This is a genomic window from Candidatus Polarisedimenticolaceae bacterium (assembly GCA_036275915.1).
GTDB lineage: Bacteria > Acidobacteriota > Polarisedimenticolia > Polarisedimenticolales > DASRJG01 > DASRJG01.
On record DASUCV010000002.1, the window covers coordinates 57,672 to 277,464 of the forward strand.

Sequence of the window (219,793 nt, forward strand, 5' to 3'; positions counted from 1 at the left end):
TGTCCGCGTTCTCGGCCCCGGGGAAGCGGAGGCTCGCCTCGAGCCCGGTGAGCGCGTCGGGAGAGAGGCTCACGCGCTCCTCGATCGCGACGCGCACCTCGTCGTCGTAGTCGATCTCGTCGGCCACGACGGTCACGAGGCCGGCCTCCTCCGCGTCCGTCGGATCGTACGCGCGGGGCGCTGCGAGGAGATCCTCGGCGGCTCCCGGCTTTCCCTGGAAACGGACGGCGAGCCGCGAGAGGCCGTGGGACATCGGGTAGGCGCCGCCGTTCATCGGCGTCACGGCGATCGCGACCGGCCGGTCGTTGTCGGCGAGCATGTAGGAGCGGTCGGCGGCGAGGGCCAGCTCGAAGAGCGTCCCCGCGAAGCACGAGCCGGGCTCGACGAGCGCGAAGAAGCTCCGCGCGGTCAGGTCGAGCCGGCGGAGGACGCGCGCAACGAAGAACCTCACCTCGTCGACGAACCAGTCGCCGGCGCCCTCCGCGAGGGCGCGGTCGACCGCGAGGCAAGTCACGAGGTCGCCCTGCGTTCGCAGCAGCACGAGCCCGATCTCGTCCTCGTTGTGCCTGAGGTGGAGGAGCGCTTCGTCGATTTCGCGGAACGCCTGGAGCGGCCACCACGACGCCCCGGCGGCACGCGCGGCCGCGGCATCGAGGGGAACGCCGGAGGCGGGTCCGGCGACCGTGAGGGTCGCGACCCGCTTGTCGCGCTCGATCGCGAGCGCGACGTGCTCCCACCGGATCGTGTCGCCGTCGCGGCTGGAGGCGAGCGGCGTGAGCGCGATGCCGCGCTTCGACCGTGCCGGCGATGCGGCGGCGAGGGCGGCGGCACGGCGGCTCACCGCGTCGGCGAACCGGCTGCGCGTCGCGATCTCGTCGACCAGTCCCCAGGAGATGGCGCGCTTCCCCTTGACCCCTTCCGCGATCGTGCAGAAGACGTCGGCGAGATCGCGGCGCACCTTGCGCTTGTCGACGAGGCGCGTCAGACCACCGGTCCCGGGAAGGACGCCGAGGAGCGGCACCTCGGGAAGGCTCACCGCGGAGTTGCCGTCGTCGACGAGGATGATCTCGTCGCACGCGAGCGCCAGTTCGTAGCCGCCGCCGGCGCAGATCCCGTTCAACGCCGCGAGGTACTTCTGCCCCGAATGCGCCGACGCATCTTCGATGGCGAGGCGCGTCTCGTTCGTGAACTTGCAGAAGTTGACCTTGAAGGCGTGGGACGAGGTCGCGAGCATGTTGATGTTGGCGCCGGCGCAGAAGACCCGGTCGTTCGCGCCGCCGATCACGACGCACCGCACTCCGGGGTGCTCGAAGCGGAGACGCTGGACGGCGTCGTACAACTCGATGTCGACGCCGAGGTCGTAGGAGTTCAGCTTGAGCCGATAGCCGGGCCGGAGGGGCTTGTCCTCCTGAACGGCCATCGTCAGGCGCGCGATCTCACCGTCGATCGCGAGCTTCCAGTGCTGGTAGGTGTCCGGCGTGCGCGCGAAGGTGACCGGATCGGGGTTCGTGGTCGTCTCCAAGGGGGCTTCCTCCGAGAATGTGGAGGCCAGCACTATACTGCATGAACTCGGCCCTGGAAACGGCGCGATCACTGCACTATAGTGCATGCATGCCTCGCGGTGACTACCTGCCGCTCATGGCGGCGCGCATCCGGCGGCTCCGCGAGGGCCGCGGCTGGAGCCGTCCCGATCTCGCGTCGCGCTCCGGCCTCTCCGTCCGTTACCTCGCGCGCATCGAAGCCGGGGACGGCAACGTCTCCCTCCTCCGCCTCGCGGATCTCGCCGAGGCGCTCGGCACAACCCCCGAGGTCCTCTTGCGCGCGCCGCGGCCGCGGAGCCCGCTCGTCGTCCTGGTCGGCATGCGCGGGGCCGGCAAGAGCACGGTCGGTCCGCTGCTCGCCGCCGCCCTCGGCCGCCCGTTCGTCGAGATGGACGAGCGCGTCCAGGACGCCGCCGGGCTTCCTCTGGATCAGATCTTCGAACTGCACGGCGAGCGTCACTACCGCCGCCTCGAGAGGGAAACGCTCCAGGCGATCCTCGACGAGGCGCGGCCGGCCGTCGTCGCCGCGGCGGGAGGCGTCGTCAACGAGCCCGCCTCCTGGAAGGCTCTCCTCGACCGCACGACGGTCGTCTGGCTCCGCGCGACACCCGAGGACCACTGGCGCCGCGTGATCGCGCAGGGCGACCGCCGGCCGATGGCCGACCATCCCGACGCGATGGCCGAGCTTCGCGCGGTGCTCGCCGCCCGCGAGACCCGCTACGCGCAGGCGCACGTCGTCGTCGACACCTCGGGACGCCGGCCCGCTTCGATCGTGAAGGCGATCGTCGACGAGGTCGGCGAGGCGGGCGCCGCGTGAGCGCCGACGTTCTCGGTCCGGCCGTCGCGGGGTCGTGGTACCCGTCCGATCGCGACGCGCTCGCCGGGCTCGTCGATCGCCTGCTCGAGAAGGCGGAGGGCGGCGCCGCCCGCGCCGTCATCGCCCCGCACGCGGGCTATGCGTACTCGGGGCCGCTCGCGGCGGCGGCTCTGCGCGCGCTCGAGACGAGCGGCCTCCGTCGCGTGATCCTCCTCGGCCCCAGCCACCACCACGGGTTCGCCGGCGCGGCCGTTCCGAGGGCGGCGCGCGCGTGCCGCACGCCGCTCGGCGATCTCCCGATCGACCGCGAGGCGGTCCTCTCCCTCGCCGAGCAGCCGGGGTTCCGGGCGGACGATCGCGTCTTCGTCCGCGAGCACGCGCTCGAGAGCGAGCTGCCGTTCCTGCAGCGGCTTCTCGCGGAGACGCCCGCGATCGTCCCGATCCTCCTCGGAGGCGGTGCCACGATCGACGACGCGGCGGCCGTCGCCCGGGCCGTCGCACCGTTCGTCGACGCGGCGACACGCGTCGTCGTCTCCTCCGACTTCACGCACTACGGCACGCGCTTCGACTACGTCCCGTTCGCGGACGCCGTGCCGGAGCGGATCGCAGCGCTCGACCGCGGCGCACTCCAGGCGATCGAGGCCGGTGACGCCACCGGGTTCGCGCGCTACGTCGACGCGACGGGGGCGACGATCTGCGGCCGGCGGGCGATCGACGTCCTGCTCCGGCTTCCCGCCGGCGCGCGCGGCGGCCGCACGGTCGCGTACGACACCTCGGGGCGCCAGACGGGGACCTGGGACCACTCGGTCTCCTACGCCGCGGTCGAGCTCTTTCCGTGATGCCGCCGCTCGTCGCCGCGGAGGGCGCCTGGCTCCTGCGCCTGGCGCGCGCCGCGATCGCGGAGACGTTTCAGGGCGAAGGCCCGCTCGAGGCCGCGCTCGCCTCGCGCCCCGAGAGCGCCTCGCTCGCGGCCGTGCGCGCGTGCTTCGTGACCCTCGAGATCCGGGACCGTGAAGGACGGCTCGGCCTGCGCGGGTGCATCGGCTCGACCGAGCCGCGCCGGATCCTCCCCGAAGCGGTCGCCCTCGCGGCGCGGCAGGCGGCGTTCGAGGACCCCCGATTCGCGCCGCTCTCCGCCGAGGAGCTTCCGGCGGTCGTCCTCAGCGTCTCCGCGCTGACCCCGCTCGTACCCGCATCGAGTCCCACCGGCATCGTTCCGGGTCGCGACGGGGTCGTTCTCGTCGCCCAGGGACGCCAAGCCGTTTTCCTTCCGGAGGTCGCGGAGCGCCACGGGTGGGACGCCCCGGAGCTCCTCGCGCAGCTCGCCAGGAAGGCCGGCCTCCCCCGGGGGGCGTGGCAGCGCGCCCGGCTCTTCGTCTTCACGAGCGAGCGTTTCGCCGAGGGACCCCTGGGCGCTGGTAGAATCCACGGGCCTTGAGCGAATACGAGCCCCAGCCCCTTTCCGAAGCGCCCTCGGTCGCCGAGGCGTGGGCGAACGTCTTCCCGCGAGGCGTGGGCCTCGGCGCCGTCCTCCGCGACGCCGCCGCGCTCACCAAGCCGCGCATCACGTCGATGGTCGTCTTCACGACGGCGATGGGCCTCTTCCTCGCCCATGGAGGCATCGGTCCCGCGCGGACCGCGGCGCTCCTCGTCGGCCAGGCGCTCCTCGTCGGCTCGGCGAACATCTTCAACAGCTGGGCGGAGCGCGAGCAGGACGGGCGGATGCTGCGGACGCGGCAACGGCCGCTCCCGGCGGGCCGGCTCGACCCGTGGTTCGCCTTCGCGCTGGCGATCGGATGCGGCGTGTTCGCGGTGCCGATCCTCGCCCTCGCGATCAACCCGCTCACGGCGCTGCTGGGCGCGATCGCGCACGCGACGTACGTCCTCGTCTACACGCCGCTCAAACGCGTCTCTCCGCTCGCGCTCGAGGTCGGCGCGATCCCCGGCGCCATCCCGCCGCTCATGGGCTGGACCGCCGCCACCGGCTCGCTCGCCCTTCCCGGCTTCTTCCTCTTCGGCATCCTCTTCTTCTGGCAGGTGCCGCACTTCCTCGCGATCGCGATCTACCTCGAAGAGGACTACCGCCGCGGCGGGTTCAAGGTCCTGACCGTCGAGCGAGGCGCCGCCACGGCGGGCCATCGCCTCGCCGCCTACACGCTGGTGCTCGTCGCGATCAGCCTCTTGGCGCAGCCGCTCGGTCTCGCGGGCCCGCTCTACACGGCGGCCGCAGCGGTCCTCGGCGCGGGCTTCGTCGCGATGGCGTGGCCGGGCTTCTCCGGGAGCGCCGGCGGTGCGTGGGCGCGCCGCGCCATGCTGTACTCGATCGCTTGGCTCACGGCGCTCATGGTGGCCCTGGTCGCGTTCGCACGTTGACGAGGACCGAGGAGATCGTCGCTGCGCACGCCGTCGGCTGGCGCGGCGGCGCGCCCCCGGCCTCCGGCGACGTCGTCTGGATCAGGCCCGACCGCCTCATGACCCACGACAATACGTCGGCGGTGATCGCGCGCTTCCGTGCGTCCGGCCGGGCCGCCGTCGCCGATCCCCGGCGCCTCGTCGTCGCGCTCGACCACGACGTCCAGAACCGCTCGCCGGAGCATCGCGCGAAGTACGCCGCCATCGAGGCGTTCGCGCGGTCCCAGGGGATCGAGTTCCACGCCGCAGGCTCGGGGATCGGGCACCAGCTCATGATCGAGCGCGGGCACGTGAGGCCGGGCGGCCTCGTCGCCGCGGCGGATTCGCACGCGAACATGTACGGCGCCGAAGGGGCGCTGGGCGTCCCCGTGACGCGATCGGACGCGGCGGCGATCTGGGCGTCGGGGCTCTTCTGGTGGGAGATCCCGCCGGTCGTCCGCGTCAGGCTCGAGGGACGGCTCCCCGCGGGCAGCACCGGCAAGGATGCCGCGCTGGTCTTGTGCGCGCTCTACCCCGACGATGCGAACGGGTCCTCGGTGGAATTCTCCGGCCCCGGCCTTGCGACGCTTGCCGCCGACGACCGCCTCACGCTCGCGAACCTGACGACCGAGTGGGGAGCGGCGGCCTGCGTCGTCGACGACGGCGCCGCCGGCCCGCGCGAAGGCTACACGGCGACGATCACGCTCGACCTGGCGGAGGTGGGCCCGCACGTCGCCGGCCCCGACACGCTCACGTCGGTTTCGCCGCTCGCCGCGATCGCTCCGCGCAAGATCGCGATCCGGAAGGCGTACCTCGTGTCGTGCGCCGGCGCGCGCGCCTCGGACCTCGCGGCGGCGGCCGCGGCGCTCGAGGGCGGCCGCGTCGCGCCCGGAGTGCGCCTCTACCTCTCGGCCGCGAGCGCCGCGGTCGAGCGCGAGGCGCGCGCGGAAGGAAGCTGGGACGCGCTCGTCGCCGCCGGGGCCACGGTCCTGCCCTCCGGCTGCGGACCGTGCATCGGGCTCGGGGAAGGACTGCTCGCCGACGGCGAGACGGGGATCAGTGCGTCGAACCGGAACTTCAAGGGCCGCATGGGCTCGCCGAAGGCCGCCTGCTGGCTCGCGAGCCCGGCCGTCGTCGCCGCGTCGGCGCGCGCCGGCTTCATCACGGGCCCGGGCGGGATGCCGGCGCGAACGCCGCCGCGTGCGATCGTCCGCCATGCGTCTCGCGCCGCCGCGGTCGCCGGTCCACGTTCCCCGCGGCGGGTCGAGGGGCGGCTCGTCACCTTCCTGCGCGACGGCGTCGACACCGACGCGCTGTGCCCCGCGCGCTTCGTCTACGCCGACGCCACGCCACCCGAACAGTTGGCGTCCGCGGTGCTCGAGGCGCTCGATCCCTCTTTCGCCCCCTCGGTCCGTCCGGGTGACATCCTCGTCGCCGGGGCGCGGTTCGGAATCGGATCGAGCCGCGAGCAGGCGGTCCTCGCTCTGCGGGCGCTCGGCATCGCGGCGGTCGTCGCCGCGTCGCTCGCACCGGCGTTCCGCCGGAACGCGTGGAACAACGGCCTCCTCGCCGTCGAGGCCCCCGCCTTCGTCGAAGCGCTCGTGGGGCGTGGCACCGCGACGATTCCCGGCGGAAAGCTCGTTCTCGACCTCGGCGCCTGGGTCGCGAGGCTCGACGACGTTCAAGCTGCGATCGTTCCCCTGCCGCAGGTCGCGCTCGACCTGCTCGATGCGGGCGGCCTCGACGCGTTCGTTCGCGGGGCGGCGCCGTGAAGCGCCGGTCGATCGTCGCGCTCCCCGGCGACGGGATCGGCCGCGTCGTCCTCCCGGAGGCGCTGCGCGTCCTCTTGGCCGCCGGCTTCGACGCGGAGGTCGTCCCCGCCGAGATCGGGTGGGAATGCTGGCGGCGCGACGGTGAGCCCCTCCCCGCGCGCACGGTCGACCTTCTTGCCGAGCACCGGCTCGGATTGCTCGGGGCGATCACGTCGAAGCCGCCGGCGGACGCGCAGGCCGAGCTGCCGGATGCGCTCCGCGCGCGCGGCCTCACGTACACGAGCCCGATCCTGAGCCTGCGCCGGATGTTCGACCAGGACATCTGCATCCGTCCTTGCCGGAGCTGGCCAGGGAACCCGACGAACTTCGTCCGCCGCAACGCCGACGGCTCGATCGAGGAGCCGCCGATCGACATCGCCGTCTTCCGCCAGAACACCGAAGGGCTCTACACGGGGGTCGAGTGGCGCGATCCACCGAGCGCCGTCCGTCGCGCGCTGGCCGAGCACCCGCTCTATGCCCCCTTTCGGGACGTGGTCGGTCCGGATCTCGCGATCTCGGTCAGAATCGTGACGCGCCGGGCCTGCCGGCGGATTCTGGAGGCCGCGTTCCGTCATGCCCGCAAAGAGGGGATCGAGGCCGTCACGCTGGCCGAGAAACCCAACGTTTTGCGGGCGACTTCGGGTCTCTTCGAGGAGGTCGGGCGCGAGGTGCAGACCGGCTGGCCGGACATTAGATTGACCTCGGTCAACATCGACGCGCTGCTCATGCAGCTCGCTCGGCGTCCGGAGGATCATCGCGTGATCGTTGCGTCGAACCTCCTCGGCGACCTCGTCTCCGACGCGGTCGCCGGGCTCACGGGAGGGCTCGGGTTCGCGAGCTCCGCGAGCCTGGGCCCCGAGGTGTCGGTCTTCGAGCCGGCGCACGGCTCCGCGCCGCGCCACGCGCATCTCGATCCGCCGCTCGCGAACCCGATCGCGGCGATCCTCGCCGGCGCGTCGCTCGCCGAGGCCGCAGGCCGCCCGGACGCGGCCGCGACGATCCGCGCGGCGGTCGGCCGAGTCGTCGCCGAGGGGCGCGTCCGCACCTACGACATGCTGAGACTCCCGGCCGGGCCCGATGCGATCGCCGCGGGCGCGGCCTCGACCTCCGCGATGACGGACGCCGTCATCGGTGCGCTCGGCCGCGCATGACCGCACTCGTCGCGGCTCTTGCCGGCGCCGCCCTCGCCGCGGCGATCGTGCTGCTCGTCGGCCGCCGCGGGCGAGCGCGCGACGCGGCCGCGTCGAGGTCGGTCCTCCAGGCGCTCGAGGCCGAGCGGGATCTCTCCGCGGCGGTGCTCGATACGGTCGGCAGCCTCGTCGTCGTGCTCGACCGGGAGGGCCGCGTCCTCCGGTTCAACCGTGCGTGCGAGGCCGCCGGCGGGATTCCGGCGATGGATGTGCTCGGGCGGCGCCTCTTCGACCTTCTCGTCCCCGCGGAGCACGCCGCGGAACGCCGCGCGGCGTTCGCACGTCTCATCGCGGCCGGAGGGTCGAGCGCCGAGCGGCTCTCGTGGAGGCGGCCCGACGGGACGGAGCGGAGGATCGACTGGACGCACACGGTGATGACCGATGCCACGGGCGCCGCCGCGTACGTCGTCGCGACCGGCAGGGACGTGACCGAGGAGATCGCCGCCCGTGAGGAGCTGCGACGCTCCGAGGAGCGTTTCGCCGCGATTCTGGAGACTCTCGACGACTTCGTGTGGTCGCAGGACGCGGCGAGCGGGGAGATGCTCTACATCAGCCCGTCGGTGGAGCGGCTGTACGGGATCGCCCCGGACGCGATGCGCCGGAACACACGGATCTGGCTCGAGGTCATCCACCCCGACGATCGCGCACGCGTCGCGACCTACCTCCCGTCGCTCCTCTCGAGCGGCCGGGCCGAAGCGGAGTACCGCATCGTGCACGGCGACGGGAGCATGCGCTGGGTCCACGACAAGGCTTGGGCGGTGCGCGACCCCGAAGGCCGCACGGTCCGCTTCGACGGGATCGTGCGCGACATCACGGAGCACCGCAGCCTCGAAACGCAATTCCGCCAATCGCAGAAGATGGAGGCGGTCGGCCTCCTCGCGGGAGGGATCGCCCACGACTTCAACAACCTCCTCACCGCGGTCGGCGGCTACGCCGAGATCCTGCTCGCCGGTCTCGAGAGCGGAGATGCCCGCCGCCGCCACGCCGAAGCGATCCAGCGCGCGGCCGAGCGCGCGTCGGCGCTGACGCGGCAGCTCCTGGCGTTCTCGCGACGGCAGGTCCTCCAGCCGTCGGTGTTCGACGTGAACGGCCTCCTGGAGGATCTGCGCCCGCTCCTCGAGCGGCTCGTGGGGGCCGACGTCACGGTCGTCTTCAAGCCCGCGTCCGAGACGCTCACCGTGCTCGCGGACCCGGGCCAGATCGAGCAGGTCCTCATGAACCTCGCCGTCAACGCGCGCGACGCAATGCCGTCCGGCGGAAGACTCACCGTGCGCGCCGAGGCGGTGACGATCGCGCGCGGGCGCGATAACGACGGCATCCCCACCGGCTCCTACGCGTGCCTCTCGGTCTCCGACACCGGAGGCGGCATGGACGACGGCGTGCGGGCCCGCATCTTCGAGCCGTTCTTCACGACGAAGGAGCTGGGCAAGGGCACGGGGCTCGGGCTCTCGACCGCGTACGGAATCGTGCGTCAGAGCGGCGGGGACATCGAGGTCGACAGCGCGCCCGGCGCCGGTACGACCTTCCGCGTCCTCCTGCCGCTCCGCGAGGGAACTCCCGCACGCCTCGCGGCCGCGGAATCGCCGCCGGTCCCCGCGGGGCGTGCGACCGTCCTGCTCGTCGAGGACGAAGACGCGATCCGCGAGCTGGCGGTCGAGGTCCTCGAGGCGGCGGGGTTCGACGTCTTGACCGCACGGGACGGCCGCGAGGCGCTCGAGGTCGCGCGCCGGGCGGCCGGCGCCATCCGGCTCGTCGTCACGGACGTCGTGATGCCGCACATGGGCGGCTTCGAGCTCGTGGCGGCGCTCGACACCGTGCTCCCCGAGGCGACCATCGTCTTCATGTCGGGCTACTCCGAGGCGGTCGTGCGGGGCGAGGCGCGCTTCGCGGACGGCGCGGGGTTCCTCCAGAAGCCGTTCACGCCGCAAGACCTCGTGGCGAAGGCGCAGGAGTCGCTCGACCGCGCCGGCTCGCGCGCGCGCCGCTAGGACCCGGTGAAGCCGCCGCTCCCGATCGATCCGCACCTCGCGGAGATCCGGGAGCGTCTCGACACCGCGCGCGCCGTCGTCGTCGTCGCCCCTCCCGGCGCGGGGAAGACGACTCGTGTTCCCCCCGCGGTCGCGACGGAAGGGCCGGTGATCGTTCTCCAGCCGCGGCGTCTCGCGGCGCGCTCGCTCGCCGCCCGCATCGCCGTCGAGAACGGCTGGACGCTCGGCGAGGAGGTCGGCTGGCAGGTCCGCCTCGAGCGGCGGTTCACACCGCGGACGCGCATCCTGGTCGCGACCGAGGGGATCCTGACGGCGCGACTCCAGTCGGATCCCCTGCTCGGCGGCTTCCGCACGGTCGTCCTCGACGAGTTCCACGAGCGCTCGATCCACGCCGACCTCGCGCTCGCCCTGGCGCGGGAGGCGTGGCGCTCACGCCCCGACCTCCGGATCGCCGTCATGTCGGCGACGCTCGACCCGGGCCCGGTCGCGGCGTACCTCGACGACGCTCCGGTCGTCACGATCGACGTGCGCACGCATCCGGTCGACGTCGCCTACGAGCCGGGGACGGCGATGGAGACCGCGATCGCCGACGTCTGGCAACACGATCGCGGCCATGTCCTCGCCTTCCTTCCCGGGGCTCCCGAGATCCGCAGCGTCGCGGCTCGGCTGTCGGCGCGATCGCTTCACGCGGTCCCTCTCCACGGGCGCTTGAGCGCGGCCGAGCAGGATGCCGCGATCGCCGAAGGCGGCCCGAGGAGAATCGTCCTGGCGACGAACGTCGCGGAGACGTCGCTCACCGTTCCCGGCGTGACGACCGTCGTCGACTCGGGACTTCAGCGCCTTCCGCGCTTCGACCCGGCGCTCGGGATCGACCGGCTCGTCACCGAGAGGATCCCGCGCGACGCGGCCGATCAGCGTGCCGGCCGTGCGGGACGTACCGCCCCCGGTCGCGCCGTCCGTCTCTGGGATCCACGCGACGAGCGGCCGGGGCACCGCGAGCCCGAGATCGCGCGCATCGATCTCGCGGCGCCGCTCCTCGATCTCCTCGCCTGGGGCGGGGCGCCGGAAACCTTTCCGTGGTTCGAGCCGCCGCCGGCGGAGCGCGTGGCCTCGGCTCTCGATCTCCTGCGCCGGTTGGGCGCCGTCGAGAACGGACGCCTCACCCCGCTCGGACGGACCCTGAGCGCCTTTCCGCTCCCGCCGCGTCTTGCGCGCGTGCTCGTCGCCGCCGGCGGCTCACGCCTCGCCGCGGCGGGGTGCGCCGTGTTGAGCGAACGGTTCGAGCCGCAGGGTCCGCTCCCCGCCTCCGCGTCGGACGTCCTCGCCCGCGCCGACCGGCTGCGCGACGCGCCGCGCGAGGTCCTCGCGGTCGCACGCGAGATCGCCTCTCTCCACGAGCGGCTCGTCGGGCCGCCGGAGGCCGACGACGAGGAGCGTCTCCTGCGCGCGCTTCTCGACGGGTTCCCGGATCGCCTCGCGCGTCGCCGGTCGGCGGGCTCGCCGCGGCTCGTCCTCGCGAACGGGCACGGCGCCGTCCTCGACCGCGCGAGCGTCGTGCACGGCGGCGACTTCCTGCTCGCGATCGACGTGGAAGCCGCTTCGTCGCGGGGCGTCGCCGAGGCCCGCGTCCGGATGGCGAGCGTCGTGGAGGAGTCTTGGCTCCCTCCCGCAGAGGAGACCGTCGAGCATCGTCTCGAGAACGGGCGCGTGCGTGCCTATGCGATCGGCCGCCTCCTCACGGAGCGCGCCGTCGCACCGGACCCGGCGAAGGCGGAAGCGCTGCTCCGGGACGCTTTCGTCGCGCGCGGCATCACACCCGATCAAGCTGAAGCCGCAGCCCGGCTGCGATTCGCAGGGATCGAGCCGGATCTCGCCGCGGCGGCCGCGATCCAGTGTGCCGGAGCGTCGACGCTTGCCCCGCTCGATCTCCTCGGCACGCTCGGTGCCGCCGAGCGGCGCACGCTGGAGAAGCTCGCGCCCGCGACGATGGCGCTCCCGAGCGGCCGGACCGCGCGCCTGCACTATCGCGACGACGGATCGGTCGTCGCCTCGGTGAAGTTGCAGGAGCTCTTCGGGCTCGCCGCGTCGCCACGCCTCGGTGCGCGCGGTGAGCCGGTCGTTCTCGAGCTCCTGGCGCCGAACGGACGCCCCGTGCAGACGACACGGGATCTCAGGAGCTTCTGGGACACGACCTATCCTGCCGTGCGCCGCGAGTTGCGCGGCCGTTATCCTCGTCATCCCTGGCCCGAGGACCCATGGACCGCGCCGCCCACGCATCGCGTCAAGCCGCGTTGATCGCCGTCCTGGCGCTTGCCGGCTGCGTCCCGCCGCCGACGCGCATCCCCATGGCCTCAATCTCTGTCGCGGCTCCCGTTCCCACGCGCACGCTCGTCGTCTTCCTCCCCGGTCGCGGCAGCGATGCCGAGACCTTCGTGAAGCACGGCTTCGCCGATCCGCGCGTCGATGTCGTGTTCGCCGACGCCACCGAGGGTTACTACTTCGACGGCACGGTCGTCGCTCGCCTCCACGACGACGTCATCGCGAAGGCAGGCGCACACGGCGACGACCGCGTCTGGCTCGTCGGCGTCTCGCTCGGAGGGCTCGGCGCGATCCTCTATGCGAGGGAGCATCCCGGCGACGTCGCGGGCATCGTTCTGCTCGCCCCTTACCTGGGCGACGACACGCTCCGGCGCGAGATCGAGTCCGCGGGCGGACTTCGATCGTGGAACGGAGACGACGCGCGCGGCGGATTGGACGGGGCGATCCGCGGCGCGTGGGGGTGGCTGCGCGACACACGCACGCCGATCTGGCTCGGCTACGGAAGGAGCGACCGGCTACGCCGCTCGCACGCGCTTCTCGCCGCGGCGCTGCCGGCCGAACGCGTGGCGACGGTCGACGGCGGCCATGTCTGGGCGGCCTGGAAGGCGCTGTGGGCGCAGTTGCTCGCTAAGGGCGCGGCGGACTGAAGCTCAGGACGTACTGGTAGGGAAGATCGTCCTTGCGCTCGGCGAGCGCCCAGCCGGCCTTCGAGAACTCCTGGATGACCTGCTCGGGCGCCAGCTTGTGCGCATCGGGAGGGCCCACCGGGAAGTCGCCCTTCTTGAAATCGACGACGGCGACGCGACCGCCGGGCGCGATCCCCTTCGCGAGCGTCTTCAAGTACGTGAGACGGTCGTCGATGTGATGCCACGTGTCGACGATCATCACGAGCGACACGCCGGAGGGGGGAAGCTTCGGGTCGCTCGGGGCGGCGAGGACCGCCGTGATCTGCGGGAGCGACTCGCGCGCCGCGCGCTCCTTCAAGTAGTCGACGAGCTTCGGCTCGACGTCGATCGCGAGCACCCGCCCCGACTCGCCGACCGCCTTCGCGAGCCGCACGCTGAAGTAGCCGGTTCCCGCGCCGAGGTCGGCGACCGTCATGCCCGCGCGGACGTGGAGCGCGTCCAGGATCGCGTCGGGCTTCTGCCAGGCGTCGCGGCTCGGGTCGTCGAAGACCGAGACCCAGTGGTCCACGTCGCCGAAGCCGTGATGGACGGTGGCGTCGTGGCCGGTACCGCCGGCAAGAAGGCCGATGAGCGCGAGTGTCGCGAACACGGCTGCTATCGTACCGCGCATGATCGGCATCCGGCGGGAAGACAAGAATCGATGGGAACGCCGTGTCCCGCTGACGCCCGACCACGTCGCCGAGCTGGTCCGCACCGGCGTCCCGGTGGTCGTCGAGCCGTCGCCGATCCGCGCGTTTCCCGACGACGCTTTCCGCCGCGCCGGTGCGGCGGTCGCTTCCGATCTCACGGGGTGCCCGCTCGTGGTCGGCGTCAAGGAGATCCCGGCGGAGAAGCTCCACCCCGGGACGGCCTACGCGTTCTTCGCGCACGTCGTGAAGGGCCAGCCGTGGAACATGCCGATGCTCCGGCGCCTCATGGAGCTGGAATGCACGCTCGTCGACTACGAGCGCATCCTCGACGATCGCGGCCGGCGCCTCGTCTTCTTCGGCCGCCACGCGGGGTTCGCCGGAATGCTCGACACGCTGTGGGCCCTCGGTCAGCGCCTCGCGTTTGAGGGGATCGACTCGCCGTTCGCCGCGCTCACGATGGCCCACCGCTACGCCGATCTCGAGGATGCGCACGTCGCGCTCGGCCGTGTCGCCGCCTCGATCCGCCGGGACGGCGTCCCTCCCGCGCTCCACCCGCTCGTCGTCGGTTTCACGGGCTCGGGCAACACCTCGAAAGGCGCGCAAGAGATCTTCGACCAGCTTCCGTACGAGGAGATCCTCGTCGAGGACCTCGAGGGGCAAATGCGAGGCGGCGAGCTGCCGCACAACCTCGTCTACAAGGTGGTCTTCTCTCGCGCCGACCGGTTCGACGGTGTCGTGGCGCGCCACCTCGGCCATCTGACCGCCCTCGTCAACGGCGTCTACTGGGAGCCCGGCCACCCGCGCGTCGTCACGCTCGACGATCTTCGCCGTCTCTTCCTCGACGGCGCGGTCTCGAGGCTTCGCGTCATCGGGGACATCTCGTGCGATCTGGCGGGCTCGATCGAGGCGACGGTGCGGGCGACGACGCCGGGAGATCCGGTTTACGTCTACGACGTCGCGGCGGATGAGCCGGTGCGCGGGATCGCCGGGCGGGGCCCCGTGATCCTCGCCGTCGACAACCTGCCGTGCGAGCTCCCGGTCGACGCCTCGGCGCACTTCGGCGACGCGCTCCTCCGCTTCGTGCCGCCGATGGCCCGCTGCGATTGGACGCGCCCGTTCGGCGCTCTCGAGCTCCCCGCGGAGATCGCGCGCGCCGTCGTCGTCCACCGCGGGCACCTCACCCCCGATTACGCCTACCTCGAGCGGAGCGTCGTCGCGTGAAGCGTGTCGTGGTGCTCGGCGCGGGGCTCGTCTCCGGGCCGCTCGTCGAGTATTTCCTCGACGCGGGCGACGTGGCGCTCACCGTTGCCGATCGCGAGATCGAGCACGCTGCGGCCGCGATCGCCGGACATCCACGGGGAAAGGCCATCGCGCTCGCCGGAGACGATGGGCCCGCGCTCGCACGCCTCCTCGCCGCGTGCGATCTCGTCGTGAGCCTCCTCCCCGCCCCGCTCCACGCGGCGGTCGCGAAGGTCGCGATCGAGGCGCGCGTGCCGATGGTGACGACCTCCTACGTCTCGCCCGAGATGCGCGCGCTCGACTCCGCGGCGCGTGACGCCGGCGTGATCGTCCTCAACGAAGCCGGCCTCGATCCCGGGATCGATCACATGTCCGCCATGCGCGCGATCGAGCGGCTGACCGCCGAGGGACGACCGCCCACCTCGTTCCGGAGCTGCTGCGGCGGCCTCCCGGCGCCCGACGCGAACGACAACCCGTGGGGGTACAAGTTCTCGTGGAGCCCCCGCGGCGTGCTCGCGGCCGGGAGGAGCGCGGCGCGCTACCTCGACGACCGCCGTGTCGTCGAGATCCCGGGGGAAGAGCTCTTCCGCTCCGTGGCGCCCTACGACGTGCCGGGACTCGGCCGCTTCGAGGTCTACCCGAACCGCGACGCGCTCGCGTACGTCGCGACGTACGGGCTCGACGGGATCGCGACGATGTTCCGGGGCACGCTGCGCTGGCCCGGGTGGTGCGCCACGCTGGACGTCGTCGCGCGGCTCGGCCTGCTGGACGTCTCCCCGCGTGAGTGGCGCCGGGGAACGACCTACGCCGAGTTCATGGAAGCCTTCCCGGCGCCCCCGGCCGAGGCCGCCCACCGCTTGGCGTGGGCGGGGCTCTTCGCCGACGATCCGATCGGCGTCACGCAGGCGGCGCCGATCGACGTGCTGTGTGCCCGCCTGGAAGAGCGGATGCGCTACCGCCCGGGCGAGCGCGACATGATCGTCCTGCGGCACGAGCTCGGATCGGGCGGCCGGACCTTCGTGTCGAGCCTCGTCGCCTACGGCGGCCCGGCCGCCTCGGCGATGGCGCGCACGGTGGCGCTGCCCGCGGCGCTCGCCGCCCGGCTCATTCTCGACAGGCGGGTCGCGCTGACCGGCGTCCGGATCCCGGTCCACCGCGAGATCTATGAGCCGGTCCTGAACGGCCTGCAAGGGATGGGGATCGTGTTCGAGGAGACCTGGTCTACGCCATAATCCGCCCGATGCGGATTCTGGGGGCCGATCTCCGCGATCTGGGGACCGCGGGGGGCGAAGCGACCGTCGCCCTGTGGGACGAGCCGTCGGCGACCGTTCACGCGCCCGACCTTCCGTCCGTCGCGCGCGAGGTCGCCCGTCTCGCCGCGGGCGAGCCGTTCGTCCTCGCCGTCGACGTTCCGGTTGCCGGGGCCTCCGCCGAGGGGAAGGCGAGGCGCGTCGACGGCTGGGTGCAGCGGCGCCTGGGCGTGAGGCTCCCGGCTCGAGCCGGCGAGGGAGCGAACGGCACCCAGCTCCTCGCGGCGCTCGCGACCGCCGGGCATCCGTGCCTCCCCTACCCCGATCGCGACCGCCGGCAGGCCGGCCTCGCGGAGATCCATCCCGAGCTCGTGTTGAAATCGCTCGTCTGGGAGCGCTCGATCGCGGCGTCGGCGCGCGAGCTGCCGCAACGCGAGGCGATCCTGCGAGCGCTCGAGATTCCTGCCTACCGCGGCGCGCGCGTCGCGCGTGCGAGCGACGACGAGCGCTTCGCGGCACTCGACCTCGCGATCACGATCGCGGTGGCCGCGGGCGTCGATCCTCGCGCCGCACGCGAGGAGCTCACCCGCGGCGCCGTCGCGCGCGCGGCATCGATCTTCGATGCGACCCTTCTCGTGCACGCGGCCGAGCGCTACTTGGACGAGCCCGAGCGCACGGCGTTCGTCGGGGCGCGCGAGACCGGGTACACGATCCTCCCCGCGGACGCATTCCTCCGCCGCGTCGCCCTCAAGGAGACTCCGCGCACGCCCGAACGCTCGCGGCTCTTCCCGCGCGCGAGCCTGGAAGAGCGCCTTGCCGACCACGCGACGGTCAGGCCCCTCGAGCTCCTCGACATGGGCGGCCGCGCGCAGCGTGTCGAGGCGGTCTTCGACGAGGTGCCGCGCTACGAGTTCGACAACCTCGACGAGATGCTCTGGTGGAAGCATTGCCGGCACCTCGCGGGTCCCGATCTGCCGGTGGACGGGCTCGACGAGATGGTCGTACGCCTCGAGTCCGACGACGCCCCACTTCGGCTCGTCCGGTCGCGTCACAAGACGTTGTCGTTCCGCTTCGAGCCTCCGCAGAGCTGGCGCGCGCGGATTTCGCCGCGCGACGGCAAGACGTATGCGTTCCGGGTGCTGCGGGCGGTCTTTGAAGCCGGAAGGATCTAAAGGCTCTGGAGGACAAAGCAGAATGTCCCCATTGACTACTCGTATCTCAGCGCATCGATCGGATCGAGCGCGGCGGCGCGCACCGCGGGGTAGATGCCCGAGGCGAGCCCGACGGTGACCGAGACGCCGGTCGAGAGGACGATCGACCAGAGCGTGACGACGGTCGGCCAGCTCGCGTAGGCCGCGACCCCCTTCGCGATGACGAGGCCGGCGGCGATGCCGAGGAGGCCGCCGACCGCCGAGATCGAGAACGACTCGATGATGAACTGATTGCGGATGTCGAGCCGGCGCGCGCCGACGGCCCGCCGCACGCCGATCTCCCGCGTCCGCTCGAGCACCGTGGCGAGCATGATGTTCATGATCCCGATCCCGCCGACGAGGAGCGAGATCCCCGCGATGCAGCCCATCACGATGTTGAAGAGACGCTGCGTGCGTCGGCTCTGCTCGAGCAGCGTCTCGGGCACGACGAGATCGAAGTCCCCCGCACCTCCGTGGATCCGGTCGACGAGCTCGCTCACGACCGCGGCGGCGGCGCGCGGCTCGGCGTCGGGCGAGAGGCGGACGATCAGCTCGTCGAGCGGCGCCTTGAGCGGCGGCCGGTCGAACTTGCGGCTCGCGGTCGTGACGGGAACGTAGATCTCGTGCGCTGTCGAGCCGAGGGAGACACCTTCGAAGCTCGACGAGCCGCCGCTGTCCCGGAGCACGCCCACGACGGTGAGCCACACGTCGTTGACCTTGAGGTCGCTTCCGAGCGCCGGCCCGTAGCCGAAGAGATCGCGGCGCACGCCGCTGCCGATGACGCAGACCTGCGCGTGATCGCGCTCGTCGAGCGCGTCCAGGAACCGCCCTTCCGCGAGGTCGAGCCGCGCGAGGTCGCGCTGGCGGTACGAGACGCCCGTCACCCTCGCCTTCGTCTTCGAGCCGGAGGCGAGGACCTTGTACGGGTCGATGACGACGCGCGCCGCCACGAGCTCGACCCCCGGGACGGCGTCCTTGATCGCCTGCGCGTCGCGCCACGAGAGGCCCTGCGATTTCTTCCTGATCTCCTCGAGCTCGTCGTCCTTCATCTCCTTGGAGCGGAGGATGACGTTGCGGAGGCCGAGGCGCTCGATGAGCTCGAGCGCCGAGCGCTCGGCGCCCGCGCCGATCGACAGCATCGCGATGACGGCGCCGACGCCGAAGATCATCCCGAGCATCGTGAGGGCCGAGCGAAGCTTGTGCGCGGTGAGATTGGCGAGCGCGCTGCCGAACGACTCGCCGAACGTCACGAGCCGCCGCCGATCGCCGTCGGGGAGCCGCCCGACGTCACGGGAGCCTCCTCTCGCGCGCCCGACTCCGGGTCGCGGAGCGCCACTTCGTCACCTTCGTCGAGCCCTTGGGCGACGACGACCCGGCCGACGGCGGCGGGACCGAGCGTCACGGGAACGGCGGCGAAGCTTCCGTGCCGCCGCCGGTAGACGATCGGCTTCCCGTCCTTCTCGAAGACGGCGTTGCGAGGGACGCTGATCGCGGCGTCGTTACGATCGAGCGCGAGGACCGCGCGCACCCGCTGCCCCGGCTTCATGAGCGACGGATCGGTCGACGCGAGCGAGAGCGTGGTCCCGAAGTACTGGACCGGGATCCAGCCGGTGCGCCGCTTCGCGAGCGTGTCGACCTTCTTGATCGACGCCGCGAACTCCTTCTCGGGGTGCGCCTCGACGACGACCGTCGCCGGAAGGCCGGGGCTCAAGCCGCCGGCGTCCGCTTCGAGCACGTAGACCTGTGCCTGGAGGGTCGTCAGCTCCGGGATCTCCGCCACCGGCTGGCCGGGCCAGAGCGTATCGCCGACCTTCGCGACCTCGCCGCGCCAGTTGCGCTTGTAGACGAGGATGCCGTCGTGCGGCGCCTTGATCTCGAGCGCGTCCAGTCCCTTCTTGGCGCGGTCGATCGCGAGCCCCGCCTTCCGCCGCTCGATGTCGAGGAGCGCCAGGTCGACCTGAGCGACCCCCTGGCGAATCGTGCGCACGTCGTCCGACGTCTCGATCCGCTGCTGCGCGAGCGTGCGGTCGATCTCGGAACGGATGATCTCCTGGCGCGAGAAGACGTCGGGATCGTCGACCTTGTAATGGTCGGCGGCCTCGAGCTCCTTCCGCGCGAGGTCGGCGTCGCGCTCGAGATTCTTGATCGTCCCGCCGGTATCGGCCTTCGTCCCGCTGATGCGGCTGTCCGCGGAGGCTTGGTCGGACTCGCCGTCCCGGAGCGAGCGCTCCATCTCGGTCGGGTCGAAGCGGACGAGGACGTCGTCCCTCTTGACGCGCGAGCCGTCCGGGACGAGCCAGGCGACCTTGAGCTGGCCCTGCGCCTCCATCGGGGCCGTGACCGGCGTCGCCTGCGCGGCTTCGAGGTTCCCCTCGGCGACGACGCGCCGCTCGAACGGCGCGCGCTTCACGGTGAGCGTCGGCACGCCGGCGTCGGCGCGGAAGCGGCCGGCCCACGGCACGACGACCGCGACCGCGGCGACCGTCAGAATCGTCGCGCCGACGACGCGGGACCGCTTCACGACGCCGCCCGCGCGGCTGCGTCCAGATCGCGCTTCGCGACGCGGTCGCCCTTCGCGAGCCCCGACGTCACCTCGACCGAGGTCTCGTTCCGCGCCCCGATCTTGATCGAGCGGCGCTCGTAGCCCATCGCCGTCTTCCGGAAGACCACCGGACCGTCGGGGGTCGGGAAAACCGCATCGGCGGGGACCAGGAGCGCCTTGGCGACGCGCCCCGTCTCGATCGTTCCGCGGAAGCGCATCCCGGGGCGCATCTTGCGAGGATCGGTCGCATCCAGTGTGACGACGAGCTTCACGATCTTCACCGGGTTGCGCCACGACTGCTGCTGCACGGTGCTCCAGATCGAGCCGATCGTCCCCGTGAACCAGTCGTCGGGATGAGCGTCGAGCCGGAGGCGGACCTTCTGGCCGGCGGCGATCTTGCCGGCATCGGATTCGTCCACCTCGCCGAGCGCTTTCATCGCCGAGAGATCGGGCAGCTCCATGATCCTCTCGCCGCGCCACGACGAGTCGCCGACCTTCTTCTTCTCGTCGCGCCAATTGGAGGCGTAGACAACCGTCGCCGCCCGCGTCGCCTTGACCGTCATCGCGTCGATCGCCGATTGGATCTCGTGGACGCGCGCGTCGGCACCGGCCTTCTCGGAGCGCAGGGCGGCGAGCGCGACATCGGTCGCCTTCTGCTCCGCGGCGAGCTTCTCCTTCAAGAAGGAGACCTCGCGCTCGGCGTCGGCCAGGGCCAGTCGCGACTCGCGGAGCTGCTGGCTCTTGACGAGCTCCTCGGGAACGTCGAGCTCGAGCTTCGCCTTGCGGGCGCGCGATTCGGCCTCGGCGAGACGCAGCTCGTCGTTCCGCCGCGCGATCTCGGCGTCCTTCTCCTCCTTTTCGATGCGCTTCCCCGCCGACTCGCTCCCGGCCTGCTTCTCTTGCAGCTTGCGCGTGAGATCGCTCGTGTCGAAGCCCAGGACCGGCTCGCCGGCCTTCACGTCTTTCCCCTCGGGCGCCATCATCGAGATCTTGAAGTCGAAGACGTCGGGAACCTGCGGCGGCCCGACGGGATCGCTGTGAACGGCTGCGAGGCTGCCGGTGACCTCGACCGTGAGGACGAGATCGCCCTGGTCGACGCTCCCCCAGACGCGATCGGGAAGGGTCGTCCGGCCGAAGACCGCCGCCGCGCCGAGCACGGCGACGGCGGCACCCGCCAGGACGAGCGTGCGGCGCCTCATGCCGCCGGCCTCAGGCGCGCCCCTTCGGTGAGACCGGAGAGCACGATGCACGCCTCGCGGTTGCACGCCCCGAGCGTGACGTCGACCTCGCCGCCGGCGTCGAGCCGCGCCCGGGGTGTCGGGCCCGCGAAGTCGAGACCTTCGCGCGGGGCCAGGAGCACGGCTTCCCGCGGTGGGGGACGGACGTCGACCTTGACCGACATGCCGGGACGCATGCGGACCGAGTCTCCCTGTTCGAGGTCCACGGTGACGTTGTACGCACGGCGGAGCGAGCGGCCGATCTCTTCCTGAGCGACCGGCGTGATCTCGGCGATCCTTCCCGCGAACGTCCGGTCGGGGTAGGCGTCGAGGGTGCAGACGACCGGGAGCTGGGGCGCGATCCGTCCGTCGTCGACGTCCGAGAGCTTCGCACGCACCTGCATCTGGTCGAGGTCGGGAAGGCTGACGATCGGCATGCCGACCCACACCGAGTCGCCGACCTGGAGCTTCCGTCCCTGCCACGGGTGCTCGGCGACGACGAGGATTCCGTCGCGTGGGGCCTTGAGGACCATGCCGTCCATCGCCGCCGTCGCCGCCTCGAGCTCGCGGCGGGCCTTGCCCTGCGCGATGCGCTTCTGGTGGACCGTCTCGGCGGAGGAGACCTTCTTGGCCTCGAGATCTTCCTTGGCCTTCTCGAGATCGGTCTTGGCCCGCTCGAGCGCCATCTGGTTCTCCTGCCAGTCCTTCCCGCGCAAGAATTCCTCGGGAATTTCCGCCGCGATCCGTGCCTTCTCCGCCGCGATCGCCTTCTGCGCGACCTGGAACTCGGCATCGGCGAGCGCGCCGTCCTGATCGGCCTGGGCGCGCTCGAGGTCGGCGTCCGCCTGGTCGTATGCGAGCCGCTTCTCGCCGAGGTCGGCCGCGAACGCCGCGGTGTCGAACTCGACGACGCGCTGACCCGCCTTGACGATCGTGCCTTCGTCCTCCATCCAGCGGATCGTCGTCTCCCACGAGGGAATGCGCGGAACGACGAGCTGATCGGCGCGGACGGCGTCGAGCGCGCCGGTGAGGAGGAAGCGGTCCTCGAAGCGCCCGCGTACGACCCGGAGGTCGCCCGGCGCCGCGCGGCGCGCGGCGGACGAGGGATCGGCGTGGCCTGCCGAGCATCCGGCCGCGAGGGACCCGGCGATCGCCGCGGTCAGCCAGAACCGCTTCATCCCGTGGATCTCCAGCGCGCGTGTTGCGATGCACGAGTATCCCGAATGCGGGACCGGGCGTCAAACGGGAGGCCCCCGGAAACGAGACCGGAGGGGAACCCTTTCCCGGGGTCGGACGTATTACGGGCAGGCCTCAGGGCCTTCACAGGGGAAAGGGAGTCGTCATGGGCAAGATCGTGAAGATCCTCATCGGGTTGGCCCTCCTTGCTTTCGTGGTCGTCGGGGCTTACGCCTGGCTCCAGAGCAAGGACGGCGCGGATGACGGGATCAAGAAGGTCGAGGTGACGACCGGCTCGATCACCGACAAAGCGGTCGCGGTCGGCAAGATCGAGCCGCGGCTCAAGTACCACGTCAAGTCCAAGATCTCGGGGATCGTCAAGACGGTCCACGTCCAGGTCGGCGACGCGATCCATGCCGGCGACCCTCTCTTCGACATCGTTCCCGATCCGACTCCCGCCGAGCGCGTCGAGGCCGAGCGGCGTCTCGAGATGGCGCAGTCCGCCTTCGACCAGGCCGAGCGCGAGATGAACCGCGCGGAACAGCTCTCGCTCTCCGGGATCCTCTCGAAGGGCGACCACGACATCAAGCAACAGGTGTTCGAGCAGGCAAGGATCCAACTCGCGCAGGCGAAGGACAACCTCGAGCTGCTCCAGAAGGGCCGCATCCAGGGCGGCGGCGTCGGCATGGAGTCGGTCGTCCGCGCGCCGGCGGCAGGCGTGCTCCTGGAGCGCCTGGCGAATCCGGGCGATCCGGTCGTGCCGCTCACCTCCTACCAGGCCGGCACCGACCTCGCGACGATCGCCGAGATGAAAGACCTCATCTTCAAGGGTACCGTCGACGAGATCGACGTGGGCAAGTTGCAAGTCGGCCTCCCGACGCGCCTCCGCATCGGCGCGCTCCCCGACAAGACGGTCACCGGCAAGCTCACCCGCATCGCGCCGCAGGCGACGGAGAAGGACAACGCGAAGCTCTTCGAGGTCGAGATCGAGCTCGACCCCGGCCAGGAGGCGGTCCTCCGCGCCGGCTACTCGGCGAACGCGGACGTCGTCATCAAGGAGAAGAAGGACATCCTCCTCATCCCCGAGCGCGTCATCACGTTCGAGGACGGCGGCAAGAAGGCGTTCGTCGAGATCCCCGGCGGCTCGCCGAAGGCGCCCGCGAAGAAGGTCGAGATCGCGACCGGCCTGTCCGACGGCTTGAACTGCGAGGTCACCTCGGGCCTCAAGAAGGGAGATCTCGTCCTCCAGCGGCCTCCCAAGCCCAAGAGCGACTTCTAGCCGTGGCGTTCTGGCTCCAGCTCCGCCAGCTCCTCCGCGATCTCCGGTCGCAGAAGATGCGCACCTTCATGACGACCTTCGGGATCGTGTGGGGCACGGCGGCGGTGAGCATGCTGCTCGCGTTCGGCCAGGGGCTGCACAAGCAGATGTACAAGGCGTCGGCCGGCCTCGGCGAGAACATCTGCATCGCGTGGCCCTCGCGGACCTCCCTGACGTTCGAGGGGCTTGGGAAGGGACGCCAGATTCAGCTCGACGAAGACGACATGGAGCTGATCCGCCTGAAGGCGGACAACCTCGACGCGCTGTCGAGCGAATACGAGAGCTCGTTCAAGCTGATCTACGAAAAGAAGGCGATGGCGGTCGACGTCCACGGCGTCACCCCCGTGTTCGCGTCGATGCGGACGATCGTGCCGAAGGACGGCGGGCGCTGGATCAATCGGCCCGACTGGGACGGCCGGCGGCGCGTCGCGTTCCTCGGGAACGATCTCGCCGAGACGGTCTTCGGCCCGACCGACCCGGTCGGGAAAACGATCCGCCTGAACGGCTCGCCGTTCCTCGTCATCGGCGTGATGGTCAAGAAGCCCCAGGACTCGAGCTACAGCGGGCGCGACAAGGACAACGTCTTCATCCCCGGCACGACGATGCGGGCGCTCACGGGCGCCAAGTACGTCGACGAGTTCCTCTTCAAGGCGAAGAAGGCGAATCAGACCGAAGCGCTGAAGGCCCAGGTCCTCGAGATCGCCGCCGGAAAGCACCGGTTCGACCCGAAGGACAAAGAGGCGATCGGGATCTGGGATACGACCGACAATTTCAAGTTTCTCGACACGTTCGGAATTGCGTTCAGCAGCTTCCTCGGGATCGTCGGCTCGCTCACGCTCGTCGTCGGCGGGATCGGCGTGTCGAACATCATGAACGTCGTCGTCGAGGAGCGGACACGCGAGATCGGCATCAAGATGGCGCTCGGCGCTCGGCCGGGATCGATCCTGCTCCAGTTCCTGCTCGAGACCCTCCTCATCACCGGGATCGGGGGCGCGATCGGGCTCGGCATCACGTTCGGCATCTGCGCTGCGTTTCCCGCCCTCGGGTTCACGGACTACGTCGGCGATCCGGTCGTCTCACCGTTCATCGCCGCGATCACGGCGGGCCTGCTCGGGACGATCGGTCTCCTCGCCGGCTACTTCCCGGCTCGCGACGCGGCGCGGCTCGACCCCGTCGTCGCGATGAAGCTCTAGGAGGAGACCGGCATGCGCGGCGCGTCGGTCATCTTCAATCTCTTCCTCGCGTCCTCGCGGCTCCAGCGCAAGCGCGCCGTTCTGACGATTGCGTCGATCGCGTGGGGGTCGGTGGCGCTCCTCCTGCTGCTCGCGTTCGGGCAGGGGCTGAAGAACCAGATCTCCACCGCCAACCGCGGGATGGGAACCAGCATCGCGGTGATCTGGCCCTCCGAGACCACGAAGGCGTGGCAAGGGCTTCCTCCCGGGCGCTCGATCCGCTTCCTTCCCGAGGACGTCGCGCTCATCAAGGAGCGCGTGCCGCTCCTGAACGGCGCGATCGGCGAATTCGTCACCTGGAGCGCCAACTTCACCTACGGGAAGAAGACGGTCAACGCGCAGCTCGTCGGGACCGACGTCGCCTACGGCGATCTCAGGAACCACGTGCCGAAGCCGGGCGGCCGGTTCATCAACGACGACGACGTCGAGCTCAGGCGCCGGGTCGTCTTCCTCGGCGACGAGCTCGCCCACGACATCTTCGGCGACTCGGATCCGGTCGGGAAGGAGCTCCTCATCAACACGGTGCCGTATACGGTGATCGGCGTGCTCGAGAAGCGCCTCCAGATGGGGACGTACGGCGGTCCGGACAAGAACCACGCGGTGATCCCGACCACGGCGTTCCAGGCGCAGATCGGCAAGAAGTACCTGTCGAACATGGTCGTGCGCGCCTCCGATCCGAAGATGATGAAGACCGCCCTCGCCGATCTCCGCAAGACGATGGCGGCGAAGTACACCTTCGATCCCGACGACGACCGGGCGATCCGCAACTGGGACACGGTCGAGGGCCAGAAGGTCATGGGGAACATCCTCCTCGGCATCCAGATGTTCCTCGGGATCATCGGGGGCCTGACGCTCATGATCGGCGGCGTCGGCGTCGCGAACATCATGTACGCGACCATCAAGGAGAGGACGCGCGAGATCGGCGTGAAGATGGCGCTCGGCGCGCGCGCCTCGTGGATCACGGGGCCGCTGCTCCTCGAGGGATTCGCCTACACGGTCGTCGGAGGCCTGCTCGGCCTCCTCGTCGCGACGTCGATCATCATCGCGCTCGGCTTCGTGCCGATGAACAACGAGGCGCTCCAGTTCCTCGGCAAGCCGACGCTCTCCCCCGCCGTCGGGGTGATCTCTGCGGCGATCCTCGGGACGATCGGCCTCGTCGCCGCCTACTTCCCCGCGCGCCGCGCCGCGAGAATCGATCCCGCGCAGACCCTGCGCTACGAGTGAGGACGCGATGAACCTGAGCCTGGTCCGCCCCGACTCCTCCCTCTCGCCGGCCGCGACGCCCGCCGCCGACGTCATCGCGATGGCCGGGATCCGCAAGGTCTACGACACCGGCAAGGTGCGCGTCGAGGCGCTCAAGGGCGTCGATCTCCGCATCGGCACGGGCGAGTTCGTCGCGATCGTCGGCCCGTCCGGCTCCGGGAAGTCGACCCTCATGAACCTCGTCGGCTGCCTCGACACGCCGAGCGGCGGGACCTACCTGCTCCGCGGCAAAGAGGTCGCCGGGCTCGACAAGAACGAGCTCGCCAGGATCCGCAACGAGCGGGTCGGGTTCGTCTTCCAGAACTTCAACCTGCTTCCGCAGATCACCGCCTTCGAGAACGTCGAGATGCCGCTCATGTTCGGCGGCGTCGCGCGCAAGGAGCGGAAGGAGCGCGTCCGCGCGCTCCTGGACAAGGTCGGCCTCTCCGAGCGCATGGAGCATCGCCCCACCGAGCTTTCGGGCGGGCAGATGCAGCGCGTCGCCGTCGCGCGCGCCCTCGCGATGAACCCGGACATCGTGCTCGCCGACGAGCCGACGGGGAACCTCGATACCTCCTCGGGCGGCGACGTCATGTCGCTCTTCGAGGAGCTGTGGCATCAGGGCCGGACCCTCATCGTGATCACCCACGACCAGGCGCTCGCGCGCCGAGCGGGCCGCGTCGTCGAGATCCGGGACGGCGCAATCGTTCGCGACACCGCCGCCTAGCCGTTAGACTGCCGGTGTGCGACGGAGCCTCGCCCCTGTCCTGATCGCGGCTCTCCTCTCCCCGGCCGCCCTCGCCGGGACGGCCAATCAGGTCCGGAAGGATGCCTTCCGGCTCCTGAACGAGGGGGTGGCCGCCTACAACCGCGGCGCCTTCCGTGACGCGATCCCTCCGCTCCAGCAGGCCGCGACGATGAGCCTGAACTCTTTCCGCGCCCACTATTTCCTCGGCTTGGCGCTCGCGGGCGACCGGCGTTACTCCGAAGCGGTCGAGAGCTACCGGGTCGCGCTCGATCTCGACCCGAGCCATCTCCAGGCCAACGTCTCCATGGCCGACGCCTGGCTCGCCCAGGGCGACGCCGACGAGGGAAGCCCCTACTACGCCCGCGCCTTGAAGCTCCGTGCCGAGTACGCGCCGGCGCTCGACGGCCAAGGACGCGTGGCGCAGGCGCAGGCCGACGACGACAAGGCGATCGCGATGTTCACGCGTGCGATCGCGAGCGACAAGGGGTACGCGCAGGCGTACATGGACCTCGGCGACCTCTACCTCCGCCAGAACCGTCTCGACGACGCCGTGAAGCTCCTCATCGAGGCGGTGTCCGTGCGGCCGGACTACACCCCCGCGCTCAACCGGCTCGCGACCGCCTACGGGATGCTCGGCTTCACGAACGAGGCGGTCGCGACGATCAGGAAGGCGATCGACCTCGAGCCGAAGAATCCGGAGCATCACGCGACGCTCGGCGAGGTCCTCCTGCGCATGGGGGTCACAACCGGCGCCGAGGCCGCCTTCAGGGAGGCGATCGCGATCGACCCGGCGCAGCCGAGGGCGTGGGCGGGTCTCGCCGAGCTCGCGCGCCGTCGCGGCGACTATCCGGGAGCCATCGGAGACCTCGACACGGCGCTCGCCGACTCCCGCCTCGACCACCGGACAAAGAACGACCTCACCGCCAAACGCGCGGCGATCGTCGCGGAGTCCGAGAAGGCGGGTGCGCTCGAGGCGAAAGTCGCCTCACCGGAGGCGACGTGGGCCGACAAGCTCGCGCTCGCCGAGGTCGAGGCGGGGCGCGAGCACTGGGACCGCGCCGCCGATCTCATGATCGCGGCCGAGGCGCCGGACGCGCCGAGCGAGCGGCGCGCCTACTACCTCTTCCGCGCCGGCCGCTTCAAGGACGCCCACGCCGCCTACGCGCGGCTCGCCCAGGCCGCACCGAGCGCCGATCTCGAGGTGAACGCGGGCGCCGCGCTCGCCCGCCTCGGCGACGACGCCCACGCCAAGGAAGCCTACGATCGCGCGCTAGCGATCGACCCGGCGAACGCGCAAGCTCAGATGTACCGCGCGAATGCGCTCCTCCGCCTCGGGGACACCGCGGCCGCCACCGCCGCCTATCAGGCGTTCCTCGCCGCGCATCCGACGGGCGATGGGTCCGAACAGGTCAAGCGCGTTCTCGAGCAGCTGGGCAAGCGATGAAGAGGATCCTCGCCGCTTTGCTCCTGATCGCCTCCGCCGCGTTTGCGCAGGACGCGGCGCAGCGCAAAGGGTTCTCGATCCACATCACCTCGCCGCCGGAGAACGACTTCGTCGTCGGCAAGACGAAGATCCACGCCGAAGTCAAGGCCGACGATCCCGGGGACATCGACCGCGTCGAGTTCCTCGTCAAGGACAAGGTCATCTTCGTCGACCGCGAGCCGCCGTACGAGTGCGTCTACGACTTCGGTGAGGAGAGCAAGGCCTGGGTCATCCGCGCCGTCGCCTACCACCGCGAAGGGTTCTCGGTCTCGGACGTCGTCGTGACCCGCAAGATCATGGTCGAGTCGTTCGAGGAGGTGAACCGCGTCATCCTCTGGGTCACGGTCACCGACAAGTCGGACCGCCTCGTCGGCGAGCTGGACAAGTCGAGCTTCAAGGTCTTCGAAGACGGCACGCAGCAGACGATCCAGGAGTTCACCCTCGAGGACCGGCCGATCACGATGGCGATCGTCCTCGACAGCTCCGGGTCGATGCGCGATTCGATGCCGGAGGTCCACGAGGCGGCGGCGCAGTTCGTCGGAACGCTGCGCGCGCAGGACCGCGCGCTCGTCATCGATTTCGACGACAAGGTCTTCCTGCTCCAGGACCTGACGTCCGACCAGGTCGCGCTCAAGGAGTCGGTGACGTCGACCGAAGCGCTCGGCTCGACCGCGCTCTACGACGCGATCCACGCGGCGTTCCGCAAGCTCGCCGGCATCGAAGGACGGAAGGCGATCGTCCTCTTGACCGACGGCGACGACACCTCGAGCCAGTTCGGCTACGCGCGTGTCCTCGAGGAGGCGAAGGCGCAAAACGTCCTGATTTACGCGATCGGCCTCGGCGACGCGAAGAAGAGCGTCCTCAAGGAATTCTCCGACATGACCGGCGGGCGTCCGTTCTTCGTCGGCAAGGCGAAGGATCTCAACGAGGTCTACCAGAAAATCGCCGAGGAGCTGCGGCGCCAGTACTACATCTCGTACTCGACGAACAACAAGACCTGGGACGGCCGCTTCATCAAGGTCGAGGTCAAGGCGACGAATCCGGATTGGTCGGTGCGCGCGCGGCGCGGTTACTTCGCCGTGAAGGGGTCGCCGCCGCCGGGAACGCTGCTCGAGCCGGGCAAGAAAAAGAAGTAGCTAGTTCTTCGGCGGTACCGCTTCTTCCGGAACGATCAGATCCTCCGCAGGAGGTTGATAGTTCGCCGGTTGCTGTGCGAGCGCCGCTTCCAGCACGACGTCCCCCGACAGATCGAGGTCCGCGCGCAGCGGGAGCAGTCCCGCGCCCTGAAGCTCGATGCGCCATCGTCCGGCCTTGAGCCCGGGGAAGACGAAGCCGCCGCTCGCGTCGGTGAGCGCGAGCTTCGGGTCGTCTTCGGCGTCGGGGCGGACGAGGCGCGCGTGGACCTCGGCGATCGGCGCGCCGCCGGAGATGCGCACGTGGCCTGCCAGGCCGGCGTCGCCGTCGGCGGCGTCGGCCGGGGCGATCGAGGCGGCGCCCGGAGCGAGAACGACCTCGACGACGGCGCGGAATGGAGCGCGCACGATGATGCCGGTCTTCACCTGGGTGACGTAGCCCTCGCGACGCACCTCGGCGCGGTAAGTGCCGTCGGGCACGCCGTCGAATCCGAAGGCGCCGGTGGCGCCGGTCGTCGCGGCGTAGAGCGGCGACGAGGCTTTCTCGGGCCGCATGAGCACGACGGCGCCGACCGAGGGGAAGTGGCGGCCGTACGAGATGGCCCCGCGGATCTGGCCCGCCGGGTGCGCCGGGGTGGTCGGGGTCGCCGGTGTGGCCGGAGCGACCGCATCGGCTGCCCCGCCCGCTACGAGCCACGACCAGATGAAAAGGATGCTCAGCGTTCTGGGAACCGCGGAACCGGCGCTCATGCGCCGATTATGCGGGTCCGCGTCTAGAACCTCCAGCCGAGTCCCAACTGATAGACCAGCGGGTCGTAGGGATAGGTCGCCCCGTTGACGTCCTTGAAGTCGGCATCGGTGTGCGTGTAGCGCACCGATCCGGTGAGGATCAGGCCCTTCTTGGTGAGCCCGATGTCGAGGCCGAGGAGCCCCCCGTAACCGAAGGCGTCATTGAAAACGTTCCCGAAGAAGGTGTAGGCGAGGTAGGGGCCGAGGTAGAGATCGACCCGTGCGCGCGAGAAGACGTGGAAATTGATCCCGACGCTTCCCGTGTACGTCTTGGTCGACTCGACCGTCTCGATGCCCGTGACCGGGAAGGCGTGGAACTTGGGCTTCGCGTAGAGCCCTTCGACGTCGATCCCGAGCCACGGCATGATCCGGCCTTCCCAGTCGATGAAGAAGCCCGTGGCGTTGTCCGCCGTGATGTGGGCCTGGTCGACCTGGTTCTGGTGGATCGTCGTGTCACCGTTCGGGACGACCCAGGCGGCGCCGATGCGGAGGGCGTTGTTCGCCTTCTCGTGATGCTCCGCGGTGTTGTCCGTCGTGGTCGTCGTATCGTCGTCCGCGAGCGCGAGGGGGACCGTCAGGACGAGTCCCCCCGCGACGAGCAGCGTGGGCATGATGGAGTGACGCATCGTGCTGAGCTCCTTTGACCATCCGTGGATTCGTTCCGCAAGCAGATTAAGTGCGGCCGTCAACACTCGCATCTGCAGTAACCTTGTCGCTTGGGCGGTTAGCTCAGCCGGTAGAGCGCCTGCTTTACACGCAGGAAGTCGTCGGTTCGAGTCCGGCACCGCCCACCAGCGGGGGCGGCGATTTGATTCGGCGGAGGCCTCTGCTATGATCCACGGGTTTTTCCAGGCACGGAGCCGTAGTGCAGTTGGTTAGCACACCGGACTGTCACTCCGGAGGTCGCGGGTTCGAGCCCCGTCGGCTCCGCCACACCTTCTGACGCTCACCCTTCGGGCGTCGCTTTCCCTTTCGCGTAGTGGCGCCGCGCCTTCGCGCGGTTGCCGCAGATCTTCATGTCGCACCAGCGGCGCGACCCGTTCTTGCTCCGGTCGAGGAAGAGCCATGCGCAGGTCGTTGAGTTGCATTCGCGGACCCGAACCTTGGCTTCGGAAGTCAGGAGGTCAAGCGCGCCTCGGACCACCGGCGCGATGACTGCGGCGGCGAGGTCGTTCTCGTCGCTCGCGAACCGCACGGTAAAGGTTTCCCCGTCCCGCACGATTCGCGGCGACGCGAAGGCCGACGGGAGGGCCTCGTCGAGGGTCGAGAGCGCTTCCACGGGTATCGCCTTCTCGCGAGCGATCGCCGAAAAGATCGAGAAGATCGCTTCACGGACCGCGGCCGCCCTGCGAAGCGCCGTCACGGCCGCGCGTGGCTGCTCGCTCGCCCGCTTGCGATGGCTCGCGCCTTCATGCGCGGTCATCAATCGCGCCGCCTCGGCCCACGAGACGAGACGGCCGTAGCGGTCGAGGTTGTCCCGGGTCTCGCCCACGGCCTTCCGCCTGCTCACGGTGTTGGCGAAGTCGAGGGCGACGTTGTCGCCGTCCAGATGGAACGCGTAGCCGTCGGCCTTCGTGTCGGCAGGATCGACCACAGTGTGTCCCTCGGCGCTCATATAACCCCAATATACCTCTTGACAGGTTAGATCGGCCACGGTAGATTCATAACCGTCAAACACACATTAGACGGTTAAACACCGAAGGAGACGTCATGAGCCGTTCGATCACGACCGCCACCCTTCTCATTGCCACCCTGCCGCTCCTGGCCGGACGCGCTTATGCCGCCCCCGCGCCGAAACGCGAGGAGATCAAGCTCGACCGCACCGCGACGGTCGGTGCTGCCATCGTGCCGCCGGGGACCTACCGGGTCGAGATCGCGTCGGATCTGACGACGGCGACCCTTTTCCAGGGCAAGCGGCCGGTGGCGACCGCGCCGGTCCACGTGGGTCTCGGCGAGGTCATCTACCCCGGCAACGCCCTTCACTTCCGCCCCGAGGCCGGAGGCGCCGACCGGCTCGTGAAGATCGTTTTCGGCGATTCGCGCGTTTCGCTCGACTTCAATCCGGCCGTCCCCGAAAAGGCCGACGCCGGCATCGCCGGTCCGGTGGCCACGCACTGAGTGCGAACGGCCGGCCGACGGCCGGCCGTTCGCGTTTTTGCTCCCTCTCGGTAAGAATCACTGTACGTTCACATGTCTCGTGAGCGGAGGGAGCATTCGGATGTTTCAACCGAAGGTCGCGGCGTGCGCGCTCGGCGCCGTGCTGGCCGCCGGCATCGCTGCCGCGCAGTCGAGCGAGCCGCCGAAGCCGATCTCGTCGAACGCGGCCGACAGCCCGGTGCGCACGGTCAGCGGTCAGGTCGTCGCGCGTACGGACGCTTCCCTGCCCCCGGCGCTCGGCCCCGACCCGGCTCGCGTCGTGGTGGTCGTCTTCAGCGATTTCCAGTGCCCCGTGTGCAAGCGGTCCGCGGACGCGACGCAGCAGATCGCCGAAGAGTTCCCGGGCGACGTGCGCGTCGAGTTCTGGCAGCACGCGCTCACGACGCACACGATGGCGATGCCCGCGGCGATCGCCTCGCTCGCGGCGCAGCGCCAGGGCCAGTTCTGGGCGTATCACGATCTGCTCTTCCGGAATCAAAACGCGCTCGATCAGGCGAGCCTCGAGCGCTACGCGGAGCAGGCGGGCCTCGACGTGTCGCGCTTCCGCGAGGACTGCGCCGACCCGGCGCTGCGCGAGCGCGTGACCGCCGAGAGCGCCGTCGCCGAGAAGCTCGGCGCGGTCGGAACGCCGGCGCTCATGATCAACGGCAAGCTCCACGTCGGCTGGGGAAGCTGGCTCTCGTTCCGCGGCGACGTCGAGCGCGAGCTCGGCGAAGCGCGCCGCGTCGAGGGCGACGGCACGCCGTCGGCCGACGTCGCCCGTGAGCGCGCGAAGACGCTCATCACCGAGCCCGACAAGCTCGACCTGTACCTCGATCGCGTGCTCGCCGGCAAGCCGCTCGTCGCCAGCGCGGCCGCGCCGGCACCCGCGTCCGCCCCCGAAGCGGCGGCGCCTGAATCGTCGAAGAAGCACAAGAAGGACAAGAAGAAGAAATCCCACAAATCGGACGCGGACACCGACGCCTCGGCGGCCGCGGCCACGCCCTAGGTTCGTCATCCCCCGAGAGGACGTATGAAGACTCCCCCGTATCGTTGGATCGTCGCTTCCCTCTTCGCGGTCGCGCTCGGCGCGACCCTCGCGCTCACCGCCGACGCGCCCGCCGTGCAGCCCAAGCCGGCCGCGGCCGCGGCACCGGCGGCCGCCCCCGCGGCGGCGGCAGCGGCCGCCGCGCAGACGGGCCCGTTCCCGCCCGAGAAGATGGACAGCCTCGACTTCGGCGGCCTGAACGACGGCCAGAAGAAGTCGGCGACGGACATCCTGAACGACAACGGCTGCGATTGCGGCTGCGGGATGAAGGTCGCCGAGTGCCGCGTCAAGGACGCGAAGTGCGGGCGCAGCAAGGCGCTCGGCCAGCAGGTCATCGATCTCGTCAAACAGGGCAAGAGCAAGGACGAGATCGTCAAGAACGTGCTGACGCCTCCGACGAAGTTCGTCCAGTTCGACATGCCGCCCGGCGACGCGCCCGCGATCGGCCCCGCGAAGGCGCCGGTCACGGTCGTCCACTACTTCGACTACCAGTGCCCGTTCTGCCTCCGCGTCGTGCCGACGCTCGAGCAGATCGTCCAGACGTACCCGAAAGAGGTCCGCCTCGTCTACAAGATGCACCCCCTCTCGATGCATCCGAACGCGATGCCCGCCGCCGAGGCCGCCATGGCCGCCGCGGCGCAGGGCAAGTTCTTCGAGATGAACAAGAAGCTCTTCCAGAATCAGCAGCAGCTCAATCGCGACACGTTCATCCAGTATGCGAAGGAGATCGGCCTCGACGTCGACAAGTTCACCAAGGACATCGACGGCAAGGTCTACGAGGCCAAGATCACCGCGCAGGGGAACGAGGCCGACGGCATCGGCGCGAACGGCACGCCGGCGACGTTCATCAACGGCCGGTACGTCAACGGCGCGAAGCCGTTCGGCTCCTTCAAGGAAGTCATCGACGAGGAGATCGGCTGGGCGAAGAGCGGCAAGCGTCCCGACTTCAAGACCGGGAAGAACGTCGCGGAGACGCAGGTCAAGCAGCCGGGCTCGCAGGGCCCCGATCCCAACAAGGTCTACGACCTCGCGGCCGGCAACAGCCCGTCGCGTGGGCCCTCGAACGCGAAGGTCACCATCCTGCACTTCTTCGACTACCAGTGCCCGTTCTGCGTGCGCGTCGCGCCGACGATCGAGCAGCTCGCGAAGGATTACCCGAACGACGTCCGCGTCGTCTACAAGATGCATCCCCTTCCGATGCACCCGAACGCGATGATCGCGGCGGAGGCCGCGATGGCGGCCAACGCCCAGGGCAAGTTCCTCCCGATGGCGGAGAAGCTTTACGTCGACGCCGCCCAGCCCGGGCTCTCGCGCGACAAGGTCATCGAGATCGCGAAGGCGATCAACCTCGACGTCGACAAGTTCACGAAGGACCTCGATACCCACGCGTACCAGTCGATGATCGCCGCCGACACGAAGCAGGCGATGGACGTGGGCGCGACGGGAACGCCTTCGACCTTCGTCAACGGGCGGTTCCTGTCGGGCGCGCAGCCCATCGAGTCGTTCAAGAAGGTGATCGACGAGGAGATCGCGAAGGCGAAGAAGTAGCCTCGCCGATGCCGACGTTCTGCGAGCACCGCCGCGCTCACGGCGTGGCGTACTGCCCCGCCGACTGCGCCGCCCTCACGACCGGGGTCTTCGAGCGCCTGCGTCTCGGCCCGGGCGAGGTATTGCCGCCCGCCGAGCTCGGGGTCCTGGACGTCGCGATCCTCGACATGAACCACGGCTGGCCGAACGTCGGCCACGAGGGGGTCTTCTCCGCCTTCCAGGACGCGGCGTGCGCGATCGCGCCGGCGCTCGTTCAAGCTGGCCTGCGCGTCCGCGCGATCTCGTTCGACGTCCGCCGCTCGCTCCGCATGCCGGCCCCGGGCGACGACCGGTTCGAGATCTTCGTGGGGACCGGCGGCCCGGGACACCTCGACCCGCGCTTGAACGACGGCCGCGACACGAGGTCGCAGGGCGTCGCCGAGGACCCGGCGTGGGAGGCCCCGCTCTTCCGCCTCTTCGACGCGATCGTGTCCCGCCCCGACGCTGCGCTCCTCTCGGTCTGCCACACGTTCGGCCTGATGTGCCGCTGGCTCGGCGTCGCCGACGCCGTCGCGCGCGGCGATGAGAAGGGCGGGAAGAGCGAAGGGGTGCGCGAGAACCTGCTCACGGACGGCGCGCGCGCGCATCCGCTCTTCGCAGCCTTCGCCCGCCAGCTCCCGGCGGGAGGACGGCTCAAGGTGCTCGACAGCCGCCTCTACGATCTGATCCCGCGGCACGACGCCGGCCGCAGCGTCACCGTCGTCGGCACCGAGACGCTCGGCATCGGCGGGCCGCCCGGCGAGGCGATGACGATGATGGAGGTCGCGCGCGACGCGTCGTCGCGCATGCCACGCGTCTTCGGCGTCAACCATCACCCCGAGATCATCGACCGCGCGAACCTGATGGGGATGCTCCGGCGCAAGCTCGACCGCGGGGAGATCGACCGCGAGTGGTACGACCGCCGCGTCGGGGCGCTCGCCGTGCAGTTCCCCGACGAGAAGGACGACCCGCGCCTCCAGACGACGACCGATTTCACCTTCCTGGGCCCCCTCCGGTTCCACCTGACGAGGACCGCGCGGCGGCGCGCCGAGTCGCTCGGTCGGCCGTTTCCGGCTTCCGAAAACGACGTCGACCGCGAGCTCACGGCGGCGGGAACTTCCCCGGCCTGACCCGGTCTCATGGGGCGAGGCCGGATGATCCCCCGGCCCGGAGGTCCTCGCCATGAGACGCCCCCTGATCCTCGCCGCCGCCTTCACCTTCTTTCTCGTCGCACGCGCCGCACACGCCGACGCGTTCGGGCTCGACATCCTCGTCGACGGCCGGCCGGTCTCCGTCTACGGTCACGACGGGCGCTCTTACATCGAGGCGCTGAAGGGCCGCCCGTACGAGATCCGCCTGACCAACCGCACGGGCGGTCGCATCGCCGTCGCGCTCTCGGTCGACGGCTTGAACGTGATCGATGCCAAGCACACCTCGGCCCACGATGCGCAGAAGTGGGTGCTCGGTCCGTGGGAGTCGATCGTGCTGCCGGGATGGCAGACGAGCTCGGGCACCGCGCGCAGATTCTTCTTCACCACGGAGGAGCGCTCTTACGGATCGTGGCTCGGACGCACCGACGACCTCGGCGTCATCAGCGCCGCTTTCTTCCGCGAGCGCCCGCACTTCGAGCCGCAGCCGATGCGCGAGATCGAGAAGAAGCAGAAGGACGCGCCGTGCGAGCGCGATGCCGCCGGTGGAAGCGCGCGCGAAATGGCGGCTCCGCCTTCGGCGAAGAGCGATGCCCTCGCCGCCACCGGCATCGGCGGCCAAGTCGACCACCAGGTGCGCAGCATCGAGTTCGACGAAGAGGATTCCCCCACCTCGGTCGTCTCGCTCCGCTACGAGTACCGCGACGCGCTCGTGCGGTTGGGTGTCATTCCAAAGTCCGACGATTCGCTCGCGCGACGCGAGCGCGCGCACGGCTTCTCCGACGCCGGCTTCGCCCCCGACCCTTATCGCGGGCGGTAGCTGGACTCTTTCCTTCCGAAGGACTAGGAAATCCCGCGTCCCACCAGTGGCACAAAACGTACCGCCGGTGGTACGCGGGAATCGAGACCTCTTCGCTACTCCAAGAGAGCCAAGAGATCGTCGCGGGTGAGCGACGCCGCCGCCGCGGCCTCGCCAAGCGCAGCATCGGCGACGGCGCGCTTCGACTCCTGCAGCGCGAGCATCCGTTCCTCGACCGTGTCCTCGGCGACGAGACGATAGACGAGCACCGGCCGGTCCTGGCCGATGCGGTGCGCGCGATCGGCGGCCTGGTCCTCGACCGCCGGATTCCACCAAGGGTCCATGAGGAAGACGTGATCGGCGGCAGTCAGGTTGAGCCCGGTGCCGCCGGCCTTGAGGGAGATCAGCATGACCGGTGGCCCGTCCTCCGCCTGGAAGCGCGCCACGACTCCCGCCCGGTCGGCGGTCGATCCGTCGAGGCGCGTGAAGGCGACCGACGCGGCGCGAAGATGCGGCTCGATGAGGTCGAGGAGCCCCGTCCACTGGGAGAAGACGAGCGCCTTGTGCCTCTCGGCGACGACGGTCTCGAGGCTCTCCCGCAGGCGCTCGACCTTCGCCGAGCTGTGCGCCGTCTGCCCGGGGACGAGCGCGGTGTGGCACGCCGCCTGGCGGAGCCTGAGGAGCGCCTCGAGCGCCGCGAGCACGCTCCCGCCCTCGCGCAGCTTGGCGACGACCTCGTTCTTCGTCGCCGCGCGCACCGCGTCGTACACCTCGCGCTCCTCGGGAGCGAGCGCGCAGTAGAGGATCGCGTCGGTCCGCGGCGGCAGCTCGGGGGCGACGTCCTCCTTGAGTCGGCGGAGGACGAACGGCCGGATCCGCTCCCGCAATCGCGCCGCCGATCCTTCGACCGCGGTCTCGATCGGCCGCGCGTACCGCTCCTGGAAATCGCGGCGGCCGCCGAGGAGGCCGCGGTTCAGGAAGTGCATCTGGCTCCACAGCTCGTCGAGACGGTTCTCGACCGGCGTTCCCGAGAGGGTGACGCGCCACCGCGCCGGCAGGCGGAACGCGGCCTGCGCGACCTGGCTCTCGGGGTTCTTGATCGCCTGCGCCTCGTCGAGGATGAGCGTGTCCCACGGTTTCTGCGCGAGATCTTGCTCGTCGCGACGGAGGAGCGCGTAGCTCGTGATCGTGACGTCGGCCGCGTCGTCGAGCTCGCGTTTCGCCCCGTGGTACACCCGCGCGACGAGCCCCGGCCGGAACCGCGCGATCTCGTCCGACCAGTTGTGGACGACGCTCGTCGGCGCCACGACCAGGGTCCGCCCGTAGGTCGCGCACAGCGCTTGGAGCGTCTTCCCGAGCCCCATGTCGTCGGCGAGGAGCGCGCCCAGCTCCGCGCGCCTCAGGAACGTGAGCCACGACACGCCGCGCTTCTGGTACGGACGAAGGGTCGCAGCGAGATCGGCCGGAAGCGACGGCTCCGGCAGCTCCTCGAATCCCGAAACGAGCGCCTCGAGACCGCGAAGGGCCGCGGGAACCGGCTGATCGAGGTCGGCCGCGAGGCGCGCGACGTCGCCGAGGAGCGCGCGCGGAACCGTTCCCGACTCGTCGCGCGCGGCGAGAAGATCGGCGATCCTCGGTCCGAAGCGCGACAGCCAGTCGACGGGGAGCGGCGCATAGCCGCCGGCGTCGAGCGCCACGAGCGACTCCCCCGCGCGGAAGGCCGCGAGGACCGACGCGGCGCTCGCGGTGCCGCGCCGCCCTCCTGCCGGAGCGTCGCCGGCGAAGAGAACGTCGACGCCGCCGTCGTCCCGGATCGTCACGCGGGGCACGAGCGGCGGCGCGAGCGTGAAGTGCTCCCGGCCTGCGCCACGGACCTCGCCCGGCCAGTGAGACAGCTTCGCCGTGAATGCGACGGCGGCGGCGCCCGTGAAATCCGACGGGATCCCGGGAGTGAGCCCCAACCGGCCGCCGAGGCGCCGCACCTCGCGTGCCTCCGCCCCCTCGTCGCGGAGCGGGACGGGGCCCTGGAGGTGAACGAGGCGGCCGCCGTCGACCCGCGCCTGTGGCGGATCGCCGTAGACGAGGGTCGCGAGAACGTGGAGCGTCGCGCCGTCGCGCCGCACGTCGATCGCGATCCGGGGCGCGATCCGCTCGGTGCCGGGCAGCCGCTCCGTCTTGAGGTCGATCGGGATCCTCCCGCGCAGCGACGGGAGCAGCTCGGTGACCAGCTCGTTCCACGACGACGGGCCGAAGTGCCGGCCGCCCCCGAGTTCGTGCATCTCCCGACCGGTGAGCTTCGCCTCGACCGCGGGCCTCAGGGTGCGCCCGCAGCGCGCGATGCCGTTCGCGAAGATCTCGTCGACCTCCGGGTCGTCGGTGAGCGCGACCCGGAAGCCCTCGCCCTGGTCCTCGACCACGATCCGCGGCCCCACCGGGGTCGCGGCGGTCGTCGCCGGCTCGTCATCCAGGGTCACCGCGGCCGACCCCTGGAGCGCGCGGAGAACCTTGGCGACCGACGCCCGCGGAATCGCGCCGCGGCGGTGGGTGCCGAGCGCCAGCTCCGCCGCCAGATCTTCCTGGCGCGCGGTGAACGCCGGCGCCGGGACCCGCCCGGACGAGAGCGCGGCGAGAGTCGCCTCGAACGGGTGGAACGTCCCCGCTACGACGATCCCGCGCTCGAGGCCGAGCCCGCCGGTCTCGCGTGTGAAGCGGTAGGCGACCGTCCCCATGCGGTCCTTCGCCGTCTCGAGATCGTGACCTTCGTCGGCCGCGCGCTTCCAGGCGATCGCGGCGGCGGCGGCGTGCTCGCAGACCGCGGCCCCGCAGGTGCATTCCCACTGCCCGTCGTCGAGGAAGAGGGTGACGTTGCGGGCGATCATCCCACCCTTCGTCGCCACGCGGACGACGACCTCGTCGCCGTCTCTCCGCTCGCCGGCCACGGCGTTCGCGCGCACGAGCTCGATCCCCCGCGACCAGACCTGCGGAGAGCTCGCCTTCCTGACCGACTCGAAGACGGAGGGCACCCGGACGAGGATACCGGGTCGCGGAAGGGTCAGGCGGTCGCGGCGGACGAGACGTCGTTCTTGAGCGTCCGCCGGGCGCAGAGGCTGCCCGCGTGCCCGCGCACGGAGGCGAGCGCCCCTTCGGCAAGGCGGAACAGCTCGGCCGTCTCGACGCCGCCGGCCGGGTTCTCGACCGTCACCGCCCCGACCCCGACGTGGATCTGGGTCGCGCCCGTGACGGCGTTCTGCGCCTGGAGGGCGAGGAAGAGGCGATTGACGGCCGGGCGCGGGTCCTCGCACTCGCCGAGCACGATGCCGAACTCGTCGCCGCCGAAGCGCCCGACGACGTCGGTGCCCCGCGTCGCGCCCTGGATCGCCGCCGCGAGCGCCTTGAGCGCGGCGTCGCCGCCGAGACGGCCCTGCTCGTTGTTGATCGCGCGGAACCCCTGCACGTCGACGAGCAGGAAGGTGACCGGCTTGCCGAGCCGTCCGTCGCGAGCGATCGTCTCGTCGAGACGGCGGAGGAACGAGCCGCGATTCAGCGTGCCGGTGACCTCGTCGTTGGTGCGCACGTCGCGCAGCTCGCGCGTTTGGGCCTGCACCTTCTCCTCGAGGGCGGAGACGTCGTTGCGGAGCGCGCTGTCGCGCTGGCGGAGCTGGCCCAGCTCGGAGGCGAGGCGCTGCGTCCAGACCACAAAGCCGATCGCCATGATCGACGCCCCCGCCGCGGCGACGGCGATCCCCCGGGTCGGCGAGACGATGAGCGCGCCCAGGCATGGCAAGAGGCCCGCGGCGAGAAACGACGCGATCCGCACCATCGACTTGGGCTCTTCCGCCATCGGCGCGCTCCTCGGCATTGCGAACCCCTCGGTGAAAGATGGCGTCCGGGGGCGAGCCGTCAAGTGAGGCGCCGCGGCGTGCGCCTCCGCGCGGGCGGCGTGAAGCGGTAACGATCGAGGTCCAGGGTCCCGTTCCGCTTGAAACGCACCCCTTCGGCCGTCAGGAGCGCCCGCTGGAGCCCCGGCGGGACGTCGGGCATGCGCTCGGTGGAGAGGCCGCCCTGGGCGTTGACCACGCGGTGCCAGGGCACCCCCTCCGGACAGCCGTGCATCGCCCACCCGACCGCCCGCGGCGAGAGGCGGCCGGCGACGAGCGTCGAGATCTGGCCGTACGTCATGACGCGTCCCTTGGGGATCCGCCGGCACAGCGCCCACACGCGCGCGAAGCTCCTCTGCGCCTTGCCCTCGACGTCGCCGTGCAATCTCATGCGTCGACTCCTGCTACGATCCCGCGCCCATGATGCACGGAAAGCGGGTCGTCGTCGTGATGCCGGCCTACAACGCCGCGCGGACGCTCGCGCGCACGCACGAGGAGGTGCTCGAGCACGAGTTCGTCGACCACGTCATCGTCGTCGACGACGCCAGCCGCGACGACACCGTCGATCGGGCGCGCCAGCTCCCGCGGACGACGGTGCTCGTCCACGACGTCAACCTCGGCTACGGCGCCAACCAGAAGACCTGCTACCGCGCGGCGCTCGAGGAGGGGGCCGACGTCGTCGTCATGGTGCACCCGGACTACCAGTACACCCCGAAGCTCCTGCCGGCGCTCGTCGGACCGATCGCCTTCGGCGTCCACGACGTCATGCTCGGCTCGCGCATCCTCGGCGGCCGCGCGCGGAGCGGCGGCATGCCGCGCTACAAGTACCTGGCGAACCGTGTCCTCACGCTCGGGGAGAACATCCTCTTCGGCGCGAAGCTCTCCGAGTACCACACCGGCTACCGGGCCTACGCGCGCGAGGTGCTCGAGGCGCTCCCGCTCGAGGCGAACTCGAACGACTTCGTCTTCGACAACCAGGTGCTCGCCGAGATCTTGTGGAGAGGCTTCCGGATCGGCGAGGTGAGCTGCCCGACGAAGTACTTCCCCGAAGCTTCGTCGATCAACTTCGCTCGCAGCGTGCGCTACGGTTTCGGCTGTGTGGGAACCGCCGCGGCTTACCGGCTCGCCGCTTGGGGCCTCACGCGCGACGCCCGGTTCCCGCGCCCTTAACCGGCCATGCGTGCGGCCATGCGGCCGCCTGCGCCCCCCGCGACGATCTTCATGATGAGCGCGACGACGTAGTACGGGATCTGTCCCCGCGGACCGAAGGCGATGCCGAGCACGGTGAGCACCGACGCGGAGACGCCGACGAGCGTCCCGTGGATCTCGAAGCGCCACCCCACCCGGCGCGCCGCCCACCATCCCATGAGGTAACAGAGGAGCGATCCGGCGGTCGCGGCGACGAGGGCGCCGATCCGCTCCGCCACCGGGTCGAGGCTTCCCCCGCCGCCGTGCCCCGTGGCGGCCACGACGAGCGCGATGATCGCGATCGTGACCCCTTCCGCGATGATCCCCCCGACGATGGGGTAGATCCAGAAGATCGGCGGCTCGTCGCGCACGCGTTCGATTGTAGTGCGCGCCGCTGGTAGGATGGCCGGCTCATGATTCGTCACGTCGTCGTCGGCGCTTGCGCCCTGTGCCTCGCCGTCGCGGCCCACGCCTCGTGCGGCACCGCGTCGTGCCCTTGCGTCACGACGTCGTCGGACGGTGTCGTCGCTTCGGGCACGATCACGGTCGATGTCAGCTTCCGGTACCTCGATCAGGACCGGAAGCGGGAGGGATCGGGATCGACCGACGAGGTCCTGACGCCGATGGTCGACTTCGAGAACGGCACGATCGTGCCGAACGACCACCGCGAGTCGACCACGGCGTCGTCGGTCATGGAGCTCGACGTCCAGTACGGCGTCTCGCCCCACTGGAGCGTCCTCGGACAGATCCCTCTCTGGCAGGACAAGGAGCACCAGCACTGGGACGGCGTCGGCACCCCCGACGAGGCGTTCGTCCCGAACGCGGGCACGCGCGGCTTCGGCGACGTCCGCTTCGGCGCGCGCTACGCGTTCATCGCGAAGCCCGGGCGCGCGCTCTTCGGCACCTTCTCGATCAAGGCGCCGACCGGCAACTATCAGCTCCGCGACGACGAAGGCGCGATCACCGAGCCCGGAATGCAGCCGGGAACGGGCGCATGGGACGGCATCGCCGAGGTTGCGTGGACGCGCAAGAGTGAGAGCCTCCGCACCGAGGGGTTCGTCTCGGGCCTCTACAAGCTCAGCGGGAGGAACCCGCTCGAGTACCGGATGGGAGACGAGATCGCGGTCTCCGGCGGCGCACGGTTCGCGGTCGGCCGCGGCGATCTCTCGATCCAGGCGAACCTCCAGAAGACCGGCCGCGACGACTTCGGCGGCAACGGCGTCCCCTCGACCGGCCACCTGTACGCCTACCTGACACCCGGCGGCCGGATCCGCATCGCGGCCGAGAACCTCTCGTTCTACGGTTACGTGCAGGTTCCCGTCTACGAGCACGTTAACGAGGCGCAGCTCGCCCCCACCGTCGGCGTCGTCGCGGGCTTCTCGAAGACCTTCTAGCTCGAAGAGGGGACAGCTTCCGAAACTCTGGATGACGAGTTTCGGAAGCTGTCCCCTCTTCTTCCCCTGCTAGCATCCCGGCGCGTGACCCGCTGGATCGTGCCGATGCTCCTCGCCGCCGCGATGGCGGTGGGATGGCCGCTCCTCCTGCCGTGGAGCTACCACACCCGCGACGGCGCGGGCGCTGCGGTCGAGGCGGCGCAGGCCGGCGCGGCGCTCCACGACGGGCAGATCCCCGTACGCTGGCTGCCGGACCTGGCCTCGGGCCGCGGATTGCCGGTCTTCCTGTATGCGTCGCCGCTCGCGTTCTACGCGATCGCGCTCCTCCACCTCACGGGGCTCGGCGTCATCGTCGCGACGAAGATCGTCGTGCTCGCCGCCCTCGCGCTCGCCGCGCTGGCGATGCTCGCATGGCTGAAGACCCACGTGCCGCTTCCCGCGGCGGCGGTCGGAGCGGCCGCTTACGGTGCCGCGCCGGTCGCCGCGGCGATCGTTCACGTGCTCGGCGATCCCGCGCTCGCCGTCGCGTATGCGCTCGTCCCGCTCGTCCTCCTCGGAGCGCGCCGCGGCATTCCTTGGCTCGGCCTCGCTTTCGCAGCGCTCATCGTCGCCGATGCCACGACGGCGTGCGCCGTCCTGCCGCTCCTCGCCGTCTACGCCGTCGTGCTCAGGGCCCCAGGGCGCATCGCCGCGGGGGTCGCGCTCGGTGCGCTCGTCGCGATCTTCCAGTGGGGACCGGCGTGGGCCGAGCGAGACCTCGTCGATGCGGTCCGCGCGCCCTCCCCGTTCGGCGCGTGGGCGCTCGTGAAGCTCGCGTCCGTTCCCGTGGCGCTCCTCGCCACCGGCCTCGCCGGCGGACGGGGGCGCGAGCGCGCCCTCGCGGCGCTCGGCGTCGCCGGTCTCGCGCTCGCCTTCGCCGTCGATCCCGTGCGGCCGCTCGTGCTGGTCGCCGTGATCGCAGCGGTGGCCGCCGCCACGGCGCCGCTTCGACTCCTGCTCCTCGCGCTCTCCTCGGTCCCGGCCGCGGTGACGGCGGCGTTCGCGATCGCTCACCGCAACCCGCTCCTGGGCCTTCTCGCAGCCGGCCAGGTCGTCGCCGGCGCCGCCGCGATCGCCGCCGCCACGCTCGACGAGCGCATCGCGGAGCGCGGGCCGCCCGCCATCGCGGGACTGCTCGTGGCACTCGCGCTGCCGTTCTCCGCCGTTCCGGTCCGCTCGATGCTCACCGGCGATCCGCCGGTGGCGACCTTGCACGAGCGCGATCTCACGCCCGAGCAGGTGCGCTTCGTCGCAGGCCGTCCGCGTCCCGCCGACGCCGGCCTGCCGCGAACGGTCGCGGCGGGAACCCCCGCGCCGATCCCGGGCCCGCGGGCCGACGTCGAGGTGCGCGGCGGTCAGCTCGACACCTCGATCGTCGCGCGGACCGCGTCGCGGTGGACGCTCGATGCGACGTCGCCGGAGGGCGCGATCGTCGCGCTCGAACTGCACGACTTCCCGGGGTGGGAGCTGACGCTCGCTGCCCCTCCCGGCTGGCGACCGGAGGAGGTCGCGCACGGCGCGGACCGCGCGGGACGGATCGCGGTCTCGATCCCACCCGGGACCTGGCGTGTCGAAGCGAGCTGGACCGAGACGCCGCTCCGCCGTCGGTGCGACGAGGCGAGCGCCGCCGGCCTCGGCGTTCTCGTCGTCCTCCTCGCCCTGCCGGGCGTTACAATCCGCCGCCGTCGGATTTGAGGGGGACGATGGCGGCCTTCTGGTGCCCGGCTTGCGGCTCCGATCATGAGAAGCCTGGCGATTGCCCCGGCGATCTCCGCGCGACCGGCCCGGAGCGTCACGGGTGGCGCGTCGCGGTCGAGACGCCGCACGGGATCGAGGCGTACGGGGTGCTCGTCGCGCCGTCGACCGATCGCTGGCGCGCGCGCATCGTCACCTATCCGAACATCCTGTGGACGATTCCCGGCGGTAGCCGCACGCTGAAGTTCGTCGGGGCGTCGCCTCAGGACGCAGAGGCTCGGGCCGTCGGATTCGTCGAGGGGCACATCAAGGCGCGCGGGTACCGCCGGCGCGACGCGCTCGACGGCCCGACCGTCGGACGGATCCGCGCGGAGGCACGCGCGCTCGCGAACGTCGGCCCTGCGCGCCGCAAGCAGCGTTCGCTCCCGATCCGATTCGGCTCCGGCCCGAGCCTCTTCACCGCGATGACCGGCAACGTCTCGGAGAGCGGGATGTTCGTCGCGACGCTGGCGCCGCTCGACTCGGGTGTCGCCCTGCGCGTCCTCGTCGATCTCGAGACGGGGCCGGTCGGCCTCAAGGGCGAGGTCATCTGGAGTCGCGAGCGCATCGTGCTCGGGCGTCCCGTCGGCATGGGGGTCCAGCTCCTGGCGCCGCCGGAGGCGTATCGGGAGTTCGTCAGGGAACTGCCGTAGGAAGTCGGTAGTCGATGACTCTCGACGGTCGACTCTTCCGTAATCCCCACTGCGCTTCCGTGACACCCCATTCTGCAATCGGCACGTTCGGCGCTCCCGCCGCCGTGGCACCCGCCTTGCCTCGTCATCGCCGTGGTCGCTCATTGACCAGGAGGAGCGACCGGGTCCCGGGGGAGGAGGCGGTCATGGGCATGGGGATGGAGGGCGCCGTCGCGCGCTGGTGCGGGACCTGCGGCACGGCGCACGACGGGCCGCGCGCGTGTCCGGGGAGCTTGCCGGCGACGGGGGCCGAGCGCCCGGCGTGGCGCGTGCAAGTCGAGACGCCACGCGGCCACGAGGCGATCGGCGTGCTCGTCGCCCCGTCCCACGACGTGTGGCGCGCGCGAATCGTCACGTTCCCGAACGTGCTGTGGACGATTCCCGGCGGGCACGGGACGATCAAGTTCGTCGGCGACACCCAGGAGGAAGCCGCGGCGCAGGCGATCGCGTTCATCGAGTCGCACGTTCAGGCGAAGCGGCTCGTGCGCCGCGACGGGTTGGCGCCGGTCGGTCCCGAGCCGATGCACACGCCCCTCCCCACGTCCCCCACCGCGTTCTCGACGGCGCGCCGGAAGCTCACGTGCCTTCCGGTCCGGTGGGGCCACGAGCGCGCGCGCGTCCGCGGCGTCACGGTGAACGTCTCGCTCGAGGGGATGTTCATCGGCGCGATCGGCCCCGAGGACGACGGGCAGAGCCTCCTCATCAACCTCGACCTCGACGGCCACACGATCCCGCTTCGCGGCCTGGTCATGTGGAGCCGCGAGCGCTCGGAGCCGGGACGGCCGATGGGGATGGGCGTTCGCCTGTCCGAGCCGCCGGTGGTCTACCAGAGCTACGTCACCGCCCTGCCGTAGACGCCGAAACAAACACTCCCCGGCTCCGTAGGAGCGGGCGTGCCGCCGTGGCATGATCGCCGGCCGCACGCCCGAGGGGAGGTCCCGTCCATGCGCGTTTCCGTTTCCCGACTGATCGTCTGCGCTCTCCTGTTCACGCCCGTCGCCGCCAAGGACGACGCCTGGAAGGTCGAGGACGCCCACGGCCCGACGCACCAGGTCGCCTTCACGACGACCGAGGCGACGTGGCTGCCGCTCGACGTGCATCCCGACGGCACCAAGATCGTCGCGTCGATCCTGGGCGATCTCTACCTCATCCCCATCGGCGGCGGCGAGGCGAAGCGGATCACGAGCGGTCCCGCCTACGACGCCCAGCCGCGCTTCTCCCCCGACGGCAAGTGGATCGCGTTCGCGTCCGACCGCAGCGGCATCGAGAACCTGTGGGTCTGCGACCTCGAAGGGAAGCAGGCGCGCCAGGTCTCGAAGGAGAAGGACTCCACCGTCAACGGACCGGCCTGGTCGCCCGACGGCGACTACCTCGTCGGCCGCAAGCGCCTCACGGATGCCAGCTCGCTCGGAACCGTCGAGCTGTGGATGTGGCACGTCCGCGGCGGCTCCGGCGTGCAGCTCACGAAGAAGGACGAGCAGCCGGACGCGGCCGACCCGTGCTTCTCGAAGGACGGGCGGTTCGTCTACTTCTCGGCGCGCGACGCACGCTACCGTTACGACCGTAACGTCAACGAGGGGATCTGGCAGATCAAGCGATTCGATCGCTGGAACGGCCAGCTCGTTCCGGTCACCGGCGAGTTCGGCGGCGCCGCCGCCCCGGCGATCTCCCCCGACGGCGCGTCGATGGCCTACGTCCGCCGCATCCGGGCGGTGACGGTGATGGACGTCATGGACCTCGCGAGCGGCAAGATGCGGCAGCTCGCGAGCGGCCTCCAGCGCGACAACCAGGAGGGCTTCGCGTTCCACGGCGTCTTCCCCGGCTACGCCTGGACCCCCGACGGCAAGTCGATCGTGACGACCGCGGACGGCAAGATCTGGCGCTACGACGCCGCGAGCGGCGCGCGCACCGAGATCCCCTTCTCCGCCGCCGTCGACCAGACGGTGACCGCGTCGCTCCACACGCCGCGGCGCCTCGGCCAGAGCGACGTCCGTGCGCGGATCATCCGGTGGCCGGTCATCTCGCCCGACGGCAGGCTGCTCGTCTTCTCCGCCCTGGGACACCTCTACGCGATGGACCTCCCGGCGGGCACGCCTCCGGTCCGCGTCACGACGTCGAAGGACCTCGAGTACGCGCCGTCGTTCTCGCGCGACGGCCGGAAGCTGACCTACGTGACGTGGAACGACCAGGAGGGCGGCAACGTCTGGACGATGCCGACGAGCGGCGCGCCGCCGACCAAGGTCACCACCGTTGCCGGACAGTACGTGAACCCGTCGTTCTCCCCCGACGGCTCGAAGATCGTGTACGTCGCCGGCAGCGGCGCGTCGTTCCGCGGCGAAGACCTCTCGGACGAGCTGTGGGAGGAGATCCGCTGGGTCCCGGCGTCGGGCGGGAAATCGACCTACGTCATCGGTGCGAAGAATCGCGGCACGAACCGCCGCATGACGCGACCGCAGTTCGACGCCGCCGGCGAGCGGATCTACTACCTCGAGGACGACGACGCGAAGGGACCGAATCCGCCGAAGAGCCTCCTCAACTCGGTCAAGCTCGACGGGACCGACAAGCGCACTCATCTCCGCTGGACGCGCGCCGAGGAGGCGAGCCTCTCCCCCGACGGGAAGTGGGTCGCCTTCAACGAGCAGTACAACGCCTACGTCACCGCTCTGCCGTCGCTCGGCGCGCAGACGGTCGACATCGACCTCGACGGCTCGGCGCTCCCGCTCGCGAAGTTCACCGCGGAGGGTGGCGAGTGGGTGAACTGGGCGGACAACGGCAAGACGATCACGTGGATCTGGGGGCCGACCTTCCACCGCCTCGCCTTCGACAAGGCGTGGCCGAAGCCGGAGGACGAGGCCAAGAAGGACGAGGCCGACAAGAAGGCCGACGCGAAGAAGTCCGGCGACAAGAAGAAGGACGCGAAGGCGACGGAGGACGCGAAGAAGGACGACGAGGAGAAGCTCCCCGAGAGCGAGGCGAAGGAGATCGTCCTCACGGTGCCGCGCGACAAGCCTTCGGGGACGGTCGTCTACGACGGCGCGCGGATCGTCACGATGAAGGGCGACGAGGTCCTGGAGCGCGGCACGATCGTCGTCACGGACGACCGGATCGTGTCGATCGGCGCCAAGGACAAGGTGAAGGCCCCGGCGGGCGCCAAGGTCGTCGACGTCTCAGGGAAGACGATCATCCCCGGGCTCTTCGACGAGCACGCGCACCTGCACTACTCGACCCTCGACATCTTCCCCGAGCGTCCGTGGAAGTACCTCGCCAACCTCGCCTACGGTGTCACCACGACGCACGACCCGTCAGCGTCGAACCAGGAGGTCTTCGGCCAGAGCGAGATGGTCGAAGCCGGTCTCATGACCGGCCCCCGCATCTTCTCGACCGGCTTCATCCTCTACGGCGCCGATCTGCCGGGGCGCGCCGTCATCCACTCGCTCAAGGACGCGCAGCACCACCTCCGGCGCATGAAGGCGCTCGGGGCGTTCTCCGTGAAGTCGTACATGCAGCCCCGGCGCGAGGCACGGCAGTGGATCATCAAGGCGGCGCGCGACGAGGGGATGCTCGTGGTTCCCGAAGGCGGCGGCGACCAGGAGATGGACATGACGTTCATCCTGGACGGCCACACGACGGTCGAGCACGCGCTCCCCTACACGCCGCTCCGGAAGGACACCGTCGAGTTCTTCGCGAAGAGCACGACCGCCTATACGCCGACCCTCCTCGTCGCCTACGGCGGGATCTCCGGCGACAAGTGGTTCCACCAGCACTACGACCTCTGGAAGGACGATCGCCTCCAGATGTTCGTGCCGCAGGGAATCGTCGACCAGCTCGGCCGCATCCGCGGAATCATGGCGACCGACCCGGCCGACTGGCACCACGTCGACGTCGCCGCGTCGGCGAAGGACGTGCTCCACGCCGGCGGCCTCGTCAACCTCGGCGCCCACGGTCAGATGCAGGGCCTGGGACCGCACTGGGAGATGTGGGCGTTCGTGCAGGGCGGAATGACGCCTCTCGAGGCGCTCCGCGTCGCGACCCACAATCCCGCCGTGACGCTGGGGCTCGATCAGGACCTCGGCTCGCTGGAAGCGGGCAAATTCGCCGACTTCGTCGTCCTCGACAAGAACCCGCTCGAGGACATCCACAACTCCGAGACGGTGAGCCTCGTCGTGAAGAACGGCAGGGCTTACAAGCCGGAGGACCTCAAGCGCGAGAAATAGAAGGGGGACAGGAACCGTATTTTTCTTACACGCGAAGTGCGCGTGTAAGAAAAATACGGTTCCTGTCCCCCTTCTATTTCTTCGTGCGCGGCGATTCGGGGAGCGCCAGGCCCACGGTGCCGAGGAGCGCCTCGCTCTTGAAGGGCTTCGGCACGAAGCGCGGCGTTCCTTCGAGCGAGCGGCGCAGCTCCTCCGACGTGAAGTGGCCCGAGACGAAGATCGTGCGCGTCCAGAGCTCGCGATCGATGAATTTGATCTTCGAGTGGAGGAGGAGGCCCGGCAGGTCCGGCATGTAGAGGTCGACGACCATCGCGTCGTAGCGGTTGCGCTTGACCTTGCCGACGGCCTCGATCGGATTCGAGAGCGCGTCGACGGTCCAGCCCGCGCTTCCGAGCATCTCGGCCATGACCTCGAGCACGGTGATCTCGTCGTCGACGACGAGGATTCGGAAGTCGTTCGCGGTGACCTCGGGGGTGCCCACGCCGGAAGAATTTAGGCCCCTTGCGCGGGCGCGCCAGTCTCCCTACTGGAGCGCCTGCTGGAGGTCGGCGATGAGGTCGTCGGGATGCTCGAGCCCGACCGAGAGCCGGATCAATTCGGGGGGCGCCTTCGAGCCTTTTCCCTCGCTCGTCTGCCGGTGCTCGATCAGGCTCTCGACCGAGCCGAGGGAGGTCGCGCGGACGAAGAGGCGGGAGCGGCCGACGGCGGCGATCGCGGCATCGCGTCCGCCGGCGGCACGGAACGACAGCATCCCCCCGAAGGCCCGCATCTGCCGCGCGGCGATCTCATGGCCGGGGTGCGAGGGGAGTCCCGGATAGTGGACCGCCTTCACGCGCGGATGGCGCTCGAGCGCCCGCGCGACGGCGAGCGCGTTCGCCGAGTGCCGCTCCATCCTGAGGGCGAGCGTGCGCACGCCGCGAAGCACGAGCCACGACGCGAACGGATTGGCGATCGCGCCGAGGATGTGCCGCGCGTGCGCGACCTGCTCGGCGAAATCGTCCCGCCGGGCGAAGACGAGCACGCCGCCCATGACGTCGCTGTGGCCGCCGAGATACTTCGTCGCCGATTGCAGCGTGACGTCGGCGCCGAGAGCCAGCGGGCTCTGGAGCGCCGGGGTCGCGAAGGTGTTGTCGACCACCGTCACGGCGCCGGCCCGCTTGGCGAGCGCGATCGCGCCGGCGAGGTCGACGACCTTGAGGAGCGGGTTGCTGGGGCTCTCGAGCCACACGATACGCGCGGGGCGATCGAGGGCCCGCGCGAGCGCGCTCAGGTCCGACATGTCGACCGTCTCGGTCTCGATCCCCCAGCGATTCAAGTAGTCACGCCCGGCAACGTGGAAACCGTAATAAGCGTCGTCGGGCAGGAGCACGCGGTCGCCGGAGCCGAGGCTCTGGAGAATCGACGTCCCGGCGGCCATCCCCGACGAGAAAACGATCGCCCGCTCGCCGCCGTCCAGGCGCGCGAGTGCCGCCTCGAGCAGAGCGTGCGTCGGGCCGCCCTCGCGCGCGTACTGGACGTCGCCGATGAGCACGAGGCCGGGATCGCGGGCGAACGTGGTCGCGAAATGGATCGGCGGCGCAACGTCGCCGGTCGTGGCATCCGGGTCGGCGGCGTGCACCGCCATCGTCTCGAACTTCATCGTGAGGCCCTCCCACCCTGGGGCGCGGTGCGCGCATCGTAGAGCGATTTCGCCACCGTCGCCGCCACGATCACGATCCCGCCCGCCGACGACCACGCCGACGGGCGCTCGCCGTGGACGAGCCATGCCCAGAGCGGATTGAGCACCGGCTCGGCGAGGAGCAGGAGCGACGCCTCGAGCGCGCCGACGTGCGTGATCCCGGCGGTCAGGAAAACGTAGGCCAGCCCGATCTGGAAGACGCCCAGGAAGCCGACGACCGCGACGTCGCGGAAGGCGATCTGGCCGACGGGGAGCGCGAACGGCATCGCGACGAGGCACGCGATGAGGTTCCCCAGGACGACCGATGCGGCGGCGCCGCCTGACGGCCCTCCCGTTCTCCCGACGAAGCGGAGGCCGGCGATCGTAAGGGCCCAGAAGACTCCCGACAGGAGCGCGATCACGTTGCCCTGCATCGGCTGCGGCGCCGTGATCCTGACCGGCTCGCGCCCGATGAAGAATAGGGCGAGGCCGACGATGAGCACCGCCATGAACGCGACCTCGCGCCGCCGGATCGGCTCGCGGAGGACGAGCGGGCCGATGAGCACGAGGTAGATCGGCGCCGTCGATTGCAGGAAGATCGTGTTCGCTGACGTCGTGAGCTTGTTCGCGAGGACGAAGCAGATCATCGTCGCGGCGTAGCCGATGCCCACGACGAGAGGCCGCACGCCCCATCCGCGTCGCGCCGCGGGCAGCATGAGGAGGACGGCGAGCGCGGCGACCCCCGAACGGAACGACGCGACCTGCCAGCCGGTGAGCGACGTCGCCTTGATGGCGGCGCCGCCCGACGAGAAGAGGATCGCGGCTGCGAGGATCGCCAGGCGCGCGCGCACCGGATGGTTCCAGGGGCCGTCGGAGGCGCGCGTCACGATGCGCACTATACGAAGGCGGTACTACGGCCGCGATAGAGGCTTTGGAGGAAAAAGGGGGCTGTCCCCATTTACAATCGCTCGATGACCGAGCCCGGCCCGCGCTTCGACGGCAACGTTCCGGCGTTCTACGACCGGTTCATGGGGCCGTTCTTCTTCGACCCGTTCGCGAAGGAAACGGCGCGCCGGGTCGCCGCCACGTCGCCGTCCATCGTCCTCGAGATCGCGTGCGGAACGGGGATCGTCACGCGGCGGCTCCGGCAGGCGCTCCCACCGGCATCTCAGATCGTCGCGACCGATCTCAATCAGCCGATGCTCGATTACGCGCGCGCGCGGCTCATGGGCGCCGACGTCCACTGGAGAACCGCCGACGCGCAAGAGCTGCCCTTCAAGAACGGCGCGTTCGACGCGGTCGTCTGCCAGTTCGGTCTGATGTTCGTTCCGGACAAGGAGGCGGCATTCCGCGAGGCGCGCCGGGTCATCCGGCCGGGCGGCGCGCTCGTGCTCGCGACCTGGTGCTCGCTCGACGACAACCCGCCGGCGAGGATCGCGTCGGAGACGCTCGAGCGCCTCTTTCCGGACGATCCGCCGAGGTTCCTCGACATCCCCCACGGGATGCACGACCCGGTCGTGCTCGACCGGCTCGCCCGCGGCGCCGGATTCGATACGGTCGCGGTCGAGCGCGTTGACCTCGAAGCGAGCGCGCCGTCGGCCCGGCACGTCGCGACCGGCCTCGCTCGGGGCACGCCGCTCGCCGGCCTCCTCACCGACCGTGGCGCCGATTTCGACCAGGTGATCGACGCCTTCGCGCGCGGCATGCGTGACGGGGAGGGCGCGGTCCCCTACTCCGCCCCGGTGGCGGCCCTCATCCTGACCGCGACGTAGAATCCCCGGATGATCGGTGCCCTTCTCCTCGCCGCGGCCGCCGCGACGGCGCCGGCCAGGCCCTCGGTCGTGCTCGTCACCCTCGACACGACGCGGGCCGACCACCTCGGCTGCTACGGCTCGACGCGCGCGCTCACCCCGAACATCGACGCGATCGCGCGGTCGGGGGTGAGGTTCGAGAACGCACTCTCGCCGGTGCCGCTGACCCTTCCCGCGCACACGAGCCTGCTCACGGGGCTCGTCCCGCGCCGGCACGGGGTCCGCGACAACGCCGGGTTCAAGCTCGACGCGAAGGTCCCCCTGCTCACCGAGCGGCTCAAGAGCGCGGGGTACGAGACGGCCGCGTTCGTCTCGGCGGCGGTGCTCGATCGCGCCGGGGGCCTCGCGCGCGGCTTCACGACCTACGACGACGGGGTGCGGATCGGTGACAAGCTCGCGTTCAACTACGAGGAGCGCGCGGCGAGCCAGACGATGGAGGCGGTCCTCCCGCGGCTCGCCGAGCTCAAGGCGCCGTTCTTCCTCTGGGTCCACTTCTACGACCCGCACCTCCCCTACGTGCCGCCGAAGCCGTACGCGGCGCGATTCAAGGAACAGCCGTACGACGGCGAGATCGCCTTCATGGATGCGCAGCTCGGGCGGCTCATGGACGCGCTCAAGCGCAAGGGAACGCCGCTCGTCGTCGCCGTCGCCGGCGATCATGGCGAGAGCCTCGGCGAGCACGGCGAAGCGACGCACGGGATCTTCGTCTACCAGGCGACGCAGCACGTCCCGCTCATCCTGCGCGGCCCCGGCCTTCCCGCGGGGACGTCGGTGCGCGCCTGCGTCGGCCTCGTCGACGTTGCCCCGACGATCCTCGATCTCCTCGGCCTCCCCGCGCTCCCCGCGACCGACGGCCGCTCGCTCAAGGGCCTCATGGCGGGCGCCAAGGAACCGGCGCGCGAGTACGAGATGGAGAGCTACTACCCGTCGTTCGCCTACGGGTGGGCGGCGCTCCGCGCGCTCGTCTCGTACCCTTTCAAGTTCATCGACGCGCCGCGGCACGAGCTGTACGAGCTGCCGACCGATCCCGGCGAGAAGCGCGACCTCGTGAAGGCGCGCGCACCCCGCGCGGCGGAGATGGCGGCGTCGCTCGACGCCCGCGCCGGCGCGCTCACCGTCCTCCAGGCCGCGAACGACCCCGACACCCAGGAGCGCCGCGAGAAGCTCGCGTCGCTCGGCTACGTCGGCGGGTCGAGCACGGCCGCCATCGGCGGCCTCGACCCCAAGGACGGGGTGCGTCTCCTCCCCGACCTCGAGGCGGCGCGCCGGTCGATCCAGCTCGGACCGGCGACGGACGCCGTGCCTCCGCTCGAGCGGATCCTGGCGAAGAATCCGGGGAACATCCCGGCGCTCCTGCTCCTGGGCCAGGCGCAGCTCTCGGCCGGCAAGAACGACGAAGCGGTGGCGACCTACAGGAAGGTCAGTGCGACGGCGCCCGGGAACAACCTGGCCTGGTTCGATCTCGGGAACGCGTACGCGACGACCGCGGTCAAGGACGACGCGGCGTTCGCCTCGGCGAAGGCGGCGTGGGACAAGGCGCTCGACCTCGCCCCGCGCCACGCTGACACGTACCTCAACTACGCCTCGCTCCTCGCGACCCGCGGCCAGCCGGAGGAAGCGCGCCAGATGCTCCTCAAGGCACGCGCGCACGACGTCGCCGACCCGACGATCGAGACCGAGCTCGGGATGCTCGAGGTGGCCCGGCGCGACACCGCCGCCGGCAAGGCCGCGCTCGAGCGCGCGATCGCGCTCAACCCCGGACAGGTCGAGGCGCTCGAGGCGCTCGGCAAGCTCACCTACGCCGCCGAGGACTACAAGTCGGCGGCGGGGTTCTACGGCCGGGCGCTCGCGGAGAAGCCGCGGCCGGATCTGGCGAAGACCCTCGGGGCGATCCGCCTCTATCAGCTCGGCGACAAGCCGGGGGCGAAGGCCGCGTTCGAGCAGGCGCTCACCCTCTCGCCCCCCGGCGATCCGGACGTGGCCGACCTTCGCGCTCTCATCGCCGAGCTGTCCAAGTAAAGCTCGTGGACAGGCGCGCGCTCGGCCGTTTCGCTTGGCTGTCGATCGCGGCGGCGGTCGTCACGATCGCGCTCAAGACGGTCGCGTACGTTCTCACGCACTCGGTCGGGCTCTTCTCCGACGCGCTCGAGTCGCTCGTCAACCTGGCCGGCGCGCTCATGGCGCTCGCGATGCTCACCGCCGCCGCGCGGCCGCCGGACGAAGGCCACGCCTACGGCCACGGCAAGGCCGAGTACTTCTCGAGCGTCGTCGAGGGCACCCTGATCTTCCTCGCGGCGATCAGCATCGCCGTGGCGGCGATCCAGCGGATCTTCGTGCCCAAGGCGCTCGAGCAGATCGGCCTGGGGCTCGGCGTCTCGATCGTGGCGTCCGCGATCAACCTCGCGGTGGCGCTCGTCGTCCTCAGCGCCGGCCGGCGGCACCGCTCGATCACCCTCGAGGCGAACGCACGCCACCTCCTGACCGACGTCTACACCTCCGTCGGTGTCGTCGCGGGCGTCGCCGCGGTCGCGCTCACCGGTATCCGGATCCTCGACCCACTGATCGCCCTCGCCGTCGCCGGCAACGTCGTCTGGTCGGGCATCCGCCTCATCCGGATGTCGGTCTCGGGCCTCATGGATGCGGCGCTCCCGCCGGCGGAAATGGCGGCGCTCAAGGCGGCGCTCGAGCGCTACACGAGCCAGGGAATCCAGTACCACGCCCTCCGGACACGGGAGTCGGGCTCCCGCCGGTTCGTCTCGCTCCACGTCCTCGTGCCGGGGGACTGGACGGTCCACCGGGGCCACCGCCTCCTCGAGCGGATCGAGGCGGACATCCGGGGCGCGGTGCCCGACGTGAGCGTCTTCACGCATCTCGAGTCGCTCGACGATCCCGCCTCGTGGGATGATCAGGCGCTCGACCGCCCGGACGGACCCCCGAGGGCCGAACCGCGCTCGAGCTGACGGTGGGGGAAGCCATGGACACGCGCCTGAACCGGATCCGGAAGCGCGTCGCCCGCGAGGGGACGGCGACGCCGGACGACATCGAGGAGCTCGACGCGATCGTCGATCAGGAGGGGCCGACCGCCGAGCGGCTCATCCTCCGCGGCCAGCTCATGCAGCTCGTCGCGGACGAGGAGCCCGACGCGCTCGAAGAGGCGCTCGCCTGCTTCCGCGACGCGGTGAAGCTCGACCCGGAGTCGGCGGAGGCGTACGAGGAGCTGGCGCACTTCCTCGACGACGTCGCCGACGAGCCGGCCGAGGCGGAGACGTTTTTCCGGAAGGCGATCGAGCTGGGCGCGGGCGACTCGGCCCGGGAGGGCCTGCGCGACGTGCTGAGCCAGCTCGGCCGCTCCGAAGAGTAGATGGGGCCGGCGATCCTCGTCGTCTGGTTCGTCGCCGCGCTCGCCGCCGGAGCATCGGGACTCGTCACAAGATTGCAGCCGCCTCTCCCGCAGGCGCTCGTCTTCCTGCTCACGGCCGCCGCGCTGACCGCTTCGTGGTCGGTGCCGTCGCTCAAGCTCTGGGTGAGCGCGCTCTCGCTCGAAAGCCTGGTCGCGGTCCACCTGACACGTTTCGTCGGGATCTACTTCCTCGTCCTCTACGGCGAGGGGAAGCTCCCGCGCGCCTTCGCGGTCCCCGGCGGCTGGGGCGACATCGTGACGGCGTCGTGGGCGCTCGCCCTTCTGGCGCTCGCACGGCCGCTCGCCTCCCGGCGGCGCCTCGTCTACGCGTGGAACCTCTTCGGTCTCCTCGACATCCTCTTCGTCGTCTTCACCGCCGGACGCCTGGCGCGCCTCGACCCCGGCTCGATGGCCGAGCTGCTACGGCTGCCGCTCTCGCTCCTCCCGACGTTCGTCGTCCCGCTCATCATCGCGAGCCACGCCATCGTGCTCGCGAAGCTCCGGACCGGCGGAACGGCGAGCCAGGAGCTGCGCGTCTAAGGAGAATCCCGATGTCGCCCCGATCGATCGCGTTCATCGCCTGCGCTCTCGCCCTCGCCGGCTGCAACTGGACCCCGCCGCCGGAACCGTCGTCGACCGGCGTCCTCAGGATCGACGAAGGGTTCATCGACGCGAACGGCGTGCTCATCTACTACACGGCGTTCGGCGAAGGCGACCCGCTCGTCATCGTCCACGGCGGCCCCGGGGCGTCGCACGACTACCTCCTGCCCGGCCTCCTCCCGCTCGCGCGCACGAACCGCCTCGTCTTCATCGACGAGCGCGGCTCCGGCAAGTCGGAGCGCCTCGAGGATCCCTCGGGCTACACGGTCGAGGCGATGGCCGACGACGTCGAGGCGGTGCGCCGCACGCTCGGCCTCGGCAAGATCAACCTCCTCGGCCATTCCTACGGCGGCGTCCTCGCGCAGGCGTACGCGCTCAAGTACCAGGAGAACCTCGCGCACCTCGTCCTCGCGAGCACCTTCCACAGCACGAAACAACTGAACGCGGTCTTCCGTAAGATGATGGCGGCGATGACTCCCGAGCTGCGCTCACGCATCGAGAAGATGGAGAGGGACGGCCTCTACGGTCACGGGAAGGACTTCGAGAAGAACCGCTACACGAACGAGTACATGACCGCCGCGTGGGGCGAGGGCTACTTCCCGTACCTCTACCGGAAGCATCCCGATCCCGGCTACGACCCCACGAACACGAGCGGCATGTCGTGGGAGCTCTACCGCACCATGTGGGGAAGCCACGGCGAGTACGTCATCGACGGGAACCTCGTCTCGGTCGAGTATGCCGACCGTCTGAAGACGCTCAAGGTCCCGACGCTCATCACCGCCGGCGACCACGACGAGAGCGACCCGTCGATCGCGCGCGACATGCAGACGTGCATCGCGGGCTCGAAGCTCGTCATCCTCCCCGATTCGGGCCACATGACCTTCGTCGACCAGCCGAATCTCTTCAACAAGGCGGTCGACGACTTCCTCCACGGGCGTTGATCGAGAAAGACGCCGCCCCGCGCATCGCCGCGATCGACCTCCTTCGCGGCGCGGCGATGGTCTTGATGGCGATCGACCACGTGCGGGTCTTCTCCGGCGTTCCCGCGGGCGGTCCCGATCCATCGATCTTCTTCACCCGCTGGGTGACTCACTTCTGCGCTCCCATCTTCGTCTTCTTCGCGGGCACGAGCGCGTATTTCTACGGCCTGGCGCACGAGCGCCTCGCGCGGTTCCTCGTCGCGCGCGGAGTGTGGCTGATTTTCTTGGAGCTCACGATCCTTCGCGTCTGCTGGACGTTCAACCTCGACTTCCGGCACTACGAGATGGCGGGCGTCATCTGGGCGATCGGCTGGTCGATGATCGCGCTCGCGGTAGTGTCGAAGCTGCCGCTTCCGGCGATCGCCGTCGTCGGGCTCGGCATCGTGTTCGGGCACAACATCCTCGACGCCAAGGTCGCCGCGATCATCCCGACGCTCGACGGCGGCATCGGCGCGGCGCTCTGGAAGATCCTTTATGTCGGCTTCTCCGCCGGACCGATCCAGGCCGGCCCCGACGGACCCGTCCTCGTCATCCTCTACGCGCTCGTCCCGTGGATCGGCACCATGCTCGCCGGCTACGCGTTCGGGCGCGTGCTCGTGCTGCCGCCCGAGAGACGCAACCGCGCATGCCTCGCGATCGGCGTCGGGGCGATCGTGCTCTTTCTCGCCTTGCGCGGCGCGAACCTCTACGGTGACCCGCGCCCGTGCGGCGCCAAGCCGCCGATGCCCGCCTTCCTCTCGTTCCTCAACACGACGAAGTACCCGGCCTCGCTCCTCTTCCTGCTCATGACGCTCGGCCCCGCGATCGCGATCATGCCGCTCCTCGAGCGGGCCAAGGGCGCGGTGGCGCGCGCGCTCACGGTGTTCGGCCGGGTGCCGTTCTTCTATTACGTGCTCCACATCCCGCTGATCCACGCGCTCGCCTGTCTCGTGTCGCTCGCGCGCGAGGGGCACATCGATCCGTGGCTCTTCGCCAATCACCCGATGGGAAACCCACCGCCGCCCGACGGCTACACATGGAGCTTGCCGCTCCTCTACGGTGTGTGGGCGCTCGCCGTCGTCCTCTTGTGGTTCCCCTGCCGGTGGTTCGCTCAATACAAGCGAACGCACGACGCGTGGTGGCTTCGCTTCGTCTAGTCGACCCGCGCTACCAAAGCTTCGGCAGCGGCTTCCCCGATTCGAGGAACGTCTTCATCGACGACAGCACGATCGGCCAGCCGCGCGAGATCGCGCCCTCCATCTCGGAGCCCGGCTCGAGATCGGCGTGCGTCACCGTCAGCTTGACGACGCCGCGCACCGGCTCGACATCGAACGTCACGCGCGAGTGCTTCGCCGGGTTCTTCTCGTCGGCCGGGAACGCCCAGGTGATGACGATCTTCCGCGGCGGATCGATCTCGACGACCTTGCCGAGGAGCTTGAGCTTCCGCTCGTCATCGGCGGTCCGGTGCTCCCACTTCGATCCGGCCTTCCAGTCCGAGACGTTGTCGTGGTGCCAGTACGCCCGCGTCATCTTCGGGTCGCGGATCGCTTCGAAGACCTTTTCGGCGGTGGATTGGATGTACGTGACGTAGACGAAACGGGGCCGGTCCATGCCTTCCCTCCTTCCACGCGCGCCTTGAGGTCGGCGAGCGCATCGAGACGCTTCCGTTCGTACTTCGACACCCACCGCCCGAGGATCTCGTGCAGGGGCACCGGGTTCAGGTAGTGGAGCTTCTCCCGCCCTCGCCACACGGTCGCCACGAGGTTGGCCTCCTCGAGCGCGTCGAGGTGTTGGGTCACGGCTTGCCGGCTCATCGTCATGTGCCGGCAGAGGTCCCCGAGCGTCTGGCCGTTCTCGTCGTAGAGGGCATCGAGCAGGCGCCGCCGCGCGGGACTGGCGAGAGCGGCGAACACGGCGTCGGCGGACATGAGGGACATTATGCAAGCATTTGCTTGCATGTCAAGTTGTAGCCTGTCGTTGGTGGTTCGTAACTACTGACGACTGACTATCTTTTCTTGGCGAACAACGCCGCGGAGTAGAGGACCGCGATCCCGTAATCGGAGCCGCTGGGCCCGTTGCCGCCGAAGACGGCGGACTGGTAGAGAGCGAACGTCATCGAGAAGTACTCGCGCGGGTCGGTCGTCACCTTGACGCGCGCGCCGGCATAGATGACCGACTGCCAATCGAAGCGGCTCGAGACGTTGAAGACCCGGTCGAGCGCGACGGCGGCGAACGGCGAGACGGTGCGCTCGGGGCGGTAGCCCATTCCAAACATGCCGCCGGCTCCGATCCCGTCCTGCCGCGGCATGTCGACGTTCCAGCGGACCCACGAGAGGCGTGGGCCGGCGGTCCACCACCAGCCGGTCGGGTACGCGGTGCCGAACGAGAGCCCGGCGGCCATGCGGGCGCTGTCGCCGGCGCCCATGACGTCGATGTTGTACTCGTCGAGGAGCGAGACTCCGGCGTAGACCGTCTCGGCCGCGCGCGCGGGAACTGCCGCGGCCATCGCGAGAAGGAGAATGGAAGCAAGGATCCGACGTGGCGACGGCATGGCGCAGCTCTCCCGAGTCGGGGATTCTAACAGCGCGATTTGCGCGCCGACCGTATACTTCCCGCTTCGCATGCGCGGAACCTGGCTCAGCATCCTCCCGGCGACGCTCCTCCTCGCGGCTCGCGCCCTCGCGGCGACCCCGGCGGGGCCGGCGCAAGAGGTCGAGGCGCTGCTCAAGGACGGGAAGGTCGACGACGCCGTCGCGAAGGGCCGGGCGGCGGTAACCCAGCACCCCGACGACGTTGATCTCCGGCTCGCGACGGCCCGCGCCCTGGGCGGTAAGGCACGCAAGCTGACCCACCTCGTCAACGTCAGCGTCTCGCAGGCCGACATCGACAAGGGACAGATCGCGCTCCCCGCCGGCAAGCTCGACGAGACGCCCGTCCAGGTGACCTACGACTCGGCGCTCCTCGAGGAGGCGATCGTCGACCTCGACGAGGGGATCAAGCGCGCGCCGAAGCGCGAGGACATCCGGTTCTTCAAGTGCTTCCTCCTCACCGACGCCTCGCGCCTCGACCGCGCGAAGACCGCGATCGAGGACACGCTCGCCGCGCTTCCCCACACCCCCGAGCTCGCCAAGACGTTGACCACCTTCGCGGCGGAGCGGACGAAGCGCAAGGATCCGGAAGGGGGCGTGACGCTCCTGAATCCGGTCATCAAGGCGTATCCGAACGCCGCCGCGGTCCTCCTCGACTACGGCAACATGCTCACACGCATCGGACGGAAGAAGGAGGCCGACTCCGCCTTCGACCGGGCGGCGGCGCTCAATCCGCAGGACGTGCGCTTCCAGCGCACGCGCGCGACCGCTGCGATGCTCTTCCGCGACTACAAGCGCGCGCAGACGGCGTTCGATGCGGTGTTCCGTGTGAGCAAGGACACGCAGGACCAGTTCGCCTCGTCGGTCGCCGCCTACGGGATCGACCCCAAGGCCTCGGCATCGCTCATGCGCGACCTCGCCCTTCCCTCGGCGTCGGGCGACTCGGCGGTCGAAGATCTCGCGCACTCGTTCGACGTCGTCTCGACGGCAGGGCCGGCGTCACCCGCCGCGATGAGCCTCGCGCACCGGCTCGTCGACCAGAAGCAGCTCGTCCTCGTGATCCCGGTGCTGGACCGCGCGATCAAGGCGAACCCGAAGCTCACCGAGGCGCAGACGATGCTCGCGAAGGTCTTCAGCGACCTCGGATGTCCGAAGCTGGCTCCGGGTGCAGCCGCGGCTCACTGACGAGCAGGCGCGCCTCCCAGGCGCGCAGACAAACCGCGGTCGCAAGGAGGAGCGCCCCCGTCCCCTGGTGGAGAGTCGTGATCGCGACCTTCCAGTCCAGGGGCATCGTGCCCTGCTCGAACGCGCCCCGTACGATCCACGCCGAGAATCCGAGCATGAGCTGGAACCCCGTGCCGTAGATCAGGAGGAGGCCGAGGCGCTTGAGGATCGGCTCGTTCGGGTGGAACCCCCACGCGCGCGCCCCGGCGGCGATCGCGATCCCCGCGGCGACGAACGCCATGACGATGTGCATCATGAGCCCGAGGCTCAGGTGGCGCTGCACCGCGCCGAGCGCGATCTGAACGACGAGGGCGGCGACGGCGAGGGTGGCGATCGCGCGATCGCCGCCCGCGCTCGCGGTACGCTCGGGGTCGCGGTCGCTCCGCCAGGTCCGGCTCAGGACGACCGCGATGACGACGAGGAGCGCGAGAAAGATCTGCGCGGTCACCCCGTGGACGACGGCGAGGTAGAGGTTCGTCTGGGTCACGCGCAGGCCACCCAGGATCCCCTGCACGACGACGAGCGCCAGCGCAGCGAGGGCGAGCCGCTTGACCCACCCGCGCCGCTCGGTGAAGAGGACGCGGAGGGCGAGCGTGAGCGTGGTCAGGCCGACGAGCGCGCCGAGCAGGCGGTGGGCGTGCTCGTAGTAGATCCCGCCGGTCATCCGCGAGAACGGGTAGAGGAACATGTTGTAGCCGTACGAGGTCGGCCAGTCGGCGACGGCGAGACCCGCCTTGTTGCTGGTGACGAGGCCACCCGCGACGACGAGAAGAACGGTCGCCGCGACCGCGACGACAGCGAGGAGCGCGGTCCAGTCCGCCGCCTCGCGCGAGGCCTTCTTCCGGCGCACGCCCAGGAGCGCTCCCGCCCCGGCGACCGCCGCCGAGACGAGGATCGACCCCGGCACGAACAGTCCAGCCGCCGGGACGAGCGCGTTCGGGCTCTCGGTCTTCGTGAGGAAGCTCCCGAGGACGAGCAGGTTCAGGAGGCCGCTCGAAGCGCCGGTGAGAACGCCGCCCCAGACCCCGTGATCGCCGATCGCCCCCGCAGCGCGTCCGCCGAGGAAGAGGACGGCGAGCAGCCCGGCCAGCACGACGCTCGACGGGGCGAGCACGACCGGGAGGCGCCCGACGTACGCGACCGCCCACAGGGCGACGGTGGTGCCGAACGCGAGTGCCAGGACGTCGCCGTAGCGGCGCGTGTCGCTCATGGGCGCGGCATTGTAGCCTCTCGGGCATGGGCGGACCCAAAGCGCGCCTCTTCACCTTCTCGAGCGGCGGTTGGGTGCTCGCCCTCGCCCTCGTCCTCACGCTCGGCGGCACGCTCTGGAACCTGCGAAGCCTCCTCGATCCGTCGCGCATCCGTCCGCGCGGCGACGGCCGCGACCCGGCGAGCTACGGCTTCGATCTGGCGAGCGCGACGATCCCGCGCGCGACGATCGCCGCCTCGGGGATGGTCGCGGATGCCCTCCCGGCGCTCGAGCATCCGGCGACTCTCGCCGCATCCGAGCTCCCCGAGAAGTACCTCGTCCGTGACGACAAGGTCATCGGCGTCGTCCTGAACGGCGAGGCCCGCTGTTACCCGCTCCGTGTCGTCGCGTGGCACGAGATCGTCAACGACGTGGTCGGCGGGATTCCGATCGCCGTCGTCGATCACCCGCTCTCGCACGCGATCGCCGTCTTCGACCGGCGCGCCGGCGGGGAGACGCTCGACTTCGGCGTCAGCGGCCTGCTCCACCAGTCGACGCTCCTCATGTTCGACCGGAGGGAAAGCCACCGCGGCGAGAGCCTGTGGAGCCCGCTCCTCGCGCGCGCCGTCGCGGGTCCCCAGGCGGCGAAGGGAACCAGGCTCACCGTGCTCCCCGTCGCGCTCGCCCGCTGGGACGACTGGTCGCGCGCCTGGCCCAAGACGCGCGTCCTCGCTCCGATCGTCGCCGAGCGCGACCGGTACGACCAGGACGTCTACGGGACGTACGCCGGCTCCGACGCCCTCAAATTCCCGGTCGATCCGCTCCCGCCGAGGGACGGCCGCCCTTGGAAGGCGGTCGTCTTCGCCGATCCCGCGGGGACGCTCAAGGACGCCGCCGTCGATCCCGCCGGGACGCGGACGGAGGTGGTCGGACCGTCGGGGACGACGCCGGTCCCCGGGACCTTCGCCTACTGGTTCGCCTGGTACGCGACCCGCGGGCCGAGCTGAGGGGAGACCAGCTCCTCGACGTACGGCACGATCGCCTCGGCGGCCCGCACGCAGTCGGGGATCCCCACGGCACCCGCGGCGCCGCCGACGACGAAGAGGCCCTCGTGCCGCTGGACGCCATGGACGAGGCTCTCGAGGCCGCGGCCGGGTGCGTACTGCGGGATGGCGCGGGGATGGCGATGGACGCGCGTCGACTCCGGCGTTGCGGTGAGGCGGAGCACCGGCACGAGCGCGCGATGCGCCGTCTCGGCGAGACCGGCGTCGTCGTGGTCGAGGATCTCGGGCCGTGTTGCGCCCCCCATGAAGACACGAAGCACGGTGAAGCCGGCCGGAGACCGCCCGCGGAATTTCTCGCTCACGAAGCTGCACGCGAGGATCGGTGACCTTTCGGTCCTCGGCACGAAGAACCCGAAGGAGCGGAGGGGCGCGCGCACGTCCTCGGCCCGGTAGATCAGATGCACCACCGCCGACGACGCGTACGGGAGCTCGTCGAGAATCGCCGCGACGTCGGCGTCGAGGTCGCTCACGATCCTCGCGATGTCGTACGCCGGGCACGCGAACACGACCGCGCTCGCGGTGATCGCTTCACCGCCTTCACCGTGAACGCTGAACTGTCGACTACGAACCTCTTCGATCTTGGCGACTCTGAACCCGGTGCGCACGTGCAGCCCAGCTGCCAACGCCTCGATCAGGCTCCCCATCCCGTGGCGCAGCGCGACGAACGCTCCGCCGCCGGTGCCGTGCCCGAACGGGCGCGCGCCCCGCGCACGCATCGCTTTCTTCAGTCCTCGGGTGACGCTCCCGTGCTCGTGCTCGAGATCGAGGAAGCGCGGCATCGTGAGGCTGAGACTCAGGTGCTCGGCATCGGCGGTGTACAGCCCCGCGATGACCGGCTCCGCGACCCGCTCGAGGACCTCGCGCCCGAACCGCCGGGTCACGAACGACGACAGGCTCTCGTCTGTGAGATGGTCGGCACGGGGCACGAGCGGCTCAATGAGGAGGCGCAGCTTCCCCCAGGGCGAGAAGAGAGGAGAGCGGAGGACCGGCCCGATGCGCGTCGGCGCCATCATGAGAAATCCGTCGGGAACCGGGACGAGCCTGCCGCGGTGGAGGATCTCGGTGCCGCCCTTCCGCGCCGAAATCCCGTCCAGCTCCTCCGCCAGCCCCAGCGCACGGCAGAGCTCGATCGCCCACGGCTTCTGCGTGAGCAACGTGTCGGCGCCCCCTTCGAGCAGGAAGCCGCCGTCGTGTTCGGTCCTCACCTGGCCGCCGAGGGTGCGCTCGGCCTCGAGCACGACGACCGGAACGGCCGGGTGAAGGCGCCGCGCGACGGCGAGGCCGCTGACCCCGCCGCCGATGACGACGACCGGAGCGCTCATAGCCCGCGGCCGGCCGCTTCGCGCGCGATCGCGACGACGCCGTCGGCCCAGAAGTCCTCGGCATTGACGGCCGGGACGACGCGCAACTCTTCGCCGCCGTGCTCGCGGAAGCTCGCCGCGGCGCGGATCCCGAGCTCCTCCAAGGTCTCGAGACAGTCCGCGACGAACGCCGGGCTCAGGATCGCCGCCCGCTTCACGCCGCGCTTTGCAAGATCGATGATGATCTCGTCGGTGTACGGGCGGATCCACGGCGTGCGCCCGAGGCGCGACTGGAAGCACACGATGCGCTTCTCGGCGGGGAGCCCGAGCCGGTCCGCGAGCGCGCGCGCGGTCGCGAGGCACTGCGCCCGGTAGCACCACCGATTCGCGTCCACGAGGGCGTCGCAGCAGCTCTCGCTCTTGAAGCAGTGGTTTCCCGTGGGGTCGCTCTTGATGCACTGCCGCTCGGGGAGTCCGTGGAAGCTGAAGAGGACGACCTCGGCGCCGGACCCCTCGATCGTGCGCGACGCGACGCGCGCGCAGGCGTCGATGTAGGCGGCGTGATCGAAGAACGGCGGCACCACGTCGAGCGTCGGCGTGTTCCAGAGCTTCCCCGCCTCGTGATAGACGACCTCGAGCGCCGACCCGGTCGCCGCGGAGCTGTACTGCGGGAACATGGGGAACACGACGATGCGATCCGCCCCGCGATCGATGAGCCGGCGGAGCGCGTCGGCGATCGACGGCTTCCCGTAGCGCATCCCCAACTCGACCGGAACTCCGTTGAGGCGCGCCCGCACCTTCTCGGTCAGGTCGAGGCCGTGGAAGAGGAGCGGCGACCCGCGCTCGGTCCAGACCTTCTCGTACGCCTCCCCCGATTTCTTCGGCCGGAACGGCAGAATGATGAAGTTGAGGAAGATGAAGCGCAGCACCGGGTTGACGTCGATCACGCGCGGGTCCGACAGGAACTCGCGCAGGTAGCGGCGCACGTCCGCCGGCTTCGGCGAATCGGGGGTCCCGAGGTTGACGAGAAGGAGCCCGGTCGGCGTGGACATCCTCAATGCTCCGCCATCTGCCGGAGCACGTGCTGAGCCCTGTTGAAGACCTCGTCGAGCCCCATGTCGTCGGTGCCGTAATAGCCGCGGATGCCGCCGCTGCCGTCGACGAGGACGACCTTGCCGGTGTGGGCGATGTCGAGCGGCTCCGGCGGCGTAGGAGGCGCGGCCTGGAGCGGCGTCTTGAAATCGTCGACGACGACCCGGCGGATCGCGGCGCCGTCACCCGTCAGAAGGGTCCATCGATCCCACTTCACGCCGAGGTCCTTCCCGTACGCGCGCAGCGTCTCGGGGCGGTCGTGCTCGGGGTCGACGGTGATGCTGACGAGATGGACCCCTTTGATCCCGCGCTGCTCGAACCCGTCCTGAAGGCGCGCCATGCCGTGCATGATCGCGGGGCAGATCGAGCGGCAGCTCGTGAAGAAGAAGCTCACGACGTAGATCTGGCCCTTCAGGTCGGCGCTGCCGAACGGGCGGCCATCCTGGTCCACGAGCGTGAAGTTGGGGACCTCGCCGATCACGGGGGGCGGCTCGGGCACGTGGCGCAGGAGCGGCCGGATCGCGGTGAGCGAGACGATGCCGATCAAGAACCCCCAGACGAACGGGTTCCGCAAGACCTCGCGCACCGTCATGACGGCGGGAGAAGCTGCTCGAGGATCGTCGCGTACTTGTACTGCCGGAGCTGCTGGCGGGCGTTCAGGAGCACCAACAGGATGATGACCGCCCGCGGGCCGACATCGAACTTGTGGCCGATGAAGAACCAGGTGGAGTAAAGGACGATGAGGAACGCCGCGACGATGAGAGCGGCGGTCGACATCCAGAAAAACAGCCGCTTGCGGCGCACGGCCCGCCGCGCGAAACGCTCTTCGATTTCGGTCATGACCCCCAGGTTATTCGGGAGCGGGGGCGTTCTTCAAGTAGTGGTCGACCGAGAAGCGGCCGGGGCCCCAGATCAGGAGCACGACGAGCAGGAACAAGACGAGGGCGGTGAACTCGAGGCCCTGGTTCTCCTTGAAGAGCCCCTGGTCGAAATAAACGAAGAAGACGGCGCCAAAGAGCACGGGGACGTTCGCGATGATCGCCGTCCGGGTCCAGAGGCCGAGGGCCATCATCAAGCCGCCGCCGATGTGGGCGATCGGGATGTAATGGGTGAGGAGGAAGGCGAGCGGCTGGAATCTCTCGGACGTCATGAGGAGGCTCGACAGGGCCTCCATGTTGGTCAGGAAGAGAATCCCTTTCACGAAGAGCCCGATGCCGAGGTAGATCCTCAAGAGGTCGAAGCAGATGTCCTTCTTCGACTCGAGCCCGCGGAGCGTATCGGACCAGGCCGACATCGCACATCCCCCCTTGGTCATCACGCGAAAGCGCGGCCGAGTATAGGACCAACGTCGGAGCGCCATTTCTCCTTTTTTTGAGTCTTGACCCCTGTCCTTCCGGACGCTTAGACTCGCCGACCCGAGGATTCCAGACCGAGGTTGTCGACAATAGGGAGGCCGGGCGAAAGCGGCGGCCCCTTTGGCTCTCTGGGGTGATCGCGCTTGGCCCAACCATTCCCCCGCTGGTTCAACAAGCTTCCCCTGGTCGTCGCCGTCGCCGGCATCGCCGCGCCCGTGCTCGCGACCGCCGGGATCTGGTACTGGGGCTCGCCGAAGTTCAGCGACGTCGGCTACCGCCCGATCCAACCGGTCCCCTATAGCCACAAGCTCCACGCCGGCGATCTCGGCCTCGACTGCCGCTACTGCCACGCCTCGGTCGAGATCTCGGACGTCGCGAACGTGCCGCCGACGCAGGCGTGCATGAACTGCCATCGCCTCGTGAAGCGTGACAGCCCCGTGCTCGCCCCGATCCGCGACAGCGCGTCGACCGGGCGGCCAATGCACTGGATCCGCGTCCACAAGCTCCCCGACTACGCCTACTTCACGCATCGCGCGCACATCGCCGCCGGGATCGGCTGCGTCACCTGCCACGGCCGCATCGACCAGATGGAAGTCGTCACGCAGAACCAGCCGCTCTCGATGAGCTGGTGCCTCGACTGTCACCGCAACCCCGCCCCGAACCGCAGGCCGGTCTCGGAGGTCACGAACATGAAATGGGCTCCGCCGAAGGATGCCGAGGCATTCGCGGCGAAACTCTCGAGCGAGCACCCGGTCCACCCGCCGGAGAAGTGCTCCGGGTGCCACCGATGAACGGGAATTACTGGCGCTCCCTCCGCGACCTGGCGGGCGACGACGCGGTCCGCGAGCAGCAGTACCGCGAGTTCCCCGAGGGGGCGTCGGAGCTTCCCGAAGGGATCACGCGGCGCGAGATGATGATGATGTTGGGGGCGTCGCTCTCGCTCGCCGGCCTTGCGGCGTGCCGGCGGCCGGTCGAGCACATCGTCCCGTACGTCACGGCTCCGGAGGAGATCGTCCCCGGCATTCCCCGCCGGTACGCGACCACGATGCCGTTCGGCCGGAGCGCCTACGGCCTCGTCGTCGAGAGCCACGAAGGGCGGCCGACCAAGATCGAGGGGAACGAGCTGCACCCCGCGTCGCAGGGGCGCTCGAGCGTCCGCATGCAGGCGGCGCTCCTCGGCCTCTACGATCCGGATCGCCTTCAGACCCCGCGCCACGGCGGCGAGCCGGCGACTTGGACCGACTTCGTCACCGCGTGGACCGGGATCGACAAGGCGCTCGCGGCGGACGGAGGGGCGAGCCTCGCCGTCGTTCTCGGCTCTTTCGCGTCGCCGACGAAGGCGCGCCTCCTCGCCCATCTCAGGGAGAAGTACCCGCGCGCGCACGTCGCGGTGTACGAGGCGGTCTCGGACGAGAACGTCCTCGCCGGCGTCGAGTCGGCGACGGGCGTTCCGTTGCAGCCGGCTCTCCATGTGGAAAAGGCGGCGGTCCTCCTGACGATCGGCGCCGACGTCTTCGGGAACGACCCGGAGGACGTCTACCAGATCACCGGCTACGCGATGGGGCGCCGCTCGGGAATCGACGGCAACCTGATGAGCCGCCTCTGGGCGGTCGAGTCGGAGTACACGCTCACCGGCGGGATGGCCGACCACCGCGCGCGCCTGCGCGCCTCGCAGTACCCGGCGTTCCTGGGCGCCCTCGCCGACAAGCTGAGCGCCAAGGGGGTGGCCGGCCTCCCCAGGGCCGGCGCGACCGTCGAAGGCATCGATGCCAAGTGGCTCGACGCGCTCGCCGCCGATCTTGCCGGGCATCGGAGCCACGGCCTGATCGTCGCCGGCGCCGAGCAGCCCGCCGCCGTCCACGCGGCGGTCATGGCGTTGAACAACGCCCTCGGGAACGTCGGCTCAACGGTGCTCTACCACGTGCCGGTCGACGCCGCCCTTCCTTCGCGCGCCTCCCTCGCCTCGTTGGCGTCGGCGATGGGCGCGGGTCAGGTGAAGACGCTCGTCGTCCTCGGCGGCAACCCCGCTTACGACGCTCCGGCGGAGCTCGGGTTCGCCGAGGCGATGGCGAAGGTCGAGACGAAGATCGTGCTCGCGACCCACTTCGACGAGACCGCCCGCAAGGCGACCTGGGCGATCCCCGCCGCGCACTTCCTCGAGAGCTGGGACGACGCCCGCGCGATCGACGGCACGGCGTCGGTCGTCCAGCCGCTGATCCTGCCGCTCTTCGCCGGCAAGAGCGTCGTCGAGATGCTCGGCCTGATGACGACCGGCAAGGAGGCCTCGGCCCACGACCTCGTCCAGGAGAGCTGGAAGGAGATCCTCGGCGCCGCCGACTTCGAGAGGAAGTGGAACCGCGTCCTCCACGACGGCGTGCTGCCGAACAGCTTCACCGCGCAGGTGACGCCTTCGGTGGCCTACAAGACGAGTCAACAGTCGACAGTCGACAGTCAACAGTACGAAGTCCACTTCAGGCCGTCGCCGTACGTCCACGACGGACGCTTCTCCAACAATGGGTGGCTCCAGGAGCTGCCCGATCACGTGACCAAGCTCACGTGGGACAACCCGGCGCTCCTCTCCCCCGCGACCGCGCGAAAGCTCGGCGTCGCCGACGAGGGCCTCGTCAAGGTGACGGTGCGCGGGAAGTCGGTCACCCTTCCTGTGGCGATCGTGCCGGGCCAGGCCGACGGCACCGTCGTGCTCACGCTCGGCTACGGCCGCACCGGGCTCGGGCGGATCGCCGACGGCGTCGGCGAGAACGTCTACCCCCTGCGCTCGGCTGCGGCCCCCGCGTTCGACGGCGGCTCGATCGACAGGGTGGACGGGACGAAGCTCCTCTCCGCGACCCAGGAGCACGGGAGCATGGAGGGGCGCCCCATCTTCCGCGAGGGGACGCTCGAGGAGTTCAAGAAGGATCCCGCGTTCGCCCAGGAGAAGGTCGAGGTGCCGCCGCTCCTCTCGATGTGGAAGGAGAAGGCCTACGACAAGGGCCACCAGTGGGGGATGACGATCGACCTCAATCAGTGCGTCGGCTGCAACGCGTGCGTCGTCGCCTGCCAGAGCGAGAACAACGTCCCGATCGTCGGCAGGGAGCAGGTGCGGCGCAACCGCGAGATGCACTGGATCCGCGTCGACCGCTATTTCGAGGGAAGCGAAGCCGCGCCGCGCATGGTGTTCCAGCCGATCCCCTGCATGCAGTGCGAGAACGCGCCGTGCGAGCAGGTCTGTCCGGTCGCGGCGACCGTCCACGACGACGAAGGTCTGAACGTCATGGTCTACAACCGTTGCATCGGCACGCGCTACTGCTCGAACAACTGCCCGTACAAGGTGCGCCGGTTCAACTTCTTCAACTACACCAAGGACACTCCCGAGGTCTTGAAGCTCGCGCAGAACCCCGATGTCACGGTGCGCTCGCGCGGCGTCATGGAGAAGTGCACCTACTGCACGCAGCGGATCAATCGCGCCAAGCTCGACGCGCGCCTCGCGGGGCGGGATCTCAAGGACGGCGACGTCGTGACTGCGTGCCAGCAGGCCTGCCCCGCCGGCGCGATCGAGTTCGGCGACCTCCTCATGCCCGACACGAAGATCGGGAAGCTCAAGGCCGAGCCGCGGAACTACGCGCTCCTCGCCGAATTGAACAGCAAGCCGCGCACGACGTACCTCGCCCGGGTCCGCAATCCGCACCCGGATCTGGAGACGGCGTGAGGCGCGCGGCCGCGGTGACGCTCGTGACCGTGATGACCGCAGGGTGCGGCATCCTGCGCGGCTGCACGTCGAGCGAGCCGCCGCGCCACCCGAACCCGAGCATGGACGATCAGCCGAAGCTCTTGGCGCAGAACGAAAGCGCGTTCTTCTATGACGGCTCGGGGATGCGGCCTCCCGTCCCGGGAACGGTCGCGCGCGGCGAGCTCAGGGAGAACGACGCATTCTTCCTCGGCAAGGGTCCCGACGGAAAGCCGGTCGCGACGATCCCGGTGCCGGTCGACGACACGTTCCTTTCGCGCGGGCGCGCGCGCTACGCGATCTACTGTCAGCCCTGCCACGACCCGCGCGGCGACGGCAAGGGGATCCTCTTCACGCGCGGCAACGTCCCGACGGCGTCGTTCCACACCGACAAGGTGCGCGGCTATCCCGACGGGCAGATCTTCGACATCATCACGAACGGGTCGGGGCTGATGCCGGCGTACAAGTGGCCGATCCCGCCCGCCGACCGCTGGGCGATCATCGCGCACGTCCGCGAGCTCGAGAAGGCGCGGACGGCAGGGTCGACCGCCGCGGGGGCGCAGCCATGACGAGCTGGAAGCTCAAGGCGTTCGCTGCCGCGGTCATCGCCGTCGTCGGCCTCCTCGCGGTCGGGCGGATCGCCGTCTACATGGTCGGCAAGCACGAGTACAAGCAGCCCGCGCGCGCCGCCGCGCAGGCTCCGGACACGACACCGCGCGAGAAGGGGATCGCCGACGAGCACACGGCCCAGGAGAACGCCGACAAGGCGAAGCCTTACGTCGAGGCCGAGTACCGGACGTTCCCGGTCGTCGGGAGCCGTGTCGCGATCTGGGTCGTCGCGCAGCTCCACCTGCTCTTCGCGGCGTTCGTGCTCGCCGTGCCGATCTTCGCGCTCATCATCGAGTTCATCGGCTACAAGACCGGGGACAAGCGGTACGACCACCTGGCGCAGGAGTTCACGCGCCTCCTCTCGGTGTCGTTCTCGTTGACGGCGACCTTCGGCGCGTTCCTGACGTTCATGCTCATCGCGCTCTACCCGAAGTTCACGAACTACCTGATGAGCGTCTTCTCGCCGACCTTCCTTCCCTACGTGCTCCTGTTCTTCCTCGAGGCCGGGTTCCTCTACACCTACTACTACGGCTGGGGGAAATTCTCCCCGCGCATCCACCTGCTCCTGGGCCTCGGCCTGAACGTCGTCGGCACCTGCATCATGCTGATCGCCAACGCGTGGCTGACGTTCATGACGTCGCCCAACGGGGTGTCGGAGAAGGGCGCGCTGATCTCGACCTGGGACGCCGTCCGCAACTACACGTGGATGCCGATCAACGTCCACCGCTTCATCGCGAACATCGCCTTCGGCGGCTCGATCGCCGGTGCGTACGCGGCCTTCAAGTACCTCTCCGCGAAGACCGACGAGGAGCGCGCGCACTACGACTGGATGGGCTACATCGGGAACTTCGTCGCGATCAGCGGCTTCCTGCCCCTCCCCTTCGCCGGCTACTGGCTCGCGAAGGAGATCTACGCGTACTCGCAGACCCTGGGGCTCACGATGATGGGCGGCGCGTTCTCGTGGCTCTTCATCATCCAGGCGGTCCTCATCGGGAACCTCTTCCTCGGCGCGAACTACTACCTGTGGCTCGGGATGGGGCGCGTCGAGGGGGTGAACCCGTTCCAGAAGTACATCAAGTGGCTGCTCCTTGGGGTCGCCGCGTGCTTCATGGTCTGGGCAACCCCGCACTCGATCATCGCGACGGTCTCGGAAGTGCGTGCGATGGGCGGCTCGACCCACCCGATCCTGACCTTCCTCGGTGTCATGTCGGCGAAGAACACCGCCGTCAACATCCTCATCCTGACGACCTACATGAGCTTCCTGCTCTACCGCCGCACCGGGAAGGTCCCGACCGTGTCGTGGGCGCGTGCGGGGAACACCGCGCAGCTCTCGATCTTCGCCGCGGCGGCCGCCTTCGTGATCTTCCTCGGCGTCTACGGCTACTTCGTCGAGGCGACGGTCCGCATCAAGCTGTCGGTGCCGCAGGTCAGCTCGGTCCTCTTCACCATGATCTCGGTGACGATCATCGACGTCTTCATGTACCGCAAGGCGCAGAACACCGGCGTCGTCCACTGGGGAAAGATCCCGGTGATCTCGCAGTACGTCCTCATCTTCATCGCCGTCACCTTCACCTGGCTCATGGGTCTGATGGGTTACGTCCGCTCCGGCCTTCGCCAGCACTGGCACGTGTACGGCGTCATGCGTGACACCTCGGTCGACGCCTTCACGCCGACCCTCGGCTTCGCGACGAAGGTCGTCTCGGTGACCGTCCTCATCTTCTTCGCGCTCATCGGCTTCGTCTTCTGGCTCGCGAGCCTGCACGACAAGCGAGACTGGGAGGCGAAGGGCGTTTCAGAGGGGACAGTCCCCTTGAAGACGGGGACAGTCCCCATGGGCGAGGAGGCGAAGGCGTGATCGACAAGATCCCCTCGCCGCTCAAGATCGGCGTGCTCGTCGTCGCGACGACGTCGTTCTACATGTACGTCGGCCAGATGGTCCCGCAGAAGGAGGTCTACCCGCCCGTCGAGGTCGTCCTCAAGGCCGACATGACCCCCGCGGAGATGGCGAAGACCGGCCGCGAGATCATGGACGGGAAGGGCCTCTGCTTCACCTGCCACACGATCGGCAAGAAAGAGGGCCCGTTCCGCTTCCCCGATCTCGACGGCGTCGACGTGCGCGCGAAGACGCGGAAGCCCGGCTATTCCGACGTCGACTACATCGCCGAGTCGATCTACGACCCGAACGCCTTCATCGTGCCGGGGTTCAACCCGGGGATGCCGGTCATCAACAAGCCGCCGATCGGCCTGACCGACCAGGAGATCCTCTGCGTCATCGCCTACCTCCAGACGCTGGGCGGGCAGACGACCGTCACGATGCAGACGAAGATCAAGTTCCAGACCGGGCATGACACGGCGGAGGCGAAGCCATGAAGCTCATGGTCGTCCTGCCGCTCCTGGCCGCGATCCTCGCTCTCCGCTTCATGAAGGCGAACCTCTTCACCTGGATCGCGACGATCTGGGTGGCCTTCTTTATCGCCGTCCGCTTCGGTTTTTCCGTGCCGATTCCCTCGTCGGTCGTCGGCATCTACGTGAGCGTCGCGTCGATCGCGCTCTTCACCTACGTGACGTCCGACCGCGGGCGCCTCAAGGCCTTCGTCGCACCGCTCGTGCGCCTCATGACCGAGAAGCGTTACACGATGCTCCTCGCCCTCGTCGTCCTCCTCGTGCCGACGCTCGTCGCGGGGAACGTCTACCGGACGATGTCGGCCGCGGTCGAGGGGCCGTTCTTCTCGCGCACCGTCCACCCGGCGCCGCCGGCCGAGATCACCGTCCACGACAAGAAGTTCGACATGATCACGCTCCAGAATCCGTTCCGGCCGCTCGAGAAGGACAACCCGGAGCAGTTCAAGGTCCATCTCCAGAACGGACGGAAGGTCTATTACCAGAACTGCGTCTTCTGCCACGGCGACAGCATGGCGGCGAACGGGATGTTCGTGCACGCGCTGAACCCGATCCCGACGAACTTCACCGACAAGGGCACGATCGCGATGCTCCAGGAGTCGTTCCTCTTCTGGCGCATCTCGAAGGGCGGCCCGGGGCTTCCCGAAGAGGGCGGGCCGTGGGACACCGCGATGCCGGCGTGGGAGCACTTCCTCACGGAAGACGAGATCTGGGACGTCGTCCTCTTCGTCTACGACTTCACCGGCCAACGACCGCGCGCCCGCGACGAGTCGGAGAAGCCCAAGTGAAGCGCGCGCTGGCTCTCCTCGTCGTGACGGCGGCCGCCTCGGCGGCGCTCGCGGCGTCTGCCGACCTCGGCAGTGACGCGCAGCGCACCAAGGGCAAGGAGCTGTACGGGAAGTTCTGCTCGCAGTGCCACGGCGACACCGGCGCGGGCGACGGCGTCGCCGCGGTCCACCTCCATCCGCTCCCCCGCAACTTCACCGCCGGCAAGTTCAAGATCCGCACGACGCCGTCGGGCGCGATGCCGACGACGCAGGATCTCAAGAACATCATCAAGAACGGGATGCCGTACTCGTCGATGCCGGCGTGGCCGAATTTCAGCGACGACGAGCTGACGTCGCTCGCCTACTTCGTCAAGAGCTTCTCGGCCGACTTCTCGAACCCGGACTTCCTGAAAGACCCGGTACAGCTCCCGTCGGCGCCGTCGTACTCGAAGGACTCGGCGGAGAAGGGGCGCAAGGTCTACGAGGCGACCGGCTGCATCTCGTGCCACGGCAACCTCGGGCGCGGCGACGGCACCTCGGCCCCGACGCTCAAGGACGACCTCGGGCACCCGATCCACCCGGCCGACTTCACGCAGCGCTGGACGTTCCGCGGCGGCCCGACGCGCGAGGACATCTTCCGCACGATGACGACGGGGCTGAACGGCACGCCGATGCCCGCGTTCGGCGACGCGCTCAAGCCCGAAGAGCGCTGGGCGATCACCGACTACATGTACTCGCTCGGGAGCGGCGACGACCCGCACTACGCGAGCCTGATCCATGTCGCGCACGTCGACGACACGATCGACGTCGCCAAGGGCGCCGCGCTCTTCGAGAAGGCCCCGCTCGCGCGTCTGCCGCTCCTCGGTCAGATCACGGAGCCGGGGCGTGAGTTCCACCCGCAGGCGACCTCGATCGAGGTCCGCGCGATCTACGACGCCGACTCGGTCGCCCTCCTCCTCCAGTGGGACGACATGAGCGCGCAGAAGACCGGGACGAACTCCCCCGCGCTCAAGGTCCCGATCGAAGAAGAATCGAAGCCGGTCGAGGCCCCCGGCGCCGAAGCCGCGGCCGCAGGCGGCGCCCAGAAGACCGACGAGTGGGGCCAGCCGATCGAAGAAAAGCCGGCGGAGAAGAAGGCCGCCGAGAAGCCCAAGGAAGAGGACGTTTGGGGCGAGAACACGCCGGCCGCAGGCGCCGCCGCCGGACCGGCCTCGACGTACTCCGACGCCGTCGCGGTCCAGCTCCCCATGACGATGCCGTCGGGCGTCCGCAAGCCGTACTTCATCTTCGGCGACGACGCGAACCCGGTCGACCTCTGGTTCGTCGACCTCGCGAAGGGCACCGCCTCGCAGTGGGTCGGGAAGGGCAGCGCCTCGGTCGAGCAGGCCGAAGCGGCCGATGTCACCTCGACCGCCACGTACCAGGACGGCCAGTGGTCGGTGATCCTGAAGCGCTCGCTCCATCCGGACGGCGGCGGCGTCACGTTCACGCAGGGCGCCTTCGTCCCCGTCGCCTTCTCGGTATGGGACGGCTTCAGCAACGATCGCGGCAACAAGCGCGCACTGTCCGCCTGGTTCTCCCTCTACGTCGAGCCCGAGCACGTGGCCTCTCCGATCGGCCCGATGCTCAAGGCCGGCCTGCTCGTCTTCGCTCTCGAGATCTTGGTCGTCGTGCTCGTTCGGCGACGTCAGACCGCCTAGGAGATTCGCGATGTATCAGTCGATCTACGTCCCCGTCGACAACTCCGACTACAGCAACCGCGCCGTCGACGCCGCGCTCGACCTCGGCCGCGCCTTCAAAGCGAAGCTGACGGGCTGCCACGTCTACGCCGCCAGCATGCACGACTACCGCTTCCGCCAGATGGAGTACACGCTCCCCGAGGAATACCTCGACGAGACCGAGCTCGAGCGGCAGCGCAAGATCCACGACTCGCTCATCACGATGGGCCTCAAGCTCATCTCCGAGAGCTACCTCGACGGCATGGCGAAGCGCTGCAAGGCGGACGAGCTCGATTTCACGCCGCGCATGATGGACGGCAAGCACCACGCGGAGATCGTGAAGGACATCCAGGACAGCCCGCACGACCTCATCGTGCTCGGCGCCCTCGGCATCGGCCGCGTCCGCGACAGCCAGATCGGCTCCGTCACCGAGCGCGTCACGCGCACCGTGAACCGCGACATCTGGGTCGTGAAGCACCTCCCGAGCGGCGACGAGAAGCAGGGCGACACGATCCTCGTCGGCATCGACGGTTCCCCGCAGAGCTTCGGCGCCCTCATGACCGCGATCGACCTCGCGCGGAAGTTCGACAAGAAGATCGAGCTCATCGGCGTCTACGACCCCTACCTCCACTACTCCGTCTTCAACGGGATCGTCGGCGTCCTCACCGAGCAGGCCGCGAAGGTCTTCCGCTTCGAGGAGCAGAACCAGCTCCACGAGGAGATCATCGACACCGGCCTCGCCCAGATCTACCAGTCGCACCTCGACGTCGCCGAGCGCATGGCCAAGGAAGACGGCGTCACGGTGACGAAGACCCTCCTCGACGGCAAGGCGTTCCAGAAGATCCTCGACCACATCAGGAAGACGAACCCGTGGCTCCTCGCCATCGGCCGCATCGGCGTGCACTCCCCTGCCGACGAGCCCGGTCTCGGGTCGAACGCCGAGAATCTGCTCCGCGCCTGCCCGTGCGACGTGCTTCTCACGACGCGCCTCGAGGTCCCGCAGCTCGACGTGCGCGCCGAGGAGAGCATCCGCTGGACGCCCGAGGCCGAAGATCGGATGAAGCGCGTCCCCGCGCAGGTGAAGGGCATCGCCCGCACCGGCATCCTCCGCCTCGCGATCGAGAAGGGCCACAGCGTGATCACGAACGCCGTGATCGACGACGCCATGGAGCGCTTCATGCCCAAGTCCGCCGCCGACCGTACCGCGGCGCTGGCGGAGGCCGTCGCGCTCGAGCGCGCCAAGAATCAACCCATCTCGATGTGCGCCGGCTGCGGCGTCACCGCGACCGACGCGAATCCCGTGAAGTGCGGCGTCTGCGGCGGCACCACCTTCGAGACGATCTCGCGCGAGATGATCGAGCGCATCGCCGCCGTCGAAGGCGCGCTCCAGGAAGAGACCACCTACGACGGCCGCAAGCTCAAGTGGACCGAGGAAGCGAAGAAGGCGCTCTGGACGATGAAGGACGCCTACCAGCGCCGCCGCACCAAGGCTCGCGTCGAGAAGTCGGCGCGCATGAAGAAGATGGACGTCGTCACGCTCGACTTCGCGAAGAAAATCGTCGAGGACGAAACGGGGACTGTCCCCGTTTTTGAGGGGACTGTCCCCTCTGTGGGGACTCTCCCCTCTGATTCCGAGAAGAAGCTGATCGCTCGGGATTCGAAGAACGTTCCCCTCGTCTCCTCGTTCGAATGGACCGACGAGGCCGCCCAACGCGCCCTCCGCATCCCCTCCGGCTTCATGCGCAATCGCACGCAGGACCGCATCGAAGCGATCGCCGCCGAGCGAAACATGACCACGATCGACCTCGCCGTCGTCGAGGAAGGGATCGAGTTCGGCAAGAAGGCGATGGCCGAAATGCTAGCGGCTCAGGGCGCGCAGACGCCTCACACGGGACTCCATGAAGTGGGAACGGTGGCGGCGATGGCGGTGGAGCGGAAAGAAATCGAGACGAAGCACTAGAGTTCTACGTGAAGCAGATCGCTACTCCGTGCTTGAGGCTGAGTCGCGCGGCCTCGAAGAGCGATAGCCAAACACATTTCTCGATCCAGAAGGCTCCCTCCGCGTCGATTGCCTGCGTCAAATGCTCCGCCTCGAGATCTGACAGTTCTCCCTCACTCAGTGTGATCCCGAGGTACGGGGCCAGGGCGACCAGTTCACGCTTCAGCTGAACGCTCGACCCCACCATCGCGCCCGGCACTTTCCCGCTCCCATCTACCAGAACTTCCTCGAAGTCGACAGGGAAGTAGAAACCTTCGGCATCGGAGTGCGACAGGAGATGACTCTTGAGGCGCATGGTTTCACGCTGCACGACCGGATCGCTGACTGGGTCCTCGTCGCTTCCTAGTTCGCGGAGCTGCCAGTTCGGGTCGGTCGTCACATGCGCGTAGACGCGACGGAGATAATGGATGAAGGAATAGGGGTAGCTATCGATCGGGCAGCGACTGGATTCAGGCAGCGCGGTCTCCGGCTCTCTATGCGTAGGGATGCCATTGGCGGCAAGGAGCTCATTCGCGCTCTGCAGTGCCTTGCGGAACCACTCGGCACCCTCGACGTCGTCCTCAAAGAGTTCCGGGAGTACGCCTACGACGACGGCCAGTCCCATTCAACCTCCGGCTCGATCCGCGGCGCGGGAACCCGGTCCCTTCCAAGTCGCGGCGGCAGTCTCCGACGTCATCTCCGGAAGTGTGCCTGCACCTGATTCTTCCGCGTTGCGAATGAGCGGATTCTAGTGGGGTTTCGACTATTGGAGACGAAAGGTCTACTTGAATTCCGCCGCCTCGGGCAACGCCTCGCAGATCTGCGTGGCAAGCTCGGGCCGATCGCTCAGCAGCTCGAAGTCGGCGAACTCGAAACCCGGTGCGACCGCGCACCCGACGAGCGTGTAGGCGCCGAGCGAGCGCGCCGCTTGCCACGAGCCCGCCGCCACGCCATGGACCGGTTGCTGCCCCTCGGCGAGGGGGCCGAGGTGTGCGCGCTCGATCCGATGCTCGTTCGCCGGGATGAGAAGCAGCTCTAGTGGCGCTCCTTCGTAGTGGTGCCAGATCTCGTCGGATCGGACGCGATGCCATCGGCTGATCGCTCCCGTCGGCAGGAGGAAGTAGATGGAGGTCAGCGCGGCTCGGCCTCCGCGCGCGTCGACTGGCTCGACACGGCCGTGGCTACGCCAGATCTCACGATAGAAGCCGCCCTCGGGGTGCGGCGCGAGTTCGAGGGTTCGGATTAGCTGATCGACGCGGCTCAGGAAGTGCCCCTTGCAGTCGACGGGCATGATAGCCGTTGCGAACGAGTCCAGCGGATGCTCGTTCGGTACGCGGGGTGGCAGCGCTAGGCGGACTTGACCACGAAATCGACTCTGCAATCCAGGATCTGGAGCAGCGACAGAAGCTGATCGATCGACTTCTTGTAATTCGTCTGGTCAAGCAGTCGATAGAACTGTGACGCGGACGTTCCCAGACGCCGGATGATCTCTCGTCGGGACAGTCGAGAGAGAGTTACCCGCTTCTGGGCTTCGATCGTCAGCTTGTAGAGCAGCGCATCGCGAAGGTACCCCGGGTCCCGGTTGTATTCGAGCACCTGATCCCCGTGAACCGTTCCCTCGGCACCGGACGCGAGGAAGTACGTGAATCCCTCCCGGCCGAGCTCATCGTCGACGAAAACCCGCCGGACGGGATCATTCGCCGTAGGAGCAGGACGCGCCTTCGCGAACGGAATCGTCCAGTCCTTCTTGGACGTGTGGATCTCGAACGCCCTGCGCCGGTTGTTTGCGACTACCGATCGGATCTTCACAGCCGTCCCTCCGCGCGGAGTCGACGGATCAGATCGACGACTCTGGTCGTTGCTTGTCCTGACATTGCCCGATCCTTCTCCAAGTCCCACTTAACGACGAGGCGGCCTTCCCGGTAGACGTGTACGTGCCGCGGGAGGTGATCGCTGATCCAAGAAACGAAGACATATCCACCTCGGCGGATCTTCCCCATAGAAACGTTACCTCCAATGGTAACACTTGGCAAGAGGACGTCACGCGCCGGGCGAATATCTGATGGGAACGGGGCGCGAGCGACCAGATGGCGATTCGGTGGGGTTACCGGCCGGCAACGCTCAACGAGGTGGAGCTCCGGAGGCGGTGCGACCTCTAGAACGGGCTGTGCTGCGCCCGACGTTCAGGGCTCGAAGATCTCCACAACGCGAACGCGGAACCCCGGGACCACGTCCGCGCCTTCAAGAAGATCGCGCTCGTCGAGAACGTTCGGCGCGAAGATCGAAGGGTAGGTCGTGACCGTCCGGGACTCGGGATCGACGATCCAGACGAGCTGGGTACCGGCAGCCAGGTATTCCGCCACCTTCGTGCGGACCTCGGCAGGAACGTCGCTCGGTGAAAGCACCTCGACGGCGAGATCCGGGGGCCCCTCGAAGGCGCGCAGGTTGTCGCGCTGCTCGTCGGCACGCCGCTGCGATACGAACGCGATGTCCGGTCCGCGTAGCGTGTCGGGGTTCCGAGCGAGGATGAACCCAGGATCGCCGGTGACGACCACGCCGAGCCGATGTGCTTTGACGTGCTCGTGAATTATCGCCGCAAGGTTCGCCACCAGGCGGCCGTGCCGGAACCCAGGAAGCGGCTCGGACAAGAGCAGACCGGCCTGGAGCTCGTACCGGTAGCCGTGGTCGGGCATCGCGTAGAGCGCGTCGACGGTCAGTCTCTCCTGGCGATCGGGCGCTCGCATGCCCGAAGAGTACGGCGTCTTGCGCGGGGCGGGCAACAGTTCGGGTTTCAGATAGACAACCCTTCCGTGGCGGCCGGAAGGACCTAAGACTTCTTCTCCTGCCCCCCTTCGACGAGCGCCCCGGCACGCCTGAGGAGCTTGGCAAAGAGCGCCGGCCGGTAATTGATGATGAATCCGAGAAGCGATACAAGTCCTGCGAGCCTGACGTACTGCTGTTGACTCGGCGCGATCGGATCGTCACCCAGGAATAGGAGGCCAGCGATCACGAAGAGGTAGACGAGAAACCCGCGGAGCAACGCCGAGGAGTTCGGGGACGACCCGTCGCCGCCTTCCGTGTCTTCCGAATCGGAGCACAGACGCACTTTGGTGCCGAGCGTCCCCAGGAGCCCGGCAAGGAGGCAAAGGACGGCGACGTTGGTCAGGGTGTAGGTGAAGACCACAACCGATCCCGTCCGGACGATGCCCGCGATTCCGCCGTCGAGCGACGCCAAAGTGGCCCGATACGGCCTGGAGTCGACAATCGTTCCGAGTAGGAAGGTGGCGACCCACCCGCCGAGACCGAGCCAGAGCGAAACGACGTCGAGGGGGCGGAAGCGTGCCGTCGAGGCGACGGGAAGGCTTTCTGAGATTTCCATGTCGGTGAACTCCTGAAATGGCGCTTCGAGATCGCGGATGACGACTCGAGCGAGTTGCTGCCAGGAGTTGTACGCTGTGGTCTTGGTGCTGTCAAGCACCAAACAGGAGGCTAGGCCCCGCCTTCGCTGATCTTCTCGAACAGCGCCGCGTCACCGAGCTGATACGTGCCCCCGGTCGTTCGCCCGGTGCGGAGGTCGACCTCGAAGCGCTCCCAGGTGTCGCCGGTGACGTTCGAAGCCTCGGCCGTCAGCTTGCCGTCCGAGAGGACGACCTTGCGAAAGCCGCTCCAGGAGATGCGCCTCGTGCGCCAGCGGACGCCCTCGGGACCAAACGCTTGAAACTGGATCCCCTGGTCGTCGGAGACCAGCAGAGGAGGATCCGCCACCGCATGAAGCTGCAAGACGATGCCAGGCACGACGCTCGCGGTCCGCGCGTCGGGATCGACGACATACATCTGTCCCGACGTGACCACGACGACCTTGGTGCCGTCGGGGTGAAGCACGATCTTCGTCGCCCCGCCGGGGCCCGGCTGGAAATTTCCGACCCATGAGTTGCCAGACTTCGGCGTGAACTGAACGACGTAGCCGGCCTGCAGCCACGCCTTCTGCGTCGCGGAGAACGGTTTGGCCCTCGGGCCCTTGCCGGGGAGACCCGGCAGGATCTCGAACGTCGTCATGGTATCAAGCGTAGCGCGAGACAAGCGGAGCGCCCAGAGACGTCGTATCAGGCGTGGTGTCGCAACGCGGCCCGCGCCCCGTTGCGACTGATCGCGTCGTGCTCGGCCGCGTGTTTCAGATCGATCGCGTAGGTCTCGAAGACCGGCCGCAAGCTCGCGAGCATGGGCTGGACGAGAGCGAAGACGACGCCGGAGAAGCGCTCTTCCATCGTGAACTTCGTCCAGCCGTCGCCGCGAGGCTCGAGGGTGAAGGTGCGCACGCGGCGGTAGAGAGGGACCACGCCGGCGCTCCACACCATGCGCCTCGAGGGAACGACGCCGGACACCCTCCGGGTGATGGTGCGCCGGCTGCCGGGTGCGTGAATGCGCAGACGCGCGCCCTCGCGAATGTCCCCTTCGATGAGTGTGATCGTCCTGTTCCAGTGCGGGAACGCCTTCGCGTCGGTCAGGACCCGCCACACCGTGCTCGCCTCCGCGTGGACGTCGGCTTCGACACGGCACGTCGTCGCGACGACTCCCTTGCTCCTCGTGAACGTCATTTCTCTCACGCATCGATTGTCCCCCTCCGCCTCATCGGCCGCCACGCTTCGCTGAACGAACGATGAACCGAAGCCGGTGCTTGTCGTCGGTCGGAATCGGCGTATAAGGGTCGGAGCACGGGGGTGGAATCATGGCCATTTGCAGGGCATTCCTCGTCCTTTCCCTGGCGAGCCTCGTCGCGCTGCCCTCGTTCGGCGCGACCGTCACGCGGCTCGTCGGGTTCACGTCGTCGACCGGGGGGCATCCCGTCACGCCGCTCATGCAGGCCTCCGACGGCAATTTCTATGGGACGACGACCACGGGCGGCGACGACGGCGCGGGGTGCGTGCATACCTGCAACGGCACCGTGTTCAAGCTCACGCCGGCGGGGCAGCTCACGGTCCTCTACACATTCGCGTACGACACCGCTTCAGGGCTGTACGTGAACGGCTCGGATCCGCAGGGCGGTCTCGTCGAGGGCCCCGACGGCTGGCTCTACGGGACGACGCTCGAGGGTGGCGCGGGCTTGAGCTACGGGACCGTCTTCAGGATCAGCAAGGCGGGCCAGTTCGTGAAGCTCCACGATTTCTGCGGGGCGGCGGGGCCATGCCCCGACGGCGTCAACCCGTGGGGCGAGCTGGCGCTCGGCCGCGACGGCTGGCTTTACGGCACGACCTCGGCACCGCTCGCGCACCCGCGCATCTATCGCATCAGCCTCGGTGGCAACTACGAAGCGCTCGCGGACCTCTCAACGGTGAGCCTCTCCTATTCCAGGCGTGGGCTGGTGCTCGGCTCCGACGGCAATTTCTACGGCATCTCCGGAAACGCGATCTACCGCTACGCGCCCGGCGGCGGACTCACGGTGCTGCACGTCTTCTCCGGCTCCGACGGAACGGGCGGCCTCGGCCCGCCGATCCAGGCGACCGACGGCTATCTCTACGGCGTGACGTTCGAAGGAGGAGCGCACGGCTACGGGACGGTATTCAAGATCCACCTCGACGGGACGGGCTTCCTAAAGGTCTTCGACGTCACGAGCACGGTCCAGGGTGGCGGCGGAAACGAGCCGATCATGCAGTCGTCGGATGGCAACCTGTGGGCCTCGACGCAATCGACGGCGAATGGAAGCGCGTACGAGATCACGACGGCCGGCACGTACCTGCAGAACGCGGTGTTCACAACCGACACCGGCAAAACGCCGTACGACCAGCTCATCGAGGCAAGCGACGGCAAGCTCTACGGCACAACGACGGATCTCGGGCCAAGCGGCCTCGGCGCGGTCTACGTCGTGGACGCGAGCCTACCTCCCCCGGCGCCGAGCGAGGCGGCCGCGTCCGTACCGATGATCGTGACGGCGTTCGACAGGGTGGGCGGCGCGATCACCGTGAGCTACGGCAAGTCCTGCTACGCCCCGGACCATCACATCGTCTACGGCCCGCTCTCCGGCGTGTCGACCTACGCGTACTCCGGCCAGGCGTGCGGGCTCGGCGCCACGGGCGTGGCCACGTTCAACCCCGGTGTGGGCGACGCGTTCTTCCTTCTCGTCGGCAACACGCTTACGCGCGAGGGCTCGTACGGCACCGGCGTCGGTGGCGCGCAGCGCCCTGAAGCCACGGGTCTCGCCGGATGCGATTACCCGCAGGATCTGTCGGGAGGGTGTCCGTAGGACTCTTGCGGTCGATCCGGCCGCGATGAGCTGACGAAACTTCCGTGAACGCTCCCTGAAGCCGGCATCGCCGTCTGGCTTGAATTCCGTTGCGACAACCCATTCCCGGGTGTTCAATGAGCGCATCGGTGCGGGAGGGACATCACGATGCGTCTCGTTCGCGCGATCAGCCGCGCTGCGGCTGCTATCTCCATCCTCGCCACCGTCACGCTCGCCTCGGCGGCGGTCCCCTACGTCCTGATCAACGGGAGCAACTACGAAGAGGGGTGCTTCGCGCCGTGCGCGTGCCCCGTCCTCATCGACGCTCCGCTCTTCGGAACGCTCCAGATGGACTTCGCCGGCCCCGGCGACACGTTCGACCTTTACTCCATTCCCGACGTGCATTGGTTCACGGCCAACGCGACCACGTCACGGCGCATCACGGGAAGCGGCACGTACAAGGTCGGCGAGCTGTCGACGGATCAGGACATGGAGCTCGACCTCTCGATCGACGGCGCCGCTCTCGAGCACTTCTCGAGCGGTCTCGTCAACGCCAACGTGCCGTTCCCCGATCTCGCGGTGTCGATCTCGAAGCACGGCGGCGTCTGCCAGGACACCGTGATGGACCTGAAGGCCCGTCCGGTGCCGCACCTGGCGGTCGAGCGCGACTCGCTCGTGTGGGACGGCGGCCTCGAGATCCCCGGCTACGACGTCGTCGTCGGGAAGCTCCGCGACCTGCGCGAGAGCGGCGGCGATTTCTCGCTGGCGATCACGCGCTGCGCCGCGAACGACCTCCACGATCACACGATGCCGTTCCCCGATCCCACGGCGGCCGACGAAGCGCAATTCATCCTCGTCCGCGCCGCCGGCAGCACCTACGACACGTTCGCGCCGAGCCAGGTGCGCTCGCGCGATGCGGGGATCGCGGCGTCGCCGAACGCGTGCCCTTGATCCGCCGTCCGTTGTAGAGTCCCGGTCCATGACGCCGCTTTCGCGACCCGGAGGGGGGAGCTGTGTAACCGTCCGCGCCCAGGGGCCCTCTAGCAGGTCGACAGCGGTTTCCCGGGCTTGCCGGGATGCCGACCGGAGGCACGCTTGGAATTGGTCTTCCCCTGGTCGTTGACGATGACCCTCGGCCCGTTGCGCGATACGGCCGAGCGGGAGCTCGTCGCCGCCAGCCGGGAGGGCGACCGGGCGGCCTTCGGCGAGCTGATCCGGCGTCACGAGCACCGCGTGTTCCGGCTTGCGGGGCGCTTCTTTCGGGGGCGAGAGGATGTCGAGGAGGTCGCCCAGGAGACCTTCCTGACCGCCTGGCGCCGGCTGGGGACCTACGAAGCGCGAGCCCCCTTCGAGCACTGGATCACGCGGGTCTGCCTGAGGTCGTGCTACGCGCGCCTCGGCGCCGAGCGGCGGCGCCGGGAGCCGCTGTCATCCGTCGAGCCGGTGGCGCCGGCACGCGATCCGAACGCGGCGATCGAGGTCGAGCGGCTGCTGGCCAGGCTCGCCCCGGCCGACCGGTTCGTCCTCCTCCTCCTGGACGGGGAAGGTTGGAGCGTCCAGGAGATCGCCGCGCGGATCGGCTGGTCGGCGACCAACGTCAAGGTGCGCGCGTTTCGCGCCCGCCGGCGCCTCCGTGCACTCCTGGAGCAGGGATGAAGCGCGAAGACCTCGAGCGCCGCGAGCGGGCGTTCCACGACGCCCTGCGCGACCGCCACGCGCGGATCGATCCGGACGGGTCGTTCTCCCGGCGCGTTCTCGAGCGCCTTCCCGCCGAGCGCGAGTGGGGCCTCGATTGGGCGGCGTGGCGCGTTCTACCGGCTTCCGTGGCGCTCGCCGGTGTCCTCGCCGTCGCGGCGCTGATCACCCACGGGCGGACGGTGGCGGTGGCGACGAACGCCGCTCCGTCCACGTCGGCGGCATCCTCCGAGTCCGATCCGCTCGAGTGGCTGCTCGAGGGCGGCCAGGTGACCCGGTGAGCCGCTTCGTCGCGCTCGCTGCGGCGATCGCCCTCGTCCTCTCGGGGATGATGATCGGCGCCTTCGGGGCGTACCTGCTCCTCCACCGCCCCGGCGCGGGACCGATGGGGCCTCCCCCGCCCGGACCGATGCGTCCGATGGGACCGCCCGGGTTCGGTCCACCCGGACCTGGCGGGCCAGGCGGGCCCGGACAGCCATTCACGCGTGAGATGGACATGCGCCTCGAGCTGACTGCGGAACAGCGCGACAAGATCCAGGACATCCTCGAGGACAGCCGCAAGGAAGCCGACGCGCTCCGTCGCGAGCTGCGGCCGAAGCTCGAAGCGCACCTCGATGCCGTTCGGCGGAAGATCGCCGACGTGCTCACTGCCGATCAGAGAAAAACGTTTGACGCGCTTGTGAAGGACGACAAGCGACGCGCCGACAAGCTGTTCCTCGACGGGCCGCCGATGGGACCGCAGGGGCCGCCGCCTCCCCCTCCCTTCTAGGGAAATGGGGACAGTCCCCATTTTCTTCTCAACTCAACTGTAACCGCCGGCTCGGCCGCGCGCTCTTCATGGGCACGGGCGCCGGATACGGCGAGCGTCCGGGAGAAGGGGGCGACCATGAGTGCGAAGGCGATCCGGGCGGCGTTGGCGTTCGTCATCCTGTCGGGGGCCGGCGCGTTGACGTTTGCGCAGCAGGGTCCGCCGCCGCCTCCGCCGCCGCTGCCGCCGGTCCCCGTGCCCTCGGAGAACCCCATCACCGAGAACAAGCGCGTGCTCGGCAAGATCCTGTTCTGGGACGAGCAGGTCTCCGGAGACAGCACCGTCGCTTGCGGTACCTGCCACTCCTCGAATCGCTCCGGCACCGATCTCCGGATCGGGATCAATCCCGGCCCGGACGCGAACTTCAGCACCCCCGACGACAACATCCGCTCGTCACCCGGCGTGCGCCACGCCGACGTCAACGGCAACCTCGTCCAGGATCCCGTCTTCGGATTCAACGTCCAGGTGACGCGCCGCGCCGCGAACGCCGCGGTGCATGCGGCCTACACGCCCGAGGCGTTCTGGGACGGCCGCGCCAAGACGAACTTCATCGATCCCGACACCGGCCAGACGGCGATCGCCACCGGCGGCGCCCTCGAGAACCAGGCGCTCGCGCCGATCCTGAGCTCGGTCGAGATGGGCCGCGACAGCCGCTCGTGGGCCGACGTCGTGAAGAAGCTCGCGATCAGCGAACCGCTCGGGAACGCGACGAAGGTCCCGGCCGACGTGATCCCCGCGATCGCCGCGCACGCGACCTACCCCTCGCTTTTCCAGGCCGCGTTCGGCGACCCGGCGATCACCGCCGAACGGATCGCCTTCGCGATCGCGACGTATGAGCGGACGCTCATCCCGAATCAGACGCCGTGGGATCTCTTCGTCGCGGGCAACCCGACCGCGATGACCCCGGGCCAGGTGCAGGGCTGGAACTTCTTCCGCGGCTCGCCGTGCGCCGCCTGCCACACGCCGCCCAATTTCACGAATTACTCCTACCGGAACATCGGCGTGCGGCCGCCGACGGACGACACCGGGCGCGAAGAGGTGACCGGCTTCGATTCGGACCGCGGCAAGTTCAAGGTCCCGACGCTGCGCGGTGTGGGACTGAAGGTCTCCTACATGCACAACGGCGTCTTCTCGGACCTCCAGCAGGTCATCGCGCACTACCGGCCGAACAACCCTGCGATCTTCCTCGACAACATCGACCCGCTCCTCCCGGTGCCGGTGCCCCCCGACCAGGGGCCCGCCCTGGTCGACTTCATGGCGAACGCGCTGACCGACCCGCGCGTCGCCGCGGGGACCTTCCCGTTCGATCAGCCGTCGCTCAGCGCCGGCGCGTTACCCCAGCTCTCGTTCGACGCGGACAAGGTGACCCTGCGTTGGCCCGCGATCGGCGGGATCGCCCTCTACACCATGTACCGCGGCAACCTCGAGGACCTCGTCGACTTCAACGGCGACGGCCTTCCCGACCACGGCTACGGCGTCTGCATGAACGGGAGCGATCCCGACCCCACGGACACGACGTACGTCGACAACGAGGTCCCGCTCGAGGGGCACGGGTTCTTCTACGTGAAGGGCGTGCGCGACGGCAGCGTCGATCGCGGCCTCGGCGTGACGTCGTCGGTGCAGGCGCGCGTGCCGGCGGCGAGCTGTCCCTAGGTCGTGGACTTTCACGGTTGCGTTGGCGCGATGCTTTCGCTTCGATCTCCGTGTAGCCACGCTTCCATCCGAACGCGCTGCGACTCGCGTTCCGCATCCCGCCGAAGGCGGTAGGTCGGCCCCTCGGTTTCGCGGTCGCGCCAGAATTGCTGCGCACGGCGAATGTCCGCCTTACACGCGTCGCAATAGTCGTGCATGAAGTGGTCCAACAGGCCTGGAAAGAAATTGCGAGCGATCACACGCGGCGTGGGATGAGCCATCGGGCAGTCGAGCGATGTGCAATGTCCCTGGTGCTGTCCCCCGCGCTCGTGTTGCGGGTTCTGGACAAGTCCGAGCACATGTCCGAATTCGTGGACGAGGGTCATCTCCTCCATCCGGTCGAAGCTCAGCCATAGGTGTGCGTACCGTGCGTGCGCGTCGCGCGACACGCTGACGAAGGACACCGGGATCGCTTTGCCATCGTGCAGGGTCCACACGGTCGACGAATAACCGAAGTAGCCGGCGCCGAGCTCGGGAACGAAGAGCACGTACCGCCACTCGGTTCCCGCCACGAGTGCGCGCTCCGCCCTCGCGTACGTGTCGGCGATGCGCCGCATCGCGTCGCCCGAGCCCTTCAGCTCGTTCCATCGCGCGAGGGGAATCTCCTGATCGACGATGACCTCGCAGGGATGTCGGTTCGGACTGTACTCGTGCAGGATCGCCTCGAGGCCACCGATCGTCTCCGGTCCCGGCTTGCACCCTTCGACCCAGGCGATCTCGACCACCGTGACCCGGGAGAAACCGTCACCAAGCAACCACGGGTCGAGCTGCTCGGCGAGCTTCTCGACCGGGTACGGCGCGCTCGAATCCTCCAGGGAGGGATAACGTGGCAGCAGTCGAAAGCCAACGGCCAGGACGACCAGGGTCGTTGCTGCCGCGATCGAGATCCGGCGGAACGTCAGCGATGGCACGTACGCCCTCGGAGCGGTTACCCCGTATCATGCGCCTCTCCGACCGATGAGCTCCTATCGATTCTGCCGAACCGACGACATCCAGCTCCTCGTGGACGCGTTGAACCGTTGCGCGCCCGAGGGACGTGCCACCGTCGACGGCTTCAAGCGCGACATCCGCGAGCTGGGCGTCTGGTGCTCGAGCTGCATGGTCGCGTTCGATGGTCCCGAGCCGGTCGGCGTGCTCATCGGGTGCAAGCGGCCGCCGGAAACGTTCGTCCGCATGATCGCCGTGCATCAAGAACATCGCCGCAAAGGCCATGCGCGCCATCTCCTGACTTCGCTGTCGGCGAAGCTCGCGATCCTCGGGCCGCCGAGGCTCGTGGCCGAGGTGCCGGAGGACGATGCGGCTGCACAGGCGCTCTTCGCCGCTTGCGGCTGGCGCGAGACGGGACGGTTCGCCGATCTCGTGTTCGATGTCTCGTCGTCCCCCGCGCCACCTGACGGCCTGATCCATGACGCGGGATACGAGGAGCTGAAGGACACCTTCGCCGCGTCGGACGCGTCCTCTTGGGAACGTAGGCCGGCAACGCTCGACGCACGGTCGCAGCGCCTCCGCGGGCTCGTCTTCACGGGCGTGGAACGCGTTGATGCGTCGCTCGTCCACGACGCGGGAATAGTGTGGGCCATGAGCCATGAGCGCGATGTTGCCGGACGAACGGCGCTCCGCGCCCTGGCCGGGGAGCTCGTGCTGCGGAACGGAGGGGCGATCGCGCCGCGCGTCCTGCTAGGCGACGAGGTCGACGAGGCGCCGTGGATCCGGCCGGGAGCCGTGACGCTGCGCTTCGTTGCCGAAGCGCGGGGCGCGTAGAAGCTCGCTTTTTCGGCGGTTCTGGCACTTCCATCCTCCATCGCCATATTCGGGAGAGGAGGACCGCGCCATGACGCGATGCGACTTCTGCGGATCGACGATTCTCTTCGGCGGCAAGTCGTCGAACGGTCACCGCTTCTGCAACGACCGGTGCGCGCAGCGGGGACTCTTGATCTCGATCTCGAACACGATTCCGGAAGCCGAGGTTCAGCAGCAGGTGTGGCAAACCCATCAGGGGCGCTGCCCGAAATGCGCCGGGCCGGGGCCGATCGACGTGCACGTCAGCCACCGCGTGTGGTCGGCGCTCGTGGTGACGAGCTGGCGGAGCCAGCCGCGGATCTCGTGCCGGTCGTGCGGAACGAAGGCGCAGGCGGGGGACCTGGCGTTCTCGCTCGTCTGCGGCTGGTGGGGATTCCCGTGGGGCCTTTTGCTCACGCCGGTTCAGATCGGCCGTGATGTCGCCGGCATGGTCAAGGGACCGGACCCGGCGCAGCCATCGGATTCGCTGAAGAAGATGGTGCGGATGCAGATGGCGGCGAATGCGGTGGCGGCGAAGGCGCCGGTGACTCCCGGCACGTCGCGCGTGCCGGTCGGCACGCGCTAGGTCAGACGCGGCCCCCACCGCGCCCACGGCGGCTTTCGGCGACCGTGCGATCGTGCGCCTCCTCCTCCGGCCTCTCGCTCTCGGCAGCGCGTGACGGCAACCCCGAATCGGCGGTCATGAGGCGGACGCCGCGCGCCATGAACGTGATGAGGAGCGGGGTCGCGGCGCCGACGTTGAAGGCGAGGATCCGCTTGTCGATTTCATAGGCGACGGCGAGCAGGCCCGCGAGCGCCGCGAGAACGGTCCGCGTCACCCAGAAGCCGGCCTTGCGATAGCGGGGCGGGAGCGAGCGGCGGGGCGACGAGTACAGAGCGACGAGCGTGACGACCTCGACCGCCGCGCTTCCGAGGAATCCCCAGCCGAACGTCTCGTACGCTGTCATCCTCGATCGGTTTCCTCCACCGTGTCGGAGGCGAGGTCCGCTTCGGTCTCCTCGCGTGCCTCTTGACGGATCAGCTCGCGCACGCCGTTCAGGAGCGCGTGCTCCTTCTCAGGCGACAGCTCGCGCGCCTGCATTTCCTGCTTGAACCAGTCGACCATCCGGCGCGCCCGATGGTTGACGCGCCGGTCGGGAATCGCCTCGGAGCTCTCGCTCCCCCGGGTTTGCTTTCCGTCGGCCGCGTCGAGGTTCGCCACGTACTCGACGAGGAAGCGCTTGAGCCGCTTATCGCGCCGCTGAGAGCTCATGCCATCGCTCCTTCCACCCCACCGTGAGTGTGGTCCCAGTTGTGCCGCGCCGCAATTTCATGCTCGTAACACTGCCGTGGCGCCGGCCGGCGGAACGGCGACGTCGCCGCTTTTCCACAAGAGCTCTGCCTTGCAAACGTCCCGCGGATCGCGAGGACGTGACGCAGGACGGCATTGACGGAGCATGTCGAACGCCTCGATCGAAACGTCCCCGCCAGCAATCCGTATCATCCCCCATGTCCGAGCAAGAAGACCGCCTCGCCGAGAAGCTCCGCGGCTTCGGACCGCTCGGGAGCGCCGCGTCGCTCGTCGTCCTCCTGTTCGGGCCGGTGCTCGAGCCGTTCAACTTGCTTCCGGCACTGGCGTGGATCCACTACTCGAAGACGCCGTGGAGCGACCTCGGCCTGGCGAGGCCAAAGAGCTGGCTCACGACGATCGCGGGCGGCGCACTCTTCGGGGCGGGACTGAAGCTGCTCTTCAAGAGCGTCGTCATGCCGCTCTTCGGCACGCCGACGGTCAACGCGGAGTACCACTACCTTTACGGGAACACCGCCGCGCTGGCGTCGATCATGATCGTCGCCGTCTTCGGCGCCGGGTTCGGTGAGGAGCTCGTCTACCGCGGCTTCCTCTTCGAGCGGCTCGGGAGGCTGTGGGGACGGAGCCCGCTCGCGAAGACCGCGATCGTCGCGGTGACGTCGCTTCTGTTCGGGGCGATCCACTACCCGGCGCACGGGATCTACAGCGCGACCCAGGCGGCGCTCGACGGGGCGGCGTTCGGGACCGTCTTCGCGATCACAGGACGTCTCTGGCCGCTCGTCGTCGCCCATGCTGCGTTCGACGTGACGGCGGTCCTGATCATTTACTTCGGTTGGGAGGAGCGGATCGCCGGCTTGGTGTTCCGCTGAGGTACGATACGCCGCGGTGAACATCGCTCTCCGCAAGGTCGAGCCGGGCGACCTGCCGACCCTCTTCGAGCACCAGCAAGACCCGGTCGCGAACGCGATGGCGGCTTTTCCCCCGCGCGACCGTGAGGCGTTCGACGCGCACTGGGCACGGATCCTGAGCGACCCGACCCTCGTCACGCAGACGATCCTCGTCGACGGCGACGTTGCCGGGAACGTCGTCATGTTTCCGAGGGACGGCCGGCATCTGATCGGCTACTGGATCGGGCGCGAGTGGTGGGGTCAGGGGATCGCGACGGCGGCGTTATGGCGCTTCCTCGAGGTGTTCACGATCCGCCCGTTGCATGCCTTCGTGGCCACGACCAACGTCGGGTCGCGTCGCGTCCTCGAGAAGTGCGGCTTCACGCTCGTCGAGGTGCTGCCCCATGGTGACGACGGGGTGCAGGAGGTCCTGATGGTGCTCGAGCGGTGACCCGGTATGCGGCGTTCCTGCGGGGAATCAACGTCGGTCGCGCCAAGCGCGTCTCGATGGCGGACCTCGCGGGCCTCGTCGAGCGGCTCGGGTACCGGGAGGTCGTCACCATCTTGAACAGCGGAAACGTCGTGTTCACCGCGCCCGCGTCCCTGCGCGGCGATCCGGGACCCAGGATCGAGCGGGCGGTCACGGATCAGCTCGGCGTGAGCTCGCGGGTCACCGCCCTCACCTCCGCCGAGGTGAACGCGGCGATCGAGGCGAACACTCTCCTGGACATAGCATCGAACCCGTCTCGGCTCCTCGTGGCGATCCTCTCCAAGAAGGTCGACCGCCGTGCGATCCAGGGGCTCGTCCGGCGCGATTGGGCCCCCGGGGCCCTCGTCCACGACGGGCGGGCCGCCTTCCTCTGGTGCCCCGACGGGATCCTCGGGAGCCGCCTCGCCAAGGAGTTCGCCGCGGCGATCCGCGACGATGCCACGACCCGCAACTGGGCGACCATGCTCCGGATCCAGGCGGCGCTGCGGAGCTCGTAGTCCGCAACACAGTTGACGCAGGCGTCCCCAGACCTAGATTTTCAACGGATATGACGCCGTCCACACCGAAGCCGCGGTTCCTGATCGGGGCCTCCCCCGACGATCGGGCGATCGCCGAAGCGCTCCGGACGGCGCTCGCGGATCTCGCCGACGTCACCCTCTGGTCCCGAGGCGCCTTCGAGCCTGGGCTCACCGGCTCCGCCGGCCTCCTCGACGCGGTTCGCGGATTCGACTTCGCGGCGTTTGTCGTCGCGCCCGAAGGAACGGCGCCGAAGCGCGCGACACGGCGCGGCGACGCGTCCGACCCGGTCGCGCTGGCTCTCGGGATCTGTCTGGGCTCGCTCGGGCGTCAGCGAACGTTCGTCGTCTGTTCCGCCGAGAGTCCCTTGCCCGCCGAGCTTCGCGGCGTCGTCGCGGCGACGTTTCCGCCGCCGCGCTCGGCCGGCATCCCACCGGCGGTCGGGTGCGCCGCGGCGATCCTCCGCGAGCAGATCCTGCGCCTCGTCCCGGCTCCGACGGCGGGCAAGGCCGCGCGCGCCGGCGCGACGAAGCCGAATCAGGTCGCCCGGAGGCGCCGCCGCCCCACGCTGGGGACGGCCTACCTGGCGGGACCGCGGCGCGTCCTCAAGATCGTCGACATCAGCATGACCGGCGCGCTCCTCGAGTCGTTCGGCGAGATCCCCGAAGGGCAGCTCCTCGATCTCGACCTCGCCCTCGAGAACGGCACCCGGATCCGGGTCAGCGCGCGCGTCGCCAGGAACCAGCACCCGCAGTGGGGCCGTTCGGGGGGCGTCGGCGTCGCGTTCCTCCGCTTCGAGGGGGACTCGCGCGAGCACCTCGCGCAGTACATCGACGCCGACCCCGACGCGTCAACAGGCGAGCTCCACCTGCTCGCCGACGCGGACGTCCCCGCCCGCTAGCCCTCGCGCCAGAACGCGAACGCCTCCTCGAGGCGGTCGTTACCCCAGAAGATGACTCCATCGCCGTAGGATAGTCGACATGATCCGCGAGATCGACGCGTCCGAGTTCGAGATCGTGTGGCCGATCTACCGCGCGGTGATCGCCGGCGGTGACGCCTTCGCACCGGCTCCCGACACACCGTTCGAGGAAGCGCGGCGGACGTGGGCCGAGCCGCCGGCCCGCGCGTTCGTCGCCACCGAAGCGGGCGCGGTCCTCGGGAGCTACATGCTCCGCCCGAACCAGCCCGGCCTAGGCGACCACGTCGCGAACGCCGGCTACATCGTCGCCCCGAAGGCCCGCGGCCGCGGCCTCGCGCGGACGATGTGCGAGCACTCGCTCGAGACGGCGCGCGTGGCGGGATTCACGGCGATGCAGTTCAACTACGTCGTCGCGACGAACACGGGCGCGATCAAGGTCTGGGAGCGCTGCGGCTTCAAGGTCGTCGGACGTGTCCCCAAGGCGTTCCGCCACGCGACACTGGGACCGGTCGACGTCCTCGTCATGCACCGTTTTCTCTGAGGGGACAGCTTCCGAAACTCTGTGCTTCGAGTTTCGGAAGCTGTCCCCTCTTAATTACTGTCCCCGTGTCGCCGCGCGGTAGATGAAGAAGCAACCGATCGTGAGCGCCCATGCGGCGAAGAACGCTGCGCCGGGAACGTGGACGCTCGATCCCGGCGCCGTGAACCGTCCGAAGAGCTGCGTCATGAGCGGCGGCCCGAGGATCGAGCTGACCGAGAAGAGGCTAGCGACGGCGCCCTGGAGCTCGCCCTGCGCGTCGGGCGGCACGCGGTGCGACATGAGGGCGTTCGTCGTCGGCATGACGATGGCACCGAAGAACCACGTCGGCAGGATCGCGAACATCATCCACCCGCTCGTGGCGAGCCCGTAGGCGGCGTAGCCGAGACCGCCCACGACGATCCCGGTGAGCGCCGCGCCGCGCTCGCCGAGCACCGGGACGACGAGCCGCGGGACCAGCGCCTGCGCCGACGCCATGACGAGCCCCGCGAGGGCGAGCGAGGCGCCGATCGTTCCCTCGGCCCAGCCGAACCGGTACTTCGTGTAGAAGCTCCACGTCGACGGCATGACCTGATTCGCGAGCATCCAGAGGAAGAGCGCGACGAGCAGGCCCCAGACGGCCGGGTGCTTGCGGAGCTGCCGCATCGTTCCGAGCGCATTGGCCCGTTTCCAGTCGAACCGGCGCCGCCTCTCCGCCGGGAGCGACTCGGGGAGAACGAAGAGACCGTAGAGGAAGTTGATCGAGCTGAGCGCCGCGGCGGCGAAGAACGGCGCGCGTGGCCCGAGTCCGCCGAGGAGCCCGCCGAGCGCCGGCCCGGTGATGAATCCCACCCCGAACATCGCGCTGACGATCCCGAAGTTCTGCGCCCGCTTCTCCGGAGCGCTGATGTCGGCGACATAGGCGTACGCCGGGGTGAACGAGGCCCCCGCCATCCCGGCGATCGACCGGCCGAGGAAGAGCCACGGCAGCGTCGGCGCGAAACCCATGACCACGTAATCGACCCCGAGCGCGCCGATCGCCGCCAGGAGGACCGGGCGTCTCCCGAACCGGTCCGACAGCCCGCCGAGGATCGGAGCGCAGAGGAACTGCATCGACGCATAGACGAACGTCAGCCAGCCTGCGTCGAGGACCGCCACGCTCGCCGGCTTGCCCGTGAGCGTCTCGAGGAGCCGCGGCATGACCGGGACGATCAGCCCGAAGCCGATCGTGTCCAGGAGCAGCGTGATCGCGATGAAGGCGAGGGCGTGGCGCTGGCTGCGGGGGGGCGAGGTCATGGCGGGTGGTTAGGTTCGTTGGGGCTGGTCGGTAGGTTTCCAACGGCTACTGACTGCCGACGATCAAATAAAAAGGGCCCCAGCCTTGCGACTGGGGCCCCAGGAGCTGCCGGTGTCGATGACGTTGGGTTACCCCGCGTATTACGGGTCATCCCAGACGCAAACGGCGCCTTGAGCACCCTACGAGGACGCCACCTCCACCGAACGGAAACTAAGGCTGTTCAATGGATCACCTCCTTCGTCGGGCGACTCGATGCGTGAGGGCCCCAACCCTCCGGCCCCCGAGCCCGCCCAAGGCCCGCGGACCGTCGCCCGGCGCCTTCGCCGTGCGGAATTAGTGTACGCTGCGGCGGATGAAGTCGTACCACGAAATTATCGGAGATGGCGGCTCCAACGTTTTGGGCCAAGTACTCGAGCAGCGGGACCGGATCGCGCGCGCCCTCTCGGGGGTGCGCCACCGGGTCGCGGTCGGGTCGGGTAAGGGCGGCGTCGGCAAGAGCACGGTGACGCGCGTCCTGGCTTCGGCGCTCGCGATGAAGGGGCGCGCGGTCGCGATCCTCGACGCCGACTTCAACGGGCCGACGCAGGCGCGCATGACGGGTCTCTCCGGCGCCGTGCCGGTGCCGGGTCGTGAAGGCCTCGCCCTCCCCCGCTCGAAGGACGGCGTCGGCGTCTTCTCCATCGGCGGCTTCCTCCCCGAATCGAAGCCGCTCGAGTTCGACGCGGTCTCCACCGGCGAGGCGCACACCTGGCGGGCCACGCGCGAGTTTGCCGCCCTGGGCGAGGTGCTCTCGGCGGTCGCGTGGGGCGACCTCGACGTCCTCCTCTTCGACCTGCCGCCGGGAACCGAGCGCACGATGCAGTTCGCCGACGCGCTCGGGGCCGAGACGAGCTTCGTCCTCGTCACCATCCCGTCCGATGTCGCGCGCGGGGTCGTCGCCCGCTCGGTGAGCGCGCTGGCCAAGGCGTCGAACCCGGTGCTCGGCTACGTCGAGAACATGAGCGGCTACTTCTGCGCCGACTGCAACGAGGTCAAGCCGCTATTCCCGGAATCGAAGGACGCGGTGGCGCTCGACCTCCCCTGCCTGGGGCGCGTCCCGTTCGACCCGGCGCTCGCCTTCGCGTGCGACCGTGGCGTCTCCTTCGCCGACCTTCCCGAATCGGCCGCGACGCGGGCCCTCATGGCCGTCGCCGGCCGCCTGCTCGAGTCCCTGGAGACCGGCCGATGAAATTCCTCTGCGTCCCCTGCGATCAGCCGATGAAGATGATGGCGGTCACGCCGCCTGACCGCGGCTCGGTCGCCGTCACGTACGGCTGCCCTGAGTGCGGCTACGAGATGGCGATGCTCACGAACCCGTTCGAGACGCAGCTCGTAACGTCGCTCGGCGTGAAGATCGGGCCGAACGAGGGAAAGGACGCCGCAACCGCGACGAGCGGCTCGAAGTGCCCGTTCGCCGGGATGATGGCCGGCGCCTCGGAGGAGGCGGAAGAGACGAAGGGTCCCAAGTGGACCGCCGAGGCCGAGGCACGGATGGAATCGGTCCCGAGCTTCGTCCGCTCGATGGCGAAGACCGGCATCGAGAAGTTCGCGGAGGAGAGCGGCTACACCGTCATCGACGAGAGGGTGCTCGACGAAGCCCGGTCGCGCTTCGGTATGTGAGATGGATCCGTCCCCGTTCGAGCGCCCGTACGTCGTCTCCTGGAATCTGACCTACCGCTGCAATCTCGCCTGCGAGCACTGCTACCTCGACGCCGGCGGCAAGCCGCTCGTCCACGACGAGGCATTCTCGGACCGAAGCGAGCTGACGACCGCGCAGTGCTTCAAGGTGGTGGGCGACATCGCGGCGTTCGCGCCCGAGGCCGTGACGATCCTGACCGGCGGCGAGCCGCTCCTCCGGCGGGACATCCTCGAGATCGTCCGCCACGCGAACGCGAAGGGCCTCTGGGTCGTCGTGGGCACGAACGGCGTGAAGATCACGCCGACCCTTGCCGCGCTCCTGGTCAAGGAAGGCGTGCGCGGGATGTCGCTCTCGCTCGACGCGCTCGATCCGGCAAGTCACGACGCCTTTCGGCGCGTGAAGGGTGCGTGGCAGAACACCGTCGACGGCGCGAAGATCCTCGGGGCGGCCGGGCTGCCGTTCATCGTGCAGACGACGATCGGCGCGCACAACGTGAACGAGCTCGAGGCAATCGCCGCCTTCGCGCATGACGAGCTGGCGGCAAAGGTGTGGAACCTCTACTTCCTCGTCCCCACGGGCCGCGGCGCGTTCGTCTCCGACATCGCGCCCGACGCCTACGACCGGATCCTCGAGGGGCTGAACCGCATCCAGAAGCATTACGCCGGACGGATGCTCGTCAACGCCAAGTGCGCCCCGCACTACGTGAAGACCTTGATCGAGCAGGATCCGGACTCGCCGTTCCTGAAGACGTACACAGGCGGAGCCGGCGGCTGCCCCGCCGGCACGCACTACCTCGGGATCCGTCCGAACGGCGACGTCACCCCCTGCCCCTACCTCCCTGTCTTCGGCGGCAACCTCAAAGAAGAAACTCTCGCGAGCGTGTGGGCGGCCTCGGAGCCGTTCGTCGCGATCCGGCGGCGCACGAGCCTCGGCGGGCGCTGCGGCGCCTGCGAGCTGAACGCGATGTGCGGCGGCTGCCGCGCTCGCGCCTACGGCGCGACCGGCGACATCATGGCCGAAGATCCCTTGTGCACTCATACGCCGGGCAAGTTCGCCGGCTCCCCGCTCATCTCGATCAAGCCCGTGGAATACGGAAAGTCCTCCATCACCGAGATCGCGTGGGACGACGACGCGCGCGAGCGCATGAAGCGTATCCCCGCGTTCGTTCGCGGCATGGTCGTGAAAGCGGTCGAGGACTCGTGCCGGAAGAGCGGCGTGTCTCGCGTCACGCTCGCGGAGCTCGAGGCGATTCGGTCGAAGGTGCCGGCGCGATATTCGATCTTCGGGAAGCGGGGCTAGGTCAGTTGCAGCCCGTGAAAACCTGCGGCCGGCAGCTCGTCGCGCTCGGTGGACGCTGGTTGCCGTCGCTCGCCGTGCCGTAGGAACCCTCGGCACCGTCGGAGTTCAGCGGTACGACCAGATAGTAACGGCCGTCGGACGCCGGTGTCAGGGACATCGAGGTCGCCCCTCCTGTGGTGCAGCGTCGCGGCACGTGACTCGCGAAGCTGCCGAGCAGACCCTCGTAGATCGCGTAGTCCGAGTCCGTGGGCCGACACGAGTGCCCCCACGACAGCTCGAGATCGCCGGGAGTGCTCGCCTTGCCGATCATGAGAGGCATCCCCGGGACGTCGCCGCCGTCGGGCACGCCGCCCGCGGCGGACGGTGAGGAGAGATGCGCCACCCACCCCTCGGTCAGCCCGTTGTGCGTGCCCGTGCCGACCAGCGTTCGCCCGTCACCGCTGACTCCGTTGGCAGCGGTCAAGACCCAACCCGTCAAGTTGATTCCGATCGAGGGGAGGTACGTGTTGAGGTCCACCATGCCCAGGGCGGACGTCGAGAGCATCGCGTGGTCGGGGGACATGAGGACACCCACGACGATCTGGCCGTCGCCGCTCACGCCGTAGGCGCGCGAAGCCATTCCTGGCAACGTTCCGAGGTTGACCATGCCGCCGACGCTCGTCCAGCGGAACGCGCGGATTTGTGCGAACCCGCTGGTGCCGCCGTAGCCCACCACGGTCGCGCCGTCGTCGCTCACGCCGGACGCATGCGAGGTGGTGCCTCCCGGCATCGTGCCGAGGTCGGCCAAGCCGCCCGCGAGCGACCAGCGGAACGCATGGTCATCGGAGGACCCGGTGCTCTCGCCGACGACGATCGAGCCGTCCGAGTTGCAGTCGCGGGCGATCGAATAGCCCACGCCCGTCAGCGTGCCGAGACTGTGCATGCCGCCGGCGCTCGTCCACCGGAACGCGTCGTTGACCGGATCGCTGAAGCCGGCGACGACGAGGCCATCCCCACTGACGGCTTCCCCGTACGAGCTCAGAGCCTGCCCGTCTCCGCCGCCATCCAAGGGAAGGCCGAGATCGACCATGCCGCCCGAGATCGTCCAGCGGAAGGCGCGGGTGCCGGCGGTTCCCGTCACCACGGTGCCGTCATCGCTCACATCGGCGGCGCTCGAGCCCGTTTGTCCAGGCAGTGTCCCCAGATCGACCATGCCTTGTGAGCTCGTCCAGCGGAAGGCGCGGTTGCCGCTCGCGCTGCCCACGACGACCGATCCGTCGCGGCTGACTCGCGACGCCGAGGATTGCGTTCCTCCTGGAAGAAATCCCATCCCGGAGAGGCTCTGGGCATGGACCACGGGCTCGCCGAGGCGCACGAGGATGAGCAACGGCGTCACGACAAAGGCGCGTTGGGTCGCGTTCAAGTGTTCTTGATGGTACGCCGAGCTCGCGACGATGGCGCTGAAATCGAATCGGGGCGAGGGGCCACAATCGGGTGACGCCCGGAGGGCGCGGCGCTCCTTTTCGCAGCCCTCGGGTGAATCTCCGAGCGAATTCATGGATGTCGCCCTGGATCGATTTTCGCATGCGTTCGACCATGGAATCACTCGGAGGTGACCATGGCCAAGCGAGCCCGCGTCGTCTATGACGTCGCATCGGACGGCCGACGATGGAAGATCACCGCGGAGGGCGGCGCTGTCCGCAGCCTCCACTCGACCAAGGATCAGGCGGTCAATACCGCGCTCAAGGTCGCGAAGCAGAACGCGCCGTCGCAGCTCCGCATCCACAAGCTCGACGGATCGATCGAGAGCGAGCGGAGGTACGAGGAAGACCGGTTCCCGCCGCACCCAGGTGCAAGGCAGTCGCGAGAGGAGTAGTCTCCCCGCATCGAGCGGGAGGACACCCATGGTGGCTTCAGGAGACGTGGTCCGCAGCTTCTACCGGGCGGTTGTCGCGCGTGACTTTGCGTCGGCGCGCAAGTACCTCAGCGACGATCTCGTCTTCGAGGGCCTCTTCGAGACCTATCGCAACCCCGAGTCGTATCTCCGGACTCTCGAGGGGTTGATGGGGATCACGACCCGCCTCGACATCAAGGTCGTGGTGGGGGAAGGGAACGACGCCGCGGTGTTCTTCGAGCTCGAGACGAAGGCGCCGGCCGAAGCGGTCACGCTGGTGGCCGAGTGGCACCAGGTGCGTGACGGGAAGATCGACCACGTTGCCTCGGCGTTCGACGGGCGGCCGTTCGCCGCGATGTTCGCGGGGGCGAAGAAGGCGTGACGAGAATCGTGTATCTCGCCATGACGTTGCTCTTGGGCGTGTCCTCGGCCGCTCACGGAACAGCGGCAACGTTCGAGGCAAAGGGCGATCTTTACACGCTCGACACGGGGCATCTCACCGGCGAATGCCACGTCCTCGATCGCGGAAGCGCGGGGGTCGACGTCGATTGCTACGACGACGACGGCCACCGGGCGTTCGGCAATTCGAAGCTGGGCTGCATCACAACCTCGCACGGCGGGACGTGCCGTAAGGGGCCACGCCTGGAGTTCAAGTCGGCCGTCATGTTGACGTGCGGGAAGACTGACTACGTGATCGGCACGAAGAGCGAAGGGACGATCTGCCAGGTGACGTACGACGTCTCGGGGCACGCCGAAAGCGGCGTGTGCGACGACCGGGAGAAGAGCTCGGCGAAGGTCGACTGCTCGAAGAACAAGGGCGAGGGAGCCTGCGATCGCACGACCGGAAGCGGCGGCTGCCTGATGCCCTAGCTCAGTTCCAGGCGGCGTCTTCGCCGGTGAGTTTCTTCTCTTCGCCGTCGATCCACGCCTGGAACTGCTCCGGCGTGTCGATCGTGACGTAGCCGCGCATCGAGTAGTGGCCGAGGCCGCAGAGCTGCGCGCAGGCGATCTCGTAGACGAACTCGGGATCGTTCACCTGCTTGCGCATGTCGTCGGTCGTGATCGTCGGCACGAACCAGAGCGGGATCTGGAGGCCGGGGATGGCGTCCTGCTTGACGCGGAACTCGGTGAGATTGAAGCTGTGGATGACGTCCTTGCTGGACAGCTCGACGATGACCGGCTTGCCGACGGGGAGGTGGAGCTGGTTCACCGTCGTGATGTCGTCCTTGGCATCGGGGTCGCTCCGGTCGAGGCCGAGCGGGTTGTTCTGGACGTCGATGAGCTTGATGTCAGTCTTGCCGAACTTCCCGTCGGGGCCCGGGTAGTGGATGTTCCACGCGAACTGCTCGCCGACGACGCGGACGACCGTCGCGGTTTCGCGCGGCGGGAACTGATCGACGCGCTTGGCCCAGAGAGGGATGGAGAACCCGATCAGCAGCACGGCCTCGGCGATCGCGACGGCGACCTCGAGGTACGTCGAGGTGTGGCTCTTGACGCCGGCGTAGTCCGCGACCGGGTGCTTCTTCGCGCGGAAGCGGTAGAGGACGTACGCGAAGAAGGCGATCCATCCGACGAAGAGCACCGCCATCAGGACGTGCACGATGACCATCGTGCTGTCGACCTCGGCGGCGTGCGCCGATGCCGCCACCGGAAGCCCCATCGTTCCAAGCATCATGCCTCTCCCGCTTCGCTCTGCTGCTGGAGCTCGGACCACTCGGCCGCGAGCTGGGCCGCTTGCGCGCGTTTCGCGTGGCGGCGGAGGTGGATGAAGAAGGCGGCGAACCCGCCCTGGACGCTCACGGTCACGCCGAGGAGGAGCCACACGCCCGTGCGGGCTCCGTCGGTCAGGGGCGACTGCACGTCCCCGGTGAAGCAGGCGGCGCAGGCGAGGATCGGGGCGGCGATCATGGCACCCTCCGGGACTTCTTGAGGAACCACGTCTCGTAACCGACGAGGAGCGCGCCGACGGCGAACGCGGCGAACGCCGCACCGCGGTTCTGCGGCAGGTACCAACACCCCAGCCCCACGGCCAGGAGCACCGAGGCCGAGATGAAGAGCACGTGGAACGCCTTCAGCGACAAGGTCACCGTCCGATCCGATCGTGGACCGTAAACGCCGGAACCGCAAGGAGCACGAGGAAGAAGACGACGGTCAGGAACATGACCCAGAGGATCAGCTTCTTCTCGGAGATCAAGTGCATGAAGTAGCAGGCGACGAGCGAGCCCTTCACCGTCGCGATGATGAGCGCGACGATGATCGCCTGGTGGACCTCGAGATGCTGCGTCGAGACGGCGACGGTGACGAGCGTCAGGAACATCAGGGTGACGAAGACGAGGATGTAAGCCCGGACGTGCTTCTTGAGATCGGCGGCGTGGTCGCTCATCGCTCGGCTCCTAGAGCAGGTACAGGACGGGGAAGAGGAAGATCCACACCAGGTCGACGAAGTGCCAGAACAGGCCGGAGTTCTCGACGCGGTTCGTGAACTGCTCCTTGTCGGTCTTCCACAGCTTGGCCCCCGGACCCCAAAGATAGGCGTTCACGCACGCGCCGCCCACCACGTGCAGGCCGTGGAGCGCCGTCATGGTGAAGTAGATCGCGAGGAAGGTGTTCGTCTTCGGGTAGAGGCCGAGCTCGAACTTGTGCGAGTACTCGAGATACTTGATGAACATGAAGCCGAAGGCGCAGAGGATCGTGAGGCCGAGGTAGATCCGGAACTGCGTGAACCGGTCCATCTTGAGCGAGTACCACGCCATGACCATCGTCACCGAGCTCGTGATGAGGACGATCGTGTTGGTCGTGGCAAGCGGGATGTTGAGGAACTCGCGGCCGTGAGGCCAGACCGTGGCACCGGTGCGCAGCAGGATGTAGGTCGCGAAGAGCGCGCCGAAGAGCATCACCTCGGAAGCGAGGAAGAGCCAGATGCCGATCTTGCCGTTGTTGAGGCCGGTGTCGGGCCGCGGGGCGACGGTATACGGAATCGGGATGTCGCTCACGTCAGCTCCTCTGATCCTGCGGGGTGAAGTCCTTCGCGGCGCCCGGCACGCTGTACTCGTACGCGCCGCGGTAGACGGTCGGGATCGTCTTGAAGTTCCCGTGCCCGGGAGGCGATCCGGCGGCCGACCATTCGAGCGTCGTCGACTGCCAGGCGTTCGAATCGACCTTCTCGCCGTTCTTCATGCTCCAGAAGAAGTTGATGATGAACGGGATCTGGAAGAGGGCGAGCCCCCACGCCGAGAACGACGACCACTGGTTGTAGTGGAGGACCGGCTTCGTGAAGGCGTACGTGGCGCCGCCGTCGGCGAGCCGCCGCGACATGCCAGCAAGGCCGGTCAGGAACATCGGCATGAAGATGCCGTTCATGAGCAGGAGCGACGGCCAGAAGTGCCAGCGCCCCAGCGTCTCGCTCATCTTGCGGCCCGTCGCTTTCGGGTACCAGTAGTAGATGCCGGCGAAGAGGGCGAAGATCGTCCCCGGCGCCACGACGTAGTGGAAGTGACCGATGACGTAGTACGTGTCGTGGAGGGGGATGTCGGTGATGTTGAGCCCGAGCGGCAGCCCCGTGAGGCCGCCGATCCCGAACATCGGCAGGAACGCGAGGGCGAAGAGCATCGGCGTGTTGAAGCGGATCGACCCGCCCCACAGCGAGATGATGAGCGACGTCAGAATCGCGACCGACGGGATCGAGATGATCATCGTCGTCGTCTGGAAGAACGCGGCCATCGTCGTGCCCATGCCGGTCATGAACATGTGGTGCGCCCACACGATGAACGACATGAAGCCGAGAAAGATCAGCGAGTAGACCATCGTGCGGTAGCCGAAGAGCGGCTTCCTCGTGTTGTTGGCGATGATCTCCGCGACGATCCCCATCGCGGGGAGGATGAGGACGTACACCTCGGGGTGCGCCAGGAACCAGAACAGGTGCTGCCAGAGGAGCGGGTTCCCGCCTCCCGACACCTGGAGCGCCTGGCCGGAGACGACGAGGCCCGACGGGAGGAAGAAGCTCGTCCCCGCGACGCGGTCCATGAGCTGGAGCACGCCCGCCGCCTCGAGGGGCGGGAAGGCGAGGAGGAGCAGGAAAGCGGTCACGAACTGCGCCCAGCAGAAGAACGGCAGCCGGAAGAACGACAGCCCCGGCGCCCTGAGCTGGATCGTCGTCACGATGAAGTTGATCGCGCCGAGGAGCGACGACGTGATGAGGAGGACCATCCCCATGATCCACCACGTCTGTCCGCTGCCGGCGATGTCGGAGAGCGGCGCGTACGAGGTCCAGCCGGACTGCGCGGCGCCCCCCGGCGGGATGATGAACGACAGGAGCATCGTCACGCCGCCGAGGAAGAAGAACCAGTAGCTCGCCATGTTGATGCGCGGGAACGCCATGTCCGGCGCCCCGATCTGGAGCGGGAGGACGAAATTCCCGAAGCCGCCGACGGCGAGCGGCACGATGCCCAGGAAGACCATGATCGTGCCGTGCATCGCGCCCAGCTCGTTGTAGAACGTCGGCAGCATCGTGCCGCCGGGGGCCCGGCCCTCGCCGAAGAGCCCTCCGATGAGCGGGATCGCCTTACCGGGGAAGGCAAGCTGCCATCGCATGAGCATCATCAGGAAGAAGCCGAAGAGCAGGAAGCAGAGCGCCGTCACCGCGTACTGGATACCGATCGTCTTGTGATCGGTCGAGAAGACGTACTTCTTCCAGAACGACAGGTCGTGCGCGCCGTGCTCGTGGACGTCCGCATGCCCCGCATGCGGAGTCGTGGTGCCGGTCGACGCCATGCGTGAACCCCCGGTCGGCCGCCCGCGCTACTTCGCGCCGGGCGCCGTGAACTTGAAGTTGATCGTCTTCGTGTCGCTCGCGCCGACCGTCACGGTCTGCTTCTGGACGCCGAGCTTCTCGTGCCACGCGTCGATCTCGTAGGTCCCCGCGGGGAGGTCGGAGATCGTGAACTTGCCGTCGGTCTTCGTCACCGAGAAGAACGGATTGTCGAAGACGCCGGCGTACGAGCTCATCCACGGGTGGACGTCGCACTTGATCATGAACATCCCCTCGGCCTTGCCGAAGGTCTTGCTCGACTCCTTCACCGTCGGCGGCATCGCCATGTTGAACTGCGAGTTCACCTTGGGGAGCGCGTGGACGTTGTGGAGAATCCCGTCCGAGTTCAGGACCTTGAACGGCTGGTTGACCATCAAACCGAAGACGTGCGGATCGTAGTGGCAGCCCTTCTGGTCCATGACGACCGGGGTCGTCGGTGTCGGGTAGGTCTTCCCGGCGGGAAGGCCGCTGCCCACGCTGACCATGATATTGGCCATCGTGTTGCCGGAGCCGAGGACGAGGAGATCGCTCGGCTGCGGATTGCCGCCGTGCATCTTGGCGCAGTTGGCGTCGGCGGTCATGTCGATCGGCTTCAGGGTCGGGACCTTGCCGTCGTACGTCACGGTACCGGTGATCGTCGCGGCGAAGAGCGTGCCGCCGGTGAAAGCAGCGGCGAGGGCGACGGCGATGGTCGGAGTCACGAGACGGCGCATGGTTGTTCTCCTGAAAGAGGCCGGTTCAAAGTCTCGACTTTACTACATATTTTCGAACGAGAGGGACTCGGGCAGGCGCGGGTCGCCCACGGGGACGAGGGGCGCCCCCGAAAGGAGCCGGAACAGGAGCCCTTTGAAGAGGGCCGCGACCGCGATGACCGCGAAGAAGTCCGAGAGGTGGATGAGGTGCACGCGGGTGACGATCGGCCGCACCGTCGGCATGATGAGCCAGAAGACGTCGACGAGGTGCATGAAGAGGATCCATGCGGCGCCGGCGGTCAACAGCTTCGCGTTCCGCTTCACCGTGCGCGGCATGAGGAAGAAGAACGGCACGATGAAATGTCCGACCGCGAGCAGCATCGACACGCCGGACCAAGCGCCGATGAGACGGTTCCGGAAGAAGACCGTCTCCTCGGGGATGTTGCCGTACCAGATCAGGAAGTACTGAGAGAACCCGATGTAGGCCCAGAACACGGTGAAGGCGAAGATCATCTTCCCGAGGTCGTGGTAGTGCTCGACGCCGACGACGTCGGTCATGAGCCCCCACCGCTTCAATCCCATGACGAGCAGCGTGAGGAAGGCGAAGAAGCTCACGAAGCATCCGGCGAACCAGTAGACGCCGAACATCGTCGAGTACCACTCGGGTGACAGCGACATGACCCAATCGATCGACGCGAAGGTCTGCGTGAGCGCGAGCACGATGATCGCCGGACCGGCGAGACGCTTCAAGGTCACCGAGGTCGCGGCATCGCGCGTCGTGTCCTGCCGCCGGCTGGCGCGCGCGAAGAAGAGCGCGATCGCCGACCAGACGACGAAGTAGATCACGGCGCGGGCGACGAAGAACGACGTGTTCAGGAACGCCGCCTTCCCGGCGAGGACGGCGTTGTGGCCTTCGGCTTGCTCGTGGATCCAGGGGAAGACGTCGCCCATCAGGAGCAGGATCGGGGCGAAGAGGAGCGCGAAGAGCGGCATCGTCGCCATGACGTTCTCGCCGAGCCGCCGGACGACGATCCCCCACCCCGCCTGCGTCGCGTAGTGGATGAGGACGAACCACATCCCTCCGAGCGCGAGCGACAGGCAGAAGAGCACGGCGAGGAGCCACGAGAACGCGAACTCCCGCGGCCCACCGGCGGTCGCGTAGGCGAGCACTGCCGCGGCGAGGCCGACGCCGAGCCCGATCAGCGGAACTCGGGACAAGAAATGCCCGGGCGGGATCTTGATCTGGTCCTTGGCGAGCTCGCCGGCCCCGATCTCGTGACTCACTGCGGGTTCTCCACGAGGTCCACATGGACCGCCCCGGCCTGCTTCAGGAGCTGAACGGTCCCGGCCGCGTCGAACTTCGGGTCCCACGACTCGATCGAGATGAAGAAACGGTCGTCGGCGAACCGTGCGAACCGCGACGCCTCGAAGAGCGGGTGGTGGTGCATCGGCAGCTTGTTGAGGGCGAACATCCCGAAGACCGCGCCGAGCGCGCCGCCGAGCACCCCGAGCTCGAACGTGATCGGGATGAAGGCGGGCCACGTGAAATATGGCTTGCCGGAGATCGTCAGCGGGTAAGCGTACATGTGCACCCACGTCTGAAGACCGAACCCCGTGGCCGCACCGCCGAGCGCCATGACGAGCACGATCCACGGCAGCTTCGAGCGCTTCATCCCCATCGCCCCTTCGAGGCCGTGGACGGGGAACGGGGTGTGCGCGTCCCACTTCGTGAACCCGGCGTCGCGGACGAGCTCGCACGCCTTGTAGAGCTGCGCCGGGCTCGTGAACTCCGCGAGCGCGCCGTAGACGCGTCCGGGCGGGAGCGGGGCCTCCATGAGGTCCGCGAGCGCCATCAGTGGGCACCCTCTTCCGCCAGGTGCGCGGAAGGCGTGCGCTCGGGGCCCGGGTGGGCGTGCGGATCGGCCTGCGGCAGCACCGTCTTGACCTCGGCGGTCGCCACCATCGGGAGGAACCGCACGAACAGGCAGAACATCGTGAAGAAGAGGCCGAAGCTCCCGAGGAGGCACGAGACGTCCCAGACCGTCGGCCGGAAGTAGCCCCACGACGACGGCAGGAAGTCGCGGTGCAGCGACGTCACGATGATGACGAAGCGCTCGAACCACATCCCGATGTTCACGAAGATCGACATGACGAACAGGATCGGGATCGACGTCCGCGCCTTCTTGAACCAGAAGATCTGCGGGCTGATGACGTTGCAGGAGATCATCGTCCAGTACGCCCAGGCGTACGGCCCGAACGCGCGGTTCTTGAAGGTGAACAGCTCGTACGGGTTGCCGCTGTACCAGGCGATGAAGAACTCCATCCCGTACGCGTACCCGACCATCGACCCCGTGACGAGGATGATCTTCGCCATGTAGTCGAAGTGGCGGATCGTGACGATCTCCTTCAGGCCGAACGCGCTCCGGCAGATCACCATGAGGGTGACCACCATCGCGAACCCCGAGAAAATCGCGCCGGCGACGAAGTACGGCGGGAAGATCGTCGTGTGCCACCCCGGCAGCTGCGACACGGCGAAGTCCATCGAGACGATCGAGTGGACGGAGAGCACGAGCGGCGTCGCCAGGCCCGCGAGGATCAGGTAGGCGACCTCGTAGTGCTGCCAGTGGCGGTTCGAGCCGCGCCACCCCAGGGCGAAGAACCCGTAAATCTTCTTCTTGAGGCCGGTCGCCCGGTCGCGGATCGTGGCGAGGTCGGGGATCAGGCCGACGTACCAGAACAGCGCCGAGACGGAGCCGTAGATGCTCACCGCGAAGACGTCCCAGAGGAGGGGGCTCCGGAAGTTCGGCCAGACTCCCATCTGGTTCGGAATCGGGAACATGAAGTAGGCGACCCAGACGCGCCCGACGTGGATCCCCGGGAAGATGAGCGCGCACATGACGGCGAAGATCGTCATCGCCTCGGCCGACCGGTTGATCGACGTGCGCCACTTCTGCCGGAACAGGAAGAGGATCGCCGAGATCAGGGTGCCGGCGTGCCCGATGCCGACCCAGAAGACGAAGTTCGTGATGTCCCAGGCCCAGCCGACCGGGATCATCAGGCCCCAGACCCCGATCCCCTCCCAGAATAGCCAGGACACGGCGATGCCGAGGAGGCCCAGGAGCGCCAGCGACGGGATGAAGAAGAACCACCAGGCCTTGGGAGTCGGCCGCTCGAGCGGGCGGGCGACCGCCTCGGTAATCGAGTGGAAATCATGCCCCCCGAGGATGAGGGTGGGGCGGCCCGCGACCGGATCGTAGATGTCTTTGCCCCCGGTCACCGCCATAAGGGGCCGTTATTATCAAAAAGGGACCCTTAGGGTCAAGAACGAGAGCGGAAAAAGGCGGAGGAGTCGCGTTACAGCGTCACGCGCGCCAGCATCTCGGCCAGCTCGTTTCCCGACGCCGGCAGGCACGGCTTGATCTGGGAGCGCGGATCCCCGGCCCTGGGCTCAGGCGCGAAGAGCGCGTTCCACTCGGACATGCGGGACGCGCCATACCGCTCGAGGGCGCTGGCGTCCCGGCCGTTGCCGGCCGAGTCGATCGCCGAGGCCAGCTCCTTCGCCTCGCGGAGGCCGACGTTCATGCTCTGAGCGCCGATCGGACCGGTGAGATGCGCGGCGTCGCCGGCGAGCCAGACCCGCCCGCTGCCGAACGACGTCGCGAGCTTGCGCTCGAATAGGCCGACCGCCGTCCAGTCGAGCCTGCCGACGTGCCCCTTGAACCACGGCGCGCGCTCGGCGATGAGCTGGCGCAGGCGGGTATCGTCGGCGTGGTGCTCGCTCTCGAGATCGATCGGAAAGCTGAAGCGGGCGTGGCCGCCGGGGAGGGGCCAGTACGCGCCGACACGCTGGGGCTCGAGCATGAGGCGCCCGTCTCCCGGCACGTCGCCTGTGGTCTCGAACTGGAAGACGGAGAAGAGCTGTCCCTTCCCCATCCTGGTGTCGGAGATGTTCAGCCGGCGCCTGACGAACGAGTCGTAGCCGTCGGCGGCGACGATGTACGACGCTTCGACGTCGAACGTCTTGTCGACGACGACCTCCGTGTGCGCCACCGGGTAGCCGGTTGAGACCTTTTCGAGCTTCGCCACGCCGATCTTCACGCCGGCCGCGTGCGGGGCGATGTCCTGGACGCGGTGGTCCCAGTGCACCTTGATGCCGCGCTTGTCGAGCGCCGCCTCGAGGAGCGCCTCGAGCTTGCTCTGCGGGAGAACGACGACCGGCGTGCCGAGCTCGATGTCGCCGAGACGCTTCCCGCCGTCGAACAGACCGAGCTTCGCGATCGGCCGTCCCTCGTTCCGGATCGCGTCGCCGAGCCCGCCGGCCGCCAGCATCGCGAGGGTGTCGGCGTGGAGCACGAGCGCGTAGCTGTGCATGGCGCGGCGGCGCCCGGCGTCGTAAACCTGAACGCCCACACCGGCGCCGTGGAGCTCGAGCGCCGCGAACATTCCTACCGGCCCCCCGCCGATCACCACGACGTCGGACTTGAGCTCTTGCGCCATCGTGCCCTCCTCAGGAGAGGCCAACGGTAGTTCACGACTCTAGTCGAAAACGGACCGTTTGAGTCGTGAAACCCGCTACTTGTCCTCTCCCTTGGTCTTGATGTCGGGCCCGATCTTGGGCAGCCCCTTCTTGGCGAGCTCCGCATCGACCTTGGCGACCTTGTCCTTGCGGAACGCCTCGAACTCGTTGGAGACGTCGCCGAGCTCGCGCTTCAGGGCATCGGAGTAGGAGATGAGGGTCTCGGCCGGCTTGCCCTCGTAACCGACGATGGCGCCGTAGAGATCGTCCATGTGCTCGCGCAGTCGTTCTTCACCGGTGATGGCGCCGCCTTCCTTGGTGGCGACGATCTTCTTGCGGATCGTGTCGGCCCCGTCCGAGACATCGGCGAGATCCGTCTTGAGCGGGTCACCGTCTTGCACCTGCGTCGACACGGCGAGTGCGCCCTGACGGACGGCCATGACCTGCGCCGTCAGGTCGGTCATCTCGCCGAACATGCCGTGGACCTTCATCGCGGCGTCGAACTGGGCCTTGCGGTCGGCGGCGGTGAACGGCGAGCGCGGGTCGAGCCCGATGGCGATCTTCGTCTCGTAGGTATTCTTGCCTTTGGTCATGCGCACGGTGTAGGTGCCGGGCACGACGCGCGGACCGGAGAACGCGCTCCGCGCCAGCTGGGCCGCCGTCGGAACGCGCGGCGGCTTAACGCTCATGTTCCAGGTGACGCGATTGATCCCGCGCCGCTTGCTCGCCGGGAGCGTATCGAGGACGTTGCCCTTGTCGTCCAAGACCTCGAGCTTGAGCTTGCCGAAGATGTGGCGCGATTTCTGGTAGTAGGTGATGTCGACGCCGTTCGACGGGTTCGGCCCCGACCACGCGGCGTCGCCGTCGACCCATCCCCCGCCCGCCCGGATGCGCTGCTGCTGCGGCCGGATCGGAAGGAAGACAGCCTCCTGCGCCATCACGTCGGGGGTCAGCGCGCGCAGCGGCGTGAGATCGTCGATAATCCAGATCCCGCGGCCGTGCGTCGCCACGACGAGATCGCGGTCGCGCACCTGGACCGCGAGGTCGCGCACGGCGACCGACGGGAAGTCGCCGCCGGTGAACTGTGCCCACGTCGCGCCGTCGTCGTTCGAGATCCACAGGCCGAACTCGGTGCCGGCGTAGAGGAGGCCCTTCTTCACAGGGTCCTCGCGCACGACGTGCGCGTAGCCCCGGAGGCCCTTCGCCTTGTCCGGCGTGACGAGCGGCGTCCAGCTGTCGCCGTAGTTCGTCGTCTTGTAGATCATCGGGCGCATGTCGCCGAAGGTGTGGCGGTCGAAGGTGACGTACGCCGTCCCCGCGTCGAACTGCCCGGCGTCGACGTAGGACACCCAGGAATTGGCCGGCACGCCCGACTTTGCGGTGACGTTCTTCCAGCTCTTCCCGCCGTCCTTCGTGACCTGGACGTTGCCGTCGTCGGTGCCGACCCAGACGACCTTGCCGTCCTTGGGCGACTCGCTGATCGCGTAGATCGTCGTGTGCATCTCGGCGACGGAGTTGTCGACGGTGATCCCGCCCGACTCCTCCTGCTTCTGCTTCTCCGGGTCGTTCGTCGTGAGGTCGGGCGAGATCCGGTCCCATGTCTGGCCGTGATCGCGGCTCTTGAACAGGAACTGCGAGCCGACGTAGAGGGTCCCCTTCTCGTTCCTGGACATGTGGATCGGCGTGTTCCAGTTCCAGCGCAGCTTCTCGTTGTAGTTCGCCCGCGGCTGGATGTCGCGCGCCTCGTGCGTCTTGCGGTTGACGCGGCCGATCGATCCGCCCTGCGCCTCCGCGTAGAGGTAGTTGGGATCCGACGGGTCGGCGAACATCCAGAAGCCGTCGCCGCCGTACATGTTCTCCCACTGCTGGTTGCCGATGCCGCCCGGGTACGCCGACGGCGCGACCCACGAGCTGTTGTCTTGAAGGCCGCCGTAGACGTTGTACGGATCCTGGTCGTCGACGCTCACGTGATAGAACTGCGAGACCGGCAGGTTGTTCCCCTTCCACCAGCGGTCGCCGCCGTCCTTCGAGAACCACAGGCCGCCGTCGTCCCCCGTGATGACCTGCTTCGGATTCTCGGGATCGATCCAGACGTCGTGGAAGTCGCCGTGCGCGCCGCCGCCGACGTTGGCGAACGTCTTGCCGCCGTCGAGCGACTGGATCAGCGAGCCGTCCGGCTTGAAGAGCCGGTCGGGGTTCGTCGGATCGACGATGAGGTTCGCGAAGTAGAACGGGCGCCAGACCATGTTCTGGCTGTTGTCGCGGCGCTCCCACGTGGCTCCGCCGTCCGCGCTGCGGTAGATCGCACCGGATACGGATTCGACGAAGGCATAGACGACCTTGGGGTCGGACGGTGCGACCGCGACCGCGATGCGCCCGTACGGCTTCGCGGGGAACCCCTTGTTCGCGGCTTCCGTGATCTCGGTCCAGTGGTCGCCGCCGTCGTCCGTGCGGTAGAGGCCGCTCATCGAGACGGCCGAGGCATTCTCGCCGCCCGAGCGGAACGTCCAGCCCTTGCGGCGGAAGTCCCAGAGCGAGGCGTAGAGCGTCCCCGGGTTCTTCGCGTCCATCGACATCCCGCCGCAGCCGGTCGACGCATTTCCACCCTTCAGGACCTGCGTCCAGGTGGTACCGCCGTCCTTCGTGCGGTAGACGCCGCGATCGGTCGAGTCGCTCCACAGCTTGCCGGTCACGCAGGCGTAGACCGTCTTCCCGTCTTGCGGGTGGATCGCGATCTTGACGATGCGCTCCGACTCCGGAAGCCCCGTGTTCGTCCAGGTCTCACCGCCGTCCTTGGACCTGTAGATGCCGTCGCCGATCGAGACCGAGTTCCTGGTCCAGGCCTCGCCGGTGCCCACCCAGATCGTCTCGTGGTCGCTCGGGTCGATCGCAACCGCACCGATCGACTGAACCTTCTCATGGTCGAACTTCGGCGTGAACGTCGTGCCGCCGTCGGTCGACTTCCAGACGCCGCCGCTCGCGGCGCCGACGTAGACGATCGTCTCGCCGTCCTTCCCGTGCGTCGCCGCGACGGCCGCGATACGGCCGCTCATCGTCGCCGAGCCGATGTTGCGGATGCCGAGCCCCGAGATGACGCCGGCGTCGAGCCCGGGGGCCTTGTCGGCGGCGAACGCCGCGAGGCCGGCGAGGAGGACGAAGGGAATCATGGACCGTCTCATGGCTTCACCGCCGTGGGGAACGCGAACGGCCTATCGACCGGCACGTTGATCTCGACCTTGTCGATCTGGTTGCGCCCGACCTCGAACGGGAAGTAAACACCGCTCACCTGCTCGTACTCGCCCAGGTCGGTCGTCTGCACCTGCTCCTGGCCGCGCACCATGCGGTGGTTGACCGTGCGGATCTCGAGGAACGAATCGGGGTCGAGGAAGACGACGACCGAGTCGCCGTTCTTCTGCGTCAGGCGGAGCTTGTAGGCGTCCGTGCCGTCGATGTCCTCGGTGCCGAGCGACTCGAGCTTCGACCCCTTCGCCTGCCAGTCGAAGAGGGGTCCCGTGAGGTCGGCCGCCTCGACGAGCGCCTTCCCGTCGTCGGCGGAGAGCTTCTGCGGGTCCTTCCGGCCGCCGAACGGGCTGATCGACCACGCCTGTTGACCGTCCCACGCCTGGACCGCCGTCATCCCCTGGAGGCTGAATTCGCTCCGGTACTTGTCCGGCGCCACCCCCCAGCTCTCGGTCTTGGCCTCCGAGCCTCCGCCGACCCGGACCTTCCCGACGGTATGGATCGACGTGATCGCGCGCAGCTTGGCCGTGCCGCCCCGCGCCTCGATGTTCTTCTTCACCAGCTCGTCCGCCGTCATCTTCGGCGGCTCCGCTGCGGCGCCGAGCGCGAGCAGGACCGTGAACGCCACAAGGGTCGGCCTCATGAGCACCTCCGCTGGGGATCTACGAGCGCGGATAGTAAATGGTTTAGAAGAAAGTCAGTAGTCGGTAGTCTCGACTATCGACTATCGACTTCAGGCGAAGATCAGAAGCACCCCAAAGAGCACGCACCAGACGACTCCGAGAAAGTGCCAGTACATGACCGCGTAGGTAATTCCGTCGTGGTGGCCGCTCCCGTAGCGGTCGCGGCGCGTGCGGGAGAGCACGACGGCGAGGAGGATGAGGCCCCCGCTCACGTGGGCGGCGTGCAGGCCGGTCAGCATGTAGAAGGTGAAGGCGTAGAGGTTCTTCGTCGTCGCGGTCATCTGCGCCGTGACCAGCCCCCACCAGTTGGCCATCTGCGAGACGAGGAAGAGCACGCCGAGGATCAAGGTCGTCGTCAGCCAGCGCGCCGAATTCCGGATCTGACCGAGGCGGATCGAGACGAGCGCGCGCTGGATCGTGAAGCTCCCCGCGAGCAGGATCGCGGTCGTGATCCAGAGACCGTTCGGCAGGCGCGGCATGCCGGGCGGCGGCCACGCCTCGGCCTTGAGGCGGACGACGAGGAACCCCGCGATCGAGGCGGCGAAGAGCATCCCGAGCGCCCCGAGGAAGATCCACATCCCTAGAACGCCGGCACCGGGGATGTGCCCCCCGCGCGCCGCCCGCGGATCGCCGGGTGGGGTCACTGCGGGTTGGTCGTGATGCTCGGCGCGTATCCGGGGATCTGGTTGGGCAGGTATTCCCTCGTGTCGTCGAGCGCGATCACGATGAAGAGCATGAGCAGGGCGAGGGACGTGATGACGATCACGGCGTTGAACGGCTTGTCGTACTTCAGGTGCATGAAGAAGAGGAGGACGATCGAGGCCTTGACGACGGCGATCCCGATCGCGATCCACAGGTTGTACCGTCCGAAGTCCCTCCAGCTGACCGCGACGGTGACGTAGGTCAGAATGAGGAGGGTCGCGAGCACCCCGAAGAGAACGCGCAAGGGAACCACGTGGCCGACGCGGCTGTGGGCGGTTCTGTGTCCCATGGTCGCTACCTCGAGCCGATCAGATAGAGCAGCGGGAAGAGGAAGATCCAAATGACGTCGACGAGGTGCCAGTAGAGGCCCACGAAGTCGACCGGCGTGAAGTACTCCGGGCCGAACTCGCCGCGGATCGATCGGATGAGGATCCACGAGATGAGCCCGATCCCGACGAGGACGTGGATCCCGTGGAGGCCGGTCATCAGGAAGTAGATGCTGAAGAAGACCTGCACGTTGCTCGGCCGCTTGCCGAGGTGCACGCGCTCGGCGGCCGCGGCCTCGGGTTCCTGGACATGAACCGTGCCGCCGGGGCCGGCCGCGGAGGGAGCGATGCGCGACTTCTCGACGAGGAGCGGACCGTTCTTCCCGGGCAGCTCGACGCCGGCCACGGGAGGCGCCGGAGCCGGCGCCGGCGGCGCCTTGGCCTCCGCGGCTTCCTCCTCGTGCGGCTTGAAGTGGCTCCCGGGGAGCAGGCCGTGCTCCCACTTCGCCTTGTACTCGACGTACTTGATCCCCATGAAGCCGAAGCCGCCGAGGATCGTGAGGCTCAGGAGGAGGACGAGCAGGCGCCTCTGGCCGAGCTGCGCGGCCCGGACCGCCCAAGCCATCGTGAGCGAGCTGGAGAGGAGGATGACGGTGTTCGTGCCGCCGAGGACCTTGTCGAGGTACTGATGCGCGTAGATGAAGATCTCGGGGTGGTTCGCCCGGTAGATCGAATAGGCCACGAAGAGGCCGCCGAAGAGCAGGATCTCGGTCGCGAGGAAGAGCCAGATCCCGAGCTTGCCGGCGTCGAACTGCTGGGCCGGCGTCTCGAAGTGATGCTGGAGATGCGGCGGGTGCTCGTGAGCCTGGCTCATGCTCCCGCCGCCTCGTCGTACGTCTTGCTGACGTAGCCTCCGTGAACGGGGTCGCGCACGAGGTTCGTGTAGTCGTACGGATCTTCCGCGACCGGCGTCGTCGCGAAGTTGTCGTGCGGCGGCGGGCTCGCGGTGTGCCACTCGAGCGAGTTGCCGCCCCAGGGGTTCATCGGCGCCGGCTTCCCGCGGAAGAGCGACTTGATCAGGTAATACGCCGTGAGGAAGAAGCCGGCGGCCATGATGAACGAGCCGATCGTCGAGAGCCGGTGGTAGATCTCGAACTGCGGGAGATAGTCGAAGTACCGGCGCGGCATGCCGTGGCTGCCCATGATGAACTGGGTGAAGAACGTCAGATTGAAGCCCACAAAGATGAGCGCCGCCGCGATCCGGCCGAGCCTCTCGTCGTACATGACGCCGAACATCTTGGGCCACCAGTGGTGGAGCCCGCCGAGAAGCGCGACCACGGCTCCGCCGAACATGACGTAGTGGAAGTGCGCGACGACGAAGTACGTGTCGTGGAGGTGCACGTCGGTGGCGAGCGCGCCGAGGTGAAGCCCGGTGAGGCCGCCGATCCCGAAGGTGATGAGGAACATGAGGCCGTAGATCATCGCGGTCGTGAGCTGGATGTTCCCCTTGTAGAGGGTCGCGAGCCAGTTGAAGACCTTGATCGCCGACGGAATCGCGACCGAGAAGGTCAGCCCCGAGAAGAGCACGTTCGCCAGGCTCGACTGCCCCGAGACGAACATGTGGTGGCCCCACACCAGGAACCCGAACGCCGCGATCGCGATCGACGACAGCGCGATGAACTTGTAGCCGAAGATGTGCTTCCGCGAGTGCACGGAGATCAGCTCGCTGATGATCCCCATCGCCGGCAGGATCATGATGTAGACCGCCGGGTGCGAGTAGAACCAGAAGAAGTGCTGGTAGAGGACCGGGTCGCCGCCGAGCGCCGGGTCGAAGATCCCCACCTTGAGCACGCGCTCGGCGATGAGGAGGAGGAGCGTGATCCCGAGGACGGGGGTGGCGAGGACCTGGATGAGCGCCGTGCCGTAGAGCGACCAGAGGAAGAGCGGCATCTTGAACCAGGTCATGCCGGCGGGCCGGAGCTTGTGGATCGTGACGATGAAGTTCAAGCCGGTGAAGATCGAGCTGAACCCGAGGATGAAGGCGCCGAAGGTCGTCGCGACCACGTTCGTGTTCGTCGTCGTCGAGTACGGCGTATAGAAGGTCCACCCCGTGTCGACGCCACCCGCGACGATCGCGCCGACGGCGAAGAGCGAGCCGATGACCCAGAGCCAGTAGCTCAGGAGGTTGAGGCGCGGGAAGGCGACGTCCTTCGCGCCGAGCATGAGCGGCAGAACGAAGTTCCCGAGCGCGGCGGGGATCGACGGGATGATGAACAGGAAGACCATGACCGCGCCGTGGATCGTGAACATCTTGTTGTAGGTGTCCGCGTTCATGATCGTCGGCCCGCGCGAGAACAGCTCGGTGCGGACGGCGAGCGCGGCGAGGCCGCCGATGAGGAACGCGCCCAGGGTCGAGACCATGTACATGATCCCGATCCGCTTGTGATCGAGCGTGAACGCCCACGACGCGAAGCCGCGCGTATGGTTCAGGTAGTTGTCCCGTGCGGGTGGCGACGTCCGCGCCCCCGCCCCCGCGTGCCCTTCGATGACGCTCATCGCGACTCCCCCGGCTGCTTGAGGGTCTTCAGATACTCGATGATCGCGGTGATCTCCTTGTCCTTGAGGCGCCCCTGGAAGGTCGGCATGGCGCTCGGCGGACCGAAGCCCGCGACGACCTTCGCTTGCGGATTGACGATCGACTCGCGGACGTAGTTCTCGTCGACGGTCACCTTCGAGCCGTCGCTCAGCGTGACCTCGTGCCCCCAGACGCCCTTGAACGTGGGACCGATGCTGGCCGATCCGTCGATCGAGTGGCACTGCTTGCAGCCGCGCTGGTTGTAGAGCTTCTGCCCGCCCTCCCAGAGCTTCTCCGGCGGCAGCTTCTCGATGAAGTTCCCCTCGTCGGCGAGCCACTTCTCGAACGCCTGGGGCGTCTGCACGACGACCGAGCTCAGCATCGACGAATGCTGCGTCCCGCAATACTCGGCGCAGAAGATCTGGTACTGGCCGACCGCCGTCGCGTGGAACCACTCCTTCTCGTAGCGCCCCGGCACCGCGTCGCGCTTGATGCGGAAGTCGGGGATGTAGAGGCTGTGGATCACGTCCTGCGAGGTCATGACGAGCCGCACGTCGGTGTCGACCGGGACGTGCAGATCGGGGCTCACCACGCCGTTCGGGTAGGTGAACGTCCAGTTCCACTTCTGGCCGAGCACCTGGACCTCGTACGCGTTGTCCGGCGGCGTCGCGAGGTGGATGAACCCGGTGACCCCTTCCCAGAAGATGTAGATCACGATGAGGACCGGGATCACGGTCCACGTGACCTCGAGCGGGGTGTTGTGGGTCGGGGACGGCTGCTCCTCGTGGCCCGGCCGCGCGCGGTACTTCCAGATGAAGACGACGAGCAGACCGACGATCAGGGCGAAGAAGAACGCGCTGATCCAGGTGATGAGCTGGAAGAGGGAGTCGACCGCGGGCGCCGTCGTGCTTCCCTGGCGCGGAAGCCAGAAGCTGGCACCGGTGTCGACGGCGGAGAGGAGAGACGTCCACGTCATGCGGCACGACCCCGCGCGCGCTCGCGCAGCCAGAACGATCCCACGACCGAGCCGAGGACGAGCACGGTGAGCGCCCCCGCGGCGCGCATGAGCGTCACGGCGGCGAGGACGTAGCGGCCGCTCTCGACGTCGTAGTGGTAGCAATACAGGAGGAACCGATCGACGGCCGAGCCGATCTTCCCCCGCGACGCCTCGAGGAGGCCCATCTTCAAGGTCGGCGCGTCGAAGCGCACGCCGTAGAGGTAGCGCGAGACCCGGCCTTCGGGCGTCAGCAGGAAGATCGCCGCGGCGTGGCCGTACTGGTCGGTGCCGGCATCGTACTGATACCGGAAGCCGACGGCCTGCGCGAGCGCCTCGATGCTCGAGCTCGATCCCGTGAGGAAGTGCCATCCGGCCTCGGCCGAGGGACGGCCCAGCGCCGAGAGGTATTCCACGCGCTTCGCCGCGGCGAGCGGCGGCATCTCGCGCGGGTCGATGCTGACCGTCACGACGTCGAACTCGTCGCCGGGCGACCACGCGAGGTTCTTCATCCCGTCGACGAGCCCGTTCAGCTCGAGCGTGCAGAGCATCGGGCAGCGGTAGTAGTTGAGCGTGAGGATGACCGGCCGCCCGGGTTTGAAGTAGGAGCCGAGCGTCACGTCCCGTCCGCGCTCGTCCTTGAAGAGGAGCTGGAGAGGGAGCGCGGCATCCCGCTTCTCGTCGACGCCCACGCCCTCGAGCGCCTTCGGGACGGGGTCGCTACGGTCCTGGGCGAGCGCCGCCGGGACGACCGCGAGAACAAAGAGGAGAACGACGGCTCTCATTTCTTCGCACCGCCGGCGGGGGCGGCCGCGGGGACGAGCGGCAGCGGAACCGCCTTGAGGTCCGGGTCGCGCGCGAGGAGGTCCATCGCGCGATCGATCGGGATCGAGACGGCGCCCGCGGCCCGGTCGACCCACGCCTGCGCCTGGAGGACCTCTTGCTGGTGGACCCTCAAGGTCTGGAGCTCGAGCGGGGTCACGTCGACCACCTTACGCTGCACCTCGGCACGCTGCACCCGCTCGTAGAGGCCCTGGAGGAAGGCGACGGCGGTGACGAGGAGGATCGTCCCGATGATCCCGACGAAGGCGATCTGGAGGGTGTCCGGCTCGGACTCCTCGACCGCGGAGGGCGCGCGCACCGGCTCAGACATTCTCGAACCCCAGGGACTCGCCGAGGCGCGGGTCCTTCACGGGAACCAGCGCCGAGGCTCCGAGGCGCCGGATCGCGACCGCGAAGAAGATGCCGCCGATCCCGACGAACGTCGCCACGTCGACGAGCGACGGCGAGAAACCGTCCGGCGTCTTCGACGGCATGACGAGCCAGTAGATGTCGAGCCACTGCATGACGAGCATCCACACGGCGCCGGTGACGATGAGCGGCCGCCGGCGTTTGACGTTACGTGACATGAGGAGGAGGAACGGGAGGAAGAAGTGCCCGAAGAGGAGGACGACGCTGACCGTCGTCCACGACCCGTGCTGCCGCGCGGCGTACCAGGCGGTCTCCTCGGGGAGGTTCGCGTACCACATGAGCATGTACTGCGAGAAACCGATGTACGCCCAGAAGATGGTGAACGCGAAGAGGAGCTTCCCGAGGTCGTGATAGTGCTCGGCGGTGATCGCGTGGACGAGACGGCCCCCGCGCTGCACGGCGGCCGAGACGAGGAGGAGGAGCGCGAAGCAGCCGAGGATGCAGCCGGCGAAGAAGTAGACGCCGAAGATCGTGCTGTACCAGTGAGGCGTGAGCGACATGATGAAGTCGAACGCGAAGAAGGTCACCGAGAAGGCGAAGAGCACGAGGCCGGTCGTCGACGCCGCCTCCATCGCACGGGTCGGCGCGATCGTGCCCACCGTGTCCTGCTCGACCGAGCGGCGATGGAACCACACCGACAGGATCGTCCACACGGCGAAGTAGAGGACGGCGCGGATGGAGAAGAACGTGTCGTTGAGCCACGGCGCCTTCGCGTGGAGCGCCGGATCCGCGGCGACCTTGGCGGCGTCGGTCCACGGGTAGAGCGCATGCAGGCCCGCCAGGACGGGAAGCACGAGGACCGCCATCGGCAGGAAGACGTTCGGCGCGAACACCTCCGCGAACCGCCGGATGACGACGCTCCACCCCGCGCGGGTCACGTGCTGGATGAGGACGAAGACGAGCGACCCGAGCGCGAGCGAGAGGAAGAACAGGAAGCTCGTGAGGTACGAGGCGTAGAAGCGGTCCCAACCGACGGCCGGTGCGAGAGCTGCGGCACCGCCGAGGCCGGCGATTCCGAGGACCGCGGCGATCCTGAACGCACGCACGCCTCCGGCGCCGAGGACGACGTCTTCGCGGCCGATCTCGACGGTCGACGGCGCGCTCACTTCGCGACCTCCTTGAGCGCCGCACGCTCGTCTTGCGTGAGGAGCGCGACCGGAGCGCGCTGGCTGAGCTGGAGCGCCCGCACGTACGCGACGATCGCCCAGCGGTCGGCCTCCGGGATCTGCGGCCCGTAGGAGGGCATCGTGCGGATCCCGTTCGTGATCGTGTTGTAGATGTGACCCACCGGCCTCGCCAGGACCGTCGCATCGTGCATGGATGTCGGGGGCACCCATGTCCCCTCTTGCAGGCGATCGGCGCGCGCCGCGACCATCCCGTCGCCGAAGCCGGCGAGGCCGTGGCACGGCGAGCAGTAGATCCCGAATCGCTCCTGCCCGCGATGGAGCAGGGTGGCGTTGACGGGAAGCGGGATCGCCTCGACCCACGCCCCGTCCTTGATCCCGAGGCGGACGGCGTCGTCGGACGGCAGGTGGCCGCGCGCGACGGTGTTCGCGACCCAGGGCCTCTCCTCGCGCGCGTCGACGAAGAGCGGGTTCACCTGCTGGCTCTTGAACCGGCCCTGATTGTCCATCCCCTGGATCGGGTGGACGCGCGGCAGGGCCGACAGGGTCGCGCGTGCCCTGAAGACGAAGGCGAACGGCAGCAGCGCCAAGCACGCCGCAAGGACGAAGATCGTCGGGAGCCGCTTGCGCAACACCGCCTACTCCTCGATCCACTCGACGCGGGTGCCGCCGGCGCCGCGGAGGAGACGGTCGGTCTCCTCCACGTCGAACCGAGGGTCCTTCGCGTCGATCGCGATGAAGAATGCGTCGGTCGTCGTGCGTCGGAACCGCTCGTTCCGGAAGAGCGGGTGGTGGAGCTGCGGCAGCCCGTTGAACACGAGCATCGCGAAGAACGCGGTGAGCGAGGCGAGCAGGATCGTCAGCTCGAAAGCGACCGGGATGTTCGCCGGCAGGCTGAAGAACGGCTTGCCGCTGATGATGATCGGGTAGTCGACGGCGTTCATCCACCACTGCATGAGCACGCCGCCGAGACAGCCGGTCGCCCCGGCGAAGAAGACGAGCCACGGGATGCGCGTCGGCCGCACGCCCATCGCGTCGTCCAGGCCGTGGACCGGGAACGGCGTGTACGCGTCCCAGCGCACGTAGCCCGCATCGCGGACACGCGACGCGGCGTGGGTCAGCGCGTCGGCGTCGGGGAACTCGGCGAGCAGTCCCCAGAGCGCGCGCTCGGCCTTCGGCGCCGCGCTCATCGGTGGGCCTCGCGGTGCGGGCGCGGCATGACCGCCTTGACCTCCGCCATCGCGACCATCGGCAGGAAGCGGAGGAAGACCAGGAAGAGGGTGAAGAAGAGGCCGAACGACCCCATGAGCGTGAGCACCTCGACCCAGGTCGGGGTGTACGATCCCCAGCTCGAAGGCAGGTAGTCGCGCGAGAGCGTCGTCACGATGATGACGAACCTCTCGAACCACATGCCGACGTTCACGGCTGCCGCGACGCCGAAGATGATCCACGGGTTGCTGCGGGCGCGGCGCGACCAGAACACCTGCGGCGCCGCGACGTTGCACATGACCATCGTCCAGTACGCCCACGCGTAGGGGCCGAAGGCGCGGTTCACGAAGACGAACCCCTCGACGGGGTTGCCCGAGTACCAGGAGATGAAGAACTCGATCGCGTAGGCGTAGCCGACCATCATCCCGGTCGCGAGGAGGATCTTGCACATGTTCTCGAGATGGCGCGGCGTGATGAGGTCCTTGAGGCCGAACCACGCGCGGCACGGCACCGAGAGCAGGAGCACCATCGCGAACCCGCCGAAGATCGCCCCGGCGACGAAGTACGGCGGGAAGATCGTCGCGTGCCATCCCGGCAGCATCGACGTCGCGAAATCGAAGCTGACGACGCTGTGCACCGAGAGCACGAGCGGCGTCGCGAGCCCGGCCAGGAGCAGATAGGAGCGCTCGTAGCGGTGCCAGTGCCGGTTGCTCCCTCGCCAGCCGAGAGCCGCGATCCCGTAGGCGATCTGGCGCACCTTCGTCTTCGCGCGGTCCCGGATCGTCGCGAGATCGGGGATGAGCCCCATGTACCAGAAGCACAAGGAGACGGTGAAGTAGGTCCCGACCGCGAAGAAGTCCCAGAGGAGCGGGCTCCTGAAGTTCGGCCACATGTCCATCTGGTTGGGGAGCGGCGCGATCCAGTACTCGAACCAGATGCGGCCGACATGGATGCCGGGGAAGAGCAGCGCGCAGATGACGGCGAAGATCGTCATTGCCTCCGCGAAGCGGTTGATCCCCGTGCGCCAGCGCTGCCGGAAGAGGTAGAGGATCGCCGAGATGAGCGTGCCGGCGTGGCCGATCCCGACCCAGAAGACGAAGTTCGTGATGTCGAAGCCCCAGGAAACCGGCTTGTTGAGCCCCCACACGCCGACGCCCGTCGTGATGAGGTAGAGCACGACGAGGCCGAGGATCCCGGTGAACGAGGCCGCGATGGCGAAGGCGACGTACCAGGCCTTCGGCGGCTTCGGAGCCTCGACGATCGCGCAGACACGCTCGGTGACCCCCGCGTCGTCGAGCCCACCGAGGACGAGCGGCTGACGGGCGGTCGGATCTTGCGACGTGTTGTCGCGCCCGGCCCGCGGATCGAGGGCGGCGACGCCCATCACGCCTCCTCCCCCGCGGGGTTCTTGAGGCGCGCGAGGTAGCGCGTGCGCGGGCCGGTGTTGACCTCGTCCAGGACCCCGTACGATCGCGCGTCGGCGTGCCGCGCGGCGATGCGGCTCCCCTTGAGATTGAGGTCGCCGAAGACGATCGCCTCGGTCGGGCAGACCTGCGCGCACGCCGGCACGATCTCCCCGTCCTGGAGGTCGCGGCGCTCATTCTTCGCCGCGATCTTCGCCGTCTCGATCCGCTGGATGCAGTAGGTGCACTTCTCCATGACGCCGCGCGAGCGGACGGTGACGTCGGGGTTGTAGACCATCATCGCGACCGCGCTCTCGTGCTTGTGGTTGTTGAACCAGTTGAAGCGGCGGACCTTGTAGGGGCAGTTGTTCGAGCAGTAGCGCGTGCCGACGCAGCGGTTGTAGATCATGACGTTCAGCCCCTCGTGGTCGTGGACCGTCGCGGCCACGGGGCAGACCTGCTCGCACGGCGCGTTCTCGCAGTGGTGGCAGGCCATCGGCTGGAAAGCCATCCGCGGCTTCTCCGCCTCGCCGGCGAAGTAGCGGTCGACGCGGATCCAGTGCATCTCGCGTCCCCTCAGGACCTCGCTCTTGCCGACGACCGGGATGTTGTTCTCGGCCTGGCAGGCGATCGTGCAGGCGGCGCAGCCCACGCACGAGCTGAGGTCGATCGCCATCGCCCACTTGTGGCCGCTGTACTCGTGCGGCTTCCACAGGTTGGCGGGCTTCGGGACCTCCACCATCTCCTTCGCGAACTCGGGGTGCGCCTTGTATTCCTTCAGCGTCCCGGTCCGGATCAGCTCGTCGGCGCGGATCGCCTGCTCTTTCTTGCCGAGCGCGTCGACGACGTGGTGGTCCTGCGTCGTCGCGAGCTCGATGTGCCCGGATGCGCGCGTGACCTTCGCCTCGTGGCGCCAGAGGGCGTCCGAGCGCCGGAAGCGATACGCGTCGACGCCGAGACCGTTGCCGACGCGACCCGCTGCGGTCCGGCCCCATCCGAGCGCCACGCCGACCGTCCCCACCGGCTGGCCCGGGAGGATGTAGGCGGGGAGCGTGATCGTCCCGCCCGCGGCGGTGATGGCGACGAGGTCGCCGTTGCGCTTGACGCCCAGTGCGTCGGCGTCGGCGGGGGCGAGGAGCGCGGCGTTGTCCCACGTGAGCTTCGTCACCGGGTCGGGCAGCTCCGCAAGCCATCCGAGGTTGGCGAAGCGGCCGTCGTAGAAGGCCGACCGCGTGAAGACGAGCTCGGCCGCGCCTCCACCGATCTGGCGTGCGTCGGCGAGCGAGGCGACCGCGCGGCCGAAGCCCGCGGCAATGGCCGGGGAGACGTCGGCGGAGCGGGTTCCGGGCGCGACGCCGTCGTGGACGATCCTCCGCCACTCGGGATCGGAGCCCGCGAAGCGCCGGCGCACGAGATCGTAGCCGGCCGTCGCCTTCCCGTCGGCGAAGCGCGCGACCAGCTCGATCGCCGAGCGTCCGCCGTAGAGCGGCTCGATGAGCGGCTGGACGACGGACACGGTGCCGTCCCACGCCCGCGCATCGCCCCATGCCTCGAGGTAGTGCGCCTGCGGCACGTGCCAGCGGCATGCGCGGGACGTCTCGTCGTCGTACAACGCGAGGTGCGCGCTCTTCTTGACCGACGCGATCTTGGTCGCGAAGTCGAGATCTCCGGGCGCGTCGTACGCGGGGTTGCCGCCCACGATGAGGAGCGCTTCGACGAGCCCGGCGCCGATCTCCCCCGCGAGCTTGGCGGCGGCGGCGCTGTGCGAGGGCCGCGCGGGAGCCGGGTCGGGAGCATAGCGAACCGCCGCCCCCGCGTTCCCGAGCGCCGCGTTCAGGGCGTGCGCGAGCGCGTGCGCCGCCGCGGGCTGCCTCTTCCCGACGACGACCGCGCCGCGGCCGCGCGCGGCGAGGAGATCTTGTGCGAGCGCGTCGATCCGCTTGTCGTCCCAGGGGTGGCTGACGAAGCGTGAGGTGGCGTCGTCGATTTCGGGCGGGAGGGGCAGACCGTGGGCGCGCAGGCGCGCCGCGAGGCGTCCGAGGGCCACGGAGACGAGGGCGCTCTGCACCGCGATCCGCTCGTCGGCGCAGGCTCCGGTGTTCGTGAAGCCAGCCTCGACGACCCACATCCGGTTCATCGTCCCGCCGGAGGCGGAGCGCCGGACCGCCCAGGCCCGCGCGTTCTCGATCGACTGGGGGTCGTCCACGAAGAGATCGGCGTCGAAGGCGGCGATCACGTCCGCCTTCGCGAGGTCGAGCACCGTCCTGACGGGGCGGCCGAAGGCGAGCGAGGCTCCCTCGCGGGCCTGGTCGCCGGTCAGCGGATCCCACTCGACCCAGACCGCCTTCGGGAACTTGAGCGCCAGCTTCGCCTGCAGATCGGCCAGGGTCGGCGACGACGACGGCTCGGCGAGGATCCGGAACCCTTGGCCGCCGCTCGGCGTCATCTCCTGCGCGAGCGCGTCGAGCCACTGGTCGAAATCGTCCTGGGTGCGCGAGTGCGCGGCGCCGCCGGTGCGCTCGATCACATCGGTGCTGCGGTCGGGATCGTAGAGCTCTAGGATCGTGGCCTGGGCGAACGTGTCGGTCGCGCCGAGGCTTCCCGGGTGGAGCGGGTTGCCCTCGATCTTGATCGGCCGGCCGTCGTAGCTCGAGACGAGGAGCCCGATCGCCCGGCCCGAGAGATCGAACGCCGTCGCGAACTGGAGGACGCTCCCCGGCACGTACCCTTCGGGGCGGTGCGCGAACGGGACGATGTGCTCGGTCGGCCAGCGGCGGCAGGCGGTCATCCCGGCGAGCGCGACCGACGCGCCCATGAGCCGGAGGAAGTCGCGTCGCGACGGCGCCAGCATCTCGTCGGCGTGAAGCGGGAACTCGCGGCCCACGGTCTCGCGGAACGACGGATCGCCGGCGAGGTCCTCGAGGCTGCGCCACATGCGGCCCTGATCGTCGTCTAGCGGTGGCATGTGCTGCAGTCCTCGGAAGGGTTCAGGTGGTACTGCTCGCGGACCTTGCGGCCGATCGCCAGCCGGTCGGTGCCCGGCGGCGGCCAGTCCATCTTCGTGACGAGCTCGGGAGGGCGGAGGTGCGCGTCGGGGTTGCGGTGGCAGTCGAGGCACCACCCCATCGACAGCTTCTTCGCCTGATAGACGACCTCCATCTTGTCGACGCGGTCGTGGCACTCGGCGCACCCGACGCCGCGCTGCACGTGGGCGCTGTGATTGAAGTAGACGAAATCGGGAAGGTCGTGGACGCGCACCCAAGGCACCGGCATCCCGCTCGCGTTGCTCTCACGAACGGTGAGGAGCTTCGGCGACGCCGACTTGATGTTGGTGTGGCAATTCATGCAGGTCTGCGTGGGCGGGATCGCGGCGTGGGCGGCGATCTCGACCGTCGTGTGGCAGTAGCGGCAGTCGATGCCGAGCTGCCCGGCGTGGAGGAGATGCGAGTACGGGACCGGCTGCACGGGCGCGTAGCCGACGTCGGTCGTCGCGGGCGATCCGCCGTACCAGACCAGGAAGACGAGGAAGACCGGCACGCCGAGGGCGAGGCCCGCGAGCAGGGGCTTCAGATCGTCGACCCACTTGGGGAAGACGAACGGACGATTGCCGTCTTGTGCCATGCGGACCGCGCACTATATCGAGAGGCACGATCCGGGTGCAAGCGAACGGAAACGGTGAAATCGTTGGGACTGGCACCGATTTTCGTCCTTCAGAAAATCGGTGCCTGTCCTCTTATTTCACGAACGGAACTTGATCCCGCAACCGACCGACTTGGTCTCTTTGACGGCGACGTCCTTACCGGAGGTGACCGCCTCGAGGGCGTTCTTGAGATAGGGGCTCGTCACGGCCTTCGCGTCTTCCTTGTTGTCGTCGATCGCGCCGTGGTAGACGAGCTTTCCGCCCTTGTCGAAGAGGAACGCTTCGGGGGTCCGCGTCGCCCCGAACGCCTTCGCGACCGACGAGGTCGCGTCGACGACGTACGGGAAGTTCATGCCGTCTTCCTTCGCTTTCGCCTGCATCGTGCCCATGTCGTCCTCGGGCGCGACGTTGGGATCGTTCGAGTTGATCGCGACGACGCCGATCCCCTTCGCGGCGTACTCGTTGCCGAGGGCGACGATCCGCGATTCCCACGCCTTGGCGAACGGGCAATGGTTGCAGGTGAAGACGACGAGGGTTCCCGCCGGCTTCTGAACCTGGGCGAGGGTGACGTCCTTGCCGTCGACGTTCTGCATCTTCACGTCGGTCGAGGGCATCTTGCCGCCGATCGTGAGCGGATCGCCGGCGAGGATGAATCCCGCCGCGGCCGCGAGGACGAGCGGAACTGCCAATAGTGCCTTCCGGTTCATGGAGCCTCCTTGGATGCAAGCGCCGCCTCGGCGCGCTTCTTGATGGTCGCGTAGTCGGCCTTCCCCTCCCAGTAGCGGACGAGCTTCCCGTCCTTGCCGTAGAGGAACGTCGCGGGGATCGAGCCGGTCCACCGCCGGTCGAGGCCATCGATGAATTTCTGATCGGTCTCCGCCTGGATGAAGGTCGGGAAGTCGACGCCCTGCTCGGTGAGGAACGTCTTCACATCGGCCGCGGAGTCCGACATGTCGGCCGAGACGAGGACGAGGCGGAGTCCCTTCGGCGCGAGCTCGCGGGCCGCCTTGATGAGATCCGGGAACTCCTCGCGGCACGGCATGCACCACGTCGCCCACACGTTGAGCATGACCGCGGAGGCGCCGGCGCGATGGACCTCGTCCAGGACCGCCTTGGAGTCGGCGGGGCGGGGCGCCGGGGCGGCGGCCGCGGCGGCGAGGAGTACTGCTGCGACGATCGGCATGCGTCCGCAGAGGATGGCCTACGGCGAAAAAGCCCGCAACCTTTGCTGGGACGGGGGCGCATGGGGGGTGGGACGGTTAACATCGCTGCCAGGAGGCCGCCATGACCCTTCGACGCTTGCTCCCGCTCATCGGAATCCTGGCTCTCACCGCGTTGCCGGCGCTCGCACGCGTCGACGTGACGCTCGACGCGGCCACCCTGAACGAGCTGCTCTCCAAGCTGGCGCCCGACCACGTCCCGGTCGACCTGCACAGCGGCAAGACGCTCAATCTCCAGCTCAAGGACGTGAAGGTCACCGGCTTCGACCCGGCCGCAGGGCCGAACGGCGGGATCTTGACGTCACTCCGCCTCATCGTGCCGGAGCTGAACCTCGACTCGCCGGTGACGCCGCGGCTCACCCTCGACGTGAAGGACGCCGGCGGGAAAAAGGTCTGCTTCCTCAAGTTCGACAAGGTGAATCTCACCCTGCCGATCATGGGCGCCATCGACGTCGGCCCTCTTCTCCCGCCGCTCCCGATCCTCCCGGACAAGGGCTGGGAGGTCGACTCCGCCAACGGCCCGATGGAGGTGACGCCGAAGCTCATCGACGCGAAGACGGGGGCCCAATCGATCCGCGTCGGGTTCGACCTCGTCGTCGGGCCTGCGACCGGGGGCACCGCCGGACGCTAAGTGCGTCATGGCCGGGCCTTCCGGGGGGCGTTTGGTAATCTTCGGAGGGGAGGCCCTTCGCGATGCCCCTCACGTCTCATCCGCTCGCCCGGTTGCTCCTCGAGCGCATCCTCGTGCTCGACGGCGCCATGGGGACGATGATCCAGTCGTACCGGCTGGGTGAGGCGGACTTTCGCGGGGAGCGGTTCAAGGATCACTCGAAGGACCTGAAGGGCTGCAACGACCTGCTGTGCCTCACGCGGCCCGAGGTCGTCCACGAGATCCACACGAAGTATCTCGACGCCGGCGCCGACATCCTCGAGACGAACACCTTCAACGCGCAGGCGATCTCGCTCGCCGACTACGGGATGGAGCGGCACGCTTACGAGATCAACAAGGCGGCCGCGGAGATCGCCGTTCGCGCGGCCCGCGCCGCCACGGCGGCGCACCCGGGCAAGCCGCGCTTCGTGGCGGGCTCCCTCGGTCCAACGAACCGCACGGCGTCGCTCTCCCCCGACGTCGAGAATCCAGCGTTCCGAGCGATCCACTTCCGCGAGCTGAAGGACGCGTACAAGGAGCAGGCGCGCGGCCTTCTCGACGGCGGCGCCGATCTCCTCCTTCCGGAGACGACGTTCGACACCTTGAATCTCAAGGCGGCGCTCTTCGCGATCCAGGAGCTGTTCGAGGAACGAGGAAGCTCGGTGCCGGTGATCGCATCGCTCACGATCACCGATCAGAGCGGGCGCACGCTGTCGGGGCAGACGCTCGAAGCGGCATGGATCTCGATCTCGCACGCGCCGCTCCTCGCGACGGGTCTCAACTGCGCGCTCGGTGCCGAGCAGATGGGCCCGTTCCTCGAGGACCTTCAGCGCGTCGCGCCGCTCCCGATCACCTGCTATCCGAACGCGGGGCTTCCGAACGAGCTCGGAGGCTACGACGAGACGCCGGCGCAGATGGCGGCGACCCTCGCCGAGTTCGCGCGCGAAGGCTGGGTCAACGCCGTCGGCGGATGCTGCGGGACGACCCCGGCGTACATCGAGGCGATCGCGCACGCGGTCGGCGGGCTCCGTCCGCACAAGCCGGTCGCGCCGGTCGCGTTCACGTACCTCTCCGGGTTCGAGCCCCTTTCGATTCGCCCCGACTCGAACTTCACCGTGATCGGCGAGCGGACGAACGTCACCGGCTCGAAGAAGTTCGCGCGCCTCGTGGCGGCGGACGACTACGAGGGCGCGCTCGCCGTCGCGCGCGATCAGGTCGCGGGCGGCGCGAACATCCTCGACGTCAACTTCGACGAGGGCCTCCTCGACTCCGAGAAGGCGATGACCACCTTCCTCCACCTCATCGGCTCCGAGCCCGAGATCGCGAAGCTCCCGATCATGGTCGACAGCTCGAAGTGGTCGGTGCTCGTCGCCGGTCTCGAGTGCCTCCAGGGCAAGGGCGTCGTCAACTCGATCTCGCTCAAGGAGGGTGAGGAGGTCTTCAGAGGACACGCCCGGGCGATCCGGCGCTACGGCGCCGCGGTCGTCGTGATGGCGTTCGACGAGGAGGGCCAGGCGGTCGAGGTTGACCGCAAGGTCGCGATCGCGAAGCGCGCCTACCGGATTCTCACCGAGGAGGTCGGCTTCCCTCCCGAGGACATCATCTTCGACGCGAACATCCTGACCGTCGGCACCGGGATCGAAGAGCACGCCCCGTACGCCGTCGCCTTCCTCGACGCGGTGCGGCGGATCAAGCAGGAGTGCCCCGGCGCCAAGACATCGGGCGGCGTGAGCAACGTGTCGTTCTCGTTCCGCGGGAACGAGCCGGTCCGCGAGGCGATGCACGCGGCGTTCCTCTACCACGCAATCCGCGCGGGACTCGACATGGGGATCGTCAACGCCGGCCAGCTCGCCGTCTACGACGAGGTCCCGAAAGACCTCCTGGAGCACGTCGAGGACGTGCTGCTGAACCGCCGGCCCGACGCCACCGAGCGTCTCATCACGTTCGCTGCGGGAATCAAGGGAGGCGCGAAGGCGCGCGAGGTCGACGAGGCCTGGCGCAACGCCCCGGTCGAGAAGCGGCTCGAGCACGCGCTCGTCCAGGGCATCGTCGATCACGTCGAGGCCGACACCGAGGAGGCGCTCGCCCGCTATGGCAAGCCGCTCGCCGTCATCGAGGGGCCGCTCATGGCCGGGATGAACGTCGTCGGCGAGCTGTTCGGCGCCGGGAAGATGTTCCTGCCCCAGGTCGTCAAGAGCGCGCGCGTCATGAAGAAAGCGGTCGCGTGGCTCGAGCCGTACCTCGAGGCGGAGAAGGCCGCAGGCGGCGGCGCGACCTCCCGGGCTCGCGTGCTCATGGCGACGGTCAAAGGGGACGTCCACGACATAGGCAAGAACATCGTGGGCGTCGTGCTCGGCTGCAACAACTACGAGGTCATCGATCTCGGCGTCATGGTCTCCGCCGAGCGGATCCTGAGAGAAGCGCGCGAGCGCGACGTCCAGGTCATCGGCCTCTCGGGGCTCATCACGCCTTCGCTCGACGAGATGGTCCACGTCGCCCGCGAGATGAAGCGGCAGGGGTTCACGACGCCGGTTCTCATCGGCGGCGCGACGACGTCACGCAAGCACACCGCCGTCAAGATCGCCCCCGAGTATCCGGGCCCCACCGTCCACGTCGTCGACGCGAGCCGCGCCGTCGACGTCGTCGGCAGCATCGTCTCTCCCGCGCTCTCGGGCCCCTTCCTCTCGGACGTGCGCGCGGAGTACGAGAAGATCCGCCGCTCCTACGAGGCGCGCGACCAAGCTCCCACGGTCCCCTACGCCGTTGCGCGGGCGCGACGTCCCGCCCTCTCGTGGTCGGGAGACGAGATTCCGCGCCCCGGGTTCCTGGGCTCGCGCACCGTCGCCACGCTCCCGCTCGACGAGCTGCTGCCCTACATCGACTGGACACCCTTCTTCCATGCCTGGGAGCTGCCCGGCGTCTACCCTCGCATCCTCGAGCACCCGGTCCACGGCGCCGCGGCGCGCGAGCTGTTCGACAACGGCCAGAAGCTGTTGGCGCGGATCGTCGACAAGCGCCTCCTCCACGCCTTCGGCGTCTACGGCTTCTTCCCCGCGAACGCGCACGGCGACGACGTCGTGCTGTGGCGGGACGAGTCGCGCGACGCCGAGCGTGCGCGCCTCCACTTCCTCCGCCAGCAGACCGAGAAGGGCGAGGGCGAGCCGCTCCTCTCGCTCGCCGACTTCGTGGCGCCGCGCGAGAGCGGGATCGTCGACTTCGTCGGCGCGTTCGCGGTGACGACCGGCATCGGCGTCGACGCGCTCGTCAAGAAGTTCGAGGCCGATCACGACGACTACAACGCGATCCTCGTCAAAGCGCTCGCCGACCGGCTCGCGGAGGCGTTCGCCGAGCTGCTCCACCATCGCGCGCGCATCGAGTGGGGCTACGGCCGCGACGAGCGACCTTCGCTCGACGATCTCATCCACGAGCGCTACCGCGGCATCCGCCCCGCTCCCGGCTATCCCGCCTGCCCCGACCACACGGAGAAGGCGACGCTCTGGCAGCTCCTCGACGTCGAGTCCGCCGCGTCCATCCGCCTCACCGAGAACTTCGCGATGACCCCTGCGGCGTCCGTGAGCGGCTTCTATTTCGCGCACCCGAAGTCGCGCTACTTCTCCCTCGGCAAGATCGGGCGCGATCAGGTCGAGGACTACGCGCGGCGGAAGGGAATCACCGTCGACGAGACGGAGCGCTGGCTGCGGCCGCACCTCGGCTACTGAATTGGGGACAGAATGTCCCCATTTCACTTCTTGAAATAGCGGCTCGGATCCCAGGTCAGCCACTCGGGCTCCTGTTCGTCCTCCGGTGGCTTCGCCGGCTCCGGTGCTTTGATCCACAACGCTCCCTGCTCGACCTTCGTCTCGTAGACGCGCACCTTCGCCCACGGCCTCAGGGGGCACTGACCCGTCGTCGTGTCGTAACGCCACTCGTGCCACGAGCACTGCAGGTCGTCGCCGACGAGGCGGCCGTCGGCGAGAGACGCGCCCATGTGCGGGCAGGCGTCGGCGACGGCGATGAAGCGCGCGCCGTCCCAGAAGACGGCGACAGCGTTTCCGGCGACGTCGACGCGCCGGCCGCGCCCCTTGATCCAGCGGGCGGTCTCGCCGGCGCGAACCCAGGGATCAGTCACGGATCCTGAGCGGAACCTTGGGCGCGGAGGCGCGCACCGACGGGCGCGCATTGACCCGGAGGGCCCACGCGCGAAGCGCGGGGTAGCGGTCGTCCGGGAGGATCGAGAGGAGCGGGAGCGACGCCGTGAGCGGCGGCACGAGTCCGGCGTCGGCGAGCGAGAAAATGTCGCCGCCGAAATAGTTCCGGCCGGACAGCTCGGCCTCGAGGCGCGCGAGGTGCTGGTGGACCTTCGCCTTGGCGCCCTCGAGCGCCTTGTGATCGATCTCGTCGGGCTTCTTGCGGACGAGATACGGCGGCGCGTACTCGAACTGGGCGGCACGCAGCTCGCGGAGCGCCGTGTAGAGGTACTGGTCGGTCGTGTCCTCGAGCATGCGGATACGCGCTCGCTCGTAGGGATCCTTCGGCAGCATCGGCGGCTGCGGGAACGCCTCCTCGAGGTACTCGTTGATCACGGTCGACTCGTAGAGCGACCGTCCGTCCGGGAGCTCGAGGACCGGCGTGAGCTTGTAGGGGTTCAGCTTCGCGAACGCCGGATCCTCGGTCTTGTTGTCGGGGATGACGAGCTCGTGCGGCACGTCCTTCTCCGCCAGGACCATGCGGACCTTCCAGCCGAACGGCGAGCGATCGAGATGATGGAGCTTGAGCATTGGAGAGCCTCGCTATCCCAAGAGCGCGATGAGCCTGTAGCAGATCATCCCGACGAGCCCGGCCATCGGGATCGTGAGCACCCAGGCCCACACGACGCGTCGCGCGATCCCCCACCGGACGGCGGAGACGCGCTGCACGGCGCCGACGCCGACGATCGCGCCGGTGATCGTGTGGGTCGTCGACACCGGGACGCCGAGGCTCGCCGAGGTGAAGAGGGAGATCGCGGCCGCCGTCTCGGCGCAGGCGCCGCCGTAGGGCCGGAGTTTCGTGAGCTTCATCCCCATCGTCTTCACGATACGCCAGCCGCCCGTCATCGTCCCGAGGCCGATGGCGAGATGGCAGACGAGGACGATCCAGAACGGGAACTGGACCTTGCCCGCCTCGAACGCCGCCTGGTCGGCCTTCCAGATCGTCGCGTAGAAGAGCGCGGCGATGATCCCCATCGTCTTCTGCGCGTCGTTCGTGCCGTGGCCGAGCGAAAACGCCGCGGCCGAGCCGAGCTGGATGACGCGGAACCAGCGGTCGACCTTCGACGCCGCGAACTTCCAGAAGGCGCGGATGACGATGACGACGAGCGCAAGCGCGAGCACGAACCCGATGAACGGCGCGATGACGATGAACTCGACCGTCGTGACGAGCTTGCCGACGTGGAGGACGCCGTTCCAGGTCCCCGCGAAGGCGATCGCGGCGCCGGCGAAGCCGCCGAGCAGCGCGTGAGACGAGCTGGTGGGAAGACCGACGAGCCACGTGATGACGTCCCACACGATGGCGCCGATGAGCCCCGCGAGGATGACGTCGGGATTGACGAATTCGGGGTGGACCCACTTCGCCACCGTGTTGGCGACCGCGAGCGGAAAACACCAGGCGGCGGCGAAGTTCCACCACGCGGCCCAGAGAACCGCAGGTCCGGGCCGCATGACGCGCGTGCCGACGATCGTCGCGATGGAGTTCGCGGCGTCGTGGAAGCCGTTGATGAAGTCGAAGGCCAGCGCCGCGACGAAGATGATCGCCACGTACGGGTGGGCGAAGATCGCTCCGAGATCCTGGAAGAAGCTCTGCGGCAAGGGAGGTTTCCGCCTAGCTGTACTTCACGAGGACGGTCTCGATGATGTTCGCCACGTCCTCGCACTTGTCGGTGGCGACCTCGAGGTGCTCGTAGAGGTCCTTCCACTTGATGACCTCGAGCGGGTCCTTTGTGCCGCCGTTGAACAGCTCGTTGAGCGCGTCGCGCATGACCTGGTCGGCGTCGTTCTCGAGCTGGTTGATCTTGGCGACTTGCCGGACGATCGCGTCGGCGTGGCTCAGGTCGCGCAGGAGCGCGATCCCCGCCGCGGTCTCCTCGGCGCCGCGCACGATGATGCGCCCGAGCTCGATCGCGTGGTGCGTCGGGGTCGCGATCTTGAAGGTGACGAGGCGCTTCGCGACCGCGTCGACGTAGTCGAGCACGTCGTCCAGGCGGCTCGTCAGCTCGTAGATGTCCTCACGGTCGAGCGGCGTGATGAAGCTCTTGTTGAGGCGGTCCATCAGACGGTGGACGAGCTCGTCGCCCTCGTGCTCGACGTCGTGGATGCGCTTGCTCGCGAGGTAAATCTCGTCGACCGAGCCCTTCGACTCGAGGCACTCCTGGAGGAGCTTCGCGCCCCGGACGACGACGTTCGACTGCTGCTCGAGGAGATCGAAGAACTGGACCTCGCGCGGAATCAGACCCATGAGTGCATTCCCCCCTGTCGACCGTAGGACTTTCTATCATCGTCCCCGCGTTTCCGACAAGCGTCCGGGGGATTGGCGTTGGTTTCGGTACACTCCGGGGGTGACCTTCTCCCGGAAAGTCTTGACGCGCGACGCGGTCGTCGTCGGCGCCGGCGTGTCGGGCCTGACGTCCGCTCTGCGCCTCGCCGAGGCCGGATTCAAGGTCCGCGTCTTCGCCCGCGAGCGGACACCGCACACGACCTCCGATATCGCCGCGGCGGTCTGGTATCCGTTCCGTTGCGGGCCGGCCGATCGCGGCCTCGGCTGGAGCCGCCGCGCCTACCGCGTCTTCCGCGACCTCGCGCGCGAACCGGACACCGGCGTCACGATGGTCGAAGGGATCGATCTCACCGAGCCCGGTGCTTCGCCGTGGTGGGCCGGCGCCGTCGAGTCGCTGCGCGACGCGAGGGCCGACGAGGTGCCGGACGGTTACCGGACCGGCCGCGTCTTCCTGTCGCCGGTCGCCATGATGCCGGTCTTCCTGAAGTGGCTCGAGTCGCGCCTCGATGCGCTCGGCGTCACGATCGAGGCGAGGAGCGTCGGCGGACTCGAGCCGCTCCTCCTCGAGGCGTCGCTCGTCGTCAACTGCACCGGCCTCGGAGCGGCCGAGCTCGTGCGCGACGACGACCTCCATCCGATCCGCGGACAGATCGTGCGCGTGACGCCGGGCCACGCGACGCGCTTCCTCCAGGCGGGAGGTGAAGGCTCGCCTCTGATCTACGTCATCCCCCGCCCCGATTGCACCGTGCTCGGCGGCACGGCCGAGGTCGGAAGCTGGGACATGGACGTCGAGCCCGCGACCTCCGGCGCCATCCTCGAGCGCTGCGTCGCCGTCGTCCCCGAGCTGGCGCGCGCCGAGGTGCTGTCGCAAGCCGTCGGCCTCCGTCCCGGCCGCAGGGAAGTGCGGCTCGAGACGGTCCGCCGTCCGGACGGCGTCATCATCCACAACTACGGCCACGGCGGCGGCGGCATGACGCTGTCGTGGGGATGCGCGGAAGAAGTCGTTCGACGCGCTGGGTCGGAAATCCCGAAGTAAAGAGGGGACAGCTACCGGAATGAAAACCCGGGACTGTAACCAGGTTTTTCTTACGCGCGAACTACGCGCGTAAGAAAAACCTGGTTACAGTCCCGGGTTTTCATTCCGGTAGTTGTCCCCTCATTTGCTAACCTTCCGCGCGATGGCGACGCAAACGACCTCCGAAAAGCGCCTCCTCGAGCTGTACCGCGCGATCCTGCTGCCGCGGATGATCGAGGAGAAGATGCTCAATCTTCTCCGTCAGGGTCGGCTCTCGAAGTGGTTCTCCGGAATCGGGCAGGAAGCGATCGCGGTCGGTGTCGCGTCGGCCCTGAACGACGACGACTTCATCCTGCCGATGCACCGGAACCTCGGCGTCTTCACGACGCGCGGGTTCGATCTCGAGAAGCTCTTCCGCCAGCTCTTCGGCAAGGACGGCGGCTGGACGAAAGGGCGCGACCGCACCTTCCACTTCGGCGCGCTCGATCACCGCATCGTCGGGATGATCAGCCACCTCGGCGCGATGCTCCCCGTCGCCGACGGCCTGGCGCTCGCGGCGCAGCTCCGCGGCGAGAAGCGCGTCGCCGCGACGTTCACCGGCGACGGGTCGACGAGCGAGGGCGACTTCCACGAGGCGATCAACCTCGCGGCGGTTTGGAAGCTCCCGGTTCTCTTCATCGTCGAGAACAACCAGTACGGCCTCTCGACTCCGGTCTCCGAGCAGTACGCGTGCGAGAACATCGCCGACAAGGCGATCGGCTACGGCATCCCCGGCGTCATCGTCGACGGGAACGACCTCCTTGCCGTCGTCGACGCGGTCTCCGCGGCGGCCACGCGCGCCCGTTCGGGCGACGGTCCGACACTCCTCGAGTTCAAGACGTTCCGGATGCGCGGCCACGAAGAGGCTTCGGGAACCGCTTACGTTCCGAAGGAGCTGTTCACGCTCTGGGCCAAGAAAGACCCCGTCGCGCGGTTCGAGGCGGCGCTCCTCGAGCAAAAGGTCGTCTCGCCGTCCAAGATCGAGTCGCTTCGCTCGACTATGAAGGCGATGATCGACGACGTCGCCGACCGCGCGCTCGCCGCCCCTGACCCCGACTCGAGCGCGGGCGCCGAGCTACGAGACGTCTTCGCGCCATCCGGTGTCGTCGTTCACGATCCGTCGGGCCCGTCGAAGGAGATGCGCCTCGTCGATGCCGTCCGCGACGGACTCCACGAGGCGATGGCTGATCCGCGCGTGATCCTGATGGGCCAGGACATCGCCGAGTACGGCGGCGTCTTCAAGTGCACTGAGGGTTTCGCCGAGGAGTTCGGGAAGGCACGTGTCAGGAATACCCCGATCATCGAGTCGGGGGCGGTCGGCTGCGCCATGGGGCTCGCGCTCGACGGCTTCCGGCCGATGCTCGAGATGCAATTTGGCGACTTCATCACGTGCGGCTTCAACCAGATCGTGAACAACCTCGCGAAGACGCACTACCGCTGGGGCGCGCCGCTTCCCGTCGTGCTCCGCGTTCCCGTCGGCGGCGGCATGGGCGCCGGTCCGTTCCACTCTCAGAACATGGAGGCGTGGTTCACCCACACCGCGGGCCTGAAGGTCATCGAGCCCGCCACGCCCTACGACGCGAAAGGATTGCTGCTCGCGGCGTTCGAGGACGGCAACCCGGTCCTCTTCCTCGAGCACAAGGGTCTCTATCGCTCGGCGAAGGGACAGGTGCCCGAGGGCCGTTACACGCTCCCGATCGGCAAGGCGCGCATCGCCCGCGCGGGGACCGATGCGACCATCGTCACCTACGGCGCCGGCGTCGTCTGGGCGCTCGAGGCGGCGGAGAAGCTCGCGACCGAGGGTTTCGAGGTCGAGGTCGTCGACCTGCGCACGCTCATCCCGTGGGACGTCGAGGCCGCGGCCGCTTCGGTGCGCAAGACGTCGAAGGCGCTCGTCCTCCACGAAGCCCCGGTGACCGGCGGCTTCGGCGCCGAGATCGCGGCCACGATCGCGAAGGAATGCTTCCAGCACCTCGACGCGCCGGTCGAGCGCCTCGGCGGTCTCGACATCCCGGTTCCCTTCAGCAAGAAGCTCGAGGAGCTGTTCATGCCGAGGGCGCGGCTCCTCGACACCCTGCGAACGCTGCTGACCTCTTAGCCGATCACGGGCACGGCGTGAAGTTGCTGCGCTCCATGCAGTGGGCGTTGCCCAGCGTCCCGCCGTCCGAAGCGATCAGGTAGACGAAGCACTGACCGCTCGCCGGCGTCGAGCTATCCGCGAGCTGCGTATCGGTGCGGATGGGGTCGAGATCGTCGCGGCAAACGCCGAAGTTCCCGTAGGAGAGGTTGCTCCGCAGATCCCGGTAGACGTGGTAGGTGCCCGTACCGGGAACTGAGTTCCAGGTCAGGAGCGTCTTCGAGCTCCACAAGAGGCCCGTCACCTCGGCGGGCGTCAGCGGATTTTGCTGCCTTTCGTACGCCCCCGGGTCCATGTTCGCGAAGCCGTCGCCGTCGGCGTCCTTCAAGCGCGGTGTCCCGTCGAGATCGGTACAGGGCGTGCCGGTGAAGGTCGACGGATCCGGGCCGAAGTCGAGAAGCGGCGACGACGCGGTGAGCCGCCAATTGCCGAACCCTTCGAACCCGGGATCGACCTGACGGTTGCCCGAGGCGGTGCAGTTCTGAGAGCCGATGTCCGACCAGGAGATATTCGCGCAGTCGACATTGAGGAGATCGCCCCCCTGATTGGCGAAGATGATGGAGCTCGTGATCGTCACCGGGCGGCCCGCCGAGTTGTCGATACCGGCGTTCAGCTGCGAGGCGATCGTCGAGTTGGCGAGCGTGAGCGACCCTGACGGTTGGAGGATGATCCCCGAGGACCGGCTCGTCGCGATGACGACGGTCCTTGCCGTGGCCGGACCGTTCAAGCTGAGCGGCGTCCCGTATAGGTTCTGCAGCGAGGACCCCGAGAGGTCGAGCGACCCGCCCGCACCGAGCACGATCCCGTCGGCGACCGGCGCGATCGCGGTGATGCGCGAGACGACGTGCGCGCCGTCGTTCAACGCGAGCGCGGTCCCCGTGCCGTCGAAGATGCAATTGTCGATCTGCGTCGAGATCGAGGTCCCGGCTTGGGTCTGCACGCCGTACGAGCCGCGCAGGGTCAGGTTGTGAACGGCGATCGGGCTGCCGGGGGAGGTCGAGACGAGGAAGAACGCGGGGCTCGCGCCTCCGTCGATCGTGACCGCGCGATGCGTTCCGTCGTCGAGCGGCTCGAAGGTGAACGCCATGTTCCGGTTCACGAGCACGCTCTCGGTGTAGGTGCCGTTGATGCCGGGAAGGATCCTGACGCGCGCGCCTGACGCCGCCGCGGCGTTCACGGCCCCCTGGATCGAGAAGAAGTCGGGGAGATCGTCCGCGCGGGAGCTCACCAGGAACTTTGGAATCGCGCTGCAGGCGTCGCCGATACCGTCCCCGTTCTCGTCGGCCTGCGAGGCGTTCGAGACCGTCGGGCAGTTGTCGCAGGGGTTTCCGACGCCGTCGCTGTCTGCGTCGGCTTGACTCGGGTTGGAGATGCCGGGGCAGTTGTCGACCGAATCGAGGAAGCCGTCGCCGTCGGTATCTGGAACGACAATGGAGAACGAGGCGACGAAATTCCCCCCTGCCACGCCGTCTCCGGACGGCAAGCTCCCGTTTCCTTCGCCGTCGAGCGCGTTGACCGACGTGTCGCACAGGCCGCTCGGCTCTTCGCCGGACACGAGGGTGAGCGTGTAGCTATCCGAGGGCAGCGCCGCCGCGTACTTGATCGTGAGGTCGTGCGTCGTCGTGTTGAACGACATGCCCGACGGCGTGAACGTGCCGTGGGCGCCGCTCACGAGCTGGGCGAACGACGGGAGAATCATCGGCGCGTAGAGATTCTCGGAAAAGCGCACCACGATTTGTTTGGCGACGCCCGTGAACGTCGCGTTCGGTGCCGGTGTCATCGCCGTCACCTTCGGCGGCACCCACTCGCCGGAGAAAAAGGTTCCGTTGGCGACGAGGGCGAGCCCGGTCCACGTACTGGCGTTCTTGCGGAGCGCGATGCGGCCGCCGCCGCCGCCCGAGCCACCGCTTCCTGCTCCCGATCCTCCCATGGCGGTGATCGAGCCGGACCCCGTGATCGTCCCACAGTCGAGCTTGATGGCACCGCCGGAGCCTCCCGCAATGCCCGGGGGCGGCGGCGCCGTCGGTGCCGCGTTCGAGACCGCGGACTCACCGTTGGCCGAAAACGTCGAACCCGCCGCGAGCGAGCACACGGCGGCGTCGACCCACACACGCCCGCCGCCGCGCCCGCCGAACCCGTCCGAGGTCGAGCGCGAGCCGCCCGAGCCGAGGTGGCGTGGATTGACGGCGACCCCGTACGTCGGGTTCGTCGTGCCGCCGGCCGTGCCGCCGTACGAGCCACCCGCGCCGGCGCCGCTTCCGGCACGCAGCGGGGTACCCGCCTCCAGGGTGACGGGGTCGAGCGTGTACGTCTCGCCGGAGTTCAACCACGGCGAGCCGCCGGAGCCGCCCGCGAGGAGTCCGTCACCGGTCGCATTGATTCCGGCTTGGACGCCGAGATCGAGGGTGCCGCTGACCGACAGACGCATCCCGCCGAGGTCACGCGGCACGGGCGACAAGCGAGAGCCGTTTCCGCTGATCGAGACCGACGCCGCGTAGACGTGCGGCGTGATCGAGGCTCCGATCTCGAGCGCGCCCTTGTTCCGGATGATGATCTGATTGAACCTGGCCGTGGAACTGCGAAGCTGCGCATTCGCGAGGACACCCAACGTGACGCCCCCGCCGTCCGCGATGAGGTCGCCCAACGGCTGAGCGTGGTTCTTCAGGTAGAGCGTTCCCGGCCCGGCGTTGAAGGGCTGCGCGTTGACGCCGCCGGGCACGAGCAGATTGGCCTGCGGAAACGTCATCGTGTCGAAGTAGACCGCGATCCGGCCGCCGGAGGCGCAGCCGTAGAGATTGACGCTTCCACCTGCCGCCCGGACCAGACCGGTCCCCGTGAACGATCCCGCGTCGATCTTGATGGAGCCGCCGGAGCCGGCCGCGTCCCCGCTCCCGATCGTGCCGTCGGCGATGATCGATCCATCGACGTTGACGGTCCCGGCCGTGATGCGGACGAGACCTCCGCCGTTCCCCCCGGGATTGGTGTGGTAGGACGCGCCGCCCGCACCGAGCTGCGACGGGTCCTCGACCACTCCGTAGGGGCTGTTCGTCGCAGCCGTGGGGTCCGCGTAGCCGCGGCCGCCGTAACTGCCGCCCGCGGGCGCGACCGCGAAGATATCGGTCTTCGCTCCTTCGATGATCGCGCCGGAGATCGGATCGAACGCTTCACCCGAGGTACCGAAAGCGGAGCCGTTCGATCCGCCCCTGAGTCCCTTGTCGGAGACGTCGATCAGGCCACTCGCCTGGACATCCACCGTCCCGGCATTGATGACGAGACCGGAGAGCTGCCGCGAGGAGTGCGTGACGAGGCCTTGCACGGTCAGCGTGCCCGTGACCGTGAGCGGCGCGTCCGCGGTGATCGTCCCCGAGTGGTTGACGAGGAGATTCAGGAACGTCCGCGGCGCAACGAATGCGACGGCGGTGCCGACGGTCGTCGACGGATCGCAAGCGTCGCCGATGCCGTCGAGGTCGAGATCCTCCTGGCCTGGATTGAACACCGTCGGGCAATTGTCGACCGAATCATCGATGCCGTCGCCGTCGGTATCAGCCGCCCACGCGGAGGAGCTGAGAAGAGAAACCGCCGCGATGACCGTGAGCCACGCAATGCGCTTCATGTGCCGCCCCCGTTGCTGTGCTTGAACATACGCCTGTCGGAATGAAAAAGGGGGGCCTTCCGGCCCCCCCTTTTGGGTGGTACATGGTCGATTTCGCTTGCGGTCAATCCATCCGCTTCAACCCCACGCGCCGGTTCTTGGCCCGGCCTTCCGCGGTCTTGTTGTCGGCGACCGGGTCGGTCAGTCCGTACCCCTTTTCCGTGAGCTGCGACGCGGGAACGCCCTTCGAGACCAGGTAGTCCATGACCGACTTCGCGCGCTTGTCGGAGAGCTTCATGTTGTAGGCCGCCGAGCCGGTATTGTCGGTGTGGCCCGCCACCTGGATGTGAACGTCGGGGTTCGCCTTGAGCGACTCCGCGACCTTGTCGAGCGTCCCCGACGACTCCGGCTTGAGCTTGGCGCTGTTCGTCTCGAACGTGATCCCTTCCAGGAACAGCTCCTTCTTCGGCTCCGGGATGAACGCCGGCGCGGGCGGAGGAGGCGGCGGGGGCGGCGGGCAGCCCTTGGCGTCGACCTGCGTTCCCTTCGGCGTGCCGGGGCACTGGTCGATCCCGTCGCAGACGCCGTCGCCGTCGGAGTCGAGCGTGCAGCCGCGCGCGTCGACGCGGCAGCCCTTCGGCGTGTTCGGGCACTGATCGATGCCGTCGCAGACGCCGTCGCCGTCGGCGTCGGCCGGGCAGCCGTTCGCGTCGACCTTGCAGCCCTTCGGTGTGTTCGGGCATTTGTCGGCGCCGTCCGGCACGCCGTCGCCGTCGGAGTCGAGCGGGCAACCCTGCGCCGAAACCGGCCAGCCCTTCGGCGTGTTCGGGCACTGGTCGATCCCGTCGAAGACGCCGTCGCCGTCGGAATCGGACGGACAGCCGACCTTGTCGACGATCGCCCCCTTGGGCGTGTCGGGGCACTTGTCTTTCTTGTCGTAAACGCCGTCGCCGTCGGAGTCCTTCGGCGGCGCGCCGATCCCCCACGTCCAGCCGGCGACGAGCTTGTAGTTGGTGAAGTCGCGACTCCCGAGCGACGTCGCGCTCGTGAGATCGTGGTCCATCCGCGCCTCGATGCGGAGCGCTCCCGGCATCCACCCGCGGCGGATGCCGACGCCGAGCGAGCCGAAGCCGCGGCCGTCGTTCCCCGCGAGATCGCTCTTGTACTGGACGGCGCCCACGCCGAAGTCGAGGAGCCACTGCCAGTTCGAGTGCGGGTTGATGTGCCATTCCGGCCCGATGCGCAGCGCGTTCTCCGTGACGTCGCCGTAGAGCGCGCTGTCGCCCTGGTACGACGTCCACGTGTACTCCGCGAAGCCGGTGATGTACTGCGTGAAGTGCCAGCCGAACCGTGCGCCGATGAGCGGCGCGACCTTCGTGTCGTTGTCGGAGCCGACGAGCTTCTGGTCGCCGAACCCGACGCCCGCGAGGACGCCGATCTCCCCCGGCCTCTCGTCGTCGGACGTCGCCCGTACGGGCGGAACGGCGAGCAACGCCGGCAGAGCCGCCGCGAGCCACACCACGGTCAGGATGGAACGTCGCATAGACATCTCTCCTTCGCGAAAAAGGCGGACAGGGTAGCTCAGGCGGCGCGCACCTCGGAGGTGCAATTCGGACAACGCGTGGCGCCGAGCGGGATCTGCGTCTTGCAGTACGGGCACTCCCTGGTGGTCGGCGCGGCCGCGGGCGCTTCCTTCTTGAGCCGGTTCATCTGCTTGACGAGCAGGAAGATGACGAACGCGACGATGAGGAAGTCGATGACCGCGTTGATGAAGAGCCCGTAGTTCACCGTCGGCGCGCCGGCGGCCTTGGCCGCGGCGAGCGACGCATACGTCTTGCCGTCGAGAGCCAGGAAGAGGCTCGAGAAGTCCATGCCTCCCATGAGCTTCCCGATCGGCGGCATGAGGACGTCGTTGACGAGCGAGCTGACGATCCTGCCGAACGCAGCGCCGATGATGATGCCGACCGCCATGTCGACGACGTTTCCCTTGAGCGCGAACTCTTTGAATTCCTTGAGCATGTACCCCTCCGTCAAGCGTCGTGTGGGCTATCGAATCAAAACTCGATCACGATTGCCAGAGCATACTAGTGGTCAAAGTTCACGTCCGAGTTCCGGACTGATACGTGTGGATCAGGTCGCGGATCGCGATGGCGTCGCGCTTGTAGTGCCCTTCGGAGACGATCGGCGTCGCGCCCCCGCTCGACTCGACGCGGATCGACGAGAAGATGAGGCCGGTCGCGATCGACACCGACGCGATCTTCGCGATCGGGATGCTGTCCTCGTTGCGCCCGATCCAGTGCGGCTTGATCCGCGCGACCCGGTCGGGCGTGATCTCGATGCGCGTCGGAAAGATCAGGTTGCCGCCGGTCAGCCGGCTCGCCGTGAAGACGCGCGCCTCGCTCATCGCGCGCCATCATACGCGGTCAGCGCAGCACGAAGTCCACGCGCACCGAGATGTACACCCGAACCGGCCGCCCATTCATCGTCGCCGGCGTGTAGCGCCACTGACGGACCGCCTCGATCGCCGCCGCGTTAAAGAGGGCGCTCGTCGAGGCGAGGATCTCCGCCGACTCGATCCGGCCGTCGAGGCCGACGACCGCCTGCACGACGACCGACCCGCTCATGCGCGCGATGCGTGGCGTGCTCGGGTAGACGGGTTCCACCTTGACGATGCGGACGGGCGCGATCATCTCGCCGGTGAGGACGACCGGGCCGACAACCCCCGTCGCATCGGCGTCGCCGCCCCCGCCTCCACCGCCGCCCCCGCCGTGGTCCCCGCCTTCGCCCGGAGGGCCCGCCGAACCATCCGGCCCTTCTGCCACAGGCCCGGTGGAACCGTCCGTCGTCTCGGGAGGCGGCGTCTCTTGCGGTGCCGGCAGTCGCTGCAGTGTCTCGATCGGAACCGGTGGCGGCAACACAGCGCGCACCGGCTCCGAGTGCCCGCTGCGCTTCGGAGGCTGCGGGGCGACGAGTGGCCTCTCGGGCCCGGAGGACCGGGGCGGCGGCGTGATCAGGACGATGGTCGCTGGAAGAGGCCGCTCGACGATCGGCTTCACGGTGAGCGCGGCGACAACCGCCAGAAACGACACCGCGGTCAAATGGGCGAGAGCCACGACGGACACCGTGCGAAATCGTCGTTCACCGGCATCGAGCGCTTGCGCTTCGATCGTCCTCTCGAACATGGCGGGCCTCCTTGGAGGATCTGCCCTCGAGCATGGGACCGGGACGAACGCCCGAAGTTCCCGCGCGCACGTTCGCGCGGCGCCGGCACCGCTTTGCCCTTATCCTTGCTCGCCATGCGCAGGACGGCGATCGCGCTCACGGCCCTGACCCTCGCCGCGTGCGGTGCACGCCCCGCGGAAGTCCTGCCGCCCGCCGGCAAGGCCGAGTACGTCGACGCGTCGGCCGATCACCCGCACCTCAAGTTCGGCGACGGCTCGGTCTCCGCGAACGAGGCCTGCCCGGTCACGAAACGGAAGCTGTCGGTGTGGTTCCCCCCGGTCTACGTCAACGGGAAGCCGTTCGGCTTCTGCTGAAGGCCCTGCGTCAAGGTCTTCGTGCAAGACCCTCAGGTTCAGCTCGGCGAGCTCGGGATCGAGATCCCCGATCTCATCGACCCGTCGCGGAAGGCGGTGCTCGATCCCGCGCACCGGACGTTCGTGAATTACGAGACCTACTTCTTCGCCGACGAAGGGGACAAGAAGCGGTTCGACGCCGACCCTACGGGATCGTGCGGCGTGCTCACCGACCCGATCGGCAAGCGTCGATTCCGCCCCGCCTCGGACGCGCCGCGCGCCGACGTCGACGGACGCATCTATCTGTTCCTGAGCGAGGACGACAAGGCGAAGTTCCTCGCGAGCCCCGAGGCGTACGCGCGCCCGAATTACGACGCGATCGAGATTCCGGAGATGCCGATGATGCCGGCGCCGGCGTCACCGGCTCCAGCGAAGTAGATCTTCCCCTTCCGGGCGTGCGGCTCCCCGCTCCTTCAGATGGACGAGGTGCGCGCGCGTCTGCATCTCGCGAAGGAACGCGGGCGCCTCGGGCGTGTCGGCGTAGGCGTCCCTCGCGATGTCCTGGAGCGCGCGCGGAGTGTCGTTCAGCGCGGCCGCAACGAGACGCTCCCGCTCCTCGCGATGCGCGACCGCGGCGGCGAGGGCGGCTCCCGGGATCGGCGGCCCGTGCGACGGGAAGACCGCCTTCGGGGCGAGCGCGGCGACGCGCCGGAGCGAGGCGAGGTAGTCCTCCATGTCGCCCTCGGCGAATCCCACGAGGATGCTCGACAGTCCGCTCACGAGATCGCCCGCGAGGAGGAGCCGGCGCTCCTCGTCGTAGAACGCGAGATGCCCGGGGGCGTGGCCCGGTGTGTGGTGCGCGATCAGGCGCATCCCACCGAGGTCGAGAACCTCGCCGTTTACGAGCGCCCGCGTCGGGGCGCCCGCGAGGGCGGGCACGCGCGCGAGCGTCGCCGCGTGCGCCAGCACGGGAACGCCGAGGGCCTGCGCGAGCCGCGCCGCTCCGGCGACGTGATCGCGGTGGTGATGGCTGAGAACGACCGAGGTCACGGGACTCCCCTCGTCGGCGCGGCGCCGCACGAGGCGGAGCAGGCGCGCGTGCTCCGCCTCGTCGTCGCTCCCCGGGTCGATGACGACGCTCGTCGTGCCTCCGGGAATCCAGACGTTCGTGCACGACGCCGGCGGCAGCGTGCGGCTGCGCACCGGGAGCACCCAGACCCCAGGGCTGAACTCGATCTTGGGGACCGGGTCTTCCGCGGCGTTGATCGCGGCGATGCGCGCGGCGAGGCGTGAGGGATCGGCGTCGGTCAGCGTGACGAGGAGGCGGAGGATCGGCAGGAGCGGAGGCGGTACGAGCGCCCGCCCCGCCGCCCACGCGTCGAGGACGCCCTTCGGGTCTTCGAATGCGAGCGTCTCGATCTCCTGCGGTTGCGGGGCCACCGGAGGAAGCGGGATACCGCCGGCGACGGCGACGAAGAACCGCGTGCGGAAACGAACGGGAAAAATGGGCGGTGTCGTCCGTTCGCCCGCCGGATACCACGCCGTCTCGGGGATCGCGAGGCCGGTCTCCTCCAGCACCTCGCGCGAGACGCAGCGCTCGAAGGCGCCGGCGGTTCCGGGACGATCTTCCGGCTCCATCCGGCCGCCGGGGAACGCCAGGTTCCCCGGCATGAAGCGCGACCGGCGCGCGCGGCGTCCCAGGAGGACACGGCCGCGGTCGAGCACGATGCCGAGGGCCGAGTCCTTGGGCTCCGGAATCGGTGCGGGGTCGACGTCGTCGGGAAGCTCGCTCATGGGGCGGGCATGTTAGCCTCGCCCGCGCGATGAACGCCTCCGTCGAGGCCGCACCGGTCGAAATCCTCCGCGAACGCTTCGCCGAGCGGGTCGAGCGCGGCGCCCGCCGCGCCGTCGCCGACCGTGGATCGTTCACGCTCGCGCTTTCGGGCGGCTCGGCGGCGACGGTCCTCCTCCCCCGTCTCGTGCGGGCCGCGGTCGACTGGCGCCGGGTCGACGTCTTCTGGATCGACGAGCGCGCGGTCCCCCAGGACGACCCCGAATCGAACGCCGGCGCGGCGATGACGGCGTTCATCCGGCGCGTGCCGCTGCGCACCGAGCGCGTGCACGTCATGCCCGCGGCGTCGCCGGATCTCGCCGCCGCCGCGGAGGAGTACGAGCGGACGATGCGCCGGGTGCTCGGCGGCACGCCGGCGTTCGACCTCGTCTTCCTCGGCATGGGACCGGACGGCCACGTCGCGTCGCTCTTCCCCGGGCACCCGCTCCTGGAGGAGAGCCGGCGATGGGTCGCCGCCGTCACGGACTCGCCGAAGCCGCCTCCCGCGCGACTAACCGTCACCATGCCGGTGCTCCAGTCGGCCCGGGAGACGGTGCTGTTCGTGACGGGGACCGAGAAGGGAACGAAGCTGGCCGGCGCGCTCCGCCATCCGGAGAACGGACTGCCGGTCGCCCGCGCCCTGGACGGGCCCGGAACGGCGACCATTCTCGTCGACGAAGAGGCGGGTTCCGCCTTGCAAGCTCCTATAAGATGACGCCTCTTGCCAAGGAGCGTCCCGCGCATGTACAGCGACATCCAGAAGGCTCTCGGCGACAAGGCTGGGTACTATCTGGGCTTCACGTCCCCGAAGATCGCGAAGAGCCGGCTGCATCTCCCCGGCCCCGATTTCCTCGACCGCATCTTCGCCCCCTCCGACCGCAATAACCGCGTGCTGGGGAACCTGCAACGTCTGTTCGGCACCGGCCGTCTCGCGGGCACCGGCTACCTCTCGATCCTCCCGGTCGACCAGGGAATCGAGCACTCGGCCGGCGCGTCTTTTGCGAGTAATCCCGATTACTTCGATCCCGAGAACATCGTCAAGCTCGCGGTCGAGGGTGGGTGCAACGCGGTCGCATCGACGTTCGGCGTCCTGGGCTCGGTCGCGAGGAAATACGCGCACAAGATCCCGTTCATCGTGAAGATCAACCACAACGAGCTGCTCACCTACCCGAACAAGTTCGACCAGATCCTCTTCGGCACGGTCGAGGAGGCGTTCGACATGGGCGCCGCCGCCGTCGGCGCCACGATCTATTTCGGCTCGGACGAGAGCGGCCGGCAGATCGTCGAGATCGCGCAGGCGTTCCGGCACGCGCATGAGCTCGGGATGGCGACGGTGCTGTGGTGCTACCTCCGCAACCCGGCGTTCAAGAAGGACAAGGACTACCATCTCTCCGCGGATATCACCGGCCAGGCGAACCACCTCGGCGCGACGATCGAAGCCGACATCCTCAAGCAGAAGATGCCCGAGGTGAACGGGGGCTTCGAGGCGATGGGCACCGGCGGCTCGAGCTACGGCAAGCTCGACAAGCGGATGTACACCGAGCTGGCGAGCGATCATCCGATCGATCTCTGCCGTTATCAGGTGGCGAACGGCTACATGGGCCGCGCCGGCCTGATCAACTCGGGCGGCGCCTCCGGCGCGAACGACTTCGCGGAGGCGGTCACGACCGCCGTCATCAACAAGCGCGCCGGCGGCACCGGCCTCATCTCCGGCCGCAAGGCGTTCCAGCGCCCCATGGCCGAAGGGGTCAAGCTCCTCAACACGATCCAGGACGTCTACCTCTGCTCCGAGGTCACTGTCGCTTAGTGGGGGTCACACCATGAGCATCCGGAAGCTCGCCGTTCTCTCCGTCATCCTTCTGGGCGCTGTCGCGACGTCGGCGCGCGCGGAGGAGTTCGCGAACAAGATCCCCGACCGCGTGTGGGTCGACCTCGGCGGCAGCACGAACGAGCTGACCACGGACGTCACGCTCGCCGGCAAGAACGGACTGGGCGCGTCGGTCAACTTCGAGGACGTGTTCGACCTTCCCGGCAACAAGACGACGTTCACGATCCAAGGGACGGTGCGCGTCTCCGAAAAACGGCGGTGGGTCGACTTCGGCTACGTCAAGATCGATCGCTCCGGTGGCCGTCAGCTCCAGCAGGACCTGGAGTGGGGCGACTACTTCTTCTCGGCCGGCGCGACGGTCCAGGCGAATTTCAACACCGAGTTCATCTACGGAGCCTTCCGGTACGACTTCCTCCACGAGGACAAGATCCGGATCTCCGGGAGCGCGGGCGCCAGCTGGACGAATCTCGGCGCCGGCGTCGACGGCAACGCGAGCCTGAACGGAGGCGCGCCGCAGGTTTACGACGTCCAGGGAAAGATCGGCGTTCCCGTCCCTCTCGTCGGCCTGAACCTGGACTGGGCGATCGCCAAGGGGCTTGTGATTCGCTCCTACAACCGCTTCTTCCGGGTGAAGGCCTCGAACATCGACGGCGGCATGTACGAGAACGGCGTCCATCTGAACTGGTACTTCATCAAGAACCTCGGGATCGGTCTCGGGCTCGACCGGTACCAGGTGAAAATCAACGAGTACACGACGAGCGAGGGCAACAAGGCGAAGTTCGGCTACACGATCACCGGCCTGGGCCTGTACGCGACGCTCGCGTTCTAACCGTCGACTTCTTCTTTCGCCGTCTCGCCCCAGCGCGCCGACAGCTCGTTCGCGATCCCGAGCTGGTCCAGGATGCGGGCCACCGTGTGGTCGACGATGTCCGAGACCGACTGCGGGCGCGTGTAGAACGCCGGCACCGGCGGTACGATCGTCGCGCCGTTCTCCGCCGCTTCGAGCATCGCTTTCAAGTGGCCGCGGTGGAGCGGGGCTTCCCGCACGACGAGGATGAGCTTCCGCCCCTCCTTGAGCGTGACGTCCGCGGCGCGCGTCAGGAGGTTGTCGGCCTGACAGTAAGCGACCGCCGAGACCGTCCGGATCGAGCACGGCACGATGACCATCCCCATCGTGGCGAACGAGCCGCTGGCGAGCGGCGCGCCGATGTCGCCCGGTGCGTGGACGTAGTCCGCGATCGCGCGGACCGCCGCGGGCTGGCGGTCGGTCTCCTCGACGATCGTGCGCTCGGCCGGCTTCGTGAGGATGAGGTGGGTCTCGATCGAGGTGTCGTCGCGGAGCGCCTCCAGGAGGCGGATCCCGTAGATCGCCCCCGAAGCCCCCGACATGCCGACGATCAGGCGCTGTCTCATCGTCGAGAAGATAGCGCGTAGAAGCCGGCGCCGCGCAGGGCGGTCTCGTCGTTCGTGATGACCCGCACGGGAATCGCCTCGAGAAACGGCCGGAAGCGGCCCTTGTCGGTGAACGCCTCGAGGAACCCCGGCTGCTTCAGTCGCGGGAGGATCTTCGGTGCGATGCCGCCCCCGATCCAGACGCCGCGCGTCGCCTTCATCTTGAGCGCGAGGTTTCCGGCTTCGGCACCGTAGAGGGCCACGAACAGGTCGAGCGCCCGCACCGCGATCGGATCGGTGCCGGCGAGGGCCGCCTGCGAGATCGCGGCGGCCGGATCGGGCGTCTCCGGAAGCGCGCCTCGCAAGAACTCGTAGATGTTCGCGAGCCCCGGCCCCGAGACCACACGTTCCCAGCTCACGTGGCCGAACGTCTTCTGGAGCCAGCGCAGGAGGTCGATCGTGAGTTCATCGTGCGGGGAGAAGTCGGCGTGGCCTCCCTCGGACGCGAACGGGATCAGCCGCTCGCCGAGCGCGTGGTAGCCCGCTTCGCCGAGTCCCGTTCCCGCGGCGATGATCGCCGCGTTGCCGGTCCCGAGAGGACGGCCGGGAGCGAGCGTGACGACGTCGTCGGTCCCGAGCGTGAAGACGCCCCACGCGTTCGCCTCGAGGTCGTTCAGGAGGATGACCTCGGCGAGGCGGAGCTGACGCGCGAGCTCCGCGCTCTCGATCACCCAGGGCAGATTCGGCGTGACGACCCGGCCGTCGATGACCGGCCCGGCGATGCCGAAGCAGGCCGCCTCGACCGGCTCGGGGTGGGCTGCGGTGAACGCGGCGACGATCTGGGCCAGCCCCGCGTAATCGTGGCTGCGGTAGCGCTCCTTGGCGATCGCGCGCACGCCGCCGCCGTCGGCGGCGAAGGTGGCGAGGCGGGTGGAAGTCCCGCCGATGTCTCCGGCGAGGATCATCGGCGGGACATCGTAGCGCGGTCTAGAGCTGCGGCTCCGACGACACGATCTCGACGCGGCGGTTCTTCGACCGGCCGTCGGGGGTGTCGTTCGGCGCCACCGGATCCGCCGGGCCCTTGCCGACGTAGGTCAACCGGTTCGACTGGATTCCCTGGCCCTCGAAGAAGTCACGGACCGCCTTGGCGCGGTCGGTCGAGAGCTTCATGTTCGTGGCGTCACTGCCGACGTTGTCGGTGTAACCCTCCACCGACATCGAGGTCTTCGAGAAGACGAGCATGACGCCTGCGAGCTTCGCCAGCGTGAGCTTCGCCTCCGGCTTGAGCGTGGCCTTGCCGGTGTCGAAGAGCACGCCCGAGAGGCTCGTCACGGTGCCGCGCGCCGTGGTCTTCGTTTCGGCAACGGCGCCGAGCGCGTTCGAGAGCTTCGCCGCGAGCGCGTCGCGCTCGGCGGTGAGCGCTGCTTGGTCCTTCGTGAGCTGGTCGCGCTCCTTCGCGAGCTGGTCGCGCTGGACCGCGATCGCCGACTTCTCCGCCTCGGAGGTCGAGAGCTTCTGCTGCGTCGCCGCGTTCTTCTGCTCGAGGGCGGTCTTCTCGGCCGCGGTCTTCGCGGCGGCCTGGGACGCGGCGAGCTCGTCGCGCGTGTGGGCCCAGTCGCGCAGCGCCAGAGCGGACGACGAGATCGAGCGGCGCGCGGCGTCGGTGACCGCCGTCGAGCTCTTGGCCGCCTGCGCCTCGCCCAGCGCGACCGTCGCCTTCTGCACGGCATCCGGATTCACGTCGCCCGCGTTCAGCCGCTTGACGAGGTTCAGCGCCGACTCGGCCTGCTTGACCGGCACCGGCGCCTTGTCGGTGTAGCTCATCCCGGCGATCGACTGGTGGCCGGCGACGGGCCCCGGGCGGAAGTCCTGGAAGACCCAGCTCGTTCCCTGGTACTTCTTCGTGTCCTTCGGCGCCGACGTCGCGATGACGAGCTCGAACGGGCGGGCCACGACGTAGTAGGGCTCCGCGGTGATCATGATCGCGAAGTCCTTCTTGCCCGTCGTGTAGACCTGCTTGCCCGAGGCTCCCTTCTTCGTGACGACGAGCTCGCCGAGGTTCTCGGGCGCGGCGCTCTTCTGGACCGCCCAGACGACGTAGGCGGCGATGTCGCCGCCGAAGAGGATCGCGGGCTCCATCCCCGAATACTTCACCGTGACCTGCGCCTGTCCGTTCTCGTATCTCACCGACCCCGAGATGCTCGCCTTGTCGGGCGCGGCGGCGGTCTTCGCGAACGCGAGATCGACCGACGCCTTCTCGGGATACGGCAGGCTGACGACCGACGGCGTGGAGGCGAACGTCGTGCCGGCCGCGAGCGCCACGGCCGACCACAGTGCGATGACTCTCGACTTCATGGTGCTTCCTTTCTATCCGAGTTGGCGGCGCCGGGCTCCTGCGGTTGCCAGCCCCCCCCGAGCGCCTTGTAAAGAGAGACGATGGCATTCAACTCATCGCGCCGTGCCTGCGCCAGCGCGTTCTCGACCGGGAAGAGCTGCTGCTGGGCGTCGATCACCTCGAAGTACGAGGAGAGCCCGGAGAGGTAGCGGACGTTCGCGATCCGGACCGACTCTTCGTAGGCGGCGACCGACGACGCGAGCTGAGTCTTGACCTCCTGGAGCTTCTGGACCGCGACGAGCGCCGTCGACACGTCGGCGAACGCGTTCGTCACCGCCTGCTCGTAGCCGATCTTCGCCTGCTCCCACTGGGCGATCGCGACCTGCTTCTCACGCTTCAGGCGTCCGCCCTGGAAGATCGGCCCGGCGAGCCCTGCCCCGATCGACCAGGTCTTGTCGTTGCCGAAGACCTCGGACAGCTCCTTGCTGACCCCGCCGAGGAGGCCGGTGAGGCTGATGACCGGAAAGAAGTTCGCCTGAGCGACGCCGACGCCCGCGTTCGCGGAGATCAGCGTCTCCTCGGCCTGCCGGACGTCCGGCCGACGCTCGAGGAGCGCCGACGGCAGCCCCGGCGGCGCCTCCGGGTAGACGCGCTGGCCTTGGAGCGGTGTCCCGCGCGGGATCGGCTGCGGAGGACGGCCGACGAGGAGATTGATCTGGTTCTCGGTCTCGACGATCCGGCGCTCGATGTCGGGGATCGCCGCGGCGGTCTGCGAGGTGAGCGCCTGCGCGCGTGAGGTCTCGAGCGCGCTCGCGGCCCCGCCCTGCAGCTTGCGGTTGAAGAGGTCGAAGGTCTCCTGGAACGACGACGTCGTGCGCTTCGCGATCTCGAGCTCCGCGTCGAGCTCGATGAGGGCGAAATACGACTGCGCGACCTCGGAGGCGAGCGTCAGGAGAACGCCCCGCCGCGCCTCCTCGGTGGCCAGGTAATCGTGCAGCGCCGCTTCGTTCAGGCGCCGGACGCGCCCCCAGAGGTCGATCTCCCACGCGACGTTGACGTTCGCGGAGTAGCGCGACGCGGCGTTTCCGGAAGGATCGACCGATTGCGGGAGACGGGTGTAATCGTAGCCGGCCGCGTACCCCACCTGCGGCCAATACGCCGACTTGGCGACGCCGTAACGCGCCTGCGCTTCTTCCACGCGCGCCGCCGCGATGCGCGCGTCGTAGCCGTTCGCGAGCGCCTGCTCGACGAGCGCCTTCAGCTCCGGATCGCCGAAGACCTCGAACCACGGGACATCGGTGAGCGCTTTCGCCTGGGCGGCCTGCGCCTCGCCGTAGAACCGGTCGGGCGAGGTGATCTCCGGGCGCTTGTAGTTCGGGCCGACCGCGCACGAGGCCGCGAGGCCGGCGATCGTGAGGACGGCGAGGAGGCGCCGCATCATCAGTGAGCCCCGCTCGCCGGCGGCGCGGCAGCATGCTTCTTCTCCGCGCCGGACAGCTTTTCGACCAGGACGAACAGCGCGGGGATGATGAAGATCGCGAGCCCGGTCGCCGCCGACATCCCCGCGATCACCGCGGTGCCGAGGATCCGGCGCGAGAAGCCGCCGGCGCCGCTCGCGAGGTAGAGCGGCACACAACCGAGGATGAACGCGAACGAGGTCATGAGGATCGGCCGCAGGCGGAGCTTCGCGCCCTCGAGCGCGGCGTCGACGAGCGACTTGCCCTGCTCGTGCTGCATCTTCGCGAACTCGACGATGAGGATCGCGTTCTTCGCGGCGAGGCCGATGAGCATGACGAGGCCGATCTGGCCGTAGACGTCGAAGTCGTACTTCCGGAGCATGAGACCGCCGAACGCGCCGAAGACGGCGACCGGCACCGAGAGGAGCACGGAGAACGGGAGCGACCAGCTCTCGTAAAGGGCGGCGAGGATCAGGAAGACGAAGACGATCGAGAGGGCGAAGACGGGACCGGCGCTGCCCGCGTGCTTCTCCTGGTAGGAGAGGTCGGCCCACTCGTACCCCATTCCGCGCGGCAGCACCTCGGCGGCGACGCGCTCGAGCGCCGCCATCGCCTGCCCGGAGCTGTACCCGGGAGCGGGCGCGCCGGTCACCTGGACCGCGCGGTAGAGATTGAACCGGTTCGTGTACTCGGGACCGGTGATGCGCTTGACGTTCGTGAGCGCCGACAGCGGCACCATGTCCCCCGAGGAGTTCCTCACGTAGAACGATCCGATCTGCGCGGGATCGACGCGGGCGTCCCCTTCGGCCTGGAGGTAGACGCGCCACTGCCGGCCGAAGCGGTTGAACTGGTTGATGTACGCGCCGCCGAGATCGGCCTGCAAGGTCTGGTAGACGTCGGCGATCGGCACGCCCTGCTTGAGGACCTTGTCTCGGTCGACGTCGGCGTAGATCTGCGGCACGCCCGCACGGAACACCGTCGAAAGGCGCGCCAGCTCCGGCTGCTTGCCGGCAGCCTCCATGAACTTCTTCACGTTCTGGTCGAGGAACGCGATGTCCCGCCCCTCGCGGTCCTGGAGGTAGAGGGAGAAGCCGCCCGCCGTGCCGAGACCTGGGATCTCGGGGGGCGGGAAGCCGAAGACGAGGGCCTCCGGGATCGACTCGCGGAACTTCTTGTTCATTGCCGGGAGCAGCGCGTAGACGGTCTGGGGGAACTCCTTCCGCTCCTCCCACGGCTTCAGGGACACGAAGAAGAAGGCGTTGTAGCTCGCCGACGCGCCGGTGAGCATGCTGTAGCCGCCGATCGAGTTGAAGTGCTCGACCTCCGGCGTCGCCGCGAGGATCGCCTCGACCTTCTTGGTGACCGCGTTCGTGCGCTCGAGCGAGGCCGCGTCGGGGAGCTGGACGTTGAGGAAGAAGTAGCCCTGGTCCTCCATCGGCAGGAAGCTCTTCGGAAGGCTCTTCCCGAACATGCCGGCGACGATCGTGAATCCCACGAGGAGCGCCAGCATGATCACCGTACGGCGGATGAGCAGGTGCGAAACGCTCACGTACCCGTTCGTCATCTTCGTGAAGCCGCGGTTGAACGCTCCGAAGAACTTCCCGAGCGGCCCCTTCGACTCCCCGCGGTGCCGCAGCAAGAGCGCGGAAAGCGCCGGCGACAGGGTCAGCGCGTTGAACGCCGAGATGAGGACCGAGATCGCGATCGTGACCGCGAACTGCTTGTTCAATCGCCCCTGGATCCCGGGGGTGAACGCCATGGGGATGAAAACCGACGAGAGGATGAGCGCGATGCCGACGACCGGCCCCGAGACCTCCTCCATCGCCTTGTAGGTGGCCTCTTTCGGGGAAAGGCCGTGCTCGATGTGAACCTCGACCGCCTCGACGACGACGATCGCGTCGTCGACGACGAGGCCGATCGCGAGGACGAGGCCGAGGAGCGACAGTGTGTTCACGGAGAACCCGAGCATCGGGAAGACGGCGAACGTCGCGACGAGCGAGACGATGACCGCGATCATCGGTATCAGCGTCGCGCGCCAGCTCTGGAGGAACAGGAACACGACGACGATGACGAGCACCATCGCCTCGAGGAGGGTGTGGATGATGTCGTCGATGCCGGCGGTCACCGGAAGGGTCGTGTCGAGCGAGATGATGTAGTCGAGATCCGACGGGAACGACGCCTTGAGCTCCTCGACCGCCTTCTTCACCCCGTCGGCGACCGCGAGCGCGTTCGATCCGGGTGCCTGGTAGACCGCGATGATGCCGGAGGGCTTCCCGTCGAGGCCTCCGAACTGGTTGTAATTCAGGGCGCCCAGCTCGATGCGGGCGACGTCGCCGAGACGCACGATCGACCCGTCCGGGTTCAACCGCACGACGACCTTCGCGAACTCGTCCGCATCGACGAGGCGTCCCTGCGCGCGCACGGTGTAGGTGAACGACTGCCCCTTCGGCGCCGGCTCGGCGGCGATCTTGCCCGCGGGGTTGACGTTGCTCTGCGCCTGCACCGCGGAGATCAGGTCCGAGACCGTGAGACCGAGCTTGGCCAGCCGGTCGGGGCGCACCCAGATGCGCATCGAGTAGTCGGCGGAGCCGAAGATCGTGATCTGGCCGACGCCCTTCACGCGGTACAGGAAGTCTTTGACGTTGATCGTCGCGTAGTTGCCGAGGAAGAGGCTGTCGTAGCTGCCCTTCGGCGAGTACAGCGAGACGACGAGGAGAGGGAGCCCCATGGACTTGTTGACGGTGACGCCGAACTGGTTGACCGAGGTCGGAAGGTTCGGCGACGCCTGCGACACGCGGTTTTGCGCGTTGACCTGGTCCATGTCGACGATCGTGTCGATGTCGAACGTGACCTGGAGCGTCAGCGTGCCGTCGTTGGCGTTGATCGATTTCATGTAGAGCGAGTTGTCGACGCCCGACATCTGCTGCTCGAGGGGTGCGGCAACCGACTGCTCGATCGTGAGCGCGTCGGCGCCGACATAGCTCGTCGTGATCTGGATGAGCGGCGGCGTGATCTCCGGGAACTGCGCGATCGGGAGGCCGGTGATCGTGACCGCCCCCGCGATCACCATGATGATCGAGATGACGATCGACAGGACCGGACGGTCGATGAAGAGCTTCGCCACGAGTCAGCTCGCCCGCGCGGGCGCCGGCTTCGCGGTGACCTTGCTCCCCGTCCGCACGAACTGGAGGCCCTCGACGACGACCTGGTCGCCGGGCTCGAGCCCCTTCTCGATGACCCAGAGATCGCCTTGCCGCGGCCCGACCGTCACCGGGCGGACCTCGGCGGTGCCGTCCGGCTTGACGACGCCGACCATGAACGAGCCCTGAAGCTCGCTCACGGCGCGTTGCGGGACGAGGAGCGCCCCCTTCTTCGTGTCGACGACGGCGCGGACCTTCGCGTACTGGCCGGGACGCAGCGTATGGTCGGGGTTCGGGAAATCGCCGAGCACCGAAATCGTCCCGGTCTTGACGTCGACCTCGCGGTTCAACGCGGACGCCGTCCCCTTCTGCGGGTAGACGCTGCCGTCGGCAAGGATCAGCTCGAGGGGAAGCTTCTGCATTCCCGCGTTCCCGGCCTGGTTGAGCCGCTCCGCGGCGGCCATGTACTCCTGCTCGCTGATCGAGAAGTTCACGCGGATCGGGTCGACCGTGGAGACGGAGGTCAAGACGGTGGACCCGTCGACGAGATCGCCGACCTGCGCTTTCGCAATCCCGGCGACGCCGTCGATCGGCGAGGTCACCTTCGACCATTGGAGGTTCAACTTCGCCTGTTCCTGGTTTGCGTTGGCGGCGGCGAGCGCCGCGGTCGCCTCGTCGCGCGCGGCGAGCGCGTTGTCGAGCTCTTGCTGGCTGACCGCCTTCTGCGCCGCCAGCGGCGTGTAGCGATCGACGTCGACCTTGGTCTTGGCAAGGGCCGCTTGTGCCCTGCCGACCGTACCCGCCGCCTGGTCGTACGCGGCCTGGAACTGCCGCGCGTCGATCTCGAACAGGACCGCGCCCTGACGGACGAAGCTTCCCTCGTTGTAGGCCCGGCGCATCAGGTAGCCCTGCACCTTCGGGCGGATCTGCGCGTCGACGCTCCCCTGGAGAGTGCCGATCCACTCCTTCACCACCGGGACGTCTTGTTGCACGACGGGAGCGACGAGCACCTCCGGCGGGGCGGCAGGAGGCGCATCCGTCTTCTTCGCGCACGCCGCGCACACGACCAGGGTCGCGATCACCGTCGCCTTTTTCAGCCGATGCATGCAAAGCCTCCCGGGCAACCCGTCAGCGGCAGCTTACCTCGGCAGCTTTTCGTGTAAAGCGGAATAGAAATATTACTTATCTTCTTGCCCGATTCTTACCACGGAATCTTCAAGTTCTTATCCCTGGATCTCAGGCGACTCTCACGACCACGACAGTCATGTCGTCGTGCTGCATCGCCCCTGCGGCGAAGGCGTCCGCTGCGGTGAACAAGCGCTCGATGAGCCCGGAGGCGGGAACGTCGCGCGCGTCTCGGATCGCCGCGGCCAGCCGCGTCTCGCCCCACTCCTGCTCGTCCGGGTTCATCGCCTCGCTGATCCCGTCGGAGTAGACGACGAGGAGGTCGCCGCGCGCGAGCTCGACGCTGCGCTGCTCGAACTTTCCGCCGTCGACGAGGCCGACGACCGGCCCCGACGCGGACAGCCTCTCGAGCGTCCCGCCGTTTCCGCGGAAGAGCATCGGCGCGTTGTGGCCCGCGTTGACGAAGTCGAGACGCCGGCTCCCCGGATCGAGCTCGCCGTAGAAGAACGTCGCGTAGCGATTGTCCGGCGAGGCCTCGTAGATCAGGTAGTTCAGGTTCGTGATGAGCTGCGCCAGATCGGTCGGTCCGGAGAGGCGCTGACCTCGAAGAGAGGCCTGGAGGCTGGCCATGAGGAGCGCCGCGGGGATGCCCTTCCCGGCGACGTCTCCGAGCGCGATGCCGAGCCGGCCCCCCGGGAGCGCCAGGAAGTCGTAGTAGTCGCCGCCGACGCCCTGCGCCGGCCGGCAGAACCCGGCGCAGTCGATCCCGTCGACGGCCGGCACGCGCTGCGGGAAGAGCTTCTGCTGCACGTCGCGGGCGATCTCGATCTCGCGCGACATGCGCTCCCGGCTCGCGATCTCGCGGGCGATCGTCGCCGTGAGGCGGCTGTTCTCGAGCGCGAGCCCGGTCTGCGTCGCGACGAGGCCGAGGAGCTTCGAATCGCTGAGCGAGTACGGCTCCTCGCTCTTCTTGGGACCGAGCGTGATCGCGCCCAGGAGATCGCTCTTGCCGATGAGCGGGAGGATGATCTCGGCATCGACCTGCGCGAGGCGGGAGCGGCTCTCCTCGGAGATCGCCTCGCGGCGGAGCGGGCTCTCGGGATCTTCGTAGCGCACGCGCGCGGGGCGCCCGGAAGCGGCGAGCCTGCGGATCGCGTCGGCGCTCACCGGGAACGCGACGGCGGGCGCCAAGTCGAACCCGCGCGAGCGGACCGGCACGAGCCATTCCTTCTCGAGGAGGAAGACGACGAGCTTCTCGACGTGAAGGGTCGAGCCGATGCGGTCGATGACGGTATCGAGGAGAGGCTCGGTCTCGACGATGGTGCGGACCTCGTCCGAGAGGTTCGTCAAGACGTGCTCGGCGTCGTAAGCCTCGCGGAAGAACCGCCTGTCGGTCCAATCCATCGCCTTCTTCGCGAAGCGCGGCACGACGACCGCCGCGGCCGCCATCAAGGCGATCGCCTCGATCTTGCGCGGCCGGTTCGCCGACGGGTCGTTGATGAGGTTCCAAGCGTTCCAGAGAGCGGCGAGCATGAACAGGAAGCCGACGACCCGGATCGTGCCCCGCGCCGCCGCGTAGCGCAGGCCCTGCCTCACGGCGACGCGGACGTCCATCGCCTTGTCGACGAGGATCACGTACGCGAGCGTCAACGGGAAGACGGGGACGACGAGGAGCGCGCCGGCGATCGCGGCGATCGGGAAGGTGTCGAGCGAGCGTGAGGTGACCACCGACGCGATGAGGAGCACCAGGAGCGGCGTCAATGCGATCGTCGCGCCCCAGAAGAGGATGCGGATCCTCCGGAGCGCGTCGGCGCTCTCGACGACCCCCTTCTTCCAGCCCATGACGACGAAGAAGAACGAGATCGAGCCCATCGAAGCGACCTGCACGACGTCGGCGGAGACCGTGAGCGCGTGGGCGAACGGCGCGAGCGCCCGGACGTTCCCCTGCTCGGCGAGCGTGACGACCACGTCGCAGACCGCGAACGCCGCGAGCGGGCCGACGAGGGCCCACTTGATCCAGCCGTGGCGCCGCTCCCACGGGAGCCGGCCCGCGAACTGTGCGCCGAACAGCGTGAACCAGATCGGCCACGTCAGTTGCGACAGCTCGCCGTAGAGGGCCCCCGCGATGCGGAGCGGATCGGGCCAGAAGAGGTAGGCGTACGACTGGATCGCCGCGATCTGTGAGAAGCCGAGGAGCATGAGGAGGACGAGCCACGCCGCGGGGTCGCGCGGCCGGACCGCGGTGACCCAGAAGCCGACGCCGAGTCCGACCCACGGCATGATCAGGCCGAGCGCAATCGCGAGCACGCGGAACGCCGTGATGTGCGCCGCGTCGCCGACCGAGCGCGCGAGGACGCTCGACGGGATCGTCGTCTCACCGCCGTGGCCGTCGGAGCGGGACACGACGACCGCCAGGTGCGTGCCGGGGACCGCGGTACGGAACCGGCGCACGACCTGCGCCGGGGTCTCGAACGGCTCCCCGTCGATCGAGACGATGCGGTCGCGGCGCTTGAGCGGCGGCGTCGCGATTTGGTCGATCTCGCGCGACGTCGACTGGATGAAGCCGTCGGGCCAATCGGGGACAATCGGCGTCGCGGGCACCGTCGACGGATGCCAGGCGATCGCGAGCATCTCGAGCGTCATCGGGATCCGGTACGCGAGCACCCAGAGCAGGAGCGCCGCGAGCGCGGCGTAGAGAACGCCGAGCGGAAGGCGCGTCCGGGACGATTCGCTCATGGCCGCAGGAGGTTACCATGCGGCCATGACGCTCTATCCGCACGAGCCGCCGGCGTTCCTCGACGACGGTCTCTTCGTCGTCGTGGGCCGCTGGAAGAAGTCACCCTTCGAACGGAAGATGACGATCTTCCTCCTCTCGACCGGCGAGCTGGCGGTTCACAGCGCGATCGCGATGGACGCCGCCGGGATGACGGCGCTCGAGTCGCTCGGACGTCCAAGTTGGATCCTGGTGCCCAACCGCTTTCACGCTTCCGACGCCGGCTGGTACGCCGACCGCTACCCGTCCGCGCGCGTCCTCGTTCCGGCCGAGATCCGTCAGCGGCTCTTCGAGAAGCTCCCGCGCATCGACGGGTCACTCGACGAGGACTGGCCCGAAGCGCTCGCCGGCGAGCTCGCGGTCGTGCCCCTCCGCGGAACGCGGATCGGCGAGGTCGCGTTCGTCCACGCGCCGTCGCGCACGCTCGTCCTCACCGACGCTTGCTTTCATTACAAGCACGGCGACCTGCCGCGGATCGCCCGGCTCGTCATGCGCATGAACGGAGCCTACGGCGGCTTCGGGACCACGCGCTTCTTCCGCTCGTTCGCCGTCAACGACCGCGACGCGCTCCGTACGTCGATCGACGCCGTCCTCGAGCACGAGTTCGCTCGGATCGTCGTGTCGCACGGGAGGACGCTGGAATACGGCGGCCCGGAAGCGCTTCGGGAGGCGTTCGCGAAGATCTAATTCAGAGCCTTCCGACAGTCGACCGTTGACTGTCGGCTGTCGACTTCCCATCGTGGAACTTCCGGAACCGCTCGAGGTTCGCTCCGCCCAGGTAGCGCTTCAGGATCTTCGACGCGGTGCACCGAAGGTCGACGACGATGAGGACGTCGAGGACGTTCGAGAAATCCCGGTCGACATTGTGACCGAGAAGGCGCCCCTCGAGCTTCAGGTACTGCTTCAACAGGACGGGGACGCCCTTCTGGTCGGCTTCGATCTCCGAGATGAATGCGGAGACGTCCTCGAGGTTTTCGAGGCTCGCCGGACGCAAAGGCCCTTCGCCCTTCGGCTCGCGGAACGGATTCGTCGGCCTCACCCAAGCCGCCCAGTCGGTGCGCTTGCGGTTGCGCTCGAGGAACGCGACGATGAGCCGCTGGCTGACCGACCGGTACTCCGCGCTGATGCTCACCGGGCCGAAGAGGGTCGCGTAGCGCGGGTGGCGCCCGACGAACTCGCCGATCCCCTTCCAGAGGAGCATGAGGCCGACGTAGCTCTTCTGGTGCTCGGTGCGGATCCACGACCGCCCCATCTCGAGCGCCGGGCCCATCGCTTCGAACAGGCGCGCGTCGTAGCGGAAGAGCGACGCGGTGTAGAGCGCGCCGATCCCGCCACGGACGAGCAGCTCGTCGGTCGGCCCGAGGCGGTACGCACCGATGACCTGACGCAGACGCCGGTTCCAGATGAACATGTGGAGGTAGAACGGGTCGTACTTGTCGAGATCGATCTCGCGCCCCGTCCCCTCGCCCACCTCGCGGAAGGTCAGCTCGCGCAGGCGGCCGATCTCGCGCAGCAGGTTCGGGATCTCTGGCGCTCGTGCGATCAGGACCTCGAGATCTTCCGCCTGCACGAGGCGGCCCTCGGGCCCGATCGACGCGACCTCCGCTTCGAGAAGCGCCGGGTCGACCGGAGGGACGACGCCGGCTGCGGCGGCAGGCGTGCGCCGGGGCTGCATCGCCGCGGGAAGCGCCGGGGGGCGCGCCGCGAGGATCTCCGTCCGGTCGCGCAGGTAGGCGATCGCACGGCGATCGTCGTGCAGCTCGTTCAATCTCGACGCAGGGATCGGCGTGCCGACGCGCAGCTCGACGACGCGTCCGCCCTTGCGGACCAGCTCGCGCGGGAGGAGCGCGGTGCGTAGCGCGGGGTGGAGGAGGCCGGCGGCCTGGAAGAACGCGCCGTTCCGGCCGGGGATGAACACGGGGAAGGTCGGCGCCCCGCTCCGCCTCGCGAGCCCCGCGACCGTCGGGCTCCACGCCGGATCGGCGACGCGGCCGGTCTTGAGATCGAGCGACGCGACCTCGCCGGCGGGAAAGACGACGAGCATGCCGCCGCGCCTGATCCACTGAAGCGCTTGACGGAGCCCCGACGCGTTCGATCCGGTCGCACCCGGGCGCTCGAACGGATCGACGAAGAGGAACATGTCGCGCAGCTCGGGGATCCGCCCGAGCATGTAGTTGGCCAGTATCTTCACGTCGTGGCGGACGCGCCGCAGCGCGAGCGCCAACGCGAGCCCCTCGACGGCGCCGAACGGATGGTTGGCGACGACGAGCGCGGCGCCGGCCCTCGGGATCCGCTCGAGATCGGCAGGGTCGATGCGCACGCTGACCTTGAACGTTTCGAGCGTCCAGGCCGCGAAGTCGTCGCCGTCGATCCCTTTCGGCCGCCCGCGATACTGCTTCTGCAGCTCGGCGAGGCCGAAGGCGCGCTCGAGGACCGGGCGCGCCGCGGCGAACATCGCCCGCCGGAGCGGCCCGCGGGGAGTCCAGTCGAGGGCGAAAACGCGGTCGTGCGTCGCGCTCATCGCCGGCTCCTCACGCCGCGCCGGCCTGCGGCGCGACGAGAGCGAGCTCGAGCACACCACCCGGGTGCTCCGGCTCGATCGGATCGGAGGTGGCGCGCGGCCACCAGACGAGCCGCGCGGACGCGAGATCGGCATCGACGCGGACCACGGTGATGCTGCGCGTCGCCGCGTTCGTCCGTGTCATGAACGGCGACGATGCCTCCTCGCCGTCCGGTGCGAGGAGGTGCCACGTCGGGATCTCGTGGATCGTCGGCGCGCCCGCGTCACGCCAGGACTCGAACGCCCGGCGCCGCCATGCGGTCACCTCGGGCTCGTTCCACGACGACGACGTCAGGAACGACCATCCCATCGGAACGGGCTCCGTCGTGAGCGCGCCCCCGTGCTCCCAGCGGACGATCTCGCCGCCCTGCGCCGAGACGACGAGGAGCGTGAACGACGGGTACGCCGAGAAGTCGAGGTTCGCGGGCACCCGCGCGGGGCCGTCGCCCCCCTGCTCCTCGAGGATGCGCGGGATGATCGAGCCGCGGCTCGGGACCGACGGGTCCCCGCGCAAGGCGCGGTCGGCGGGGGCGAAACCGTTGAGCATGCACGCCGCGACCCCGCGATCGTTGACGCCGATCCACGTCCCGCCCGAAGCAGAGTCGAACGGGGCGACCCAGCCGGGACGTCCGGGCTCGCCGGGAATGAACCGCGGGGCCTGCTCGGGCGCACGGTCCCAGCGCTCGTCGCGGTTCATCGTGAGGAGGAGGGATCCCCCGCCGCAACGTAGGGTGACGGTGCACATCAGTCGACCATCAGTCGCGGCTCCAGCCTGATCGTCGGGACCCACCCCGCTCCAGCCACGGTCGCCAAGTTTTGCAGGGAAGAGCGGAGCGCGCAACCCGCCGGGCTACGACGGGAGTTCGGGGCCGCCGCGACCGGACTCGGGCTCCGGTTTGGACGTGGGAGGCGTGACCGGGCTCATCAGGCTGACCGACTCGCGGAGCTGGTGGAGCGTGAACGGCTTGTGGATGACCCGCGCCCCGCATCCGCGCACCCGGAGCGATTCTTCGTGGTCGAGGAGACGTGCGGTTTGGATGAACACGCGCCCCGAAAGGCCGGGGTAGCGCAGGATCGTCTCCTCGAGCCAGTCGAGTGGGTTGCGGCCGCCCATGACGAGGTCGAGCGTCAGGAGATCGACCGATCCGGAGCGGAGGATCTCGTCGGCGGCCTCGAACGTCACCGCCGTGTAACATTCGTGCCCGTCGGCTTCGAGCGCGAGACGGACCAGCTCCGCGAGGAACGCTTCATCGTCGATGACGAGAACTCTCACCTGCTCTGTCCCCCACAGCGTGGCGGCCGGGAGTATACGGTCGCGCACGTCTTGCGGCTCGTCCGTCCGCGACGAATCTGCGTAGCACGCACCGCTCGAGGTGCCCGGAGAACCAATGTCCGACAAAGTCGTCAAAACCGATGCCGAGTGGCGGGCTCAGCTCACACCCGAGGAGTACCGCGTCGCGCGTGAGAAGGGGACGGAGCGCGCGTTCACCGGTCGTTACTGGGACCATCACGAAGACGGCACCTATACCTGCATCGGATGCGGCGCACCGCTCTTCGACGCGACGACCAAGTTCGAGAGCGGGAGCGGCTGGCCGAGCTACTTCGCTCCGGTGAGCCCGGAAGCGGTCGCGACCGAGAGCGACCGATCGCACTTCATGAACCGGACCGAGGTGCATTGCGCGCGTTGCGGCTCGCACCTGGGACATCTCTTCCCGGATGGTCCGAGGCCGACGGGGCTCCGCTACTGCGTCAACTCGTTGAGCTTGGGGTTCGAGAAGAAGAAGTAGGAGCGGAACGCTCCCTCGCGACCACCGGGCTGGCCCACAGGCTGTCGACCGAGATGAGCGCGCCGGTCGCGCTGACGCGGCCGAACTGGAGCACGCCGGTCGGGCAGCTCTCGACGCACGCGGAGCAGCGGACGCATTGCGGATCGTTCATCGGGCGGCCCCGCTGGGCGAAGCTCATGACGTCGATCCCCTGGTGGCAGACCGACGTGCAGACGTTGCACGAGATGCATTTCTTCTTGTCGGCGAGGATCCGGAAGCTCGAGAAGCGCGCGTAGACGTGCATGAGCGCGGCGAGCGGGCAGGCGAACCGGCACCAGGTCCTGCCGCTCAGGTGGAAGTAGAGGCCGACGCCGAGGATACCGGCGAGCCCGACGTCGACGGTCCACATGTAGCCGTGGACGGACACGTCGAACGCGCGCGCCGTGAGCGAGCCGGGCACGATCCACGAGACGATCCGGAGCAGCGCCAGGACGAACGCCGCGGCGAGAACGACCTGCCCGGTCATGTTGAGCAGGTTCCACCGCGGTCCGTGCGGCATCTTCCCGCGGTGAGCGTCGCCGAGCGTCTCGGCGAGCGCGCCGCACGAGCAGATCCAGCCGCAGTAGGCGCCCTTCCCCCAGCGGTGCACCATCCACGGGATGAGAACGAACGTCTGCACGAAGCTGATCGCGAGCCAGAGCGCGAGCGGCTTCGCGGAGAAGACGTTCCAGATGAAGAGCGGCCACGCGAGCAGGAAGCCGAACGCACGCCAGTACTCGCGACCCGACGGGTCCCAGGTCGTCTCGGGGAAGAGCTGGTCGGCGATCGTCTTGCCGAGACCGCCGTCGAACCAGCCGTGGTGCCCCATCCAGGGGAGGATGAAGTAAGGGAGCAGGAACAGCGGCACGATCTGGATCGCCATCAACGTCAGAGTCTGCCGCTTCACGTACGGCGTGCGGCGCTTCGCCATGCGGCGGAATCCGAACGCGACGACGCACAGCGTGTAGGCGAGCGAGTACCAGAAACCGGGCGAGCCGAAGGCACCCGGAAGCCCCGCGGGGAACCAGCCCTTGCGCTCGAAGAGGGCGTGGAGCGCGCCGCCGGCCTTCCAGTTGTAGACGAACGCGGCGGCGGCGAGGATCGCGGCGAGCGAGAGCCACCACGCCAAGGGCCGGTCGCCGCGAATCGCGACGCCGGAGCGCCGCAGGAGATCGGTCGCGGGAAGGCGTCCGATCATCGCGAACACGGCGTCGTTCTCGATCGTCTCGCCGCGGAGGACGACGGCCCGCTCCTCGATCGCCTCGACCTCCGTCTCGAGCCGGAGGTCGACCGTCGAGGCGGCGAGCGCCTCGAGGCTCTCGGGCTTCGGGCGCGCGAGGTCGGTGCCGCGATGCGCGAGCGTCACCCGAGCGCCCGCGCCGTCGAGCGCGAGCGCCGTCTCGACCGCCGCGTCGCCGCCGCCGACGACCAGGACGTTCTGCCCCGTGAAGTCGGCGGGATCGTGCAGGCGGTCGTAGACCCGGTCGCGGGCTTCGCCGGGCACGCCGAGCCGCCGGTGCGCGCCCGCGCGTCCGATCGCCAGGAGAACGCGATGGGCGACGATCGACTCCCCCGCCTCCGTCGTCGTCACGAGACGGCCCTCCTGTCGCTCGACGCGCTCGGCCTTCCCGATGCGCACCGCGATACCGGCGTCGTCGATCTGGCGCTCGAGCTCCTGGACGAGCGGCTCCTTGACCTTCGCCGTCACCTGCAGCGTTCCCGCGGGCTTCATCGCGGTGGGGTAGACGAAGATCGGTTTCCCCTTGGGGAAGTTGACGACGGTCGCGAACGGCTCGCTCGACTCCAGGACGACCGCATCGATCCCCGCGCGCTTCGCCTCGAGCGCCGCCGCCATTCCCGATACGCCGCCGCCGACGATGAGCAGGTCGACGACCGCAGGATCTCTTTCGCGACCCCGGAACCGCGGATCGCCGGCGATCGTCCGCACGACTCTCGCGCCGCTGTCGGCCGCGAACTTGAGGAGGGGAATCCCGCGGAGATCGCCCGCGACGTAGAGGCCGGGGACGGCGGTCGAGCCGTCGTCCCCGATCTCCGGGAGCGGCTCCACGGTCCCGGCCGGAAAGCCGGTGTGCAGCCACCGGGTGTAGCGCGCGACGGGATTCACAGCGGCTCGACGCGCGGCAGGAGTCGTCTCAGACCCGGCGTGGTCACCGCCGTCGTGACGACCGCCATCGTGACGAGCATGAAGAAGACCGGCTTGGGGAAGACCTGGAGGTCGTAGCCGACGTTGATGACGACGAGCGCCATGAGGCCGCGGGTGTTCATGAGGAGGCCGGTCGCGAGGGCCTCGTTCCGCGGGAGGCCGGCGGCGCGCGCGGCGATCGTGCACGGGATCAGCTTGCCCGCAAAGGCGATGACGATGAGGAGGCCCAGGAGCCCGAGACCCGCTCCACCCTGACCGTACACGTCGGTCTTGAGGCCGCTCGACATGAAGAAGATCGGCAAGAGGAAGACGGCGACGACGTCGTGGAGCCTCTCGTCGAGCGCCGTCGCCAACGGGCGGTGGAACGAGATCGCGACGCCGGCGATGAAGCCGCCGAAGATCGAGAAGATGCCGAGCGCGTTCGTCGCCGCGCAGAGGCAGAACGCGACGATGAGGACGAGCGCGAGGTCGGCCTCCGGCAGGCCGTCCGTGTAGCGCGCCTCCGGCAGGCGCCGCTCGAGCACGCGCCCGGCGACGACCGCCGCGGCACCGAGGACGAGCGTGCCGCCGAGCGCGAGCGCGATCCGCGAGACGTCCGCGCCGGCCTCGTGCACGCCGACGACGGCGCCGAGGAGGATCCAGCCGAGGACGTCGTCGATCGCCGCGGCGGTGATGCTCGTCACGCCGACACGCGATTGCGTGAGACCGGTCGCCCGCAGGATCCGTCCCATCATCGGGATCGCGGTGATCGAGACCGCCGTCGCGAGCAGGAGCGAGAACGGGAGGCGACGGTCGTCCGGGATACCGATGCCGCGGACGAAGAGCGGCGCCGCGGCGATCGTGAGGAGGAACGGCGTCGCGATCCCGGCGATCGCGATGCCGACGGCGCCGGGCACCGCCCGCTGCGCCCGCCGGAACGGGAACTCCGCGCCGATCAGGATCATGAGGAAAACGAGACCGATCTGGCTGAGGATCGCGAGGCCGCGCTTGACGTCGCTCGTGAAGAGCGCGTCGTACGCCGACGGCGCGAGGCGGCCGAACAGGCTCGGCCCGAGCGCGATTCCGGCGAGGATCTCCCCCATCTCCTTCGGCTGGCCGACGACGCGCGCCATCTTCCCGAAGATGCGGGACGCGGCGACGATGATCGCGAGGACGAGGAGGAGCCGGAGGAGGAGCTGCTCGACGGCGTAGTGCTCGGTTTGGAGAAGGTTCATCGGGGCGACGAGCCGCTGGCCGGGTAATCGAGCTTGTCCGCGATCTCGGCGATCTCCTGGGGCGTGAAGTCGGGGAAGGGGAGCTTGTTCTGCTCGCGCAGCGCCCGGACCTTCTCCTCGGCGGCGCCCTTGGCCTCGGCGTCGACGCCGCGGTCGCGGCCGAGGTAAACGACCTGTGACGGAACGGCGAGTCCGGTCCCGTTCGTCTCGAGGATGTCCATGGCACGGAGGAGGAGGTCCTCTCGGATGGCGCCGAACTCCTTCGTCAGCGCCGTCGCCACCGTGCACTGCATCTCGATCTCGAGCGCGCTCTCGCCGAAGCCGGCGAGCCGGACCTCGGAATCCTGGAACGTCTTCGGGTGGCCGACGAGCAGCCGGCGCAGGTCGATCAGGACGGCGCGGAGCTGATCGGGCGTCGTCTCGTAGCGGAGCTTGAGCTTCGTGTAGAACCGCATCCGGTCGCGGTTCGAGAGGTTCTCGATCTGCGCGTTCGAGAATTCGCCGTTCGGCACGGAGATCACCGTGCGGTCGGGCGTGCGGATGCGCGTCGAGCGGAGGCCGATGTCCTCGACGATGCCGGTCTTGTTGCCGAAGTTGCAGCTGTCGCCGATCTTGACCGGCTTGTCCGCCATGAGCGCCAGGCCGCCGAAGAGGTTCTCGAGCGTCTTCTGCGCGGCGAGCGCCACCGCGATGCCGCCGACGCCGAGGCCGGCGAGCAGGGTCGTGACGTTGAAGCCGAGCGCCCTCAGGACGCCGATGAGCGCGACGCACGCGAGGAGAACCTTCGCGATCCGGTTCATGACCGTGAGGACGCCGGCGCTCGAGGTCTGGCCCTCGCCGAGGAGGCGCGTCCGCGCGGTGAGGACGAACGCCTCGACGATCGCCTGCACGACGAGGACGAACGTGATGAACGTGAGCGCCGCGAGCACGCGGTCGAACCGGCTCTCGGAGTGGACCGAGAGGTCGAGGAACCGGACTCCGACGCTGACGATGATGAGCGAGGCGGCCCAGCGCGCGGGCCGGCGCATCGTGTCGGCGAGCCGGTCGTCGATCGGGGTGCTCGTCTTCTTCGCGAGCTTGAGGCCGAGGCGCGCGAGCCCGGACGCGAACAGGCGTCCCATGATCCAGGCGACGATCGCGAGGACGATGAGCCCGATCCACTGCCACGCCTCGATGTTGAAGAAGCGGGCCGATTGCAGGCGCGCGGGCACGTGGTCGCCGATCCAGCCGTAGCCGAACTGGTCGTAGAGCTCCGGGATCTTCGCGACGACGGCGGATGAGAATCGCCAGACCTGTGCGCCGGTGCCGTCGTCCTCGCGTCTCAGGATCAGGTTGACGGTGCCGCCTTGCGCGGGAATCGCGCCGATCTTCTCGGCGTTCGTCGGTAGGCCGTCGTCGAGGTCGCCCTCGGGGGCGTCCGAGATCTTGTCGAAATCGATCCAGAGATTGCGATCGATGACGATCTTGAGATGACGCGCGAGGACCGCTCCCGGCTCCTTCCGTTCGGCGTCGGGGAGACGGCTGAGATCGAGGTATTTCGCCGCCGTCGCGAAGTCGGCGCGACGCGCCGCCGCGATGAAGTCGAACACGGCGGCGCGTGGCGAGCCGGGGACCGCCTCCGGTGCCGGTGCGCGGTTGGCCGCCGGCGACCAGACCGGCGATGCCGGAGGGGTGCCCTGGGCCCACGCCGGAGCCGTTCCGGCGAGGAGCGCGACCGCCAGGACGACGCGTCTCACCTGGGGCGGACCCGCCGCTTGAGGAGCCCGTCGCCGCTGGGGGCGAATCCGGACTGCTGCAGCCACGCCGTCACGCGGCCGGCGTCGGGATGCGCCTTGCCGACCGTGTTGTAGAGGTAGTTCACGCCGCGAGCCGCGGCTTCCCGATCGAGATGGTCGAGGATGAACCCGCCGACGCCGCGGCCCCGGAAATCGGGATTCACGGCCAGCGAGACCTCCGCGTCGCCCCACGAGCAATCCATCCAGCCATACCCGGCGACCGTCCCATCCGACTCGACGCGGAACCACTCGCCGGGCACGAGGCCCCCCTCCGGCGGCGGCGACCACTCGAAGACACCGGGCTCCGCGCGACCCACGACGTCGGCCTTTCCGCGATCCCAGCGGGGCGTGTCCTCGTGGATCCAAGACAGGGCCATGAAGCGCTCCTTCGTCGGGCGAGTTTACCCGGATTCGGTCGTGGTAACTTTCGACCATGCCGCTCTGGAAGAAGCTCGTCCTCGGGGCTGCGGCCCTCGTCGCGGCGTTCGCCCTCCTGGGTTTCTTCGTGGCGCCGCCGCTCGTGAAGGCCCGCCTCCTCCGGGAGATGTCGAAGCGCCTGAACCGCGAGGTCTCGGTCGGGAAGGTCTCCGTCAACCCGTTCGAGCTGTCGATGGTCATCCACGACCTCAAGATCCTGGACAAGGACGGGAAGCCCTTCGCGTCGTGGGATCGCGCGGAGTTCAACTACCGCTTCACCTCGCTCCTCTCGCACGACTACGTCTTCGACGCGCTCACCTTCGAGGCGCCGTACGCGCGTTTCGTCATCAACGAAGACGGGTCGCTCAACATCGACGACCTCCTCCGCATCTTCCGGGCGACGCCCTCGACGGAGCAAGCCGGCCCGCCGTCGGCTTGGCGCTTCGAGACCGTGCGCGTGACCGGCGCGCGCATCGGCTTCACCGACCGCCAGCGCTCGCCGGTCTTCGAGACGACCGTCGGGCCGTTCGAGCTCCACCTCGACCGGTTCAGCACGAAGACGAACAGCGAGGCGCCGTACGGGTTCGAAGGGAAGACCGAGTCGGGTGAATCCTTCTCTTGGCACGGGCAGATCACGAGCAATCCGCTCCGCTCGAGCGGGGAGCTGACGCTCTCGGGGATCAAGCTCCCGAAGTACCGGCCGTACTATGAGACGGGGCGGCCGTTCCGCGTCCTCGAGGGCACGATCGCGCTCAAGGCGGCCTACAACGCGGTGTGGACCGACACGGAGCACGTTCTCCGAGTGCACGGCGCGGATCTCTCGCTCACCGACGCGCTCATCGGCCGCCCGGAGGTGGCCGAGCCGGACATCACGGTGAAGTCGCTCACGATCGAAGGAGCGGACGCCGATCTGCTCACGCATGCCGCGAAGATCGACGCGATCACGCTCGACGGCGGGCACATCCTGATCGAGAACGATCCGGCGCACGGCGGTGTGAACCTCCATCAGATGATCCGGCCGTATCTCGAGACTCCGGTGGCGCCGACACCGGGGCCTCCCGGGCCACCGGTGCCGTTCTCGCTCGGCACGCTGACGGTCAAGAACGTCACCGTCGACGCGGCCGACCTGACGCCGGCGCGTCCGTTCAAGGTCCAGGGCCACGACGTCGCGCTCACGGTGAAAGGGCTCGACAACAAGCCCGGCACCCTGTGCCCGACGACGCTTTCGGCCAAGTTCGGCGACGCGGGAACCGTCGACGTCACGGGGACCTTCGCTTCCGATTTCCATCACGGAGACCTCGACGTCGAGGTGAAGGACGTCGCGATCGCCCCGACAGATTCGTACATCGACCCTGTCGCCCGGGTGCGCCTGGCGAGCGGGACCGTGGGAGCGAAGGGCCACGTCGCCTTCGACCGGCCCGACGTCGGCGACATGCACTTCGCCTACAAAGGCGATCTGCGAGTCTACGACGTGGCAGTGACCGGCGCCGAAAACGGCCAGCCCCTTTTCAAGATGGCCGGGCTGAAGATCGCGCCCGCCGAGGTTCATCTCAACCCCACGAGCGCGAAGATCGGCGAGATCAGCGTACGGGGGCCGCGTCTCGCCGTCGGCATCCTCCCGGACAAGACGATCGACTTGATGAAGGTCCTCGTCACGGCGGATGAGACCGCGCCCGGGAAGGCGGTGGCGACGGAAGCACCGAAACCGCTGCCGCCGGTCACGATCGACACGCTGCGCCTCGACGACGGGTCGATCCGCATCGACGACCGCTCGCTCGAGCCGAACGTCGCGATGACGCTGACGAAGGTCGCGGGGACCGTCAAGGGGATCTCGACGCAAGAGCTGGCCCGCGCGAACGTCGACATCGCGGCGCTGTGGGACGGCGTGGCGCCCGTCAAGATGCAGGGGCAGATCAATCCGATCGCGCGGAAGGACTTCACCGACCTCAAGATGACGGTCGGGGGCGTCGATCTCGTCGCCTTCTCCCCCTACAGCGGCAAGTACGTCGGTTACGGCATCGGCAAGGGCAAGATGGCGGCGGACCTTTCTTACAAGATCGCCGAGCGGAAGTTCACCTCCGAGAACGTCTTCACGATCGACCAGTTCGAGCTTGGGCCGAAGGTCGAGTCCCCCGACGCGATGCATCTCCCGATGAAGCTCGCCGTCGCCGTGCTGCGCGACAAGAACGGCCAGATCGTGCTCGACGTCCCCGCCGAGGGAAGCGTCGACGATCCGGAGTTCCGCTACGGCAAGGTCATCATGCGCGCGGTCGTGAACGTCCTCACGAAGGTCGTCACGTCGCCGTTCCGCCTTCTCGCGGGCGCGTTCGGCGGCGGCAAGACCGAGAACATCGAGTTCCAGGTGTTCGAGCCCGGAAGCGCGGACCTGGCCGACAGCGAGAAGCAGAAGCTCGGGATCGTCGCGAAGTCGATGGCCGAGCGCCCCGAGCTGTCCGTCTCGATCGACGGCGACGCCGACCCCGCCGCCGACGCCGGCGCGCTCGCGAAGGCGCGCGTCGCCTCGCTCGTGCGGATGGCGAAATGGAAGGCGACGGGAGGTGCTTCGGCCGACGACGTCACCGTCGCCGCCGACGAGTACCCGCGCTGGCTCCAGGCGGCCTACGACGCCGCCGTCCCGCCGCCGTCGGCGCCACCGGCCGTGCCGGCGACCGTGGATGAGATGGAGTCCAAGCTGGCGGCGACGAAACCGGTCACCGCGGACGACCTTCGCGCGCTCGCCGCCGAGCGCGGCAAAGCCGTCCGCGACTACCTCGTCGAGACCGGCCAAGTCGACGCCACCCGTCTCTTCCTGAGCGACGAGACGAAGCCGGATCGCCCGCCCGCCTCGCGCGTCTGGCTCGACCTCAAGTAACGAGTCGATGCCCACGCTCAAGACACTCGACAGGATCCTGTCGCAGTTGGGCGTGGGATCGCGCACCGAGGCCCGCCGGTGGATCGCGGAGGGACGCGTCAAGGTCGGAGGGCGCGTCGTGCGCGACCCCGACACCTGGCTCGACCCGATGCGGGCGAAGATCGCGCTCGACGGCCGGCCGCTCGTGCGCGCCGAGCGCATCCACCTCCTCCTGTACAAGCCGAAGGGCTACGTCACGACGTACCGCGACCCGCAAGGCCGCAAGACGGTCTACGACCTGCTCCCGCCGGACAGCGGTTACCTCTTCCCGGTCGGCCGGCTCGACCTCGAGACGAGCGGCCTCCTCGTCATGACGAACGACGCGCCCCTCGCCGAACGACTGACGAACCCCGAGCACGAGGTCCCGAAGACCTACCTCGTCAAGGCGTCGCGGCAGCTCTCGGACGAAGAGCTCGAGAAGCTCGCGCAAGGCGTGGAGCTGAAGGACGGTCCGACGCGTGCCGCAGTGGTCACGCGCCTCCGGAACCCGGGCGGGCGCACGGTCTTCGAAATCACGCTGAAAGAGGGACGGAACCGTCAGGTCCGGCGGATGGTCGAGGCGCTCGATGCGAAGGTCTTGAAGCTCGTGCGGATCGCGATTGGGGACCTGAGGATCGGCGATCTTCCGATCGGAAAGACGCGCCCTCTGACGGCGGACGAGGTGCGGCGGCTCTCGCGCCCCGGTTAGAAGCCGACCGTCACACCGGCTTGGACACGCCAGGGGCTGTCGTACGCGCGGTACGGATCGTTCGAGTTGTAGCTGAAATCGTACAGCGCCGAGAAATACATCGCCGCCTTGCCGCCTACGGGAACGGCGTAGCCGGCACCGGCCAGGAACGCGTTGTAATCCGTGCGGTGCTTCTGGTTGAAGACGTCCAGGTATTCGTAGTTCGTGTACTGATAGTCGCTCTCGAGGAAAAACGTCCGGAAGACCCGGAAGCGGGCGAAGAGCGTCCCGCCGTAGCTGGTCGAGTTGAAGCTGGGCGAGTACCGGCTGTCGTTCGTCCACTGATAGAAGAGCTGCGCGCCGACGTCGAAACGCGGCACGACGTGGTAGCCGACGAGCGGCGCGACCGAGATCGTGTCGACCGTGCCGAACGTCGCGCCGACGCCGCCTCCGAAGAACCACTTGCTCGGGCCCGCATGCTGGGGCGGCGGAGCCGTCTCCTGTGGCGCCGGGGCGGGCGCCGGTGTCGGAGCCGGAGCCGGCGTCGTGGGAGGCGGGACCGGCGGCGGGGCTTGCGCCCGGGCCGCAAAGGTCGCCATGAACAGGATCGAGCCAAGGAGCAAGCCGCGCATTCTCATCCGCGGAGTCTACCTCAGTGCGCGACGGAAACCGCCGCCCCCACGATGACTTGCCGGTTCTGGCTCGAGTGCGTCGCGCTCGCCGTGTCGGTCCCGCTGGCGGTTTCCGCGTGCTGGGCGGTCGTGCTGTTGCTCGACGAGAGGCTCTGGTCGGTCCCCTCGGTCCAGCCGTTGTTCCAGGTGAACGATCCCGGGTTGCCGCTCATCGCCGCGGCAATCGCCATCCCGTCGGCGGTCACCGCGACGGAGGTCGGCAGCGGGTTCGGGGTCGCCGCGGGAGTCTGGTTGACGCTGCTCGCCCCGATCGGCGCGGTCTGGTCGACGTTCTTGAGGACGACCGCCGCGTAGCTGGGCTCCGTCGGCGCCGTCCCGCCCCAGGTGACGGTGAAGGTGGTCCCCGTCGCGGCGGCGATCCCGCTCTCCTTGAGGTACCAGAGCTCGATCCGCGCGACCGTCGTCGTCCCGGTGACGACGCCGTCGATCCTCGTGAGCGCCTGGCCGCCGAAGGTGACCGCGCTCACGGGAACGTCGGCGGCGTTCTCATAGCCGACCATGAAGACGAGGAGGCGATCGGCGCCCGCCCCCGCCGCGTGCGTCAAGCCGGTCGTCCAGGCGTCGGCGAGCGCCGTGACGCACGCGTCGCCGACACCGTTGCCGTTCGAATCCTGCTGTCCGGGGTTCGCGACCTTCTTGCAGTTGTCGCAGGCGTCGCCGACCTGGTCGCCGTCCAGATCGGCCTGGTTCGCGTTCGCGACCGTCGGGCAGTTGTCGACGTTGCCGCAGATCCCGTCGCCATCGACGTCGTTCAGAGGATCTGCCGGGCACGCGTCGCACGCGTCGCCGAACGCGTCCCCGTCCTGATTCGCCTGGTTCGCGTTCGCCACCGTCGGGCAGTTGTCGACGTTGCCGCAGATCCCGTCGCCGTCGGCGTCGTTCAGAGGATCGAGCGGACAGGGATCGCAGGCGTCGCCGAAGGCATCGCCGTCCTGATTCGCCTGGTTCGCGTTCGCCACCGTCGGGCAGTTGTCGACGTTGCCGCAGACCCCGTCGCCGTCGACGTCGTTCAGAGGATCGAGCGGACAGGGATCGCACGCGTCGCCGAAGGCATCGCCGTCCTGATTCGCCTGGTTCGCGTTCGCCACCGTCGGGCAGTTGTCGACGTTACCGCAGATCCCGTCGCCGTCGACGTCGTTCAGAGGATCTGCCGGGCACGCGTCGCACGCGTCGCCGAGCGCGTCGCCGTCCTGGTTAGCCTGGTTCGCATTCGCCACCGTCGGGCAGTTGTCGCAAGCATCGCCGACGCCGTCGAGGTCAGCATCCGCCTGGTCGGCGTTCGCGATCGCGGGGCAATTGTCGACGGCGCCGCAGACGCCGTCGCCGTCCTGGTCATTCGCGGCGTCGGCCGGGCAGGCATCGCACGCGTCGCCGAGATGGTCGCCGTCGGCGTCGGCTTGATCGGCGTTGGCGACCGTCGGGCAGTTGTCGACGTTTCCGCAGATTCCATCGCCGTCGGCATCGTTCAAGGGATCGAGAGGGCAGGCGTCGCACGCGTCGCCGAGCGCGTCGCCGTCGGCGTTGGCCTGACCCGGGTTCGCGATCGAGGGGCAGTTGTCGCAGGCATCCCCGATGCCGTCGCCGTCCGCGTCGGCCTGGTCGGCGTTGGGGACCATCGGGCAGTTGTCGATGTTTCCGCACACGCCATCGCCGTCGGCATCGTTCAACGCATCCAGAGGACAGGCGTCACACGCGTCGCCCAGCGTGTCACCGTCGGCGTTCGCCTGGCTCGCGTTCGCGACGGTCGGGCAGTTGTCGACGTCGCCGCAGATTCCGTCGTGGTCGACGTCGTTCAGCGGGTCGGCGGGACAGGCGTCGCACGCGTCGCCGAGCGCGTCGCCGTCCTGGTTCGCCTGGTCCGCGTTCGCGACGGACGGGCAGTTGTCGACGTCGCCGCAGACACCGTCGTGATCGGCGTCGTTCAGCGGGTCATGGGGACAGGGATCGCACCCTGAGGTCAGGCCGTCTCCGTCAGCGTCGATCTGTTCCGGATCGGGAGCGAGCGGGCAGGCATCGCACGCATCCCCCACCCCGTCGCCATCGCTGTCGGTCTGGAGCGGGTCGGCGACGGCGGCGCAGACGTCGGCGAGATCGGGTACCCCGTCGCCATCCTGGTCGGCCGCGGGGTTCGAGGAGCACACGCTCGCCGGCGTGCGCGAGCCGAAGTCGCTCGTGCCGAGCGAGCCGTCTCCGCACGAGTTCCGGCCGGCGATCAGGTAGTAATAGAGCTCTCCCGGCGCAGGGACGTCCGGATCGGCGACCGACTTCGACGTCACCGAAGCGATGACGCACTGATGGTCGTAAGCGAACGGCCCGCCGGGAGTGATGACCCCGCGATAGACGCCGTAGATGTGCCCGCCGGCCGAGCCGCTCCAACGCAGGGTCGTCTTGTCGGCGTCGATGGAGACGCTGGACACTTCCCCGGGAAGCGCGTGCGTCCCGCGCTCGCGCGGGGCGCAGTCGTTCGCGTTGGCGAAGCCGTCGCCGTCCACGTCGGTGTCGCAGGCGTCTCCGATGCCGTCGCCGTCCTCGTCCGCCTGCGTGGGATTGGCGACGGTCGGGCAATTGTCGACGTTCCCGCACACGCCGTCGCCGTCGGCGTCGTTCAGCGGGTCGGCCGGGCACGGGTCGCAGGCATCGCCGAATGCGTCGCCGTCCGCGTTCGCTTGGGTGGGGTTCGGGACCGTCGGGCAATTGTCGACGTTGCCACAGACGCCGTCCCCGTCGGCGTCGTTGGCCGGGTCGTTCGGGCAGGGATCGCAGGCGTCGCCGAGCGCGTCGCCGTCGGCGTTCGCTTGCGTCGGGTTCGCGACCGTCGGGCAGTTGTCGCACGCGTCGCCGAGCGTGTCCGCGTCCGAGTCGGTCTGCGTCGGATTCGCGACCGTGGGGCAGTTGTCGCAGGCGTCTCCCTTTCCATCACCGTCGCCGTCGGCTTGGCTCGGGTTCGCGACCGTCGGGCAGTTGTCGCAGGCGTCGCCGAGCGAGTCGCCGTCCGAGTTCGTCTGCGTCGCGTTGGCGACCGTCGGGCAGTTATCGCAGAGATCGCCTTTTCCGTCGTGGTCGCCGTCGGCTTGGCCCGCGTTCGCGATCGCCGGGCAGTTGTCGCAGGCGTCTCCCTTGCCGTCGCCGTCCGTATCGACCTGCGAGGCGTTGCTCACCGTCGGGCAGTTGTCGCACGCGTCGCCGAGCGGGTCGCCGTCCGAGTTCGTCTGCGTCGGGTTGGCGACCGTCGGGCAGTTGTCGCAGGCGTCGCCTTTGCCGTCGCCGTCGGCGTCGGCCTGGTTCGCGTTCGCGACGGAAGGACAGTTGTCGATCGAGTTCGGGATCCCGTCGCCGTCGTCGTCGGGAGGCGGCGAGATGCGAAGGTCGTACGACCCGTACTGCATCAACGAGCCCGAGCGTGTGACCCGGACGTAGAACGTCGCCGTGCTCGTCGCCGTCCAGGTGATGAGCGACGAGGGATCGCCCGACGCCCGGTCGTTGTTCGACGCGAGCTTGCTCCCTCCGGCGTTGTAAACGTCAAGGATCGTGTCGCACCCGGACAGGAGGTTCAGGGTTTCGATCGTGTACTGGAAGCCGTTGACCGCGGGAAACGAGAACCAGTCGATGTCGGCGGTCGTGCTGCCGGAATGATCGCCCGCGTCGCGGAACAGGGTGAGGTGGATGAGCGACCCGTTCGCCGGGATCGCCTTGGCCGCGCTCTGGGTCTCGTTCGGCTCGTAGGCGTCGGGAAAGAAGTCGATCTGGCAGCCGTCCGAGAAGATCGACCTCATTCCGGCGAACTGGCCGTTCGAGACCGGCGGCGCGAACCAGCCGTCCCAGTAGTCCTCCATCGTGATCTGCGACCGGCCGGGAAGCCCCGTCGTCATCACCGCCCAGTGCATGGAGTCGGGAAGCGCGAGCGTGTCGATCGGTGTGTCGTCGACGCCGGGGGTGAAATCCGCGGTCGACGCCGAGTCGATGATGTCCCAGAGCGCGGTCTGGACCGAGACCTCGCTCGTGTCGCCGCTACATGCGTACTGCGACTCGGTTTCGAGGTCGAACCAGAGCACGACGTGACCGGGACCGAGCCCTGCATCGGTGCGCACGTAGAGGTTCGGATGGGGCAGGCTGAAGTGCTGGCGGATCGCACCGCTGAAGAAGGACGCGTGCCCCTCCTCCCACGCGAGCCGGGCGTCCTGGTTGCAGTCGGAGAGCGAGTGGCTGCCTCCCGGATTGCTCGTCGCGGAGTACGCAAAGACGGCGTAGTGCCCGAACTCGTGGAGGACGACCGAGTCATCGTAGCCGCCCGTGTCGCGCATCCCGATCGTCGTCGAGGTCGTCGCCGAGCTGCTGACGCCGCCGTTCAGCTCCCACTTGATCGTCAGCGGATGCGACGCGTCGGGCCGGGCGCCATTCAGAAACTTGAGGTAGTCGTCGCCATAGACGCCCATGTCGTACAGGTTGAACGCCTCGCCGCCGGCGTTGATCGCGGCGATCAGGGTGCCGAAGTTGACGTTCGTGGTCGACGTGTGGCCGTTGATCGTCGAGGAGGCAATCGAGTAGACGGTGCTGCCGTTGTTCTGAGTGACCTTGAGGAAGAGGTCTGTGGTCTTGGTCGAGCGCGTCAGCGCCCGGACGAAGATCTTCCGCGTGCTCGAGTCGGTGACGGTGAACGAGAACGCGCCGCTCGCGTTCGTCGCGCCGGAGCCGATGACGGCGCTCGAGGTCGCGTCGACGACCTCGATGTCGACGAAGCGCGCCGGAAGCACCGGCTCGACGCCGGTGAAGCCGGTCTGGTCCCACTCGCGGTCGCGGTACTGGATCGTCCCCGATGCCGTCCAATTCGCGGCAGCCGGGACGGCGGCGAGGAAAGCGACCGCCGCCGCGATGACGATCCGACGCATCACGGCGCCTGTCCACCCTGCTCGGCCGGGTACTCGAGGACGTCCCCGCGGAGGACCCCGGCGGGCCCAGGATGGCCGAGGGTGATGCCGACCCCTTCACGAACGGGTAAACCGCCGGCCCGCCCGGTGACGGTGAAAACGAGCATGCCGCCCCCGGTCCGCGGCTCGGTGACGTCGAGGTCGAAGATCACCGCGCGGCCGGCGGCGAGCGGGCCGAGGAGAAGGCCGGCGGACGGCCACCCGCCCGCCACAGGCAGCCCGGCGACGACCGTCGGATGGATCGCCACGGCCGACGCAGGGGGGACTGCCGCGGCGAGCTGGGCGTCGTCGAGGGCAACGACCGTCGTGACGATCAGCCGGAGGACCTTCGTCGAAGAGCCGTCGGCACCCGGCATCCACGCGTATCGGAACGAGACGCGCCCGTCGGGCTCATGGGCACACGGAGACCGGCTGGCGAGCAGAAGCGTTGCCAGTGCAAGAGATAGAAGGATCGGCCGACTTCTCAGGAGCCCACCCCAAGGCGTGACGGTTCGGATCCCGTCTTGGAGGAACTTACGGTCTCGTCATTACGCTCGCCGGACAAAGTTTTTCTACTAAGAGTATTGAAGTCTGCTGGCGGAAATCGTGCGGACTTCAGCGCCGCTCGTGCTCGCGCCGCAGCCTCTCGACGCGCGCCCTCATCGCGCACCCTTCGAGGTGGTCGTTGACGAGCCCCATCGCCTGCATGAAGGCGTAGACGGTCGTCGGCCCGACGAAGGTCCAGCCGCGGCGTTTGAGATCCTTCGAGAGGGCGACCGCCTCGGGCGGAGGCCCCGCTTTTCGGAGCGCAGCGTAGGTGATCCGCTTCGGCCGGCCGCTCAGCGGCTCGAATCGCCACACGTACGCCGCGATCGAACCGAACTCCCCCGCCAGCTCCATCGCGCGCGCGGCGTTTCCGATCGTCGATTCGATCTTGCCGCGGTGGCGGACGATCGACGCGTCGCCGAGGAGACGGCGGACGTCAGCCGCCTTGAATCGCGCGACCTTCTTCGGGTCGAACCCGGCGAATGCGCGCCGGAACGCCTCGCGCTTGCGAAGGATCGTCAGCCACGAGAGACCCGACTGGAATCCCTCGAGGCACAGCTTCTCGAAGAGCCGCCGGTCGTCGTCGACCGGATAGCCCCACTCCTCGTCGTGGTACGCGACGTAGTCCGGCGACTCGCCGCACCAGAAGCAGCGCGACACGCCGTCGTGCGACCGGATGAGACCGTCGGAAGCCATCGCAGCATGTTAACCTCGCGCCGTGGCGGCAGACGCGTTGACGCCCGCGCCGAGCGCGGCCCGTGCCCTGCTGGGCGCGCTGGCCGACGTGGCGGCGGGAGGTGCGTCCTCCGCTTCCGCACCACCGGGCATCGCCGCTTGGCTGGCCGCGCACGACCTGGCCGCGCTCGGGCGCGCCGCCTTCGGCCCGGGCGATCCGGTGCTGGCCTCGGCCCTCGCGGCGGAGGCGCTCGGCGCCGCGGCGTCGAACGCGGTTCACCTCGCGACCGCACGGACGATCGAGGGGCAATTCGAGGCGGATGGGATCGGCATGGTCCTGCTCAAGGGCGCGGCGATCGCGCCGTCGGCGTACGCGGACGCGTCCTTGCGTCCGATGACGGACGTCGACGTGTGGGTGCGCGACGACGAGATGTCCCGGGCCGTTTCCGCGCTCGGCACGCTGGGGTTCCGGCAGGTCGCCGGGCTCGAGAGCCGCCCGCCGGCGCTCCAGCGGCGATCCGGAGGCGAGCTGGTCTTCCGGGCCGAGCGCGGTCCCGGTCTCGTCGAGCTGCACTTCTCCCCGTTCCCCGGCTGGTGGATCGCACGCACCGCATCGCCCGATCTCGAGGGGCTCTGGTCTCGCAGCGTTCCCGTCGGTGCCGGGCGCCATGCGCGGCGTCTCGCCGCGGACGACGCCTGCCTGCAGACCGCCTTTCACGTCGTCGTCAATCAGTTCGGCCAGGCGCCGCTGCGCGGTCTCATGGATCTCGCCGTCCTCGCGCGCGCGTTCTCGATCGACTGGAGCGCGGTCGTGGCGCGCGCGCGCGCCTATCGCCTCACGCACGCGACCTGGATTGCGCTCGACATCGCCGAGCGCCTGATCGGCGTTCCCGGCGCGGCCGCCGCGATCGCGGCGCTCCGGCCGCCGCGGCCGCGGCGGATCGCCCTTCGTGCTTTCGCGACGCCTCGATCGGTGCTCGCACGCCGCGATCTCACGCGGGCCTCTCGCCGGCATCCCTTCATGCTCGTGCTCGTCGAACGCCGCCGCGACGCCGCGCGCCTCGTCGGGCGGACGGTCTGGCCGGAATCGTGGTGGATCGAGGCTCGGCACGGGCATGCCTCACGCCGTCTCCGGCACCTGGGCGGCCTCCTCCGTGGCGAGGTCTGACCGCGTGGAGAACATTCTCGGGATGCGGGCGGTCGCCGCCGAGCGCGTCCTCGTCAAGGAGGTCGGCGATGAAGCGGTCCTCCTCGACCTCGACACGGAAACCTACTTCGGCCTCAACGCCGCGGGCGCGCGGATCTTCACCGCCGTCACGGCGGCGCGGACGATCGGCGACGCCCTGGCCGGACTCGCCGGCGCATTCGATGCGGATCCGGCCGTCGTGCGCGACGATGCGATCGATCTCGTCCGCGCGCTCGCCCTGCGTAAGCTCCTCCGTCTCGTCGATGCGTAGCCTGCGCACGCTCGCGGCCGCGCTCCTCTTGACGCCGCTCGTCGCCGGCGCGCTGCGCGCCTTCGGGTTCCGTCGCACGCAGGAGTGGATGGCGCGCCGGCCTTCGACGCCGCCTCCCGGCCCCGGCGGGGAGACCGCCGCGGCGCGCGCACGCGAGGTCGCGCGAGCCGCCGGGCTCGCCGGCGCCCACGGACCGGTGCCTGCGAGCTGCCTGCGGCGCGCGCTCACCGCGTGGTGGCTCCTCCGCCGTGAAGGGATCCCGGTCACGATCCGCATCGGTGTCCGCCGCGAAGAAAGCGCCCTCGCGGCGCACGCCTGGATCGAGCACGACGGCGTCCCCATCGGCGACCTGCCGTCGGTCGTCGCGGGTTACGCTCCGTTCGACGCCGACTTCGCCCGGGTGCCGGACACACGTCCTTGACGATCGCGGAGAGGGCGTACGCGCGATGGGGCGAGGAGTGCGTCGAGCATCTCGACGGCGACTTCGCCGTCGTGGTGTCGGAACCGCACCGAGGCCGCACGTTCGCCGCGCGCGATCCGTTCGGGAGCAAGCCGCTCTTCTACCGCGTCTCCGCCGGCGGGATCGCGGTCGCCTCCTCCCCCGAAGCGGTCGCCGCGCAGGACGGCCTTCCGCTGACCGTCTCCGAACGGCGCATCGCCGACGTGCTGGTCGGCGCGCTCGAATGCGGCGACACGACGAGCACGCTCTTCACCGACGTCCTCCGGCTGCCCCCGGGGCATTCCCTCGTCTTCGAGCGCGGCCGGCTCGGCGTCCGGCGCTGGTGGTCGGCCGATGCGATCGGTCCGGGAGCGGCCCGGAGCGACGCGGAGCACGAGGAGGAGTTCCGGGCGCTCTTCCGCGACGCGGTGCGCCGGCGCCTGAACGGGAAGGCGGCGGTCCTGCTGTCGGGCGGGCTCGACTCCTCGGCGATCGCCGGTCTCGCGCGCCGGCCCGGCGAGATCGTGACGACCTTCTCGGCGACGTCGGATGCTCCCGGCTGCGAGGAGACGGGCGCGATCCGCACGATGCTCTCGCTTCCCGGACTCGACGGCACCTGCGTGACGCTGCGGGAGGTCGCCAAGCCAAAGGACGTGCTGCGTCGCCTTCTCTTCGATCCCCAAGATCCGTTCGACGCGACGATGGTGATCCCGGCGCTCCTCTACGACGAGGCGCGCCGTCGCGGGCTCGACGCGGTCCTGGACGGCGTCGACGGCGACGCGGTCGCGTCGATCGAGCCCTACATCGTCACGAACCTGCTCGCGCAGCGTTCGTATGCCGCCGCCTGGCGCGAGGCGCGCGGACTCGGGAGGTTCTACGGTGGCGGCACCCTGCGCATCGCCGCGGAGGCCGCGGTACGCGTGTGGGCACCTTCCGGCCTTTGGAGATGGCGACGGCCGCTCCGCATCGCGAACGCCCTGGAGGGGTCGCTCCTCTCGGACGACCTGGCGCGCGCCGCGGAAGTCGGCCCGCGCCTCGAGCATCTGTGGGCGATCCGGTCCCGTGGAGGCCACGACCCGAGACGCCGCCATGCGATCGAGGTCGGCCACCCTCAGATCCCGGCGGCGCTCGAGCGTTATCACCGCGTCGCCGCATCGGCCGGGATCGAAGCGCGGCATCCGTTCCTCGACCGGCGCCTCGTGGAATGGAGCCTCTCCATTCCCTGGGACCTGAAGCTCCGCGACGGATGGTCGAAATGGATCGTGCGCCGGGCTCTTCGCGACGTCGTGCCCGACGCGATCCGGTGGCGCCGTGGCCGGTTCGTGCGATTGGGGCCGCAATACCTGAGCGCCGCCGTCGCAGTGTTCCGCCCGGAGCTCGACGCCGAGGTCGCCTCGGGGCTCTCCGACCTCGCTCCCTACGTCGACCGCAAGCGTCTCGCCGAGGCGGCGGTGCGGTTCCGTGCGGGCGACGCCGAGGCCGGTGAGAGGATCTGGCAGGCGGTCGCTCTGAACTCCTGGCTGCGCAAAGCTCGCGCAAGAAGGTATGATCCGCCCGAGCGCGCGAACGGCCCGGCCGCTGATCACGCCTTCTCCACGTCCGGAGAGGCGGTCATTCCTCATTAAGGGGTGGACACGATGAGCCAGGAACCGTCCGCGAAGAAGCCTTACCAGGCGCCGCGACTTACCGAGTACGGCAAGCTCGCCGACCTCACGACCGGCGGGACCGGGAAAGCCAACGAGGGATCGAGCGGCCAGCGTCCCCGCCCCTGACCCGATGAGCTATCGCTTCGGGGATCTCATCCTCGCGAGCGAGTTCCCCTGCACGCAGCTTCCGGCAGTGGACGCCGCGCCAGACTGCACCTTCGTGCTCCGTAGGGGACGGGCATGGAGGCCGCATTGGGAGCAGGCGTGGCCCGCCGTGGGGGGCGAGGTCGCGCTCGTCGGTGCCCGCGAGGGCGATGCCTATCGGCTCGGTGTCCCCGGCGTGGCCGTCTTCTCGATCGATGCGACCGCGACGCGGATCGCAGGCGCGGCGGAGGGAGATGCGTCCGCCGAGACGATCGAGCACCTGCTCGTCGATCAGGTGCTGCCGCGCCTCCTCGCGCATCGAGGGCGCCTCGTCCTCCACGCGGGGGGCGTGCTCACTCCGTTCGGTGCGGTCGCCTTCATCGGCGAATCGGGAATGGGGAAGTCGACACTTTGCTCGGCGCTCGCCCGCGCCGGCCATCGTGTCCTCGGCGACGATGGTCTCGTCGTGCGGCCGCGGCCTGACGGAGCGCCCGACGTCCTGGCGACCTATCCGGGTCTCCGCCTCCTCCCGGAATCGCTCCATGAGCTCCACGGCGCCGATGTCCCGACGACACCCGTGGCGTCGGGCCGGCCGAAGCGCCGCGTTGCGATCGGGGGCGGTGCGGGTCCTGCGCCGCTTCGCGCGATCTACGCGCTCGCCGAGTCGCGCGACGTCCAGATCCACCACGTGCGCGGGGTGGACGCGATCATGACCCTCGTCACGTCGTCGTTCCATCTCCACTGGAACGATCCGGTGCGCTCGCGCGACCATTTCGAGCGCGTGGCGGCGACCGTGCACGAGGTGCCCGTGAGACGCCTCGGCTACCCGCGCGATTTCGCGGCGCTGCCCCGCGTCGTCTCCGCCGTCATCGAGGACCTGGCCGCCGCGGCGGCGTAAGATCCTCTTCTCGTGACAAGAACCGGGCTCATCGCGGCTGCCGTGGCCGTCGCTCTCGCGGCGCCGGCCCACGCGTGGGGCCCGCTCGGCCACCGCATCGTCGCCGAGTCGGCCGCGCTCCTCGTCCAGGACGATCTGCCGGAGACATGGGGCCCGCTCCTCGCGCGCCACCGGTTCGCTCTCGGCATCTACGCGTTCGTTCCCGACTCCCGCTTCCGCCACACCGACGGGCGCGGCGGCAAGCTCGAGGGGCCGACGCACTACGTCAACCTCGACGCGCCGCATTGCGCCCCGCGTGGTTCGGTGGACCGCCGCGTCGCGCAGTTCGCCGCCAGGGCCGGGGCCGATCTCCATCCGGTGACGAAGCCGGTCGGCGGGTACGTCGCCGGTGCTACGGCGGACGGTGATGTCCGCAGGATCTACCTCGGCCTGCTCGATCTCGGCCTCATGGCCCATTACTCCGGCGATGCCTCGATGCCGTACCACGCCGCGGCCGACTCGAACGGCTTCGCCGCGGGCGAGGGTGGGATCCACTACTACTTCGAGAACGATTGCGTCGATGCCTTCGAGCCCGGCCTCGCGGAGGAAGTCCTCGCCGTCGCACGCGAGAAGCGCTCCGCCTGGACCGCGGCATGGTCGGCCGCCGGCACCACGCCCGAGGCGCTCGTCGGCGCCGTCTTGAAGGACAGCCTCGCCGCCGTCGCGAAGGTGTCGGAGATCGACAAGCGCGATGCGGTCATCACGCCGTCGCGGCCGGGCGGGAAAACTCCTGCCGTGCGCAAGCCGCCCGTCGAGGGGTGCCGTTCGCTGCGGCCGATCGTCGTCGAGCGGCTCGCCAAGGGCGCGGTGCTCACCGCGATCATCTGGGAGAGCGTGCTGCCGCGCACCGGTGTCGACTTCAAGGGCGCGTCGTCGCTCCTCTTCTCCGACCTCGTCTCCGATCCCGCCTACGTTCCCCCGGACTACTGACAGAGGGGACAGCTTCCGAAACTCACTTTGGGTGAGTTTCGGAAGCTGTCCCCTCTTCTTTCATGTCGACGATCCAGCGGGAGAAGAGATCGACCGCGTCGCGGTCGACGACGGCGGTGCCGAGCGGAGGCATCTGGCTCGACGGCCGCCGCGAGCTCATCCGGTAGATGACCGCGCTCAGGTCGGGCCGCCCGGGGGCGATGCGCCGCGTCAGCTCGCCGGCGTCGGGGACGATGAAGTCGCCGGGCACGCCCATGGTCGTCGCCAGCGCGCGTGACCCGGCGCTCTCGTGGGCCAGCACCATGCCGAGTCCGGCGAGAGGCCCGCGGCCGTTGTGACAGTGCCCGCAGTTCGCCGACAGATAGCCGAGCGCCGCGCGCTCGACGGGGCTCGACGCCTTGATCGCCGGCGGATCGTCGACCCAATCGCCGCGCCGCGGAGAGACCAGCTCGAACGTATCGAGCGTCTTTAGCGTGACCATCCCCGGCTTGAGCGCCTGCGCGTGCGGCGCCAATGGGTCGCGATCGTCCGAGAGCTGGAGCATCGAGAAGCCGAGGATCGGCGACGCGCTCGAGCCGTGGCAGCTCAGGCAATCGGTGCGCGACGGGATCGAGTGACGGACACCGGGAGCGATCGCCGCGTGCTGCGGCAGCCCTTCGGCCGGCGCCAGGTAGGCCTCGGTCTGCTCGTCGTTCCACGCGTACGACGCGAAGATCCAATCGGTCTCGGTGACGCGCCAGATGAAGCGCGTTTCGACCTTGCGCCCTGCGAACGCGAACTCCTTCCAGAACCTGGTGCCGACGGGAAAGCCCCATGCATCCGGGTCCGAGACGTCGATCGTGGTGCCGTCCGGAATCCGGATCCACCGCGCTTTCGCGGCACCGTCGGTCCACAGCGGGTACTGCGGCTCGTACGGGAGGTTCCAGACGTCGATCTTCCCGCTCGCGATGTCGAGGTAGAGCCCGGTCTCCGAGAGCCGCTCGGGGGCGCGGGGGACGCCCTCGGCCTCGGCACCTCTCGCCGCGGCGGCGAGGACCGCCGCCACGACGAGACACCGGACGACCCTGCGGCTCATCGACGGCCTTCTCTCAGTGCGCCTGCGGCGGATCGACCGGTTGCGGGACCTTGTTCTTGACCGGTGGGATCGACTGCAGGTAGGCGAAGATCGCCTCGAGGTCGTCGTCGGTCGCCTTCCCGTACATCGGCCAGGGCATCGGCGGGAGAACCGGCCGCCCGATCCCCTGGTGGCGCCCGGTGCGCAGCGTGTCGAGGAACATCTTCTCGGTCCACTTGCCGAGGCCGGTCTCGGGATCGGGGGTGAGGTTCGCGGTGAAGCTCGTGCCCCACGGGCCGGAGAACGCGGTGTTCGTCACCGCTCCCGCCCATCCCCACGGGCCCGCGGGGAGGGCCGGGGCCGGCGGCATCTCGAGCTCTTGGGGGTGGCCGCTGAGCATCCGGCTCATGTCGGGCTCGGGTCCGCTCCCGCCCATCTTGAACGGCGTGTGGCAATCGTTGCAGACCATGATCCGGACGAGGTAGGCGCCGCGGGCGACGCGGTCGGCGGGGGCGCCCTCGGCCATCGCAGGGATCGGCGCGATCGTGGCGGCGGCGAGAATCAACGCGGTCACTGATCTCATCGGCTTCTCCTTTCGTTCGACAACGAAAGTACCCGCCGGAGGAGTTGCCGATTGCTCAGTGATCCTTAAACTCTTCCTAAGAATTTCCTAACTTGCTAAGGTGTCGCGGCGGCCATGGTTTCCCACGAAATCGCAGAGTTCTTCGAGGCGGGCCACTCCCTCCACATCGGGACGCGCGGCGCCGACCTCCAGCCAAGCGGCACGCGCGCCTGGGCGGTCGAGGTCTCGGCCGACCGCGCCCACATGACCGTCTTCGTCATGACCGCCGGCGCGGTGGCGCTGCGCCGCGACCTCGAGGGTCAGCCTGAGGTCGCGCTCACCTGCGGACGTGTCGACGATCACGTGACCTGGCAGGCGAAGGGCCACTGTGTCGAGGTGCGCCCGGCGCGCGTGGCGGAGCGTGAGCGCGTCACGCGGCAGGCCGAGACGTTCCGCGATCATCTGGCCACGATCGGCATCACACGCGACCTCACGGCCGGATGGCGCTACTGGCCCTGCATCGCCGTCCGCTTCAAGGTCGCCGAGCTCTTCAACCAAACCCCCGGCCCCGGCGCGGGCGAGCGCGTCAAATGAAGGCGCCGATCGCGCTCGAAACGCTCACGCCGTGCTTCCAGGGGATCATCCCCTCGTTCTTCTACACGTGCTCGAAGGCCGGCGTCCCCAACTGCGCCGTGATCAGCCACGTGGAGTACGTCGATCCCAAGCACGTCGCGCTGTCGCACCAGTTCTTCAACAAGAGCAAGCGGAACATCTCGGAGAACCCGAGCGCGATGATCCGCGTCGTCGATCCCGACGACGGACAGTGCTACGAGCTGCGCGTGCGCTACGTGCGCGCCGAGACGACGGGCCCGGTCTTCCAGTCGATGAACCTCCGCATCGAGGCGATCGCCGCGCACTCGGGGCTCAAGGGGATCTTCAAGCTCTTGGCCGCCGACATCTACGAGGTCGTCTCGGTGGTGAAGGCGCTCGACGAGGTCGGCATCCCGCGGGTGAACGACCGCAGGGCGCAGGGCGTGCTCTTCACGATGAAGGCGCTCCAGGAGTTCACCGACCGCATTCACCGCGCGACCTGTCTCGAGGGTCTCTTGGACTCGATCCTCGAGGCGCTCGAGAGCCTCTTCGGCTTCAGCCACTCGATGATCCTGCTCGTCGACGACAAGCCCGGCCGCCTCGTCACGATCGCGAGCCGCGGCTACCCCGAAGCCGGCGTCGGCGCCGAGGTCGGCGTCGGCGACGGCATCATCGGACTCGTCGCCGAGGCGCGAAAGCCGATCCGCATCTCCGGCCTCATCCGCCAGATGCTCTACGCCTACGCCGTCATGACCCGCGCGCAGCAGCAGGGCCTCTGCTCCGAGAAGCGCCGCATTCCCCTGCCCGGCCTCGCGCACCCCGAGAGCCAGCTCGGCATTCCGCTCACGGCGCGCGGCGAGCTTGCCGGCGTCCTCTGCATCGAGAGCGAGAAGCCCTACCGCTTCCACGAGGAGGACAAGATCTACCTCGAGGTCCTCGGCGGCTACCTCGCAATCGCGATCCAGAACATGCTGCTCCACCAGCGGGCCGAGGACGATGTGGAGTCCGCGGCAGCGCCGCAGGCCGCCGCACCCACCTCTCCGACGAACGGCAAGAAGCGAGAGATCGCCTACTACGCCGCCGACGAAGTGATCATGGCCGACGGCGAGTACCTCGTTCGAAGCCTGCCCGCGCGCCTCCTCTGGAAGTTCCTCACCGAGCGGCAGCGTGACGGCCGCACCGAGTTCACCAATCGCGAGCTGCGCCTCGACAAGTCGCTCGCGCTTCCCGCGTACAAGGACAACCTCGAGAGCCGCCTCATCCTCCTGCGCAAGCGTCTCAAGGAGCGGTGCCCCGAGATCCGGATCGTCCCGAGCGCGCGCGGGCGGTTCGTCGTCGATGTGGGTTGCGAGCTGAGGCTGGAAGAGCGGTAATCAAGACAGCACAATCCGGTACCGCAACCCCTCGTGCCCGCCGAACACCGCGGGCTTCGTGAATCGCTCGTAGAGCACGCCGCCGTTCCCTTCGATGACGCGCTGGCTGGCGACGTTCCAGGGATCGGTCGTCAGCTCGACGAACGGCATGCCCATCGCGCGCGCGTCGGGAAGCAGCAGCTTCAAGGCGAGCGTCGCGTAGCCGCGCCCCTGCTTCCACGGTACGACCGCGTAGCCGATGTGCCCGAGGCAGGTCGGGGGAAGGTCCGTCGTGCCGGGCTGCCAGCGGAATCCGATGCTGCCGCAGAACTCGCCGTCCCACATCCAGCGGTGGTAGCCGGGAAGCCTTGCGACCCGTGAGCCGTCCGGCAGTGTGATCGTCGTGCCCTTCGGGTCACGGTCGACGATGCTCGCCAGGAAGGCATCGGCATCGTGCGCGATGGCGGCGAGCTGCTCGTCGGCGGCGTCGCGGCCGCGCGTGTTGTCGGACGACCAGCCGCGCGTCAGCGCGTCGACGTAGCCGGGGAGGTAGTGCTTGGAGGGCCAGACGAGGTCCACGGGTTCACTTGAAGTCGATGTTGACCTCGACCTCGGACTCGGTCGGGACACCGCGCACGGTGGCGGGCTTGTAGCGCCAACGCTTCACTCCGGACAGCGCGGCTTGCTCGAAGCCGCGCCCCGGCGGTTCGACCTTCACGACGCGGACGTCGCCGACGGTGCCGTCGATCCGGATGACCGCGACGAGCCCGACGTGACCGGTGACGCCCATCAGCCGGAGGTTCGCAGGGTACGTGGGCGGAGGTGCCGCGATGCGCTGCGGCAGCACGTCGACCGCCGGGCCGCCGAGCTTGGCCGCCGTCGCTTCGGTCGGCGCCGTCTCGAGCGTCTCGACCGTGGGCTCCGGCGGCGCCGCGGGCGGAGTCAACGACGCGAGCACGGCCGTGCCCTCGAGATACGGAAGCGCCGCGGAGGTTCCGTCCTTGACGTTGTCGATCGCTTCGATCTGCAGGAACGTGCCGACGTCGCCGGACCACCACGAGCCGGCGCGGCGGTAGACCGTCGCGACGATTCCGCATGCCGGATCGACCCAGACGAACCCGTCGGGCGCAGGGATGTTGCCGTCCTGGTCGGGCTTCCGCTCGGGAGAAATAGTCGGGGTGCCGAGGCGATGGATGGCGTCCTGGAGCGCGTCTTCGGTCGACGGCAGCGAGGCCCTGAGCACCGAGATCTTCGCCTCCGGCTTCTTGTCGATCCGGTGGTCGTACTCGACGTAGATCGCGCGCCCCTTGAGGACGTAGTCGACCACCGTCGCGTCGGGGCGTCCGGGCCGCGCGAGGTTCGTAATAATCGGCTCCCGTCCGAAGCGCGTCCGCACGTAGCTGAGCGGCGAGCCTACGGTCAACGACTCGATGTCGTACCGCGAGCAGCTCGGCGCCGCGGCACGAATCTCACCGGCCCCCGCGGCGAGCGCCGCGACCGCGGCAAGGCATCTCAGGGCGTGAAAAGCGGTCGGCATCGCAACACCGTACCCCGGGGACGGCGTTCCGGCTAGAGGGGGAATTGCGCCCCTGCGGGCCGAAGACGCGGTGTTAGGCTCTCCGGTCGCAGGAGATCGCGCCATGAAGAATCGGAGACGGATCGCTCTCGTGGTTTTCCTCGGGGTCCTTTCCGGTCTCGCGGCCGCCTTGGCCGGCGACCGGCCGGACGGCCTCGGCCTCGCGACGCGATCGGTCGTCTTCGCGCGGCACGGCGTCGTAGCCGCCGCCCATCCCCTCGCCGTGCAAGCCGGGATCGACATCATGAAGAAAGGGGGCAACGCGGTCGATGCGGCGATCGCGGTCAACGCGGCGCTCGGATTCCTCGAGCCGTGCTCCTCGGGGATCGGGGGCGACGTCTTCGTCATGGTGTGGGACGCGAAGACGAAGAAGCTCTACGCGCTGAACGGCTCCGGCCGCGCTCCCGCGGCGCTGACCGCGGACAAAGTGAAGGCCGAGGCCGACGGCACGATCCCGACCTACTCGCCGTACGCGTGGACGGTGCCGGGCGCGGTGCGCGGCTGGTTCGACCTCCACGAGCGGTTCGGCAAGTTGCCGATGAAGGACCTGCTCGCGCCGGCGATCGCGATGGCGCGCGAGGGCGAGCCGGTGCCGCAGGTCATCGCGGGCGCATGGGAGCGCTCGGTGCGCCTCTTCAAGGACAAGCCGGGGTTCGCCGACGTCTTCATGCCTGGCGGCCGCGCGCCGAGGGAGGGCGAGATCTTCAAGAACCCCGCGCTCGCGAAGGCGTACGAGCTGCTCGCGAAGGACGGCGCCGACGCGTTCTACAAGGGGCCGATCGGCGCGTCGCTCGTCGCGTTCTCGAAGGCGAACGGCGGCTTCTTCGAAGCGTCGGACCTCGCGGCGCACACGTCCGAGTGGGTCGAGCCGATCGGCACGACGTATCGCGGCGTGACGCTGTGGGAAGTGCCGCCGAACGACCAGGGGTTGGCGGCGCTCGAGATGCTCAACATGCTCGAAGGGTCGAATCTCGCCGCGATGGGACGCGAGAGCGCCGACTTCTGGCACCTCATGGTCGAGACGAAGAAGATCGCGTTCGAGGATCGCGCCAGGTATTACGCCGACCCGAAGTTCGCGAAGGTGCCGGTCAAGGGGCTGCTCTCGAAGACGTACGCCGCGCAGCGCGCGAAGCTCGTCGACATGAAGCGCGCCCTCCCCCGCATCGACGCCGGCAACCCCGCTCTGGAAGACGGCGACACGACCTACTTCGCGGTCGCCGACGGCGACGGGAACATGGTCTCGATGATCCAGAGCAACTACACCGGCTTCGGCTCCGGCTACTGCGTCGCCGACTGGGGTTTCGGCATTCAGGACCGCGGCGCGCTGTTCAGCCTGAAGCCCGACTCCCCCAATCGCCTCGAAGGGGGCAAGCGCCCGTTCCACACGATCATCCCCGCGATGCTCACGAGAGACGGTGCCCCGTGGGTCGCCTTCGGGGTGATGGGCGGCGACATGCAGCCCCAGGGGCACGTCCAGATCGTCGTCGACCTCGTCGACTTCGGGATGAACCTGCAAGAGGCCGGCGATGCACCGCGCTACTACCACACCGGCTCGTCCGAACCCACGGGCACCCTGATGACGACCGGCGGGATCTTGTACCTCGAGAGCGGCGTCTCTCCGGACATCCGGCGTGAGCTGGGGCGGCGCGGGCATCGCATCCAGGAGATCAACCCGGTCGCCTACGGCGGCTACCAGGCGGTGTCCCGCGATCCCGTGACCGGCGTGCTCTCGGCGGCCAGCGAGTCGCGCAAGGACGGCTGCGCGATGGGCTACTGAGGAAATAAGGGGACAGCTACCGAATTAAGAAAGGGGACAGTCACCAAATTCTTCTTACACGCGTACTGCGTAAGAAGAATTCGGTGACTGTCCCCTTCACTTCCTCAGGGCTCGCGGCCCTGTGACAAGACGATGACGACGGTCCGTGCAGCCGCGCACCGGACTATGATCCGCGGCACACACGACACCGCGCGACTGATCGAGCCTGATCGCCCATCGGTAGGACGAACGGAGTTCCACCGGCCGGCGCGGTGACGGGCACGGATGACCTCCGTGCAAGGAGGCTTGGGATGGGTCACCGAAAGAAATGGAGTCTAGCGTTCGGGATCGTCGTCTTGCTCAACGCACGATCGCGTGCCGGCTCCCTCGACGCACCTACGAACTTGGTCGCCAGCGGCGCGTTTACGGGAGCGGCAGCGGCGTCGGTCATATTGACTTGGAACGACACCGCAACTGGGGACGCCGGCTTCGTCGTCGAAGGGAGCTCGGACGGTGGTCATAGCTGGAGCCCCTTTTCTTACACACCGGAGAATTACATCAAGCTTCATTCCGGAAGCAATTCAGAAGCGATCGGGGGAGGTATGAACTTGCCCCCGGGAGCAACACTTTTATTTCGCGTCGCCGCAACCCATCCCACGCTCGGCCAGTCGGCCTACTCCAACGAGGTCTCGGTGACGATGCCGGCGTTTCCGACTTGTTCGGACAGCTTCGCCTTGTCGCCAGCCCCTCACATGAAGGCGCATGTCGGATTCCCGCTCGATTTGACGGAGAACATCAATCGTCCTGACTCGTGTTATGCCGGCAACTCGTATTGCGTCCAGAGCGGGCCTACGGGGCTCGGAATCGACTTCAGCGGCGGCCTCGTGACATGGACGCCGACGCAGACCCAGACCGGCACCTTCACTGTGACGCTGGGTTTCGGAATCGGGGACGGGGCTCACCACTGCACGTCGACGGTGGCGACAACGACGTTCGATGTCGACGTCGATCCGATGGCGACGCTCACTCAACCGTTGTTCCGCGACTACAGGAGCGAGACTCAGCAAGTTCTTTTGAACGGCAGCTACATGCCCGATGGCTTCGCCTTCGGCACCTATCAGTTCTTTTCTGCGCCGCTCTGCGTGGCGTCGGGGGCCAACGTTCCCGATATGGTCGTCTCGCCGCTATCGACCGGTACGATCATCTCCCCGCCGCCGTTGGCCACGTGGGACATTTCTTCACTGCCGAACGGCAGTCGCCGCGTCCTGACGATGATCACCCAGACGCACGCAGGCGCCAATGCGGGATTCTATGATCCCGTGATCATCGATCGGAGCTCATACAACACCTCTTGGCCGAAACGGCTTCCGCTCGGCTCGCCGAGAGGTGCTTTGGCCGTGAACCTCGACGTCGACAACTCGTCGGCCGAGATCATCGCGAATTCGCGAGATCCGATGGCGGGCGGGCCGTATTGTTGGGAGCTCACCGGTGCCCTCCGATGGCAAGCGGCCGGCGCGAACGAGCTGACCAATTCGGAAGTGGCGGTAGGAAACGTCGACGGGTCGGGTAAGGACGATGTTGTCACCGTCTCGGTGCATCACTTGCGCGTTCTGGATGGTAACAACGGCACTGTGGTCGCCAACGCTGACGTGACCTATCCGAGCACGTTCCTCTCGGGCGCCTCACTCGGCGATCTGAACGGCGACGGCCTCATGGAAATCCTGGTGAACGTCGGGGACGGGACGAATGCAGCATCGACGTACGTCTACAAGTACGATGCCACGGCACCCGGACATCTCTCACTTCTGTCCGGCTGGCCGAAGGTGCTCCCGTCGGCATCCGCGAACGCGCCTCCTGCTGTCGCCGATCTCAACGCAGACGGAAAGCCGGATATCATCGTCGACAATCGGACCTATCTCGTCATCTTTAAGAATTCCTACCCTAGCTTCAAGGTCTTGCAGAGTGCTCTTCCGGCCAACTACGACCCGTCAACCCACAACGTGAATGGGGGAGCGTTCTTGATGGCGCAACCTGCCGTGGCCGATCTGGACGCAAACGGCGGAACGCCTGAGATCGTAGTCGGTGCCGTCGTATACGACAATAATGGCGCCTTGCTGCGTTGTCTCGGTGACACGGCGTGCACACAAACGAACCCTCTGCCGAACTCCCACGGGTTCAACGCGGCAATCGGGGAGTTCGATCATTCCTCGAATGGTCTTGAAGTCGTACTCGGCCAGTACGTCTTTGCGGGACCGACCGGCATTCTTCTTCGAACGCTCCCCCTCCTCTCGAACAATCCGGCGTCGATCGTCGACGGCGGTGTCGACGGAGCGCAACAGCCACGCACCTACGCGGTGATGGGAACGGGTTCCGATCAATGCGGAGCAGGGATTACGGCCTACCGTTCCGACGGGACGGTGGACACGGACGACTACCCTAAGGCTCTTTACGGGATCACGGGAGGCGGGAGCATTCCTCAAGTAGGTGACTTCGACGGTGACGGAACAGAGGACGCCCTCGTCGAAGTGACCGACTCCTCGTACGGCGCCATCGTCGCGGTCTATCGGAACCAGCCCGAATTCACGTTCAACCCCGACAACAATCCGTGGCCCATGTCCGGCCACGACCCGCAACGCACCGGAAACTACGCGTGCCTGCAACAACGGCACGCATGCACGAGCGCGGGGCAGTGTTGCAGCGCGAACTGCAATTCCGGAACATGTCGGTGATCTGAGATCAGCCGGGCGCCGCCGGCCGATTCAGGACGGCGGCGCCCGTCAGTGTCTCTGAAGCGCTTGCGCGCGCGCCTGGGCCTGCGCGGCTTCCTGCGTGTGGCCGAGCCTCTCCTGGATCGCCGCGATGAGCGAATAGATCTCCGGCGACTCGCCCATCTGCATGAGCCCGGTTTGCGCGAGGCGGAGCGCTTCGTCGAGGTTCGTGCCCATCCGCATGTAGGCCTCGGCGAGGAGCACCGGAGGCCGCGGATCCTGGGGCGCGATACGGGCGAGCGCGCGGTAGGCGTTCGCCGCGGCGTCGAAGCGCTGGCGATTGAAGCTGAGCATCCCGAGGTTCATGTAGGCGTCGAAGCTCGACGGCGAGATCTGGGTCTCGGCTTCGTAGGCGGCGATCGCCTTGTCGGCGTCGTGCTGCTTTTCGTAGATTTGCGCCAGGTTGAAGTGGAGCTGCGGCTCGCGTGGCGTCAGCGCGATCGCCGACTCGAGATCGGCGCGCGCGAGATCGAGCCGGTCGGCGCCGAAGTAGGTCTCGGCCCGCGCGGCGAGGAGGCGGGAGCGTGTCGCCGGGTCCTGGGTCGTCGCGAGCGACGCCTCGAGCGGCGCGACGGCGCGCGCGAAGTAACGGTCGGCGTCCGCGGTGCGATGCATCGCGCGGTAGAGGGTCGAGAGCTTCGCCAGCGTGAGCGTGTCGCTCTCGTCGTTCTTCAAGGCCTTGAGGTACCAGCGCTCGGCCTCGTCGAGCTTGCCCTTCCCCTGATACGACCACCCGAGCATCGCAAGGCTCATCGTGTGGTCGGGCTTGAGTGCCAACGCCTTGAAGAGCTGATCCTGCGCCTGGTCGTAGAGGCCGAGCTGGGCGAACGACGCGCCGGCGACGTAGTGGGCCTCGACGATGTTCGGATCGCTCTGCGTCACCGGGAGGATCCCCTGGAGCGCGCGCTGGTAGTCCTTCGCCGCGAACGCCTTGAGTCCGGCCGCCACCGCCGCGACGACGTCGAGCTTGTCCTTCGGGTCGATCTTGAGGCTCTCCCCGGTCGCCTGCGCGGTCGAGCCCAGATAGCCGAGCGAGCGCAGGCGCTGCTCCGTGTCGGCATCCATCGGCTGCGCAGACGACGTATCGCTCTGCGCCGACGCGCTCGCGATCCCCTGCATCTGCTCCTTGAGATCCGAGGCAACCTCGGCCTTGTCCTGGATGAGGTTGCGCTTCTGCGCCGGGTCGGCGGTGTTGTCGTACAGCTCGGGCTTGGGCGCGTCGATCATCTCGTACTTCCGCTGGGTGAGCGCGGCGAGCGGGCTCCAGCCGTAGTGGATCTTCGCGTACAGGCTCTCGCTGTACGCCGGCCGGTCGTCGCCTTCGCGCCCGGAGATGAGCGGAACGAGGCTCGCCCCCTGCATCCCCTGCGGCGCCTGGATCCCGAGGAGGTCGAGGATCGTCGGCGCGAGGTCGACGTGGCGGACGACGCCCGGAATCCTGGCGGCCCGTCCTCCCGGCAGGCGCATGAGGAGGGGCACGTGAAGGGTCGACCGGTAGAGGAACATGGCGTGCGTGAGCTCGCCGTGGTCGCCGAGCCCCTCGCCGTGGTCGCCGGTCACCACGACGACGCTCCTGTCGAGGATGCCCGCGTCGCGCAGCTTCCCGAGCAGGCGCTCGATCGACCGGTCCATGTAGGCGATCTCGCCGTCGTAGCGGTTCGCGGCGTACGACGTGAAGAACGGCTCCGGCGGCGCGTACGGCTCGTGAGGATCGTAGAAGTGGACCCAGAGGAAGAACGGGCCCTTCGTGTGCTCGGGGAGCCACCGCTCGACCTCCGCCTCGGTATCTTCGGCCTTCCGCTGGATCTCGTCCCGATTCGCTTCGGCGAAGGCGTTGAACTTGTCGAAGTAGAGATCGAAGCCGCGCCCCAGGCCGAAGCGCCCGTCGAGCACGAACGCGGAGACGAACGCCGCCGTCGCGTAGCCGCGTCCCTTGAGGACCTCCGCCAAGGTCGGGATCTTCGCGTCGACCTTGTAGCCTTCGTTGTCGCGGACGCCGTGCGCGATCGGAAGGCGCCCCGTGAGGATCGACGTATGCGACGGCAGCGTGAGCGGCACGTGCGCGATCGCGTTCTCGAACACCAGGCTCTCGGCGGCGAGGCGGTCGAGCCCGGGCGTCCGAACGCCTTGGTAGCCGTACATCGGCAAGTGGTCGGCGCGCGTCGTGTCGAGCGTGATGAGGATGACGCTGTCGCCCGCGAGTGATCCCGGCGTGAGGCGCGGTCCCGAACGGAACTTCGAGAAGCCCGCCCATCCTACGGCCGCGAGGACGACGAGAACGGCGACGAGCGCGATCGCGCTACGGCCTTTCCGGTGTTGAGCGCTCCCGTCAGGGGCTTTCGTGGCCGGCCCAGCAGGCGGAGAGGGCAGCCGACTCTTCTTGGTCTTCTTTCCCATCGGGCGACGGACGAGTCTAACAGCGACTGCGCTACGATGCCCCCATGACGCCTTCGGCTTTCGTCGAGCGGCTCGGCCGCGTGCGCGCGACGGCCATCCTGCGGACGTCTCTCGCCGACGCCGCCGCTCCCGCGATGGAGGCGGCGATCCGCGGCGGCTTCCGCCTCGTGGAGTTCACGCTCAGCGTGCCGAAGGCGATCGAGCAGATCGAGGCCTTCGCCCGTCGCGACGACCTCGTCGTCGGCGCCGGAACGGTGCTCACGACCGCCGAGGCCAAGGACGCGGTGCGCGCCGGGGCGCGCTTCCTCGTCTCGCCGATCGTCGACGAGGCGATCATCGACGAGGCTCGGGCGCTCGGCGTGGCGATGCTGCCCGGGTGCCACACCCCGACCGAGATGATGCGCGCTCACCGCGCCGGGGCGACGCTCCAGAAGCTCTTCCCCGTACCCGCCTCCGGTCCCGACTACGTCCGCGCGTGCCTCGGGCCGATGCCGTTCCTCAAGATCGTCCCGACGAGCGGAGTCGATGCGTCGAATGCCGCCGCGTGGCTCGCCGCCGGCTGCTACGCCGTGGGATTCGTCGGCTCGTTGTTCGATCCGACTGCGCTCGCGCAAGGACGCTTCGATCTCATTGAAGAACGTGCGCGTCAGTGCGTTGCGGCGGTGGGCAGCGGTTCCAAGATCTCGCAATAACGAAGGGTTCAAAGTTCAGCGTTGAGCGGTTCAGTCTGAACGCTGAGCGGCTGAACGTCTGAAGGCTGAAGCCCCGGATCCTTCCGCCACCACGAGCCATCTCCCCAAGAAAGAAAAAGCCCGGGCCGGCTTGCGCCGACCCGGGCTGGTGAATCAGGTGAAACGACGGGCTAGGGCGTGGGTTCGACCGCCAAGATCTGGTACTCCCACGAGTTCAATCCCGCCGCGTTCACGTCGGTGAACGAGAGGCTCGTGGTCGTCCCGATCTGCACCCAGTCCTGCCACGACTGAATCGGCCGCCGCCAGATCGTGTATCCGTTGGCCGGCGCCGTGCCGTCGTCGAACACCGGTGCGGTCCACTGGAGCTTGACCTGACCACCGACGAGCGACAGGTTGACGGAGTTCAGCTTGAGCGCACGCCCATTGTTGATCTCGTTACCGAGGCACGCACCGACGTTGCAAGCGTTGTCGGTGTGGCTCGGGTTGGCGAAGATCCCGTCGGCGACTGCGAACGACGCGCCCACGGTCTTGGTGTTCTGACCGCAGTTCGAGTCGATCTCCTCCGACGAGCAGAGGCGGTGCTTGCAGAGGTTGAGGGCCAGCGCCATCAGCTGATCCTCGTCCTTGTCGCAGTTGCTCTGGCCGCCGCCGGGCGACAGCACAGCGCAGACCTGCGCAGCGGTGGAGATGCCGGAGAACGTGGCGGAGATGCTGGCCACGCACTGGGCATCGGCGTCACTGATCGAGTCGCTGCCGTGGTTCCCGTTGCCGCAGAGCTTCTTGTAGTAGCCCTTCGTCTTGGGATCCGGCGAGGTCGGGCAGCTCGCGCCGCCGACGCAGGTACCGGCCTGGCAGGAATCGCCCGAGGTGTTCGGGTTGCCGTCATCGCACGACGTGCCGTCCGGAGCGTTCGGGTTGGAGCAGGCGCCCGAGGCCGGGTTGCAGCTACCGGCCACGTGGCACTGATCCGACGCCGAGCAGACGACCGGGGCACCGCCGTGGCAGGAGCCGCCACCGCAGGTGTCGCCGACCGTGCACAGGTTACCGTCGTCGCAAGGAGCGGTGTTGTTCGTGTAGACGCAGCCCGAAGCCGGGTTGCAGGAGTCGTCCGTGCAGGCGTTGCCGTCGTTGCAAACGACCGGCGCACCGCTGTGGCACGAACCGCCGCCGCAGACATCGCCCGTGGTGCAGGCGTTGCCGTCGCTGCACGGCGCGGTGTTGTTGGTGTGGACGCAGCCCGAAGCCGGGTTGCAGGAGTCGTCCGTGCACGGGTTGCCGTCGTCGCAGTTGACGGCGCCGCCGCCGTGGCACGAGCCGCCGCTGCAGGTATCGCCGGAGGTGCAGGCGTTACCGTCGTCGCACGCCGCGGTGTTGTTCGTGTAGACGCAGCCCGAAGCCGGGTTGCAGGAGTCGTCGGTGCACGCGTTGCCGTCGTTGCAGGTCACAGGCGTGTTGACGCAGCCGGTGGCCGGGTTGCAGGAGTCGGTCGTGCACGCGTTGCCGTCGTTGCAGTTGATCGGCGTGTAGACGCAGCCGCTCGCCGGGTTGCACGAGTCGCTGGTGCAGGCGTTACCGTCATCGCAGGTGATCGGCGTGTGCGTGCAGCCGGTCGCCGGATCGCACGCGTCGAGGGTGCACGCGTTGCCGTCGTCGCAGTCGGTCGGAGTACCCGGCTGGCAGACGTTCTGGTCGTCGCAGGTGTCGCCGGTGGTGCAGGCGTTACCGTCGTCGCACGGCCCGAGGTTCGAGAAGTTCGAGCACGCGCAGTTGTTGAACTCGTCCGCGAAGTCATCCGTACAGGGGTTGTGGTCGTCGCAGACGCTCTGACCGGCGCAGTTTCCCGCACCGTCGCACTGGTCGTTCAGCGTGCAATTGAAGAAGTCGTTGCACGCCGTCCCCGCCGGAGCCGGCGGGAAGACGCAACCCTGGATCGGGTCGCAGAAGTCGCTGGTACAGGCGTTACCGTCGTCGCACTGCGTGCCCGGGGTCGGATCGTTGACGCAGCCCGTGGGCAGCGAGGAGACGCACGAGTCCGCCGTGCAGACGTTGTTGTCGTCGCAGTTACGCGGGGTGTCAACGCACGCACCAGCTTGACAGACGCCGCCCAGGAAGCAGTGGTCGGTGATGCAGCCGTTGGCGTCGCACGCCAACGTCGTGCAGTTGTCGTTCTCGGAGGTCGTGAACGACGTCGTGGACGAGTCGTTGGCCGAGTTCGGATCGGTCGACTCGGTGCTCACGGTGGCGGTGTTGTCGATCTGCACGCCGCCGCCGATGCAATCAGCGACCTGGACGGTCAACTGATAGGTCACGGAAGCGCCGGGCGCGAGCGACAGCGTGGTGCAGTTCACCGGCGCGTCGGAGGTACCCGGATCCGGGAGCGAAAGACAAGCGGTGTTGTTGCCGCCGAAGCCGTCGTCCACGGTCAAGCCGAGGTAACGCAGGTTCGCCGACAGGTCGTCGTTCAGGGTCACGCTCTGGGCGATGTCGCTGCCCACGTTCGTGAGGACGATCGTGTAGGTGGCCTGGCCGCTCGTCGCGATCGGGCCGGCCGGGCCGGTCTTCGAGATCGAGACGTCGGTCGTGGTGGTTCCGGGACCGGCCGCGGGCACCGGGCCGCAGTTCAGCGTGATCGCGCCGGCATACGGAGCCGGGAACGGACCCGGGACCGCGACGCCGGAAGCGGCGAACGGATAGAAGCAGAGATCGAAGGAGCCGGTGTACGTCGCGCGCCAGTGCTGGAAGAACGACGTGACATCCGGAGCCTCGGAGATCAGGTTGTTCGCCACGGAAACCGGACCGTTGTTGCGGATCGTCGCGTTCGTCGTGAAGACGAAGTTGCTGATCCCGGCACCGTTGGCGTCGTAGATGATGATCTGCGGAATCGACGGACCGGCCGCCGGCGAGAACGTCGTGCGATCGGGGTTCGAGTCGCCGAACCACACGATGTCGTCGCCCTTGTGCGCGAACATGCGGTAGCAGTCGCTGTCCGTTCCGTTGAAGAACGTGCCGCGGATGTAACCGCCATTCGTGACCGGGTCGTCGAACAGACCGTCAGCCGGCCAGCCGTACGTGATGTCCCAACCTTCGCCGTTCTCTTGCTGCGCCTGTGCGATCGGCGGCTCGACGACGGCATAGAGGTGGTACTGGTCGACGACGAACGAGCTGGTCTTGCTGACGCGGGCGTAGGTGTTGCCGCCCGCGACGTTCTTCGCACCCGCGATGACCGGCGAGAACGAGCCGTACATCGAGTGGCCGTCGTCGTCGTCGAATCCGAGGGTGTCGGTGTCGGTCGTGATGCGCATGCGCAGATCCATGTCGTTGGCGCTCGGAGCCGCCGCGGTCGCATAGATCTTGGATCCCGGAGCCACGCTGCCGAGGTTCCAGAAATCGACGTCACCTTCGTTGTTGTCGCGGCCGCAGGTGCCGGCCGCGCAAACGCCGCCCGTGCCGCACTGCGTGCTCGCGGTACAGGGGTTACCCGCGAGGGTGCCGGAGGTGCAAACGCCGCAACCGCCGCTGGTGGCACAGGTGCCGCCGCCGGCGCACTGCGCGCTCGCGGTACAAACGGTGCCCGGGGACGAGCCGCCGACGCAGCGCGGAACGCACGCGTTGCCGACGTTCGGACCGGTCTGGCAGACGGAGTCGGGGAAGCAGAGGCCCGGAGCGCCGCCGCAGTTGATCGGCTGGCTCGGCGAGCCGGCGACCGCCGTGGTGACCTGGCACGCGACGCCCGGCGTGGAGCCGAGGACGCAGTGATAGGCCGGAGCGGTCGTGATGTAGCCTTCCTGCGTGCCGCAGTACGCCGCCGTGTACGGCGTCGCCGTCGCCGGCGTGTCGTTCGGCTCGACTTCGTCGTAGCAGGGCGTCGCTTCGATACCGAACGTGCCGCCGCCGTTGCCGGAGGCGCCGTCGTCGAAGAAGACGTAGATCTGCTGATTCGCGGTGAGGCTGAGGCAATGGAGCTCTTCACCGCGGTTGTTCGCGAGACCGGTCGAGGTGGTCAGACCGTTCGCCGTGATGCGGTTCGCGCCCGCGAGACAGCTCACGGTACCGCCGCCGCCCGGGCAGCTGTTCGACGCGTAGATGACCGGGTCCTGACCGGCGAGATCGTTCGTCGGGCTCATCGTGACCCAGCGAATCGAGTACTTGCCGTCGGCCGGAGCCGTGAACGTGTAGACCACGTCGCGGCCCGGAGCGGTCGTCGGGTTGTTCGTGCCGGCCTCACCGCCGTAGCACGCCGCCGTCGCCGGGGTCTGGTAGTCGTCGTTCGCCGCGGCGGTCGTGCCGGCGACGATCTGGCCGAGCGGAAGAGCGACCGCACCGGCGCACGTGTCGTTGGAGGGAGCGTTCGAGCGCTGCACCTGAACGGCGTACGCGCCGTGCGAGGCCGACATCGTCGCGTTCGGGAGCCAGTGGCCCGCGATGACGTAGTACGTCGTGCCCGCGTTCAGGATGAGCGAGACCTTCGAAGGATCGATCGAGGCGGTGCGGCAGCTCGGCTCGGAGTCCTGGCACGCGAGGCTGGTGAACGTACCGCCGCAAGTGCCGTCCGAGGACGAGACGACCTCGAGAACCGTGTCGTCGACCGTTTCACCGGTCGCGAGACCGGGGCACGTGGTGAACGTGTAGAGGGTGGTGAGCGACGGCGTGAACGAGTACCACACCGTGTAGTCGGTGCCGTCCGCGTTGCACGAAGCCGGGAACAACCCGTTGTCGTCCGAGCCCTGCGGGGTCGCGCTGGAGCCGTCGGACGTCGCGCTCACGATGGGGTACGGCCCGTCGGGAATGATGATCGCGCCCGGACAATCGTCGTTCACAGGCGCGTTCGGCGACCCCGGCGTGCGCTTGGCGGACAGCGTGATCTCGCTGCTGCCGGTGGCGCTGTCGGTCGCGCGGACGTGCAGTGCCTTCGAACTCGTCGCGGGCCCGACCTTCGTACCTGATGCGAAGGCCGATCCGACGAATCCGACCATCGCCACGGCCAGCGCCACGGCGATCCAACGGCGGGACCGCGTCCCGCCGTTGGTACAGCGTTTAGTGCTCAGCGGACTTGGTGACATGAACGCACCCTCCTAGCCGGCCAAGGCTCGTCGCCCGGACGAACCGAAAGACGTGCCAGACCTCCCCCGGCACGTGCACTCGAAGCTTTGGGATAGCGGATCGTAATTCCGTGCCCCCAATCGCAAAAATAGTCGCGAGACACTTACGAAGAAGAGGCCTCGCAGTCAAGCCGTTTCTGATGTTTCGCTCATGAGAACCCGGTCGAACCGGCCGAGAGCGCACCCGACGCTTTGCATAGGCGTCGGGATTGTCGGTATACATGACCCAGACACATCCGCGTATAGGTCATGCACGCTCGAGCAGGACCATTCCCGACATTCGACGGAACTCCTCGCGCTTCGAGCGCGGGATCAGCGGCCCGATGAAGTTCCAGAACCAGGCTCCCCGCGGCGTCCGATGGAGGCGGATGGCTTCGTCCCAGAGCGAGTTGAACGACGCTTCCTTCCAGCCGTAGCGCGCGAAGTACGCGGTGCCTTCCGGCGGCGCGAAGACGAACGGCGCGCCGGCGGCCGCGAGGTGCGGTTGCCATCGCTTGTTGAGCATCTTGAGAAGCTTGGGAGCCGCGAGATCGATGACCCACCAGCGCAGTCCGGGCGTAGCGGCGAGCGCGGACGCCAAGTCCGCAACTTGTGGTGGCGGGAGGTAGATCAGCAGCCCCTCGGCGACGGCGAGCGCCGGTGGCCCCGCGGCGACGCGCTCGAGCACCCGCGCGCGCTCGTCCGGGGAGCGAAGATCGGCTGGAACGAACTCGACCTCGCAGATCGGCTTGGCCTGACCGATTCCGGAGCGGAGGTAGTCGATCATCGGCGGCAGGTCGACGTGCAGCCACCGCAGGGACGGCGGGAGCGGCAGGCGGAACGGGCGTACGTCGAGACCGGCCGCCAGGTTCACCACGGTACGGATCCCGTCCCGCTCGATCAGGCTCAGGATGATCTCGTCCATGACCGCCGTGCGCACGATCATCGGCCAGGCGGAGGCGCGGCCCTTGGGAAGGAGCTTGACGATCTCCTCCCCCCGGGTTCCCCCGAGAAGGCGCGCGAACGGGTCGCGGAAGAGGGCATCCGGCCGCTCGGATTCCATCGCGCGGTAGATCGCCACCCAGAGCGCGGTGTCGGAGACGTTGCGAAGGGGATCTTCGGGCTTGCTCATCCGGCGGAGTCTACCGCGCTAGACTCGACGTCATGCCGCTGATCCTTGCCGCACTTCTGGGGCTGGGCGGCTGGGTCGTCCCGTGGCAGCGCGACGCGGGGCTCGCCAGCCTCGACCGCGCCGGCGGGGCCGTCGGCGACGTCTTCCTCTTCGCGGCCCGTCTCGACGGCGAGGGGCGCCCCGTGCTCGACGGCGACCCTGCCACGTGGACCGACGCCGTGCGCCGCGGCCACGCCGCCAAGGCCAAGGTCTGGCTGACCGTGGTCAACGACCGTGTCGCGTCCGACGGTCCGCCGGCGCTCAAGGACGCCGACATCGTCCATCGGATCCTGGCGGAGCCTGCGGAGCGAGCGCGTCATGTCGCCGGGATCGCGGCCCTCGCGCAGAGCCTCGCCGTCGACGGCGTCGACGTCGATTACGAAAACCTCCCCGCCGAGGAGCGGGACGCCTTCTCCGCCTTCGCCGGAGATCTGGCGTCGGCGCTCAAGGCCCACGGGATGGCGCTGTCCGTCACGGTCCAGCCCAAGCGCGGGGAGACGAGCGCGCGCGGGCCCGGGGCCATGGACTGGCCGCGCCTCTGCCGGACGGCCGATCGGGTGCAGGTCATGCTCTACAACGAGCACAACGCGTCGACCGAGCCGGGTCCGATCGCGGGCCCCGCATGGATCGGAGAGGTCATCGACTACGGGCTCGGGTCCTGTCCCGTCGCCAAGCTCGTCCCCGTGCTCAAGGTGTCGGGGATGGACTGGGGCCCGAGCCGCGCGGAATGGAAGTCGTTCGCGGAGGTCGCCGCGACGCGGGCCGCGACCGGTGCGCGCCTGCGCCGCGAGCGGAGCTCACGCGTGCCGTGGCTCGTCTACGAGGGGCCGGACGGCCGGCACGTCGTCTACTTCGAGGACGCGCGCAGCCTCGAGGCGAAGGCGTCGTTGCTGGCGGCGCGGGGGATCGGAAGCGTCGTGCTTTGGTCCCTCGGGAGCGAGGATCCCGAGGCGGTTCCGCGTGTCGCCGGGGTCGCGCGCCGGACGTCTCAGAAGCGATAGCCGAACGACGCCGTGAGCGCCGCGCGGCGGTAGTTCGGGGTCTCGCTGTATTCGGCGGTCAGCTCGGAACGCCACCGCGAGGCCCAATCCTGCGTCCACGCGACACGGGCCTCCCCGACCAGGCGCACGGAGCTGGTGTCGTCGCGCGAGGGGCCGAGGCCGGCTTCGGCCTCGAGGCCCGCGCCGGACGGAAACGACCGGCCGTAGCGCGCGATGCCCAGGAGCGTGACGAGCCCCGACGGGGCGTAGTAGAGCGGCGACGTCGTCTGGGACTCGCCGGCGTCGAAGCGGCCTCCCAGGGAGATCCTGCGGTCCCGTGCGAGCGAGACGGTCGCGTCGGCCCAGCCGTACACGATCGAGTTCCCGTCGGTCAGGCTCCCGTACGAGAGGCGAGCCCGGGCGCGCCAGATGCGGCCGATGGCGTCGTACGCGAGGTCGCAGCCTCGCGACTGGACCCCGTCGCGGATGGCGCCCACCGTGTCGACGTCGGTCACCCCGCAGGCCACGCCAAAGCGCTGGCCGTCGACAGTCGCCCGCAGCGTCGCCTGCCCCGAGAGCGTGTGGATGCCGTCGCTCAAGCCTCGCCCGCGCAGCCAGCCGCCGGCCCCGAAGAGGCTCCCCTTCCAGGTGGCGTCGAGCAAGGCCTGTCCGCCGGACAGGCTCGGGAACGTCTTGTCCCGGAACTCGACTCCGCCAGCCGTGCCCGTGAGAGCGACCGGGACGTCGAACGCGTACCGCCCCGTCGCCGAGAGAGCGACGGTGTCGCGATGGTCGGAATCCGACACGGCTTCCACCGTCGCCCCCGTCCGCGAGCCGGCCTCCCAGGCGATGTCGGCGGCGAGCTTCCGCTGCGGGGGCTCCGGCGTTCCCCACGCGGGCCCAGAGGGAACCTGCGCGTAAGTCTGCTCCGCCTCGAGGTCGCGCTCCTGCTCGTGAAGCGCCCGCGCGAGGACCGGGCCGGCCGCGGGGGAGGTCAAGGGGCGCTCTTCGATCGTCCGGCGCAGGTCGGCCTCCGCTTTGCGGTAACGCGCGTCGGCGATGTCGGCTTCGGCGCCGTCGAGGCGCGCACGCTCCGCCGGAGCCGCGGCGGCAAGGTGGGCCATGAGCCTGCCGGCATCCCACGTCCGCGGCACCGAGAACCTCCGCAGGAGGAGCGGGCCCCTCTCGCCCGGCGTCAGCGTGTTGTAGCCGGTCCCGGACTGGATGAAACCGTACCGGTACCGCTTCGCGAACGCGGCCTCGTTGACGCCGAGCGCCTGCGGATCGTTGCCGCCGTGGAGCTGTCCCATCTCCGAGAACGGGAAGGCGTACGCCACGACCGGGCTCCCGAGATTCGCGGCGAGCAGCGCGCGGCACGATTCGTAGTCGGTCTCCACGCGGGCGACGTACTCGTCGTGGGTCTCGAGCCGGCCGGCTTCCGGGAGCCACCCCCGGTTGACGAGGAACTCCGCCATGCCGCCTTCGGCATCGACCGCGATCGGATCGTGGGCGAGATGGCCGTGCGCCTGGAAATCCCATCGGCCGGAGGCGGCCAGGCGCCTCAGCGTCGGCCAATCCGTGTTGAAGGCGCTCTCGTCGGCGATCCGCACGGTGGGAACGAACATCGTCGCGTTCATGTGCAGGCGCTCGAGGACCGGATCGGCCCACCGCATCGAGTCGGCGCGGGCGTCGTCGAACGTGACGAGGATCGGCCGCTCGGGAAAGGGCGTCCGGCCTGCCAGCATCGCGTCGAGCTGGCTCACGGTGATCGTGTGGAAACCCGCGTCGCGGAGCGCCCGCATCTCCGCCTCGAACCGGTCGACGGGGACGTTGAGCGTCCTCGGGTGATCGGCGATGCCGTGGTAGAGCAGGATCGGAAGAACGACCGAGCCGGCGGGCGGCGCCGTCACGTGGCTCCGCCGGACCGCCGCCTCGCTCCGGCGTCCGAGGTCTTCCAGGATCGAGGCCTCGGTGATCGCCTGCTCGTCGGCGTCGAGGTACGACGGACCCGTGCTCCGCACGAGCGCGAGCGCTTCGTCCCAGCGTCCGAGCCCCCGCAGCGCGTCGACCTGGCCTTCGAAGACGGAGCGGTTCCTGCCGAGACGCCCCTCGAGAGCGCGGAAGTGCCCGAGCGCGCGCTTGGGACGGCCCAGGGCCAGCTCCGACTCCGCGCGAAGGAGGGCAAGCTCCGGCGAGTCGGGGTGGGCGGAGAGCCCGGCCTCGAGCGTGCCGAGCTCCTCGCGGCGCTCCTCGCGGGCACGATCGGCCTCCGCGAGCGCGGTCCAGTACGCGATCCGCTGCGGGTACTTCACGGTCAGCTCGCGGTACCACCGGACGGTCGCCGCCGTGTCGCCGCGCACGAGCGCATCTTCGGCGAGCAGGCGCATGACCGGCTCGGTCGCGCGTCCGGCCGCGACCGCGGCCTCCGCCGCCGCGACCGCCGCGTCGGCGTCGCCGGTCTCGTAGAGCGAGCGGAGCCAGTAGTGGGTCGCGCGCGGGGTGTCGCCGCCCATGTCGATGACCTTCCGCCACTGCGTCTTCGACGCGGCGAAGTCGAGGCTCCGCCAGAGGGTCTCCGCGTAAAGGGTTTGCATGGCAAGGTCGTCCGGCGAGGCGGCCGCGAGCTTCGCGCCCAGCTCGCGCGCCGTCTTGTATTTGCCGTCCGCGAGCCAAGCCCGGGTCAGGAGGACGTTCGGCCCGCGCGTGTCGTCGGTGCGGGCGAGCGCCGCCTGCGCGGCAGTCACCGCGGCCTTGGGATCGCCGTGCTGCAGCTCGAGACGGCCCATGAGCTCGTACGGCTCGGAGAGGTCAGGGTAGGCCGCGGCGTAATCCGACCAGAGACGCCGCACGCCGTCCCAATCGCCTTGGCGCCAGAGCGTCCAGCCGTAGTCGCGGAGCGCCGCCCGGTTCCTGGGATCGCCCTGGAGCGCCCGCTTGTACGCGGCGACAGCCGCCGCGTCGTCGCCGGTCCGGTAAGCCGCGGCTCCCTCGCTCGCCGCGAGCCGCGCGCGCGCGGTGGGCCAGGCGTCGAACAGCGATCCTGCCTGGGCGACCGCGTTCTGGTGGATGAGCAGCTCCGCCGCGCGTACGGCGTCGTCCTCGGTCGCGCCATCGGTCGCCAGCATCGCGTGAAGGGATTTGACGCCGTCCCGCGTACGTCCGTCGGCGAAAGAGAGGCTCGCCAGCGCGAAAAGAGCGGAGCGCGAGCCCGGGTCGGCCCGTGAGGCCTCGAGGTAGGCCGCGCGCGCGGCTTCGGCGCGTCCTGCGTCCCGCTCGGCGTCCCCGATCGCCCGCCACAGGTCGGAGCGGCCGCCGGCCCCGGCGGCGAGCGCCGCCTTCCACGAGGCGACGGCCGCGGTTCCGTCTCCCGCCTTCCGCTGCGCCCAGCCCAGGTTGACCTGGTAGACGGTGCGCGACGGGTCGAGCCTCGCCGCTTCCGCGTAGTCGGCCTTCGCGTCCGCGAATCGCGCGGCGTCGAAGGCCGCGTCGCCGCGGCGCCCGAGGACTCGGGCGAGCCGCCGCGTCAGCTGCCCTTCGGTGTCGTTGCCCCGCGACAGACCGGCACGAAGGGTGCGCTCCGACGCGTCGAGATCGCCGCGCGCCTCCTCGAGGTCGGCGAGACGGATCGTCGCCTTGGTGAACCCCGGATGCGACTGCAAGATCGCCGCGTATTGCGCTTCCGCCGCATCGAGCCGCTTCAGCGCCTCGTCGGCCTGACCGAGCCGGAGCTGGACGTCGGTCTGGCCGGGCTGGAGCGCGAGGCTGCGCTCGTAAGCGGCGGCGGCGGCGGCGAACTCCTCACGGTCGAAGCGCACCTCGCCGACCGCGTTCCACGAGGCGACGTTCTCCGGCTCGAGCTTGAGCACGTTTTGCCAGACGCGGAGCGCCTCGGCGTCGTCGCCGAGCCGGTGGTGGGCCCATCCGAGGTTCTCCCAGGCCTTCGTGAGCGACGGGTCGAGATCGACCGCGCGGCGGAAGCTCTCCAGTGCGGCCTTGAACTGGCCCTGGCGGTACTGCGCCGCCCCCTCGTCGAGCGATGCCTGGCCCGGCGATCGCGCGAGCGCCGGCGCGATCGCGACCGTCAGCGCCGCGACGATCGCCGCGATCGTCTTCACGGCGTCTCCTGGACGAGACGCAGGTGGTCGCGGCGCAGCGCGGCGCCGAGCTCCTGTGTCGCCTCGCGCCACGGGGGGAGCGCGGTCGTACCGACCGCCCGGAGATCGACGCGGACCCCCGCCCACCCCTCGCGACGAATCCGCCCGGGCAGCGCCTTCATGAAGTCGGCGGCCTCGCCGGCCGGCGGCGCGTTGCCCCCGACCTCGACCGTGGGGAGGACGTCCCACGCGTACCGTCGTCCGACCATCCGGAAGAGATCCCGGTCGAAGCCGGTCTCCCGGACCGCCGCGCCCTCGACCCGGGCCCAAGGGGGCGACAGGCCGCCGATCGATCGCGCGTCAACCGTCCAGCGGAGCACGTCGCCGGCGGATGGCGATGCCGGCGCGAGCTGCGGCAGGTACGGGAATCGGGTCAGGGAGACGGCGCGCGCGTTCGCGACCGCCTCGCCGTCCCGCGCGTAGGCGACGAGGCCCACGGGCCCTCGTCCCCGCTCGGGAAGCGTGACCGGCGTCGCGGCCAGCGGACGGCCGTCCCAGGTCACGAGCACGCCTCCCCCGCGCTTGACGACGCTGACGCGGTGGGTCCCGCCGCGCGCGGGGCCACGGGCGAGGACCTCGGGCGGCCGGCCCGGGACGCGCGCCTCGATGTAGACCCCGTCGTCGGTGGTCCCGACACGCCATTCGTGCCCGGGGAGCGCTCCCCTCTGGACGATCCAGAACTCACCGCGGACGCGGTCGAAGGTGGCGTCGAGCTGCCAATCGTCGGCCCACCGCGCGGCGGGAAGCCATGCCTCGGCGCGCGGCCGCCCGGCGAGGACGACCGACTCCACACGCTGCGGGGCCTCGGCGATCGCCGAGGAGGCACGCGCGAGGAGCGCCTCGGTCGTCCAACGCGGATCGACGCGCAGCCGCGCGATGCGGAGCGGGTCGGACGCCGGATCGTTCGCCCCGATCGCGTCATCGAGGAAGCCGATCCACCCGGCAGGAGTGCTCCCGTCGCCGAGTCCCAGGGCGACCCGCGGCTCGGTCCCGCGCGGCGCCCAGAACGGCGCCGGCGGAGTGTCGAGCCGCTCGGAGATCAACGCGGCGCCGGGTGGAAAGCGCCCGGGCTTCCCTTTCGTCTCCGCCGGTGCGGGATCGCCCGAGGCGATCTCCCAGAGTCCGCTCTGCTCCATGCGGCGCAGGCGATCCCAGAAGAGGAACGACACGTCGCGCGCCTCTGGGCGGCCGGTCTCGAGGAACATGACGGCGGGCCACCGCAGCTCTCTCAGCACGGGATCGGCCGCCTCGTAGGTCCCGAGGTAGCCCTGGTCGAACGTCACGAGGAGCGCGCGCGCGGGGAGCCTGCTCTCGCCCCGGTACGCCGCCGACAATTCTGCGAGCGTCACGGGCTGCCAGCCGGCGGCGGCGAGCCCGCGTAGCTCGTCCCGGAGGCGGAGCCGGTCGAGGTTCCGTCCGTCGGGCATCGCCACGATCCGGTCGAAGGCGAGGACGACGAAGCGTCCGTCGGACTCCGGCGGGGCGGGCGTGCGAACGACGAGACGGATCCGGCGATTGAGCCACGCGTCGACCGAAGCCCAGAGGACGAGCGCGATCGCGATCGTCGCGATCCAGGTGCGGCGATCGCGCGCGAAGGTCCGGGACCGCAGGATCTCGGTCGAGCTCACGGCCGGCCTAGCGGGTCCCCCAATGGTTCCGCCTCACGGTCACGAGCGCGTAGTAGGTCTGCCAGACGAGCACGAGCATGTAGAAGATGCTGAACGCGAGTCCGTAGAACCAGAGGCTCGTCTTGTGGCGCACGAGGTAGACCAAGCCGTAGAGGAGGGCCATCAGGGTCGTTCCATAGATGTAGAGGTACGAAAACTGGCCGAGCCCGGCGAGCGGCAGAACGAGAGCCACGAAGACGACCGCCGGCGAGACCAACGGGAAGACGACGCCGAGGTAGAAGAAGAACGCGGCGAGCGGATGCCGCTTCCACAGAAACAGCGACGCGAGGAGGCTCTCGCGAATCCAGGACTTCTTCCAGCGGAGCTGCTGCCGGAAGAACTGTCCGAGCCGTTCGGGCACGATCGTGGAGCAGACCGCGGTGCTGTCGTAGATGACGCGCCAGCGGCGCAGCATGAAGTTCGTGAGGCTCCGGTCGTCGCCGAAGGTCGCCGGGCGGCCGAGGAACGACTGCGCCAGCCAGACGTCCAGAACCTCGAGAAGGCGCGTGCGTCGGTAAGCCGCGAGGCAGCCCGAGCAGCACGTCACCGTCGAGAAGAGCGACTCCGCGGATTTCACGATCCGGAACGCCACGTAGTAGCGCACCTCCTGCATCTTCGTGAGGAAGTTGACGCCGGCGTTCGCGACCTTGCCGTGCCCGCAGACCGCGGCCACCTCCGGATCGGCGAAGCCCTGAACGATGCGGGCGAGCGCGTCGCGACGGACGAAGCTGTCGGAGTCGACGTACACGACGAAGTCGCCGGTCGCGCGCCTGGCGGCCGCGGCCATCCCGAACCGCTTGCCGAGGTTCGTCTCGAAGCGGATCAGCTCGAGGGACGGGTGCCGCTCCCGGGCGCGAACGAGCGCGTCCCAGGTTCCGTCGGTCGAACCGTCGTCGACCGCGATGACCTGGAGCCGGTCCTGCGGGTAATCGCTCGCGAAGATGCAGTCGAGCGTCTTGCCGATCGAGCCTTCCTCGTTCTTGCACGAGAGCGCGACGGTGATCGGCGGACGCAAGCCGAGATCGCGCGGGGGCCGGTAGAAGCACGCGAGCGCGATGCGCGAGAGGATGTAGCTCGAGATGAGGATCCCGTAGAGATTGACCAGCGGGTGGTACCAGAAGTAGTAGAGGTTGTTCCCGCGCAGCCAGACCACGTCGGCCGCGGTGGCCACGATGAGAATGAGGCCCAGCCACGGGAGCACGAGGTCGAACCAGGCGAGCGCGCGACGGAGGCGTGAGACCGGCAGCTCGACGCCGTAGGCGTACGGCAGCGCGGGATCGGTGGTGTCGCCCTCGATCTCTCTGACGACGCGGGCCTGGATGGCATCGCGCGCGCGCAGCGCCTCCGGCATCGACTGCCGGTCGCGAAGCGTCGGCTTCCACGCGATCCGGATCCATTCGCCGTGCTCGAGCGCGTGGTCGGTCACGATCTTCGCGCCCTGAGATCCGAGATCGGTGACGGCACCGCGTCCTGCCGCGCCCCGCGGGAACCGGAGGGACGACTTGAAGAACACCGGCATGGAATGCGCGGCTCGCGGCGCACGCCGTCGCTCCGTGCCCGGAAGCGGCGCACTGACCGTCGAGCCCGCGTCTGTGTGCGGTGCTCCCATCAACCGATCACCGGACTCTCCCCAACCTCGCGTGCCGCGGTGCGCGTGCGACAAGTCTACGACGTCACGCGAGACGCTGCCGGTGTCGGATCGCCTAACTTTCGTTGCAGTCTTGGCCGGAAATCACGACAACCCGGAAACACTCACCAGAGCGGTGTGCCGTCCGGTCCTCTCACGTTGAGCGTCGTGCGCTGCTTCTTGATCTGGTGGACGAGGAAGACCGGCGAGCCGTCGGCGCTCTGGCTCCAGCACCCTCTGACCTCGAGCTGGTCGCCGACCGCGAGTGCGACGTCGAGCATGGCGAGGAACCGTGCAGGCGCCACGTCGACGTGAGGCGCCTTGTCCTTTTCTCCCTCGATCGTCAGGTTGACGCCGTCCTTCCCCATCCAGTCGGGGATCGTCTTCACGTCGACCACCTTGCCGCTGACCACGACCTCGTCCTTCACGGAGTAGGCCGGCGCCTTAGTGCTGGCGCCGTCGGCCATCGCGAGGAGAGGAAGCAGGAGCGCCGCACCGAATCCGATCGCGCGCGTCATGGGGACCTCCTTCTAACCCGGACCCGAGGAAACGTTAGCGCCGGGAGCGGGAGGTCACCGGACCGGTCCGGTCGTCTTGCGCGCGCGTCGACCGCTAGCGCGCCGTCATCGCCGCGACGTCGAACACGTCGAGCGGCCGCGTCTCGCTCTCTAGGTCGTTCGCGTCGCGAACCGCGAGCGCCGCCATGTTGACGATGTCGGCGACCTCGTTCGACGGGATCATGACGTACACCGGCTTGCGCATGCCGACGAGCAGAGGCCCGTACACTTCGGCGGCGCCGAGCTTGCCGAGGAGACGGCAGGCGATGTTGGCGGCCTCGAGATTCGGGCACACGAGGACGTTCGCGCCCTCCTTGAGCGTGCTGAACGGGTAGAGCGCCTCGATGATCTCGGGCGAGACGGCGGTATCGGCCATGACCTCGCCGTCGACGATGAGCTCGGGCGCCCTCTGCTTCACGATCTCGGCGGCCCGCGCCATCTTCTCCGCCTTCGGGTGGCGCGTGCTGCCGAAATTGCTGAACGAGAGCATGGCGACGCGCGGCGTGATGTCGAACGTCCGCACCTTCTTCGCCGCGAGGATCGCGATGTCCGCCAAGGCCTCGGCGCTCGGATCGATGTTCACGGTGGCGTCGGTGATGAAGAGGACGTTCTTCTTGAGGACGAGCATGTAGACGCCGGCGATCGTGCTGATCCCGGGGAGCGGCCGGATGATCTGGAGCGCCGGCCGGATCGTCGCCGGGTAGTTCTGCGTCAGGCCGGCGACGATGCCGTCCGCGTCCCCGGCCTCGACCATCATCATCCCGTAGTTGATCATCCGGAGCATCTGGCGCTCGGCGTCCCGGCGCGTCATCCCTTTCCGCCGGCGCAGGCGGTGGTAGGCGTCGACGTAGTGCTCGCGTCGCGGCGAGCGCACCGGATCGACGATCTCGACTCCCTCGAGATCGAGGCCGAGCGACCGGATCGCCTCGCGGATCGTCCCCTCGTTGCCGAGGAGGATCGGGCGCGCGATCCCCTCGTCGACGATGATCTGGCTCGCGCGCAGGACCTTCATCTCCGCCCCTTCGGGGAAGACGATCCGCCGCGGCGCGCGCTGCGCTTTGTGGATGACCCGCCGCATGATCTCCTTGCCGTGGGAGAGGCGGCTCTCGAGGGCGTCGCGGTACGCGACGAGATCGGCGATCGGCTTGCGCGCGACGCCGCTCTCCATCGCCGCCTTCGCGACCGCCGGCGCCAGCCACAGCAGCACCCGCGGGTCGAGAGGCTTGGGAATCAGGTAGTCGCGGCCGAAACGGATCGGTGCGCCGCCGTAGGCCTTGATGACGCTGTCGGGCACGTCTGCCTTGGCGAGCGCGGCGAGGGCGTGGGCCGCGGCGAGCTTCATCGGGTCGTTGATCGCCGTCGCCATGACGTCCAGGGCGCCGCGGAAGATGAACGGGAAGCCGAGGACGTTGTTGACCTGATTCGGATAGTCCGAGCGGCCGGTCGCCATGACGACGTCCGGCCGCGCGGCGAGAGCGTCCTCGTGGGCGATTTCGGGGTCGGGGTTCGCCATCGCGAGCACGATCGGGTCGTGCGCCATCGCACGCACCATCGCCTGCGTGACCGTTCCCGCGACGGAGACCCCGGCGAAGACGTCGGCCCCTTGCATGGCGTCCGCCAGCGTGCGGCGGTCGGTGTCGATCGCGAAGAACTCCTTGTACGGGTTCATCCCTTCGCGACGGCCGCGATAGACGACTCCCTTCGTGTCGACGAGCGTCAAGTTCTCCTTCCGCACGCCGAGCGCGAGGTAGAACTTGGCGCAGGCGATGCCGGCCGCTCCGGCGCCGCTGAACACGACCTTGACCTCGTCGATCCGCTTGCCCACGAGCTCGAGCGCGTTCAGCAGCGCGGCGCCGGAGATGATCGCCGTGCCGTGCTGGTCGTCGTGGAACACCGGAATTTTCATCCGCTGCTTGAGCTTCTCTTCGATGTAGAAGCACTCGGGCGCTTTGATGTCCTCGAGATTGATGGCCGCAAACGTAGGCTCGAAGGTGGCGACGGCTTCGATGAAGCGGTCGGGCTCCTCTGCATCGAGCTCGAGATCGAAGACGTCGATGTCGGCCAGTCTCTT

Annotated in this window: 197 protein-coding genes, 2 tRNA genes and 3 pseudogenes (1 of these 202 running past the window's edge); 94 read left to right on the forward strand and 108 right to left on the reverse strand. The window is 68.8% G+C overall.

Annotation, left to right across the window (positions count from 1 at the left end):
* A protein-coding gene (gene boxC, locus VFV19_00990; protein ID HEX4822866.1) for a 2,3-epoxybenzoyl-CoA dihydrolase crosses the window boundary here: on the reverse strand, positions 1 to 1,522 show its 5' portion. Its footprint begins 131 nt before the window's first position; the window shows 1,522 of its 1,653 coding nt (coding positions 1-1,522); the start codon lies at positions 1,520 to 1,522; its stop codon lies beyond the left edge, outside the window.
* 89 nt (positions 1,523 to 1,611) lie between these two features.
* Between boxC and VFV19_00995 the strand changes: the two genes are divergently transcribed.
* The 9 genes from VFV19_00995 to VFV19_01035 are packed head-to-tail and all read left to right on the forward strand — an operon-like array spanning position 1,612 to position 12,704.
* Positions 1,612 to 2,358 carry a shikimate kinase gene (locus tag VFV19_00995; GenBank protein HEX4822867.1) on the forward strand — a complete coding sequence of 249 codons (747 nt, stop codon included), beginning with the start codon at positions 1,612 to 1,614 and terminating at the stop codon, positions 2,356 to 2,358.
* The gene (gene amrB / locus VFV19_01000) at positions 2,355 to 3,197 is read left to right on the forward strand and encodes an AmmeMemoRadiSam system protein B (GenBank protein HEX4822868.1); all 843 of its coding nucleotides are present in this window, start codon (positions 2,355 to 2,357) and stop codon (positions 3,195 to 3,197) included. The genes VFV19_00995 and amrB overlap by 4 nt, the downstream gene beginning before the upstream one ends.
* Positions 3,197 to 3,796: an AmmeMemoRadiSam system protein A gene (gene amrA, locus VFV19_01005; protein HEX4822869.1), complete on the forward strand. Its 600-nt coding sequence runs from the start codon at positions 3,197 to 3,199 to the stop codon at positions 3,794 to 3,796. Before amrB ends, amrA begins: the two co-directional genes overlap by 1 nt.
* The gene (cyoE, locus tag VFV19_01010) at positions 3,793 to 4,731 is read left to right on the forward strand and encodes a heme o synthase (protein HEX4822870.1); all 939 of its coding nucleotides are present in this window, start codon (positions 3,793 to 3,795) and stop codon (positions 4,729 to 4,731) included. The genes amrA and cyoE overlap by 4 nt, the downstream gene beginning before the upstream one ends.
* A complete protein-coding gene (locus VFV19_01015) occupies positions 4,728 to 6,521 on the forward strand; it encodes an aconitase family protein (protein HEX4822871.1) in 1,794 nt (597 codons plus the stop codon). The genes cyoE and VFV19_01015 overlap by 4 nt, the downstream gene beginning before the upstream one ends.
* Entirely contained in the window at positions 6,518 to 7,711 is a 1,194-nt protein-coding gene (locus VFV19_01020; GenBank protein HEX4822872.1) for an isocitrate/isopropylmalate family dehydrogenase, read from the forward strand. The genes VFV19_01015 and VFV19_01020 overlap by 4 nt, the downstream gene beginning before the upstream one ends.
* A complete protein-coding gene (locus VFV19_01025) occupies positions 7,708 to 9,738 on the forward strand; it encodes a PAS domain S-box protein (protein ID HEX4822873.1) in 2,031 nt (676 codons plus the stop codon). The genes VFV19_01020 and VFV19_01025 overlap by 4 nt, the downstream gene beginning before the upstream one ends.
* 6 nt (positions 9,739 to 9,744) lie before the next feature.
* Entirely contained in the window at positions 9,745 to 12,033 is a 2,289-nt protein-coding gene (locus VFV19_01030) for an ATP-dependent RNA helicase (protein HEX4822874.1), read from the forward strand.
* Complete coding sequence (locus VFV19_01035; protein ID HEX4822875.1) at positions 11,994 to 12,704, forward strand: alpha/beta fold hydrolase; 711 nt, start codon at positions 11,994 to 11,996, stop codon at positions 12,702 to 12,704. The genes VFV19_01030 and VFV19_01035 overlap by 40 nt, the downstream gene beginning before the upstream one ends.
* On the opposite strand, the gene VFV19_01040 is transcribed toward VFV19_01035, so the two are convergent.
* Positions 12,685 to 13,332 (reverse strand): methyltransferase domain-containing protein, encoded by a 648-nt coding sequence (locus VFV19_01040; GenBank protein HEX4822876.1) that lies wholly within the window; start codon positions 13,330 to 13,332, stop codon positions 12,685 to 12,687. The genes VFV19_01035 and VFV19_01040 overlap by 20 nt on opposite strands.
* Positions 13,333 to 13,351: 19 nt before the next feature.
* Here VFV19_01040 and VFV19_01045 point away from each other — a divergent pair, with 19 nt between their 5' ends.
* Genes VFV19_01045 through VFV19_01055 form a run of 3 tightly spaced genes read left to right on the forward strand, consistent with a single transcriptional unit; the run spans position 13,352 to position 17,033 of the window.
* On the forward strand, positions 13,352 to 14,593 hold the full coding sequence (locus VFV19_01045) for a hypothetical protein (protein ID HEX4822877.1): 1,242 nt from the start codon (positions 13,352 to 13,354) through the stop codon (positions 14,591 to 14,593).
* Positions 14,590 to 15,843 carry a saccharopine dehydrogenase C-terminal domain-containing protein gene (locus tag VFV19_01050; protein ID HEX4822878.1) on the forward strand — a complete coding sequence of 418 codons (1,254 nt, stop codon included), beginning with the start codon at positions 14,590 to 14,592 and terminating at the stop codon, positions 15,841 to 15,843. The genes VFV19_01045 and VFV19_01050 overlap by 4 nt, the downstream gene beginning before the upstream one ends.
* An 8-nt stretch (positions 15,844 to 15,851) precedes the next feature.
* Positions 15,852 to 17,033 (forward strand): hypothetical protein, encoded by a 1,182-nt coding sequence (locus VFV19_01055; GenBank protein ID HEX4822879.1) that lies wholly within the window; start codon positions 15,852 to 15,854, stop codon positions 17,031 to 17,033.
* Between the two features lie 35 nt (positions 17,034 to 17,068).
* On the opposite strand, the gene VFV19_01060 is transcribed toward VFV19_01055, so the two are convergent.
* The 4 genes from VFV19_01060 to VFV19_01075 are packed head-to-tail and all read right to left on the reverse strand — an operon-like array spanning position 17,069 to position 21,988.
* Positions 17,069 to 18,301, reverse strand: a complete 1,233-nt coding sequence (locus tag VFV19_01060; GenBank protein HEX4822880.1) for an ABC transporter permease — start codon at positions 18,299 to 18,301, stop codon at positions 17,069 to 17,071.
* Positions 18,298 to 19,572: an efflux RND transporter periplasmic adaptor subunit gene (locus VFV19_01065; protein ID HEX4822881.1), complete on the reverse strand. Its 1,275-nt coding sequence runs from the start codon at positions 19,570 to 19,572 to the stop codon at positions 18,298 to 18,300. Before VFV19_01065 ends, VFV19_01060 begins: the two co-directional genes overlap by 4 nt.
* Positions 19,569 to 20,792 (reverse strand): HlyD family efflux transporter periplasmic adaptor subunit, encoded by a 1,224-nt coding sequence (locus VFV19_01070; GenBank protein ID HEX4822882.1) that lies wholly within the window; start codon positions 20,790 to 20,792, stop codon positions 19,569 to 19,571. Before VFV19_01070 ends, VFV19_01065 begins: the two co-directional genes overlap by 4 nt.
* Positions 20,789 to 21,988 carry an HlyD family efflux transporter periplasmic adaptor subunit gene (locus tag VFV19_01075; protein ID HEX4822883.1) on the reverse strand — a complete coding sequence of 400 codons (1,200 nt, stop codon included), beginning with the start codon at positions 21,986 to 21,988 and terminating at the stop codon, positions 20,789 to 20,791. The genes VFV19_01070 and VFV19_01075 overlap by 4 nt, the downstream gene beginning before the upstream one ends.
* Positions 21,989 to 22,152: 164 nt before the next feature.
* Here VFV19_01075 and VFV19_01080 point away from each other — a divergent pair, with 164 nt between their 5' ends.
* The 6 genes from VFV19_01080 to VFV19_01105 are packed head-to-tail and all read left to right on the forward strand — an operon-like array spanning position 22,153 to position 29,145.
* On the forward strand, positions 22,153 to 23,265 hold the full coding sequence (locus VFV19_01080; GenBank protein ID HEX4822884.1) for an efflux RND transporter periplasmic adaptor subunit: 1,113 nt from the start codon (positions 22,153 to 22,155) through the stop codon (positions 23,263 to 23,265).
* A 2-nt stretch (positions 23,266 to 23,267) separates the two neighbouring features.
* On the forward strand, positions 23,268 to 24,497 hold the full coding sequence (locus VFV19_01085; protein HEX4822885.1) for an ABC transporter permease: 1,230 nt from the start codon (positions 23,268 to 23,270) through the stop codon (positions 24,495 to 24,497).
* Between the two features lie 12 nt (positions 24,498 to 24,509).
* Positions 24,510 to 25,760, forward strand: coding sequence for an ABC transporter permease (locus VFV19_01090; GenBank protein ID HEX4822886.1), 1,251 nt, complete (start codon positions 24,510 to 24,512; stop codon positions 25,758 to 25,760).
* Between the two features lie 7 nt (positions 25,761 to 25,767).
* On the forward strand, positions 25,768 to 26,505 hold the full coding sequence (locus tag VFV19_01095) for an ABC transporter ATP-binding protein (GenBank protein HEX4822887.1): 738 nt from the start codon (positions 25,768 to 25,770) through the stop codon (positions 26,503 to 26,505).
* 16 nt (positions 26,506 to 26,521) lie between these two features.
* Complete coding sequence (locus tag VFV19_01100; protein ID HEX4822888.1) at positions 26,522 to 27,970, forward strand: tetratricopeptide repeat protein; 1,449 nt, start codon at positions 26,522 to 26,524, stop codon at positions 27,968 to 27,970.
* Entirely contained in the window at positions 27,967 to 29,145 is a 1,179-nt protein-coding gene (locus VFV19_01105) for a VWA domain-containing protein (GenBank protein HEX4822889.1), read from the forward strand. The genes VFV19_01100 and VFV19_01105 overlap by 4 nt, the downstream gene beginning before the upstream one ends.
* On the opposite strand, the gene VFV19_01110 is transcribed toward VFV19_01105, so the two are convergent.
* Together VFV19_01110 and VFV19_01115 are read right to left on the reverse strand one after the other, a co-directional pair.
* Positions 29,146 to 29,892: a carboxypeptidase-like regulatory domain-containing protein gene (locus VFV19_01110; protein ID HEX4822890.1), complete on the reverse strand. Its 747-nt coding sequence runs from the start codon at positions 29,890 to 29,892 to the stop codon at positions 29,146 to 29,148.
* A 23-nt stretch (positions 29,893 to 29,915) separates the two neighbouring features.
* A complete protein-coding gene (locus tag VFV19_01115; GenBank protein HEX4822891.1) occupies positions 29,916 to 30,557 on the reverse strand; it encodes an outer membrane beta-barrel protein in 642 nt (213 codons plus the stop codon).
* 92 nt (positions 30,558 to 30,649) lie between these two features.
* On the opposite strand from VFV19_01115, the gene VFV19_01120 reads away from it, so the two are divergent.
* Both VFV19_01120 and VFV19_01125 read left to right on the forward strand, forming a co-directional pair.
* Positions 30,650 to 30,725: transfer RNA gene (locus tag VFV19_01120), tRNA-Val, on the forward strand.
* Positions 30,726 to 30,787: 62 nt separating this feature from the next.
* A tRNA-Asp gene (locus tag VFV19_01125) sits at positions 30,788 to 30,864 on the forward strand.
* A 13-nt stretch (positions 30,865 to 30,877) separates the two neighbouring features.
* Here VFV19_01125 and VFV19_01130 read toward each other — a convergent pair.
* Positions 30,878 to 31,546 carry an ABATE domain-containing protein gene (locus VFV19_01130; protein HEX4822892.1) on the reverse strand — a complete coding sequence of 223 codons (669 nt, stop codon included), beginning with the start codon at positions 31,544 to 31,546 and terminating at the stop codon, positions 30,878 to 30,880.
* Positions 31,547 to 31,641: 95 nt separating this feature from the next.
* Between VFV19_01130 and VFV19_01135 the strand changes: the two genes are divergently transcribed.
* The 5 genes from VFV19_01135 (at position 31,642) to VFV19_01155 (ending at position 36,649) form a co-directional block, all read left to right on the forward strand.
* Positions 31,642 to 32,049: a hypothetical protein gene (locus VFV19_01135; protein HEX4822893.1), complete on the forward strand. Its 408-nt coding sequence runs from the start codon at positions 31,642 to 31,644 to the stop codon at positions 32,047 to 32,049.
* A 100-nt stretch (positions 32,050 to 32,149) separates the two neighbouring features.
* On the forward strand, positions 32,150 to 33,076 hold the full coding sequence (locus VFV19_01140) for a thioredoxin domain-containing protein (GenBank protein ID HEX4822894.1): 927 nt from the start codon (positions 32,150 to 32,152) through the stop codon (positions 33,074 to 33,076).
* 24 nt (positions 33,077 to 33,100) lie between these two features.
* A complete protein-coding gene (locus VFV19_01145; protein ID HEX4822895.1) occupies positions 33,101 to 34,663 on the forward strand; it encodes a thioredoxin domain-containing protein in 1,563 nt (520 codons plus the stop codon).
* 8 nt (positions 34,664 to 34,671) lie between these two features.
* Positions 34,672 to 35,811, forward strand: coding sequence for a hypothetical protein (locus VFV19_01150; protein ID HEX4822896.1), 1,140 nt, complete (start codon positions 34,672 to 34,674; stop codon positions 35,809 to 35,811).
* Between the two features lie 52 nt (positions 35,812 to 35,863).
* Positions 35,864 to 36,649 (forward strand): hypothetical protein, encoded by a 786-nt coding sequence (locus VFV19_01155; protein HEX4822897.1) that lies wholly within the window; start codon positions 35,864 to 35,866, stop codon positions 36,647 to 36,649.
* A 95-nt stretch (positions 36,650 to 36,744) separates the two neighbouring features.
* Here the strand turns inward: VFV19_01155 and VFV19_01160 are convergent, their stop codons facing one another.
* From VFV19_01160 to VFV19_01170, 3 genes are read right to left on the reverse strand one after another with little or no spacing between them, the layout of a single operon-like run.
* A complete protein-coding gene (locus tag VFV19_01160) occupies positions 36,745 to 39,651 on the reverse strand; it encodes a DEAD/DEAH box helicase (GenBank protein HEX4822898.1) in 2,907 nt (968 codons plus the stop codon).
* Between the two features lie 29 nt (positions 39,652 to 39,680).
* Positions 39,681 to 40,469: a GGDEF domain-containing protein gene (locus VFV19_01165; GenBank protein ID HEX4822899.1), complete on the reverse strand. Its 789-nt coding sequence runs from the start codon at positions 40,467 to 40,469 to the stop codon at positions 39,681 to 39,683.
* A 59-nt stretch (positions 40,470 to 40,528) separates the two neighbouring features.
* Positions 40,529 to 40,897 carry an MGMT family protein gene (locus tag VFV19_01170; GenBank protein ID HEX4822900.1) on the reverse strand — a complete coding sequence of 123 codons (369 nt, stop codon included), beginning with the start codon at positions 40,895 to 40,897 and terminating at the stop codon, positions 40,529 to 40,531.
* Positions 40,898 to 40,926: 29 nt separating this feature from the next.
* On the opposite strand from VFV19_01170, the gene VFV19_01175 reads away from it, so the two are divergent.
* Complete coding sequence (locus VFV19_01175; protein ID HEX4822901.1) at positions 40,927 to 41,676, forward strand: glycosyltransferase family 2 protein; 750 nt, start codon at positions 40,927 to 40,929, stop codon at positions 41,674 to 41,676.
* Here the strand turns inward: VFV19_01175 and VFV19_01180 are convergent.
* On the reverse strand, positions 41,673 to 42,065 hold the full coding sequence (locus tag VFV19_01180) for a hypothetical protein (GenBank protein ID HEX4822902.1): 393 nt from the start codon (positions 42,063 to 42,065) through the stop codon (positions 41,673 to 41,675). The two genes, VFV19_01175 and VFV19_01180, sit on opposite strands and share 4 nt — an antisense overlap.
* Positions 42,066 to 42,107: 42 nt before the next feature.
* On the opposite strand from VFV19_01180, the gene VFV19_01185 reads away from it, so the two are divergent.
* From VFV19_01185 to VFV19_01205, 5 genes are all read left to right on the forward strand, one after another.
* The gene (locus tag VFV19_01185; protein ID HEX4822903.1) at positions 42,108 to 43,088 is read left to right on the forward strand and encodes a hypothetical protein; all 981 of its coding nucleotides are present in this window, start codon (positions 42,108 to 42,110) and stop codon (positions 43,086 to 43,088) included.
* 84 nt (positions 43,089 to 43,172) lie between these two features.
* Positions 43,173 to 44,822 (forward strand): hypothetical protein, encoded by a 1,650-nt coding sequence (locus tag VFV19_01190; protein ID HEX4822904.1) that lies wholly within the window; start codon positions 43,173 to 43,175, stop codon positions 44,820 to 44,822.
* Between the two features lie 8 nt (positions 44,823 to 44,830).
* A complete protein-coding gene (locus VFV19_01195) occupies positions 44,831 to 45,514 on the forward strand; it encodes a PilZ domain-containing protein (protein HEX4822905.1) in 684 nt (227 codons plus the stop codon).
* 185 nt (positions 45,515 to 45,699) lie between these two features.
* Positions 45,700 to 46,407, forward strand: coding sequence for a PilZ domain-containing protein (locus VFV19_01200; GenBank protein ID HEX4822906.1), 708 nt, complete (start codon positions 45,700 to 45,702; stop codon positions 46,405 to 46,407).
* A gap of 90 nt (positions 46,408 to 46,497) precedes the next feature.
* Positions 46,498 to 49,767 (forward strand): amidohydrolase family protein, encoded by a 3,270-nt coding sequence (locus VFV19_01205; GenBank protein HEX4822907.1) that lies wholly within the window; start codon positions 46,498 to 46,500, stop codon positions 49,765 to 49,767.
* 73 nt (positions 49,768 to 49,840) lie between these two features.
* Here VFV19_01205 and VFV19_01210 read toward each other — a convergent pair whose 3' ends face one another.
* Genes VFV19_01210 through VFV19_01220 form a run of 3 tightly spaced genes read right to left on the reverse strand, consistent with a single transcriptional unit; the run spans position 49,841 to position 52,311 of the window.
* Entirely contained in the window at positions 49,841 to 50,248 is a 408-nt protein-coding gene (locus VFV19_01210) for a response regulator (GenBank protein HEX4822908.1), read from the reverse strand.
* Between the two features lie 42 nt (positions 50,249 to 50,290).
* Positions 50,291 to 51,406, reverse strand: coding sequence for a PLP-dependent transferase (locus VFV19_01215; protein ID HEX4822909.1), 1,116 nt, complete (start codon positions 51,404 to 51,406; stop codon positions 50,291 to 50,293).
* A complete protein-coding gene (locus VFV19_01220; protein ID HEX4822910.1) occupies positions 51,403 to 52,311 on the reverse strand; it encodes a DMT family transporter in 909 nt (302 codons plus the stop codon). The genes VFV19_01215 and VFV19_01220 overlap by 4 nt, the downstream gene beginning before the upstream one ends.
* 84 nt (positions 52,312 to 52,395) lie before the next feature.
* Here VFV19_01220 and VFV19_01225 point away from each other — a divergent pair, with 84 nt between their 5' ends.
* From VFV19_01225 to VFV19_01255, 7 genes are read left to right on the forward strand one after another with little or no spacing between them, the layout of a single operon-like run.
* Positions 52,396 to 53,196 carry a class I SAM-dependent methyltransferase gene (locus tag VFV19_01225; protein ID HEX4822911.1) on the forward strand — a complete coding sequence of 267 codons (801 nt, stop codon included), beginning with the start codon at positions 52,396 to 52,398 and terminating at the stop codon, positions 53,194 to 53,196.
* A 9-nt stretch (positions 53,197 to 53,205) separates the two neighbouring features.
* Positions 53,206 to 55,254, forward strand: a complete 2,049-nt coding sequence (locus tag VFV19_01230; protein ID HEX4822912.1) for a sulfatase-like hydrolase/transferase — start codon at positions 53,206 to 53,208, stop codon at positions 55,252 to 55,254.
* 5 nt (positions 55,255 to 55,259) lie between these two features.
* Positions 55,260 to 56,195: a cation diffusion facilitator family transporter gene (locus VFV19_01235; protein HEX4822913.1), complete on the forward strand. Its 936-nt coding sequence runs from the start codon at positions 55,260 to 55,262 to the stop codon at positions 56,193 to 56,195.
* 14 nt (positions 56,196 to 56,209) lie between these two features.
* Entirely contained in the window at positions 56,210 to 56,596 is a 387-nt protein-coding gene (locus tag VFV19_01240) for a hypothetical protein (GenBank protein HEX4822914.1), read from the forward strand.
* The gene (locus tag VFV19_01245) at positions 56,597 to 57,175 is read left to right on the forward strand and encodes a hypothetical protein (GenBank protein HEX4822915.1); all 579 of its coding nucleotides are present in this window, start codon (positions 56,597 to 56,599) and stop codon (positions 57,173 to 57,175) included.
* Positions 57,176 to 57,186: 11 nt separating this feature from the next.
* Positions 57,187 to 58,176 (forward strand): proline iminopeptidase-family hydrolase, encoded by a 990-nt coding sequence (locus VFV19_01250; protein HEX4822916.1) that lies wholly within the window; start codon positions 57,187 to 57,189, stop codon positions 58,174 to 58,176.
* Positions 58,173 to 59,351 carry a heparan-alpha-glucosaminide N-acetyltransferase domain-containing protein gene (locus VFV19_01255; protein ID HEX4822917.1) on the forward strand — a complete coding sequence of 393 codons (1,179 nt, stop codon included), beginning with the start codon at positions 58,173 to 58,175 and terminating at the stop codon, positions 59,349 to 59,351. Before VFV19_01250 ends, VFV19_01255 begins: the two co-directional genes overlap by 4 nt.
* A gap of 10 nt (positions 59,352 to 59,361) precedes the next feature.
* On the opposite strand, the gene VFV19_01260 is transcribed toward VFV19_01255, so the two are convergent.
* The 3 genes from VFV19_01260 to VFV19_01270 all read right to left on the reverse strand — a co-directional run bounded on the left by VFV19_01260 (position 59,362) and on the right by VFV19_01270 (position 60,745).
* A complete protein-coding gene (locus tag VFV19_01260; protein HEX4822918.1) occupies positions 59,362 to 59,805 on the reverse strand; it encodes an SRPBCC family protein in 444 nt (147 codons plus the stop codon).
* Complete coding sequence (locus VFV19_01265) at positions 59,721 to 60,122, reverse strand: helix-turn-helix transcriptional regulator (protein ID HEX4822919.1); 402 nt, start codon at positions 60,120 to 60,122, stop codon at positions 59,721 to 59,723. Before VFV19_01265 ends, VFV19_01260 begins: the two co-directional genes overlap by 85 nt.
* Before the next feature lie 77 nt (positions 60,123 to 60,199).
* Positions 60,200 to 60,745, reverse strand: a complete 546-nt coding sequence (locus tag VFV19_01270; GenBank protein HEX4822920.1) for a hypothetical protein — start codon at positions 60,743 to 60,745, stop codon at positions 60,200 to 60,202.
* Between the two features lie 70 nt (positions 60,746 to 60,815).
* On the opposite strand from VFV19_01270, the gene VFV19_01275 reads away from it, so the two are divergent.
* Complete coding sequence (locus VFV19_01275; GenBank protein ID HEX4822921.1) at positions 60,816 to 61,967, forward strand: tetratricopeptide repeat protein; 1,152 nt, start codon at positions 60,816 to 60,818, stop codon at positions 61,965 to 61,967.
* Here VFV19_01275 and VFV19_01280 read toward each other — a convergent pair.
* The gene (locus VFV19_01280) at positions 61,915 to 63,216 is read right to left on the reverse strand and encodes a COX15/CtaA family protein (protein HEX4822922.1); all 1,302 of its coding nucleotides are present in this window, start codon (positions 63,214 to 63,216) and stop codon (positions 61,915 to 61,917) included. The genes VFV19_01275 and VFV19_01280 overlap by 53 nt on opposite strands.
* A gap of 26 nt (positions 63,217 to 63,242) precedes the next feature.
* Between VFV19_01280 and VFV19_01285 the strand changes: the two genes are divergently transcribed.
* Entirely contained in the window at positions 63,243 to 64,202 is a 960-nt protein-coding gene (locus VFV19_01285; protein HEX4822923.1) for a DUF3179 domain-containing (seleno)protein, read from the forward strand.
* Here the strand turns inward: VFV19_01285 and hemG are convergent.
* Genes hemG through VFV19_01310 form a run of 5 tightly spaced genes read right to left on the reverse strand, consistent with a single transcriptional unit; the run spans position 64,163 to position 67,946 of the window.
* Positions 64,163 to 65,581 carry a protoporphyrinogen oxidase gene (hemG, locus tag VFV19_01290; protein HEX4822924.1) on the reverse strand — a complete coding sequence of 473 codons (1,419 nt, stop codon included), beginning with the start codon at positions 65,579 to 65,581 and terminating at the stop codon, positions 64,163 to 64,165. The genes VFV19_01285 and hemG overlap by 40 nt on opposite strands.
* Positions 65,578 to 66,612 (reverse strand): ferrochelatase, encoded by a 1,035-nt coding sequence (gene hemH / locus VFV19_01295; GenBank protein HEX4822925.1) that lies wholly within the window; start codon positions 66,610 to 66,612, stop codon positions 65,578 to 65,580. The genes hemG and hemH overlap by 4 nt, the downstream gene beginning before the upstream one ends.
* Before the next feature lie 2 nt (positions 66,613 to 66,614).
* Entirely contained in the window at positions 66,615 to 67,244 is a 630-nt protein-coding gene (locus VFV19_01300; GenBank protein HEX4822926.1) for an SCO family protein, read from the reverse strand.
* The gene (locus VFV19_01305; GenBank protein ID HEX4822927.1) at positions 67,241 to 67,492 is read right to left on the reverse strand and encodes a hypothetical protein; all 252 of its coding nucleotides are present in this window, start codon (positions 67,490 to 67,492) and stop codon (positions 67,241 to 67,243) included. The genes VFV19_01300 and VFV19_01305 overlap by 4 nt, the downstream gene beginning before the upstream one ends.
* Before the next feature lie 10 nt (positions 67,493 to 67,502).
* Positions 67,503 to 67,946 carry a DoxX family protein gene (locus VFV19_01310; protein HEX4822928.1) on the reverse strand — a complete coding sequence of 148 codons (444 nt, stop codon included), beginning with the start codon at positions 67,944 to 67,946 and terminating at the stop codon, positions 67,503 to 67,505.
* Positions 67,947 to 68,150: 204 nt separating this feature from the next.
* Between VFV19_01310 and VFV19_01315 the strand changes: the two genes are divergently transcribed.
* The 8 genes from VFV19_01315 to VFV19_01350 are packed head-to-tail and all read left to right on the forward strand — an operon-like array spanning position 68,151 to position 79,185.
* Entirely contained in the window at positions 68,151 to 68,798 is a 648-nt protein-coding gene (locus tag VFV19_01315) for a cytochrome c3 family protein (protein HEX4822929.1), read from the forward strand.
* A complete protein-coding gene (locus tag VFV19_01320; protein HEX4822930.1) occupies positions 68,795 to 71,713 on the forward strand; it encodes a TAT-variant-translocated molybdopterin oxidoreductase in 2,919 nt (972 codons plus the stop codon). Before VFV19_01315 ends, VFV19_01320 begins: the two co-directional genes overlap by 4 nt.
* Positions 71,710 to 72,300, forward strand: coding sequence for a cytochrome c (locus VFV19_01325; GenBank protein HEX4822931.1), 591 nt, complete (start codon positions 71,710 to 71,712; stop codon positions 72,298 to 72,300). The genes VFV19_01320 and VFV19_01325 overlap by 4 nt, the downstream gene beginning before the upstream one ends.
* Entirely contained in the window at positions 72,297 to 74,195 is a 1,899-nt protein-coding gene (locus VFV19_01330; protein ID HEX4822932.1) for a cytochrome ubiquinol oxidase subunit I, read from the forward strand. Before VFV19_01325 ends, VFV19_01330 begins: the two co-directional genes overlap by 4 nt.
* Positions 74,192 to 74,710, forward strand: coding sequence for a cytochrome c (locus tag VFV19_01335; GenBank protein ID HEX4822933.1), 519 nt, complete (start codon positions 74,192 to 74,194; stop codon positions 74,708 to 74,710). The genes VFV19_01330 and VFV19_01335 overlap by 4 nt, the downstream gene beginning before the upstream one ends.
* Positions 74,707 to 75,528, forward strand: a complete 822-nt coding sequence (locus VFV19_01340; GenBank protein ID HEX4822934.1) for a cytochrome c — start codon at positions 74,707 to 74,709, stop codon at positions 75,526 to 75,528. Before VFV19_01335 ends, VFV19_01340 begins: the two co-directional genes overlap by 4 nt.
* The gene (locus VFV19_01345; protein ID HEX4822935.1) at positions 75,525 to 77,207 is read left to right on the forward strand and encodes a c-type cytochrome; all 1,683 of its coding nucleotides are present in this window, start codon (positions 75,525 to 75,527) and stop codon (positions 77,205 to 77,207) included. The genes VFV19_01340 and VFV19_01345 overlap by 4 nt, the downstream gene beginning before the upstream one ends.
* A gap of 10 nt (positions 77,208 to 77,217) precedes the next feature.
* Positions 77,218 to 79,185 carry a universal stress protein gene (locus VFV19_01350; GenBank protein HEX4822936.1) on the forward strand — a complete coding sequence of 656 codons (1,968 nt, stop codon included), beginning with the start codon at positions 77,218 to 77,220 and terminating at the stop codon, positions 79,183 to 79,185.
* A 4-nt stretch (positions 79,186 to 79,189) separates the two neighbouring features.
* Here VFV19_01350 and VFV19_01355 read toward each other — a convergent pair whose 3' ends face one another.
* The 7 genes from VFV19_01355 to VFV19_01385 form a co-directional block, all read right to left on the reverse strand.
* Positions 79,190 to 79,828 carry a hypothetical protein gene (locus tag VFV19_01355; protein ID HEX4822937.1) on the reverse strand — a complete coding sequence of 213 codons (639 nt, stop codon included), beginning with the start codon at positions 79,826 to 79,828 and terminating at the stop codon, positions 79,190 to 79,192.
* 156 nt (positions 79,829 to 79,984) lie between these two features.
* Positions 79,985 to 80,494, reverse strand: a complete 510-nt coding sequence (locus tag VFV19_01360) for a cupin domain-containing protein (protein ID HEX4822938.1) — start codon at positions 80,492 to 80,494, stop codon at positions 79,985 to 79,987.
* Positions 80,495 to 80,550: 56 nt separating this feature from the next.
* Positions 80,551 to 81,012: a hypothetical protein gene (locus VFV19_01365; GenBank protein ID HEX4822939.1), complete on the reverse strand. Its 462-nt coding sequence runs from the start codon at positions 81,010 to 81,012 to the stop codon at positions 80,551 to 80,553.
* Positions 81,013 to 81,386: 374 nt separating this feature from the next.
* Positions 81,387 to 81,947, reverse strand: a complete 561-nt coding sequence (locus VFV19_01370) for a Uma2 family endonuclease (protein HEX4822940.1) — start codon at positions 81,945 to 81,947, stop codon at positions 81,387 to 81,389.
* Positions 81,948 to 82,030: 83 nt separating this feature from the next.
* Positions 82,031 to 82,684 (reverse strand): hypothetical protein, encoded by a 654-nt coding sequence (locus VFV19_01375; GenBank protein HEX4822941.1) that lies wholly within the window; start codon positions 82,682 to 82,684, stop codon positions 82,031 to 82,033.
* An 8-nt stretch (positions 82,685 to 82,692) separates the two neighbouring features.
* Positions 82,693 to 83,259: a hypothetical protein gene (locus VFV19_01380; protein HEX4822942.1), complete on the reverse strand. Its 567-nt coding sequence runs from the start codon at positions 83,257 to 83,259 to the stop codon at positions 82,693 to 82,695.
* 47 nt (positions 83,260 to 83,306) lie between these two features.
* Positions 83,307 to 83,798, reverse strand: a complete 492-nt coding sequence (locus tag VFV19_01385; protein HEX4822943.1) for an SRPBCC domain-containing protein — start codon at positions 83,796 to 83,798, stop codon at positions 83,307 to 83,309.
* A 131-nt stretch (positions 83,799 to 83,929) separates the two neighbouring features.
* On the opposite strand from VFV19_01385, the gene VFV19_01390 reads away from it, so the two are divergent.
* From VFV19_01390 to VFV19_01415, 6 genes are all read left to right on the forward strand, one after another.
* Entirely contained in the window at positions 83,930 to 85,441 is a 1,512-nt protein-coding gene (locus VFV19_01390; protein HEX4822944.1) for a choice-of-anchor tandem repeat GloVer-containing protein, read from the forward strand.
* Positions 85,442 to 85,588: 147 nt separating this feature from the next.
* Positions 85,589 to 86,371: a hypothetical protein gene (locus tag VFV19_01395; GenBank protein HEX4822945.1), complete on the forward strand. Its 783-nt coding sequence runs from the start codon at positions 85,589 to 85,591 to the stop codon at positions 86,369 to 86,371.
* A 144-nt stretch (positions 86,372 to 86,515) separates the two neighbouring features.
* Positions 86,516 to 87,076, forward strand: a complete 561-nt coding sequence (locus VFV19_01400; protein ID HEX4822946.1) for an RNA polymerase sigma factor — start codon at positions 86,516 to 86,518, stop codon at positions 87,074 to 87,076.
* Positions 87,073 to 87,396 (forward strand): hypothetical protein, encoded by a 324-nt coding sequence (locus tag VFV19_01405; protein ID HEX4822947.1) that lies wholly within the window; start codon positions 87,073 to 87,075, stop codon positions 87,394 to 87,396. Before VFV19_01400 ends, VFV19_01405 begins: the two co-directional genes overlap by 4 nt.
* Entirely contained in the window at positions 87,393 to 87,884 is a 492-nt protein-coding gene (locus VFV19_01410) for a periplasmic heavy metal sensor (protein ID HEX4822948.1), read from the forward strand. The genes VFV19_01405 and VFV19_01410 overlap by 4 nt, the downstream gene beginning before the upstream one ends.
* 117 nt (positions 87,885 to 88,001) lie before the next feature.
* Entirely contained in the window at positions 88,002 to 89,576 is a 1,575-nt protein-coding gene (locus tag VFV19_01415) for a cytochrome c peroxidase (GenBank protein HEX4822949.1), read from the forward strand.
* Between the two features lie 11 nt (positions 89,577 to 89,587).
* Here VFV19_01415 and VFV19_01420 read toward each other — a convergent pair whose 3' ends face one another.
* A complete protein-coding gene (locus VFV19_01420) occupies positions 89,588 to 90,526 on the reverse strand; it encodes a hypothetical protein (GenBank protein HEX4822950.1) in 939 nt (312 codons plus the stop codon).
* A gap of 46 nt (positions 90,527 to 90,572) precedes the next feature.
* Here VFV19_01420 and VFV19_01425 point away from each other — a divergent pair, with 46 nt between their 5' ends.
* Positions 90,573 to 91,376, forward strand: a complete 804-nt coding sequence (locus VFV19_01425) for a GNAT family N-acetyltransferase (GenBank protein HEX4822951.1) — start codon at positions 90,573 to 90,575, stop codon at positions 91,374 to 91,376.
* Positions 91,377 to 91,446: 70 nt separating this feature from the next.
* On the forward strand, positions 91,447 to 91,980 hold the full coding sequence (locus VFV19_01430) for a hypothetical protein (GenBank protein HEX4822952.1): 534 nt from the start codon (positions 91,447 to 91,449) through the stop codon (positions 91,978 to 91,980).
* Position 91,981: 1 nt separating this feature from the next.
* Here the strand turns inward: VFV19_01430 and VFV19_01435 are convergent, their stop codons facing one another.
* Both VFV19_01435 and VFV19_01440 read right to left on the reverse strand, forming a co-directional pair.
* Entirely contained in the window at positions 91,982 to 92,362 is a 381-nt protein-coding gene (locus VFV19_01435) for a hypothetical protein (GenBank protein ID HEX4822953.1), read from the reverse strand.
* Positions 92,359 to 92,667, reverse strand: a complete 309-nt coding sequence (locus VFV19_01440) for a hypothetical protein (protein HEX4822954.1) — start codon at positions 92,665 to 92,667, stop codon at positions 92,359 to 92,361. Before VFV19_01440 ends, VFV19_01435 begins: the two co-directional genes overlap by 4 nt.
* Positions 92,668 to 92,903: 236 nt before the next feature.
* Here VFV19_01440 and VFV19_01445 point away from each other — a divergent pair, with 236 nt between their 5' ends.
* The 5 genes from VFV19_01445 (at position 92,904) to VFV19_01465 (ending at position 96,056) form a co-directional block, all read left to right on the forward strand.
* Positions 92,904 to 93,572, forward strand: a complete 669-nt coding sequence (locus tag VFV19_01445; GenBank protein ID HEX4822955.1) for a CPBP family intramembrane glutamic endopeptidase — start codon at positions 92,904 to 92,906, stop codon at positions 93,570 to 93,572.
* Between the two features lie 16 nt (positions 93,573 to 93,588).
* Positions 93,589 to 94,041, forward strand: a complete 453-nt coding sequence (locus VFV19_01450; GenBank protein ID HEX4822956.1) for a GNAT family N-acetyltransferase — start codon at positions 93,589 to 93,591, stop codon at positions 94,039 to 94,041.
* Positions 94,038 to 94,577 (forward strand): DUF1697 domain-containing protein, encoded by a 540-nt coding sequence (locus VFV19_01455; GenBank protein ID HEX4822957.1) that lies wholly within the window; start codon positions 94,038 to 94,040, stop codon positions 94,575 to 94,577. Before VFV19_01450 ends, VFV19_01455 begins: the two co-directional genes overlap by 4 nt.
* Before the next feature lie 50 nt (positions 94,578 to 94,627).
* Positions 94,628 to 95,497, forward strand: coding sequence for a TIR domain-containing protein (locus VFV19_01460; GenBank protein HEX4822958.1), 870 nt, complete (start codon positions 94,628 to 94,630; stop codon positions 95,495 to 95,497).
* 79 nt (positions 95,498 to 95,576) lie between these two features.
* Positions 95,577 to 96,056, forward strand: coding sequence for a GNAT family N-acetyltransferase (locus VFV19_01465; GenBank protein ID HEX4822959.1), 480 nt, complete (start codon positions 95,577 to 95,579; stop codon positions 96,054 to 96,056).
* Positions 96,057 to 96,110: 54 nt separating this feature from the next.
* On the opposite strand, the gene VFV19_01470 is transcribed toward VFV19_01465, so the two are convergent.
* The gene (locus tag VFV19_01470) at positions 96,111 to 97,328 is read right to left on the reverse strand and encodes a TCR/Tet family MFS transporter (protein ID HEX4822960.1); all 1,218 of its coding nucleotides are present in this window, start codon (positions 97,326 to 97,328) and stop codon (positions 96,111 to 96,113) included.
* Positions 97,329 to 97,681: 353 nt separating this feature from the next.
* Here VFV19_01470 and VFV19_01475 point away from each other — a divergent pair, with 353 nt between their 5' ends.
* The 3 genes from VFV19_01475 to VFV19_01485 are packed head-to-tail and all read left to right on the forward strand — an operon-like array spanning position 97,682 to position 100,306.
* Complete coding sequence (locus VFV19_01475; protein ID HEX4822961.1) at positions 97,682 to 98,557, forward strand: P-loop NTPase; 876 nt, start codon at positions 97,682 to 97,684, stop codon at positions 98,555 to 98,557.
* The gene (locus VFV19_01480; GenBank protein ID HEX4822962.1) at positions 98,554 to 98,988 is read left to right on the forward strand and encodes a PCP reductase family protein; all 435 of its coding nucleotides are present in this window, start codon (positions 98,554 to 98,556) and stop codon (positions 98,986 to 98,988) included. The genes VFV19_01475 and VFV19_01480 overlap by 4 nt, the downstream gene beginning before the upstream one ends.
* 1 nt (position 98,989) lies before the next feature.
* The gene (locus VFV19_01485; protein HEX4822963.1) at positions 98,990 to 100,306 is read left to right on the forward strand and encodes a radical SAM protein; all 1,317 of its coding nucleotides are present in this window, start codon (positions 98,990 to 98,992) and stop codon (positions 100,304 to 100,306) included.
* Position 100,307: 1 nt separating this feature from the next.
* Here the strand turns inward: VFV19_01485 and VFV19_01490 are convergent, their stop codons facing one another.
* A complete protein-coding gene (locus tag VFV19_01490; GenBank protein ID HEX4822964.1) occupies positions 100,308 to 101,708 on the reverse strand; it encodes a hypothetical protein in 1,401 nt (466 codons plus the stop codon).
* Between the two features lie 195 nt (positions 101,709 to 101,903).
* Between VFV19_01490 and VFV19_01495 the strand changes: the two genes are divergently transcribed.
* From VFV19_01495 to VFV19_01505, 3 genes are read left to right on the forward strand one after another with little or no spacing between them, the layout of a single operon-like run.
* Positions 101,904 to 102,161: a DUF2188 domain-containing protein gene (locus tag VFV19_01495; protein ID HEX4822965.1), complete on the forward strand. Its 258-nt coding sequence runs from the start codon at positions 101,904 to 101,906 to the stop codon at positions 102,159 to 102,161.
* 28 nt (positions 102,162 to 102,189) lie between these two features.
* Positions 102,190 to 102,561: a nuclear transport factor 2 family protein gene (locus tag VFV19_01500; protein HEX4822966.1), complete on the forward strand. Its 372-nt coding sequence runs from the start codon at positions 102,190 to 102,192 to the stop codon at positions 102,559 to 102,561.
* Positions 102,558 to 103,049 (forward strand): hypothetical protein, encoded by a 492-nt coding sequence (locus VFV19_01505; protein ID HEX4822967.1) that lies wholly within the window; start codon positions 102,558 to 102,560, stop codon positions 103,047 to 103,049. The genes VFV19_01500 and VFV19_01505 overlap by 4 nt, the downstream gene beginning before the upstream one ends.
* Before the next feature lies 1 nt (position 103,050).
* Here VFV19_01505 and VFV19_01510 read toward each other — a convergent pair whose 3' ends face one another.
* The 28 genes from VFV19_01510 to VFV19_01645 all read right to left on the reverse strand — a co-directional run bounded on the left by VFV19_01510 (position 103,051) and on the right by VFV19_01645 (position 130,464).
* Positions 103,051 to 103,851: a hypothetical protein gene (locus VFV19_01510; protein ID HEX4822968.1), complete on the reverse strand. Its 801-nt coding sequence runs from the start codon at positions 103,849 to 103,851 to the stop codon at positions 103,051 to 103,053.
* The gene (locus VFV19_01515) at positions 103,851 to 104,087 is read right to left on the reverse strand and encodes a hypothetical protein (GenBank protein ID HEX4822969.1); all 237 of its coding nucleotides are present in this window, start codon (positions 104,085 to 104,087) and stop codon (positions 103,851 to 103,853) included. The genes VFV19_01510 and VFV19_01515 overlap by 1 nt, the downstream gene beginning before the upstream one ends.
* Entirely contained in the window at positions 104,084 to 104,266 is a 183-nt protein-coding gene (locus VFV19_01520) for a hypothetical protein (GenBank protein ID HEX4822970.1), read from the reverse strand. The genes VFV19_01515 and VFV19_01520 overlap by 4 nt, the downstream gene beginning before the upstream one ends.
* Positions 104,263 to 104,562 carry a cytochrome C oxidase subunit IV family protein gene (locus VFV19_01525; GenBank protein HEX4822971.1) on the reverse strand — a complete coding sequence of 100 codons (300 nt, stop codon included), beginning with the start codon at positions 104,560 to 104,562 and terminating at the stop codon, positions 104,263 to 104,265. The genes VFV19_01520 and VFV19_01525 overlap by 4 nt, the downstream gene beginning before the upstream one ends.
* A gap of 10 nt (positions 104,563 to 104,572) precedes the next feature.
* Positions 104,573 to 105,172: a cytochrome c oxidase subunit 3 gene (locus VFV19_01530; protein ID HEX4822972.1), complete on the reverse strand. Its 600-nt coding sequence runs from the start codon at positions 105,170 to 105,172 to the stop codon at positions 104,573 to 104,575.
* A 1-nt stretch (position 105,173) separates the two neighbouring features.
* Positions 105,174 to 106,949: a cbb3-type cytochrome c oxidase subunit I gene (locus VFV19_01535; protein HEX4822973.1), complete on the reverse strand. Its 1,776-nt coding sequence runs from the start codon at positions 106,947 to 106,949 to the stop codon at positions 105,174 to 105,176.
* A gap of 27 nt (positions 106,950 to 106,976) precedes the next feature.
* Entirely contained in the window at positions 106,977 to 107,699 is a 723-nt protein-coding gene (locus VFV19_01540; protein HEX4822974.1) for a carboxypeptidase regulatory-like domain-containing protein, read from the reverse strand.
* 42 nt (positions 107,700 to 107,741) lie between these two features.
* On the reverse strand, positions 107,742 to 108,962 hold the full coding sequence (locus VFV19_01545; protein ID HEX4822975.1) for a hypothetical protein: 1,221 nt from the start codon (positions 108,960 to 108,962) through the stop codon (positions 107,742 to 107,744).
* On the reverse strand, positions 108,959 to 109,531 hold the full coding sequence (locus tag VFV19_01550; protein HEX4822976.1) for a DUF3341 domain-containing protein: 573 nt from the start codon (positions 109,529 to 109,531) through the stop codon (positions 108,959 to 108,961). The genes VFV19_01545 and VFV19_01550 overlap by 4 nt, the downstream gene beginning before the upstream one ends.
* On the reverse strand, positions 109,531 to 110,961 hold the full coding sequence (gene nrfD, locus VFV19_01555; protein ID HEX4822977.1) for an NrfD/PsrC family molybdoenzyme membrane anchor subunit: 1,431 nt from the start codon (positions 110,959 to 110,961) through the stop codon (positions 109,531 to 109,533). The genes VFV19_01550 and nrfD (VFV19_01555) overlap by 1 nt, the downstream gene beginning before the upstream one ends.
* 71 nt (positions 110,962 to 111,032) lie before the next feature.
* Positions 111,033 to 112,175 carry an NAD(P)/FAD-dependent oxidoreductase gene (locus tag VFV19_01560; protein HEX4822978.1) on the reverse strand — a complete coding sequence of 381 codons (1,143 nt, stop codon included), beginning with the start codon at positions 112,173 to 112,175 and terminating at the stop codon, positions 111,033 to 111,035.
* A 75-nt stretch (positions 112,176 to 112,250) separates the two neighbouring features.
* A complete protein-coding gene (locus VFV19_01565; protein HEX4822979.1) occupies positions 112,251 to 115,361 on the reverse strand; it encodes a hypothetical protein in 3,111 nt (1,036 codons plus the stop codon).
* Positions 115,362 to 115,369: 8 nt separating this feature from the next.
* Positions 115,370 to 116,077: a hypothetical protein gene (locus VFV19_01570; GenBank protein HEX4822980.1), complete on the reverse strand. Its 708-nt coding sequence runs from the start codon at positions 116,075 to 116,077 to the stop codon at positions 115,370 to 115,372.
* 90 nt (positions 116,078 to 116,167) lie between these two features.
* Positions 116,168 to 116,695 (reverse strand): heme-copper oxidase subunit III, encoded by a 528-nt coding sequence (locus tag VFV19_01575; GenBank protein HEX4822981.1) that lies wholly within the window; start codon positions 116,693 to 116,695, stop codon positions 116,168 to 116,170.
* 62 nt (positions 116,696 to 116,757) lie between these two features.
* Positions 116,758 to 117,108, reverse strand: a complete 351-nt coding sequence (locus VFV19_01580; protein ID HEX4822982.1) for a cytochrome C oxidase subunit IV family protein — start codon at positions 117,106 to 117,108, stop codon at positions 116,758 to 116,760.
* Between the two features lie 5 nt (positions 117,109 to 117,113).
* Positions 117,114 to 117,959: a cytochrome c oxidase subunit 3 gene (locus VFV19_01585; GenBank protein ID HEX4822983.1), complete on the reverse strand. Its 846-nt coding sequence runs from the start codon at positions 117,957 to 117,959 to the stop codon at positions 117,114 to 117,116.
* A complete protein-coding gene (locus tag VFV19_01590) occupies positions 117,956 to 119,641 on the reverse strand; it encodes a cbb3-type cytochrome c oxidase subunit I (protein HEX4822984.1) in 1,686 nt (561 codons plus the stop codon). The genes VFV19_01585 and VFV19_01590 overlap by 4 nt, the downstream gene beginning before the upstream one ends.
* Positions 119,638 to 120,636 (reverse strand): cytochrome c oxidase subunit II, encoded by a 999-nt coding sequence (coxB, locus tag VFV19_01595; GenBank protein HEX4822985.1) that lies wholly within the window; start codon positions 120,634 to 120,636, stop codon positions 119,638 to 119,640. Before coxB ends, VFV19_01590 begins: the two co-directional genes overlap by 4 nt.
* Entirely contained in the window at positions 120,633 to 121,439 is an 807-nt protein-coding gene (locus VFV19_01600) for an SCO family protein (GenBank protein HEX4822986.1), read from the reverse strand. The genes coxB and VFV19_01600 overlap by 4 nt, the downstream gene beginning before the upstream one ends.
* The gene (locus VFV19_01605; GenBank protein ID HEX4822987.1) at positions 121,436 to 121,795 is read right to left on the reverse strand and encodes a hypothetical protein; all 360 of its coding nucleotides are present in this window, start codon (positions 121,793 to 121,795) and stop codon (positions 121,436 to 121,438) included. Before VFV19_01605 ends, VFV19_01600 begins: the two co-directional genes overlap by 4 nt.
* Positions 121,796 to 121,799: 4 nt before the next feature.
* Complete coding sequence (locus tag VFV19_01610; protein ID HEX4822988.1) at positions 121,800 to 123,011, reverse strand: hypothetical protein; 1,212 nt, start codon at positions 123,009 to 123,011, stop codon at positions 121,800 to 121,802.
* Positions 123,008 to 123,664: a cytochrome c gene (locus tag VFV19_01615; GenBank protein ID HEX4822989.1), complete on the reverse strand. Its 657-nt coding sequence runs from the start codon at positions 123,662 to 123,664 to the stop codon at positions 123,008 to 123,010. The genes VFV19_01610 and VFV19_01615 overlap by 4 nt, the downstream gene beginning before the upstream one ends.
* A gap of 3 nt (positions 123,665 to 123,667) precedes the next feature.
* The gene (locus VFV19_01620; protein HEX4822990.1) at positions 123,668 to 124,219 is read right to left on the reverse strand and encodes a DUF3341 domain-containing protein; all 552 of its coding nucleotides are present in this window, start codon (positions 124,217 to 124,219) and stop codon (positions 123,668 to 123,670) included.
* Positions 124,216 to 125,622 (reverse strand): NrfD/PsrC family molybdoenzyme membrane anchor subunit, encoded by a 1,407-nt coding sequence (gene nrfD / locus VFV19_01625; GenBank protein ID HEX4822991.1) that lies wholly within the window; start codon positions 125,620 to 125,622, stop codon positions 124,216 to 124,218. The genes VFV19_01620 and nrfD (VFV19_01625) overlap by 4 nt, the downstream gene beginning before the upstream one ends.
* Complete coding sequence (locus VFV19_01630) at positions 125,622 to 128,606, reverse strand: TAT-variant-translocated molybdopterin oxidoreductase (GenBank protein ID HEX4822992.1); 2,985 nt, start codon at positions 128,604 to 128,606, stop codon at positions 125,622 to 125,624. Before VFV19_01630 ends, nrfD (VFV19_01625) begins: the two co-directional genes overlap by 1 nt.
* Positions 128,594 to 129,262, reverse strand: coding sequence for a cytochrome c3 family protein (locus tag VFV19_01635; GenBank protein HEX4822993.1), 669 nt, complete (start codon positions 129,260 to 129,262; stop codon positions 128,594 to 128,596). Before VFV19_01635 ends, VFV19_01630 begins: the two co-directional genes overlap by 13 nt.
* A gap of 117 nt (positions 129,263 to 129,379) precedes the next feature.
* Positions 129,380 to 129,988: a thioredoxin family protein gene (locus VFV19_01640; GenBank protein ID HEX4822994.1), complete on the reverse strand. Its 609-nt coding sequence runs from the start codon at positions 129,986 to 129,988 to the stop codon at positions 129,380 to 129,382.
* A complete protein-coding gene (locus VFV19_01645; protein ID HEX4822995.1) occupies positions 129,985 to 130,464 on the reverse strand; it encodes a TlpA disulfide reductase family protein in 480 nt (159 codons plus the stop codon). Before VFV19_01645 ends, VFV19_01640 begins: the two co-directional genes overlap by 4 nt.
* Before the next feature lie 101 nt (positions 130,465 to 130,565).
* On the opposite strand from VFV19_01645, the gene VFV19_01650 reads away from it, so the two are divergent.
* Both VFV19_01650 and metH read left to right on the forward strand, forming a co-directional pair.
* Positions 130,566 to 131,132, forward strand: a complete 567-nt coding sequence (locus VFV19_01650; protein HEX4822996.1) for a hypothetical protein — start codon at positions 130,566 to 130,568, stop codon at positions 131,130 to 131,132.
* A 62-nt stretch (positions 131,133 to 131,194) separates the two neighbouring features.
* Positions 131,195 to 134,869 carry a methionine synthase gene (gene metH / locus VFV19_01655; protein HEX4822997.1) on the forward strand — a complete coding sequence of 1,225 codons (3,675 nt, stop codon included), beginning with the start codon at positions 131,195 to 131,197 and terminating at the stop codon, positions 134,867 to 134,869.
* A gap of 23 nt (positions 134,870 to 134,892) precedes the next feature.
* Here metH and VFV19_01660 read toward each other — a convergent pair whose 3' ends face one another.
* Genes VFV19_01660 through VFV19_01675 form a run of 4 tightly spaced genes read right to left on the reverse strand, consistent with a single transcriptional unit; the run spans position 134,893 to position 137,639 of the window.
* Positions 134,893 to 135,279, reverse strand: coding sequence for a Rieske (2Fe-2S) protein (locus VFV19_01660; protein ID HEX4822998.1), 387 nt, complete (start codon positions 135,277 to 135,279; stop codon positions 134,893 to 134,895).
* Complete coding sequence (locus VFV19_01665; GenBank protein HEX4822999.1) at positions 135,272 to 135,928, reverse strand: glutathione S-transferase family protein; 657 nt, start codon at positions 135,926 to 135,928, stop codon at positions 135,272 to 135,274. Before VFV19_01665 ends, VFV19_01660 begins: the two co-directional genes overlap by 8 nt.
* A 12-nt stretch (positions 135,929 to 135,940) precedes the next feature.
* The gene (locus VFV19_01670; GenBank protein HEX4823000.1) at positions 135,941 to 136,993 is read right to left on the reverse strand and encodes an inorganic phosphate transporter; all 1,053 of its coding nucleotides are present in this window, start codon (positions 136,991 to 136,993) and stop codon (positions 135,941 to 135,943) included.
* Between the two features lie 13 nt (positions 136,994 to 137,006).
* Positions 137,007 to 137,639, reverse strand: coding sequence for a DUF47 family protein (locus VFV19_01675; GenBank protein ID HEX4823001.1), 633 nt, complete (start codon positions 137,637 to 137,639; stop codon positions 137,007 to 137,009).
* Positions 137,640 to 137,739: 100 nt separating this feature from the next.
* Between VFV19_01675 and VFV19_01680 the strand changes: the two genes are divergently transcribed.
* A complete protein-coding gene (locus VFV19_01680; GenBank protein ID HEX4823002.1) occupies positions 137,740 to 138,714 on the forward strand; it encodes an FAD-dependent oxidoreductase in 975 nt (324 codons plus the stop codon).
* A 142-nt stretch (positions 138,715 to 138,856) separates the two neighbouring features.
* Positions 138,857 to 140,830 (forward strand): dehydrogenase E1 component subunit alpha/beta, encoded by a 1,974-nt coding sequence (locus VFV19_01685; protein HEX4823003.1) that lies wholly within the window; start codon positions 138,857 to 138,859, stop codon positions 140,828 to 140,830.
* Between the two features lie 4 nt (positions 140,831 to 140,834).
* Here the strand turns inward: VFV19_01685 and VFV19_01690 are convergent, their stop codons facing one another.
* The 6 genes and pseudogenes from VFV19_01690 to VFV19_01715 form a co-directional block, all read right to left on the reverse strand.
* Positions 140,835 to 143,615: a thrombospondin type 3 repeat-containing protein gene (locus VFV19_01690; protein HEX4823004.1), complete on the reverse strand. Its 2,781-nt coding sequence runs from the start codon at positions 143,613 to 143,615 to the stop codon at positions 140,835 to 140,837.
* A gap of 690 nt (positions 143,616 to 144,305) precedes the next feature.
* Positions 144,306 to 144,413: pseudogene (locus VFV19_01695) on the reverse strand (thrombospondin type 3 repeat-containing protein).
* Between the two features lie 172 nt (positions 144,414 to 144,585).
* Complete coding sequence (locus tag VFV19_01700) at positions 144,586 to 146,004, reverse strand: OmpA family protein (GenBank protein ID HEX4823005.1); 1,419 nt, start codon at positions 146,002 to 146,004, stop codon at positions 144,586 to 144,588.
* Positions 146,005 to 146,042: 38 nt separating this feature from the next.
* Positions 146,043 to 146,480, reverse strand: coding sequence for a large conductance mechanosensitive channel protein MscL (mscL, locus tag VFV19_01705; protein HEX4823006.1), 438 nt, complete (start codon positions 146,478 to 146,480; stop codon positions 146,043 to 146,045).
* A 79-nt stretch (positions 146,481 to 146,559) separates the two neighbouring features.
* Complete coding sequence (locus VFV19_01710; GenBank protein HEX4823007.1) at positions 146,560 to 146,865, reverse strand: PH domain-containing protein; 306 nt, start codon at positions 146,863 to 146,865, stop codon at positions 146,560 to 146,562.
* Positions 146,866 to 146,884: 19 nt separating this feature from the next.
* Positions 146,885 to 147,643 carry a TonB family protein gene (locus VFV19_01715; protein ID HEX4823008.1) on the reverse strand — a complete coding sequence of 253 codons (759 nt, stop codon included), beginning with the start codon at positions 147,641 to 147,643 and terminating at the stop codon, positions 146,885 to 146,887.
* A gap of 114 nt (positions 147,644 to 147,757) precedes the next feature.
* Between VFV19_01715 and VFV19_01720 the strand changes: the two genes are divergently transcribed.
* A complete protein-coding gene (locus VFV19_01720; GenBank protein ID HEX4823009.1) occupies positions 147,758 to 147,997 on the forward strand; it encodes a hypothetical protein in 240 nt (79 codons plus the stop codon).
* A 21-nt stretch (positions 147,998 to 148,018) separates the two neighbouring features.
* Entirely contained in the window at positions 148,019 to 148,414 is a 396-nt protein-coding gene (locus VFV19_01725) for a hypothetical protein (GenBank protein HEX4823010.1), read from the forward strand.
* Here the strand turns inward: VFV19_01725 and VFV19_01730 are convergent.
* The gene (locus tag VFV19_01730; protein HEX4823011.1) at positions 148,394 to 149,770 is read right to left on the reverse strand and encodes an MBL fold metallo-hydrolase; all 1,377 of its coding nucleotides are present in this window, start codon (positions 149,768 to 149,770) and stop codon (positions 148,394 to 148,396) included. The genes VFV19_01725 and VFV19_01730 overlap by 21 nt on opposite strands.
* A 29-nt stretch (positions 149,771 to 149,799) precedes the next feature.
* On the opposite strand from VFV19_01730, the gene pgl reads away from it, so the two are divergent.
* The 3 genes from pgl to VFV19_01745 are packed head-to-tail and all read left to right on the forward strand — an operon-like array spanning position 149,800 to position 152,464.
* A complete protein-coding gene (gene pgl, locus VFV19_01735; GenBank protein ID HEX4823012.1) occupies positions 149,800 to 150,522 on the forward strand; it encodes a 6-phosphogluconolactonase in 723 nt (240 codons plus the stop codon).
* A 6-nt stretch (positions 150,523 to 150,528) separates the two neighbouring features.
* Positions 150,529 to 151,614 carry a class I fructose-bisphosphate aldolase gene (locus tag VFV19_01740; GenBank protein HEX4823013.1) on the forward strand — a complete coding sequence of 362 codons (1,086 nt, stop codon included), beginning with the start codon at positions 150,529 to 150,531 and terminating at the stop codon, positions 151,612 to 151,614.
* 13 nt (positions 151,615 to 151,627) lie between these two features.
* Positions 151,628 to 152,464: a hypothetical protein gene (locus VFV19_01745; protein HEX4823014.1), complete on the forward strand. Its 837-nt coding sequence runs from the start codon at positions 151,628 to 151,630 to the stop codon at positions 152,462 to 152,464.
* On the opposite strand, the gene VFV19_01750 is transcribed toward VFV19_01745, so the two are convergent.
* The 7 genes from VFV19_01750 to VFV19_01780 all read right to left on the reverse strand — a co-directional run bounded on the left by VFV19_01750 (position 152,461) and on the right by VFV19_01780 (position 163,820).
* Positions 152,461 to 153,048: a UbiX family flavin prenyltransferase gene (locus VFV19_01750; protein ID HEX4823015.1), complete on the reverse strand. Its 588-nt coding sequence runs from the start codon at positions 153,046 to 153,048 to the stop codon at positions 152,461 to 152,463. The two genes, VFV19_01745 and VFV19_01750, sit on opposite strands and share 4 nt — an antisense overlap.
* A complete protein-coding gene (glk, locus tag VFV19_01755; protein ID HEX4823016.1) occupies positions 153,045 to 153,992 on the reverse strand; it encodes a glucokinase in 948 nt (315 codons plus the stop codon). The genes VFV19_01750 and glk overlap by 4 nt, the downstream gene beginning before the upstream one ends.
* Before the next feature lie 22 nt (positions 153,993 to 154,014).
* Complete coding sequence (locus VFV19_01760) at positions 154,015 to 155,382, reverse strand: OmpA family protein (protein HEX4823017.1); 1,368 nt, start codon at positions 155,380 to 155,382, stop codon at positions 154,015 to 154,017.
* Positions 155,379 to 156,803: an efflux transporter outer membrane subunit gene (locus VFV19_01765; GenBank protein ID HEX4823018.1), complete on the reverse strand. Its 1,425-nt coding sequence runs from the start codon at positions 156,801 to 156,803 to the stop codon at positions 155,379 to 155,381. Before VFV19_01765 ends, VFV19_01760 begins: the two co-directional genes overlap by 4 nt.
* Positions 156,803 to 159,943 (reverse strand): multidrug efflux RND transporter permease subunit, encoded by a 3,141-nt coding sequence (locus VFV19_01770; GenBank protein HEX4823019.1) that lies wholly within the window; start codon positions 159,941 to 159,943, stop codon positions 156,803 to 156,805. Before VFV19_01770 ends, VFV19_01765 begins: the two co-directional genes overlap by 1 nt.
* 3 nt (positions 159,944 to 159,946) lie before the next feature.
* Positions 159,947 to 161,065 carry an efflux RND transporter periplasmic adaptor subunit gene (locus VFV19_01775; GenBank protein ID HEX4823020.1) on the reverse strand — a complete coding sequence of 373 codons (1,119 nt, stop codon included), beginning with the start codon at positions 161,063 to 161,065 and terminating at the stop codon, positions 159,947 to 159,949.
* A 130-nt stretch (positions 161,066 to 161,195) separates the two neighbouring features.
* On the reverse strand, positions 161,196 to 163,820 hold the full coding sequence (locus VFV19_01780; GenBank protein HEX4823021.1) for a SpoIIE family protein phosphatase: 2,625 nt from the start codon (positions 163,818 to 163,820) through the stop codon (positions 161,196 to 161,198).
* A gap of 25 nt (positions 163,821 to 163,845) precedes the next feature.
* Here VFV19_01780 and VFV19_01785 point away from each other — a divergent pair, with 25 nt between their 5' ends.
* Positions 163,846 to 164,544: a hypothetical protein gene (locus VFV19_01785; GenBank protein HEX4823022.1), complete on the forward strand. Its 699-nt coding sequence runs from the start codon at positions 163,846 to 163,848 to the stop codon at positions 164,542 to 164,544.
* A gap of 1 nt (position 164,545) precedes the next feature.
* Here VFV19_01785 and VFV19_01790 read toward each other — a convergent pair whose 3' ends face one another.
* From VFV19_01790 to VFV19_01800, 3 genes are all read right to left on the reverse strand, one after another.
* Positions 164,546 to 166,378 carry a GNAT family N-acyltransferase gene (locus VFV19_01790; GenBank protein ID HEX4823023.1) on the reverse strand — a complete coding sequence of 611 codons (1,833 nt, stop codon included), beginning with the start codon at positions 166,376 to 166,378 and terminating at the stop codon, positions 164,546 to 164,548.
* Between the two features lie 10 nt (positions 166,379 to 166,388).
* On the reverse strand, positions 166,389 to 167,162 hold the full coding sequence (locus tag VFV19_01795) for an NRDE family protein (GenBank protein ID HEX4823024.1): 774 nt from the start codon (positions 167,160 to 167,162) through the stop codon (positions 166,389 to 166,391).
* Positions 167,163 to 167,267: 105 nt separating this feature from the next.
* Entirely contained in the window at positions 167,268 to 167,690 is a 423-nt protein-coding gene (locus tag VFV19_01800; protein HEX4823025.1) for a response regulator, read from the reverse strand.
* Between the two features lie 115 nt (positions 167,691 to 167,805).
* On the opposite strand from VFV19_01800, the gene msrB reads away from it, so the two are divergent.
* Positions 167,806 to 168,204, forward strand: a complete 399-nt coding sequence (gene msrB, locus VFV19_01805) for a peptide-methionine (R)-S-oxide reductase MsrB (GenBank protein HEX4823026.1) — start codon at positions 167,806 to 167,808, stop codon at positions 168,202 to 168,204.
* Here msrB and VFV19_01810 read toward each other — a convergent pair.
* Genes VFV19_01810 through VFV19_01825 form a run of 4 tightly spaced genes read right to left on the reverse strand, consistent with a single transcriptional unit; the run spans position 168,167 to position 173,752 of the window.
* On the reverse strand, positions 168,167 to 170,347 hold the full coding sequence (locus VFV19_01810; GenBank protein ID HEX4823027.1) for an FAD-dependent oxidoreductase: 2,181 nt from the start codon (positions 170,345 to 170,347) through the stop codon (positions 168,167 to 168,169). The two genes, msrB and VFV19_01810, sit on opposite strands and share 38 nt — an antisense overlap.
* On the reverse strand, positions 170,344 to 171,600 hold the full coding sequence (locus VFV19_01815; GenBank protein HEX4823028.1) for a cation:proton antiporter: 1,257 nt from the start codon (positions 171,598 to 171,600) through the stop codon (positions 170,344 to 170,346). Before VFV19_01815 ends, VFV19_01810 begins: the two co-directional genes overlap by 4 nt.
* A complete protein-coding gene (locus tag VFV19_01820) occupies positions 171,597 to 173,336 on the reverse strand; it encodes a mechanosensitive ion channel domain-containing protein (protein ID HEX4823029.1) in 1,740 nt (579 codons plus the stop codon). Before VFV19_01820 ends, VFV19_01815 begins: the two co-directional genes overlap by 4 nt.
* Entirely contained in the window at positions 173,333 to 173,752 is a 420-nt protein-coding gene (locus tag VFV19_01825; GenBank protein HEX4823030.1) for a GNAT family N-acetyltransferase, read from the reverse strand. The genes VFV19_01820 and VFV19_01825 overlap by 4 nt, the downstream gene beginning before the upstream one ends.
* A gap of 56 nt (positions 173,753 to 173,808) precedes the next feature.
* On the opposite strand from VFV19_01825, the gene VFV19_01830 reads away from it, so the two are divergent.
* Both VFV19_01830 and VFV19_01835 read left to right on the forward strand, forming a co-directional pair.
* A complete protein-coding gene (locus VFV19_01830; GenBank protein ID HEX4823031.1) occupies positions 173,809 to 176,664 on the forward strand; it encodes a DUF748 domain-containing protein in 2,856 nt (951 codons plus the stop codon).
* 7 nt (positions 176,665 to 176,671) lie between these two features.
* A complete protein-coding gene (locus VFV19_01835) occupies positions 176,672 to 177,391 on the forward strand; it encodes a pseudouridine synthase (protein HEX4823032.1) in 720 nt (239 codons plus the stop codon).
* Here the strand turns inward: VFV19_01835 and VFV19_01840 are convergent.
* From VFV19_01840 to VFV19_01865, 6 genes and pseudogenes are all read right to left on the reverse strand, one after another.
* Positions 177,388 to 178,008: a hypothetical protein gene (locus tag VFV19_01840; protein ID HEX4823033.1), complete on the reverse strand. Its 621-nt coding sequence runs from the start codon at positions 178,006 to 178,008 to the stop codon at positions 177,388 to 177,390. The genes VFV19_01835 and VFV19_01840 overlap by 4 nt on opposite strands.
* A gap of 14 nt (positions 178,009 to 178,022) precedes the next feature.
* Positions 178,023 to 179,150, reverse strand: coding sequence for a thrombospondin type 3 repeat-containing protein (locus tag VFV19_01845; GenBank protein ID HEX4823034.1), 1,128 nt, complete (start codon positions 179,148 to 179,150; stop codon positions 178,023 to 178,025).
* Positions 179,145 to 179,606 (reverse strand): annotated as a pseudogene (locus tag VFV19_01850) (thrombospondin type 3 repeat-containing protein). Before VFV19_01850 ends, VFV19_01845 begins: the two are co-directional and overlap by 6 nt.
* A pseudogene (locus tag VFV19_01855) lies at positions 179,598 to 182,948 on the reverse strand (thrombospondin type 3 repeat-containing protein). Before VFV19_01855 ends, VFV19_01850 begins: the two co-directional pseudogenes overlap by 9 nt.
* Positions 182,948 to 183,343: a hypothetical protein gene (locus VFV19_01860; protein HEX4823035.1), complete on the reverse strand. Its 396-nt coding sequence runs from the start codon at positions 183,341 to 183,343 to the stop codon at positions 182,948 to 182,950. The pseudogene VFV19_01855 and the gene VFV19_01860 overlap by 1 nt, the downstream one beginning before the upstream one ends.
* 238 nt (positions 183,344 to 183,581) lie before the next feature.
* Positions 183,582 to 184,208 (reverse strand): DNA-3-methyladenine glycosylase I, encoded by a 627-nt coding sequence (locus VFV19_01865; GenBank protein ID HEX4823036.1) that lies wholly within the window; start codon positions 184,206 to 184,208, stop codon positions 183,582 to 183,584.
* A 22-nt stretch (positions 184,209 to 184,230) separates the two neighbouring features.
* On the opposite strand from VFV19_01865, the gene VFV19_01870 reads away from it, so the two are divergent.
* Genes VFV19_01870 through VFV19_01900 form a run of 7 tightly spaced genes read left to right on the forward strand, consistent with a single transcriptional unit; the run spans position 184,231 to position 189,740 of the window.
* Positions 184,231 to 185,355 (forward strand): nucleotidyltransferase family protein, encoded by a 1,125-nt coding sequence (locus VFV19_01870; GenBank protein ID HEX4823037.1) that lies wholly within the window; start codon positions 184,231 to 184,233, stop codon positions 185,353 to 185,355.
* 4 nt (positions 185,356 to 185,359) lie between these two features.
* On the forward strand, positions 185,360 to 185,644 hold the full coding sequence (locus VFV19_01875; protein HEX4823038.1) for a PqqD family protein: 285 nt from the start codon (positions 185,360 to 185,362) through the stop codon (positions 185,642 to 185,644).
* Complete coding sequence (locus VFV19_01880; GenBank protein ID HEX4823039.1) at positions 185,637 to 186,065, forward strand: lasso peptide biosynthesis B2 protein; 429 nt, start codon at positions 185,637 to 185,639, stop codon at positions 186,063 to 186,065. Before VFV19_01875 ends, VFV19_01880 begins: the two co-directional genes overlap by 8 nt.
* Positions 186,062 to 187,708: an asparagine synthase-related protein gene (locus VFV19_01885; protein ID HEX4823040.1), complete on the forward strand. Its 1,647-nt coding sequence runs from the start codon at positions 186,062 to 186,064 to the stop codon at positions 187,706 to 187,708. Before VFV19_01880 ends, VFV19_01885 begins: the two co-directional genes overlap by 4 nt.
* 12 nt (positions 187,709 to 187,720) lie before the next feature.
* Positions 187,721 to 187,855 carry a lasso RiPP family leader peptide-containing protein gene (locus VFV19_01890; GenBank protein ID HEX4823041.1) on the forward strand — a complete coding sequence of 45 codons (135 nt, stop codon included), beginning with the start codon at positions 187,721 to 187,723 and terminating at the stop codon, positions 187,853 to 187,855.
* A 4-nt stretch (positions 187,856 to 187,859) separates the two neighbouring features.
* Positions 187,860 to 188,771, forward strand: coding sequence for a hypothetical protein (locus VFV19_01895; protein ID HEX4823042.1), 912 nt, complete (start codon positions 187,860 to 187,862; stop codon positions 188,769 to 188,771).
* Between the two features lie 12 nt (positions 188,772 to 188,783).
* Complete coding sequence (locus VFV19_01900) at positions 188,784 to 189,740, forward strand: hypothetical protein (GenBank protein HEX4823043.1); 957 nt, start codon at positions 188,784 to 188,786, stop codon at positions 189,738 to 189,740.
* Between the two features lie 22 nt (positions 189,741 to 189,762).
* Here the strand turns inward: VFV19_01900 and VFV19_01905 are convergent, their stop codons facing one another.
* Positions 189,763 to 190,815, reverse strand: coding sequence for a hypothetical protein (locus tag VFV19_01905; GenBank protein ID HEX4823044.1), 1,053 nt, complete (start codon positions 190,813 to 190,815; stop codon positions 189,763 to 189,765).
* A 13-nt stretch (positions 190,816 to 190,828) separates the two neighbouring features.
* The gene (locus VFV19_01910) at positions 190,829 to 191,377 is read right to left on the reverse strand and encodes a hypothetical protein (GenBank protein ID HEX4823045.1); all 549 of its coding nucleotides are present in this window, start codon (positions 191,375 to 191,377) and stop codon (positions 190,829 to 190,831) included.
* A 114-nt stretch (positions 191,378 to 191,491) separates the two neighbouring features.
* Here VFV19_01910 and VFV19_01915 point away from each other — a divergent pair, with 114 nt between their 5' ends.
* Both VFV19_01915 and VFV19_01920 read left to right on the forward strand, forming a co-directional pair.
* The gene (locus tag VFV19_01915; GenBank protein HEX4823046.1) at positions 191,492 to 191,950 is read left to right on the forward strand and encodes a hypothetical protein; all 459 of its coding nucleotides are present in this window, start codon (positions 191,492 to 191,494) and stop codon (positions 191,948 to 191,950) included.
* Entirely contained in the window at positions 191,947 to 193,320 is a 1,374-nt protein-coding gene (locus VFV19_01920; GenBank protein ID HEX4823047.1) for a GAF domain-containing protein, read from the forward strand. Before VFV19_01915 ends, VFV19_01920 begins: the two co-directional genes overlap by 4 nt.
* Here VFV19_01920 and VFV19_01925 read toward each other — a convergent pair whose 3' ends face one another.
* Both VFV19_01925 and VFV19_01930 read right to left on the reverse strand, forming a co-directional pair.
* Entirely contained in the window at positions 193,321 to 193,878 is a 558-nt protein-coding gene (locus VFV19_01925) for a GNAT family N-acetyltransferase (GenBank protein ID HEX4823048.1), read from the reverse strand.
* Positions 193,879 to 193,882: 4 nt separating this feature from the next.
* Complete coding sequence (locus VFV19_01930) at positions 193,883 to 194,836, reverse strand: energy transducer TonB (GenBank protein HEX4823049.1); 954 nt, start codon at positions 194,834 to 194,836, stop codon at positions 193,883 to 193,885.
* 103 nt (positions 194,837 to 194,939) lie between these two features.
* Between VFV19_01930 and ggt the strand changes: the two genes are divergently transcribed.
* A complete protein-coding gene (gene ggt / locus VFV19_01935; protein HEX4823050.1) occupies positions 194,940 to 196,652 on the forward strand; it encodes a gamma-glutamyltransferase in 1,713 nt (570 codons plus the stop codon).
* A 290-nt stretch (positions 196,653 to 196,942) separates the two neighbouring features.
* Positions 196,943 to 199,360, forward strand: coding sequence for a VCBS repeat-containing protein (locus VFV19_01940; GenBank protein ID HEX4823051.1), 2,418 nt, complete (start codon positions 196,943 to 196,945; stop codon positions 199,358 to 199,360).
* A 48-nt stretch (positions 199,361 to 199,408) separates the two neighbouring features.
* Here VFV19_01940 and VFV19_01945 read toward each other — a convergent pair whose 3' ends face one another.
* On the reverse strand, positions 199,409 to 201,796 hold the full coding sequence (locus tag VFV19_01945; GenBank protein ID HEX4823052.1) for a sulfatase-like hydrolase/transferase: 2,388 nt from the start codon (positions 201,794 to 201,796) through the stop codon (positions 199,409 to 199,411).
* Positions 201,797 to 201,840: 44 nt separating this feature from the next.
* On the opposite strand from VFV19_01945, the gene VFV19_01950 reads away from it, so the two are divergent.
* Positions 201,841 to 202,488 (forward strand): bifunctional 4-hydroxy-2-oxoglutarate aldolase/2-dehydro-3-deoxy-phosphogluconate aldolase, encoded by a 648-nt coding sequence (locus VFV19_01950; GenBank protein HEX4823053.1) that lies wholly within the window; start codon positions 201,841 to 201,843, stop codon positions 202,486 to 202,488.
* Between the two features lie 170 nt (positions 202,489 to 202,658).
* Here the strand turns inward: VFV19_01950 and VFV19_01955 are convergent, their stop codons facing one another.
* A complete protein-coding gene (locus tag VFV19_01955) occupies positions 202,659 to 207,251 on the reverse strand; it encodes a hypothetical protein (GenBank protein HEX4823054.1) in 4,593 nt (1,530 codons plus the stop codon).
* A 22-nt stretch (positions 207,252 to 207,273) separates the two neighbouring features.
* On the opposite strand from VFV19_01955, the gene VFV19_01960 reads away from it, so the two are divergent.
* Positions 207,274 to 207,564, forward strand: coding sequence for a hypothetical protein (locus tag VFV19_01960; protein ID HEX4823055.1), 291 nt, complete (start codon positions 207,274 to 207,276; stop codon positions 207,562 to 207,564).
* A gap of 270 nt (positions 207,565 to 207,834) precedes the next feature.
* Here the strand turns inward: VFV19_01960 and VFV19_01965 are convergent, their stop codons facing one another.
* Complete coding sequence (locus VFV19_01965; GenBank protein ID HEX4823056.1) at positions 207,835 to 208,698, reverse strand: SAM-dependent methyltransferase; 864 nt, start codon at positions 208,696 to 208,698, stop codon at positions 207,835 to 207,837.
* 32 nt (positions 208,699 to 208,730) lie between these two features.
* On the opposite strand from VFV19_01965, the gene VFV19_01970 reads away from it, so the two are divergent.
* On the forward strand, positions 208,731 to 209,738 hold the full coding sequence (locus tag VFV19_01970; protein ID HEX4823057.1) for a glycosyl hydrolase family 18 protein: 1,008 nt from the start codon (positions 208,731 to 208,733) through the stop codon (positions 209,736 to 209,738).
* On the opposite strand, the gene VFV19_01975 is transcribed toward VFV19_01970, so the two are convergent.
* The 5 genes from VFV19_01975 to VFV19_01995 all read right to left on the reverse strand — a co-directional run.
* Positions 209,726 to 213,832: a tetratricopeptide repeat protein gene (locus tag VFV19_01975; protein ID HEX4823058.1), complete on the reverse strand. Its 4,107-nt coding sequence runs from the start codon at positions 213,830 to 213,832 to the stop codon at positions 209,726 to 209,728. The genes VFV19_01970 and VFV19_01975 overlap by 13 nt on opposite strands.
* Positions 213,829 to 215,499 carry a polysaccharide deacetylase family protein gene (locus VFV19_01980; protein ID HEX4823059.1) on the reverse strand — a complete coding sequence of 557 codons (1,671 nt, stop codon included), beginning with the start codon at positions 215,497 to 215,499 and terminating at the stop codon, positions 213,829 to 213,831. Before VFV19_01980 ends, VFV19_01975 begins: the two co-directional genes overlap by 4 nt.
* A gap of 7 nt (positions 215,500 to 215,506) precedes the next feature.
* Positions 215,507 to 217,057: a glycosyltransferase gene (locus VFV19_01985; protein ID HEX4823060.1), complete on the reverse strand. Its 1,551-nt coding sequence runs from the start codon at positions 217,055 to 217,057 to the stop codon at positions 215,507 to 215,509.
* Positions 217,058 to 217,290: 233 nt separating this feature from the next.
* Complete coding sequence (locus VFV19_01990) at positions 217,291 to 217,683, reverse strand: hypothetical protein (protein ID HEX4823061.1); 393 nt, start codon at positions 217,681 to 217,683, stop codon at positions 217,291 to 217,293.
* A gap of 94 nt (positions 217,684 to 217,777) precedes the next feature.
* The coding region (locus VFV19_01995; protein HEX4823062.1) for a phosphate acyltransferase at positions 217,778 to 219,793 on the reverse strand (2,016 nt) is incomplete at its 5' end.

What these genes read in the sequence shown, in the direction of transcription:
- VFV19_00995 (HEX4822867.1), top strand. Translation starts at nt 1,612, where the DNA reads ATGCCTCGCGGTGACTACCTGCCGCTCATGGCGGCGCGCATCCGGCGG.
- amrA (HEX4822869.1), top strand. Translation starts at nt 3,197, where the DNA reads ATGCCGCCGCTCGTCGCCGCGGAGGGCGCCTGGCTCCTGCGCCTGGCG.
- VFV19_01025 (HEX4822873.1), top strand. Translation starts at nt 7,708, where the DNA reads ATGACCGCACTCGTCGCGGCTCTTGCCGGCGCCGCCCTCGCCGCGGCG.
- VFV19_01035 (HEX4822875.1), top strand. Translation starts at nt 11,994, where the DNA reads ATGGACCGCGCCGCCCACGCATCGCGTCAAGCCGCGTTGATCGCCGTC.
- VFV19_01045 (HEX4822877.1), top strand. Translation starts at nt 13,352, where the DNA reads ATGATCGGCATCCGGCGGGAAGACAAGAATCGATGGGAACGCCGTGTC.
- VFV19_01055 (HEX4822879.1), top strand. Translation starts at nt 15,852, where the DNA reads ATGCGGATTCTGGGGGCCGATCTCCGCGATCTGGGGACCGCGGGGGGC.
- VFV19_01070 (HEX4822882.1), bottom strand. Translation starts at nt 20,792, where the DNA reads ATGAGGCGCCGCACGCTCGTCCTGGCGGGTGCCGCCGTCGCCGTGCTC.
- VFV19_01075 (HEX4822883.1), bottom strand. Translation starts at nt 21,988, where the DNA reads ATGAAGCGGTTCTGGCTGACCGCGGCGATCGCCGGGTCCCTCGCGGCC.
- VFV19_01080 (HEX4822884.1), top strand. Translation starts at nt 22,153, where the DNA reads ATGGGCAAGATCGTGAAGATCCTCATCGGGTTGGCCCTCCTTGCTTTC.
- VFV19_01090 (HEX4822886.1), top strand. Translation starts at nt 24,510, where the DNA reads ATGCGCGGCGCGTCGGTCATCTTCAATCTCTTCCTCGCGTCCTCGCGG.
- VFV19_01095 (HEX4822887.1), top strand. Translation starts at nt 25,768, where the DNA reads ATGAACCTGAGCCTGGTCCGCCCCGACTCCTCCCTCTCGCCGGCCGCG.
- VFV19_01105 (HEX4822889.1), top strand. Translation starts at nt 27,967, where the DNA reads ATGAAGAGGATCCTCGCCGCTTTGCTCCTGATCGCCTCCGCCGCGTTT.
- VFV19_01110 (HEX4822890.1), bottom strand. Translation starts at nt 29,892, where the DNA reads ATGAGCGCCGGTTCCGCGGTTCCCAGAACGCTGAGCATCCTTTTCATC.
- VFV19_01115 (HEX4822891.1), bottom strand. Translation starts at nt 30,557, where the DNA reads ATGCGTCACTCCATCATGCCCACGCTGCTCGTCGCGGGGGGACTCGTC.
- VFV19_01130 (HEX4822892.1), bottom strand. Translation starts at nt 31,546, where the DNA reads ATGAGCGCCGAGGGACACACTGTGGTCGATCCTGCCGACACGAAGGCC.
- VFV19_01135 (HEX4822893.1), top strand. Translation starts at nt 31,642, where the DNA reads ATGAGCCGTTCGATCACGACCGCCACCCTTCTCATTGCCACCCTGCCG.
- VFV19_01140 (HEX4822894.1), top strand. Translation starts at nt 32,150, where the DNA reads ATGTTTCAACCGAAGGTCGCGGCGTGCGCGCTCGGCGCCGTGCTGGCC.
- VFV19_01145 (HEX4822895.1), top strand. Translation starts at nt 33,101, where the DNA reads ATGAAGACTCCCCCGTATCGTTGGATCGTCGCTTCCCTCTTCGCGGTC.
- VFV19_01150 (HEX4822896.1), top strand. Translation starts at nt 34,672, where the DNA reads ATGCCGACGTTCTGCGAGCACCGCCGCGCTCACGGCGTGGCGTACTGC.
- VFV19_01155 (HEX4822897.1), top strand. Translation starts at nt 35,864, where the DNA reads ATGAGACGCCCCCTGATCCTCGCCGCCGCCTTCACCTTCTTTCTCGTC.
- VFV19_01165 (HEX4822899.1), bottom strand. Translation starts at nt 40,469, where the DNA reads ATGGCGGAAGAGCCCAAGTCGATGGTGCGGATCGCGTCGTTTCTCGCC.
- VFV19_01170 (HEX4822900.1), bottom strand. Translation starts at nt 40,897, where the DNA reads ATGAGATTGCACGGCGACGTCGAGGGCAAGGCGCAGAGGAGCTTCGCG.
- VFV19_01175 (HEX4822901.1), top strand. Translation starts at nt 40,927, where the DNA reads ATGATGCACGGAAAGCGGGTCGTCGTCGTGATGCCGGCCTACAACGCC.
- VFV19_01185 (HEX4822903.1), top strand. Translation starts at nt 42,108, where the DNA reads ATGATTCGTCACGTCGTCGTCGGCGCTTGCGCCCTGTGCCTCGCCGTC.
- VFV19_01195 (HEX4822905.1), top strand. Translation starts at nt 44,831, where the DNA reads ATGGCGGCCTTCTGGTGCCCGGCTTGCGGCTCCGATCATGAGAAGCCT.
- VFV19_01200 (HEX4822906.1), top strand. Translation starts at nt 45,700, where the DNA reads ATGGGCATGGGGATGGAGGGCGCCGTCGCGCGCTGGTGCGGGACCTGC.
- VFV19_01205 (HEX4822907.1), top strand. Translation starts at nt 46,498, where the DNA reads ATGCGCGTTTCCGTTTCCCGACTGATCGTCTGCGCTCTCCTGTTCACG.
- VFV19_01215 (HEX4822909.1), bottom strand. Translation starts at nt 51,406, where the DNA reads ATGAAGTTCGAGACGATGGCGGTGCACGCCGCCGACCCGGATGCCACG.
- VFV19_01225 (HEX4822911.1), top strand. Translation starts at nt 52,396, where the DNA reads ATGACCGAGCCCGGCCCGCGCTTCGACGGCAACGTTCCGGCGTTCTAC.
- VFV19_01230 (HEX4822912.1), top strand. Translation starts at nt 53,206, where the DNA reads ATGATCGGTGCCCTTCTCCTCGCCGCGGCCGCCGCGACGGCGCCGGCC.
- VFV19_01240 (HEX4822914.1), top strand. Translation starts at nt 56,210, where the DNA reads ATGGACACGCGCCTGAACCGGATCCGGAAGCGCGTCGCCCGCGAGGGG.
- VFV19_01245 (HEX4822915.1), top strand. Translation starts at nt 56,597, where the DNA reads ATGGGGCCGGCGATCCTCGTCGTCTGGTTCGTCGCCGCGCTCGCCGCC.
- VFV19_01250 (HEX4822916.1), top strand. Translation starts at nt 57,187, where the DNA reads ATGTCGCCCCGATCGATCGCGTTCATCGCCTGCGCTCTCGCCCTCGCC.
- VFV19_01260 (HEX4822918.1), bottom strand. Translation starts at nt 59,805, where the DNA reads ATGGACCGGCCCCGTTTCGTCTACGTCACGTACATCCAATCCACCGCC.
- VFV19_01265 (HEX4822919.1), bottom strand. Translation starts at nt 60,122, where the DNA reads ATGTCCGCCGACGCCGTGTTCGCCGCTCTCGCCAGTCCCGCGCGGCGG.
- VFV19_01270 (HEX4822920.1), bottom strand. Translation starts at nt 60,745, where the DNA reads ATGCCGTCGCCACGTCGGATCCTTGCTTCCATTCTCCTTCTCGCGATG.
- VFV19_01275 (HEX4822921.1), top strand. Translation starts at nt 60,816, where the DNA reads ATGCGCGGAACCTGGCTCAGCATCCTCCCGGCGACGCTCCTCCTCGCG.
- VFV19_01280 (HEX4822922.1), bottom strand. Translation starts at nt 63,216, where the DNA reads ATGAGCGACACGCGCCGCTACGGCGACGTCCTGGCACTCGCGTTCGGC.
- VFV19_01285 (HEX4822923.1), top strand. Translation starts at nt 63,243, where the DNA reads ATGGGCGGACCCAAAGCGCGCCTCTTCACCTTCTCGAGCGGCGGTTGG.
- hemG (HEX4822924.1), bottom strand. Translation starts at nt 65,581, where the DNA reads ATGAGCGCTCCGGTCGTCGTCATCGGCGGCGGGGTCAGCGGCCTCGCC.
- hemH (HEX4822925.1), bottom strand. Translation starts at nt 66,612, where the DNA reads ATGTCCACGCCGACCGGGCTCCTTCTCGTCAACCTCGGGACCCCCGAT.
- VFV19_01300 (HEX4822926.1), bottom strand. Translation starts at nt 67,244, where the DNA reads ATGACGGTGCGCGAGGTCTTGCGGAACCCGTTCGTCTGGGGGTTCTTG.
- VFV19_01305 (HEX4822927.1), bottom strand. Translation starts at nt 67,492, where the DNA reads ATGACCGAAATCGAAGAGCGTTTCGCGCGGCGGGCCGTGCGCCGCAAG.
- VFV19_01310 (HEX4822928.1), bottom strand. Translation starts at nt 67,946, where the DNA reads ATGTCGGCCTGGTCCGATACGCTCCGCGGGCTCGAGTCGAAGAAGGAC.
- VFV19_01320 (HEX4822930.1), top strand. Translation starts at nt 68,795, where the DNA reads ATGAACGGGAATTACTGGCGCTCCCTCCGCGACCTGGCGGGCGACGAC.
- VFV19_01330 (HEX4822932.1), top strand. Translation starts at nt 72,297, where the DNA reads ATGACGAGCTGGAAGCTCAAGGCGTTCGCTGCCGCGGTCATCGCCGTC.
- VFV19_01340 (HEX4822934.1), top strand. Translation starts at nt 74,707, where the DNA reads ATGAAGCTCATGGTCGTCCTGCCGCTCCTGGCCGCGATCCTCGCTCTC.
- VFV19_01350 (HEX4822936.1), top strand. Translation starts at nt 77,218, where the DNA reads ATGTATCAGTCGATCTACGTCCCCGTCGACAACTCCGACTACAGCAAC.
- VFV19_01355 (HEX4822937.1), bottom strand. Translation starts at nt 79,828, where the DNA reads ATGGGACTGGCCGTCGTCGTAGGCGTACTCCCGGAACTCTTTGAGGAC.
- VFV19_01360 (HEX4822938.1), bottom strand. Translation starts at nt 80,494, where the DNA reads ATGCCCGTCGACTGCAAGGGGCACTTCCTGAGCCGCGTCGATCAGCTA.
- VFV19_01370 (HEX4822940.1), bottom strand. Translation starts at nt 81,947, where the DNA reads ATGCGAGCGCCCGATCGCCAGGAGAGACTGACCGTCGACGCGCTCTAC.
- VFV19_01380 (HEX4822942.1), bottom strand. Translation starts at nt 83,259, where the DNA reads ATGACGACGTTCGAGATCCTGCCGGGTCTCCCCGGCAAGGGCCCGAGG.
- VFV19_01385 (HEX4822943.1), bottom strand. Translation starts at nt 83,798, where the DNA reads ATGACGTTCACGAGGAGCAAGGGAGTCGTCGCGACGACGTGCCGTGTC.
- VFV19_01390 (HEX4822944.1), top strand. Translation starts at nt 83,930, where the DNA reads ATGGCCATTTGCAGGGCATTCCTCGTCCTTTCCCTGGCGAGCCTCGTC.
- VFV19_01395 (HEX4822945.1), top strand. Translation starts at nt 85,589, where the DNA reads ATGCGTCTCGTTCGCGCGATCAGCCGCGCTGCGGCTGCTATCTCCATC.
- VFV19_01405 (HEX4822947.1), top strand. Translation starts at nt 87,073, where the DNA reads ATGAAGCGCGAAGACCTCGAGCGCCGCGAGCGGGCGTTCCACGACGCC.
- VFV19_01415 (HEX4822949.1), top strand. Translation starts at nt 88,002, where the DNA reads ATGAGTGCGAAGGCGATCCGGGCGGCGTTGGCGTTCGTCATCCTGTCG.
- VFV19_01425 (HEX4822951.1), top strand. Translation starts at nt 90,573, where the DNA reads ATGAGCTCCTATCGATTCTGCCGAACCGACGACATCCAGCTCCTCGTG.
- VFV19_01430 (HEX4822952.1), top strand. Translation starts at nt 91,447, where the DNA reads ATGACGCGATGCGACTTCTGCGGATCGACGATTCTCTTCGGCGGCAAG.
- VFV19_01435 (HEX4822953.1), bottom strand. Translation starts at nt 92,362, where the DNA reads ATGACAGCGTACGAGACGTTCGGCTGGGGATTCCTCGGAAGCGCGGCG.
- VFV19_01440 (HEX4822954.1), bottom strand. Translation starts at nt 92,667, where the DNA reads ATGAGCTCTCAGCGGCGCGATAAGCGGCTCAAGCGCTTCCTCGTCGAG.
- VFV19_01445 (HEX4822955.1), top strand. Translation starts at nt 92,904, where the DNA reads ATGTCCGAGCAAGAAGACCGCCTCGCCGAGAAGCTCCGCGGCTTCGGA.
- VFV19_01460 (HEX4822958.1), top strand. Translation starts at nt 94,628, where the DNA reads ATGACGCCGTCCACACCGAAGCCGCGGTTCCTGATCGGGGCCTCCCCC.
- VFV19_01465 (HEX4822959.1), top strand. Translation starts at nt 95,577, where the DNA reads ATGATCCGCGAGATCGACGCGTCCGAGTTCGAGATCGTGTGGCCGATC.
- VFV19_01470 (HEX4822960.1), bottom strand. Translation starts at nt 97,328, where the DNA reads ATGACCTCGCCCCCCCGCAGCCAGCGCCACGCCCTCGCCTTCATCGCG.
- VFV19_01475 (HEX4822961.1), top strand. Translation starts at nt 97,682, where the DNA reads ATGAAGTCGTACCACGAAATTATCGGAGATGGCGGCTCCAACGTTTTG.
- VFV19_01480 (HEX4822962.1), top strand. Translation starts at nt 98,554, where the DNA reads ATGAAATTCCTCTGCGTCCCCTGCGATCAGCCGATGAAGATGATGGCG.
- VFV19_01485 (HEX4822963.1), top strand. Translation starts at nt 98,990, where the DNA reads ATGGATCCGTCCCCGTTCGAGCGCCCGTACGTCGTCTCCTGGAATCTG.
- VFV19_01495 (HEX4822965.1), top strand. Translation starts at nt 101,904, where the DNA reads ATGGCCAAGCGAGCCCGCGTCGTCTATGACGTCGCATCGGACGGCCGA.
- VFV19_01500 (HEX4822966.1), top strand. Translation starts at nt 102,190, where the DNA reads ATGGTGGCTTCAGGAGACGTGGTCCGCAGCTTCTACCGGGCGGTTGTC.
- VFV19_01510 (HEX4822968.1), bottom strand. Translation starts at nt 103,851, where the DNA reads ATGCTTGGAACGATGGGGCTTCCGGTGGCGGCATCGGCGCACGCCGCC.
- VFV19_01515 (HEX4822969.1), bottom strand. Translation starts at nt 104,087, where the DNA reads ATGATCGCCGCCCCGATCCTCGCCTGCGCCGCCTGCTTCACCGGGGAC.
- VFV19_01525 (HEX4822971.1), bottom strand. Translation starts at nt 104,562, where the DNA reads ATGAGCGACCACGCCGCCGATCTCAAGAAGCACGTCCGGGCTTACATC.
- VFV19_01535 (HEX4822973.1), bottom strand. Translation starts at nt 106,949, where the DNA reads ATGGCGTCGACCGGCACCACGACTCCGCATGCGGGGCATGCGGACGTC.
- VFV19_01540 (HEX4822974.1), bottom strand. Translation starts at nt 107,699, where the DNA reads ATGCGCCGTCTCGTGACTCCGACCATCGCCGTCGCCCTCGCCGCTGCT.
- VFV19_01550 (HEX4822976.1), bottom strand. Translation starts at nt 109,531, where the DNA reads ATGGCGCTCGCGGACCTCATGGAGGCCCCGCTCCCGCCCGGACGCGTC.
- nrfD (HEX4822977.1), bottom strand. Translation starts at nt 110,961, where the DNA reads ATGGCGGTGACCGGGGGCAAAGACATCTACGATCCGGTCGCGGGCCGC.
- VFV19_01560 (HEX4822978.1), bottom strand. Translation starts at nt 112,175, where the DNA reads ATGGCGCAAGAGCTCAAGTCCGACGTCGTGGTGATCGGCGGGGGGCCG.
- VFV19_01565 (HEX4822979.1), bottom strand. Translation starts at nt 115,361, where the DNA reads ATGATTCCCTTCGTCCTCCTCGCCGGCCTCGCGGCGTTCGCCGCCGAC.
- VFV19_01570 (HEX4822980.1), bottom strand. Translation starts at nt 116,077, where the DNA reads ATGAGGCCGACCCTTGTGGCGTTCACGGTCCTGCTCGCGCTCGGCGCC.
- VFV19_01575 (HEX4822981.1), bottom strand. Translation starts at nt 116,695, where the DNA reads ATGTGGATCTTCCTCGGGGCGCTCGGGATGCTCTTCGCCGCCTCGATC.
- VFV19_01580 (HEX4822982.1), bottom strand. Translation starts at nt 117,108, where the DNA reads ATGGGACACAGAACCGCCCACAGCCGCGTCGGCCACGTGGTTCCCTTG.
- VFV19_01585 (HEX4822983.1), bottom strand. Translation starts at nt 117,959, where the DNA reads ATGAGCCAGGCTCACGAGCACCCGCCGCATCTCCAGCATCACTTCGAG.
- VFV19_01590 (HEX4822984.1), bottom strand. Translation starts at nt 119,641, where the DNA reads ATGAGCGTCATCGAAGGGCACGCGGGGGCGGGGGCGCGGACGTCGCCA.
- coxB (HEX4822985.1), bottom strand. Translation starts at nt 120,636, where the DNA reads ATGACGTGGACGTCTCTCCTCTCCGCCGTCGACACCGGTGCCAGCTTC.
- VFV19_01600 (HEX4822986.1), bottom strand. Translation starts at nt 121,439, where the DNA reads ATGAGAGCCGTCGTTCTCCTCTTTGTTCTCGCGGTCGTCCCGGCGGCG.
- VFV19_01620 (HEX4822990.1), bottom strand. Translation starts at nt 124,219, where the DNA reads ATGAGCGCGGCGCCGAAGGCCGAGCGCGCGCTCTGGGGACTGCTCGCC.
- nrfD (HEX4822991.1), bottom strand. Translation starts at nt 125,622, where the DNA reads ATGGGCGTCGCCGCCCTCGATCCGCGGGCCGGGCGCGACAACACGTCG.
- VFV19_01630 (HEX4822992.1), bottom strand. Translation starts at nt 128,606, where the DNA reads ATGCCACCGCTAGACGACGATCAGGGCCGCATGTGGCGCAGCCTCGAG.
- VFV19_01635 (HEX4822993.1), bottom strand. Translation starts at nt 129,262, where the DNA reads ATGGCACAAGACGGCAATCGTCCGTTCGTCTTCCCCAAGTGGGTCGAC.
- VFV19_01640 (HEX4822994.1), bottom strand. Translation starts at nt 129,988, where the DNA reads ATGAACCGGAAGGCACTATTGGCAGTTCCGCTCGTCCTCGCGGCCGCG.
- VFV19_01645 (HEX4822995.1), bottom strand. Translation starts at nt 130,464, where the DNA reads ATGCCGATCGTCGCAGCAGTACTCCTCGCCGCCGCGGCCGCCGCCCCG.
- VFV19_01650 (HEX4822996.1), top strand. Translation starts at nt 130,566, where the DNA reads ATGACCCTTCGACGCTTGCTCCCGCTCATCGGAATCCTGGCTCTCACC.
- metH (HEX4822997.1), top strand. Translation starts at nt 131,195, where the DNA reads ATGCCCCTCACGTCTCATCCGCTCGCCCGGTTGCTCCTCGAGCGCATC.
- VFV19_01665 (HEX4822999.1), bottom strand. Translation starts at nt 135,928, where the DNA reads ATGCTCAAGCTCCATCATCTCGATCGCTCGCCGTTCGGCTGGAAGGTC.
- VFV19_01675 (HEX4823001.1), bottom strand. Translation starts at nt 137,639, where the DNA reads ATGGGTCTGATTCCGCGCGAGGTCCAGTTCTTCGATCTCCTCGAGCAG.
- VFV19_01685 (HEX4823003.1), top strand. Translation starts at nt 138,857, where the DNA reads ATGGCGACGCAAACGACCTCCGAAAAGCGCCTCCTCGAGCTGTACCGC.
- VFV19_01690 (HEX4823004.1), bottom strand. Translation starts at nt 143,615, where the DNA reads ATGACGTTTCCGCAGGCCAATCTGCTCGTGCCCGGCGGCGTCAACGCG.
- VFV19_01700 (HEX4823005.1), bottom strand. Translation starts at nt 146,004, where the DNA reads ATGCGACGTTCCATCCTGACCGTGGTGTGGCTCGCGGCGGCTCTGCCG.
- mscL (HEX4823006.1), bottom strand. Translation starts at nt 146,480, where the DNA reads ATGCTCAAGGAATTCAAAGAGTTCGCGCTCAAGGGAAACGTCGTCGAC.
- VFV19_01710 (HEX4823007.1), bottom strand. Translation starts at nt 146,865, where the DNA reads ATGAGCGAGGCGCGCGTCTTCACGGCGAGCCGGCTGACCGGCGGCAAC.
- VFV19_01715 (HEX4823008.1), bottom strand. Translation starts at nt 147,643, where the DNA reads ATGTTCGAGAGGACGATCGAAGCGCAAGCGCTCGATGCCGGTGAACGA.
- VFV19_01720 (HEX4823009.1), top strand. Translation starts at nt 147,758, where the DNA reads ATGCGCAGGACGGCGATCGCGCTCACGGCCCTGACCCTCGCCGCGTGC.
- VFV19_01730 (HEX4823011.1), bottom strand. Translation starts at nt 149,770, where the DNA reads ATGAGCGAGCTTCCCGACGACGTCGACCCCGCACCGATTCCGGAGCCC.
- pgl (HEX4823012.1), top strand. Translation starts at nt 149,800, where the DNA reads ATGAACGCCTCCGTCGAGGCCGCACCGGTCGAAATCCTCCGCGAACGC.
- VFV19_01745 (HEX4823014.1), top strand. Translation starts at nt 151,628, where the DNA reads ATGAGCATCCGGAAGCTCGCCGTTCTCTCCGTCATCCTTCTGGGCGCT.
- VFV19_01750 (HEX4823015.1), bottom strand. Translation starts at nt 153,048, where the DNA reads ATGAGACAGCGCCTGATCGTCGGCATGTCGGGGGCTTCGGGGGCGATC.
- glk (HEX4823016.1), bottom strand. Translation starts at nt 153,992, where the DNA reads ATGATCCTCGCCGGAGACATCGGCGGGACTTCCACCCGCCTCGCCACC.
- VFV19_01760 (HEX4823017.1), bottom strand. Translation starts at nt 155,382, where the DNA reads ATGAAGTCGAGAGTCATCGCACTGTGGTCGGCCGTGGCGCTCGCGGCC.
- VFV19_01765 (HEX4823018.1), bottom strand. Translation starts at nt 156,803, where the DNA reads ATGATGCGGCGCCTCCTCGCCGTCCTCACGATCGCCGGCCTCGCGGCC.
- VFV19_01775 (HEX4823020.1), bottom strand. Translation starts at nt 161,065, where the DNA reads ATGCATCGGCTGAAAAAGGCGACGGTGATCGCGACCCTGGTCGTGTGC.
- VFV19_01780 (HEX4823021.1), bottom strand. Translation starts at nt 163,820, where the DNA reads ATGAGCGAATCGTCCCGGACGCGCCTTCCGCTCGGCGTTCTCTACGCC.
- VFV19_01785 (HEX4823022.1), top strand. Translation starts at nt 163,846, where the DNA reads ATGACGCTCTATCCGCACGAGCCGCCGGCGTTCCTCGACGACGGTCTC.
- VFV19_01790 (HEX4823023.1), bottom strand. Translation starts at nt 166,378, where the DNA reads ATGAGCGCGACGCACGACCGCGTTTTCGCCCTCGACTGGACTCCCCGC.
- VFV19_01795 (HEX4823024.1), bottom strand. Translation starts at nt 167,162, where the DNA reads ATGTGCACCGTCACCCTACGTTGCGGCGGGGGATCCCTCCTCCTCACG.
- msrB (HEX4823026.1), top strand. Translation starts at nt 167,806, where the DNA reads ATGTCCGACAAAGTCGTCAAAACCGATGCCGAGTGGCGGGCTCAGCTC.
- VFV19_01815 (HEX4823028.1), bottom strand. Translation starts at nt 171,600, where the DNA reads ATGAACCTTCTCCAAACCGAGCACTACGCCGTCGAGCAGCTCCTCCTC.
- VFV19_01825 (HEX4823030.1), bottom strand. Translation starts at nt 173,752, where the DNA reads ATGGCCCTGTCTTGGATCCACGAGGACACGCCCCGCTGGGATCGCGGA.
- VFV19_01830 (HEX4823031.1), top strand. Translation starts at nt 173,809, where the DNA reads ATGCCGCTCTGGAAGAAGCTCGTCCTCGGGGCTGCGGCCCTCGTCGCG.
- VFV19_01835 (HEX4823032.1), top strand. Translation starts at nt 176,672, where the DNA reads ATGCCCACGCTCAAGACACTCGACAGGATCCTGTCGCAGTTGGGCGTG.
- VFV19_01840 (HEX4823033.1), bottom strand. Translation starts at nt 178,008, where the DNA reads ATGAGAATGCGCGGCTTGCTCCTTGGCTCGATCCTGTTCATGGCGACC.
- VFV19_01860 (HEX4823035.1), bottom strand. Translation starts at nt 183,343, where the DNA reads ATGCCGGGTGCCGACGGCTCTTCGACGAAGGTCCTCCGGCTGATCGTC.
- VFV19_01865 (HEX4823036.1), bottom strand. Translation starts at nt 184,208, where the DNA reads ATGGCTTCCGACGGTCTCATCCGGTCGCACGACGGCGTGTCGCGCTGC.
- VFV19_01880 (HEX4823039.1), top strand. Translation starts at nt 185,637, where the DNA reads ATGCGTAGCCTGCGCACGCTCGCGGCCGCGCTCCTCTTGACGCCGCTC.
- VFV19_01890 (HEX4823041.1), top strand. Translation starts at nt 187,721, where the DNA reads ATGAGCCAGGAACCGTCCGCGAAGAAGCCTTACCAGGCGCCGCGACTT.
- VFV19_01895 (HEX4823042.1), top strand. Translation starts at nt 187,860, where the DNA reads ATGAGCTATCGCTTCGGGGATCTCATCCTCGCGAGCGAGTTCCCCTGC.
- VFV19_01905 (HEX4823044.1), bottom strand. Translation starts at nt 190,815, where the DNA reads ATGAGCCGCAGGGTCGTCCGGTGTCTCGTCGTGGCGGCGGTCCTCGCC.
- VFV19_01910 (HEX4823045.1), bottom strand. Translation starts at nt 191,377, where the DNA reads ATGAGATCAGTGACCGCGTTGATTCTCGCCGCCGCCACGATCGCGCCG.
- VFV19_01915 (HEX4823046.1), top strand. Translation starts at nt 191,492, where the DNA reads ATGGTTTCCCACGAAATCGCAGAGTTCTTCGAGGCGGGCCACTCCCTC.
- VFV19_01920 (HEX4823047.1), top strand. Translation starts at nt 191,947, where the DNA reads ATGAAGGCGCCGATCGCGCTCGAAACGCTCACGCCGTGCTTCCAGGGG.
- VFV19_01930 (HEX4823049.1), bottom strand. Translation starts at nt 194,836, where the DNA reads ATGCCGACCGCTTTTCACGCCCTGAGATGCCTTGCCGCGGTCGCGGCG.
- ggt (HEX4823050.1), top strand. Translation starts at nt 194,940, where the DNA reads ATGAAGAATCGGAGACGGATCGCTCTCGTGGTTTTCCTCGGGGTCCTT.
- VFV19_01940 (HEX4823051.1), top strand. Translation starts at nt 196,943, where the DNA reads ATGGGTCACCGAAAGAAATGGAGTCTAGCGTTCGGGATCGTCGTCTTG.
- VFV19_01945 (HEX4823052.1), bottom strand. Translation starts at nt 201,796, where the DNA reads ATGGGAAAGAAGACCAAGAAGAGTCGGCTGCCCTCTCCGCCTGCTGGG.
- VFV19_01950 (HEX4823053.1), top strand. Translation starts at nt 201,841, where the DNA reads ATGACGCCTTCGGCTTTCGTCGAGCGGCTCGGCCGCGTGCGCGCGACG.
- VFV19_01960 (HEX4823055.1), top strand. Translation starts at nt 207,274, where the DNA reads ATGATGATCGCGCCCGGACAATCGTCGTTCACAGGCGCGTTCGGCGAC.
- VFV19_01965 (HEX4823056.1), bottom strand. Translation starts at nt 208,698, where the DNA reads ATGAGCAAGCCCGAAGATCCCCTTCGCAACGTCTCCGACACCGCGCTC.
- VFV19_01970 (HEX4823057.1), top strand. Translation starts at nt 208,731, where the DNA reads ATGCCGCTGATCCTTGCCGCACTTCTGGGGCTGGGCGGCTGGGTCGTC.
- VFV19_01985 (HEX4823060.1), bottom strand. Translation starts at nt 217,057, where the DNA reads ATGCCGGTGTTCTTCAAGTCGTCCCTCCGGTTCCCGCGGGGCGCGGCA.
- VFV19_01990 (HEX4823061.1), bottom strand. Translation starts at nt 217,683, where the DNA reads ATGACGCGCGCGATCGGATTCGGTGCGGCGCTCCTGCTTCCTCTCCTC.